The sequence below is a fragment of the Stenotrophomonas sp. AB1(2024) genome (genome assembly GCF_037482345.1).
Taxonomy (GTDB): domain Bacteria; phylum Pseudomonadota; class Gammaproteobacteria; order Xanthomonadales; family Xanthomonadaceae; genus Stenotrophomonas.
This window is the reverse complement of the sequence record NZ_JBBHKO020000001.1, coordinates 565,739-796,424: the sequence shown is the minus strand read 5'-3', so window position 1 is coordinate 796,424 and position 230,686 is coordinate 565,739. Positions and strand designations below refer to the sequence as shown.

The window sequence follows — 230,686 nt, the reverse complement described above, 5'->3', positions numbered from 1 at the left end:
CACGGTAGCGCCGGCCGTTGGCCGGCCATCGTTGGGGTCGGGGCGCGGGTCCGGGTCGGCGACCGGGGATGGCGGCGATGCGGGAATCTCCGCCGGCGCCGCCATTTCCTCGCGGTGGCTCGGCAACATCCGCGCCTTGCGCCAGCCGCCCCAGCGGTAATACGCCAGCGACAGGATCATGGCGCAGAACGAGCTGACCGGGAAGCTCCACCACACCGCATCGGCGCCCAGGCGATCCTGCAGCAGCTCGGCGAACGGCACGCGGATGCCCCACAACGACACCGCCAGGATCAGCAGCGGCGGTATCACCGCGCCGGTGGAGCGCACCACGCCGGATATCACGAAGTTCACGCCGAAGAACAGGAACGACCACACCGCGATGTGGTTGAGGTGGCGCGCCACGTCCAGCGCTTCGCTGCCGCTGGGCAGGAACAACGCCAACGTGTAGCGGTCAAGCAGGATCAACGGCAGAATCAGCACGCCGGTAAGCAGGAAGTTGTACAGCACGCCGCTGCGCGCGGTGCCCCGCACGCGCGACCAGTTGCCCGCGCCCACGTTCTGCGCGGCCATCGAAGAACATGCCGCACCGATCGCCATCGCCGGCATCTGCACGTACGTCCACAACTGCAGCGAAGCGCCATAAGCGGCAGCGGTATCGGTGCCATAGCTGTTGACCATGGTCATCATCATGATCATCGACAGCGAGATCAGCACCATCTGCAGGCCCATCGGCACGCCCTTGACCACCAGCGCGCGCAGGATCTCCGTGTCGATCTTGAACAGCGCCATGTCCTTGCGCCCCAGCCACAACACATGGCGCTTGTTGCGCATGTACCAGAGCAGGCCGATCAGGGCCAGCGTCTGCGCAATCAGCGTGGCCCACGCCGCGCCGGCGATGCCCAGCTGCGGGAACGGCCCGATACCGAAGATCAGCAGCGGATTGAAGCCGATATCCAGCACCACCGACAGCAGCAGGAAGCGGAACGGCGTGCGTGAATCGCCTACCCCGCGCAGCGCCGAACTGAGGAAGGCAAACGCGTACAGCGTGGGCATGGCCAGGAAGATGATGCGCAGGTAGGCCTCGGCCAGCGGCAACGATGCGGCCGGTGTGCCCATCGCGGCCAGCAGCGGATGCGACAGCCACCAGCCGGCGATGGCGATCACCACCGACAGCCCGATGAAGAAGGTGGCACTGGTGCCCATCACGCGCCGCGCCTGGGGGATATCGCGCGCGCCCATCGCCTGGCCGATCAGGATGGTGGCGGCCATGCCGATGCCGAACACCGAGCCGATCAGGAAGAACATGATGTTGTTGGCGTTCGCGGTGGCGGTCAGCGCCGCCTCGCCCAGGAAGCGGCCCACCCACACCGCATTCACCGAGCCGTTCAACGACTGGGCGATATTGCCCGCCAGGATCGGCAGGGCGAACAGGAACAGGTTGCGCCCGATCGGGCCGGTGGTCAGGTCAAGCGGCGCTTTGGCCATGTGCTCTGGAGATCAGGTCCGGGGAGGGGCACACTAGCATCACCCCCGTCACTGGGACATCGCGATGCCCAATTCCGCGTCCGTAACACCGGTAGCGCCGGCCGTTGGCCGGCCCTCCGCCAACGCTGCTGACTCGTTCATGCCCGCACTCGCAGCGCTCTTGATTGCGGCAACGCTGCCCGCATGTTCGAGTACAGACGACCGCCTGCGCGACGCGCAGGTACGGCCGATGGACCGACCGGAATGCCAGGTTGGCAGCCAGCGCCGCGATCTGGATGCGGGGGTACCCGTACTGATCGGTGGTACCGGTTGCCGTGGCAACCCGTCGGCGCCGCAACCGCTGAACCGACGACCGGCTGAGCCGGGGAGCTGAACCACCCGCATGACTGAAGCACAACCGTTGGTCGCCGCCGCCGTGCGGCTGGACGTGTGGCTGTGGGCCGCACGCTTTTTCAAGACCCGCAGCCTGGCCAGGCAGGCCGTGGAGACGGGCAAGGTGGACGTAGCCGGGCAGCGGCCGAAATCCTCGCGCGCGGTGCGCGTGGGCGAACAGCTGCAGATCAGCCGTGGTGATGAGGTGTACGAGGTGCAGGTGCGTGGGCTGAGCGACCTGCGTGGTCCGGCGCCAGTGGCGCAGCAGCTGTACGAGGAAAGCGAAGCCTCGCGCGCGAAGCGTGCGGAGCAGCGTGCGCAGCGCGCCGCCATGAAGAACGGGTACCTGCCGCCGGAACACCGGCCCGACAAGCGGGCGCGGCGGTTGATCAAGGCGTTGGGCGATCTCGACGCAATGTAATGCGTAGAAGAGACGTCACCCGGTAGCGCCGGCCGTTGGCCGGCCCAGGCGGTCCCAAGGCCGGCCAACGGCCGGCGCTACCGAGCCAAATCCCCTCGGGTAGCGCACGACCGTTGGTCGTGCGCCCGGAGAACCGGCCTCACCGATGCAGGTCGTACCGGTCCAGCTCCATCACCCGCGCCCAGGCGGCGACGAAGTCCTGCACGAACTTCTTCTCGCCATCGGCGCTGGCATACACCTCGGCCACCGCACGCAGCACCGAATTCGAGCCGAACACCAGGTCGGCACGGCTGCCGGTCCAGCGCTTGCCACCACCGTTGCGGTCACTGCCTTCATAGCCATCGCCGCTGGCCTTCCATTGCGTGCGCATGTCCAGCAGGTTCACGAAGAAGTCGTTGCTGAGCGTGCCCGGGCGTTCGGTCAGCACGCCCTGCGTGTTGCCGTCCACGTTCGCACCCAGCACGCGCAGGCCGCCCACCAGGGCAGTCAACTCCGGCCCGGTCAGGGTCAGCAGCTGCGCCTTGTCGATCAGCAGCGCTTCGGCCGGCACGCTGTAGCGGCCCTTCACGTAGTTTCGGAAGCCATCGGCATACGGCTCCAGCACCGCAAACGATTCCACGTCGGTCTGTTCCTGGCTGGCATCGGTGCGGCCCGCGTTGAACGGCACGCTGACATCGTGGCCGCCGGCCTTGGCCGCCTGCTCCACGCCGACATTGCCGGCCAACACGATCAGATCGGCCAGCGATACCTGTGCGCCGCCATCGCCCTTGAAGCCGCCCTGGATCTTTTCCAGCGCTGCCAGCACCTTGGCCAGCTGCCTGGGCTGGTTCACCGCCCAGTCCTTCTGCGGGGCCAGACGGATGCGTGCGCCGTTGGCGCCACCGCGCTTGTCCGAACCGCGGAAGGTGGAGGCCGACGCCCATGCGGTGGACACCAGTTCAGCCACGCTCAACCCGGCTGCGGCGATCTGCTGCTTGAGCGCGGTTACGTCGTTACTGCTGATCTGCACCTTCGGCGCTTCCGGCACCGGGTCCTGCCAGATGAAGGTTTCGGCTGGCACTTCCGGGCCGAGGTAGCGGGCACGCGGGCCCATGTCGCGGTGGGTCAACTTGAACCACGCACGCGCAAAGGCATCGGCGAACGCCTGCGGGTTTTCCAGGAAGCGTCGCGAGATCTTCTCGTAGGCCGGATCCAGGCGCAGCGACAGATCGGTGGTGAGCATGGTCGGGCGGTGCTTCTTCGACGGGTCGTGCGCGTCGGGAATCACGGCCTCGGCATTCTCGGCCACCCACTGGTGCGCACCGGCCGGGCTCTTGGTCAGTTCCCATTCGTTGCCGAACAGGATCTGGAAGAAGTCGTGGCTCCACTGCGCCGGGGTGCGCGTCCAGGTTACTTCCAGGCCGCTGGTGATGGTGTCGCCGCCCTTGCCGCTGCGGAACTTGTTGGCCCAGCCCAGGCCCTGGTGCTCGAGACCGGCCGCTTCGGGTTCCACGTCCACGTTGTCGGCCGGGCCGGCGCCGTGGGTCTTGCCGAAGCTGTGGCCACCGGCGATCAGCGCCACGGTTTCCTCGTCATCCATGGCCATGCGGCCGAAGGTGTCGCGGATGTCGATGGCGGCCTTGACCGGGTCCGGGTTGCCATCCGGGCCTTCAGGGTTCACATAGATCAGGCCCATCTGCACGGCGGCCAGCGGGTTTTCCAGGTTGCGCGAGTGGATGTCACCGTCGGCGTCATCATCGGACACCAGCACGCCATGGTTTTCGACCACACCTTCCGAGCCGTGCGCGTAACGCACATCGCCGCCCAGCCAGGTGGTTTCGCGGCCCCAGTACACGTCCTGGTCCGGTTCCCAGGTATCGGGCCGGCCGCCGGCAAAGCCGAGCGTCTTGAAGCCCATCGATTCCAGCGCGACGTTGCCGGTGAGGATCAGCAGGTCGGCCCAGGAAATGGCCTGGCCGTACTTCTGCTTGATCGGCCACAGCAGGCGGCGCGCCTTGTCCAGGCTGACATTGTCCGGCCAGCTGTTGAGCGGGGCGAAGCGTTGCTGGCCACGGCCACCGCCGCCGCGCCCGTCACCGATGCGGTAGGTGCCGGCGCTGTGCCAGGCCATGCGGATGAACAGGCCGCCGTAGTGGCCGAAGTCGGCCGGCCACCAGTCCTGCGAATCGGTCATCAGCGCGGTGAGGTCGGCCTTGAGCGCGGCGTAGTCGAGCTTGGCGAACGCCTTCGCATAATCGAAGTCGGCGGCAAGCGGGTGCGAACGCGAGGAGTGCTGGTTGAGCAGGTCCACGCGGAGCTGGTTGGGCCACCAGTCGCGGTTGGTCGTGGCATCGCCGACAAGGGCGTGGTTGAACGGGCACTTCGCTTCGCTTTTCATGGGTCGGTTACCTGTGGACTGGCGAATGTGGGATTGGCCTCGCGGTGCATGCAAGGGCAGCCCATCTACCCTATGCACGGCGTTGCAATTGGTAAATTTGAATGAATCTACTGAATTGATAGGTCAGGGCTATCGCCGGATCGCCGGCGCTGGTCGCCCGGCGATCCAGTGGCAGGGTCTTACCGGTTGAGCATCTTGAATACGTCGCCGACACCGAATTGACCGTCGCCGTCCTGGTCGAATGCGTTGAGCAGGCTTCCAATGCCCCCCGCCGCGGCCGGCGGTGCCTCGGCGCCGAGTGCCTGGCCGAGATCGTTGGCGTTGCCCTGCTGGGCAAATCGCTGGGCCAGGAACGACATGACAATGGGCGCCAGGATCGCCAGCAGCTGGCCGGCGCGGCCGCTGTCCAGCCCCGTCTTGTTGCCCAGCACCTGGGCGGCCTGGTCAGTCTGCCCGCCGAAAACATGGCCGAGAATGCCAGCGCCGTTGGTGGCCGTGCCCCCGCCACCGCCCCCGAGTACGGCGCCCAGGATGCCGCCGAGGTCGAAACCGCCGCCGCCCCCGCCGCCTAGATGATCTTTCTGGAGTGCGTTGAGCAGCGACTGCGCGCCCTGCGGCTGGCTGGCGTTGCTGCCCAGCGCGCCCATCAACAAAGGCAACGCGGCGCTGACCGCCTGGGTGGCCTGGTTCTGGTCGAGACCGAGCTGCTGGGAGACCTGCTGGACGCCGGGGCCCTGCAGCTGCGACAAAAGGGATGCAGTGAGCGAGTTCGTATTCACGATCGACTCCTTCGACCCGGGATGGGACCGGCGGAGCATAACGCTGCGTATACGAAGGGAATGCGAAGGCTTCACGGACCGGTAGCGCCGGCCGTTGGCCGGCCCCCGGACCGCCTGGGCCGGCCAACGGCCGGCGCTACCGCTACACCAGCGCCTTCAACCGGTACAGCGCCTCCAGCGCCTGTTTCGGGGTCAGCTCATCCGGATCGATTGCGGCCAGCGCCTCCTGCGCCTTGCTCGAGGGGGCAGTGAACAGCCCGAACTGCTGCGGCGCATCCAGCGCCTGCGGTGCCATGGTGGCGGCCACCGTCTCGCCGCCACGCTGCTCCAGCTCGGCCAGCCGCCGCCGGGCCTGGGCCACGGTGGCCCGGGGCAGGCCAGCCAGCGCCGCCACCTGCAGGCCGAAGCTGCGGTTGGCCGGGCCGTCCTTCACCGCGTGCATGAACACCAGCGCCTCGCCATGCTCCACCGCGTCCAGATGCACGTTGGCGATCCCGCTGGCGCCGCCCTCGTGCTGTTCGTCGGCCAGCGCGGTCAGCTCGAAGTAGTGGGTGGCAAACAGCGTGTAGCAGCGGTTTTCGTAGGCCAGGTGGCGCGCCACCGCGTCGGCCAGTGCCAACCCGTCGTAGGTGGAAGTGCCACGGCCGATCTCGTCCATCAACACCAGCGACTGCGCCGTGGCGTGATGCAGGATGTAGCTGGTCTCGCTCATCTCGACCATGAAGGTCGACTGCCCGCGCGCCAGGTCATCGCCGGCGCCGATGCGGGTCAGGATGCGGTCGATCGGGCCGATCACCGCGCGGCTGGCCGGCACGAAGCTGCCGATGTGGGCCAACAGCACGATCAGCGCGTTCTGGCGCATGTAGGTGGACTTGCCGCCCATGTTCGGGCCGGTGATGACCAGCATGCGGCGGTCGGCGTGCAGGTCCAGGTCGTTGGGTTCGAACGGCTGGTCGCGCACTGCCTCCACCACCGGGTGGCGGCCGCGCTCGATGCGCAGGCACGGTGCGGTGTCCAGCTCCGGGCGCGCCCAGTCCAGCGCCTGCGCGCGTTCGGCGAAGCCGGCCAGCACGTCCAGCTCGCTGAGCGCGGCGGCACACTGCTTGAGCGGTTCCAGTTCGCCCGCCAGCGTGTCGAGCAGCTGCTCGTACAGCAGCTTCTCGCGCGACAGCGAGCGTTCGCGCGCCGACAGCACCTTGTCCTCGAACGACTTCAGCTCTTCGGTGATGTAACGCTCTGCATTGGTCAGGGTCTGGCGGCGGGTGTAATGCACCGGTGCCTTGTCGCTCTGACCCTTGCTGATTTCGATGTAGTAGCCATGCACGCGGTTGTAGCCGACTTTGAGCGTGGCGATGCCGCTGCTGGCGCGCTCGCGCTGTTCCAGGTCGATCAGGAACTGGTCGGCGTGGGTGGAGAGGCGGCGCAGCTCGTCCAGCTCGGCGTCGTAGCCTTCAGCGATCACACCGCCGTCGCTGAGCTTCATCGGCGGGGCAGGGGCAATGGCCGAGGCCAGCAGGTGCGCGCATTCGTCATGCGAGCCCAGTGCCTCGCGCAGTGCGACCAGACGCGGGGAATCCAGCGGTGCCAGCACCGCGCGCACGTCCGGCAGCAGGCCCAGGCCATCGCGCAGCGTGGAGAAGTCGCGCGGGCGCGCCGAGCGCAGCGCCACGCGGGTGAGGATGCGTTCGAGGTCGCCCAGCGCACGGAAGGCATCGCGCACGTCGCTGTCTGCACCACGGTCGATCAGCGTGGCCACCGCATCATGGCGCTGCACCAGCACCTCGCGCAGGCGCAGCGGACGGTGCAGCCAACGGCGCAGCAGGCGCCCCCCCATCGGGGTGACGGTGGTGTCGAGCACGCCCAGCAGGGTGTTGCGGGTATCGCCGTCCACGCGCGTATCCAGTTCGAGATGACGGCGGGTGGCCGCGTTCATCGCGATCGCCTCGCTCGCCGTTTCCGTGGAAATGGAGGTCAGGTGCGGCAGGCGTTGTTTCTGGGTTTCTTCGACATACCCGAGCAACGCGCCAGCAGCGGCGGTGGCGCGCGGCTTGTCGTCGATGCCGAAGCCGGTCAGGTCATGCAGCTTGAAGAAGGCCAGCAGCTGGCGGCGACCGCTGTCGGCGTCGAACAGCCACGGCGCGCGGCGGCGGATGCCGGTGCGGTGCTTGAGGAAGTCGGGCCAGTTCTCTTCATCCGGCACCAGCAGCTCGGCCGGCTCCAGGCGGGCCAGTTCGGCTTCCAGCGCGTCGTCGGAATCGACCTCGTTGACCAGGAAGCGGCCGCCGGCCAAGTCGGCCCAGGCCAGGCCGTAGCCATTCTTGCCGCGCGACAGCGCCATCAGCAGGGTATCGCGGCGCTCGTCCAGCAGGGCCTCGTCGGTGACGGTGCCGGGGGTGACAATGCGCACCACCTTGCGCTCGACCAGACCCTTGGCCAGCGCCGGGTCGCCGATCTGCTCGCAGATGGCCACCGATTCGCCCAGTGCCACCAGCCGTGCCAGGTAGCCCTCGTAGGCATGCACGGGCACCCCGGCCATCGGGATCGGCGCGCCACCGGAGCTGCCGCGCTGGGTCAGGGTGATGTCCAGCAGCCGCGCGGCCTTGCGGGCGTCGTCGTAGAACAGCTCGTAGAAGTCGCCCATCCGGAAGAACAGCAGCAGGTCCGGGTAATCGGACTTGGCGGCGAAGAACTGCTTCATCAGCGGGGTGTGTTCGGCGGGCTTCTGGGTCACGCGGGGTCCATCGGGGCAGGCGGGTCCCTATATTGTAGAGCCACGCCCTGCGTGGCTGGGCCGTGTGTGTCGTCGCTTGCGACACGCATCTTTGTCGCGACCATCCCGTGCAGACCGGTCGAGCCCGATCACTGTGTGAACCCCATCCCAAGACGGGCCACCTGTGCTCATGCGCCGCGTGACAGCTACCTACACTTGGATCGGAGGCAAAAAAAAACCCGGGGCCCGTCACTCACGTAACGCGTGTGAGGAGGGGAGCTGATCCGGGTATGCGGCCTCACTATAGGAGAATCAGGCCAGATGTTCAAGAACCCCCACTGGGCGTCGTTGATCGATGCGGAGATGGCGCGTGGGATAGCCTCAGCGCTCTCCATGGCTCGGCTGGGCTCATATGGACTGTCAACAGGTCATTGCGTGGGAAGTGAGGCCTTCGATGATTGGGTGGGGGCTGTTGCTCGGCATGGTGCGAACATCGTGTTGTCGGAGGCGCTCTATCCCACGCTTCATATGATTGAAGTTGCATTGCGCAACAGGTTGCATGAGACCTTCTCCAATCATTTTGGAACAAGCGGATGGTTTGAGCAGGCTTGGCTCAGTCAAGGTCATGCGCTCATGGTCGAGCGGGCCAAGGACGACCTCATGAATCGAGGCAGGTCGCCGACCGTCGACAGGGTTGTCGCCGAACTGAACTTTGGCTTCTGGTGCGGCATGTTTCATTCTCGATACGAGGCAGCAGGACAGCCTTGGCCCAAGCTGTTGCGAGCTGTACTACCGCGCCTGCCAAAATCGTGGGCTACGCGGGCCAAGGTCAGTTCGCGCGTAGAGGCGGTACGTTGGTTACGCAACAGAGTTTTTCATCACGAGCCAATCCTTCATCTACAGGACATCCGTTCTAGACATCGAGCTATGACGGAGTTGCTGGGATGGCTATCCCCCGAGGCGAGGGCGCACGTTGAATCCATCTGTAGATTCAACGCCGTTCACGATGACCGTCTGTGCGCGAACGAGATCAGTTGCACACCAGCGTGATCTGCGCATGGGCCGCAAAGATATCCATGACAACCTGGAAGAAAGTCGGACCTTTTCCAGCGTCCAGCGCCTGCAACTGACCCGCGATGAGCGGTCGGTTGAACCTTTCGTTTCCATCCAGCTTGGCCTGCAGCCAGGCTCGGGTGGTCTCCACGCCGAGCGCGTTGCGGCTGTACTCGATGTCCCTCCAGATCAACGTCGCCCCTGCGTGCCCGGCCAGCACCCCGTAGCCGCCGTAGAGCATGTCATTCAGCGCATCCAGGCTGTGCCCGAGCTGCCAGTCCGCGTCGGCCATGAAGAGCCGGTTGATCTCCGCGTAGAAGCTGGGGATGTAACGTACGGCGCCGCCCTCAAGAACCAGCACCAGTGGATCCTGTTTCGTCATTCGGTCCTGCCCGTCGTGGTGGGGTGTCACGCATGTATATGGGAATTGCCAACGGTTATTTAAATGCGGCGATGCGACATGAAAGAGTGGGCTTCTATTCACGAACAACTCCGGAGGCCGTTCGCCCATGTCCATCGCACGCTGCACGACGCCGTTCAAGGTAATCGGCACCATCGCATTGTCCGCCATGCTGCTGCTGGCCCCGCTGGTTTCCTCGGCTGAGGATCAGGCCTCGCCGCTGCGCACCTACCTGGCCGCCAAGCGCGAAGCCATCCAGGCCCAGTCGGCCAAGCCCGGCACGGCCACCGCCATCCATGCCAAGGTCATCGCCGAAAGCCGCTCCGGTGTGCGCCGCCTGCGCATCGGGCCGACCGGCGAATTCCAGTACATCAGCGACAGCGGCCGCAACTACGCCGGCTACAACCTCGGCGCCGGCTCCTGGGATTCGCTGGTGGGCACGCTGGCCAGCTCAGTGGCTGACGAGTACATCGTGCAGGCGGCCGTGCAGGGTGTGCCGCTGGATGGCCTGGATGTGGTGTTCACCAGCATTCCCGAGCGCAAGAGCGACACCCTCGCTTACCCCAACAATCTCTCCTATGTGGCCTATATCGATTCGCCGGCCACCGATGCGCAGCTGCAGGCGCTCAAGCGCGCGGTGCATGAGAACTCCTCGGCCATCGACCTGGTCACCCGTCCGCAACAGGTCAGCCATGCCGATGTGGAGTACATCCACAGCGCGGCCGAGCGCGACCCGAAGTTGCCGCCGGGCCTGCGCGACTTCATCACCGAGGAGAAGCGCCCGGCGGTGCTGGCCAGGCAGGTGAAGCCGGGTGCGGGAAAGGCCAAGCCGGCCGAGCCGGAAACCCTGGTTGCCCGCGCCCACGTCGAGCCGCGTACCGGGCTGCGTCGGGTGTTCCTGGGCAAGGACGGTTACCACCAGCAGCTGCATGACAGCGCGCCGGGCCTGCTGGGCTATGGGCTGGCCCCGACGGTGGAAGAGCACCTGCTCGGCGTGACCGGTACCTGCCTGACCCACATCTTTGAAGTGCAGGCAGCGTCGCGCAACGTGCTGCTGGATTCGCTGGAGCTGACCGTGGATGGCCAGGTGAGCCCGCGCTTCGGCAGCAACGTGCGGTCGCCGGCGCGGTACAGCGACATCCGTTACAAGGTGCGGATTGAATCGCCGGCCTCGGAACAGGAGATCGATGCGTTGCGCCAGTCGGTCGAGGCGACCTGCCCGCTGTACAACCTGGTGAAGGACGAACAAAAGCTGGAAGGCAGCATCGTGCGAGGCGCATATGCGGAAGCCACGCGCTAAGCGCAGTCATCTGGCGCTTGCCCTGTGCACGCTGCTTGCGCCAACCGGGGCTGCGGAGGCCGCCGAGCCCGCAGAGGCGGCTGAAGAAGCCGCTGCGACGGGATCGCAGACGCCCGGCTCCAACGCGCGCACGCTGGACAAGGTCTCGGTGCTCGGCTCGCAGATCGCCGGTGGCGGCGCGCAGGCGGCACTGCCGGTGGTTGCCGTGGACAGGGAGCAGATCGATGCCACCCTTGCCACCAACGGCAACGAATTGTTCCGCAGCCTGCCGCAGTTCGGTGATGTTGCCGTCACTGAAAAGGGCACGACCAACGCAGGCCGGAACTCGAACGTGGCGCGCGGTGACGTCGGTTCCATCAACCTGCGCAACCTGGGTTCCAAGTACACGCTGCTTCTGGTCAATGGCCGCCGCACCGTGCAGCACCCGATCAGCAACAGCGGCGACGACACGACCTACAACGCCAATGCCATTCCGGTCTTCGGTCTGGAGCGGGTCAACCTGCTGCTGGACGGCGCGGCGTCCATCTATGGATCCGATGCCGTCGCGGGTGTGGTCGACCTGGTGATGCCGAGCAACCTGGCAGATGGCGGCGGTGTTCGCCTGAACTACGGCAAGGTGGCCGATGGGCACCGCGAAGAGGTATCGCTGGACGGGTACTTCGGCAGCGATTTCAGCGAAGGGCGCGGCAACCTCTCGGTGCTCTATGGCTTCTCCAGGCGGACCTCGCAGCTCAATTCCGATGCCTGGTTCACCGCCACCGATGGCCGCCGTCCGCTGGGCGATGGCACCAGCGTGCCGGACCCGAACGGGACCTCGGGGTTCAGCACGAGAACGCCGTGGGGTCATTTCGAAACCTATGCCGGCGACAGGCGCACCGGCAGCTGGCACGTCGATCCGGCCACGGGTGCGCTGACCTCCGGCGCGGTGCCGACGCGCTATCACTACGATTCGGCTGCCGAGCCGGGCATCACCTCGGCACCGTCCATCCGAAAGGGCAACGTGTTTGCCACGGGACGCTTCGACGTCAACGACAACCTGCAGCTGTTCGGGGAGCTGGGCTACTACCGTGCCACCTCCGAATCCTGGGTGAGCAGCGAGTCGGGTTTCGGTGGTGACGGCTTCCTGCTGCATATCCGCCCAGATGCCTATTGGGTTCCGGAAGCGCTGCGCGGTGCCGACGCTATCCGGCTGCTCAATTACCAGTTCGCCGATTCGGGGATCCGCCGGGTGAAGGTGGACAACGATCAGTCGCGGGTGCTGCTGGGCCTGCGGGGCTGGACCGAAGGCGGCTGGAACTGGGAAACCGCGCTGCTGTACTCACGCGCGCGCAGCACCGATACGCAGCAGGGCGGGCTGACCGATGCCTTCATCGAAGCGGTAAACCGCACCGACGCCAGTACCTACAACCCGTTCAGCGGCGGCGACCCCGCCAGCATCCGGGTGGGGGATGCCACGCCTTACGACACCTCGTCATTCATCGGCGAGGCTACACGCGAAGGCACCACGGAACTGGCGCTGTGGGACTTCAAGGTGAACCGCTCCGACCTGCTGAGCTGGTACGCCGGCGACATCGGCATGGCAGCGGGGGTGGAGTACCGCTATGAAAGCCGCCGGGATGACCGCGACGAGAACATCGATGGCAGCAACCCTTATACCGACTGGTATACCGGCACGGTCGCGGCCAGCAACTTCTTCACCCATAGCCCGCGGCCGGATGTCCGCGGCAGCCGCAACGTCAAATCGGCGCTGATCGAATTCGCTGTGCCACTGGTGTCTCCGGCGCAGGGCATCCCGCTGGTGCAGTCGCTGGATCTGCAGATTGCGGGCCGCTGGGAGGACTACAGCGATGCCGGCAAGGTAGGCAAGCCGAAACTGGCGGCGGCCTGGAAGGTGAGTGACAGCCTGCTGTTGCGCGGCTCGGTGAGCGGCGGCTTCCGTGCACCGGGACTGGAGCTGGTGAACTCGCCGCCGACCTATGGGTTTGGCTTCAACAACGACGCGATCCGCTGCCATGCGTTGATCACCAAGGGCGCGCAGCCCGATTACAGCGCCTGCTTGAATGCGTTCAGCAACGGCTCGCCGGTCAAGCCGTCCGTGAGCGGCGTCACCTCGTACGGCGACGACGTCAAGCCTGAAACCACCCGGCAATCGTCGTGGGGTGTGGTGTTCGAGCCGCAGTTCCTGCCCGACCGTTTGGGGTCGATCAGCCTGAGCGTGGATGCGTGGCGCGTGCAGGTGGAGAATCCCATCAGCACCATGGGCGAGGAACTGCTGTATGACGCCTACCTGCGCGTGGTGGAAGGCAGCAGCAACCCGAACGTGGTGCGGGCGGCGGTGACGGCGGAGGATATCGCGCTGTTCGAAGGTTCCGGGTTGGCACCGGCTGGCGTGGTGACGCACGTCTACAACCGCTATCAGAATCGCCGGCCGCTGACCGCGTCGGGCGTGGACTACAACTTCGGCTGGCGCCTGCCGGACACGGCGTGGGGCAATTTCTCGTTGCTGATCAGTGCCAGCCAGCTCAAGGAATACACCCAGCAGAAGCCTGCCGAGGTGCAGCAGGTGGCCGCGGCCATCGCCAGCGGGCAGCTGAACATCCTCGTGCCCGACCTGGGGGCGGCCAATGAGGTGGGCATCAACGGCGCGAAGCCGGAATGGCGGGCCAGTGCCACCTTGATCTGGAACCTGCAGGACTGGACGGTGCGGCTGCGCGACGATTACATCGGCAGCGTGACGGCCGGCGCTTACGCCGACCGCACGCCGTTCGTGGTCGGCTCCACGCAACGCTGGGCGCTGTCGGTAAAGAAGGAGTTCACCCGCGGGCGGCTGAGTGGAACCGCAGTGGAAGTGGGCGCGCGAAACCTGTTCGACAAAGAGCCACCGCTGAGCGCCACCGGCAACTACCTGAGCGCACTTCACGAATCCTATGGACGCTACCTCCACCTCGGTATTTCGAAGAACTGGTGAACATCATGAAGACGCATGCAGTCGTTTCGCTGTTCGTGGTCACCCTGCTCGCGACCGCGTGCAGTCCGCAGGACCGGGCCACAGGGGTGTCCTCCGCATCCGCGGCCGCAGCCGCGGCGCTGGATTTCCAGGACCAACACACGCGGTGGGTACGTCAACGCAGCGCGGACCTGAGCAAGCCGGATGGCTGGACCAGCCTGATCGGGCTGCACTGGATCGAAGCAGGCAAGCGCAGTGTGGGTGGGGGCGCGGACAATGCGATCCGCCTGTCCATCGCGCCGGATCGACTGGGCGAGGTGGAGCAGCGCGCCGATGGCCTGTACTTCCAAGTCGCTGCGGGCGTGCCCATCACGGCCGACGGCAAGCCGGTACAGGGTGAAGTACGCCTGGAGCCAGAGGGGGCGGGCGGTGGAACGAAGTTGGCCTATGACCAGGGCAAGGGCCAGATCACCGCGATCAAGCGCGGTCAGCGCCTGGCCTTGCGGGTGCGCCATGCGGATGCGCCGGCACGCCGGGATTTCGCGGGCCTGACGTTCTTCCCCGCCGATGAGAACTGGCGCGTGCAGGCGCGGTTCGTTCCGCACCCGGCGGGCAGGACACTCCCCATCGTGAGCGTGATCGGCGAGATCGCCGACAATCCCAATCCGGGCTATGTGGTATTCGAGAAGGAAGGGCGTGAGTGGCGGTTGGAAGCCCTGGGCGACCCGGCCAAAGGCTTGAACCTGATGTTCCAGGACCAGAGCACCGGCCGGCTGACCTATGGGGTGGGGCGCTACCTGCGCACCGATCCGGTCGCGGCGGACGGTACGGTGATCGTGGACTTCAACCGCGCGCACAACCCGCCCTGCGCGTACACGGACTTCGCCACCTGCCCGCTGCCGCCGCCGGAGAATCGGCTGGTCCAGCAGGACGCCAACGGTCAGCGCACGCGGCTGGCGGTGCTTGCCGGGGAGAAGAAATATGCGGTGGCCAACCACTGATCGACTTGCCGGATCCGCTCCTGTTGCTCCCGGCTGAACAGAACGTGTGGCCTTGACGTGACATCGACGGCTTTTCACAGGGGGTTCCCAGCGCCGCGCTGACACTGGCATACGTCCTGAAGCGAGGAGCCAACCATGAATCTCTCTACCCGAAACGTGCTGTGTGCAGCCGCCCTGATGGCATCGGTGTTCAGCGCCAGCGCCCAGACCTACGGGCCGAAGGACGAAGGGCGCCGCTTCAACGATGGCACCAAGGTGGTCTGCAAGAACGTCGAGGTGCAGCGCAACAGCAGGGACCCGAACCGCATCGCCGGTACAGCCACCGGTGCGGTGGTGGGTGGCCTGTTGGGCAACCAGGTGGGCGGCGGCAGCGGCAGGAAGATTGCCACCGTGGCGGGCGCGGTAGCCGGCGGCGCGGCGGGCCGCCAGATCCAGGGCAACCAGCAGAACAAGAACGGCGACCGCGTGGTCGAGCGTCAGTGCTATCGGCGCTGATGCGCAGCCGTTGAATGCACGGTAGGCGGATATCCCGCAATCGTCCGTGCACCGGTGATGATCATGCGCAGCATCTGCGCGGTCTGTTCGATCATCTCCGGGTCGCGCTCGGGCGGCTGGTCCAGCGCGGTACCGCCCATGGCGAACACCAGTCGCGTGATCGCCTTGGCCACCAGGTGCGGCTCATGCAGCACGGCGCCATTGTCGGCATGGGCCAACCGGATCAGGTCCACGCAAAGCTCTTCTTCGAAGTAGTTCAGTTCGCGCTCGACGGCCTGCTTGAACGCATCCGAGCCGGCGCTGCCTTCGCGCAGCAGCACGTGCAGCAGCCGGTCGTCAGCGCGCAGCTGCTCGAAAAACGTTTCCACCGACAGGCGAATGACGCTGCGGTCCGACGATGCCGCGCGCTGCCGTGACTCGCCGATGATGGTGCGCAGCGAGCGGCCGGCCAGGTCGATCAGGGCCACGGTCAGTTCGTCCATGTCGCGGAACTGCCGATAGAACGAGTTCGGGGCGATGCCGGCTTCGCGGGCGACCTCGCGCAGACTCAGGGTCGACACGCTGCGATGCGGGCCGATCAGGGTCAGGGCGGCGGCCAGCAGATCCTCACGTGAAATCGAGGCTTTACGGGCCGGCAGGGCGTCGTCGTGGACGGTCAGGTGAGAATCGGGCGGGGTCATCCAGAGGCCAGACGGTCAAGTCCCTGAATCATAGCCGGTCTGGGCAATATACAACTGTATACACACCTGTATGCTCGCCCGTATAGTGGCGGCATGAGCGCTCTCCCTCGTCCAGTCGCCCGCCGTTCGTTCCTCTCGCCCCGCCAGTGGGTGTCCGAGGAGCTTTTCGACTTCTGGGCTGGCCGGGTGCATCCGCTGTGGACCCTGCGCCGGGCGCGGGCGCGGCTGGTGTCCCGCCATGCCGCCAGCGCCGACTCGGTCACCCTGGTGCTGCGCCCGAACCGGCATTTCCGTGGCGTGGCCCCGGGCCAGCACGTGAACCTGGGGGTAGAGGTGGATGGCCGCCGGCTGTCGCGCAGTTACAGCCCGTCGGTGCTGGATGACGGCTGCCTGGCGATCACCGTGAAAACGGTCGCCGGGGGCAAGGTCAGCCAGCACCTGGCGCAGCACGCGCAGGTGGGCGAGGTATTCGAGCTGGGCCAGGCCTTTGGTGAGATGACCTTGCCGGCAATACCTGCCGCGCGCGTGCTGCTGCTGGCCGCTGGCAGCGGAATCACGCCGATGCGCGCGCTGGTGCGCCAGCTGGAGGTCGTCGGCATGCCGGTGCAGGTCGACCTGGTGTACTGGGCGCAGCAGCGCGGGACCGTGTGCTTCGCCGAGGAGCTGGCTGACATTGCCGCGCGCCACCCGGGCTTCCGCCTGCACCTGGCCCTGACCCGCGACCCGACCGCGCCTGCCGCGCGCGTGGGGAGCTACGATTTCAGCGTGCTGGGCGACCTGTCCAGCGCGCAGGTGATGGCATGCGGCCCGGGCGGTTTCGTCGAAACCGCGCACGCCCGCCTGCACGGGCAGGTGGCGTCGCTGCAGTCCGAAGCGTTCACGCCGCCGGTCCTGAGCGATGCCGAGACGGGCACGGTGCGGGTTGAACTGCGCCGCAGCGGTCGCACCCTGGAACTGCCGCGCGGCTCCTCGCTGCTGCAGGCGCTGGAAGACGAAGGGCTGCGCCCGGCCAGCGGCTGCCGCATGGGTATCTGCAATACCTGCGTATGCGGCAAGGCCAGTGGCGTGACCCGCCACACCCTGACCGGCGAATACGCGGCCGAACCGGCCACGCAAGTGAAGCTGTGCGTGAACAGCGCCAGCACCGACCTGATCCTGGAGCTTTGAGCATGCCTGCCGTGCAGAACCGTGTGTTGACCGCCGCCGAACTCGACGCGTTCGGCAACGAACTCGACGCCTTGCGTGCCCGCCACCTGGCGACGCTGGGCGACGCCGACGCGCGCTATATCCGCCGCGTGGTCGCGGGCGTGCGCTGGACCGGCGTGGCCGGGCGCGCGCTGCTGTTCCTGGGTGCGTTCGTGCACAGCGTGCTGATTCCGGCGTGGATCGCCGGCGTGGTGTTGCTGGCGCTGTCCAAGATCCTGGAGAACATGGAGCTGGCCCACAACGTCATCCACGGCCAGTACGACTGGATGGGCGACCCGCAGCTGCAGGGCAGTACCTACGAATGGGACATCGTCGGCACCGCCGACAACTGGCGCAAGACCCACAACTTCCGCCACCACACCTACACCAACGTGCGCGGGCTGGACGACGACATCGGCTATGGCCTGCTGCGGATCTTCCCCGAGCAGCGCTGGCGTCCGTTCTACCTGACCCAGCCGGTGGTGGCGGTGGTGTTCGCGTTGCTGTTCGAATGGGGCATCGCCATCCAGGACCTGCGCCTGGGCCGCTGGTTCGCCGGCAAGATCACCTTCCGCCAGCTGCTGGCGCAGGCGCGCCCGGTCGGGCACAAGATGGGCAAGCAGATGTTCAAGGACTACCTGCTGTTCCCGGCGCTGGCCGGCCCGTTCTTCCTGCCGGTGCTGCTGGGCAACGTGGTGGCCAACGTGATCCGCAACGTGTGGACCTACGTGGTGATCTTCTGCGGCCACTTCACCGCCGATGCGGAAACCTTCCCGAAGGAATGCGTGCGCGATGAAACCCGTGGCCACTGGTACCTGCGCCAGCTGCGCGGTTCGTCCAACATCGCCGGTGGCAGGGTGATGAACCTGATGACCGGCAACCTCAGCCACCAGATCGAGCACCACTTCTACCCGGACGTGCCGGCCAACCGCTACGCGGCCATCGCCGTGGAGGTGAAGGACATCTGCGCGCGCTATGGCCAGCACTACAACACCGGTTCGCTGCCCAGGCAGTTCGGCCAGGTGATGTGGCGGATCGTGCGCCACGCCTTCCCCAGCCGCCCGGCGCGGACAACGCCGCTGGTCACCGCCGAACAGGGCGCGTAAGGACATGCGCCTGGATTGACACGGATCAACCGCCTTCACAGGCGGGGTGGGTACCATCGCTGGAGCAGCGCAGGTCCCATCCCCCGAAGGAGTGTTGATATGGCTGTCGAGAAAAACGGCGCGCGCCGCGCGCCGGCGATCGAAAAAGAGCCCGATGCCACGGCCGGCTACTGGTCCAACCGACCCGAGAACACACTGCCGCCGCCCGATACCATGGGCGCCTACATGCGCAACCGCCCCGTGGCCCCGGAAGGAGTGGCCACGCGCAAGGCCTGGATCATCGGCACCGGCATCGCCGGGCTGGCCGCCGCCTTCTACCTGATCCGCGACGGCGGCATGCCGGCGGCCAACATCACCCTGATCGACAGCCTGGACATCGAAGGCGGTTCGCTCGATGGCGCCGGTAACCCCGAGCAGGGTTACCTGATCCGCGGCGGCCGTGAGATGAACTGGAACTACGACAACTTCTGGGACATGTTCCAGGACGTGCCGGCGCTGGAACTGCCCGAGGGCTACAGTGTGCTGGACGAGTACCGGGCGGTGAACGACGCCGACCCGAACTACTCCAAGGCCCGGCTGATGCACCAGCAGGGAAAGATCAAGGATTTTTCCAGTTTCGGGCTGAGCAGGCCGCAGCAGTGGGAGCTGGTCAGGCTGCTGCTCAAGCGCAAGGAAGACCTCGATGATGTGACCATCGAGGATTACTTCAGCGACGGCTTCCTGCAGAGCAATTTCTGGTTCTTCTGGCGCTCGATGTTCGCCTTCGAGAACTGGCAGAGCCTGTTGGAAATGAAGCTGTACATGCATCGTTTCCTGGATGCATTGGATGGCTTCAATGACATGTCCGCGCTGGTGTTCCCCAAGTACAACCAGTACGAGAGCTTCGTGAAGCCGCTGGTGAACATGCTGCGCGGGCAGGGCGTGCAGGTCACCTTCGGCACGCGCGTGGTCGACATGGAAATGCGCGTCGATGGCGGATCACGCACGGTCACCGGGCTGCGTTGCCGCGTGGGCGGCGAGGACACGCTGCTGCCGGTGGCCGAGGGTGACCTGGTGTTCGCGCTGACCGGCTCGATCACCGAAGGTACCGCCTACGGCGACCTGGATACGGCGCCGGTGCTGAAGCGCGGGCCGAGTACCCCGGGCGAAGACAGCGACTGGACGCTGTGGCGCAACCTGGCCGCGCAGTCACCGATCTTCGGCAAGCCGGAGAAGTTCTACAGCGATGTGGACGGCTCGATGTGGGAATCGGCCACGCTGACCTGCCGCCCGTCACCGCTGACCGACAAGATCCGCGAACTGTCGGTCAATGATCCCTATTCGGGGAAGACCGCCACCGGCGGGGTGATCACCTTCACCGACTCCAACTGGGTGCTGAGCTTCACCGTGAACCGCCAGCCGCACTTCATCGGCCAGCCCGGCGACGTGCTGGTGGTGTGGGTCTACGCGCTGCTGATGGACCAGGACGGCAACCACGTGGCCAAGCCGATGCCGGCCTGTACCGGGCGCGAGATCCTGGCCGAGCTGTGCTACCACCTGGGCATCGTCGACCAGATCGACGCGATTGCGGCCAACACCAAGGTGCGCACCGCGCTGATGCCGTACATCACCGCGCAGTTCATGCCACGTGCGGCCGGTGATCGCCCGCACGTGGTGCCCAAGGGCTGCACCAACCTGGGCCTGCTCGGGCAGTTCGTGGAAACCCGCAACGATGTGGTGTTCACCATGGAAAGCTCGGTGCGTACCGCGCGCGTGGCGGTGTACACGCTGCTGGGCCTGGCCAAGCAGGTGCCCGACCTGAGCCCGGTGCAGTACGACGTGCGCAACCTGATCCGGGCCGCACGTGCGCTCAACAACAACGAGCCGTTCCCCGGCGAGCGGCTGCTGCACCGGGTGCTGGACAAGACCTACTTCGCGCACATCCTGCCGCCGTTGCCAGACAACCAGCGCAATCTGGGCACCGTGCTGGAAGACGAAGCGTCCTGGCTGGTGGGCAAGGGCAGCAGTGCCCTGAAGGACCTGCACGGCCGGCTGGAAACGCTGCGCGAGAACTTGGCCAAGCGCGGTAAGTAAGCTCCTCGGCTGACCGGCCTGCGAAGGCCGGTCAGTCCTCCAGGCCCATCTTTCCTTCGGCCAGCGGCACCCGTGAGCCATCCAGCAGTCCACGGCTGACCACGCCGTCTTCGATGAACAGCAGTTCGCCGTTCTCGCCGTTCTTGATGCTGCTGTCGATGGCAATGATGCGCCCACCGTGGAAGCTGCTCACGTGCGGCATCGAGGTGTGCCCGACCACGATGCGCTTGAGATCGAGGTCCTTGAGCAGGGTATCGACCTGCTCGGTATCCATCTGTCCGTCAAAGTAACCACGGAACCAGATCGGACTGGTCTTGCCGTCGAACAGGCGCGCAGTATCCGGTGCGGCCTTGACCTGGTCCTTGGGCAGGCCGACCGAGGCCTGGTACAAGGTATTGGTGGCGTCCAGAGCGCGCACCAGGTCCAGGTTCTGCGGCGCGATGCCGCCGTGCAGGAACAGCGTATCGCCGATCTGCAGCATCACCGGGCGGGTCCGCAGCCACTGGCCGATCACCGAGTCGGCGCCGTACAGCGCCGGGTAGCTGCGGCCCAGCAGCTGGGCGCTCTTGAGGTATTTGGGGTTCACGTAGCGCAGGTCGTCGTACAGCACCATGGTTTCATGGTTGCCCAGCACGAAGTGCACCGCGCCACCGGCTGCAGCGGCCTGCTGCTGCAGGCTGTACAGCAGCCAGAAGGCTTCGGTCACCTGCGGGCCCCGGTCGAATACATCACCGGCCACTACCAGCGTGGCGGTGCCCAGTGACCAGTGGTCGTCATTGTCGATGACATGATGAGCGCGCAGCAGCTTCACCAGCAGGCCGTACTGGCCGTGGATGTCCGATACCGCCACGATGCGCGGCGTGGCCGGGTACTGCGCGGGGGTGGCCTGCTGTGGCGCAGCCACCGTCAACGGATGCGGGTAACCGCATTCGGGCAGCACCACGGTGCTGTCGCCGCGTGCGGGCAGGTCACGCTCGACCACGTGGTCATTGCAGACCCACTGCGCCTGGTGGCCCTTGCTGGTCATGAACACGTAGGGGCCATCGGCCTCCACATGCCCGGCCGGCGCGGGCACCTCGCGGGCAACCGCCAGCAGCGGCGCGAGGACGAGTCCCGCCAGGATCAGGCGGGTGGCAGCAAAACGGAGGCGAAGCGGCATCGGAGGCATCCAGCAGGGCGGACAGGGCGGCCAGACGCCGCCCATCCGATCCTACCTGCAGGCAGCGTCGGCAGGTATGCCCCATCGGGCGGCTGGGGGTAGAGCCACGCCGTGCGTGGCTGCCTGATTGCCTGATTGCCTGACTGCGCAGTCTGCAATGTTATAAACAGCGTAATAGTCTCCCCGCAGGCTGCAGCAGTAGGCTTTCCCCATTGCACAGGAGCCGTTGCCATGGGCCACGACCACGATCACCTGCCCAGCGAAATCCGCCACGAGAAACCCTTGTGGTGGGCGCTGGGCCTGACCACCACCTTCCTCATCGTCGAAGTGGCGGGCGCATTCTGGACCAACAGCCTGGCGCTGTTGTCCGACGCGGCGCACATGGCCACCGATACGCTGGCGCTGATGATCGCGCTGGTGGCGGTGCGGTTGAGCCGGCGCCCGCCGGATGCGCGGCGCACCTACGGCTATGCGCGGCTGGAAGCGTTGGGGGCGATGATCAACGGCGGCATGCTGTTCGTGGTGGCCGGTTACATCCTGTGGGAAGCGGTGGCGCGGTTCCGCCAGCCACAGGACATCGCCTCCACCGGCATGTTGGTGATCGCCGCGTTCGGGCTGGTGATCAACCTGGTCTCGATGCGCCTGCTGCGCGCCGGCAGCGGTGAAAGCCTCAACGTGAAGGGCGCGTACCTGGAAGTATGGGCGGACATGCTGGGTTCGGTGGCGGTGATCATCGGCGCGTTGCTGATCCGCTGGACCGGCTGGAAGCCGATCGATCCGATCCTGGCGGTGCTTATCGGGTTGTGGGTGCTGCCGCGCACGTGGGTGTTGATGCGCGAGGCGATCAACGTGCTGCTGGAAGGCGTGCCCAAGGGCATCCAGGTGGACGCGGTGCGCGCGCGGTTGTGCGCGCACGAGGGGGTGCAGGACGTGCATGACCTGCACGTGTGGGCGCTGGCGTCGAGCACCCCGGCGCTGACCGCGCACGTGGTGATCGCCGAAGGGGTGGATGCGGACGGCCTGCGTCGACGACTGGGTACCGCGCTGCATGAGGATTTTGGCATCGATCATGTGACGCTGCAGATCGAGGCGGATCATTGTGGCGATGATTGCGGCGACGGCACCCCGGCGTCGCACGCGTCGCATGGCGACCACGACCACGCCGGGCATGCGCATGCCCGGGTCCACGAGCCGCGCCGCAGTGGCCCCGATGCGCAGGGCCACCACGGCCATCCGCATCCCTGACGCGGCGGCGGTGCTCGGGCGGGGCAGGGACGATGGGGTTGCCGCTACAATGGCGCTCTGCCTTGCCATCCCCTTGGAGAAACCGCAGTGACCCGGAAACTCGTACTGTTGCGCCACGGCCAGAGCCAGTGGAACCTGGACAACCGCTTCACCGGTTGGGTGGACGTGGCGCTGACCGAGCAGGGCCGCCGCGAAGCCGCCGCCGCGGGCCGCCTCATGCGCGAGGAAGGGCTGCAGTTCGATGTGGCGCACACCTCGGTGCTCAAGCGCGCGATCCACACGCTGCAGGGCGCGCTGGCCGAACTGGACCAGGACTGGCTGCCAGTGAGCAAGAGCTGGCGCCTGAACGAACGCCACTACGGTGGCCTGCAGGGCTTGGACAAGGCTGAAACCGCCGCCAGGCATGGCGAGGACCAGGTCAAGATCTGGCGCCGTTCGTACGATATTCCGCCGCCGGCGATGGACCGCGAGGATCCGGGTCATCCGATCCACGACCGCCGTTACGCGGGCCTGGATCGCAATGCGCTGCCGGGTACCGAATCGCTGGCGACCACGCTGGAGCGGGTGTTGCCGTATTGGTTCGATGCGATCGCGCCGCAGCTGAAGGACGGCAGGACGGTGCTGGTCACCGCGCACGGCAATTCGCTGCGCGCGCTGTACAAGTACCTCAACAACGTGTCGCAGGAGGCGATCCTGGAGCTCAACATTCCGACCGGTATTCCGTTGCTGTTCGAGCTCAACGAGGACCTGACCGTGCAGTCGTTCCGTTACCTGGGCGACCCGGAAGCGGCGCGCAAGGCGGCTGAGGCCGTGGCGAACCAGGGCAAGGCGAAATAATTGCCTGATTGCATGACGCCGTAGAGCCGGGCCCTGTCCGGCTGCGGTTCGGGCTGCCCGTCGGCCGCCCCGGCACGTAACAACTGATACGCCAACGCTTTCCGCGCGCAACCATCCCGCACCTGTGACCTTTGGCCGGTCCAGAGGCCGTCCTCCCGCGCTACGCTCGCAGATTGCCCGTATTCCGGGCGATGCATCCACCTGTAGCCGGAGAGTCGAATGAAGTTTTCCAAGCTGGCCCCGCTGGGCCTGACCGTCGCCATCGCCGCATCGCTGGCGGCCTGTGGCAAGACCGACACCGCTCCGGCCGCCGCCGTGGCCGATGCCAAGCCAGCCTTCGATCTGTCGCAGATCAAGACCCCGCTGATTTCGCTCAACAGCGCCGACCTGGACCCGGCCATCGCCGCGTGTACGGACCTCAACGGCTTCGTCAACAGCAGCTGGCTCAAGGCCAACCCGGTGCCGAACGACCAGACCACCTGGGGCAGCTTCGAGATCCTGCGCGAGCGTTCGCTGGAAGTGCAGCACGCACTGGTCCAGCAGGCCGCCGCCAGCCAGGCCAAGGCTGGCTCGGTGGAAGCCAAGATCGGCGATATCTGGAAGACCGGTTCGGATGAAGCGAAGATCGAAGCGGCCGGCATCGCTCCGCTGCAGCCGCAGCTGGACAGGATCGCCGCGCTGAACGACACCGCCGCCATCACCCAGTACCTGCGCGACAGCCAGGCGCAGGGCCAGGGTGTGCTGTTCTCGCTGTTTGCCAATGCCGATTACAAGGATTCGGGCAACGTCATCGCCTACGTCGGCCAGGGCGGCCTGGGCCTGCCGGAGAAGGGCTACTACTTCGACGAGTCGCAGGCCAAGATCCGCGAGGCCTACGTGGCTTACATCGCCCAGGCACTGACCCTGTCCGGCGTGGAGGCCGCGCAGGCCAAGATCCAGGCCCAGGCCGTGATGGACTTCGAAACCCGCCTGGCCAAGGCCTCGCTGTCGCGCATTGAACTGCGCGACCCGGCCAAGCGCTACAACCCGGTCAGCGCCGCCGAGGCGGACAAGCTGACCCCGAACTTCAGCTGGACCGCGCTGTTCGACACCCTCAAGGTGCCGGCCGCGCAGAAGTTCTCGCTGGCCCAGCCGGGCTTCTTCAGCGAAGTGGACAAGATGCTGGTCGACGTGCCGGCCTCCACCTGGCAGGCCTACCTGCGCTTCCACACCGTCGATGACGCGGCGCCGTACCTGAGCAGCGCCTTCGAAAAGGCCAACTTCGATTTCTACGGCACCACGCTGCGTGGCCAGAAGGAAATGCAGCCGCGCTGGAAGCGTGTCTTGGAGTCGGTGAACACCTCGATCGGCGAGGGCCTGGGCCAGCTGTACGTGGATGCGGTGTTCCCGGCCGAATCCAAGGAGCAGATGCAGCACCTGGTGGAAAACCTCTCGGTGGCGCTGAAGGCGCGCCTGGAGAAGCTGGAGTGGATGGGCGAAGACACCCGCAAGAAGGCGCTGGAGAAGTGGGCCAGCTTCACTCCCAAGATCGGTTACCCCGACAAGTGGCGCGACTGGTCGGGCTTTGAGACCAATGCCGACAGCTACCTGGGCAACATGCAGGCTGCGCGCGCGTTCAACTACCGCTACATGCTCAACAAGATCGGCAAGCCGGTCGACAGGACCGAGTGGGGCATGACCCCGCAGACCGTCAACGCTTATTACAACGCAACCAAGAACGAGATCGTGTTCCCGGCGGCGATCCTGCAGGCGCCGTTCTTCGACGCCAAGGCCGATCCGGCGTTGAACTATGGCGGCATCGGTGCGGTGATCGGCCACGAAATGATGCACGGCTACGACGATTCGGGCAGCCAGTTCGCCGCCAACGGCAACTTCGACAACTGGTGGACCGACAGCGACCGCAAGGCGTTCACCGGCCGCACCGACCAGCTGGTGGCGCAGTTCGATGGCTACGAATCGCTGCCGGGCGTGAACGTGAAGGGCAAGTTGACCCTGGGCGAGAACATCGGTGACCTGGGCGGCCTGACCGTGGCCTACGACGCGCTGCAGATGGCGTTGAAGGAGAACCCCAAGGCCAACGTCGCCGTCGACGGCCACAGCCAGGACCAGCGCTTCTTCATGAACTGGGCCACGGTGTGGCGCCGCAACTTCACCGACGGCGAACTGCGCGTGCGCCTGAACACCGACCCGCACGCGCCGGCCAATTTCCGCGCCAACGGTGCGCCGTCGAACATGCCGGCGTTCGCGCAGGCGTTCGAGTGCAAGCCGGGCGACGCGATGGTGCGCGCCGACGACAAGCGCGTGGTGATCTGGTAAGGGTTTGATGCCTGCGTGAACAAGAAGGCCCGGCATTGCCGGGCCTTCTTGTATCCGGCACTGCCTGGGCCGGCCAACGGCCGGCGCTACCAGGGTGGGGGACGGTAGCGCCGGCCGTTGGCCGGCCCAGGCGGTGCGGGTTGCGCGCGTTATCCCGGGGCCAACGTCGTCAACAACGCCTTGGCCGCGTTGAAGCGGTCTTCCGGCAGGGGCAATGGCACCTTGATGCGCAGCTTGTCCGGGCCGTCCATCATGTACAGCTTGGGCTGCTTCTGGATCATCTGGATCACCGCCATCGGGTCGATGCGCGGTTGGGACTCGAACACGATGCGGCCGCCATTCTCACCCAGCTCCAGTTTGCGGATGCCCAGCGCGTTGCACTGCAGTTTCAGCTCTGCCACCGCGAACAGATGCTTGGCGGCATCCGGCAGCAGCCCGAAGCGGTCGATCATCTCCACCTGCAACTCGCGCAGCTCGGCACTGTCGCGTGCGCTGCTGATGCGCTTGTACAACGTCAGGCGGGTGTGCACGTCGGGCAGGTAGTCGTCCGGGATCAGTGCCGGCACATGCAGTTCGACCTCGGCACCGCGCGCTTCCTCTCCCGCATCCAGGTCGGGCAGCTTGCCCAGGCGGATGCTGCGCACCGCGCGTTCAAGCAGTTCGGTGTACAGGCTGAAGCCGACTTCGGCCATCTGCCCGCTCTGGTCTTCGCCCAGCAGCTCGCCGGCGCCACGGATTTCCAGATCGTGGGTGGCCAGGGTGAAGCCGGCGCCAAGCTCATCCATGGAGGCGATCGCTTCCAGGCGCTTTTCGGCATCGGGGGTCATCGAACGCTTGTCGGGCACCACCAGGTACGCGTACGCGCGGTGGTGCGAACGGCCGACGCGGCCACGCAGCTGGTGCAGCTGGGCCAGGCCGAAACGGTCGGCGCGGTTGATGATGATGGTGTTGGCGTTGGGAATGTCGATGCCCGATTCGATGATCGTGGTCGACAGCAGCACGTTGTAGCGCTGCTTCTGGAAATCCAGCATCACCCGTTCCAGCTCGCGTTCGGGCATCTGCCCGTGGGCGATGCCGATGCGCGCTTCGGGCACCAGCTCGGCAAGGTCGCGCTGCATGCGGCCGATGCTTTCCACGTCGTTGTGCAGGAAGTAGAGCTGGCCGCCACGCGCCAGTTCGCGCTGGAACGCTTCGCGCAGCAGCGCGTTGTCCCAGGCAGTGATGAAGGTCTGCACCGCCAGCCGGTTCGGCGGCGGGGTGGCGATGATCGACAGGTCGCGCAGCCCGGCCATGGCCATGTTGAGCGTGCGCGGGATCGGCGTGGCGGTCAGGGTCAGCAGGTGCACGTTGGCGCGCATCGCCTTCAGCGCTTCCTTCTGGCGCACGCCGAAGCGCTGCTCCTCGTCCACCACCACCAGGCCCAGGTCCTTGAATTTCACGTCCGGCTGCAGCAGGCGATGGGTGCCGATGATGACGTCGATGGTGCCGGCGGCCACCTTCTCCAGCTCGGCCTTGATCTCCTTGGTGCTCTTGAAGCGCGACAGCACTTCCACCTTGAGCGGCCAATCGGCGAACCGGTCGCGGAAGTTGCGGTAGTGCTGCTCGGCCAGCAGCGTGGTCGGCACCAGCACGGCGACCTGCTTGCCGGCGCTGGCCGCCGCGAATGCGGCGCGCACGGCTACTTCGGTTTTGCCGAAGCCGACGTCGCCGCAGACCACGCGGTCCATCGGCTGGCTGCTGGCCAGGTCGCGCAGGGTGGCGTCGATCGCCGCGAGCTGATCGGGGGTTTCCTCGAACGGGAAGCCGGCCGCGAACGGCTCGTACATCGCGCGGTCCACATGCAGCGCCAGGCCGGCGCGCGCGCGGCGGCGGGCCTGGATTTCCAGCAGCTCGGCGGCCACGTCGCGGACCTTTTCGGCGGCCCGGCGTTTGGCCTTGCTCCACTGTTCGCCGCCGAGCGAATGCAGCGGTGCGGTTTCCGGCGAGGCGCCGGAGTAGCGGCTGATCAGGTGCAGCTGGGCCACCGGCACATACAGCCGGTCGCCCTTGGCATATTCGATTTCCAGGAATTCGCCGGGCATGCCGCCGGCATCGAGCACGATCAATCCCCGGTAGCGGCCCACGCCGTGGTCTTCGTGGACGATCGGCGCGCCTTCGGTGAGCTCGCCCAGGTCGCGGATGATCGCTTCGGGCTCGCGTCCGACGCGGCGGCTGCGCCGGGTCTGGCCGGCGCGCTCGGGGAACAGCTGGCGCTCGGTCAGCACCGCCAGCGGCGGTGCGTCCAGGGCGAAGCCGTCTTCCAGCGGCGCAACGGTGATGGCGAAACGCTGGGTCGAATCGGCCAGGAAGGTTGGCAGGTCGGCCACCACCGGTGGTTTCAGCTCCGCCGACAGCAGTACTTCCAGCAACGCCTCACGGCGGCCCGGCGAATCGGCGGCGATCAGTACCCGCCCCGGGTAATGGCCCAGGAAGGACTTCAGCGCCTCGCCGGCCGGCGCATCGCGCGCGGCCACCGGCAGCGGCGGCAGCGGCTGGTCGCCGAGCGCCTGGGCCTCGTCGATGCGTGGGTGGTCGCTGTTCCAGACCTCGATGCGCGGCAGCGTGTTCAAGTGGGCGCTCAGGCCCTCGGGGCTGAGGTACAGCTCGGTCGGGGCCAGCAACGGGCGTTCCACGTCGTGGCGGCGCTGCTCGTAGCGGTTCTGGGTCTGTGCCCAGAACGATGCGGCGGCTTCGCCCACGCCCGGCGCGATCACCGGCAGTGCATTGGGCTGCAGGTAGTCGAACAGGGTGGCCGTCCCGTCGAAGAACAGCGGCAGGTAGTACTCCACGCCGGCCGGCGCCAGCCCGGACTTGAGATCCTGATACAGCGCACTGCGCCGGGTATCCACATCGAAGCGCTCGCGCAGGGTGGCCAGCACCCGCGACACGCTCAGTTCGTCCAGCGGCACCTCGCGGCCGGGCAGCATGCGCACCGCATCGACCTTGTCCAGCGAGCGCTGGCTTTCCGGATCGAACGCACGGATCGAATCAATGTCTTCGTCAAGCAGCTCGATCCGCAACGGCGCGTCGGCCCCCATCGGGAACACGTCGAGCAGACCGCCACGCACGGCGAAATCGCCCGGGTCCATCACCTGCGGTACGTTGCGATAGGCGGCGGCCTCGAGCCGGCGCTTTTCCGCATCCAGGTCCAGGCGCTGGCCGACCTTCAGGTCGAAACTGCCGCCGATGATGTACTTGAGCGGTGCCAGCTGCTGCAGCAGCGTCTGCACCGGCACCACTACGATGCCGCGGCGCAGCGTCGGCAGCTGGTGCAGCGCGGCCAGTCGCTGCGAAATGATGTCCGGGTGCGGGCTGAAGGCATCGTAAGGCAGCGTTTCCCAATCCGGGAAGGCCGCCACTGGCAGGTCCGACGCACTGCCCAGCAGGGTGCGCAGGTCCGACTCGATCTGGTTGGCGCCGTGATTGTCGCGCGCGATGACCAGCAATGGCCCGTCATGGATCTGCGCGGCGCGGGCGAGATGCCACGCCAGCGCCGTGGGCGATGCGGGAGCGCGCCACCAGGCGCGGAGCTGGCCGGAACGGGGCAGCGGCGGTGCGGGATAGGAGGTGGGTGACATGAGCGGTCGATTTTAGCAGACCGCCACGGGATGTCCCTTGTTGCCCTGGATCGGGTTCCAGCCCCCGCGCACCTGCCCGGGCGTGCCCTGTGGATGCGCGGGGGCCTTGAAACACCGCGAAAGTGAACGCCCAGCATGGAGTGCGCATGGGCCATGCCCGGTTCAACTGGGGAAAGGGCTCAACAGCGCAACAATCAGGAGCAGGCCAAGTACATTCGTGATGGTTACATCGTCCGACCGGTTGGCGGTTCGTTCAATGACGATGGGCGACGGAAGGTTTCTATTCACATCAAGCGTGTACCTTCGCGAAGGCCCCGCCTCGGACTGGGTCACGCAATTATGCACCTGCTTCGACAAGGTATCCCATGATTTGATCAGCTTCGCGTCATAGGCGCTCAGATTCTCGCTGACGCCGTCCCGCAATAATCTGTTCACCAGGTTTCGAATGGTTACGAATCTGGCCGACTCGCTTATCATGATTGCGAGGGTATGGATTGGAGTCAATACTTCCTGCATGTGCGAGAAGAATGTGCGCCAGTACCGCGCACCCATGGTCGGATACGAGATGGCGAACTGGAATTCATTCATGCCAAGGGCGAACTTGCCTTCGCTCACAGTCTGCGGATAACGAGACTCGTAAGGAAGCGTATAGGTTGTCGCACCTTCAATCGAAGCGATGGCCGCGTCCGTGAACCTGAAGTAGATGTTGCTGTCCTGGGTATTCATCTGGTTCGGGAACTTCTTGCGGATGTCATGGAAGTCCGCGTTCGCGCTCTTGATGTTCTTGCTGGCCTCAAGTTCCTGCAATTTGCCTACGTCACTTATGTCAAAGTTGGATGGACTCATGTTGTGCAGTATGAATCCGTTGACGTACAGGTCGTGCAGTGACAATACCAGTGTCGCACTTACACCATCCTCGCCAATCAGCTGGATCAGCGCATATTCGTTCTGGCTGGGCAGCAGCGCCCTTCTTGCTTCGCCTACCCTCCGGTCGGTAGCGCCATTGCTGTCCAGTGGAACATTCTCAAGCTCAATTCGAGGGGAGTTTCTTTCGCGCAGCAGGTTGCCCAGGGAGGTCATGATCAGCTTCCAACTTCTATAGATGGCAGCTTGGTCGCCGCTGCTGATATCCAATATGAAATCCGGCGGTCGCATGGTTCGTCCTCGGTCTAGTGTATCGAACTGGGATTGAACTCAACTCAGTGAGTGGAGTGGAAGCAGAAGTGGTGCCACTTGTCTTCCAGGCACAGGTGGTTGTGCTGGTAAAATTCGTGCAGATCGATCTCGCCAGGGGCAACGCCCTGTACGTTCCTGGAAATGAATTCCCTGATGTTGCCTTCGGTTGTTCCCATCAGGTCGATGATTACCTTGAATTTTTTAGCCACGCTCTTGCCGTCATTCAATGTCTTCAATACGTCTACGGGCCCGGCAAGCGAAGTGTGGAGTCCATTCAGAATCCATATCTCAATCACCTGCATGTGCTTGATATTCTTAAGCTTCGTGTGCAGATTTGCGCTGTACTCTGCGGGGAGTAAATAGACATCGCTGGCCCAGTCACTGATGACCTGTCCGCCATCCCTCCCGCCTTTATGCGGAGTGAAGGCCACCGATTGGTTGCTGGGAATTCTGTATGCGTTGCTTACGGCATGTGGGTCGTTCTTGACTGCACTGTGGCTGTACAGGAGATAGCTGCCGCTCTTTGACTTTATTGCTGCGATACCCGTCGTGTCGAACCTGGGTTGCGCTACACCAAAGATATAATCAGACATGATGCTGACTCCTCCGTCATGAGGTCGCGCCACGGTATCCGCAGCAGGCGGTCCGCTGGGGCCGGGCACGGGAAGGCGTACATATGCGTCACTTCGGTCTGTCCGCGTGCGGACGGTTGGACGCTACACACCAGGCGGACGCCCTGCGTTGCATGCATTCCTATTTTCGGTGCCCCGCCGATGCGGGGTGGTCTTCAGCCTCCATGCGAGGCATTGGATTGATGTTGTAAATCAAGTTCACGAAATTGATTGAAAATGCATTCGCCTATTGGTCGATTGTGTGACCGGAACTGCGTATTGCTGCGCACGCGATGTTGTCGAAAGCGACGCATGGACATCGCGTTGGTCATTTCGCCCCTGAAATCGCGTTATTTGCGACGCCCGTGGTGAAAGGCTGGTGTAAATAAAGTTGATTGCGTCATCATTAATTTTCGACGTTGTGACCACAAAAGCATCATGGATGCGTCATCACCATGACGCCTCCACCACAACGAAGAGGATTTCGAACATGCAGACCCGCCTCAAGGGCAAGCACATCGCCTTCATTGCCGGCCACGGTGTGGAGCATTCGCACCTGGCCAAGCCGATGCAGGAGTTGCGCGGCATGGGCGCACAGATCAGCGTCATTGCAACAGGCCCGGACCTGCTCGTCACCGACACCAAGGAAACGTACAAGGTTGATACATCCTTGGCGGCTGCCGATCACAAGGACTATCACGCGGTGGTGGTCAGTGGCGGTGGCGAAATCGCGGCGCTGCAGCCCGTCTGGGATTTTCTGCGCACGATTGAGCGTTCCGGCAAGCCGGTCGGTGCGACCAGTCAGGGGGTACCGGTGCTGGTCGCGGCCGAACTGGTCAAAGACCGCAAGGCAACGTCCGACCCCAAGCACCAGGCGCTGGTGGCTGCGGCGGGTGGCACGTGGGTGGACCGGGAGGTCGTCGTTGACGATCTCATCATCACCAGCCGGCACACCAAGGATCTTCCGGCGTTCAGCGAGGCGCTGGCGGAAGCGCTGAGGGACTGACAAGCGGTTGCAGCAAGGGTGCGCGGTACCGGGAGCGGTGCCCGGTATCGCGTACTTCTGCACGGTGATTGAGTCCTGTGCATTCGGAACAGACCTGCGGCCCGTCACATCGATACCTGCGCAATGTCTCCCCCGTCATTGCAGGGGGCGGTGGGGCGGGCCACCTGTGTCGTAGCTACTTACCAACGGAGATGATCCTGATGTCACCTGTCGGGACCTTGATTGAGGATGTAACGCGGGTATCCGGGCTGGGCGACAAGGCCGGAACGCTCATTGGCGTGCTTGCCGGCTTCATGTTCGCGGAGCCGGGAGGATTCATGGCGTTTCGGGAGAAGTTCTGCACCATCGGCCTTGGAGATGTGTTCGACTCCTGGATGGGAGGCCATCCGAACATGCGCTACACCAACGGCAACGAAATGAAGCACGCCCTGGGTGCGGCGGATATGCGGGTCATTGCGGAAAGAACCGGGCTGCGGGAATCCGTAGTTGGGGGGATGCTGGCCGCAGCCGTTCCACTGCTGGTTCGGGCGGTAACGCCCGGTGGCATTCTACCGATGGCCATGCCGACCGACCTGGAGCCCCTGGTCCGCGCGTGTGAGCAGGCAGAGCCCCCGGCTACGCAGGAGCGCGATGCGGCGCGGCACGAGGGCACCCGCCGATGGCGCTGGCTGTTGCCGCTCTCGGCGCTGGCGCTGCTGACCTACTGTGGGTGGCAGGGGCGTGAAGGCAATGCACCAGATTCCCCGCCGAAGGACACTACCAACGTGTCGCCTGGGTAGGTACCTGTCGGTAGCGGCAGGCGCTAGCGCTCAGGATCGAGCTCCAACACCATGCGCACCAGCCCCGGCGTACCCTGTGGATGCGGTACGACCTTGAAGCCCAGCGACGCGGCCAGTTGCTTCATCGGCACGTTTTCTTCCAGCACGTCGCCATACAGGCGGTCCAGGTACTTGCCCCGGCCCCACTTGACCAGCTTGCGCATCAGCTGCCGGCCCAGGCCTTGGCCGATGAGGAAGCGGCTGATCAGGATGGCGTACTCGGCTTCGCGCGTGCCGGGGTTGATGGAGGCGCGCGCCAGCGCGCCCACGACGGCTTCACCTGCGGTTAGATTCTCCCCGGCGACCAGCGTGATCTCGGTCTTGGGGTTGGGATGGGTCAGCCGATGCGCCGCCTCGTCAGACAGTTCTTTGACCGACTGCGTCAGGCGATCGCGGACTTCCTCCGGCCCGAACAGGCTGAAGGCCTCCTTGAGCGGCGGACCGTCCTCGGGACGGATCGGACGGATCAACAGCTCGTGGCCGCTGGGAGTCTTGAAAATTTCGTGCCAGGGCGGCATGCGGTTACGGGTAGCCATACCGGTGGTTCCTTGGTGGTCTTCGGATTCTCGCATCCCGGGGGGCGCGTTCCGTGAACGAAATGCTCACGCCCGATCAATGGGCGGGCGCGGCGCTACTCGGCCTGCTTGAGCCACTGCAGCCGGGTACTGGCGCCGGCTTCGCCCAGATGCTGCTTCAGCGCGGGCATGGCCGGGGCCAGCACCTGGTCGAACTGCCAGGGCGGGTTGAGCAACAGCATGCCACTGCCGTTGAGCCGAAGGGGGGAGTCATCGGGGCGAACCAGTAGTTCTACTGTAAGCACCGACTTCACCGGCAGGGCGCAGGCCTTGCGCAGGAAGTGCAGGATGGTGCGGCGCTGCTTGATCGGGAACCAGATGGCGAAACTGGCCTGCGGCCAGCGCGCCAGGATCTCGCTGACGGAAGCGAGGATGCGCTGGTACTCGGCATCCTGGCCCTCGTAGGGCGGGTCGATGAGGACCAGGCCGCGGCCGATCTTCACCCCGTTGGCCTTCGGCGGCAGCAGCGCCTTGTTCTGGGCGTAGCCGTCGGCGTGAAGCACCGCCACCCGGCTGTCGTGGGCGAACAGGGCCTTGAGCGAGGCGGCTTCGGCGTCCTGCAGTTCGCACACCGCCATGCGGTCCTGCGCGCGCAGGGTCTGCGCGCTGAGCAGCGGCGAGCCGGGGTAGCTGATCATCGCGCCCACCGGGTTGTCGGCCTGCACCGCCTTGAGGTAACGCTCGACCACGGCCGGCAGGCTGGGCTGGGCCATCAGCCGCATCACCCCTTCCTCGGCCTCCAGGGTCTTGCGGCTTTCCTCGCTGGCCAGCAGGTAGCGGCCGGCGCCGCCGTGAGTGTCCAGCACGAAGAACGGGCTGTCCTTGCGCTTGAAGGTGTCGAGCAGGGCAAGTTGGACGATGTGCTTGAGCACATCGGCGTGGTTGCCGGCATGGAAGGCGTGGCGGTAATTCATCGGCGCAGTGTACGGGGCGGCGGCCCCAGCGGCTATGCTGCGCGCATGAACCGCCCCCTGCATAACGTCCTGGTCGTCGAAGACGAAGCCGCCATCGCCGATACCGTGCTGTATGCGCTGCGCAGCGAGGGCTACGGGGCGCGCCATTGCCTGCTGGGCGGGCAGGCGCTGCAGCTGCTGCGCCAGGAGCCGGTGGATGTGGTGGTGCTGGACGTGGGCCTGCCGGACATGAGCGGTTTCGAGGTGTGCCGTACGCTGCGCACCTTCAGCGACGTCCCGGTGATCTTCCTGACCGCCCGCAATGACGAGTTCGACCGGGTGCTGGGCCTGGAACTGGGCGCGGACGACTACGTGGCCAAGCCGTTCTCACCGCGCGAGCTGGTGGCGCGGGTGCGGGCGCGGCTGCGCCGCGCTTCGGCACCGACCGCCACGGAGGCCGCAGGCTGGCAGCAGCATGGCCGCTTCGCGATCGACCGCGAGGGCCGCCGAATCCGCTTCGGCGAGCAGCTGCTGGAGCTGACCCGCTACGAGTACGCGCTGATGGCCGCGTTGCTGCAGCGGCCCGGCGCGATCCTCAGCCGGGCCCAGTTGATGGACCGCGGCTGGGACACCGATGCCGACAGCGCCGACCGCACCGTGGATACCCATGTGAAGACCCTGCGCGCCAAGCTGCGTGCCGCCGGGGCAGATCCCGACCCGATCCGCACCCATCGCGGCGTGGGTTACGCGCTGGAGGTGTAGCGTGCGGCTGGGGCTGAAACTGTTCCTGGGCTTCTTCCTGATCGTGGGCATTGCCGCGTTCTTCGTAATGCGCGTCTTTGTCAACGAAGTGAAGCCCGGGGTGCGCCAGGCAATGGAGTCCACGCTGGTGGATGCGGCCAACGTGCTGGCGGAGATGGCCGCGGCCGACCTCAAGGCCGGGCACATCCGCAATGGCCCGTTCGTGGCCAACCTGGCCCGCGCGCAGCGGCGCGATCCCAAGGCGATGGTGTGGCGCTTTCCCAAGCGCAGCCTCGATTACCGCGTGACCATCACCGATGCCCGCGGCATCGTGGTGTACGACTCCACCGGGCAGGACATCGGCCGCGACAACTCGCGCTGGAACGATGTCTACCGCACCCTGCGCGGTGAGTATGGGGCGCGCTCCAGCCCGGAAACCCCCGGCGATGAGGTGCATTCGGTGATGCACGTGGCCGCGCCGATCCATGACCCGGCCGATCCGGCCAGGTTGATCGGCGTGCTCAGCCTGGCCCAACCCAACCGCAGCATCGATCCGTTCATCGCCGCCAGCCAGCGCGCCATCCTGCAGCGCGGGGCCTGGCTGATCGGGCTGTCGGCCCTGGTCGGGCTGCTGATGACCGGCTGGCTGATGCATGGGGTGAACCGGCTCAACCGCTACGCCAGGGCGGTCAGTGCCGGCGAGCCGGTGTCGCCACCGAAGCCGCGCCGCGATGAGATCGGCGACCTGGGCCAGGCGCTGGAAACCATGCGCCGCAAACTGGAAGGCAAGGCGTATGTGGAGCAGTACGTGCAGTCGCTGACCCATGAAATGAAAAGCCCGCTGGCGGCGATCCGTGGCGCGGCCGAGTTGCTGCAGGAGCCGCTGCCCGATGCCGACCGCGTGCATTTCGCGCGCAGCATCCAGGGCCAGGAACAGCGCCTGACCGAAACCATCGACAAGCTGCTGGCGCTGGCCGAAGTGGAGCAGCATGGTTGGCTGCAGAAGCGCGAGCGCATCGCGCTGGTGCCGCTGCTGCAGGCCGCAGCCGATGCGGTGGCGGTGCGCGCGCAGGCCGCTGCGGTCGCGGTGGACATCGAGGTGGGCGAGGGCCTGGAGCTCCAGGGCGATGGCTATCTGCTGCGCCAGGCACTGAACAACCTGCTGGAAAACGCGCTGGCCTTCTCCAGCCCCGGCAGCCGGATCCAGCTCGGCGCATCGCGCGAGGGAGACGGCGTGGTGCTGCGCGTGGCCGACCGTGGCAGCGGGGTGCCGGAATATGCGCTGGGGCGGGTGTTCGAACGCTTCTATTCGCTGGCGCGGCCGGCCACCGGGCTGCGCAGCTCCGGGCTGGGGCTGTCGTTCGTGCAGGAGGTGGCGCGCCTGCACGGCGGACGGGTCGAGCTGCGCAACCGTGAGGGTGGGGGGGCGGTCGCCACGCTTCACATTGGCTTCAAATACAACACAAACCCCGCACACCGGCGGGGCTGAAGCTGGCACCCTTCCCAACCGAGGACGGGTGATGAAATCCCTGAAGATGCTGTTGCGGTTCGCCATCGTGGGCGGGCTGATCCTGTTGCTGCTGATTCCACTGATGATGATCAAGGGCGTGATCAGCGAGCGCGAGGCGTACCGCGACCAGGCCTACCTGCGCGTGGCGCAGAGCCGGGCCGGCGCGCAGACGCTGACCGGGCCGATCCGGGTGGTGCCGTGGACCGACACCCGCCAGGTCGAAGTGGTCGACGCGGCTGGCACCAAGAAGATTGAAACGCAGGTAGAGCAGAGCTATTGGCTGCAGATGCCGTCGACGCTGGTGGTCGATGGCGGCATGCAGCCCGACGAGCGCCGGGTCGGCCTGTTCCGCGTGCCGGTCTACACCTGGAAGGCCAAGGTCAGCGCCGCCTTCAGCGACGATGACTACCCGGTCAAAGCGGGCCGGGTGTATGGCACGCCGTTCCTGGCGGTAGGGATTGCCGATGTCCGTGGGCTGGTCGGTTCGCCCGATCTCAAGGTGGATGGTGAGGCGCTCACCCTGCAGCCGGGCATCGGCGATGTCAGCGGCATCGGCAAGGGCCTGCACGTGCCGATGCAGGGCTTCGCCGACCGTGCCGGGGGCATGCTCAAGGCCACCACGGTGGACCTGTCGCTGGTGCTCGACGGCACCCGCTCGCTGGCGGTGGTGCCGGTAGGCGATGACAGCCGCATCGCGATCCGCTCGCCGTGGCCGCACCCGTTGTTCGGTGGCAGCTTCCTGCCCAATGAACGCCAGGTCGGCGAAAAGGGCTTCGAGGCGGAGTGGGCGGTGTCCTCGTTGGCGTCGGAAGCACAGCGCCAGCTGCGCGGCGACCGCGACGTGGAGCCGGAAACGGTGAGCGTGGAACTGGTCAACCCGGTCGACATCTACACCCAGGCAGACCGCGCCAGCAAATACGGCATCCTGTTCATCGTCCTCACCTTCGTGGGCTTCATTCTGTTCGAGCTGATCAAGCGCCTGCGCATCCACCCGCTGCAGTACCTGATGGTCGGTCTGGCGCTAGCGATCTTCTTCCTGCTGCTGCTGAGCCTGTCCGAGCATATTCCGTTCTGGGTGGCCTACGTGGTGTCGGCGGTGGCCTGTATCGGACTGCAGGCGGTTTACCTGTCCGGGGTGCTGCGCAGCTGGGTGCGTGGCCTGGGCTTCGCCGGCATGCTCACCGTGTTGTATGGCGCGCTCTATGGCTTGTTGGTCTCGGAGAACAACGCGCTGCTGATGGGCTCGCTGCTGCTGTTCGCGGTGCTGGCCACGGCGATGTGGATCACCCGACGCATCGACTGGTACGAGCTTGGCGCAAGCCTGAAGTGACGGCGATGACGCAAACCACCGTTGCCGGCGACGCTTCCGGCAAGGTGGCGGACGATCAGGCCCAGACGGCACAAGGGTGGGCTGGTAATAGCCGTAGATCGCGCTAGGTTTCAGCCCTCCGAAATACCACCACACGACTTTGGTAAACCTGACCCAGATATCACCGTCCCAGGCCGACCGCGCCGCGTCGCGCCCGGCCACCCTGCCGATGGGCAACAACCACACCGCGACGGTACCGTTGGCCATCGGCAACACCGCGCCGTATCCGCTCGATCGCAGCCTGTGGGTGAGCGGTGTGCCCCGGCAGGAGCTGGAGGCGTTGTCGGCGGCGCTGCGGCAGGGGCCGCTGGATGCGCACTTCTTCCTGACACTGGAGCCCGGGTTCCACCGCACCGCGCTGGCCGCCCCGATGGCGCAGGCGCTGGTGGACGACGCGTTGTGCCGATTGCTGTCGCGCGCGCTGCCTTCGGCGCAACGTGCGGCCTGGCGCGCCTGCCTGATGGCGTTGCTGACCTTGCCGCGCGTCGCCTGGGAAGTGGAGTGCGCGCCACTGCGTGCGCAGTTGACCGATGCGGTAGCCAGGCGCAATTCACTGCTTGCGTCGATGCGCGACGCGCTGTACCGCCCGGTTGGCCTTTCACGCCGCGAATGGAATGCAGCGCTGGATGCGCAACGGGCATGTGGCGTACGCGACTGCGTCGTGGTGGCGCAGCAGTTGCAGGAGGCGATGCCCGCAACGCAGCGTGGCATCGCGCGCCAGCAGTTGCTGCATTGGCTGCCGGCGTTGCCGGAAGGGCAGCGCGAGCGCGCGCTGGCGCAGGCAGGCGCGATGGCCGCCATCGACGGCACCGCCATCGATCCACGCACCGCACTGCCGGCGTTGTTCAATGAAGTCGATGTCGACCAGCGTGCGCTGATCTCCGACGCCCAGCGCGCAGCCGTGCTGGCTGCACTGGACCGGATCGCGGGTGGTCCGGCCGAACCGCTGCTGGCAACCGGTGGTGGCGAAGGCGACCGGTTGGCTCAGAGGTTGTTGTCGGTGGCCGAACGCGCGGACCTGGCGGCGAAGCGTGCGCCGGGCGTGCGCCAGGCGCTGGCCGATGCCCTGCTGTTTGCCATCTCCGCAGTGCCCGGCATGCAGGCGCTGCTGGCCCGCGGGTGGGCCGTCCGCGGGCACGACCAGAGCGCCCTGTGGCCGTCAGCAACCGCGATCACGACAGTCCTGGCCCCGCCTGCAGTGGCCCATTCCGACTGCACGGTGTGGCCGCCGTCGGTCGCGTCTGCAGCGGTTCCGCGAGGCGGGCGCAGCCTGCTGGCGCTGGCCGGTGGACTGGTCGCCAGTGGTCTGGGTCTGGCAGTAACAGGTTGGCACTGGATGTCCGCGCCAGCAGATGGAGAGCCCGCAGCGTCAGGAGGCAGGATTGAAGCGGTGATCGATCTGCTGGACACAGTGGTTGCGGTTGAAGGCCACGGCACCGTCTGGCACGCACTGTGGCAGCGGGTGCATGCTGCGCTGGGGGAGGATCCGGCAACGCTGGCCCAGGAGGTTTACGCAGCGTTGCTGGCCAATGAGGTGGCCCGCGAAGTACTGACGCTGCTTGCGGAGCAGGGTGAGTGGATGGAATCGCCCCGTGTGGACGCCGCCGCGCGGCGGCGCCGATCCCCCCGATCGCCACCGGCGACCCGCAGTGCGGAGGCAGCGTTGCAGCCGCTGGAGCGCAGCGCGCTCCAGGCGGCCAGCCGGCGCCTGGTGATGGCGGCACGGCAAACACCTTCCCCGACGCCGGCTCACGAAACCACGCCGCATGGCCGTGGTGACCTCACCACCCTGGATCTTGTCCGTGCGCGCATGCTGACCTGGGTGCGGTCAATGGGTGAAAACGCGACGGTGCAGCATTCGCGCCTGGTGTCGGCCTGGCGCGACCTGGCGTTTTCAGAACTGGCACTGAAGCTCGTCCAGAGTGACCTGCCGCAGCTCGACATGCACCTGTCCCAGGCGGTGGCATCGGATATCCAGAACCTTACCGGGCAATCGGTGGATCCCGGCCAGGTGCATCTCAACACATTCGCCCTGAGCCAGACCCGTGCCGAGTGGGAGGCCGGGCAGTTGCGCCCCCCCGGTGCGGCTTTTCGAAACCGGCATCGGCACTTGCCGCCTGACCAGCGGGTACGCAGTGAACTGGTGAGCACCCATATGCTGATCGGCGCGGCGCTGCTGCCGCCCGAGACCGACGCCCTGCATTCGGGCCTCTACTACAAGGCTGCCCCTGAAACCTACTTTCCCGAACAGGAGTGTTCGAATCTGACGCTGGACCAGTTCAACCAGGCGGTGGCCGGACGTGATTACCTGGCCGCTTTCGAAGCGCGCTACGGCGATCTTGCGGCAAATACCGCCAACGGTCATGTGGCGGCCGTGCGCGATCGTTACATCGAGGCGATGTCGCGCAGGGTGTCCGGCGCGGCGGTGTTGCTCAATGCCGCCGGGCAGTTGCGCGACGATGCGGCACAAGCAGTGTTTGAACTGCTGCGCGCACCCGCCAGGTTCAACGTGCACGCCGACGTCACTGGCAACGGCTTGCCTGTCCCGACCCGGAACATCGAGGTGCATCTCCTGACGGCCACGGTAAACGGGCATGCGCCGGTTCTCCTCCACGGCGTGCTGCTCGTATGTGCTGCGCGCTCTGTTGACCACCCTGATCCCACAGCGCTGCTGCTGAGTCCATCGCGAACACCGTTGCTGGAGGCATTTTCCTCGACCGGGGCTGCGCTGAATCAACTGAAGGAGGAAGCGCGGCACCGGCTTCCCGGCTGGGTACCCGCCGCGCAGCACACGTACTGGCAACATGGCGCCCTGCCGATTGCGCTGGGTGAGGTCATCAAGGGCGATTTCCGCGCCGTGCTGTTCGATCATGAACTGCAGTTGCGGCTGGCACAGCTGGGCGACCGGGGGCCTGGATCGGCGGCCGCCCGGCGCCATGCATTCAATGCCCTGGAGCGCGAGTTGACGCAGTTGCACATGCCGGTGTCGGTACCGGTACTGGCTGCCTCGGGTGAGCTCACCACGCGCTCTGCTGGCGAGCTGGTTGGCAATGAGGGCGTGCACTGGTTGGCGCGGGTGCCCCGTGATACGGCCAGCGCCCTGCACAACACCGACCTGGAGGATGCACGCTGGCTGCATGCGCTCGCTGCGGGACGCGACCTGCTGGGAATACGCTATCCGCAACTGGCGTCGTTCATCGAAAGGCGCCTGGACGAGGAGATCATGCGCCGTTACCGGTTTGCCATGAACAGTAGCCGCTGCTACATCGTGGCCTTCAATGGTGGCACGCCCAGCACGCAGACCCTCAGCGGATGGGTGCACAGTGCTGGACAGAGGCTGCGCTCGGCCAGCTTCGCCTACTGTGCGATGACGCGCGCGGAAGCATTCAGCGACCGCGACGCCCCCTGGGTGGGCCTGTACACCAGCCCGGAAAGTGTTGTTTTCGATGAGAACAATGAGGTGCAAGGCCTCCAGGCCGACCAGTTCCTGGCCATCGTCCGGGAGCTCGATTTCCAGGGCGAATACCTGGCGGCGCTGGACGAATTCTGGCGAACGCAGCAGCGCGAGTTGTTGACCACCGCGCGCGGTTCCTATCTGTTTTCCAGCTGGCAACAGCACGCCGAAGGTTCTTTGTCGCGGCGTGGCATGCAGTTGGCGCTGGCTGCCTTCGGCAACCTCGACCGGACGCTGGCACAGGACCCGTCGGTCCCACTGCGGCCGGCCAACGGGGCGCGCGCGGGCTGGCTGCGCATCCATGGTATCGGCTCCACCCTGCTTCACATTGCAGACGACCGCGGGCCAGAGGTGTTGCTGTATTGCGCGCATGATGGCCACCGTTTCCATGAATTTCCCCATGACCAGGACTTGAAGGGCTGGTTCGAGCAGGTAGCGGCGACCGAAGACGGACGTGCATGGATCGAATCCGCTTTTGACCTGGCGGACCTGCAGGACGGCTGGTTCTCCAACGGGGTACACAGCACACTCGGTGGTGGCGGCTCGGCCATGTTCGGCAGCGGGCCTGTGAGTTCACCGATCGAAGGTGATCCTTCGCTTGGATGGGTGGAACGGTTGCGCGAACGCTCGCGCCGCGATGCAGTCACACTGATTACCTCGCCCTGGGAGTCGTTCCGGCACCGTTGGATCGACCGCCTGGCGCGGTTCGACCAGGCGGCGGGGCTGGCCAGTGTGGTCATGCCGGCGTTGTTGCCGCTTGTGGCGATAGGTTCGGCCCTGGAGTTGGGGCTGGGCGTGGAGCAGGCTGTGGATGGCGACAGCGAACAGGAGCGGCGGGCGGGCGCTGCTGCGGCGACGACGGGCCTGTTCGGGCTGGCGCTTTCGGCGCCGTTGGTCACCGGCCGCACCGCTGCGCTTGCCGCCAGTGACGGGACGCGGCTGCAGCCGGCAGTGCAGGTCAGGATAGGGGAAGGTGAGGCAGACCCGCTGCAGCACGTTGCTGCGCGCTATGCACAATCGCTGACCGTGGCTGGCCCCCGTGCTGCCGACAATGGCGTGATGCATTACCTGGGCAAGCAGTACATCCAGCAGGCCGGCGGTACCTACGAGGTTTTCTTCGACCGGGCCCACGACACCTGGCGGCTGCGCCACCCCGCAGGGGGCTTCTATCACCAGCCAGTACGTTTGAACGCCGGCGGATTGTGGGAGCCGCACAGCGATGTGGGGTTGCGCGGCGGTGCGCCCAACGGAGGGGGGCGCAAGGTTTCGGCCGACAGCAGTTATCGAGGCGCGCTGGCCGCGCATGAGGACCGGTTGCGGTCGCGCTCGGTGAGCAGCAGCGCACTGGATTTCAAGTGGGGCAAGGATCACTGGGAACGGGTGGTGGTGCCCGAAACGCTGGGCGATGCGACCTCGGTGGAGCGCATGAAGGCGCTGTTCGTGTCTGGCGGCCTGGACCCGGTGCAGAAGGGGGCATTGTCGAGGGTGATCACGCGGTTGGACAACGCATTGAGCGCCGAACGCTATACGGTGGTCAATGCTGCGGTGGGGGATGCCATGAGCGAATCCGGCGGCTACTTCATTTCTGCCTCGCAGGCGCTGCTTGCCGAGGAAAGCGCATCGGGCACGGCCGGGCTGTGCTCGGGCCTGTCGCGCATCATGGCCGTTGCCCTGGCGCAGAGGGAGGAGACAGCACTGCTGAACCAGCTGCGCCGGACGATCCAACGGCCGACCAGCAACATTGCCGCCAACGTACGCGAGATGGTGCGCGATGCGCAGGGCGCGGCATTGTTGCCTGGATCACTGTCGGCCCCGTCGCTGATCAGCACCACGGAGTTGGCCCGGTTCCTGGCCGATACACCTGAAAGCAGCCAGTTCATCCTCAGCGGCTCCCGCCACAGCATGAGCTGTGCGGTGCGGGTGGCGGCCAACCACCAGCGCCAGTTCCTGCTGTACGACCCGAATTTCGGTCTGATGTCATTCGACAACGTGGCGTGGTTCGACGAGTGGCTGGCCCGTCTGTTTACCTCCCGCCACTTCAGCAGGTTGTCCAGCCGCGCGCCGGTGCGCGAAGCGCAGGAGACCCTGGCTGAAATGTATGGTGCCGTGGAAGCGCCAGATGGGGCGCCCGTCCAGTTCCAGCTTCGCCAGGTGCATGCGGCGCGTATGGAGGAGCAGGCAGCAGCCCGTGGCTGGAACTCGCTGTTCGAGTATGTTCCCTAGCAGGCTGCAGTGATGATCGATGGCGCCCGTCAGGCAGTACCCTCCGCCAGCCCGTGGTCGTATTCGGCGGCACACCGGTCAGGTTCGCAGGCGCGGGCGACGGTAGCGCTGGAATCTGTCGGCAACCGGTGTGCCGTTGCGCCTGAACGCCTTCTGTGGCTGTCCGGAGTGCCGCAGCAGGAGCTGGATGCGTTGTCGGCCGCGTTGCGGCAGGGCCCTCTGGATGCCCATTTTTTTCTGTCGCTGGAGCCGACCTTCCACCGCACCGCGTTGGCCGCGCCGATGGCGCAGGTGCTGGTGGACGACGCCCTGCAGGGGTTGCTGCCGAAGCGATTGCCGCGTGCGCAACGCGACGCGTGGCGCAGCTGCCTGGCGGGATTGCTGGTCCTGCCACGGGCGGCCTGGGGGGTTGCATGCATGCCGGTGCGGGCGCAGTTGACACATGCCGTGGCGGCGACCAACGCATTGCTGGGCGTCATGCGGGATGTCCTGTACCGTCCTTACGACATGCCTGTGCGCGATTGGCAGGCGGCACTGGAACGCGAACGCGCCGGCGGCATGTTGGACTGTCGTGATGTTGCGCTCGGCCAGCAGGCCGCACCGCGCGCGGTGCAATGCGCACGGGCCCGGCAACAGTTGGAGCGTTGGTTTCCGCAACTGACAGCGAGGCGGCTGGAGTGTGCTGTGTCCCGGCTGATCGCCGTGGCCGATCGGGATGCCGGGTGCATCGATCCGCGCATGGCCCTGACGGCACTGTTCGACGCGGTGGATTCCGAATGCCGGACACTTGTACCGGAGGCTGGGCGGGTGGCGGTACTTTCGTCATTGGAAATGCTGGCTGATGACGCCGCCGTGCCGTTGCTGGCGACCTCCGGCGGCGCCGGCGATTGCCTGGGCCACTGGTTGTTGTCGGTCGCCGAACGCGCTGGGCACGCTCCGGAGCGGCGCACTGGATTTCGCCGGGCGCTGGCCGAAGCGCTGGTATATGCCGTTTCCGCGGTGCCGAGCCTGCTGACGAACAGCGCCGGTGGCGGGTCGGTCGAGGGAATGGCGGCCACCTTCCTGGGTACGGCGGCAGAGCCCTCGTTGCGGGTACCGCACGTTGTTGGATCCGTCGCTTCGGGGGCCGCCCCGCAGGGGGGGCATGGTCTGCTCGCCATGGCGGCGGGCCTGGTCGGAAGCGGCTCAGGATTGGCTGCCCTGGGTTGGCACTGGGCCTTTGGCACGACGCCCACGGCGCCTCTACCCACAGGGGCGGAGGAGGCGGTGGCGTTGCTTGACAGCGTGATCGCGCCCGACGACAGCGGCACGCTCTGGCATGCACTCTGGCGCCGTGTGCACGCGGCGGGTCGTGACCGGCCATGGAGGTTGGTGGCGGAGGTCAGTGAGCAGCTCGAGGCCAACCAGATCGGGGCTGAAGTGATGGCGGCATTCGGCCTTTCGGCCGTCAACAGCGAGGTCGAGGCGGCCCGCCGGGTACGCCGCACGGCGGATGCGATGCGGCCGCCAACGGCCGGGCGCGCCGTGCAACGGTGGAATGAGCAGCTGCAGCGCACCAGCGCCTTGCTGATCGATGCGGCCCGCAGCGCCCCTGAACCGGATTCATTGCCGCTGCTCCGCGATCCAGGGCTGGACATTGCATCGATGCGCTCGCGCCTGTTGACCTGGATCCAGGCGATGGGAACCAATACCAGCACGCAACACGCGCGCTTGAGTGCAGCATGGCGCGACATCGTTGCGGCCGAACAGGCGCTGGCGCAGGCCTGGGCTGCGTTGCCGCAGCTTGACGCCTACCTCACCGAACAGGTGGCATCGGATCTGCGCTCGGTCACCGGACGGCCCATCGATCCGTTGCAGATATACCTCAACGCTTTCCAGGTGAGCGAAACGTGGCCGGAGTGGGAGGCGCGCCAGCTGCGGCCACCCCGCGTAGTCCTGAGTAATCGGCCGGGCCTGCAATCGCGGCTCCAATGGGTTCGCAGTGGTCTGGTCAGCTCCCATACGCTTGTGGGCGCGGCGCTGTTGACGGCCCAGGCCGCCCCGGATCATGCCGGACTGTATTACCGGGCTACGCCGGAAACCTACTTCCCGGTACAGGAGTGCAGGGAGCTGACGTTGCCGCAGTTCAAGCAGGCGGTCGCTGGCCGGGACTACCTTGCAGCGTTTCGGCAGCGCTTCGACAGCTGTGTGGAAGACGCATGGCACGGCCGACCCAGCGCGGCTTCGCAACATTTCATGGAGGGCTTTACCCGCCGCCTGTCCGGTGCTGCCATGTTGCTGAATGCAGCAGGGCAGTTGAGCGATGAGGCGGTTGCACTGGTCCAGGTGCTGATCGATTTTCCTGCCCGGTTCGACATGGCTGAGCCTTCCAAAGGTCGTGCCCTGGCGATGCCGGGGCGGCAGATCGAGGTGCATGCGTTGGCGGCGAACGCCAGCGGGCAGGCGGTGCCGCTGCACGGGGTGGTGTTGGTGACCGCGACGGATCTGACCGAGCCGACGTCGTTACCCGTGCTGGTGATCAGTGACACCCGCTCCCCGTTCGTGGAGGCGTTCGAATCGCGCGATGGGGCCCTTCAGCGACTGGCTGTGGAGGTGCGCCAGCATCTCCCGGCGCGGGTAGCCGTCACCGACCATGCGCACTGGCAGAGGGGGTATCTTCCGGTTGTACCGGCATATGCCATCGACGGGGATTTCCGCTGGGCAATGTTCCGGCAGTCCCTGCAACTGCGCCATGCGCAGTTGCGCCCTCCCATGCCAACCGCGCCGGACCGCGTGCGCCACCGCTTCAATGCACTGGAGACCGTGCTGAGGTCCCCCCTGCCGCCGGTGCCGATTCCGCTGTTGGCGGCCGCAGGCGAGCTGGCTGCCCTGACGCCGGCCGACATCACCGCCCACGGTGCAGCGCACTGGATGGCCCGGTTTCCGGCCGATACCCCCGGCGCGCTGCGCAACCTGGGCATGGATGGTGCGCGCTGGCTGCACGCGCTCAGCGCTGGGCGCAGCCTGCTTGCAGGTCGTTATCCGGGTCTGGTGCCTTTCGCGCAGCAGGTCCTGGACGATGAGATCCTGCAACGCTACGGCATCGCCTTTGACAGCCGCGGGGCGTACATCGTGGCCTTCAGTGGGGGTCGTCCCAACGACCAGGCCATCAGTGGCTGGCGTCACACGCGCGCCCAGCGCCGGTTCGCCGTCAGCCTGGCCGAGTGCGCGATGACCCGTGCGCAGGACCTGGACGATTCCTCCGCCGGACGGCTTGGCCTGTATCGCATCAGCGACGGTGACTTCTTCGATGAAAGCAGCGAAATAGCAGACCTGCTGCCGGCGCAACTCCTGTCGGTGGCGCGGGACCTGGACGTACAGGGCGCGTACCTGGCCCGGCTGGACGCCTTCTGGCAACAGTATGAAGGGCAGGTGCTGGCCACCCTGCGCGGCAGCTACCTGCACTCCTGCTGGCAACAGTATGCGGACGGCTCGCTGTCGCGGCGCGGCGCGCAGCTGGCGCTGGGGCTGTTCGGTGACATGAGTGGCCGGCAGTCGCAGGATCCTGCATTCCTCCCGGTGCCACGCAATGGCACGCTCGCAGGTTGGCTGAACATCCACGGGACGGCGTCGACGATACTGCACATCAGTGATGACAGCGGGCCTGAAGTGCTGCTGTTCGTCGCGCACAGCGGCAACCGGTTCTACGAATTTTCCAATGCATTGGATCTGATGGGGTGGGTTGAGCGGGTGGCGGCCACCGAGACCGGTCGGGGGTGGTTGGAGTCGGCCTTCGATCTGGCCGATCTCCAGGATGGATGGGTCTCCAATGGCGTGCATTCGGCGTTGGGCGACGGCGCCCAGACCATGTTCAGTGACGGATGCGCGGCCAGCGTTGTCCACGGTGAGGCCTCGACTGCGCTGGTGCGCCGATTGCGCGAGCGCTCGCGGCGCGATGCGCAGACGCTGATGACCTCGCCATGGGAAGCCTTCCGCCGGCGCTGGATGCCACGCCTGGAGCAGTTCGACGAGGCGGTAGGCCTGGCCAGCGTACTGGTGCCTGCGCTGCTGCCGGTAGTGGCGATCGGTGCGGCCATCGAGCTTGGCGTGGGCGTGGAGCAGGCCATCGAGGGTGACACGCCGCAGGTGCGCCGGGCGGGGGTCAGCAGTGCGGCCGCCGGTGCGCTCGGCCTGGCGTTGTCCGCGCCGCTGGGCACGGCGCGGATTGCCGCGCTCGCCGGGCACGACGGCGCCCGCCTGGAGCCGGCGCTGCAGGCATCGGTCTGGCTGCAGCGCCCTGATCCGCTGCAGCGGCTGACTGAACGCTACTCCCGGTCTGTGAGCCTGGCGGGTGTCCGCGCCGCCGACAATGGGGTGTACGACAGCCTGGGTCGGCAGTACATCGAGCAGGGCGGGCATGCATACGAGGTCAACTTCGATCGCGCGCAGCGTACCTGGCGCCTGCGCGACCCGCAGCCCGGCAGCACCTATCATCCGCCGGTGCGCTTGAACGCCGACGGCCTGTGGGAGCCCCATGCCGATGTGGGGCTGCGCGGCGGTGCACCCGAGGCAGCAGTGGGTCATGCACCCCTTGGCCGCTCATCGCTGGATCTGACGTACCGCAATGCCCTGAACCTGCACCTGGAGCGGCTGCGTCTGGATTCACTGGACAGTACCGCGCTGGACTTCAGATGGGGCCAGGAGCACTGGGAGCGTGTGGTGGCGCCTGCGGTGCTCAATGACGGCAGCAGCGTGGCGAGGATGAAGGAACAGTTCGTGTCGGGCATCCTTGATCCGGTGCAGCAGGGAGCCCTGTCGGTGATCATCGAGCGATTGGAAAGCACATTGCGTGCCGAGCATTACGCGATGATGGAAATCATGGTGGCCGATGAGGTCGGCGTTGCGGGTGGTCGCTTTCATCCTGCTTCGCAGGGCCTGCTGGGCGAAGCCAGCGGTTCGGCATCGGGGATGTGCACCGGTTTGTCCCGCATCATGGCCACGGCACTGGCGCGGGGAGAGGAATTCGCGGTGCTGGATAATCTGCGTCAAGCCATCGCTGCACCATTGGAAGCCCGTTCGGTGGCCACCTTCGCCGCTGTTCGCGACGCCCAGGGGGCCGCCTTGGAACGCGGCACCATGTCCTCGACCTCCCTGATCGCCACCTCCCACCTGGCGCGGTTCCTGGCCGGGGTTGCCGAGAACACCGAGTTCATTCTCAGTGGAAGCCGCCACAGCATGGCCTGCGCCATCCGGGTTGCCGAAAACGGCCAACGCGAATGGATTCTCTATGATCCGAACTTTGGCCTGATGTCCTTCACGCACGAGGACCGCTTTGGTCGCTGGCTGAACACCCTCTTCACCTCACGCGCGTTCTCTGGACTGCTCGACGCCGGCCAGGAAGAAATGCCCCAGACCCTGGCCGAGCTGTATGGTGCGTTTTCAACGCAGGGGAGCGCCAGGTTCCAGTTTCACCTGCGGCAGGTTCACGCCTCCCGACTGCAGGCGCAGTCCTTTGTACGCGGCTGGGAGAGGATGCTTGGGCCGCCATCCCAGGCCACGGGAGCCGCTGGCGGGATGACGATATGACCGGGTGGCCACCATGACTGCCGGGGAGAGTAAAATCGCGGGTCGTCCCCGTTCCCCGAGCCTTTCATGACCTGCCGCACCCGCTTTGCCCCCAGTCCCACTGGCTACCTGCACATCGGCGGCGCCCGCACCGCGCTGTACTGCTGGCTGGAGGCGCGCCACCGCGGCGGGGAATTCGTGCTGCGCATCGAGGATACCGACCGCGAACGCAGCACCCAGGGTGCGATCGACGCGATCCTGGAGGCAATGGAGTGGCTGGGCCTGAACTACGACGAAGGCCCGTTCTACCAGACCCAGCGCGTGGCCCGCTACAGGGAAGTGGCCGAGCAGTTGATTGCCGACGGCAAGGCCTATTACGCCTACGAGACCCGCGAAGAGCTCGACGCGATGCGCGAGGCGGCCATGGCACGCCAGGAAAAGCCGCGTTACAACGGCGCCGCGCGCGAACAGGGCCTGCCGTACCGGGACGACCCGAACCGGGTGATCCGCTTCAAGAACCCGCTGGAAGGCACGGTGGTGTTCGACGACCTGATCAAGGGCCGCATCGAGATCGCCAACAGCGAGCTGGATGACATGGTGATCTTCCGTCCGGACGGCTTCCCCACCTACAACTTCGCGGTGGTGGTGGACGACTGGGACATGCGCATTTCCGAGGTCATCCGCGGCGACGACCACATCAACAACACCCCGCGCCAGATCAACCTGTACCAAGGCATCGGCGCACCGGTGCCGAAGTTCGGGCACATGCCGATGATCCTGGACGAGCAGGGCGCCAAGCTGTCCAAGCGCACCGGTGCGGCCGACGTGATGCAGTACAAGGACGCCGGCTACCTGCCCGACGCGCTGCTGAGCTACCTGGCCCGGCTGGGCTGGTCGCATGGCGACCAGGAGCTGTTCAGCCGCCAGGAGCTGATCGACCTGTTCGACGTGACCCACTGCAATTCCAAGGCCTCGCGCCTGGACATGGCCAAGCTGGGCTGGGTGAACCAGCACTTCCTGAAGACCGAAGACCCGGCCGGCATCGCCCCGCACCTGGTCTACCAGCTGAACAAGCTGGGCCTGGACCTGGCCGCCGGCCCGGCCCCGGCCGACGTGGTGGTGGCCCTGCGCGACCGCGTGCAGACCCTGAAGGAAATGGCCGAAAAGGCGGTGGTCTGGTACCAGCCGCTGGTCGAATACGACGAAGCGGCGGTGGCCAAGCACTTCAAGCCGGGCGCGGAACTGGCGCTGGGCAAGACCCGCGAGCTGCTGGCGGCGCTGGGCACGTGGACGCTGGAGGGCGTCGCGGCGGCCCTGCACGAGGTCTCGGCAGTGCTGGAGATCGGCATGGGCAAGGTGGCGCAGCCGCTGCGCGTGGCCATCACCGGCACCCAGGTCAGCCCGGACATTTCGCAGACCGTGTTCCTGGCCGGGCGTGAAGAGGCCTTGAAACGCATCGACGTAGCACTCACTAAAGTACCGACGGCCTGACCACAGGAGACCGCGCATGTCCGCCAAGACCGCTTGTACCGCCCCACACCATCACGTTCACGACGCTTCGGACTTCGTGAAGGTGGTGGAGCGCGTGTGCACCGAGCGCGGACTGCGGCTGACGCCGATCCGCGCCAACGTATTGCGGCTGATCGCCGAGGCTGGCAAGCCGGTCAAGGCCTACGAGCTGCTGGAATGGGTGCGCAGCGGCAAGGGCGTGGGCGCCGATGCCCCGCCCACGGTGTATCGCGCGCTGGATTTTTTGATGGCCAACGGCTTCGTGCACAAGCTGGAATCGGTGAATGCCTTCGTGGCCTGCCACCACCCCAGCAGCGCGCAGCATTCGGTGCCGTTCCTGATCTGCAACAGCTGCCACAGCGCGGTGGAGCTGGAAGACCGCGACATCGTCAGCCAGCTGGAAAAGCGCGCCAAGGAACTGGGCTTCCAGCCCCAGGCGCAGACCCTGGAAGTGCACGGCCTGTGCGCCCGCTGCGCGGGGTGATGGAACAACCGGTTGGCTGACGCCGGTTGCTACCGTTCCTTTTGCTTCCTCGGGGTTGAGGCCGTATCCACGCGTACCACCACCGACATGCCCGGCCTCAGCCGCGGCGCCAGCGCCTGGTCCGGATCGATCACGATCCGCACCGGCAGACGCTGCACTACCTTGGTGAAGTTTCCACTGGCATTGTCCGGGCGCAGCACGCTGAACTCCGATCCGGTGGCCGGCGCGATCTGCTCGATGTGGCCGCTCAGCCGCTCACCGTCGAAGGCATCCACCGAAAACGTCGCCGGCTGGCCGATGCGCATCCGCCAGGTCTGGCCTTCCTTGAAATTGGCCACCACCCACAGCGTGTCCGGCACCAGGAACAGCAGCTGCGAACCAGCGGTGACGTACTGGCCCAGCCGCACCGATGCTTCACTGACCTGGCCGTCGCGCGGGGCGTGGATGACCGTGTTGGCCAGATCGATCCGCGCCAGTTCCAGCTGCGCCCTGGCGGTTTCCACGCCGGCTTCCAGGCCCTTGCGCGCGACCTGGGTGGAGGTCAGGGTCTCTTCTGCGATGCGGATCTGTGCCTGCGATTGCTGCACCGATGACTGCGCGGCCTGTGCGCTGGTGCGGAACTTGTCGCGGTCGTTGAGTGCCACCAGCTGCTGGTCGGCCAGTTCCTCATAGCGCTTGAGCTCGACGCGCGAACGCGCCAGTTCCGATTGGCCTGCCGACAGCGCGGCCTGCGCCGCGCCGATCTGCGCGCGGTTCTGCGCCTGTGCCTGGTCCGAATTGGCCAGCGCGGCCACCGCGCTGTCCAGGTTCGCCTGCGCCTGCGCCACCTTCTCCCTGTAGACGCGGTCGTCGATGCGAAGCAGCGGTTCGCCCTGTTTCACGTGCTGGAAGTCCTTCACCAGCACGTCGGTGACATAGCCGTTGACCTGCGGCGCCAGCACGGTGATCTGGCCACGCACGAAGGCGTTGTCGGTACTCACCCAGCTGCTGTTGAACGGCCACAACGACCACGCGCGCAGGATCAGCGCGATGCCGAACAGCGCCACCACGATCATCACCGCCACGCTGCGCCCGCTGGGCTTGAGGTACTTGGGTGCACCGCTTGGCGCTGCGGCGGCAGGCGCGGGAGGGTCCACCGCCGCCGGCGCGGCGTCGGTGGGCGCGGGCGGGTTGATGTCATCGGGCAGGTCATCGCGCGGAGGCGTACTGGACATGGAGAGACTCATCGCGGAGCCACGCCGGGAGGCGCAACCGGTGAAGGGGACGTGGCGCGTGGATGGCGCTTGCGCCACTGCTTGAGCACGGCGGTGCGTACCGACAACAGCAGCAGCCAGCCCAGGAAACCCAGTGCAACCCGACCGCTCAACGCGAACACGTCGTTGAAGCCGCGCACGTTCGCTTCGCGGCGGGTGATCTGGGCCAGCTGCGCGGTGCCCTGCGCGCTGCGCTGCACCGGGTCGGTCAGCAGCGGGGCATACACCTGCTGCTGCAGCTTCAGGCGCTGCGCTACCACGCCGTCGGCCGGGTTGAGCTGGCTGACCAGAGCGCTGGAGTACACCTGCTCACGGTGCAGCTGGAAGGTGCCCAGCACCGCCGAACCGGCCAAGCCCCCCAGGGTCTGGGTGATCGACAGCGTGACCAGGAACGTGATCATGTGGTCGGTGCCTTGTTTCAGCGCCTGGGTGATGCCCAGCATGATCAACGGGCCCATGAACATGCCTGCGCCCATCGACGCCAGGAACTGGCTCAGGAAGAAGTCGTGCGGACGGTCCTGGCTGGTCCGGCTCTGGTCCAGCAGCGAGGCGGTACCCAGCAGCAGGATGGCCATCAGCAACTGCGCGACGATGCGTTTGGGCCCGAAGGTCAGCGAGCTGGTGGCGATGCCGGTGATCACCCCGGCCAGGATCACCGCGAACAGGGGGCGCATCTGGTCCGGCCCCATGCCCAGCTGGCGCATCAGGCCGATCACGCCGTACGACTGTTCGGTGGTGAGGAAGCGGATCAGGAAGGCGCCGAGGATGAAGTGCAGTGTCGCCGGGCTGGCCAGCCAGCGGGTCTGCAGCAGCGGGTTGCGCCGATAGTGTTCAACCGCCACACCGGCGGTGCCCAGCGCGATGGAGGCGACCAGTGCCCAACCCAGCCAGGGAGTATCCAGCCACCAGCGCAGGTAGCCCTGCGCCAGCACCACCACCAGCAGCGCCACAGCCGGGGCGAGCAGGGCGAAACTGAGGAAGTCCATCGGCTCGAAGACCTTGATCTGCGCACCGGGCGGCAGCTTGAGCATCACCACTGCAGCGAAGGCACACAGCGCCAGCCCTGCCTCGAACAGGTACAGGTTGTGCCACTGGCCCGTGTCGACCAGGCCCGGCGAAACCAGCCAGGCGATCGGCAGGGCCATCTGCGAAATGCCCACGCCGATCACCAGCAGGTTGCCGGTGTAGCGCCGGGGCAGCGACTGCAGCATGTACAGCGTGCCCAGCGTGCTGCAGGCCGCACCGGCAAAGCCACTGGCGGCGCGCATCAGCAGGGTGGTCTCGAAGCTGCCCACGAACAGGTGCAGCACCGCCAGCGCGGCGTACAGACCCAGCCCGATCTCCGCGAACAGGCGGATGCCATATTGCTGGCGGAACTTGAAGGCGAGCAGGTTGGCGGTGACGTTGACCATCGCATAGGCGGCCACCAGCCAGCTGCCCTGGGTGGGGGTCAACCCGAGCTGGCCCTGCAGGAAGGGCAGGTTGGCGGTGACCAGCGCGTTGCCCAGGCCGCCGGTGATGCCGACGAGCAGCGCGACCAGCGCATAGGCGACGCGCCGGTGCGGCGGGTGCCATGGCATCGACGCAGACCCGGGCAGGGTGGGTTTCTCGTGCTCCTCCCAGTTGGGAATTGGTTTGAGGTAGTCGGGCATCAGCGGCTCACGTCTACCTGCCCGCCCAGCCCCCCACGCAGCAGCTGCAGCGCACGCGCGGCAAGGCGCGCGCGTTCGTCGCGGGTCTTGCCGCGCAGTGCGGCACCGAGCATGCTGGATATCAGCGAGATATCGGTGACCTGCAGGTCCGGACGGCACAACCCGGCATCGATGGCGCGCTGGATCGGCGCTTTCAGCAGGTTGTGCACGGTCTGCCGCGCGGCCTTGATGGTGGGTTCGTCGGGGTCCACCGCGCGCCAATAATCGGCCAATGCCGGCGACTGCACGATGCGCGAGGCCATCCCCTGCAGTACCTCGAACAGTGCGTCATCGCGATCGCCCAGCGTTTCGACCTGGCGCGCGATGCGGGCCACGGTGCGATCGAGCAGCGCTTCGATCAGCGCAGTGCGGTCCGGGAAGTTGCGGTACAGGGTGGCGCGCCCGACCTGGGCCTTTTCGACGACCAGGTCCAGCGGAGCAGTAACGCCATGCTGGCCGAACACGCTGTCGGCGGCATCCAGGATCAGGGCGCGGCGGGCAGCCGCATCGGCACGTTGACTTTGCATGGGCTATTTTCGGACAGAAATGTCCGTAATGGAAGTCGGGTGGGCGATACCGGTATGAGGCCGCTGTGGTTGGTCAACGAGGCGTGAAGTCAGCGCGTGCCGGTACGGCAGCCGCGGCGGGCTTCGCGGACGGGCAGGGTGACAGAAAAAAGCGGGGGCCTTGCGGCCCCCGAAGGTCAAACATGCACCCCAGCGGGGATCAGAAATACGCGCGGATGCCGAACGCCACGCCACGACCGGGCAGCGGCGAGTAATCGCGCAGCAGCGAGGTGTGTGCGCGTGCCTCGCGATTGGTCAGGTTGTTGCCGTCCAGGAACACCTCGTAGCTGTTGCTGTCCGAGCGGTCCCAGCGGTAAGCGAAGTGCGCGTCGACCAGGGTGTAACCCTCGCTCGGTGCTTCGTTCTGCGCGGTGTCCTTCTGGCTGCTGTAACGCACCGCGCCGACCGACGCACGCCAGCCGTCACGCGACCAGCGCAGGTCGGCGCCGACCCGGGCCGGGGAAATGCGCGGCAGGTAGCCGCTGTTGGCCAGGTCCACGGTGTAGTTGTGGTCATGGTCGCCGTGCGGCACGGCGATGTCGACGCTGCGGCTGCCGCTGCCATCCAGCTCGGCCTTCACGTAGTCGCCGAACACGCGCAGGTCCCAGTCGCCGGTGCTGCCTTCGAACAGGTGTACCAGGGCTTCGGCTTCAGCGCCCTTGAACGTGGCGTCCTGCTGGGTCCACAGGCGTACCGGCAGGCTTTCGACCACGCCGGTGTCGGCCAGGTAGATGAAGTCCTTGAATCTGGTCTGGTAGATCGACGCGGAGAAATCGAGACGGTCGCTGTGGGTGTGGATGCCCAGCTCGACGCGCTGGCCGCGCTCGGTTTTCAGGTTGGCATCGCCGATCTCCAGCGAACGGGTGGCGATGTGCGCGCCGGCGGCGTACAGCTCTTCATTGGTCGGTGCGCGCTCGGAGCCGTCCACGCCAAAGCGCAGGTCGACCGCATCATTGAGCTTCCAGATACCGGCCGCCGACAGGTTGGTGGCGTCGAAGGTGCGCGCGCGGTAATCGCCGGTCGGGTCGAGCTTGACCTGGTCGTGGCGGCCGCCGAGTTCGAGCTTGAACGGGCCGAACTGCTTTTCCTGCAGCACGAACAGGCCGATGTTGCGGGTGCCGGTATCGGGCACGAACGCTTCTTCGCCCCTGGCGCCGAAGTCGCTGTTGCCGAACTGCAGGCCGAAGGCGCCATCCCAGCCGCCGATCTGCTGCTGCACCGCTTCCAGGCGGGCTTCGATACCGCGGTTGGTGAAGCGGGTGGAGGGCGTGCCGGCTTCCAGCTCGACGTGCTCGTAATCGGTGTAGGCGGTGCGCAGGTTGATGTTCTTCAGGAACGAGACCGGGTTGTAGATGCCGCCCTTGGCTTCGAAGCGGTTCTGCACCATGTCGATGCGCACATCATGTTCGTCGCCTTCTTCTTCCTCGTCGCCATGGTCGTGGTCGTGATCATGGTCGTCGTCGGCATGCACGTGCGCGCCGTTGGGAATGCCGTAGTTGGTGCGGTAGGTGCTGGCCGACGCACCGAAGTAACCGCCTTCGCCGAGCCAGGTCGCGCCGACGCCGCCGGCACGGGTACGAATCGAGCTGTTGTCCAGCGTGCCGCGACGCGGTTCGTCGGCGTCGCCTTCTTCGTGGTCGTGGCCGCTGTGGTCTTCCAGGCCGTCGATCACCGCATAGCCGGGAATGCGGTAGTCGTCGCCGTTGCGGACCAGGCCGTCGACATGCAGCACCCAGTTGCCGTTCACGCCATCGAGCCGGAACATGCCACTGCGTTCGTCGTTGACCGAGTTGCCGCGTACTTCGGCGCGGCCGCTGAGCGGGCGGTCGGGCAGGTCGCGGGCGATGCGGCCATCGACCACGTTGACCGCGCCACCAATGGCGCCACTGCCGAACAGCAGGGTGGCCGGGCCCTTGAGCACTTCGATCTGGTCGGCCAGGAACGGCTCGATGCTGGTGGCATGGTCGGCGCTGACGGTGGAGGCATCCATGTTGCCCATGCCGTTGGACAGCACGGCCACGCGCGGGCCTTCCTGGCCACGGATGATCGGGCGGCCCACGCCGGGGCCGAAGAAGGTGCTCTGCACGCCGGGCAGCTTGGCCACGGTGTCACCCAGGGTGCCGGACTTCTGCTCGTCCAGGCGTTCGCCGGCCAGCACGTTCACCGGGCGTGCCAGTGATTCGGCATCGCCCTGCAGCGGGGTAGCGGTGACCTTCACCGCGGACAGTTCGGTCAGGTGGTGGTCACGCTGGCCGGCATCTTCGGCCGCCACGGCCAGGGAGGGAATCAGTGCCGCGGCAAGTGCCAGGGACAGCGCGTGCGGCTGGAGGGAATGGGAAGAGCGCATGGGCAGAGGGTCCGTTGGTCGAATTGTTACAATGTATCAATGGTCGGGCGCGCCAATCCCGTCAAAACGGGGCGGGTAAAACCGGGTGAGACGGGGGAAGGAGTGCGCGTCGGGATTGATGTTATATTATTCCATAACGCTTCGCCGACCCTGCTGGAAGTCATGCCCCTGTTCGCCCGCCTCCGTCATCTGTTGGATCGCTTTGGTGCCACCGGCTCGCTGCTGTGCGCGGTGCACTGTGCCGTGCTGCCTGTCCTGCTGGCGGCGGCGCCTTCGCTGGGGCTGTCGGTGTGGCTGGGCGACGGGGTGGAACTGGCGCTGGTCAGCTTCGTGACCCTGCTCGGTCTGTTCAGCCTGGTGTGGGGTTATCGCCGCCATGGGGCGCTGCGCGCGCTGGGGTTCCTGGTGCCGGGGCTGACCGCGTTGTGGGCGGGGCTGCTGTACGGGCCGCTGCACCATGCGCCGGTGCCGCATGCGGTGGTGATGACATTGGGCGGCGTGCTGGTGGGTGTTGCCCACCTGGTCAACCTGCGTCTGAACCACGGCCACGTCCATGACGCGAGCTGTGCGCACTGAGGCGCTGTGGTAGGCTTTCCGATCGTGCGCGGGGGCGTCTGCAAGGGCGGGCCCGCCGAACCCGTGTCAGCACGGGGTAATCAGATTTCAGACTAAGGAGTTGACGACATGGGTAAGGGTGACCGCAAGACCGCCAAGGGCAAGCGCTACAACGCCAGCTACGGCAATTCGCGTTCGCACGCGGTGAGCAAGGTGGCCGTGGGCGCAGCTGCGCCGGTCGCCAAGAAGACCGTGGCCAAGGCCCCGGCAAAGAAGGCCGTGGCCAAGAAGGCTGTTGCCAAGGCCGGCTGAGTTTCGCCAGGCCTGACGAAAAAACGCGGCGCTTGCGCCGCGTTTTTTTTGGTTTCGAGCGGTGTGATTGCGGACACCGGTGTGATTGCCGTCAACCCGGTAGTGCCGGGCTCTGCCCGGCAGCTTCATGCATTCTGGCGAACAGCCGGTGACCTGCGCTTGGTCTGGGCTGGGCCGGCGGGTGTGTCGGTGGCCATGGAAGATCAAAAGCCGGCGTCGATCATTTTCATGCGTTACCGGACGCGGTGGCGTTCCGTGCCGTCGTTCGGGAACCGACGCTACCGGAACCCAGGCCCTTTCGGCGTACCCGCCGCGTAGAGCCACGCCCTGCGTGGCTGCTCTTCGTTTCCGTACGCGACCGTCGGCCTCCCCAACACGGAACAACTGAAACGCTGCATTTCGCGACAACCCGCCAGCGAGCAGAATCACTTCAACGCAGGAACCAGCGTCTCGGGATTGCCATCGTTAGGTGCTGCCGGAATGCCCAGCAAACGCGTCATCAACGGATACACGTCGACGTTGTCGAAGCCGGGCAGGGTGGCGCCCTGTTTGAAGGACGGGCCGCGGGCGATGAAGATCGCGCGCATCGAGGGCAGGGCGTTGTCGTAGCCGTGCGAGCCGCGGTCGCCCGGTTCGCGCTTGGCCAGGCCCTCGCGGCTCAGTGCATTCCATCCTTCGTGCATCTGGCACACGATCGGTGGGATGCGTGGGTTGCTGCCGTATTCCCAGCGGGCAGGCAGGGTCTGGCGGGTCCAGCAGTCGTAGGTCGCGTGCGCGCCCAGCAGGACCTTTTCCGCCTCGCGCTGCTTGCCCGGCAGTGGCGCGAATCCGATCGACTGGCCCAGCGATACATCTTTGGCGATGGACGGATCGACCATGTCTTCAACCGCGATGGTCTGGCCATCGGGTACGCGGGCCATGCCGTGGTCGGACAACACGATGACGTTGATATCGGCGTCCAGCCCGCGTGTCGTGAGGCCATCAAGCAGGCGGCCGATGGCGGTGTCCACTTCGACGATGGCGGCGGCGTATTCGGGCGAGTCGGGGCCGTAGTGGTGACCCGCCTTGTCCACCTGTTCCATGTACAGCGTGACCAGACGGGGTGCTCCAGCATCAGCCTGGCCGACCCAACCCAGCACCTCATCGACCCGGTCGGACAGGGAGACGGTTGGGTCGTAGGCCCGCCACTGGCTCGGTCGCACTCCCTGGATCGCTGCCTCGCTGCCTGGCCATGACCAGGTCGCCGAGCGCAGGCCGGCTTTCTCCGCCCCGACCCAGATCGGTTCGCCGCCCCACCAGCGTGCATCGGTCACCGCATCGCGCAGGTTGAGCTGGAACCGGCCCAGCGACTCCTCCTGCATGCTGTTGTGGATGATGCCGTGGTGGTTGGGGCGCAGCCCGGTCACGATCGTGTAGTGGTTGGGGAAGGTCAACGACGGGTACGAAGGCGTCATCCACTGCGCGCGCACGCCGTCGTGCGCGATACGCGACAGGTTCGGGGTGATGCCACGGTCCAGCATGTCCGCGCGCAGGCCGTCGATCGAGACCAGCAGCAGTTTCGGTGCGCTGGCAGCGGCTGCGCTGGTGCCGGCGGGCGCGGCTGCCGGCAAGGTGGACGGGGTGCTGGCACAGCTGGCCAGTGCGAGGGCGGCGGCAAGCGCCAGCGGAAGGCGGACGGAAATCATCCCCCCATCATAGTTCGCCGCAATGACGCGGCGAAGACAACCCATGGCACGGTCAGGCGAACAGCGGCTGCGTGCGTGCTTCGATTTCCAGCAATGCCGCTTTGGTTTCGAGGCCGCCGCCGAACCCGGTAAGTGCGCCGCTGCTGCCGATCACGCGGTGGCAGGGCAGCACGATCGGCAGCGGATTGCGCCCGTTGGCCGCGCCCACCGCGCGGCTGGCGGTGGGCTGGCCGATGTGGCGTGCCAGCTGTACGTAACTCCAGGTGTCGCCGAATGGAATGTCGGCCAGCGCCTTCCACACGCGCAACTGGAACTCGGTGCCATGCGGGGCCAGCGGCAGTTCGAAGCCGCTGCGCTCTCCGCGCAGATACTGCAGCAGCTGCGTGCGTGCATCGCGCAGCGCATGCGCGTCGCGCTGCCACTGCGTGCGGCCCTTGGCGTCGTAGCGGTTGTTTTCGAACAGGATGTGGTGGATGCCCTGGCTGTCGCCGGCCACGGTCAGCGCACCGATGGGGCTGTCGAAGGTGTCGTAGAGCAGGTTCATGTGGTTACTCCGAAGCGGACGTGGCCAGATGCCACAGGTGCAGCACGGCGTAGGCACGCCAGGGCCGCCAGGCCTGCGAGCGGGCCTCGGTGGCGCGCTCGCTCAGGCGGGTGTCGCCGCCCAGCACCTGCTGCAGCACCAGGTCGCCGGCGGGGAAGGCATCGGGCAGCGCCAACGCGCGCAACGCGATGTAGTGTGCGGTCCACGGCCCGATCCCGGGCAGTGCCACGCAGCGTTCGATGAAACTGTCCAGCCGTTGGCCGGCATGGAAGTCCAGGCGGCCGTCGGCCACGGCGGCGGCCACCGCGCGTACCGTGGCCGCACGCGTACGCGGCAGACCGATGCCCTCCAGCGGGGCGTCGGCCAGCTGCGCCGGGCTCGGAAACTGCCGGTCCAGGCCCTCGGGCATGCCTTCCAGCGGCGTGCCGAAGCGGTCGACCACACGCCGCGCCAGGGTAATGGCTGCGGCCACGCTGACCTGCTGGCCCAGCACCGCGCGCACCGCCACTTCGAAGCCGTCCCAGCCACCGGGCACGCGCAGCCCGGGACGCTGCGCGATGCCGCGCGCCAGCAGCGGGTCCTGGCCCAACGTGGCATGCACGATGCGCAGGTCGGCGTCCAGGTCGAAGATGCGGCGTACCCGACGCACGATCGCGGGAATTGCGCGCGGATCGACGTTGCCCAGTTGCAGCAGCAGCTCGGGGCGGCGCGGATCGGCAGTGACCCGGATCACCGACGGGCGTTCGGCCGGGCCGATCACGCGCTGGTAGCTGGTCGCGTCGATCTGCTCGATGCCCGGAATGCAGCGGCGGCGCAGGAAACCCAGCATCGCCTCGAAATCCAGCGGCGGCCGGTAGCCCAGGCGCAACGTCAGCGCACCGTCGGCAAGCGCGCCGCGCTGGCGGCGGATCGCGGTGGGCGGCATGCCGCAGCCTTCGACGAACGCGGCATTGAAGCGGCGCAGGCTGTTGTAGCCGGCGGCCATGGCCACGTCGGTGACCGGCAGCGCGGTTTCGGTCAGCAGCTGCTTGGCCAGCAGCAGCCGGCGGGTGGCGTGGATCTGCGCCGGTGCCGCGCCCAGCCGTGCCACGAACAGCCGCTGCAGCTGGCGCGCGCTCAGGCCCAGTCGGGTCGCCAGGTCGCCAACGGCCGCATCCTGCAGGAAGCCATCGTGGATCAGTGCGAGCGCGCGCTGCAGCGTTTCGTTGCTCAGCGCATCCTGCGCCTCCGGGGCCAGCTCCGGCCGACAGCGCAGGCACGGGCGGAATCCGGCCGCCGATGCGGCGGCTGCGGTGGGGTAGTAATCCACGTTGGCCGGTTTCGGCGCCGGTGCCGGGCAGACCGGCCGGCAGTAGATGCCGGTGCTGCGCACGGCGGTGAAAAACACGCCGTCGAAGCGCGCATCGCGGGCCAGGCGGGCGCTTTCGCAGGCGGCGTAGTCCAGGGGCAGGAGGGTATCCATGGGGCTCAGTCTATGCCCGTGGCCGGGGCCCGGCTCGCCATTTTCGGACAGCAATGTTGAACCTGTCTGATGCGGTTCAGGGCAGGTTGCCACGGCGCCGGCCGGGCACACTAGACTGTGCCTTCACGTGCCCCGTCCGGCACGCCCTTTGTCTGGAAGCCGGGTGTCCATGCTGCTCAAGTCGTGCTGGTTGTCGCTGTTGTGCCTGGGACTGGCCGCCTGCAGCCAGCTGGAGAATCCCGGCAACGTCACGGCCGCCGACAAGGCGGTCAGGGCGCAGACTGCCGATGGCGACCACATGGTGTCGTTCAACGCCGCTGATGCGCCGCCAGCGCCGACGCCGCCGCCGCGCCGGGGCGAGCAGGGCTGGCCGACGGTCGCCCTGGACAATGGCAAGGCCTGGCTCAGCTGCGATACCGAGTATGCGGACGAAGGGGGCGACGGTGCGCCGCTTGAGGCGTTGGACCGTACCAGCCTGGAAACGGCCATTGCGCCATGCGTCGAGCGTGGCCTGCTGCGCGTGCGCTACGTGGGCAAGATCAATCCCGGCTTCGCCGAGCTGGTGGCGCGGATCGCGCTGGTGGCCGACGCGCAGCGCGTGTCGCGACGCATCCTGGACCTGGATTCCAGCGGTGGCCAGGTGGAAGCGGCGATCGTGGCTGGCGACCGCATCGGCGAGTCCAACTGGACCATCTGGGTGCGCGAAGGCTCGGTCTGCCACAGCGCGTGCGTGTTCGTGCTTGCCGCCGGTGACAACCGGCTGGTGTCGGGCAGGGTCGGCATCCACCGCATGATGCGGATCAGCTCCAAGGCCACCTCGCGTGCCGAGCTCAACCTTGAGCTCCATGAGGTCTACGACAACGTCAAGGACTACCTGCAGCGCAACGGCGTGGCGGTGGGCGTTGCCGACCTGATGATGACCGTGCCCAACCGCAGCCTGCGCCTGCTCAGCAGCGAGGAGCTGCGCCAGTTCGGCCTGGACGGTACCAATGCGGTACAGGACGACCTGGAGCGGATCAAGCAGATGCGCAAGTGCGGCGATGATTTCGTGCGCCGCAAGGACGCGTTCCTGGTCGCCTTCGACCAGGAGTGCAAGCGCGAGGGCAGCGAGCTGGAGGTCATCACCCGCTGTGGACAGACGCTGAAGCAGCGCTTCGGCTTCCCGGATGCGACCTGCCCGGACGAAAGCCCGTTGTCGGAAATCGATGTCTCCACGCTGTTGCCGACCACGGACAAGCCGCGTGATGCGGTGGCCGAGCGAACCGCCAGCGACGCCGACCAGTCGCCGCCAGAGGCGGCCGAACGCAACTGACGGCCTGCTCACGGTGTTCCCGTAGACTGGCCGGAGTCCACTGCCGCTTACGGTTTCCCAATGCGCATTCCGCTGCTGCTGTCGCTCCTGCTTCCCGCCGTTGCCCTGGCCCAGACGCCGCCGCCGGCCACCCCGGCACCGGCCCCCGCGCGGCCGGCGCCGACCGCTCCGGCGCGACCAGCGCTGACCCCGGCGCAGCAGGCGCAGGTACAGAAGCAGGACCAGGAGATGGTCGCTGCCGCTCTCAAGGTAGCGACGCTGGTCGATGCCGGGCGCGCAGGTGAGGTATGGAAAGGCGCATCGGCCGTGGCCCGCAGGTCGGTGACCGAGCAGGCCTTCGTGGCCCAGCTCGACAGCGACCGCAAGCGGCTGGGCGCGCTGGTCTCGCGCGGCCAGCCGGTGGTGACCCGGGTCCAGTACAGGGCAGGCGCCACGGTGCCGGAAGGGCTGTACGTGAACGTCAGTTTCCCCACCCGGTTCGCCAACAGCACGCAGCCGGTGCGTGAGCTGGTGTCGTTCCGGTTCGACGAAGACAAGGTCTGGCGCCTGGCCGGCTACAGCGTGCGCGCCGCCGCTCCCTGATCGCAGGAGGAACATCGCATGGGTATCGAGATCCAGATGCTGGGCTGGGCCATCGTGCTGGGCCTGGTGCAGGTGATGCTGGCCGCAGGCGCGGTCACCCGCGAGCGCGGGTTGGCATGGAATGCCTCGGCCCGCGATGGCGTGCCGCCGCCGCCGGGACCGCTGGCGGCGCGCCTGCAGCGGGCGCAGGCCAATTTCCTGGAAACCTTCCCGTTCTTTGCCGCCGCCGTGCTGGCGGTGGTGCTCACCCAGCGCCAGGACGGCACCACCGCGCTGGCGGTGCAGCTGTATTTCTGGGCGCGGCTGGTCTATGTGCCGCTGTATGCCGCGGGCATTCCCTACGTGCGCAGCCTGGTCTGGGTGGTATCGATGTTGGGCATCGTGCTGCTGCTGTGGCGGTTGCTGCACGGCCTGGCGTGAACCACCGCCGACGCGGCTGATCCAGATCAAGAATGCGTTCGCCGGGGAGCGGTAAGCTCGGGCGTGAATACACATCGGGAACGGATCATGCCGGATCGGCACGGGATGGAGGCGGGCGCACCGCACGGCAGCGCACAGGCGGTGGATGTGGTGGTGGTCGGGGCCGGACCGGCAGGGTTGTGCTTCGCCCGCGCGTTGGCCGGCAGCGGACTTCGGGTGGTGGTTGTGGAGCAGCAACCCCGCGCGGCGCTGGCCGAGGCGGCGTTCGATGGGCGCGAGATCGCACTCACCCATGCCTCCCGGCACATACTCGAACGGCTGGGCCTGTGGGACCGGCTGGACCCCGATGAGATCTCTCCGTTGCGTACTGCCAAGGTCATGGACGGCGGCTCGCCGTTCGCCTTGACCTTTGCTGCACGCGACGCGCAGGGCGGGGACCTCGGTTGGCTGGTGCCCAACCACCTGATCCGCCGCGCGGCGTGGGACAGCGTGCAGGGCCACGCCGACCTGGAGATCCTCGACCAGTGCAGCGTGCGCGGCATCGTGCCCGGCGCACGCCACAGCGAGGTCACCCTTTCCGATGGCCACCGCCTGCAGGCACGGCTGGTGGTGGCGGCCGACAGCCGGTTCTCGTCCACCCGGCGCATGCTGGGCATCGGCGCGCGCATGCGCGACTTCGGCAAGTCGATGCTGGTGTGCCGCATGCAGATCGAGGTGCCGCACCAGCACACCGCATGGGAGTGGTTCGGCCATGGCCGAACCATGGCGCTGCTGCCGCTCAATGGCGGGCAGGCCTCGGCGGTGATCACCCTGCCGCCGCGTGAAATCGAGGCGCTGCTGGCGCAGGATGAAGCGACATTCGGGCGCAGCATCAGTGCGTGTTTTGAACACCGCCTGGGCGCGATGACGCCGGTGGCGCGCGCCATCGCGTACCCGCTTGTCGGGGGGTATGCCAATGTGTTCGTGGGCGAGCGCTGCGCGCTGATCGGCGATGCGGCGGTCGGCATGCACCCGGTCACCGCGCACGGTTTCAACCTCGGCCTGCAGAGCCAGGACCGGCTGGCGGCGGTACTGCGCCGGGCGGCAGGGCGGGGCACCGATATCGCCGCCCCGGCCGGTCTTGCGGCCTACGAGCGCGGGCACCGGCTGGCCTCACGGCCCTTGTACGAGGCGACCAATGCGATCGCCACGCTCTACACCGACGACCGCCTGCCGGCGCGGGTGCTGCGCCGGGCCGGCCTGCGCCTCGCCCATGGGGTGGCGCCGTTCCGGCAGCTGATCGCCGCGCACCTCACCGGTAGGTGACGACCGTTGGTCGTCACACGTGATCAGGGGGCGTCGGAATCGGCGATGACGTTGATCACGGTGTCGCCGAACTGGACCTGCTGGCCACCGCGGATCTTGCAGGCTTTGCGCAGTTCCACCTCGCCATCGACCCGCACGTGGCCGTCACCGATGACCGTCTTGGCTTCGCCGCCGCTGGTGACCAGGTCGGCCAGCTTGAGCAGCTGCTTGAGCTCGACGTAGTCGCGGTCCAGTTCAAATTCGAGGGTCTGCATGGAGCGGGTATCCTGGGAAGGGGCGCGGACGATGGGCCGGGCCGGGAGAGGGCGCGTATTGTGCGCCAGCACGCGGCATTTACGGCATCCATGCTGGAATCTGTACACGTTGTTCAGGAATCATCCGGTATCATCCCGGCCTGAGCGAGTGAATTCTCCTCCGACCGAGCAGCGCCAGGGCACGCGATAAGAAAGGGCGCCCAAAGCGCGGACCATCCCCTTTTTTATGTCACTACCCGTAAACGGTAGTGCCTTCGGAGTTCCCCATGTCCCAAGAATCCCCCGCGCCGCTGCTGTTCGCAGACCTCGGCCTGTCCGACGCTGTGATGAAGGCAGTCGCCGCCGTCGGCTATGAAACGCCATCGCCGATCCAGGCCGCCACCATCCCGGCGATGCTGGAGGGCCGCGACGTGCTCGGCCAGGCCCAGACCGGTACCGGCAAGACCGCCGCCTTCGCGCTGCCGGTCCTGTCCAACCTCGATTTCAACCAGACCAAGCCGCAGGTGCTGGTGCTGGCGCCCACCCGCGAACTGGCCATCCAGGTCGCCGAGGCGTTCCAGACCTACTCCTCGGGCATCCCCGGCTTCCGCGTGCTGCCGGTCTACGGCGGCCAGCCGTACGGCCAGCAGCTGCAGGCCCTGCGCCGTGGCGTGCACGTCATCGTCGGCACCCCGGGCCGGGTGATCGACCACCTCGACCGCGGCACCCTGGACCTGTCCGAGCTGAAGACGCTGGTCCTGGACGAAGCCGATGAAATGCTGCGCATGGGCTTCATCGACGACGTCGAAGCGGTGCTGAAGAAGCTGCCGGAGACCCGCCAGGTGGCGCTGTTCTCGGCCACCATGCCGTCGCAGATCCGTCGTATCGCGCAGACCTACCTGAAGAACCCGGCCGAAGTCACCATCGTCAGCAAGACCACCACGTCGGCCAACATCCGCCAGCGTTACTGGTGGGTGAGTGGCATGCACAAGCTGGACGCGCTGACCCGCATCCTGGAAGTGGAACCGTTCGACGCGATGATCATCTTCTCGCGCACCAAGGCGGCCACCGAAGAGCTGGCCGAGAAGCTGCAGGCCCGCGGTTTGGCTGCTGCGGCCATCAATGGCGACATGCAGCAGGCGCAGCGCGAGCGCACCATCGGCATGCTGAAGGAAGGCAAGCTGGACATCCTGGTGGCCACCGACGTGGCCGCGCGCGGCCTGGACGTGGAGCGCATCAGCCACGTGCTGAACTACGACATCCCGTACGACACCGAAAGCTACGTGCACCGCATCGGGCGTACCGGCCGTGCCGGGCGTACCGGCGATGCGATCCTGTTCGCCACCCCGCGTGAAAAGGGCATGCTGCGTGCCATCGAGCGTGCCACCCGCCAGCCGATCGAAGAGATGCAGCTGCCGAGCGTGGATGCGGTCAACGACACCCGCATCAACAAGTTCATGAGCCGCATCAGCGATGCACTCGATGCCGGCGGTACCGAGTTCTACCGCGACCTGCTGCAGAAGCTGGAGGGTGAGAAGAACGTGCCGGCGATCGACATCGCCGCCGCGCTGGCCAAGCTGTTGCAGGGCGATTCGCCGTTCCTGCTGACCCCGCCGGTGCGTGGCGCGCGCGAAGAGCGCGCCCCGCGCAGCAACGACCGCAATGATCGTGGCGAGCGTCCGGCGCGTTTCGAGCCACGCTTCGAGCGTGGCCCGCGTCGTGAAGACGACCGCGGTCCGCGTCCGCCGCGTCCGGAAGGCGATTTCGGCGGTAACGACGGTGGTTTCGAACGTGCCCCGCGGCGTGACATCGCCCCGCGCGGTGCCGCCGAACCGGGCATGGAAACGTTCCGCATCGAGGTGGGCCATGTGCACGGGGTCAAGCCGGGCAACATCGTTGGCGCGATCGCCAACGAAGCCGGGCTGGAAAGCCGCTTCATCGGCCGCATCGACATCCACGACGACTTCTCGGTGCTGGACCTGCCGGCGGAAATGCCGCAGGACCTGCTCAGCCACCTGAAGAAGGTGTGGGTGTCGGGCCAGCAGCTTCAGATGCGCAAGGTCGAGCCGGGTGAGGACCTGACCCCGTCGGCACGCCCGCCGTTCAAGCCGAAGTTCGGCCGTGGCGGCAAGCCGGGCGGTCCGGGTGGTCACCGCGGTCCGGGCGGCCCGGGTGGCAACGACCGCCCGCCGCGTCGTGACGGCTTCAAGCCGCGCGGTCCGCGCAACGGCTGATCGTCCTGATCGTGTGACCTGCAACGCCAGCCTTCGGGCTGGCGTTGTCGTTTCAGCTTCCTGACGCACCGTGACGGAAAACTTCGCGCCGTTTCAACAGTGTTGGTTCTAGCCTGCGATGGCAGGGACAATGCAACGCATACCAACGTGCCGGAGGACCCGCGATGCGAGGCAGCAAGGACGTTGGCAGTTCCGCCGTACCGCAGGTCACGCGGGGTTTGACCCTGCGGTTCGTGCTGTTGACCGGGATGGCCGTCGGCCTGGTGGCGCTGTCGGCGCTGATCCAGGAACTGCAGGGCGCTTCGACCGCCTGGATCGTGGGGCAGAGCCACTGGTCGCGCAGCCAGCAGCACGCGACCTTTGCGCTGGAGCGTTACATCACCTCGGGCAACCCGGCCGCGCTGGCCGAAGCGCGCGCTGCGCTGCAGGTGCCGCTGGGCGATCTGGACGCACGCCGCGCGCTGGAGCAGGACGACGTGGATGTCGCGCGGGCGCGGCGCGGCTTCCTGCAGGGCGGCAACCAGCCCGGCGACATCAACCGGCTGATCCTGTCGTTCCGTTACCTGGGCAATCTCGGTTACTTCCGCGACGCCGTGCGCCTGTGGCGACAGACCGACCATGGCCTGGCCCAGCTGCAGGCGATGACCGGGGCCGCCGAGGCGATGCATGCCGATGGCAGCGTGGAGCCTGCCATGCGCGGGGCGCTGCTTGTGCAGTTGCAGGCGCTGGACCGCAGCCTGCAGGCGCAGGCCCGCGCGTTTTCACTGGCGCTGCTCAATACCGCGTCCATCGTGCGGATCGCCACGCTGGTGGTGGGCGGTCTGTCGGTACTGCTGATCACCCTGGTGGCGGTGCTGTTGGCGCGGCGGGTGCGCAACGACCTGATCGACACGGAAAGCCGCTTTCGTGCGGCGTTTTACCAGGCCACGGTGGGCATGCTCAAGCTGGACCCTGCCGGTGGCATCGTCGAGGCCAACCAGGCCATGGCCGATATCCTCGGCTATCGACGTGACGCGCTGCCCGGCATGGCGCTGCCGGACCTGCTGGTCGACGGCGAGCTGGTGCTGGACCAGGCCGGCGACATCGACTGGGCACGCCAGCTGCGTCCGGGTGAACTGCGCTTCCGGCATGCCGATGGCGGGCTGCTGTGGGGGCGCTGGAGCGGCACCCTGGTGCGCAGCCCCGGCCGTGAATTGTCCGTGTTCGCGATCATCGAGGATGTCTCGCAGAACCACGCGCTGGCGCGCGAGGTCGAACACCACGCCAGCCACGATCCGCTGACCGGGTTGATCAACCGCCGCGAAATCGAGCGCCTGCTGGAACTGGCGCTGCTGGACGTACGCACCCATGGCGGTACCCACAGCCTGTGTTACCTGGACCTGGACTACTTCAAGCTGGTCAACGATGGCCTCGGCCATGCGGCCGGTGACCAGCTGCTGCGGGGCTTTGCCGACTACCTGGAGGGAGCGGTGCGCGAGGGCGACTGGGTGGGCCGGATGGGCGGCGACGAGTTCGCGATGTTCCTGTCCGGCGCGCGCCAGGAAGAAGCCAAGCAGGTCCTGCAGCAGATTGCGCGCAACCTGGGCCAGGCCGGGTTCCAGCGCGATGATGGGCTGCCACGGGTCAGCTGCAGCATCGGGGTGGTGGAGATCACCGCCGGGGTGGCCGACGTGAACTGGCTGATGAGCGCTGCCGACAGCGCCTGCTACGCGGCCAAGCAGGCCGGTCGCAACCGCGTGCACTGCTTCAACGAAGACCGCATGGCGCTGGAAGAGCGCCTGCTGGAAGCCGAGCGGTTGACCCATGTCTCCAGCGCGATCGCCGAGAACCGGATGCTGCTCTACGCCCAGCGCATCGATCAGGTCGGCGATCCGGACTTCCTGCACTACGAAGTGCTGGTGCGCATGCGCGGCACCGACGGCCAGCTGCAGGGGCCCGGTGATTTCATGCCGGCGGTGGAGCGTTACGGCATGGGCATGGCGCTGGACCGGCACGTGCTGGGCCTGCTGTTCCGCCACCTGCAGCTGTGCCCGGCGCACGTGCAGCGTTTGGGCCTGTGCAACGTGAACGTGTCGGCCCAGTCGATCGCCGAGCCCGGTTTCCTGGCCTTCGTCTGCGACCTGTTGGAGCGCAACCGCGGGCTGGCGCGCAAGCTGTGTTTCGAGATCACCGAAACTGCGGCGATCAGCAACCTGGACCAGGCGCGCAGCTTCGTCGAAGGGGTCAAGGCGCGCGGCTGCCGCGTGGCCCTGGATGACTTCGGTTCCGGGTTGTCCTCGTTCGGGTACCTGCGCCAACTGCCGGCGGACACGCTCAAGATCGATGGCATGTTCGTGCGCGACATGGACGTCGACCCGATCAGCCGCGCCACCGTGCGCGCCATCACCGAGATCGGCCGCGAACTGCGCATGAGCGTGGTCGCCGAGTGGGTGGAGACGGAGGAGGTGGCCCTGCAGCTGCAGGCGCTGGGCGTGGACGGCCTGCAGGGCCATGCCATCGCGCGGCCGATGGCGCTGGAAAAGCTCACCCAGCCCTCGTTGTGGCGGGAGCCTTTTGTGCAGTCCCGCCACCTTTCCTGAACGGTCACGTGCACCGGAACCGCTGCCAGGCGAAGACCTGCTGGTCGCCTGATCCCGCGCCCGGCGGGGTTTTACCGGATAATGGCGCGATGACAACCCGACTCAACAAGTACATTGCCGAAACCGGCTTCTGTTCCCGGCGTGAAGCCGACCGCCTGATCAGCGAGCGCCGCGTCACCGTCAACGGCCACCCCGCCGGCACCGGTGCGGTGGTCGGCGAGGGCGACGCGGTGCTGGTCGACGGCCAGCCGATGCGCGCGCGCGAGGCCAGGAAGGCAGGTGGCCGCCGCCATGTGTACATCGCGCTGAACAAGCCGGTGGGCATCACCTGCACCACCGAAAGCGCGGTCAAGGGCAACATCGTCGATTTCGTCGGCCATGAGCAGCGCATCTTCCCGATCGGCCGCCTGGACAAGGATTCCGAGGGCCTGATCCTGATGACCAGCAACGGCAATATCGTCAACCAGATCCTGCGCGCCGAAAACAACCACCAGAAGGAATACCTGGTGGCGGTGAACAAGCCCGTCACCGACGAGTTCCTGCGCGGCATGGCCCGCGGGGTGCGCATCCACAACGAAACCACGCTGCCGTGCCGGGCGTCGCGCATCGCCAAGTTCGGCTTCCGGATCGTGCTGCAGCAAGGCCTGAACCGACAGATCCGATTGATGGCGGCGGCGTTCGATTACCGGGTGACCCAGTTGCGCCGGGTGCGCATCGACAACGTCAAGATCGGGGCGCTCAAGCCGGGCCAGTGGCGCAACCTGACCGATGCCGAGCTGAAGGGGTTGCTGCCGCAACAGCAGGACTGGTAGGCCCGCACCGCGGGAAGCCGATCTTTCGCAGCACCTGCGACGCAGGCTTGGCATCCTGTACGCCCGTTTTCCCTGCCGAATCCGTCCATGCTGCAGACCCTGGCCATTTCCAACTACCGCTCCCTGCACGACCTGGTCGTGCCGATGGGGCGGCTGAATCTTGTGACCGGCGACAACGGCAGTGGCAAATCCAGTCTCTACCGCGCACTGCGACTGTTGGCCGAAACCGCTCAAGGCGGGGTGGCGGCAGCGCTGGCGCGGGAGGGCGGGCTGGGCTCTGCGCTGTGGGCGGGACCGGCCAAGACCAGTCGGGCGATGGAGCAGGGCGAGGTGCCGGTACAGGGCGCGGCGCGCAGCGAGCCGGTGGCGTTGCGATTGGGCTTTGCTGCCGAGGACTTTGGTTACGCAATCGACCTGGGGTTTCCGGTGCCGAGCCTATCGGCTTTCACGCTGGATCCGCAGATCAAGTGCGAGAGCATCTGGGCAGGGCCGTTCCTGCGCAGCAGTACGGTGCTGGTGGAGCGCCATGGGCCGTTGGTGCGGCGCCGTAATGGACGGCAGTGGGAGGGCGTGGATGATCGGTTGTCGGTGTTCGACAGCGTGTTCTCGCAGCTGGCGGATCCGCAGCGGATGCCCGAAGTACTGGCACTTCGCGAAATGATCCGCGCATGGCGGTTCTATGACCATTTCCGCACTGATGTTGATGCCCCGGCACGCCGGTCGCCCTTGGCGACGCGCACGCCGGTGCTGGCGCACGATGGTCGCGACCTGGCGGCGGCCTGGCAGACCATCGTCGAGGTTGGCGATGCACAGGGTCTGGCTGCTGCCGTGGACGATGCGTTTCCGGGTGCGAAGGTGGGGATCGAGGGGGGCGAGGGGCGGTTGCACTTGAAATTCCATCAGCACGGATTGCTTCGACCGCTGTCGGCGGCCGAGTTGTCCGACGGCACGTTGCGGTATCTGCTGCTGATCGCGGCACTCCATACGCCGCGACCGCCGCCGTTGATGGTGCTCAACGAGCCGGAAACCAGCCTGCATCCGGACCTGCTGCCGGCGCTGGGCCGGCTCATCATTGCAGCGACCGCGCGCAGCCAGCTGTGGGTGGTATCGCACGCTACGCGCCTGGTGGCGGCACTGCGCGAGTCGCCCCTATGCAATCCAATTGCTCTGGAGAAGCAGATGAGTCGCACGAAGATCATCGGCCAGGGCCTGCTCGATGCCCCGGCCTGGTACTGGCCCGACCGGTAGGTACCCCCCGTTGGTGGGTACGCGGTTCAATCGGCAATATTGCGCGCCTCCGACGTCCCCAATATCTCCGGGTGCTGTACCTTCCTGCGCCGGTTCAACAGCGGGTGCAGGAACACCGCGCCGACGATGATCGCCACGCCGGCGTAGAACAGCGGGGTCAGTTCACGCTGTTCGCTGAGCAGCACCATGGCCAGCAGGATCGCGTAGACCGGTTCAAGATTGGTCACCAGCTGCACGGTGTAGGCGCTGAGGTGGCGCAGCGCGACCAATGCCAGGGCGAACGGCAGCAGGGTGCACACGCCGGCCAGGGCCAGCAGCAGCAACCCGTCGTGCAGGTTGGGCACCACCCACAGCGGGCTGGCCAGCGCCGGCAGCAGGAACGGCAGCAATGGGGCGAGCAGGGTGAGAGTGACCGTGCCCGCGCCCAGTTCCACCGCCGTCACGGTGAGCGGATCGGCGTGGCTGACCAGGCGCTTGTTGAGCGAGCCGAAGATGGCGACCAGCAATGCGGAGATCGCCCCGATCAGCACGCCCAGGCGCATGCCGCCGGGCACGCCGCCGACCACCATGCCCACGCCGGGCAGTACGGCAATGCCGAAGGCCAGTTCGCGCAGCTGGAAGGGACGTTTGGCCACCCATGGTTCGATCACGGCGGTGAAGACCGGCGCCAGCGCGATGCAGGTGGCGGCCACCGAAGCATTGGCCAGCTTCACCGCGCCGTAGAAGGTCAGCCAGTGCAGTGCCACCAGCGCTCCCACCCCGCAGTAGCCGGCGAACAGCGCAGGGGAGAGCTGGCGCAGCCCGCGCCATACCCGCGGCAGCAGGGCCAGCATGGCCACCACCAACAGCATGCGCCACCACACCAGCGGCAGTGCCGGCAGGGTGATGAGCTTGCCGAGGATGGCGGTGACGCCCCACAGCAGCACGCAGAAGTGGATTTGCAGCAGCGCTTTGCGGGTATCGGTCATCGGCATCCGCATATTGTGGAGCAATAAGCATGCGTAGAGCCACGCCTTGCGTGGCTGCTCTTGGCGGGACCCGGAACGCTGCGTGGCAGCCACGCAGGGCGTGGCTCTACGCCCCGACCTGTTTCAGCTGTCTGCGCAACGCTACTGCGGCGCCTGGGTTGCGGTGCTTGGCCGCGCCGATGAACAGCACATACACCTCCCGTGGCTCACCCGGGGTGGCATCGGCGACGAGGTGCGGCAGGTCCGGGTTGTCTTCGCCACGCGCCCAGCGCATCGCGCGCAGGCACCACTGTTCCAGCGTGCGTTCGGGGTAGCCGGCATGCAGGTTCGCACGCGACTGCATCAGCCGCGCATAGATGAAGCTGGCGGCAGGGTCGGCGAAGCTGGGGTAATCGGGCGAACCACTGAACACCAGCGCGGTATCATGCGCGCGCGCCGCGGCGATCAGCTCCGGGGTCCACGCCGCCGCATTGCGCACTTCCAGCGCGTGCTGCAACGGGCGGCCGCCGGCCTCGCGGGGCAGCGCCTCCAGGAACCGATCGAACTCCTGTGCACCGGCCGGGTGGTTCTCGCCGAACTGCCAGACCAGCGGGCCCAGCCGATCTTCCAGCGCGCTGATGCCCTGGATGAAACTGTCGGCGCGCGTGCCAGCGGCGGCCAGGTCATGGCTCTGGGTGATGGTGCGCGGCGCTTTGGCCGAGAAGCGGAAGCCCGGCGGGGTCTGCTCGCGCCATTGCGCGTACACCGCCGGCTTCTGCGCCCGGTAGAACGTGCTGTTGATCTCGATGCAGCCCAGCTGCCGGCTGGCATGGGCCAGCTCCTCGCGCTGCGGCAGCCCGGCCGGATAGAACGTGCCGCCGCGCCACGCCGGAAACACCCAGCCGCCGATGCCGGTGTAGATCGGCCCGGGTGCCGCGTGCTTCAAAGGCCGGTCTCCTGCCACGGATCGTAGCTGCCGAACCACCAGATATGGCCTTCGAGGTCACGGCAGGCATAGCCGCGACCGCCGTAGTCCTGGTCGGCGATGTCGATGACCAGCTCGGCGCCAGCGGCCACCGCACGCGCGTAGTGGGCATCGGGATCGGTCACGATCACGCAGGCGCTCTGGGTTTCGCGCCCGTTGATCTCATTGGGCTGCACGACCAGCTTGCCCCACTCGCCACCGCTGTCGACCGAGCCCAGCATGATCATGCCGCTGCCATGGACCAGCTGCGCGTGATACACGATGTCGCCGTCGGCGTAGACCGCCTGCGCCGTGAAGCCGAAAGCGCGCTCCAGCCACGCGATGGCCGCCCGGGCATTGCCGTAGCGCAGGCAGGGGATGATGGTGGAACCGGTGTCGGCGGGCGCGGTCATGCGGGTGCTCCGGGGTGGGCGGCTTCTGGCACAGGCGAGCCTGCAACCGGCCGCGTTACCATCGCGCGAAACCTGGCGCATTCGGCCCGTGGCGGCCTCGACGCCCCAGCAACACGCAACCGGAGATACTGATTGAATACATCCTGGATCGGAGGCCTTGTGCTGCTGGCGTGCACACCCTTGGCGTCGGCGGCCGTGCCGGCCGAACTGCAGCAGTTGGATGCCACCGTTGAACGCGTGCGCAGCCAGTTCGACATTCCCGGCATCGCCGTGGCGGTGGTCAAGGACGGCCAGGTCGTCTTCGAGTGCGGCTACGGCGTGCGCGAGCTGGGCAAACCGGCGCCGGTCGAGGCCGACACGCTGTTCGCGATCGCCTCCAACACCAAGGCGTTCACCGCCACTTCGCTGAACCTGCTGGCCGAGCAGGGCAAGCTGAAGATGGACGACCGGGTGATCGACCATCTGCCGTCGTTCCGCATGTCCGACCCGTACGTGACCGGCGAAATGCGCATCCGCGACCTGCTTTCGCACCGCAGCGGGCTCAGCCTGGGCGCGGGCGACCTGTTGTTCTGGCCGACCACGACCTACAGCAACGCCGAGGTGGTACAGCGGTTGGGCAAGGTGCCGCTCAAGGCCGGCTTCCGCGACCGCTATGCTTACGACAACATCCTGTATGCGGTGGCGCAACAGGTGATCGAGCAGGTCTCCGGGCAGTCGTATGCGGACTTCCTGCAGCAGCACATCTTCACCCCCGTGGGCATGGGCGGCACCCGCTTCAATGCGGACCACCTGCAGCCGGGCGACAAGGCCGCCACCGGGCATGCCAAGTTCGATTTCACCGAACTGCGCACCGTGGCGCCGCTGACCTGGTCCAACAACGCCGGTGCCGGCGGAGTGTATTCCAGCGTGCACGACATGGCACGCTGGATGAACGTGCAGCTGGCCCAGGGCAAGCTGGAGAACGGCACGGCGCTGTTCAGCCCCAAGAGCCAGCAGGCGATGTGGCAGATGATCACCCCGCAGGTGGTGCCCGAGCCGAGCGTGCCGGCGCTGGCCGCCGCGCGCCCGAACTTCGCCGGTTACGGCGAGGGCTGGAGCCTGAGCGATTACCGCGGGCAGAAACTGGTATGGCACACCGGCGGCTGGCCGGGCATGGTCTCGCGCGTGACGCTGGTACCGGAGCAGAAGCTGGGCATCGTGGTACTGACCAACCAGGAAGTGGGCGCGGCCTTCAATGCGGTCACCATGGACGTACTCGACGCCTATCTCAAGGCGCCGGCCACCGACTGGGTGGCGGCGTACGCCGCCGCAGTGGCCAAGGCACGGGACAAGGCCGACGAAGGCTGGGCCGCGCACCAGGCCGCGCGCGATCCGACGTCCACGCCGTCGCTGCCGCTGGCCCGCTACGCCGGTACCTACCGCGACCCCTGGTATGGCGAGGTGTTCATCGAACCGCGCGGCGGCAAGCTGCGCCTGCGCTTCGGCAGGACCGCGCAGCTGGTGGGCACGATGGAGCACTGGCAGCACGACACCTTCATCGTGCGCTGGGATGATCGCTCGCTCAACGCCGATGCGTTCGTGAATTTCAGCCTGGACCCGGACGGCAAGGTGCGCGAGGTGCGCATGCAGGCGGTGTCGTCGCTGACCGACTTCAGTTTCGACTTCCAGGATCTGGTGCTGACCCCGGTGGTTGCCGACGCGGCGAAATGAACCGCGCGCGCGGTGTATGCCGCGGGTGAAAACAAACGGCAGGCCGCGGTGGGATAATCGCGGCCTGTTGGTTTTTCCGGGGTTGGAATGTTCCGCTGGTTCGAGTCGCTGATTCCGGTGTTTCCGCCGATCGACGCGCGCATGCCGCCGCGTCAGGTGTTGCCGTTCTACATCCACTACCTGCGCCCGGTCTGGCCGGTGCTGCTGGCCACGCTGCTCGCCGGGCTGCTGCTGGCGCTGGTGGAAGTGGCCATGTTCGATTTCCTCGGCCGCATCGTCGACATGGTCAGCGAGCAGCCCGATGCGGGCTTCTTTGCACGGCATGCCGACACGCTGCTGTGGATGGCCGCCATCACGCTGGTCGCACGGCCGGTACTGGTCGGCCTGCACAACCTGCTGGTCAACCAGGCCATCGTACCGGGCCTGAGCAACCGCTCGCGCTGGCTGATGCACAACTACGTGGTGCGCCAGAGCCTGTCGTTCTTCCAGAACGATTTCGCCGGCAGCATGGCCAACCGCGTGATGCAGACCGGCACCTCGCTGCGCGAATCGGCGGTGCAGATGGTCGATTCGCTGTGGTACATCGTGGTCTACACCGGCACGGCGCTGTACCTGTTCGCGCAGGCGGACTGGCGGCTGATGATTCCACTGGTGCTGTGGTTGGCCGCCTACGTGGTGATCATGGTGTACTTCGTGCCGCGCGCGAAGGAGCGCGCCTGGATTGCTTCTGAAGCGCGCTCCAAGGCGATGGGCCGGATCGTCGACGGCTACACCAACATTCCCACGTTGAAGCTGTTCGCCCATGGTGGGCGCGAGCAGGCGTACGTGGCCGAAGCGATCGAGGAGCTGGCGGTCAAGCACCGCCGCCAGACCCGCATCACCACCGGCATGGACCTGACCATCGCCATCGTCAACGGCTTCCTGATCGCCGGCACCTGCGGGCTGGCGCTGTGGCTGTGGAGCCACGGCAACATCACCGTGGGGGCGATCACCCTGGCCACCGGCCTGGTGATCCGCATCCACAACATGTCCGGCTGGATCATGTGGACCATCAACGGCATCTTCGAGGACATCGGCACGGTGCAGGATGGCATCACCACCATCTCGCAGCCGCTGAGCGTGCAGGACCGCAGCGATGCGGTGCCGCTGGTGGTTCGCGAGGGCGGGGTGCGGTTCGATGACATCCACTTCCACTACGGCAAGCAGGGCGGGGTGATCGCCGGCCTGGACCTGGCGGTGAAGCCGGGTGAGAAGATCGGCCTGGTCGGCCCGTCGGGCGCGGGCAAGTCCACGCTGGTGAACGTGTTGCTGCGCCTGTACGACCTGGAAAGCGGGCACATCCGCATCGACGGGAAGGACATCGCCGAGGTCACCCAGGAAAGCCTGCGCCGGCAGATCGGCGTGGTCACCCAGGACACTTCATTGCTGCACCGCTCGATCCGCGACAACCTGTTGTACGGGCGGCCTGACGCCACCGAGGAACAACTGCGTGCGGCGGTGAGCAAGGCGCGCGCTGCCGCCTTCATCGACACGCTGCGTGACGCCGAAGGGCGGCAGGGTTATGACGCGCACGTGGGCGAGCGCGGGGTGAAGCTGTCCGGCGGCCAGCGACAGCGCATCGCGATCGCGCGGGTGCTGCTCAAGGACGCGCCGATCCTGGTGCTGGACGAGGCGACCTCGGCGCTGGATTCGGAAGTGGAAGCGGCGATCCAGGACAACCTGGACGAGCTGATGGCGGGCAAGACGGTGATCGCCATCGCGCACCGCCTGTCCACCATCGCGCGCATGGACCGGCTGGTGGTGATGGACCAGGGCCGCATCGTGGAGACCGGCACGCACGCCGAGCTGGTCGCCGCCCGCGGCCTGTACGCGCGGCTGTGGGCGCGGCAGACCGGTGGGTTCGTGGCGGCGGACGTGGTTTAAAGGAGACGCGGCTGCCGGTGGGGCGAGCGCGGGGCCGCCGCACCCTTGTGGGCGAATTTCCCCCGGCGTCGGCCTGCGGCCGCCCCCTTCCTCCTTTTAATTCGCCCACAAGGGCACGGCGGCCCCGCACTCGCCTCACCGGCGTCGCACCGTGACGTCCGCTTTTCCCTGCGAACCGCAAGCCGAGCCCCGTCGCGGCCGGTAGGTCCCTGGCAAAGTAAAGGAGGAGGTGGCGGCCGCAGGCCGCCGCCGGGGGACATTTGCACAGGGGCCTGCCGGCCGCGGCGGGGCCCTCCACGCTCGCGACAGCCATGGTCGAAGACCGAAACAAAAAAAAACGGCCCGGTTTTTACCGGGCCGTTTGGTGATGCGTGACGACCAACGGTCGCCACCTACCGGGTCACTCGATCGGCTGGTCCAGCATCAACTGGCGTGCGAAGCGCACCGGCGGGGCGCCGTAGGACAGCATCTGGTCGTGGTAGGCCTTCAGGTTGAACTTCTCACCCTGCTTTTCCTGCACGGCCTTGCGCGTGTCGAAGTGCTCCTGCGCCCCGACGAAGTAGGTCGGCAGCTGCGCCGAGGTCAGCTGCGCGCGCACCCACTTGCCCGATGCCTCGCTTTCCTGCTGGAACGCATCGTGGGTCATCAGGTGCATGGCCTGCTCGCGGGTCCAATTGTCCACGTGCACGCCCTGGTCCAGGATCGCGTTGGAGATGGTGCGCAGGTAGAACTTCAGCTGCACCAGGTGGAACAGCGGATCGTTGTCCAGGTAACCCTGCTCCTGCATCATCCGCTCGGTGTACACCGCCCAGCCTTCGGCGAACAGGCCCGAACGCAGCACCGCGCGCAGCGTGGACGGGAACTTGCCCGAATGCCAGCCTTCCAGGTAATGGCCCGGGGTGCCTTCGTGGATGCTCAGCAGGTGGATCATGCGGCTGTTGTATTCACGCAGGAACGAGTCGACCTGCTTGTCGGTCCAGTCGTCCGGAATCGGCGATACCGCGTAGAAGGTCTTCAGGTTCTTGTCCAGCGGGCCGGGCGAATCGCAGTAGGCCACGGCCACGCCGCGCTGGAATTCGGGCATCAGGATGATGTCCACCGGCGCATCGGGTAGGGTCATCAGGTCGTGCTTTCGCACGAACTCGGTGGACTGCGCCAGCGCCGCCTTGGCATCGTCGACCACCTTGTCGCGGGCCGGCTTGTCGGCGTAGGCCAGTTCCAGCGCCGCTTCGATCGCCGCCTGCTGCTGTTCGTCGCTCGGGTTGGCCGGCAGCGCCGGGGCGCCCGGCTTGTCCTTCAGCACGGTCTGCGCAATGCCGTACATGTCCTGGCGGACGCGCTTGAGCTCGGCGCGGGCACGTTCGCCGATCTCGGCGCGCGACAGCGACGAGTTCAGCGCGAACTTCAGCTTCTGGTCGTACAGCTCGGCGCCGATCCGGAAATCGCCCTTGGCGTTCGGCACCAGGGTCTTGTCCAGCCAGGTCTGCTGTTCGTCCACCGCCTTCTTCAGGCCGTCGATGGCAGCCTGCAGGCGCTTGCCATCTTCGGCCGGCAGCTCGCCGATATGCGGGGTGATGAAAGTATCGACGATGCTGAGGATGCCCTTGTTCTGCTTGGCCACCGTCTCGGCGTGGATCTTCGGCACGCGGGCCGGGTCCAGGTTCTCGCGGGCCTGGGCGAAGATCTGCGGCAGCTTCTCCATGCGCGCGGTGGCCGACTTCAGGCGCTCGGGCAGCGGCGCGAATTCACGGGCCATCAGGCCGTACAGCGCGCTGCCGGCGGTGCCGTTGTAGATCTGCGGATCCCACTTCGAGGCCTGCAGCACCTCGGCGCTCCAGATCTCGGACTGCAGCTGGTTGCGCAGGATCGCCGCGTCGACCTGGTTCTCGCGCGAGAGCCTGCTCACATCGACCTTGTCCAGTTCGCCGAGCAGGCCCTTGTAGGCGGTCAGCGTTTTCTGCTGGCCGGCCGCGCTCAGGTCATCGATCTCGCTGTCGTAGCGGTGGTCGCCGATCTGGGTGGCGCTGATCGGCGACAGCTGCATCCAGGTGTCCAGGGCGCGCTTGGACAGGTCGGCGAAGGTGGCATCGGCTGCCGCGTCGACGGCCGGGGCGGTTGCCGAGGTGCCGGCCGGTGCGGTGGGGGCGTCGGCCTGCTGGCAGCCACCCAGGGCGGCGATCAGGGCGAGGGCAAGAAGCTGCTGGCGCATCGGTGATCCTGTGCTGTGGACAATCACCCAGCATAGGGGGTGCAGCGGGGGGCCGCCCGTGCCATTGGATTACCATGGGCCTTTCCCGCCGGGAGGTGTGCCATGCAGTACGAAGGAAGCTGCCATTGCGGGCAGATCGCGTTCGTGGTCCAGGCCGATGCACCCATCACCGAGGTCCTGGACTGCAACTGTTCCCTGTGCCGGCGCCGCGGCGGCCTGCTCTGGTTCGGCCCACGGGCGGCGTTGCGCCTGAACACGGACCCGGCCCAGCTGGCCACCTACCAGTTCAACCAGCACCACCTGCAGCATCACTACTGTCGCGACTGCGGCATTGCCCCGTTCAGCGAGGGCGTGGACCCGCGCAGCGGTCAGGCGATGGTGGCGGTGAACGTGCGTTGCCTGCCCGCGCTGGACCTGGCCGGGCTGAAGATCAATTTTTACGACGGAGCAAGCGTGTGATGGCAGGGACGAAGTGACGCAGCTGCGCCATGGCAGGGATGCTGCTGGTGGCGCTTCCAGAGGCCCTCGGGCCAGCGCAGCCGCAGCGACATCGGCCAGGCGCTGGGCGATGTCGGCGCGACCGTCACCAGCAGCGTGGCGTTCGTGATCCGCGCGGTGGCCGCGTTGCTGCCGGTGACGTTGGTGTTGTGGCTGGTGGGCTGGATCGGGCTGAAGCTGTGGCGGCGTCGCCGACGCGCGTCATCCGCGCGGTGAGGTAGCGCACCACCGTTGCTGGTGTGCCTGGCGTGCGATCAGCCTTCGTCGAACTCGTATTCGACGAAAACATCCAGTTCCAGCACCAGCTCCTGCACCGCAGCGCGCACCTTCTGCGCGGTGCTTTCATTGCCGACCCTGACTTCCAGCTCATGCGTTCCAGGCCCGATGTCATCGGACAGACCGGCCGAGCTCGAATCGTCATCGTCCATGTGCGGCATCAGGTCGTCGATTTCCTCGACGTGCTCGATGCCCTCGATGCTCTGGAGCAGGTCGCTGATCGCGCGCGCATCGTCGTCGGTGCCGGTGATCCTGAGGCGCAGCATGGCCATGGGAAGGGCTCGCGGGAGTGGGGATTCCACCGTAGCGAGCAGTCATGCAAAAGCAGGTGAATGTCATCCGCCGGCAGCTCACGACCGTTGGTCGTGAGGCGTTTGGTCGTGGGGCCGATTCAGCAGCTCATCCGGCAACGCCGGCACCGGTGTGCGCTCGTCCTGCGCCTCGCGCTTGAGCCAGTCCATGAATGCCAGCGCGGTTGGGCTGAGCGGGCGGTGTTCGGCATGCACGATGTAGTAGGCATAGCGCGCCTTGAGCGCAGGCCCGGGCAGGCGCACCAGCTCATAGCGCTGCAGGTAGGGCTGGGCGATGTGCTTGCGCGCCAGCACCGCGCCGATGCCGTACACCGCCGCGCGCATCGCATCGGTGCTGTCGCTGAAGATGTGCTGTGCCGTCAGGTCCAGGCCGCGCACGCCGGCAGCCCGGAACCAGTCGCGCCACCCCTGCGGGGACATGTCGCTGACCAGCGGCAGCGCGGCGATCTGGCCCGGCTCGCGCAGGCTGGACACGCCCGGAAGGGCCGGCGAGGCCACTGGACACAGCTCGTCGTCCATCAGGTGGTGGGCCGCCAGGCCCGGCCACTGGCCCAGCCCGTAGCGGATACCCAGCTCCGGACCGTTCTCGTCGAAGCGAACCAGTTCGCTGCTGGTCTGCAGCTCGATGCGCATGCGCGGATGCAGGTGGGTGAAACGCGTCAGCCGCGGTACCAGCCAGCAGTACGACAACGAGCGCAGCGTGGTGATCCGCAGCGGCACCACATCGGACTGCGGGTGCAGGTTGCCGGCGACCGCGTTGATATCGCTCAGCGCGGCCGCTGCGGCATCGGCCAGCTGGCGGCCCTCGGCGGTCAGGCGAACGCCGCGGGCGTGGCGCTGGAACAACACCACGCCCAGCAGCGATTCCAGCCGCCGCACATGGTGGCTGACCGCGCTGGCGGTGAGGTGCAGCTCCTCGGCGGCATGGGCGAAATTCTGGTGGCGGGCAGCCACCGAGAACACTCCCAGCGCGGGCAGCAGGGCAGGGCGCAGGATCATGGCGAGACCCAAATCATATTTGTGGCTTGCAGGGATTCTACGCGCTTGTCGGGGGGCTGCAGCAGGTGGATGCTGTGCCCCTGTTTCCTGGAGCCCGCGCCATGTTGCTGCCCGTCCCCGCTACCGTTGCTGCCCGCTGCGCCCGTGCCGTCGGGGGCCGCCCGTGAGCGGCGCACCGGTGAGCGCTGGTGTGATTGAACGCGACTGGCGCACCCCGCTGGAGCTGACCGTGCTCGGCGCGATCTGGGGTTGTTCGTTCCTGTTCATGCGTGTGGCGGTGCCGTCATTCGGACCCTATGCGCTGGTGGAGGTGCGGTTGCTGCTGGGCGCGCTGGTGCTGCTGCCGTTCCTCTGGCAGGCGCGCGCGCAGTTCCCGGCCAGGCGCTGGTTGTGGCTGGTGCCGATCGGCCTGATCAATTCGGCCATTCCATTCGTGCTGTTCGCGTGGGCTGCGCAGCGAGCGCCGGCCGCGATCGGCGCGATCTGCAACGCGATGACCGTGTTGTTCGCCGCGCTGATCGCGTTCCTGTTCTTTGGTGAAAAGATCGGCATGCGCCGGGCGATCGCGCTGCTGGTCGGATTCGGTGGCGTGGTGGTGTTGGCCACGGCCAAGGTGTCCGGGCTGAGCATCGGCGCGGCGGTGATTGCCGGTTCGCTGGCGGCGCTGCTGTACGGGCTGGGGGTGAACCTGGTCAAGCGCCATATGACCGGGTTGCCGCCCGCGGCGTCGGCTGGCGCGACGCTGGGCAGCGCTGCGCTGCTGATGCTGCCGATGGCACTGACCCACTGGCCCGACGCGCCGATTCCCGCACTGTCCTGGGCGTGCGCGATCGCGCTGGGCGTGGTCTGTACCGGTTTTGCGTTCCTGATGTTCTACCGCCTCATCGCCCGCATCGGCCCGGCCCGCGCCTCCACCGTGACCTACCTGGTACCGATGTTCGGCGCGTTGTTCGCCTGGCTGTTCCTGGGCGAAGCGGTGACCTGGGCGATGTTGGTGGCCGGGGTGTTGATCCTGGGCAGTGTGGCCGTCAGCCAGAAGCGCTGATGCGCCACCGCAGGCCGATTACCGCACCGGCACCGGGATGTTGCACAGATCGATATGTCCTGCGGCGCGCTTGTAGAAGTCATCCACCCGATTGCGCCGCGCTTCGACCGTATCGGTGAACGTCTTCGAATCGGTACGCAGCACCTGCAGTGTGGGCCGCTCCGCTTCCGGCAGGTCGCTCACCCGCTGGATCGAACGGATCGCGGTGCGCTGCGCCGGGTCCGCATAGAACCCCATCGGCGCTGGTCCGCGCGGCAGCGCGCTGAGCAGCTCCATGCCCTTGAGCACCCGGCCGACCACGGTGATGTTGCGATCCAGCTGGCGCGGCGACTGGCCGGTGACCACGTACAGCTCGGCGCCGATGCTGCTGTCTTCGTCGTTGTTGCGGCCTGCACCCAGCGTGCCGTAGCAGTGGGCCAGCCAGGTCTTGCCGTCCTTCGAATCCTGCCCAACAGCGAAGCCGTCCACGAAGCCGGTATGCTCGGCCCAGCCATCGCGATCCGGCAGCAGGCTGACCTTCAGGCCCTTGCTGTCGCGCTGGAACTCGGCCGGCAGCTTGCGCTTGGCACTGCCCAGCGGCTTGGCCTTGTCCGTATCGTCGGCATCGGCATCGCCGAACTGCACCACGAAGTTGTCCTGCGCGCGGTAGATGCTTTCACCATCCCAGAAATGCTCATGGGCCAGGGTCTGGATGTTGGCCACGTGCTGCGGCGCGAAGGCCGGAGCCAGTTCGATCAGGACCTCACCGGCATCCAGCTGCATCAACAGCAGGTTGGCCGGATCCGGCGTGCGCCAGTCGCTGGCTGGCGAGGCCTCCAGGATCTGCTGCGCGCTGCGGTAGGGCGTGGCCGCCGTGGCCAGGCCCGGGAGCAGGCAGGAAAGGGCAAGCGCGAGCGCGAGCAGGGCAGGACGGCGTGGCGACATGGTGGACCCCAGGATGAACGGTCCCCGATTCTGCGCGAAGCCCTGCGTTGCCCGCCAGTCCGGCCCTGTCCAGCGGCAGGGTGACTAACGGCACGTTCGCTATAGCTGACTTCACACTAGTGTTGACTCCACGCTAGCTGGAGATCGGTCATGAGCGACCACGAGGCCCACCTGAAGAAGTTCCAGAAGGAGCTCAGCGCCGGCACGGTCTCGCTGGCGCTGCTGGCGGTGCTGGCCCGTACCGGCGAGCCGTTGTACGGCTACCTGATCGCCAAGGAGCTGGAACGGGTGGGCGACGGCGTACTGAGCGGCAAGCAGAGCGCGCTGTACCCGGTGCTGCGCAATCTGGAAGCGGGCGGCCTGCTGGAAAGCCAGATCGAACCGTCCGTGGCCGGGCCGCCGCGACGTTACTACCGCATCAATGAACGCGGCCGCCAGGTGCTGGAGCAGTGGACCCAGGCCTGGCGTGCCACCCGAGATTCCGTCGATTCCGTGCTGGAAGGGGTACTGCAATGAACGAAGAAAGCATGGCGGGCAGGGGCCTGCCCACCACCATCGGGCAGTATCTGGCGCAGCTGCGTGCGGCCCTGCACGACGCCGATCCGGCGATGGTGCAGGACGCGTTGTACGACGCCGAGGAATACCTGCGTTCGGAACTGGCCGCGCAGCCGGGGCGCAGTGAGGCCGAGGTGATCGCCGACGTGGCCGGCAGCTATGGCGCGCCGGAGGAAGTGGCCGAGATCTATCGCGAAACGGAAATCACCGTGAACCGCGCGCTGCGTACGCCCAGTGCCAGCGTGCGGCCGATCGCCCGGGTGGTGCCGGCGCAGGTGGCCGACGCAGCCGCAGCGGCCGCTGCCGGCGGCGACGCACCGCGCGTGGAGCCTGTGGCCGCGCCGCATCGTTCGGCGCTGGCGCGCTTCTTCGGCGTGGCGCTGGAACCGCGGACCTACGGCGCGCTGTTCTACATGCTGCTGTCACTGGCCACGGGAACGTTCCTCTTCACGTGGGTGATCACCGGCTTGTCATTGTCGCTGGGGCTGCTGATCCTGATCATCGGCATTCCGCTGACGGTGCTGTTCTTTGGCTCGGTGCGCGGCCTGGCGCTGCTGGAAGGGCGGCTGGTGGAAGTGCTGCTGGGCGAGCGCATGCCGCGCCGGCCGCGTTACGCCGACCGCAGCCGCAGCTGGCTGCAGCGGATCGGTGACATGTTCACCGATGGGCGTACCTGGCTGACGATGCTGTACTTCGTGTTGATGCTGCCGCTGGGCACCGTCTACTTCACCGTTGCGGTCACCCTGCTGACGGTGGCGCTGGTGTTCATCTGGGCGCCGGTGGCCTTGCTGTTCGCGCTGGGCGCCCCGGGCCTCTACATCGACGGCGACCTGGTATTGCTGCCGCTGTGGGCGGCCCCGGTGCTGGCGGTACTGGGCGTGGTGATTCTGTTCTGCACCATGCACCTGGCGCGCTTCATCGGCCACCTGCACGGCCAGATGGCCAAGCACCTGCTGGTGCGCCTGTAAGTCTACCGAGGGCCGGCCAACGGCCGGCGCTACCGCCAGGCATCCGGAGCTCATGGTTGATTGATCATGATCCGGATGGGCCCGTAGCAATTCGTAGGTCCGAAGAGAACGGCAGGAGCCGTTCTCAACGTCGCGTAGCGACGGCCCGCAGGGTGCCCGCCAGGACGGCGGGCATAAGAGAACGGCAGGAGCCGTTCTCAACGTCGCGTAGCGACGGCCCGCAGGGTGCCTGCCAGGACGGCGGGCATAACGTTGGCCGGACACCGCGCGCAGCGCGGCGCAAGCATCCGAAGCCCATGCAATGACCGTCCTGCCCATGCATCCGGCGTTTGTACCGACCGAAGACATGGGTCAGACGGGCGTCACCCCGCTTTTTTTCGGATCGGGGTGACGTTGCTGGCGGCCTTGGCCGCCTTCTTCGGCTTCACCGCCGCCTGCGTATTGGCGGCGAAGAAATCGCGCACCTTCGGGTACACGGTTTCGCGCCAGCGACGGCCGCTGAAGATGCCATAGTGACCGGCGCCCTCGACGATGAAGTGCTCACGGCGCTCGGCCGGAATGCCGGTGCACAGCGCCTGCGCGGCTTCGGTCTGGCCCAGGCCGGCGATGTCGTCCAGCTCGCCTTCGATGCTCAGCAGCGCGGTACCGGTGATCGCACTGGGGTCCACGCGTTCGCCCTGCACATACCACTCGCCGCGCGGCAGCAAAAATTCCTGGAACACCACGCGGATGGTATCCAGGTAGTAGCGCGCCGGCATGTCCAGCACCGCGTTGTACTCATCGTAGAAGCGACGGTGCGCGTCGGCATCTTCCATGTCGCCCTTCACCAGGTCGGCATAGAAATCCCAGTGCGAACTGAAGTGCCGGCTGGGGTTCATCGACAGGAACCCGGCGTGCTGCAGGAAGCCCGGGTACACGCGGCGGCCTGCGCCCGGGTAACCCGGCGGCACGGTGTGGATGACGTTGTTCTCGAACCACGACAGCGGGTTCTGGGTGGCCAGGTTGTTCACTGCGGTGGGGCTGCAGCGCGCATCGATCGGGCCACCCATCATCACCAGCGAACGCGGCGTGGTTTCCCCGCGGCTGGCCATCAGCGAAACGGCCGCCAGCACCGGCACGGTCGGCTGGCACACGCTCACCACATGCAGTTTTTCCGCACCGAGGTGGCGGATGAATTCCTGCACGTAGGCGATGTAATCGTCCAGGCTGAACTCGCCTTCGCTGCCCGGCACCATGCGCGCATCCACCCAGTCGGTGACATACACGCGGTGGTCGCGCAGCAGGGTGCGCACGGTGTCGCGCAGCAGCGTGGCGTGGTGCCCCGACAACGGTGCCACCACCAGCACGAACGGCTGGTTGAGCATGGTGTTGAGCTGGTCGGCCTCATTGCTGTGGCGCTTGAAGCGCAACAGCTTGCAGAACGGCTTGCTGACCTCTTCGTGCACCACGATCGGCACGCGCTCGCCTTCGACGTCGATTTCGTTGATGCCCCACTCGGGTTTCTCGTAATCCTTGCCGATGCGATGGAACAGCTCGTTGACCGCCGAAAGGCGGTCGGCACCGGGCATCTGCGACCACCAGTGGCCCTGGTTGGCGAAGAACTTGGCGTTGGCCTGGGCCTGGTGCACCCAGGGCGCGAGCAGGTTGCGGGTCAATTCATGCAGCTGATAGAGCATGACGTCCGAATATGTATGGTCTTATGTTGCCGCGCAGCATACAGCAGGCCTTCGTCCCATGGGTTAATGGGGGAAATATCACGGCAGAATGAGACGCGTAGAGCCACGCCCTGCGTGGTGCCAGATCGTGAGGCAGCCACGCAGGGCGTGGCTCTACGCACTGCGTTCGAGCGCTGCGGCCTGTCCCGCCAGGGCGGGCGAGAGCCAGCAGTGGGACCCCAGGGCGGTGAAGCCTTCGGCCTTGAGGTGGCGGCGGTACCAGGCGGCTGGGCGGGCCTGGAAGCCTTCGTGGTCGCCGTCGAACTCGTCCTCGGCGGTGAATGCCTCCAGGAAGGCGACGCCGCCGGTGAGCTCGGCGAAGCCGGCCAGGGCCGGGCGCAGCTCGCGGCTGGGCACGTAGTGCATCACGTCGGAACAGACCAGCAGGTCCACCGGCGCGCAGGGGCGCAGCCAGGCGAAATCGCCGACCCGCGCGGGGTGCAGGTTGCGGCTGCGGCCATAGCGCTGCACCGCGTAGGCGCTGCTGTCGAAGCCCATGTACTGCACGCGCGGGCGCAGCTTGAGCAGCGGCGCGCGCCAGGCGCCTTCGCCGGCGCCGATGTCCAGCACGCTGCGGATCGGGCGCTCCAGGTAGTACTCGGCACTGGCCACGGCGAGGGCGACCTTGCGCGCCAGGCGCGCCGCGCCGCCGGTCTGGTCGGGCTGGTACCAGCGCTGGAAGTAGGCCTGGTCGTAGGTCTTGTGCATGCGGGGCAGGGGAGAGGGACGCGGGTGCACATGGTAATGCGTCAATCCGCCGCGCATGCGTTGCCCCGCCGAATCGGCCAGAATGAACGACATCCAAGCCAGCCGCCGGAGCAAGCGCATGCAGTCCTACTACTGGGTCAAGACCTTCCACCTGCTGTTCGTGGTGGCGTGGATGGCGGCGGTGTTCTACCTGCCGCGGATACTGGTCAACCTGAGCGAGACCGCCGGCCAGCTGCCGGTGACCGAGCGCCTGCAGTTGATGGGCCTGCGCCTGTACAGGTTCGGGCACATGATGTTCGGCTTGGCGCTGATCCTGGGGCTGGTGCTGTGGCTGGGTTACCGGGTGATTCCGGATTTCCCGACGATGGTCGCGCCGGGTGCGGCGGGCTGGTTGCATGCCAAGCTGGGGCTGGTGGTGCTGCTGCTGGTGTATTACTCATGGACCGGGCGGCTGCTCAAGGGCGCGGTGAAGGGCAAGGTGTTGCCGTCGTCGCGCGCGCTGCGCTGGTTCAATGAGTTGCCGCTGGTGCTGTTCATCGGGGTGGTGTGGCTGGTGTTGGCCAAGCCGTTCTGAGGGACCCGGCATTGCGCAGCCACGCAGGGCGTGGCTCTACGCCGGGCACCAGGATGCCGTAGAGCCACGCCCTGCGTGGCTGAGCCATCGGACGAAGACAAAAAAAACCGGGCGCATGGCCCGGTTTTTTTTGCCACAACCGCAGCGTCAGATCAGGCCGTTTCGTAGGCGCCGTAGCTGCGCAGGCGCTCGTAGCGCTTCTGCAGCAGGTCGTCGGTGGACAGCTTTTCCAGCGCATCCAGCTCGTTGAGCAGCACCGCTTTCAAGCGCTTGGCCATCTGGTTCGGGTTGCGGTGCGCACCGCCGGTGGGCTCACGCACCACCTTGTCGACCAGGCCCAGGCTCTTCAGGCGCGGCGCGGTCAGGCCCAGCTGTTCGGCCGCATCCTTGGCCTTGCCCGCGTCCTTCCACAGGATCGAGGCGCAGCCTTCCGGGCTGATGGTCGAATACACGCTGTATTCGAGCATCACGGTACGGTCGCCCACGCCCAGCGCCAGCGCGCCGCCGGAGCCGCCTTCGCCGATCACGGTGCAGATCACCGGCACCTTCAGTTCGGCCATTTCCATCAGGTTGCGCGCGATCGCTTCGGACTGGCCGCGCGATTCGGCATCGATGCCCGGCCAGGCGCCAGCGGTGTCGATCAGGGTCAGCACCGGCAGGCCGAAGCGCTCGGCCATCTTCATCAGGCGCAGCGCCTTGCGGTAGCCCTCCGGCTTGGGCATGCCGAAGTTGCGCTTGATCTTTTCCTTGGTGTCGCGGCCCTTCTGGTGGCCGATCAGCATCACCGAACGGCCGCCGATGCGGGCCAGGCCACCCATGATGGCCTTGTCGTCGGCGAAGGCGCGGTCGCCGGCCAGTTCCTGGAATTCATCGCAGAAGATGCGGATGTAGTCGGCGGTGTAGGGGCGCGAAGGATGGCGGGCCAGCTGCAGCACCTGCCACGAGGTCAGGTTGCGGAAGATCTGCGCGGTACGCAGCCGCAGCTTGTCCTGCAGGGTGCGCACTTCGGCCTCGACATTGACCGCCGGGCCGGCGCTTGCGCTGCGCAGCTCCTGGATCTTTGCCTCCAGATCAGCGATGGGTTGCTCGAAGTCGAGGTAGTTCGGATTCATCGGAAGCCGTCGTGAAGAAAAGAGGGAAAGTGTAGCCGAATGCGTCTAAATGCCCCGTACGGGGTCGTCTGGTGGTAGCCCCGGCCGTTGGCCGGCAACAACTAATTCGCCCATGGCGGGCTGTACCGGACTTTGAGCGTACGCACCGCCGGGTCGGCCCGCAGCGCGTCCACCAGCTGGCTGTCCACGCGCACGGCGGTATCGCCGGCCACGTCCAGCATGCCGGCCACCGGGCCCTGGTCGGTGCCCAGCAGCAGGTCCAGGCGCAGGGGGGTACGGCCGGGACGGTGGCGGTCGAGCAGGCCGTTCACCCGCGTCCATACCGGGTCGCCCTGGCGCAGGTCCAGGCGCAGCGACAACCGGGTGGCGTAATTGGCGCAGATTTCTTCGAAGTCCCAGCACTGGCGGATGCGCAGGGCATAGCCGCCGTTGAACTCGTCTTCGCGCAGGCCGCCCTTGACCACCAGGATGCGGTCCTTGGTCATCAGGTGGCCGAATTCGGCCAGGCCGTCGGTGAAGGCGCTGCACTCGACCCGGCCCTTGCCGTCTTCAAGTTGCATGAAGACCTGGCTTTCGCCCTTGCGCCGAACGCCGACCACCAGCCCGGCCAGGATCACCGGGGTTTCCTGGCGCCAGGCGCGCTTCTCGCCGTCCTTGCTGGGGCGGGCGGGGGGAATGAGCTTTTCCAGCATGCCCAGGTCGGTGCCGACCAGTTCCTTGACGTCGTCGGCGTGCGGGTCGAACGGATGGCCACTGAGGTAGAAGCCCAGGGTTTCGCGTTCGCCGTCCAGCAACTGGCCCAGCGCCCATTCCTTCGCTTCGGGCAGGTCCAGCTGCAGCGCGGTGCTGACCGGGTCGGGCGCGCCGAACAGCGAGTTCTGGCCGGAGGCCCGCTCCCGCGACATCTGGTCGGTGGCCTTGAGCACTTCAGGCAGCTGCAGCATCAGCGAAGCGCGGTTCCTGCCGAGGCCATCGAGCGCGCCGCAGTTGATCATCGCTTCGAGCGTGCGCCGGTTGAGCTTGCCCGATTCGATGCGCATGCAGAAATCCAGCAGCGACTCGTAGCGGCCGTTGGCCAGGCGCTCCTCGACCACCGCTTCGCAGGCACCCTGGCCCACGCCCTTGATGGCGCCCAGGCCGTACTGGATGGTGTCGGCGCTGGAGGCTTCGAACATGTACGCCGATTCGTTCACGCGCGGCGGCAGCACGGTCAAGCCGAGGTTGCGCACTTCGGCCAGGAAGCCCACCACCTTGTCGGTGTTGTCCATGTCCGAGGACAGCGTGGCCGCCATGAATTCGGCCGGGTAATGGCGCTTGAGCCAGGCGGTCTGGTAGCTGACCAGCGCGTAGGCGGCGGCGTGCGACTTGTTGAAGCCGTAGCCGGCGAACTTCTCCATCAGATCGAAGATTTCGTCGGCCTTGGGGCCATCCACGCCGCCCTTGGCCGCACCTTCGCGGAAGATCTCGCGGTGCTTGGCCATTTCGGCCGGCACCTTCTTGCCCATCGCACGGCGCAGCAGGTCGGCGCCGCCGAGCGAATAACCGCCCACGATCTGCGCCATCTGCATCACCTGTTCCTGGTACACCATGATGCCGTAGGTGTCCTTCAGGATCGCTTCGGTGCGCGGATCGGGATAGATGATTTCTTCCTGGCCGTGCTTTCGCGCGTTGAAGGAAGGAATCAGGTCCATCGGGCCGGGGCGGTACAGCGACACCAGCGCGATCAGGTCTTCGAAGCGGTCGGGGCGCGCGTCCTTCAGCAGGCGGCGCATGCCGGAGGATTCGAACTGGAACACCGCGCCGGTGTTGCCGTTGGCGAAGATGTCCTTGTAGGTCGGGGCGTCGTCGAGCGGCAGCGCGGTGATATCGACCGGTGGAATGCCGGCGCGGGCGTGGCGCTTGTTGATCGCCTTGACCGCCCAGTCGATGATCGTCAGCGTGCGCAGGCCGAGGAAGTCGAACTTCACCAGGCCGATTTCTTCGACGTCGTTTTTGTCGAACTGGGTGACCGGGTTGCGGCCACGGCCGCCTTCGTCGTGTTCGGCGAACAGCGGGCAGAACTCGGCCAGCGGCTCGGGCGCGATCACCACGCCACCGGCATGCTTGCCGGCGTTGCGGGTAAGATCCTCGAGCTGGCGTGCCAGGTCGATCAGGTCGCGCACATCGTCTTCGTTCTGGTAGCGCTGGATCAGCTCCGGCGATGCCATTTCCGAGTCCTTGCCTTCGCCCATCGCGTCCTTGAGCGAAATGCCCAGGATGTTGGGAATCAGCTTGGAAACGCCATCAACCAGGCCGTACGGGAAGCCCAGCACGCGCCCGGAATCGCGCACCACGGCCTTGGCGGCCATGGTGCCGTAGGTGATGATCTGGCTGACGCGCTCACGGCCGTACTTGCGCGCGACGTAGTCGATGACTTCGTCGCGGCGGTCCATGCAGAAGTCGATGTCGAAGTCGGGCATCGACACGCGTTCGGGGTTGAGGAACCGCTCGAACAGCAGGTTGTACGGAATCGGATCGAGGTCGGTGATCTGCAGCGCCCAGGCCACCAGCGAACCGGCACCGGAACCACGGCCAGGACCGATCGGAATGCCCTGGTTCTTGCCCCACTGGATGAAGTCGGCCACGATCAGGAAGTAGCCGGGGAAGCCCATCTTGATGATGGTGGCCAGCTCGAATTCCAGGCGCTCGACGTAATCGGCGCGGGTCTTGCCTTCGGCCAGCGGATTCTTTTCCAGGCGCGCGTCCAGGCCCTTGCGCGATTCGCTGCAGATCCAGCTGTCCAGCGTTTCGTTTTCGGGCACCGGGTAGTTGGGCAGGAAGTAGGTGCCCAGCCGCATTTCCATGTTGCAGCGTTCGGCCAGCGCCAACGTGTTGTCGATCGCGTCGGGGATGTCGGCGAACAGCGCGCACATCTCTTCGGGCGATTTCAGGTACTGCTGGTCGCTGTAATCACGCGGGCGCTTGGGATCGTCCAGCACGCGGCCGGAGGAAATGCACACGCGCGCTTCGTGGGCACTGAAATCGTCCGGGCGCAGGAAGCGCACGTCGTTGCTGGCCACCACGGGCAGGCCACGTTGGCCGGCGGCAACGAGGGCAAACTGATTGAAGGCTTCTTCGCCCTCTCTGCCGGTACGGGTCAGCTCCAGGTGCAGGCCATCGCCGAAGACGCGCTGCCAGTCGGCGAGCTGCTGCTCGGCCAGGTCATGGCGGCCTTCGCCGGCCAGGCGCCCGGCCAGGCTGTCGCGGCCAGCCAGGGCAAATAGATCATGGCAACCGGCCTTGAGCCAGTCGGGGTGCACGGCCACGCCGCCTTCGGGGCGGTGGCCTTCCATCCAGGCGCGGGTGAGCAGGCGCGAGAGGCTGAGATACCCTTCGCGGTCGCGGCACAGCAGGGTCATGCGCCAGGGGGTCATGCCCTCTTCGGCGATCATGATGTCGGCACCGGCGATCGGCTTGATGCCGACCGTTTCAGCGGCCTTGTAGAACTTGACCAGCGCGAACAGGTTGTTCAGGTCGGTCACTGCCAACGCGGGCAGGTTCAGTTCGACGGCGCGGCTGAGCAGGTTGGCCTGCTTGGCCTTTTTCGGGTCAGCCTGATCCGGTTTCGCCGGGACACGGATGGTCGAATCCGCCAGCGAAAACTCGGTGTGGACGTGCAGATGTACGAAACGGGAAGTGGACATGCCGGGCCAATGTAATGCCCGGTCAGGGTAGCCGCGCGGGGCAAGCGGAACAAGGCTTGACAGGGGATTGGGTTAAGGCGGGAGGCCTGGGGCTGAAACCAGAGCAGATGCCGAAGCCAGAGCACTTGGGCGGTAGGCTTATCGGCTGGGGCGGCGGCGGGGGCAGGGGTACGGGACGTGCCGTAAACCGCCCTCCGGGCCCCGGCCCAACCGCCAGCGGTTGGGCGTTCAGTCGCACGCGAGGCAGTGCCTCGCAAGCAGTGCGCCTTCACCCATGGGGGCTCTCTTGCAACATCCATGGTGCAAGGAAAGGTCCCGTACCCCTGCCCCCGCCGCCGCCCCCAACGGAAGGTCGGCTCGCACGGAAGAGCAGGAGCAAAGGCCGGGCTTTTGATCTCCGTTGGGCACCAGCCAACTGTCAAAGGGCGGCGGGGGTGGGTTTGCGGGACCGTAGAGCGCCATGGATGGCGCGAACGAGCTTACATGGACGTACTTGCAGCGTGTCCCGCAAACCCACACCCGTCGCCCAAGCCGGTCGAACCCGGAAGTGCCGCTTTGGCGTTTGCTGTTGCTGTTTCAGCCAGCAGCAACCAACGCGCTGTCCAGGCAGTCACGCACGGGCGCGAAGCTGCGGCGGTGGTGGGGGCTGGGGCCGTGGGTGCGCAGGGCGGCCAGGTGGGCCGGGGTGCCGTAACCCTTGTGCTGGTCGAAACCGTATTCGGGGTGCTGCTCGTGCAGCTGGAGCATGTAGCGGTCGCGGCTGACCTTGGCCAGGATCGAGGCGGCCATGATCGCGCGGTCGAGGGCGTCGCCGCCGACCAGTGCCTGCGCGGGGCAGGGCAGGCCCTTGGGGACGACATTGCCGTCGATGCGCGCGAACTGCGCTACGTGCGCAACGGCTTCGACTGCGCGGCGCATGCCCAGCATCGTCGCCTGGTAGATGTTGAGCGCATCGATCTCGGCCACATCCACCATCACCACGTGGAAGGCCAGCGCACGTTGCTGGATTTTGTCGAACAACTGGTCGCGGCGGATGGCCGTGAGCTGCTTGGAATCGTCCAGCCCGTTCAGGCGCGGGCGGTCCGGGCAGAACACCACCGCCGCTACCGCCACCGGACCGGCCAACGGGCCGCGACCGGCTTCGTCCACGCCCGCCACATAGCGCGGCGCCACCGTGGCCAGTGCTGCGCCGTCGAACAGCGCCAGCGATGCCGCCGCGGCGTGGCGGCGGCTCATGCCGCCGCGTTCCCGCGCGGTTTGCGTGCCAGCAGTTCGGCGACCGCGTCGGCCGCGCGCGCCGAGGCGTCCTGGCGCAACTGCAGATGCAGCTTCTCGTAGGTGTCCTGGATGTCGATACCGCGTTGCGGATGATCGAACCACTGCAGGATTGCCGCCGCCAGCTTGTCCGGCACGCAGTCGTGCTGGATCAGCTCCGGCGCCAGGTCCTTGCCGGCCAGGATGTTGGGCAGTGCGAAGCGGTCCACCTTGATCAGGCCAAGCGCCTTGACGATGCGGTAGGTCAGCTCCGCCACGCGGTAGCCGACCACCATGGGGCGCTTGACCAGCATCGTTTCCAGCGTTGCCGTGCCCGAGGCCAGTACCACCACGTCGGCCGCGATCATCGCCGTGCGCGCCTGGCCATCAAGAAGGTGCGAATACGCCACCGGCAACGCAGAACGTGACAGTTGTTCCTGGATCAATGCGCGACAGGCCGGATTGGCGGCCGGTACCACCACGTGCAGGCCCGGAATGCGTTCGGATACCTGCCACGCCGCCTCGAAGAAGGCGCCGCCCAGTTTGCTGATCTCGCCCAGACGGCTGCCCGGCAGGACGGCCAACACCTTGGCGTTGGCCGGCAGGCCCAAGGCGACGCGGGCTGATTCACGGTCGCTGTGCAGCGGAATGTCATCGGCCATCGGGTGCCCGACGAAGCGCGCATCGATCCCGTGCCGCGCATAGATCGGGGGTTCCATCGGGAACAGGCACAGCACCAGGTCGGCGCTGGCGCCGATCTTCTCGGCGCGCTTCTCGCGCCACGCCCATACCGATGGGCTGACGTAGTGCACCGTGGTGATGCCACGCTCCTTCAGCCAGCGCTCCACGCCCAGGTTGAAATCCGGGGCGTCGATGCCGATGAATACATCCGGTTGCCACTCCAGCACGCGCGTGCGGAACTCGCCGCGCAGCTTGAGCAGGCGTGGCAGGTGGCGCAGGATTTCGGTCAGGCCCATCACCGCAAGTTCGCTGGCATCGAACCAGGTCAGGCAGCCGGCGTTGCGCATGGCATCGCCGCCGATACCGGCGAACTCTGCGTTGGGGAAACGCTGCTGCAGTTCGCGGACCAGGCCGGCACCGAGCAGGTCGCCGGAGGCTTCGCCGGCCACCAGCGCGATCCGCAACGGTCTCGACGCGCCTGTCCCCGTCATCGCAGCAGCGGCCTCTCGGCGTGTTCGATGAAGTCCAGCAGGTCCTTGACGTCGGCGCTGTGCGTGGCCTGTTCGGCCAGCTGCACCTTGGCTTCGGCCAGCGGCAGGCCGGCCACGTACAGGGTGCGGTAGGCGCGCTTGATGCTGGCGATGCGCTCGGCATCGAAGCCGCGGCGCTTGAGGCCTTCACTGTTGATGCCGCGCGGGCGGCCCAGCGAATCGCTGCCAATCATGGTGAAGGGCGGCACGTCGCCGTTGGTCAACGCGCCCATGCCCAGGAAGGCGTGGGCGCCGATCCGGCAGAACTGGTGTGCACCGGCGAAGCCGCTGATGATCACGTAGTCGCCCACGGTCACGTGGCCGGCCAGGGTGGTGTTGTTGGAGAACACGCAGTGGTCGCCCACGTGGCAATCATGGGCGACGTGGGTGTAGGCGAGCAACCAGTTGTCGTTGCCGACCGTGGTGATGCCACCGCCGCCGACGGTGCCGCGGTTGATGGTGACGAACTCGCGGATCACGTTCTCGTCGCCGATCACCAGTTCGGTGCGTTCGGCGTTGTACTTCTTGTCCTGCGGCTCGCCACCGATCGCGGCGTGGCCGATGAAACGGTTGTTGCGGCCGATCCGGGTAGGGCCGTGAATGGAGCAGTGCGGACCGATTTCGGTGCCTTCGCCGATCTCGACATCGGCACCGATCAGGCAGAATGCACCGACACGTACATCCGCCGCCAGTTTCGCCGACGGGTCGATGACCGCGGTGGGGTGGATGAGTGGCGCGTTCATTCGCGGGTGCCGGCGCAGAGCACTTCGGCGCAGGCAACGATCTCGCCGTCGACCTTGGCCAGGCAGTCGTACACCGCCATGTTGCGGATCACGCGCTTGATCTCGACATGCATTTCCAGCACATCGCCGGGCACTACCTGCTTGGTGAAGCGTGCCTTGTCCACCTTCACCATGTAGAACAGCTTGGACTGGGCATCACGGCCCAGGGTGAGCTGGGTCAGCACGCCGCCGGCCTGGGCCATGGCTTCGATGATCAGCACGCCGGGCATGATCGGCTGGCTGGGGAAGTGGCCCTGGAAGAACGGTTCGTTGATGCTGACGTTCTTGGTGGCAACGATGGTGCGCTTCTCGTAATCGATCGCGATGACCTTGTCGACCAGCAGGAAGGGGTAGCGGTGCGGGATCAACGCCTGGATCTGGGTGATGTCCGGCAGCTTCTGTTCGTGGCTCATTCCTTCTCCTTGCTCACAGACAGGATGCGACGGGCCAGGGCATCGAGCTGCTTGAAGCGCGCGGCGTTCTTGCGCCACGTGCGGTTGTCGGTCAACGGGGTTCCGGACGAGTATTCGCCCGGTTCGGTAATGGAGTTGCGCACCACGGACTTGCCGGTGATCACAACCTTGTCGCAGATCTCAAGGTGGCCGACGACGCCGACGGCACCGCCGAGCAGGCAATAACGGCCGATCTTGGCGCTGCCGGCAATGCCGGTGCAGCCAGCGATGGCCGAGTGGGCGCCGATCTGGACGTTGTGGGCGATCTGGACGAGATTGTCCAGGCGCACGTCATTGTCGAGCACGGTATCTTCGAGGGCACCACGGTCGACGCAGGTGTTGGCGCCGATTTCGCAGTCGTCGCCGATGCGCACCCCGCCCAGCTGCGGCACTTTGATCCAGCTGCCTGCATCCATGGCCAGGCCGAAGCCATCGGCGCCGAGCACGGCGCCCGGATGGATGCGCACGCGCTTGCCGATCCGGACCCGGGTGACCAGGGTGACGCGGGCGATCAGTTCGCAGCCGCTGTCCAGGCTGCAGTCCTCGCCGATGATGCTGCCGGCGCCGATGATGCAGTTCTCGCCGATCACGCTGCGCGCACCGATGGTGACGAACGGGCCGATGTGGGCGCTGGCGGCGACCTGGGCGTCGGGATCGATGACGGCGCTGGGGTGGATGCCCGGCGGACGGGTCGGGGCGATGTCGAACAGTGCGCCGATCCTGGCGAAGGTGGTGTACGGATCCTTGGCGATCAACGCGGTACCGGGCGCGGCCCCGGCGTCGTCGGCGCGCAGCACCACGATCCCGGCCTGGCTGTCGGCCAGCTGGGCGCGGTAGCGCGGATTGGCCAGGAAGGTCAGCTGGCCGGGGCCGGCATGGGCAAGCGTGGCCACGCCACGGATGGCGGTGCTGCCATCACCATGGACCTGCAGGCCAAACTGCTCGGCGAGTTGCTGGGCGGTATAGGTAGGAGTGTTCACGCCGGGAGTTTACCGTGTGCCGTGACTTCGGTCATGTTGGGGTGTTCGGTCCCCCTCTACCGTTGGCATTCGACGGGCTACGCCCCTTCAACGTTGGCATTCGACAGGCTGCGTAGAGCCGGGCTCTGCCCGGCTGCTGTTGGATCCAGGCGAACAGCCCTGGTCTGCAGATGTCCGTGGCGTGGGCCGGCGGGTATGGGGGTACGGGGGGCGCCGTGAATACGTCCTTGTAGGCTCTTGCGAAACATCCATGTTTCGCAAAGCCCCCGTACCCCCACACCCGCCGACCCTCCGACGGTTGGCCGGTGGCCACGGGAAACGCGGGTGCCGACCTTCGGCCGGCCTGCCATGCCGATCAATTTGGTGCGTTACCGGGCGTTGACGGGTTCACGGCAGTCGTCTGACGACCGACCCTACCTCGCAACATCGTAGAGCCAGGCCCTGCCTGGCTGCTCTTCTCACCGCACACGACCATATGTGGGGCTGCCCGCCGGCCTCCCCTGCACGTATCAACTGAAACGCTGCCGTTGGCCGTTCGCCCTTCGCTCCAAAACAAAAACGCCGGGCAATGCCCGGCGCTTTCGCTGATGCGTCCGACGCTTAGAACTGACCGCCGAAGGTAAATTGCAAGCGTTCGATTTCGTCGCCGTCTTCCTTCTTGAGCGGGAAGGCGTAGCTGATCGAGATCGGGCCGACCGGGGCGCGCCACAGCAGGGCGACACCGGCCGAGGCGCGCAGTTCGTTGGCATCGAAGCTGTTCGTGCCGCTGTACACGTTGCCGATATCGAAGAACGCCGAGACGCGTGCCGACGGGCTGTCGAACAGGCGTGGGAAGTAGGCTTCGACCGAACCGACGGTCTTCAGCGAACCGCCCAGCGGCTGGCCGCGGCTGTACGACGCGGTCGGCTCCGAACGCGGGCCCAGGGTGTTGTCTTCGAAACCGCGCACCGAGTTGGTGCCACCGGCGTAGAAGTTCTCGAAGAACGGCAGGCCCGAGGCGGTGACCACGCGGGTGGTGCCGTCCGGATTGGTGAGCACGCGCGATACGTCATTGCCGTAGGAATCGCCATAGCCGAGTTCGGCGCGGGTGTTGATGACCAGCGACGGGATGATCGGCCAGTACTTGGAGACCTGGTAATTCAGCTTGTAGTACTCGACCGTCGAGCCGGGCAGGGTGGTTTCCAGGCCCACGCGCTGGTACATGCCGCGGGTGGGCATGAAGTAGTCGTTGCGGGTGTCGCGGGCCCAGCCCAGCTCGGTGCGCCAGGAGTGGAACGTCCTGCTGCCGATGGCATCGATGTAATCGATGATCGACTGCGGCGTAGCGCCCTGGTAGGTGGTGATCTGGTTGCTGTCGATGCCCACCATCAGCGAAACCGTATCGTTCTCGGTGATCGGCACGCCGAACACCACCTGCGCCGCACCGTTGGTGCTGTTGTACTGCGCGGTGTTGAAGTCGGAGTAGTCCAGTTCGCGCCAGGACAGGTTGTAGCCCAGCGAGACGCCGTCATCGGTGAAGTACGGGTTGGTGTAGGAGAAGCCGTAGCGCTGCAGGTAGCTGCTGCGCGAGGCTTCGACCGACACGCGGTTGCCGCCGCCCAGGAAGTTGTTCTGCGACAGCTGCACCGAGGTGGTCATGCCGTAGGACTGCGAATAGCCCAAGCCGAACACGAAGCTGCCCGAGGTGGTTTCCTTGACGTTGTAAACCACGTCGACCTGGTCGTTGCTGCCGGTGACCGGCGGCGTTTCGACCTCGACCGATTCGAAGTAGCCCAGCCGCTGCAGGCGGATCTTGGAACGGTCGATGGCCGCCTGCGAGTACCAGCTGTTTTCGAACTGGCGCATTTCACGACGCAGCACTTCATCGGAGGTGCGGGTGTTGCCCTTGAACACGATGCGGCGCACGCCCACGCGCGGACCCGGCACGACCTGCATGTTGATCGCCACGGTACGGTCGGCGCGGTTGCTGGTCGGGATCGGGTTCACCTTGGCGAACGCGTAACCGATGTTGGAAAGCGAATTGGTGATGGCATCCGAACTGAATTCCAGCAGCGCACGCGAGAACGTGTCGCCGGCCTTCTGGATCAGCATGCGCTCCACGTCTTCCTGCGGAAGGATGGTGTCGCCGGTAACCTTGATCTCCGAGATCTTGTACTGCTCACCTTCGGTCACGCCGGCGGTGATGAACATGTCGCGCTTGTCGGGACTGATCGAAACCTGGGTGGAATCGATGCTGAAATCCACGTAGCCGCGGTCCAGGTACCAGGAATTGAGCTTTTCCAGGTCGCCCGACAGCTTCTCCTTGGAGTACTGGTCATCGCGGCGGTACCAGGACGCCCAGTTGTGCTCCTTGGACTCCCAGGTTTCCAGGATGTCCTTGGACTCGAACTTGTCGGTACCCACCAGGTTCACGTGCTGGATCTTGGCGGCCTTGCCTTCCTTGATCGCGATGGTGATGTCCACGCGATTGCGGTCGAGCGGGCTGACCGTCGGGGTGATCTCGACGTTGTATTTGCCGCGGTCGTTGTACTGGCGGCGCAGTTCCTGGGTGACGCGGTCCAGGCTCAGGCGATCGAACGTGCCGCCTTCGCTCAGGCCGATGTCGCTCAGGCCCTTGAGCAGCTGGTCGCTCTTGATGTCCTTGTTGCCGGTGACGGTCAGCTTGTTGATCGCCGGGCGTTCCTTGACCGTGACCACCAGGATGTCGCCCTGCCGTTCAAGCTGGACGTCCTCGAAGAAGCCGGTCTTGTACAGGGCACGGATGGACTCGCCGACCTTGTTGTCGGTCAGGGTCTCGCCGCGTTCCACCGGCAGGTAGGTGAACACGGTACCGGAGGTGATGCGCTGCAGACCATCGACACGGATGTCGCTGACGGTGAAGGGCTCGGCTGCCTGGGCCAGGGCGGGCGCGCCGAAACCGGCGGCGAGTGCGAGGGCAAGCAGGCGGCGATTGGGGAGTCGCGTCATGTCACGTCCGGTTGGAGTCGAATACGATGTTGCGGGATGCCGGCGCATAAGACGACGACAAAAGGGTAAAAGTTCATCGCGGGAACAGACCGAGGATGTCGTTGTAGAACGCCAGTCCCATCAGTCCGGCCAGCATGGCCAGGCCGATGTATTGGCCCGCCGCCATGGCACGCTCGCTCAGCGGGCTGCCCTTGACCAACTCGATAAGGTAATACAGCAGGTGCCCGCCGTCCAAGATGGGGATGGGCAGCAGGTTGATGATGCACAGGCTCAGCGACAGCACGGCCAGGAACCAGAGGAACCAATCGAGGCCGCGCTGGGCGGTCTGGTTGGCTACCCGGGCGATGGTGACCGGGCCGGAAACGTTCTGCAGCGAGGCATTGCCGGTGACGATGCGGCGCATCATGCCCAGCGAATCGCCGGCCGCGCGCGCGGTTTCGCGCAGCGCCGCCGGAATGGCCGCCAGGGGGCCGTACTGCAGGGTGGTGTCGTAGGCCGGCGCGCTGGCCTGGGGGAAACCGATGCCGATCTGCCAGGTGGGCTGGCCGCGCCCATCCTTGCCTTGGCGCGGGGTGACTTCCAGCGCCAGGCGTTCGCCGTTGCGCAGGACCTCGATCATGCCCGGGCCGCCGCGCTTGCCCAGCGCCAGGATGGCCGGGGAGACCTGGTCGGCCGCATCGATGCGTTGGCCATCGACGGCCAGTACCAGATCGCCCGGCAGCAGCACGCCCTGGGCGCCCGAGTCGGGCAGCACCTGTTCGACCAGCGCCGGCTGAAGGTGGAACTGCCAGGTCAGGCCGGCCAGCGACGCCACCCAGCGTTCATCGAACCCGGCCGGCAGCTGCGACAGCGGCAGGGTGAGGGTGCGCACCTGGTCCTGCGCATCCAGCACCTCCACCTTGGCATCGTGGCGGTCCATGGCTGCCGTGGTGAGGGCCATGGTGGCCTGGCCGGCAGTGACCACGCTGCGCGCATCCACGCTCAGCACGCGGTCGCCGGCCTGCAGCCCGGCCACCTGGGCCATGCCGGTGGTGCGGCCGATGGTGGCCGAATAATCCTGCTTGCCCAGCACGAACATCGCCCAGAGCAGGGCCACGCACAGCACCAGGTTGGCGAGCGGGCCGGCGGCCACGATCGCGATGCGCTGCCAGACGGTCTTGTGGTTGAAGGCCAGGCCGCGTTCGGCCGGGTGCACCTCGGCCTCGCGCTCGTCCAGCATCTTCACGTAGCCGCCGAGCGGAATGGCGGCGATCACAAATTCGGTGCCATTGCGGTTGCGCCGCATCCACAGCGGCTTGCCGAAGCCGACAGAGAAGCGCAATACCTTTACCCCGCACCGGCGCGCGACCCAGTAGTGACCGAACTCATGGAAGGTCACCAGCAGGCCAAGGCTGACGATCATCCACCAGACAGAGCCGATGAATTCACCCATGGTGGACGTCGCGGGAAAGGTGCGGGAAGGGCATTCAGGCGTGGTCGATGGCGGCTTGGGTGATCTGGCGGGCGCGCTGGTCGGCGGCCAGCAGGCCCTCCAGTGTATCGGCGGACGCTGTCGGCAGTGTTGAAAGAGCGTTAGCGACCAGGCTCGGAATGGCTAGGAAAGCGACCCGCCCCTGAAGAAATGCTGAAACAGCCACTTCATTGGCCGCATTGAGCACCGCCGGGGCGGTGCCGCCAGCGGCCATGGCCTGCCAGGCCAGGCCCAGGCAGGGGAACGCGTCGATGTCGGGGGCTTCGAAATCCAGCCGGCCCTGGGCCAGCAGGTCCAGTCCTGCCACCCCGGATTCGATCCGCTGCGGCCAGCCCAGGCCTACGGCCAGCGTGGTGCGCATGTCCGGCAGGCCCATCTGGGCAAGCGTGGAGCCGTCCACGAATTCGACCAGCGAATGCACCAGGCTCTGCGGGTGTACCAGCACTTCGATGCGCTCGCCGGGGATGTTGAACAGGTGGTGGGCCTCGATGACCTCCAGTCCCTTGTTCATCAACGTCGCTGAATCCACCGAGATCTTCGGGCCCATCGACCACTTCGGGTGGGCAACCGCCTGGGCGGGGGTGACCTCGGCCAGTTCGGCCCGGCTGCGCCCGCGGAACGGGCCGCCGGAGGCGGTGAGCAGGATCCGGCGCACGCCGGCCTGGTCCAGGCTGGCATCGCGCGAGCGCAGGCACTGGAAGATGGCGCTGTGCTCGCTGTCGATCGGGATGATCTCGGCGCCCGCAGCGGTGGCGCGCTGCATCAGCAGCTCGCCGGCCAGCACCAGCGATTCCTTGTTGGCCAGCAGGATCCGCTTGCCGGCTTCGGCGGCGGCCAGGGTCGAGGACAGTCCGGCCGCGCCGACAATGGCCGCCACCAGGGTGTCGCAGGCGTCGCTGGCGGCCAGCTGGTCCAGCGCGGCGGCACCGGCGTGTGGCTGGGTGTCCAGGCCGGCCGCGCGCAGGCCATCGCGCAGTTCGGCGTAGCGGGCTTCATCGGCGATCACCGCATGCAGCGGGCGGTGCACGGCGCACAGCGCGACCAGCGCCTGCACCTGGGTGCCGGCTGCCAGCACGGTCGCGCGGTAGCGGTCCGGGTGACGGACGATCACGTCCAGCGCGGATGCGCCGATGGAGCCGGTGGCACCGAACACGGCGACCCGGCGGGGGGCGGTAGTGCTCTGCATGCTCAGAATCCGAAGATTTCCTTGCCCAGCGCGAACACCGGCAGCGCGGCCAGCACGCCGTCGATGCGGTCCAGCACGCCGCCGTGGCCCGGAATGATGTGGCCCGAGTCCTTGGCGCCGGCATGGCGCTTGATCAGGCTTTCATACAGGTCGCCCAGCACCGAGGCGAACACGGCGACCACCGTGGTGATGACCAGGCCGACCACATGGTCGGGGGAGACCCCGGCGATCCAGCCGAACACCAGTGCCACCAGCAGGCCGGCCAGCAGGCCGCCGCCCAGGCCTTCCCAGGTCTTGTTGGGGCTGATGCGCGGGGCCAGCTTGGTGCGGCCCAGGGTGCGGCCGGCAAAGTAGGCGCCGGAATCGGCGGCCCAGACCACGGCCAGCGCGGTCAGCAGCCACAGGTGACCCTTGTCGCCGCTGGCATGGATGAGCACCAACGAAGCCCAGGCCGGCACGATGGCCAGGGTGCCGGCCAGCAGCTTGAGCGCGCGGGCGCGGCTGCCGGGTTCGGCGCCGAAGGTAAAGAAGCGCAGCCACAGCAGGGCCAGCAGCCACCAGCCGATGCCCACCAGCGCGGCAATCTGGTACAGCACCAGAGTGCCGGCATCGGCCCACACGATGAGCACCATCAGCACCAGGTTGAGCACCAGCAGCACGGTGCGGGCGAGAGTGTCCTCGACGTCGGCCAGCTTCAGCCATTCCCACAGGCCGATCAGGAACACGGCGGCGGCGGCGGCGGCCAGCCACTGGGTCGGCAGCAGCAGGATGGCCGCGATGGCGACCGGCGCCATGATCAGCGCGGCGATGACTCGGGTTCTGGTCATGGGTTGGACGTCTCGGTGGCCATGGCGGCGATCTGGGCGCTGGTCAGGCCGAAGCGGCGTTCACGTGCAGCGTAGGCATCCAGCGCCTGCTGCAGCACGGCGGCGTCGAACTCGGGCCACAGCACCTCGGTGAACCACAGTTCGGTATAGGCAAGCTGCCACAGCAGGAAATTGCTGATGCGGGTGTCGCCACCGGTGCGGATGAACAGATCCGGCGGCGGCAGGTCGGCCAGGGCGACGCGGCTGCCCAGCAGCGCTTCGTCGATCTGTTCGGGCAGCAGGCGGCCGGCCGCGACCTCGGCGGCCAGTTCGCGTGCGGCGCGGGCGATGTCCTGGTGGCCGCCATAGCTGGCGGCAATGCTCAGGGTCATCGCGGTGTTGCCGGCGGTGCGCTGTTCGGCCAGCTGCATGCGGCTGACCAGCCCGGCACCGAAGCGTTCGCGCTCACCGATGAAGCGCACGCGCACGCCGCGGCGGTGGAGCTCATCCACCTCGCGGTCCAGGGCGTTGAGGAACAGCTTCATCAGCGCGTCGACTTCATCGCTCGGCCGGCCCCAGTTCTCGCTGGAGAAGGCGAACAGCGTGAGCGCGGCGATGCCACGCTCCAGGCAGAAATCGATGGTGCGGTTGACCGCGCGTGCGCCGGCACGATGGCCGATCACGCGCGGGCGACGACGCTTCTGTGCCCAGCGTCCGTTGCCATCCATGATGATGGCAACGTGGCGCGGCACGGCGGCGGTGGAGCTGCTGGTCGGGGCCTGGGTCATGGCGCTCAGACCGACATCAGTTCCTTTTCCTTCTCGGCCACGACACTGTCGACATCCTTGATGGACTTGTCGGTCAGCTTCTGGACGTCGTCTTCGCCGCGCTTCTTGTCGTCTTCGCTGATCGCTTTGTCCTTGATCAGGGCGGCGATCGCCTTGTTGGCGTCCTGGCGGATGTTGCGGATGGCGATCTTGGCGCCTTCACCTTCCTTCTGCACCTGCTTGCCCAGCTCGCGGCGGCGCTCTTCGGTCGGCGGCGGCAGGTTGAGGCGGATCACGGTGCCGGACACGTTCGGGGTCAACCCCAGGTCGGAGGCATAGATGGCCTTCTCGACGTCCTTGATCATGCCCTTGTCGAACAGGTTGATGACCAGCGAAATGCCTTCCGACACCGAGATCTGCGCGACCTGGCTCAGCGGCAATTCGCTGCCGTAGGCCCGGACCACGACGCGGTCGAGCAGGGACGGCGACGCACGGCCCGTACGGATGGAGGTGAGGGTGTGCTTCAGAGCATCAATGCTCTTTGCCATGCGCGTCTGCGCGTCCTGCTTGATATCGTTGAGCATCGCCCGAATCCTGGATGTCACTGGGAATCGGGCGATTATATCCCCTCTCAGGCGTTGTCGCGGCCCCGGACCAGGGTGCCGATGTTCTCGCCGTGCAGGATCTTCAGCAGTTCACCCGGCTGGCCCATGTCGAATACGCGCAGCGGCAGGTCGCTGTCGCGGGCCAGGGCGAAGGCGGCGGTGTCCATCACTTCCAGCCCGCGACGGATCACTTCGTCGTAGGTGAGGGAGTCGAAGCGGACCGCATCGCTGTACTTGTTGGGGTCCTTGTCGTACACGCCGTCGACCTTGGTGGCCTTGAGCAGCAGGTCCGCGCCGATCTCGATGGCGCGCAGCGCGGCACCGGAATCGGTGGTGAAGAACGGACTGCCGACGCCGGCTGCGAAGATCACCAGACGGCCTTTTTCAAGGTGCCGGATGGCGCGGCGGCGGATGTAATCCTCGCACACGTCATTGATCTTGATCGCGCTCATCACGCGCGCCTTGGCGCCCAGTTTCTCGAGTGCGTCCTGCATGGCCAGCGCGTTGATCACGGTGGCCAGCATGCCCATCTGGTCGCCGGTGACGCGGTCCATGCCGCCTGCGGCCAGGCCGGCGCCGCGGAAGATGTTGCCGCCGCCGATGACCAGGGCCACTTCGGCACCGGCCTGCTGGGCTTCGATCACTTCGCGCGCCAGGCGGTTGATCACTTTGGGATCGATGCCGTAGTCCTCATCCCCCATCAGTGCCTCCCCGGAAACTTTCAGCAGGATGCGGCGATAGGTGAGATTGGACATGGTGGCCTCTGGATGCGTGGAAAACGCGGGAATTCTACTGGAACCGGCGGCACCCGGCGTGGAAAATCTGCTGCACTGCGGCGCAGCCCTGCCACAGCGTACAATCGCCGGTTCCTGACTCCATTCAGGCCGTGGCGGTTCCCGGTGAACGCGCAATCACGCGGTTGCGCCCCAGGTTCTTGGAACGGTAAAGCACGTCGTCGGCAGCCTTCAACAGGTCCTGAACATCGGCGAAACGCTCGTAGCCGCCCTGGGTGGCCACGCCAGCCGAGAAGGTGACGAACAGCGGGCCGTCGGCCACTTCGGCCATTGGCGTGCTGACGATGCTGGCCAGCACCCGGCGCACCACCTCCAGCGCCACCCCTTCGGTGGTGTTGGGCAGCAGCGCGATGAATTCCTCGCCGCCGAAGCGGGCCACGGTGTCGCTGTTGCGCAGGTGTTCCTGCAGCTTGGTGGCGAACTCGCGCAGTACCTGGTCACCCAGCAGGTGGCCGTGGGCGTCGTTGATCTTCTTGAAATCGTCCAGGTCGATGAAGGCCACCGACAGGGGCCAGCCATGCCGGGTGGCGCGCAGGAACTCCTGTTCCAGCACGGTCTCGAGCTGGCGGCGGTTGAGCACGCCGGTCAGGGCGTCGCGGTGGGCCTGTTCGGCCAGCCGGTTGGCGCGGGCTTCGAAATCGTCGGCACGCTGGCGGGCCAGGCCGGCATCCTGTATTTCGCGCAGGTTGCGCAGGGTCGCCAGTTCCTGGGCGTGGTCGATCAGCTGCTGCACGCGCGCCGGGGAAATCAGGGTGGTCTCGAACAGTGCGCTGATCTCGGGCAGGGCCTCGCCGATCCGGGCCAGGACCTGGTCGAACTGGGCGCTGTCCAGCTTCAGGGTCTCGTTGACCAGCTGCAGGGCGTGTTCGCGGGCGGCATCGGCATCGGCGCTGAGCCAGATGTCGGCGACGGCGCCGGACAGGGCGACGCAGGCCTGGAAGTTGTCTTCGGCGGCAGCCGGGGATTCGCTGCGGGCGATGGCCTCCACCAGGTAGCGTGGCAGGTCCCATTGCTCGGCCATCCAGGCGCCGACCTCGGCATGGGTGCATGCCAGGTGCTCGCGTTCGAGGGCGATGAGGTCGTCGTTGTCCCGGGCCTGGCGCAGCAGCGGCAGGTAGCGCTCGGGCTCGCTTTGGGCCAGCACCAGCACGCCTACGTCCTGCAGCAGCCCGGCCAGCATCAGCTCTTCGGCCTTGCGCAGGCCGCGGGCCTGGCCGAGCAGGCTGGCTGCGAGCGCACTGAGGATGCTGCGCCGCCAGGCGCGCGCGCGCGCGTCCTGACCCTGGCCAGGGGAAACCAGGTCCTGGGTGACGGTGAAGCCCAGGGCGAGGCTGACGGTGGCGTTGAGGCCCAGCATGGTAAGCGCCTGGCCGAGGTTCTCGATCCTGCGGCGGCTGGCGTACAGCGGCGAATTGGCGATTCGCAGCATGCGCGCGCTCAGCGCCATGTCGATGGCGATGACATCGGCGGCGGCGGTGAGGTCGGTTTCCGGGTCCTGCGCCAGTTCGATGATGCGCAGGGCAATGCCGGGAGGCGAGGGCAGGTTGCGGCAGAGCGCCAGGGCGGCTGTCAGCTCGGGAGGCATGGCGGGAATACTGAGGTGATGTGGCAAGAATACATGGAGTGCGGACGGATCGCGTGGACTGGGCGATGGGGTCTTGGGTACCCCATCCGCTGGCGGATGGGGGGCGCAAGTGGCGTCCGGGGCTGCGAAGCGATAGGCGCGCGGGTACCATTCGGCCTCCAATAAAAAGGATGGACCACATGGCCGTGAAGTCGCTTCAGGAATTCCTTGCCGCCACGCACGAAAAGGACATCAGCGTCGACGCGTTCGAGCTCGAGAGCCTGCACCTGCTGGAAGTGCGGGTGAATGGGCTGGTCTGGGCGAAGGCCGGCTCGATGGTGGCGCGCAAGGGGGCGGTGAAGTTCACCCGCCAGGGGCTGCTGGAGCAGGGGTTGGGGACGTTGCTGAAGAAGATGGTCAGCGGCGAGGGGCTGCAGCTGATGAAGATCGAGGGCCAGGGCCGGGCCTACCTGGCCGACGCGGGCAAGCAGGTAACGCTGCTGCGGTTGGCGGGCGAATCCATTTTCGTCAACGGCAACGATGTACTGGCGTTCGAGACGGGCGTTGAGTCCAAGATCACGATGATGCGCCGGGTGGCGGGGATGCTGTCGGGCGGGCTGTTCAACATGCGCCTGAGCGGGCACGGGATCGTGGCGATCACCTCGCATTACGAGCCGCTGACGCTGCCGGTGACGGCGCAGGGCGGCCCGGTGTTCACCGATCCGAACGCGACGGTGGCGTGGTCGGGTTCGCTGACCCCGGAAATCGTCACCGACATCTCGCTGGGTACGCTGGTCGGGCGCGGATCGGGCGAAACGCTGCAGCTGCGCTTCGCCGGCGAAGGTTGGGTGGTGGTGCAGCCGTATGAGGAAGTTACGTTCCAGGCGAAGGGCTGAGAGCAAAGGCGAAGGCCTTGGTCTGCGAGGTGATCGCACTTGGGCCGGCGGCGGTTGGTCGGTGGCCAGTGGAAAGGCGTAGAGCCACGCCCTGCGTGGCTGCTCTTCGTATCCGCCTGCGACCATCTGTCGGGGCTGCCCGACGGCCTCCCCAGCTCGGAAGAACTGAAGCGCTGCTCTTGGCACCAAAAACAAAACACCCACAAAAAAGCCCGGCTTGCGCCGGGCTTTCAAGTTTCATCGCTTGGGGCGATGGATCAGGCCAGGCCGGCCTGCTTCATCACTTCGGCGGCGTAGTCTTCCACCACCTTCTCGATGCCTTCGCCCACGATCAGCAGCTGGAAGCCAGCCACGTCTGCCTTGGCGGCGGTGACGACCTGCTCGACAGTCTTGTCGCTGTCCAGCACGTACGGCTGGCCGTACAGGGTCACTTCGCTGACGATCTTGTTGATCTTGCCGCTGATGATCTTTTCCAGGATCTCGGCCGGCTTGGACTTGTCCTTTTCGGACATCTTGGCCAGTTCGATTTCCTTTTCCTTCGCCACGAAGTCGGCCGGCACGTCGCCTGCCTTGTTGTGCGGCGGCTTCAGCGCGGCAACGTGCATCGCCAGGCCGCGGGCCAGCTCGACGTCGCCGCCGTGCAGGTCGACCAGGACGCCAACCTTGCCGTTGGTGTGCACGTACGCGCCGATGTTGCCGGCGGTGTCGAGCTTGATCAGGCGACGGATCTGGATGTTTTCACCCAGGGTCTGGATCGCGGTGGCGCGGGCTTCTTCGACGGTCTGGCCGTTGGCCAGCGGGGCGCTCTTGAGCGCTTCCACGTCGGCGGCACCCGATGCCAGGGCGGCAGCGGCGACGTCGTCGACGAACTTCTTGAAGTTCACGTCGTTGGCGACGAAGTCGGTTTCCGAGTTGACTTCGACCAGCACGGCCTTGCCGCCGGCCAGGGCCTGGCCCAGGCGGCCTTCGGCGGCCACGCGGTCAGCCTTTTTGTCGGCCTTGGCGGCACCGGACTTGCGCAGCGCTTCGGCAGCGGCGTCGATGTTGCCATTGGCTTCGGTGAGTGCCTTCTTGCACTCCATCATGCCGGCGCCAGTGCGCTCGCGCAGTTCCTTGACCAGGGAAGCAGTGATTTCCACGGGAATTCCTCACGAAAGAAAGGGGTTGGGCCGGCATGGTGGCCGGCCCATGTGACAGCATCCTGTCGTCGCGCCGTCGGCAGCGGACAGGAGCGGCGGGCGCCAAGCGCCCACCGCGGGCCTGGATCAGGCCTGGGCTTCGCCCTTGTCGGCAGCAGCCTTCTTGGCCGGAGCGCGGCGGGCCGGCTTGGCTTCTTCGGCGGCCGGGGCTTCGGCGAACTCTTCTTCACGGACGGTGGCGGCGTGCGGAGCGGCAGCCTTGCCTTCCAGCACGGCGTCGGCCGCGGCGCGGGCGTACAGCTGCACGGCACGGATGGCGTCGTCGTTGCCCGGGATCGCGTAGTCGACCAGTTCCGGGTTGTAGTTGGTGTCGACGACCGCGATCACCGGAATGCCGAGCTTCTTGGCTTCCTTGATGGCGATGTCTTCGTGGCCGATGTCGATGACGAAGATCGCGTCCGGCAGGCGGTTCATGTCCTTGATGCCGCCCAGCGAGGCTTCCAGCTTGTCGCGCTCACGACGCAGGCCCAGCACTTCGTGCTTGACCAGCTTGTCGAAGGTGCCGTCGGTTTCGCCGGCTTCCAGTTCCTTCAGGCGGGCAACCGACTGTTTGACGGTGCGGAAGTTGGTCAGGGTGCCGCCCAGCCAGCGCTGGTTCATGAACGGCATGCCGCAACGCTCGGCTTCTTCGCGGATCGACTCGCGGGCGCTGCGCTTGGTGCCCAGGAACAGGATGGTGCCGCGCTTCTGCGCGATGCTGGAAATGAAGTTCATCGCGTCGTTGAAGAGCGGAACGGTCTTTTCCAGGTTGATGATGTGGATCTTGCCGCGGGCGCCGAAGATGTACTGGCCCATCTTGGGGTTCCAGTAACGGGTCTGGTGGCCGAAATGGACGCCGGCTTCCAGCATCTGACGCATGGTGACCTGGGGCATTGCAATACTCCTGATGGGGAACCGGCCGCCACGGGTAATAGAAGGGCGGTCCGCCGTGAGGCGGGAGGTTCCGGGGTTTGGCTTCCCTGTCGCTTCCGTGTCCGAACTCCTCGCGGAGCACCCCGGCACGGATATGGGCGGCAGGTGTGGATTCACCGGTGACGTCCGGTGTTGACGGGTTTCCCGCGCTCAGGGCGTGAAGAAATCCGGTCGATTATAGCCGGGGAAATGGGTTTGGCGCAATTGGCGATGCGGCGGCGAGGGGGTTCCGGCCCGGCCTCGCCCGTCCGTGGCCCCCGCTGTACCCGAACCTGGGCTGTCAGCGTTCCAGCGGTTCCCGTTCAGAATGGCCCCGGATCGGCGATAATGGGCGCCATGAGCGTGAATCTGAAAACACCCGAGGAAATCGAACTGATGCGCGTCGCCGGCCGCCTGGCCAGCGAAGTGCTCGACATCGTCACCCCGTACGTCAAGCCGGGCGTGACGACCGAAGAGCTGGACCGCATCTGCCACGACCATATCATCAACGTGCAGAAGGCCACGCCGGCCAACGTCGGCTACCGTGGCTTCCCGAAGACGGTGTGCACGTCGGTCAACAACGTCATCTGCCACGGCATCCCGAGCGAAGCCAAGGTCCTGAAGGAGGGCGACATCGTCAACATCGATGTCACCGTGATCAAGGACGGCTGGCACGGCGACACCAGCCGCATGTACTTCGTCGGCACGCCGTCGACGATGGCCAAGCGCCTGGTCGATACCACCTATCAGGCGATGTGGGCCGGCATCCGCGCGGTCAAGCCGGGCGCGACGCTGGGCGACATCGGCCACGCGATCCAGTCGCTGGCCGAAGGCGAGCGCTTCAGCGTGGTCCGTGAGTACTGCGGGCATGGCATCGGCAAGGTCTATCACGACGAACCGCAGGTGGTGCATTACGGGCGTCCGGGCCAGGGCCTGGTGCTGCAGCCGGGCATGACCTTCACCATCGAGCCGATGATCAACGAGGGCACCCGTTACAACAAGGTGCTTCCCGATGGCTGGACCGTGGTCACCAAGGACCGCAAGCTGTCGGCGCAGTGGGAGCACATGATCGCGGTCACCGAGACTGGCGTGGACGTGCTGACCCTGTCGCCCGGCGAATCGCAGGTCTGAGCATGTTGCCGGCGAGCCCGACTCTGGACGCGCCGGCCGACGCCATTGCCGACCCCGGGTGGGCAGCGGAGGCTCGCCAGACCCTGCAGCAGGCCGATGCGCGCCTGTACCGCCGCTTCGACCAGGGCGACAACATCGAGCGGCTGCTGGCGCTGCGCGCCCGCGCCGCCGACCACCTGATCCGGTTGGCCTGGCAGCGCTGCGTTCCGGCCGATGCCGGGCTGGCGCTGTTTGCCGTGGGGGGCTACGGCCGGGGCGAGCTGTTCCCGCGTTCGGACATCGACCTGCTGGTGCTCGGCTTGCCCGAGGCGCAGCGTCGCCATGAGGCCGCGCTCGCGCGTCTGTTCGCCCTGCTGTGGGATTGCGGCCTGCCGGTCAGCCACGCCGTGCGCTCCGCGCACGAATGCGTGCAGGCCAGCGCCGACCAGACCGTGCTGACCGCGCTGATCGAGTCGCGCCCGCTGGTCGCCGACGATGCCGCCCGGCAGGCGTTGAAGCGGGCGGTCAACAGCGATGGCCTGTGGCCGCCGCGCGACTTCTTCCTGGCCAAGCGCGAGGAGCTGCTGGCCCGCCACCAGCGTTTCGGCGACACCGCCGATAACCTCGAACCGGACATCAAAGACGGCCCGGGCGGGCTGCGCGATCTCAATACGCTGGGCTGGATGGCGCTGCGCGCTTTCGGCGTGCGCGAACTGGAGGCGCTGGTCGGGCTGGGCCACCTCGGTCCGGACGAGGCCGCCGCGCTGCGCCGTGAACGCTGCGCACTGGCGCAGCTGCGCTTCGGCCTGCACCTGGTGGCCAACCGTCCCGAAGAGCGGCTGCGATTTGATTACCAGAAGACCCTGGCGGCGCGGCTCGGCTTTGCCGACGACGTGGAGAGCCTGGCGGTCGAAAAGATGATGCAGGGCTTCTACCGCAGCGCCACTGTGGTGCGGCGGATCAGCGACCGCCTGCTGCAGCGCTTCGAAGAACAGTTCGATGGCGAGGCCGTGCCCGAACCGGTCAGCGTGGGTTTCTCGCTGCGTCGGGGCTACCTGGCCGCCAATGATCCGCACTGGCCGCGGGGCGATATGGAGCAGGTGTTCGCGCTGTTCTCCAGCTGGGCCTACAACCCGGATGTGCGTGGCCTGCATTCGCTCACCGCGCGGGCGCTGGCCGAAGCGCTGGCCGAGCTGCCGGCCTATACCGAGGCGAGTGCGGCGGCGCGCGATCAGTTCATGGCCCTGCTGCGCAGCCCGCGCGCTGTCGATACCCTGGCGCGCATGGCCCGGCTGGGCGTGCTGGGGCAGTGGATTCCCGCCTTCGCCCAGGTTTCCGGGCGCATGCAGTTCGACCTGTTCCATGTCTACACCGTGGACCAGCACACCCTCATGGTGTTGCGAAACATCGGCCTGTTCGCCAGCAGCCGCGCTGACGAACGCTTCTCCATCGCGCATGAGGTATGGCCGCGCCTGCGCAAACCGGAACTGCTGCTGCTTGCCGGGCTGTTCCATGACATCGCCAAGGGCCGCGGTGGCGACCATTCCGAACTTGGCGCGGTCGACGCGCGCGACTTCTGCCAGGCGCATGCGCTGAGCAGCTCCGATACCGACCTGGTGGCGTGGCTGGTCGAGCAGCACCTGCGCATGTCGGTCACCGCGCAGAAGCAGGACATCTCCGACCCGGACGTGATCCGTCGCTTCGCCACGCTGGTAACCAGTCGCGACCGTCTTGATTACCTCTACCTGCTGACCTGCGCCGACATTGCCGGCACCAGCCCCAAGCTCTGGAACACCTGGAAGGATCGGTTGCTGGCCGACCTGTACTTCGCCGCGCGCCGCGCGCTGCGCGATGGCCTGGAAAACCAGATGCCGGCGGCAGAACGCGTGCTCGAAGCGCGCGAGACGGTGCGTACGCTCGTACGCGAGCGCGGCTACGACGACGCCACCATCGACCGCCAGTTCACCGTGATGCCGGATGAGAGCTTCATCCGCCTGCGCCCGGAACAGCTGGCCTGGCAGGCCACTGCGTTGGTGCCGGTCAAGCAGGGTCAGACCCTGGTCAAGGTGCGCCGGATCACCGCCGACGACGATGCGCTGGAAGTGTTCGTGCATTCGCCCGACCGCGACGGCCTGTTCGCCGCGATCGTGATGACACTGGACCGCAAAGGCTACGGCATCCATCGTGCGCGCGTGCTGGACGGCCCGGTCGACACCATCTTCGATACCTTCGAAGTGACCCCGGCCGACAGCTTCGCCGACGGCGATGCGTCGCGGCTGGAAGCGGCGCTGCGCGAGGCGCTGGCCGGCGATCTGTCACGGTTGCGTCCGTCGCGGCGGGTGGTGCCGCGCCAGCTGCGGCATTTCCGCTTCGCTCCACGCATCGAATTCCGCGATGCCAACGACAACGATACCGGCGGCACCCGCTTCAGCCTGGTCGCGCCCGATCGCCCCGGGCTGCTGGCCGATGTTGCATTCGTGCTGCGCAACCAGGGCCTGCGCGTGCATGATGCGCGCATTGCCACCTTCGGCGAGCGCGCCGAAGACATGTTCGTGATCAGTGATGAGCACGACCGCCCCCTGACCGAAACCGCCAGGCAGCAGCTGCATGACGCCATGCTGACGTGCCTGGACCCTGATCGAAAAGCCGGAGACCCCCACTGATGGCCACCAAGCCTGCCAAGAAGACTGCCGCCAAGACCGCGGCGGCCAAGAAGACTGTTGCCGCTGCGCCGGCTGTGAAGAAGACCGCTGCGAAGAAAGCTGCGCCGGCCGTGAAGAAGGCGCCGGTCAAGAAGACCGCGGCCAGCAGTGCTGCCGAAACGGCCGCCAAGCGCGCCGAGAACATCGCGCGCAAGTCGCTGCGCAAGCCGGCCAGCCCGGGTGTGGAAGAACTCAAGTTCGGCATTGAAAGCGCCTTCGAACGCCGCGCCACGCTGACCCTGCATGAAATCGAAGGCTCGACCAAGCCGCTGGTCGGCCGCGTCATCGACGGGCTGGAAACCGGTGAATTCCGCGTGGCCGAGCCCGATGGCCACGGCGGCTGGAAGGTCAACGAGTGGCTGAAGAAGGCAGTGCTGCTGTATTTCCGCGTCAACGACATGGCCGTGGTCGATGCGCGCCCGGCGCCGTTCTGGGACAAGGTGGAATCGCGCTTCGCCGGCTTCGATGAGGCGAAGTTCCGCCGGGCCGGCGTACGCGTGGTGCCCGGTGCGATCGCGCGCCGCGGCAGCTACTTCGGCAAGGACGTGGTGCTGATGCCCAGCTTCACCAACATCGGCGCCTACGTCGGCGAAGGCACCATGGTCGATACCTGGGCCACGGTGGGTTCGTGCGCGCAGATCGGCAAGCACTGCCACCTGTCCGGCGGCGCCGGCATCGGCGGCGTGCTCGAGCCACTGCAGGCCAGCCCGACCATCATCGAAGACCATTGCTTCATCGGCGCCCGCTCGGAAGTGGTGGAAGGCTTCGTGGTCGGCCACCACAGCGTGATCGGCATGGGCGTGTTCCTTGGCCAGAGCACCCGCGTGTACAACCGCGCCACTGGCGAGATCAGCTACGGCTCGGTGCCGCCCTACAGCGTAGTGGTGTCCGGCCAGCTGCCGTCCAAGGACGGCTCGCACTCGCTGTACTGCGCGGTGATCGTCAAGCAGGTCGACGCGAAGACCCGCAGCAAGACCAGCGTCAACGACCTGCTGCGCGGCCTGGCCGACTGACGTGGTGGCGGGAGCGGCGCGCCGCTCCCGCCAGGCAGGGAAGCGCGTGCCGCTATCGCTGACGCGACCGGCACGTTCGACGCCTGGCGTTCGCCAAGGCGGTCACAGCTTGGAACATGTGCCGGCGTCATTCCGCGACGGGCCGCTATGCTCAGCACGCGGGCGTCGGCATGCCCTGATGAGAGGGCATGGCATGGACAACATCAGTGTGGGCACGATACCGACCGGCGGCCGTGCGCTGCGTACCCGAACGGCAATGCCACGGCCGCTGCGCGACCCGCGGATCGATGACCGTATGCTGGCCTCGGAGCTGCTGGGCATCGCCAATGCCGGGGGCCTGACTGGCATGCCGGTGGTCCCGGTCCACGAGAACTGCGTACAGGAAACCCTGGCTGACACCAGGGTCGGGCGTCTCTACGTCAAGATCGTTAAACGCGGCCATCTATCCACCCTCAATGTTGACCTTAGGCAGCTTTGCAGAACACTGGCTGACTCGGCCAGTGTCGGCAATCTTGCGTCGGACCAGCGCATTTCGAATGTCTATGTCGGCAAGGCCTTGCATATTCTGTGCCGCCTGGTGGGCGATGGCAGCGGGCTGCCATGCGATGGCGCCTTGCTGAGGCGTGCGGTCAACTGGTGCCTGGAGGTGCTCACGGCCCGCGATGAATTCACGATCGAGAACCTCAGTGTGATCATGTTCCACCTGGGAGGGCTGATCAATCACGCGCCGGTTGCCCAGGCCAGCAGCGACGTGATCAGTCAATTGCTGGTCGGGCGCCTCCAGCAGATGCTGGAGGAGGCACCGGTGCAGGCAAGTGGTTGTCCCGTTGTGGCGCTTGGGCTGGTCGGCGCATTGCGGGCATCGGAGGTCGAAGTACATGCATACCGGGGCGGAACGCTGCCACGGTTTGCACCGGATGTGTTGCTCATCTCCTTGTTTGCAGTGATCGAGGTTCGGCTTGGCCTTTTGGCGAGGTGGGAGAGCAAGACGCTTGCGTTGGTGGCCAAATATGGCGTGCAGTATCAAAGTCGTGTCTGGGCCATGGACAGGCGGTGGACGTTGAAGAACGCCACCCTCCCGATGCAACTCAATGCTGCGCGTCTGCTTAAACCTGTTATCGAGGAAGCCAGGCGGCCAGAACGCGGGGTATGGGATCACCGCAACAGTGCATATCGCAGTCTGTCGCAGGCAAAGGAGATCCGGGACTACCTCGCCTATGCGACGCGCTACTACTGCCGCTGGCTGGCCGGGCAACCGGAACATATCCGGGCGCGCTTTGAACTGGCCGAGCCTCCTCGCGGTCCGCTGCCGGACAACCCGCGCGGAGAACTTCGTTTTTCCCAGGTCGCGTGGCTGGGCGTAGATGACCCGACCAGGGAAGAGGGGGGGATTGACGCCCCGGCACGGCCTGACAGTGCGCTTGCCGAGGACGTTGCCATGGCAGCGGAGCCATCGTCGTCGCTGCCAGTGAATCTGGCACGCTTCAATGAGGTTGTAGACGTGCTGGAGCGGCAGGGGGGCGCGGCCGATCGCTTTGACCGCGAGGATGCCGTTGCGGCGGTAAATACACTGGTGGCGTCCATTGAAAGCGGCCGGACGGCACTGACCCAGGCGCAGCGCGTGCAGATGCTGCTGAACATGGATGCGGTGTGCCAGCACCTGGCCATTACCGCATCCAGCACGCCTTCCTACGCCTGGCAGCTCTCCAGCATGCGCGGTTTCCTGTCCGCGCAGCTGGTGCAGGTGGTGGGTACCAATGGGCAACCACTGATGGGGGCCGATCTGCCGGCCACCCCGGGGCTTTCCTCGTGGCAGAGGTCCCTGCTGGTCATACTCAACAGCTGTGAAGGTGAGCGCTAGCTGGCCATGCATCCCATGCCTATCTGGACGTGCATGGTAATGGTGGGCGTCGCCACTCGGGAGCAGGTGCGCATGATGGTGACGTTATTTGCGCGTTATCCGGCCACGTCTGTTGATGCTGTCACAACTTGGTCGATTCCAATGCGGCGTGGCCTGCAGGCGTCGCTATGCTGCCGCCTTACACACACATAACAGGGCGCGCCGTGGAGAACGTCAATGCTGTTTCGGTCATCACACATGCTGCCGGCCAGGAGCAGCCGCCTGCCGTTGTTGAATCCCCGATGTTCCAGACGGCTGGCGCGCCGGTGCCGGCCGAAGTCTTCAACGCGTCGTGGCCCGGCCTCGCGTCGAATGCGTCATTGACTGCGAGCAGCGGGCGGACGACCGAGGCCGACCGGATCGTCCTGGCGTTGTTCCGGAACATCGTCAAGCAGGGCGATTTCTCCACGATCAACGCCGATCTGGACGCGCTCAGCCGTGTTCTGGTGGGCAGCATCGGCTTCTGCGATACCGCCGACGAGCAGCGTATCTCCAACATGTGCCTGGGCAAGGCGCTCAACATCCTGTGCCAGCTGGTGCGCCGCAGCGGCGAACTGGCCTGCGACAGCCACCGGCTGATCCGCGCCACGCACCGCTGTGCCGACGTGCTTGCCGCACGCGAGGCGTTCACCCTGGAAAATGTCAGCGTGATCATGTTCCACCTCGGTGAGCTGATCAATTACCCACCGCTGCAACGTGTCAGCAGCAAAGTGATTACCGACCACCTGGCGCCGATCTTCGAGGCTGCGCTGCGCCAGCAGCCGCTGCATACCGTCGAGGCGGCAACGCTGGCGCTCGGACTGGTCAGCACCCTGCGCGCATCCGAGCATCAATTGACCCGCCCGCATGGCCTGCCCATCCCCCGGCCCGCCGCCGACGCGCTGCTCACGACACTGCAGACGCTGATGGAGGCGCAGCCGGACCTGGTGACGACGTGGGAGACCCGCACCTTGGCGCTGGTGTCCAAGTATGGCGTGCAGTATCTGCGTCGCCTTGCCCTGTTGAACACGCGGGGCGGCCGGATCATGCCGGCCGATGCGCAGCAGTTCACCGTGGCGCGCGTGATCAAACCGATCCTTGAAGAGGCCCGGCAGCCCTGGCGTGGCGAGTGGGATCAGCGTCAAAGCGAGTACCACGGCATGCCGCTGGAAAAGCAGCTCAAGGATTACCTGACCTACAGCAGCCATTACTATGGTTGCTGGCTGAACCGGCAAGCGGAATGGGTGCAGGTCCGCTTTGGCCTGCAGGAGGCGGCGCGCGGCCCGTTGGCCGACAATCCGCATGATGGCCGGGCGTTCGCCGAGGTGGCGCGACGGGCGGCGGGCATGATGGCTCCGCCTGCCGGCACCGTATCGCTGCGGCGCCCACTGTCGCTGGAAGTTGCCGCGCTGGAACCGCCGACCGCGCTGGCCCGCTTCAGCCAGGCGGCCGGGGCGCTATGGCGGCTGGACCACGCCGCGGACAACTTCGACCGCGACGAGGCCATTGTCGCCGCCAACGCATTGATCACGTCGATTGAGGCCGGAAGTACCCCATTGAACACGTCGTTGCGCGTGCAGATGCTGCTGGAAATGGACGGAGTGTGCATGCGCCTGCATGCGGCCGACCCATGGGACCTGCCCCGGTATGCCTGGCAGCTGTCGAGCATGCGCAGCTTCCTGTCCGCGCAGCTGGCGCTGTTGGTCGACGCCAACGGCGTCCCGATGCTGGGCACCAGTGTGCCATTCGAATCCGGACTGTCATCCTGGCAGCGGATGCTGCTGAAGGAGCTCATTGACCACGACGCGAAAGCGACCGCATCGTGATTGAACGGGGTGTCCTCGGGAGGGGCGGCGCGGCATGGAGCTATACTCGCAGACACCAACGCATGCCCGTTGAACCCTAGTACGAGTACCTGTCGGCAATGACTACCTTTCTTTACGGACTCAAGAACTGCGACACCTGCAGGAAGGCCAACAAGTGGCTGGACCGCTTCCACGTGCCGTATACCTTTGTCGACTACCGCGAGCACAAACCCAGCCCGGAAACCCTGCTGGACTGGGCCGCCCAGGCCGGTGGTTTCCCGGCACTGGTCAACCGTTCCTCCACCACCTGGCGCCAGCTGCCCGAGAACCGCAAGGCGGCCGCCTCCGATGCGGAGTGGAAGCTGCTGCTGCGCGAATACCCGCAACTGATCAAGCGCCCGGTGGTGGTCACCGACGACGGCGTGATGACCCAGGGCTTCTCGGACAACGGGTTCAAGCAGCGGTTCGGAGTCGGCGCGTGAACGATGTCGTTGCCTTGACCTGCGAACTGATCGCACGCCCCTCGGTCACTCCGGCCGATGCGGGCTGCCAGGCATTGCTGGCCGGGCGCCTGCAGCAGGCCGGCTTCACCTGCGAACACCTGCGCCTGGGCGAGGTCGACAACCTCTGGGCCACGCACGGGCAGGGGGCTCCGGTGCTGGTGCTGTTGGGCCATACCGATGTGGTGCCGAGTGGCCCGGTCGAGGCGTGGCACAGCGACCCGTTCGATCCGCAGATCCGGGAAGGCGTGCTGTACGGTCGCGGCGCGGCCGACATGAAGGGCAGCGTTGCCGCGTTCGTGGTTGCCGCCGAACAGTTCGTCGCTGCGCATCCCGATCACCCGGGCACGCTGGCGGTGCTGCTGACCAGCGATGAAGAGGGCGATGCCATCGATGGCGTGCGCCGCGTGGCGGACCTGTTCCGCGAGCGCGGCCAGGCGATCGACTGGTGCATCACCGGCGAGCCCTCGTCCACCGCGGTGCTGGGCGACCTGCTGCGGGTCGGCCGGCGCGGCAGCCTGTCGGGCACGCTGACCGTGCAGGGCGTGCAGGGTCACGTGGCGTACCCGCACAAGGCGCGCAACCCGATTCATCTGGCCGCTGCGGCGCTGGCCGAGTTGACCGCGTGGCACTGGGACGATGGGTTCGAAAGCTTCCCGCCGACCAGCCTGCAGGTGTCCAACATCCACGCCGGCACTGGCGCCAACAATGTGATTCCCGGCGAGCTGCAGGTGCTGTTCAACCTGCGCTACACCCCGCACTGGAACGCGCCGAAACTGGAGCAGGAGATTACCGCGCTGCTGGACCGTCACGGGCTGGAGTACCGGCTGAAGTGGCACCGCAGCGGCGAGCCGTTCTACACCCCCGAAGGCACGCTGCGTCGGGTGGCACGCGAGGTGCTGGGCGACTTTGCCGGCGCCGCGCCGGAAGAAAGCACTGGAGGCGGCACCTCGGATGCGCGTTTCATCGCGCCGCTGGGCGCGCAGTGCATCGAAGTGGGGCCGGTCAACGCCAGCATCCACCAGGTGGACGAGAACGTCTTGGTGGCCGACCTGGAGAAGCTGCCGGCGCTGTACCAGCGCCTGATCGAGCGGTTGTTGGCATGACCGGCCACGCGAACCGACCGTTGGTCGGTCCACCGCATCACGCCACGGTCAACCCGAACGCGGCCTGCACCGCAGCCGCCTGCCGCTGCGAGATCACCACCTCGAACGCGACAGCCGGAAAGGGCGAGCGCCATGGGGCCGGAACGGTTGCGCCCGCAACAGTTGCGCCGCGTCCCAAACAGCGGTACGGTCGATCCATGTCCGCGCTCCTGGCCACCGCCGTCAACAATACCAACCGCAATAATCTGCGCGCGAATAATCGTGCGCGGCCAACGCGGGACTGCGACCAGGGCTAGAACAAGCAACATACGCCCGGACCCCAGAAAACCCGCATCGGCCGATGCGGGTTTTTTGTTTTCTGGCCGGTCGAATGCAGGTGCTACGTGTATTCCCCCATCATCAGGAGCTGTTCCCATGTGTTCGATTTTCGGAATGTTCGGCCTGCAGGCCGGCGATGACCTCACCGCCCTGCGCCGCCACGCGCTGGACCTGTCGCAACGCCAGCGCCATCGCGGCCCGGACTGGAGCGGTGTGTACGTCGACGACGGCGCCATCCTGGTCCACGAGCGGCTGGCCATCGTCGACCCGGCCGGTGGTTCGCAGCCGCTGCTGTCCGACGACGGCAGCCTGGCCCTGGCGGTCAACGGCGAGATCTACAACCACCGCGAGCTCAAGGCCGAACTGGCGCAGCCGTATGCGTTCCAGACCGGCTCGGACTGCGAGGTGATCAACGCGCTGTACCAGCAGGACACCCCGGCATCGTTTCTGAATCGCCTCAACGGTATTTTTGCGTTCGCACTGTGGGACCGGACGCAGAAGCGCGTGCTGATCGCGCGTGATCCGATCGGCGTGGTACCGCTGTACTGGGGCCACGACAAGGACGGGCGCCTGCGGGTCGCCTCGGAGCTGAAGTCGCTGGTGGATACCTGCGCCGACGCTGCGCAGTTCCCGCCGGGTCACTGGTACGACAGCGCCACCGATACGCTCACCCGCTACTACGAACGCCCGTGGCGCGACTACGCGGCCGTGGAAGGCGTCGAAGCCGACCGCGCCGCACTGCGCGAGGCCTTCGAGCGTGCCGTGCACCGCCAGCTGATGACCGACGTGCCGTACGGCGTGCTGCTCTCCGGTGGCCTCGATTCGTCGCTGGTCGCCGCCGTCGCCGCACGCTATGCCCGCCACCGCATCGAAGACGGCGACCAGAGCGAGGCCTGGTGGCCGCGCCTGCACTCGTTCGCCATTGGCCTGAAGGGCTCGCCCGACCTGGCTGCCGCCGCCATTGCCGCCGAAGCACTGGGCACGGTCCACCACGGCTTCGAATACACCTTCGAAGAAGGCCTGGATGCGCTGCCCGACGTGATCCGCCACGTGGAAACCTACGACGTCACCACCATCCGCGCCTCCACCCCGATGTTCCTGCTGGCGCGGCGGATCAAGGCGATGGGGGTGAAGATGGTGCTCTCCGGCGAGGGCAGCGACGAGATCTTCGGCGGCTACCTGTACTTCCACAAAGCCCCGAACGCGCGCGAATTCCACGAAGAGCTGGTACGCAAGCTCGATGCGCTCAACAACTACGACTGCCTGCGCGCCAACAAATCGATGATGGCCTGGGGCGTGGAGCCGCGTGTGCCGTTCCTGGACCGCGAATTCCTCGACGTGGCCATGCGCATCGATGCGCGCCACAAGATGGTCGGGCAGGGCGGCGATGGAGCGCGCCGGATCGAGAAGGCGGTGCTGCGCGAAGCCTTCGAAGGCTACCTGCCCGAGTCCATCCTGTGGCGGCAGAAAGAGCAGTTCAGCGATGGCGTGGGCTATGGCTGGATCGATGGCCTGAAAGCGCACGCCGAAGCGCAGATCAGCGACCGGGTGATGGCTGCGGCCGACAAGCGCTTCGTGCACAACCCGCCACAGACCAAGGAAGCCTACTTCTACCGCCACGTGTTCGAGCAGTACTTCCCCACCCAGGCCGCCGCCGAAACCGTACCCGGCGGCAAATCGATCGCCTGTTCCTCGCCCGCCGCCATCGCCTGGGACGCCAGCTTCGCCACCATGGCCGACCCTTCCGGCCGCGCCGTCGCCGGTGTGCATGAGCAAGCCTTGGCAGGGTAGCGCCGAAGAGGACGGCAGGAGCCGTTCTCAACGTCGCGACGCGACGGCCCAGAAGGTGCCCGCCAGGGAAGGCGGGCATAACGGTGGCCGGCCCTCATGAACGCTGCCAACAGTAGGTGGGCCGGCCAACGGCCGGCGCTACCGGGTAACATTCCCCCTTCATGCATTGGGGAATGTTCATGGACGTACAGACCGGAGGCGATGTGCCGCGGATGAAATGGGGTTGGCATTACCTGGCCTGGGCGGGTGTCCCGCTGGTGATCGGCCTGGCACTGGCACGCTATGCCGGCCCCGATGTGCCGGCGGCGGCGGCCGAGGCCAAAGCCGAGGCAGTGGTGGGCAGTGACTGGGCGCACCCTCTGGCGTCACCGTTGGGCCTGTTCCTGCTGCAGCTGCTGGTGCTGCTGGTGGTCGCCAAGGGCGCCGGCGCGCTGCTGAAGCGGCTGGGCCAGCCGGCGGTGATCGGCGAGATGGCCGCCGGCCTGATGATGGGGCCACTGGTGCTTGGCAGCCTGCTGCCGGGCCTGCACGGCGCGCTGTTCCCGGCCAGCTCGCTCGGCCCGTTGGGCATGCTCAGCCAGCTGGGCGTGCTGATGTTCCTGCTGGTGGCCGGCGCCGAGCTGGACCTGGGGGGGTTGCGCGGTCGTCGCCGATTCGCCTTCACCGTCAGCCATGCCGGCATTGCCGTGCCGTTCGTGCTGGGCGTGCTGCTGGCGATCTGGCTGTACCCCGACCATGGCCCGCAGGGCGTGGGTTTCACCGCCTTTGCGCTGTTCGTGGGCATCTCGCTCAGCATTACCGCATTCCCGGTGCTGCTGCGGATCCTGGCCGACCGCGGCATCACCCACACCCCGCTGGGGCAGACCGCCATTGCCTGCGCCGCGCTCGGCGATGCCACCGCGTGGTGCCTGCTGGCGCTGATCGTGGCGGCGGCGCAGGCCACCGGCTGGGTGCCGGCCAGCCTCAGCCTGCTGTGCGTGGTGGTGTTCATTGCGCTGATGCTGGGCGTGGTCAAACCGTGGTTCTCGCGCCAGGTCATCAAACCGGGCAGCGAAGGCCGCTGGTTGCTGGGCATGCTGCTGCTGTCGCTGGCCAGCGCGCTGGTCACCGAAGTGCTGGGCATCCACGCGTTGTTCGGCGCGTTCGCTGCCGGCGTGGCGGTATCGTCCAACACGCAGCTGCGTGCGCTGTTGATTGCCAGGGTCGAGCCGTTCGCGGTGACCCTGCTGCTGCCGTTGTTCTTCGCCATGACTGGCCTGCGCATGCGCGCCGATGCGCTGCAGGGCAGCGACCTGCTGCTGTGCGCGGTGTTGATCGCGGTGGCCACGCTGGGCAAGCTGTTGGGTACCTGGAGCGCGGCGCGCAGCGCGGGCATGGACAATCACGAGGCCTGGAAGCTCGGCGCGCTGATGAACACCCGCGGCCTGATGGAGCTGATCGTGCTCAACCTGGGCTACGAACTGGGTTTCCTGGGCGACCGCCTGTTCGCGGTGCTGGTGATCATGGCACTGGTGACCACCGCCATGACCGGCCCGCTGTTGAGCGCGATGGAGCGCCGCCGCAAGGCCTGACCCGGACACCACAGGTAGAGCCGGGCTCTGCCCGGCTCCACGTAGGCCCGGATCCGATCGACAGCCGGGCAGAGCCCGGCGCTACCTCGGCTCCAGCTGCAAGGTGTACTGCGTGGCCCCTGGCAGGAACGGTGTCGGTTTGCCGTGCACCCAATCCTCATGGCCAGCGCCCCAGAACGGCGACAGCGGGTGGCCGCTCTGGCCACCGGGCATGTGGATGATGCCCTGGTCCTCGTGCCCCGGTGATACCACCATGCGTTGCGAAGCACCGAACGCCGGCCCCTGCACGCGCGGCAGGTTGCTGTCGCCGGGCAGCGCATCCGCCGGCATGCACAGCCACGGTCGGGCGAACGCGGGCAGGGCGCGGCTGATCGGGTGGCAGATGGCGGCCGTGTTGCGCTCGCCCCAGGTACGCTGGGACAGGTCCGGTCCCTTTTCGGCCAGCTCCGCTTCCGCCTGCCGCGCCGCATCGGCCAGCAGCGCGTTCCAGTCCGGGTACGGTGCCGGCAGCAGATGCGCGGGTCGCTCGGTTACCAGTGGCCACAGCACGCCTTCGATCTGCGACAGCTTCGGCTCCAGGTAGCCTTCGCCCAACGACTGCTTTGGCTGCGCCAGCAGGCCAGCGGTCACGATCTCCTGCACCCTGGTGCGGAACGCGCGCGTGATCCGGTAGCTCACCGCATCGGCCGAGGCGTGTCCCTCCCAGTGGCCGCTGGCAGCGTCCAGACGCTTCAGTGCCGGGTCATCGCTGTGCTCGACCACCTGGCGCAGCAGCGTCCACCACCGTTGCAGGAACACTGCGCGGTCGTCCAGCTGGATCGCCAGCAGATCGTTCTCGCTGAAGCGCTGTTTCGCATGGAGGTCATCGCGGATCTGCCGCCCGCGCGCGCCAAGGTCATAGCCGGCGTTGCCGGCCACCGCAAGGTCGGCGCCGTCCAGCACGCGGCCGTTGGCGGTCCACAGCCGTTGCGTGGGCGGGTCTATCAAGGCCGGCGAATGATCGCTGCGGATCGCCCACGGCGCGCAGCTGGCCGGTGCACGGGTGGTGAAGCCGTTGGGCGGGCAGTCCGCTGCGCGGTCCGGGCGGGCCCCGATCAACCGCCAGGCAATGCGGCCATGCGCGTCGGCCAGCAGCAGGTTCTGGGTGGGAATGCCGGCGCGGTCGGCGATCTTCAGCGCATCGTCGAGGTCGGTGGCGCGGGCCATGTCGGCGAAACCCATGCTGACCGCGCCAGGCAGCTGTGCGGTCCAGCGCAGCGCTTCGCCGCTGCCGTCGGCGCGCTCATGCAGGATCGGGCCCCAGGCGGTCTCGCGCACGCGCAGGATCACAGTGGCCCCGCCGGCCACGCGGATGCGCTCTTCGTGCACGGTGATGCCTTCTGCCCCGGCGGGCACGGACACGAAGTCGGCGTTGTCGATGTAGCTGTTGGTGAAGCCCCACGCCACATGGCCGTTGCTGCCGACCACGATCGCCGGCAGCCCGGGCAGCGAGAAGCCGCTGACGTCCACGTGGCCGCCGGGTGCGGCGGGGTCGGGGTAGCGCAGTCGTACCCGGAACCACAGGTTCGGCGCCCGCAGGCCCAGGTGCATGTCGTCGGCGAGGATCGCGCGGCCATCGGCGGTCAGCGCACCGGCCACCGCGAAATTGTTGCTGCCGTGGACCTCCTGCTCCACGGCTGCGGCAGGTGGGGACTGCCGGCTGTCATCCAGCTGGAATGCATCGGGTTGCGGCAGCACGGCGTTCCCGCGCGCCTCACCAAACAACGGCGCATCCCATTCGCTGCCATCGTGGCTGAGCAGCGCGTACAGCGCCGGCGGCGCCACCTCACGGATCCGGCGCATGGCCAGCTCGTTCTCGTTGGCGGGGTCCTGCAGGTCCGCGTACATGGCCAGACCGGCCAGCACCGAATCGGTGGCGGTCCATGCGGTGGGTTGCTGGCGCAGCAGCAGGTAAGGCCAGGGGCGCACGCGCAGGCTGTCCAGGCCACGGTTGACGCCTTCCACATAGGCCTGCACCACCTGCGGGCGCCCGCCCAGCGCCTGCGCAAGGTGCGCATCGGTGCGGGCACGCAGGCGATGCACCCGCATGCGCTGGTCAGTGGGCACGGCGGCGGACCCGAACAGCTCGGAAAGCTCGCCGGCAGCAGCGCGGCGCATCAGGTCCATCTCGAAGTAGCGCTCCTGCGCATGCACCAGCCCCAGCGCCCGCATTGCATCGGCCTCGCTGCTGGCATCGATGGTGACCACGCCCAGCGCATCGCGGCTGACGCTGACCCTGGCCTGCAACCCGGCAACGGGCTGTTCGCCCTCCAGCGCCGGCAGGCTGCCGCGCAGCAATCCCCAGGCCACGCCGATCACGACGACCATGATTCCCGCCAGCACCACCAACGCCCACGCACCCCGTTTCAGCCAACGACGCATCCCACGCTCCCCGATGACGGTAATGCAGGCCAACCCCACCTGCGCCTGCGCATGCAACTGATTCCGATTAGATCACGGCGATCCGGGATAGGGCACCATGGCCCCCATCGATTCACAGGAGCTCCCCCATGAAAGGCCATCCCGACGTCATTGAATGCCTGAAGGAACTGCTGCGCGGCGAACTCGCTGCGCGCGACCAGTACTTCATCCACTCGCGCCGCTACGAGGACCAGGGTCTGCTCGCGCTGTACGAACGCCTCAACCACGAAATGGAAGAAGAATCCCAGCACGCCGACGCGCTGCTGCGCCGGATCCTGTTCCTGGGCGGCAACCCGGACATGCGCCCGCACGGCTTCGAGCCGGGCGTGACCGTGGAAGAAATGCTGCAGAAAGACCTGGACACCGAATACAGCGTGCGCAACAACCTGGCCGCCGGCATGAAGCTGTGCGAACAGCACCAGGACTACGTGAGCCGCGATATGTTGCTGGTCCAGCTCAAGGACACCGAAGAAGACCACGCCTGGTGGCTGGAACAGCAGCTGGGCCTGATCAAGCGCATCGGCCTGGCCCTGTACCAGACCAGCAAGATGGAAGCCAAGGGCACCGCCGCGCATTGATGTGCCGCGTGCCGACCAACGGTCGGCACCTGCCAATGCGGTATCCGGATCATCCTGCGCACGTAACCATTCGTAGTGCCACGCCATGCGTGGCAACCGCGCAACGCGCGGCTCAACATTCCGGGCCGGGATCAACGACGCTCCGTCAGCTCCACCGACGCTGACATGTCACCGAAGCCGCCCAACAGGCGTGCAACATCCAAAAGAAAACGGCCGGGAATTCCCGGCCGTTCTGCATTGCACCCGTCAGCCGCCCATCATTCCACGGCCAACCCTTCCACCTTCTGCCACCCACGTGGCAACAGGTGCCCACGGCTGGCGCGGCTGCCGAGGTAGGCCTCCAGGTCCTTGTACGACAGGTTCATCGTGCGTTGCCCGCTACGCACCAGCAGCGTGTTGCCCGGGCCCACCGCCACCACCGCGACCACGCGCTCGGTGGCCAGCTTGGCCTTGGGGATCTCGATGATCTTGTTGCCCTTGCCCTTGTCCAGTTCCGGCAGCTCGCTGGCCGGGATGGCCAGCAGGTTGCCCGAGCTGGTTACCGCCACGATCCGGTCGGTGTCCGGGTTGGCGACCACGGCCGGGGTCAGCACCTTCGAACCGGAGGTCAGGTTGAGCATCGCCTTGCCAGCCTTGTTGCGCCCGGTCAGGTTCTCGAAGCGGGTCACGAAGCCGTAGCCGTGCGTGGACGCCAGCACGAAGCGGGTGGCGTTGTCGCCGCTGGCCAGGGTCATGAAGGCACTGCCCGGCGCCGGCGAGAAGCGGCCGGTGAGCGGTTCGCCATTGCCACGTGCCGAGGGCAGGGTGTGGACCAACGTGGAGTAGGCGCGGCCTTCGCTGTCCAGGAACGCCACCTGCTGCGTGCTGCGCGCACGTACCGCGCCCAGCAGCGCGTCGCCGTCGCGGTAGGACAGGGTGGACGGGTCCATGTCGTGGCCCTTGGCCGCACGGATCCAGCCCTTTTCGGACAGCACCACGGTCATCGGCTCGCTGGGCACCAGCTCGGTTTCGTCGATCGCCTGCGCCGCACCACGCTGCACCAGCGGCGAGCGGCGTGCATCACCGAACTTCTTGGCGTCGGCCACCAGCTCGTCGCGGATCAGCTTGCGCAGCTTGGCCTTGCTGTCCAGGATCGACTGGATCTTGTCGCGCTCCTTGGCCAGCTCGTCCTGCTCGCCGCGGATCTTCATTTCCTCCAGGCGGGCCAGCTGCTTGAGCTTGGTTTCCAGAATGTATTCGGCCTGGTCGTCGCTCAGCCCGAAGCGCGCGATCAGCGCCGGCTTGGGCTCGTCCTCGGTACGGATGAGGTGGATCACTTCATCCAGGTTGAGGAACGCCACCAGCAGGCCTTCCAACAGGTGCAGGCGACGTTCGACCTTTTCCAGGCGATGGGTGAGGCGGCGGGTCACGGTGGTACCGCGGAACTGCAGCCACTCGCTGAGCAGCATCTTCAGGTTCTTCACCTGCGGACGCCCGTCCAGCCCGATCACGTTCATGTTGACCCGGTAGCTGCGCTCCAGGTCGGTGGTCGCGAACAGGTGGCCCATCAGCTGTTCGGCGTCGACGCGGTTCGAGCGCGGTATCAGCACCACCCGCACCGGGTTGGCGTGGTCGGATTCGTCGCGGATGTCTTCCAGCCACGGCAGCTTCTTGGCCCGCATCTGCGCGGCGATCTGCTCGATCACCTTCGACGGCGAGACCTGGAAGGGCAGCGCGTTGATCACGATGTTGGTGCCTTCCTTGAGGAAGGTCGAGCGCGCGCGCACGCTGCCGTAGCCGGTTTCGTACATGGTGCGCAGGTCGGCGGCCGGGGTGATGATCTCGGCCGCGCTGGGGTAGTCCGGGCCCTTCACGTACTCGAGCAGGTCGCCGATGCTGGCCTCCGGATCATCCAGCAGGTGCAGCAGCGCGTTGACGATCTCGTTGAGGTTGTGCGGCGGCACGTCGGTAGCCATGCCCACGGCGATGCCGGTAGTGCCGTTGAGCAGCAGGTGCGGCAGGCGCGCCGGCATCCAGGTCGGCTCTTCCAGGGTGCCGTCGAAGTTCGGGGTCCAGTCGGTGGTGCCCTGGTTGATTTCGCCCAGCAGCACTTCGGCGATCGGGGTCAGCTTGGATTCGGTGTAACGCATTGCCGCGAACGACTTGGGATCATCGGTGGAACCGAAGTTGCCCTGGCCTTCGATCAGCGGGTAGCGGTACGAGAACGGCTGGGCCATCAGCACCAGCGCTTCATAACAGGCGCTGTCGCCGTGCGGGTGGTACTTGCCGATGACGTCGCCGACGGTACGTGCGGATTTCTTCGGCTTGGAGGCGGCATTGAGTCCGAGCTCGCTCATCGCATAGATGATGCGGCGCTGCACCGGCTTGAGGCCGTCGCCGATGAACGGCAGCGCACGGTCGAGCACCACGTACATCGAATAGTCCAGGTACGCCCGTTCGGCGTATTCGCGCAGGGGCAGCTGTTCAAAGCCGTGGAAAGCGGGGCGGGCAAGATCGGTCATGCGGCATTGTTACCTGTGGCAAGGGACGGCGACGGCTGTCGCCCTCGCAGGCGGTCGATTATCCGGATGCGGCCGGGGATGCCAAGCCGCACGTGTGGGGCAGGGGCAGATTGCCGCGCGCCAGGTAGCGCCCGGGTGGGCTGCCGAAGTGGCGGCGGAACACGGTGACGAAGGCGCTGGGGCTGCTGAAGCCCAGTTCATGGGCGATGGCCGAGACGCTGGCGCCATCGGACAGCCGGCGCAGCCCCTCGGCCAGGCGGGCCTGCTGGCGCCACTGCGCGAAGCTCAGGGTGGTCTCTTCGCGGAAGTGACGGGTCAGGGTACGCGGCGACAGGCCGGCCCACTGCGCCCATTGTTCCAGGCTGCGGTCATCGGCCGGGTCGGCGATCAGCTGCGAGGCGATCCGCAGCAGGCGGCGGTCGCTGGGCATCGGCAGGTGGGTGCGCTGGCGTGGCGCATGGCGTAGTTCATCCAGCAGCACCTCCATGATGTGTTGCTGGGCGGGCGTGGCCGTGTTCGCCGGTGCCCAGGTGGAGACCCGCAGCGCCAGCGCCTGCAGCAGGTCGGAAATGCCGACCACGCAAGGCTCGGCGGGCAGGTCGTGGGCCAGCGCGGGGGCAATGATCACCCCCCAGCCGCGCAGCGGCCCGCGGATGTCCACCGTGTGCGGTTCCCCGGGCGGCATCCAGCCGGCACAGCCCGGCGGCATCGACCAGGTGCCATGCCGGGTGCGCACCGTGAGCAGGCCGGCCTGCACGCAGATCAGCTGGGCCCGGTGGTGCTCGTGCCAGTCCACTTCGCGCTCCAGGCCGCGCGGGCTGTCGACCCGGAAGCCGAGCACGCCCAGCCCGTCATCACGCTCGAACCAGTCCAGCACGTCGGTGCGGATCTGGGTGGCGGGATCATCTGATGGCCTGAAAGTGTTATCCATTGTCCATATTGTAATACCGGGCCAGCCGAGGCCGCCATTAAGGTAGCCGCCTCCCATTGTTCTGACTGCTGCAACACAGCATTTTGTTCCATTTTGAATATTTCTATTGAGAAATATATTTTTTGGAAGAGAATGCTCACCCATGATCTGCCCCGATGCCAATCCCCCCAGCTTCGGCCTGCTGCTGCGCCAGGTGCGCGACGGCCTGGTCCGCCAGCTCGATACGTCGATGGCCGAGGAAAACCTCGGGATCGGCTTCACCCATTACCTGGGCTTGAAAGTGCTGGCCGCGCGCGCTCCGTGCACCGCCAACGAGCTGGCCCAGGCCCTGGACCAGGTGCCCAGCGCGGTGACCCGCCTGCTGGACAAGCTGGAAGCGCTGGGCTGCGTGCGCCGTGAAGCGCACGCGCAGGACCGGCGGGCGCTGCAGATCGTGCTTACCGAACAAGGCCGCCAGTTGTGGGCCCGGCTGAAGCAGCGCGGTGACCAGACCATGGACGACGCCATGCGCGACTTGTCCGCGGACGAACGCGCGCAGCTGCATTCCCTCATGACCCGTGTACGTGACTCCCTCAATACGCCATGACTTCTTCAACTGATCGCACCTCATCGCTGCGCCCGCTGCGGCCTGCGCTGCTGTCCGTACTTGCGCTGGCGCTGGCCGCCTGTGCCAGCACGGGTGGCCTGCAACCGCACGGCCAGCTGCTCGACGCCGACAGCCTGCAGACCCAGCGCACCCTGGCCGGCCACACCCTGAGCCCGTCGGCGTTCCCGACCACCGACTGGTGGCGGGCACTGAACGACCCGCAGCTGGACGCGCTGATCGCCGAAGGGCTGCAGCGCAACCCGGGGCTGGAGGCGGCCGATGCGCGCCTGCGCCAGGCCCGTGCCCAGATCGGCACCGCGCATGCCGACCGCCTGCCCAGCGTATCCGCCTCTGGCGGCTACACCGGCGTGCGCCTGCCCGAATCGATGGTCGGTGACGAGCTCGGCGGCAGCTATGCCGGCAGCGGCCAGGCCTACCTCAGCGTCAGCTATGGCATCGACCTGTGGGGCGGCAAGCGCGCCGCGTGGGAAGCGGCGGTGGACAGCGGCCACGCGGCTGCCGTCGACGCGCAGGCCGCGCGCCTGAACCTGTCGGCCGGCATCGCCGAAGCCTACGCACAGCTCGGCTATGCCTGGCAGCTGCACGATGTGGCCAGCGAAGAACTGGACCGCTCGCAGAAAACGCTGACGTTGACACGCCAGCGTCGCGCGGCGGGCATCGACAGCGACCTGCAGACCCGCCAGGCCGAAGCCCGCATTCCGGCGGCGCAGCAGCAGCTGCAGGCCGCGCAGCAGCAGATCGACGAGGCCCGCACCGCGCTGGCCGCTCTGGTCGGGCAGGGGCCGGACCGTGGCCTGCAGATCGACCGTCCGCAGCCGCTCAACCCGCTGGCGCTGCAGCTGCCGGGCGTGCTGCCCAGCGAACTGCTGGGCCGTCGCCCGGACATCGTGGCGGCGCGCTGGCGCGTGGAAGCGGCCGGCCGCGAGATCGACGCCGCCAAGGCGAAGTTCTACCCCAGCCTCAACCTCACCGCGCTCGGCGGCGTGGTGGCCAGTGAAGTGGACCAGCTGCTCAAGAGCGGCTCGACCTTCGCCTTCATCGGCCCGGCGCTGAGCCTGCCGATCTTCGACGGTGGCCGCCTGCGCGCCAACCTGGACAAGACCGACGCCCAGTACGACCTGGCCGTGGCGAACTACAACCAGTCGGTGGTCAACGCGCTGCGAGAGGTGGCCGACCAGGTCAACGCGGTGCGCTCGCTGGCCGACCAGGCCGCCTCGCAGGCGCAGGCCGTGGGCACCGCGCGTGCCGCCCACGACCTGGCGCAGCAGCGCTACAAGGCCGGCATCGGCAGCTACCTGGACGTGCTCAGCGTGGAAGCGCAGTTGCTGCAGTCGCAGCAGCAGCTGGCGTCGCTGCAGTCGCGGCAGATCCTTGTTTCGGTGCGACTGAGCCAGGCACTCGGCGGCGGGTTCACCCCGTCCGGCGCCACCGCCACGCTCGCCACCGCCCCCGAATCCACGCATTCCTGAGACAACTTCCATGAGCCAGACTTCCGCTCCCGCTGCCGCCCCGGCAGCTCCTTCCCGTCGTGGCAAGCTGCTGCGTGGCCTGCTGGCCATCGTGGTGCTGCTGATCGCTGCCGCGGCGCTGTGGTACTTCATGTTCGGCCGCTGGTTCGAAGAAACCGACGACGCTTACGTGCAGGGCAACCAGGTAAAGATCACCCCGTTGATCACCGGTACCGTGGTGGCGATCAACGCCGATGACGGCATGCGCGTCGAGCGCGGCCAGCTGCTGGTGCAGCTGGACCCGGCCGACACCGAAGTGGCACTGCAGCAGGCCCGCGCCAACCTGGCCCGGACCGTGCGCCAGACCCGTGGTCTGTATCGCAGCGTGGAAGGCGCGCAGGCGGAATTGAACGCGCGCCAGGTCACCCTCAACCGCGTCCGCGAAGACTTCGCCCGCCGCAAGGGGCTGGCCGCCACCGGTGCGATCTCCGACGAAGAGCTGGCCCATGCCCGCACCGAACTGGCCGCTGCCGAAGCGGCCGTGGCCGGGTCGCGGGAAACCTTCGAGCGCAGCAATGCGCTGGTCGACGACACCGTGATCGCCACCCAGCCCGACGTGCAGGCTGCCGCAGCGCAGCTGCGCCAGGCCTACCTCAACAATGCCCGCGCCGGCATCGTCGCGCCGGTCAGCGGTTACGTGGCCCGTCGCTCGGTGCAGGTTGGCCAGCGCGTGCAGCCGGGTACCGCGCTGATGGCGGTGGTGCCGACCGAACAGATGTGGGTGGAAGCCAACTTCAAGGAAACCCAGCTGCGCCACATGCGCCTGGGCCAGGAAGTGGAGCTGCGCTCGGACCTGTACGGCGGTGAGGTGAAGTACAAGGGCCGCATCGACAGCCTGGGCCTGGGTACCGGTTCGGCGTTCTCGCTGCTGCCGGCGCAGAACGCCAGCGGCAACTGGATCAAGATCGTGCAGCGCGTTCCGGTGCGCATCGCCATCGATGCCAGGCAGCTGGCCGACAACCCGCTGCGTATCGGCCTGTCGATGAAGGCCGAAGTGAGCCTGCGCGACCAGAACGGCACCGTGCTGCCGACCACCACGGCCAAGGGCCAGGTGTTCGACACCGACGTCTACGCCAGGCAGCTGCACAGCGCCGACGATGTGATCCACGAGATCATCCAGAGCAACCTGCCGCGCCAGACCAAGGCGAGCTGAGGTATCCATGTCCGCACAAGCTCCCGCCGCACCCGGCCTGCCGGGTGTGCCGTCGGCGCCAGGTGCGACCGGCGCGTTCCGGCCGGCCAACGTGGCGCTGTGTACGGCAGGCCTGGCCATGGCCTCGTTCATGCAGGTGCTCGACACCACCATCGCCAACGTGTCGCTGCCGACCATCGCCGGCAACCTCGGCGCCAGTTCGCAGCAGGCGACCTGGGTCATCACCTCGTTCGCGGTCAGCACGGCCATCGCGCTGCCGCTGACCGGCTGGCTCAGTCGTCGCTTCGGTGAAACCAAGCTGTTCATCTGGGCCACGCTGTCGTTCGTGATCGCCTCGCTGCTGTGCGGCCTGGCGCAGAGCATGGGCATGCTGGTGGTGTCGCGCGCGCTGCAGGGTTTCGTGGCCGGGCCGATGTACCCGATCACGCAGTCGCTGCTGGTCTCGATCTACCCCCGCGAGAAACGCGGGCAGGCGTTGGCGCTGCTGGCGATGATCACGGTGGTGGCGCCGATCTGCGGCCCGATCCTGGGCGGCTGGATCACCGACAACTACAGCTGGGAATGGATCTTCCTGATCAACGTGCCGCTGGGCATCTTCGCGGCACTGGTGGTGGGCAACCAGTTGAAGGGCCGGCCGGAGCACATCGAAAAGCCGAAGATGGACTACGTGGGCCTGATCACGCTGGTCATCGGCGTGGGCGCACTGCAGCTGGTGCTGGACCTGGGCAACGACGAGGACTGGTTCAGTTCGCCGACGATCGTGGTGCTGGCCTGCATTTCGGTGGTGGCGCTGGCGGTGTTCCTGATCTGGGAGCTGACCGACAAGGACCCGATCGTGGACCTGCGGCTGTTCCGCCACCGCAACTTCCGCGCCGGCACGCTGGCGATGGTGGTGGCGTACGCGGCGTTCTTCAGCGTGTCGCTGCTGATCCCGCAGTGGCTGCAGCGCGACATGGGCTACACCGCGATCTGGGCGGGCTTGGCAACCGCGCCGATCGGCATCCTGCCGGTGATCATGACGCCGTTCGTGGGCAAGTACGCCTCGCGGTTCGACATGCGCTGGATCGCATCGTTCGCGTTCGTGTTCCTGTCCTTCACCAGCTTCCTGCGTTCGGGCTTCAACCTGCAGGTGGACTTCGCGCACGTGGCGGGGGTGCAGCTGATCATGGGTATTGGCGTGGCGCTGTTCTTCATGCCGGTGCTGCAGATCCTGCTCTCGGACCTGGACGGCCGCGAGATCGCGGCGGGTTCGGGCCTGGCCACGTTCCTGCGTACGCTGGGCGGCAGTTTCGCGGCGTCGCTGACGACGTGGCTGTGGGCACGCCGCACGCAGGAACACCATGCGCACCTGACCGAAAGCATTTCCGGCTACACGCCGGGCATGCAGGAAAAGGTGGCGGCGATGGGGCAGGGCGACCTGCAACACGGTGCGGCGGCGCTGAACAACATCATCAACCACCAGGCATCGCAGATGGGCTTCAACGACATCTTCTTCCTGCTGGGCTGGATCTTCCTGGCTATCATCGCCTTCCTGTGGCTGGCCAAGCCGCCGTTCGGCGCCGGTGCCGGTGCGGCGTCTGCTGGCGGACATTGACGTTGGAGATTTACAACGAACCCGCCGAAAGGCGGGTTCGTTGTGTTGGAGCGTAGAGCCGGGCTCTGCCCGGCTGCTCCTTCTGATCTCAGGCATTCGCTTGGTGCCGGACAACGCCCGGCTTCATGCATTTGGGCGAACAGCCCGCGGTCTGCACGTGTCCCTGGTTTGGGCCGGCGGGGACGGATTCACGGCGTCCCCCACGAACCCGCCCCGACCCGCCTAAGCTGGCGATCGCATCAGCCACAGGCTGTTCGCTAATATGCATGAGAAGCCGGGCAACGCTCGGCGCCAGGCGAACAAATGCGACGCACGATAGCCGGGGCAGCCACGCAGGGCGTGGCTCTACGTCGTTGTGTGCAATCGGACAGAAATGATCCATCGCGCGGTTGCGGATTACCCACGCAAACCCCGGAAACGAAAAAACCCGCTTTCGCGGGTTTGATCATTTACTGAGTCATGGTGCCCAGGAGAGGACTCGAACCTCCACGAAGTTGCCCCCGCTAGCACCTGAAGCTAGTGCGTCTACCAATTCCGCCACCTGGGCGACTCAGGAGGAGAATTTTGCGGGAGAACCGCAAATGTGTCAACAGGATGTCGAAGAAAATTTCCAGCGCGATCCCTGCCGCAGAAACGAAAAAACCCGCTTTCGCGGGTTTGATCATTTACCGAGTCGTGGTGCCCAGAAGAGGACTCGAACCTCCACGAAGTTGCCCCCGCTAGCACCTGAAGCTAGTGCGTCTACCAATTCCGCCATCTGGGCGACTCAGGGGGCGAATTATGCGGAAGCAGCCGGAGGCTGTCAATGCATGCGCGAACGCCGATTGGCATACTCGGCCCACACCGACGCTCTGGAGTTTCCATGGCACTGCCGATCCTGCACGCCCACCCGCTGTCGTCCTGTTGCCAGAAGGTACTGATTGCCGCCCGCGTGCTCGGCGTGGCCCTGGACGAGCGCAGGGTGAACCTGGGCGACCCGGCCGATCGGGCGATGCTCCACGCCATCTCCCCGGCCGCGAAGATGCCCGTGCTGGTCGATCAGGGCCGGGCCGTTGCCGAGACCAGCATCATCATCGAATACCTGCAGCAGCACCTGGCCACCGGCGCACGCCTGATTCCTGCCGATGCCGATGCCGCCCTGGCCGTGCGCTTCTGGGACCGGTTCTCCGACTTTTATGTGATGACCCCGATGCAGGCGCTGACCGCCGAACGGCTCAAGCCCGAAAGCGGGCGCAGCGAAGAGGCAGCGCAGACTGCCCGGTCACGGCTGCTCGAAAGCTACGCCGCCATGAACCGCCAGCTCGAAGACCGCACGTGGCTGGCCGGCGAAGGATTCAGCATGGCCGATTGCGCGGCGGCGCCCGCACTGTTCTATGCCGTGGCCTATGTGCCGGTTCCCGGCACCGAGGTTCACCTGCTCGCCTATTTCGAGCGCTTGATGGCGCATCCAGCGGTGGCCGCAGTGGTCGACGCGGCGCGGCCCTGGTTCAAGTACTTCCCGGGGCGGGCAGGGCTGTCGGCCCGGTACTACACACCCGAGGCCTGAAACGAAAAAACCCGCTTGCGCGGGTTTGATCATTTTCTGAGTCATGGTGCCCAGGAGAGGACTCGAACCTCCACGAAGTTGCCCCCGCTAGCACCTGAAGCTAGTGCGTCTACCAATTCCGCCACCTGGGCGACTCAGGGGGCGAATTCTGGGCAAGTCCGCAGGGGTTGTCAACGGCTTTGTTAAATTTCTTCACAATCCTGCATGGGCAGCGGCGATGACCCATTCTGCACACCGCCACGCGGTACCATGGGGGTCGATGAAATCAAAGAAACCGACCCGGGGCGCAAAAGCCCCCAAGTCCCCGGCGCCCAAGCAGGCTGCCGGTCCGTCGGGCAAGTCCCGCGCTGCTGCCAAGTCCGGCAAGCTGCCGCCCTGGATGCCCGAGTCCATGAGCACCCCCGCACCGCCCCGTGGCGGCAAGCGCTCCGGCCCTCGGCCGGATGGCCCGCCGATTCCGACCCGCCGCAACCCGCGCCCCAGCGCGCCGGTGGGCAGCGTGGATGATCCCTTTGCCGCCCGTGAAGCTGAACGCTACGCCCAGCCCATCGCCAGCCGCGAAGCGATCCTGCAGCTGCTGGACCGCTGTGATGGCCCGCAGACCGCCGAGGAAATCGGCATCCAGCTTGGCCTGACCGAGCCCGACCGCGCCGACGCGCTGGGCAAGCGCCTGGGCGCGATGGTGCGCGACGGCCAGCTGGTGCAGAACCGCCGCGGCGGCTTCGCACCCGTGCAGGCCACCAACCTGATCACCGGCGTGGTGATCGCCAACCCGGAAGGGTTCGGCTTCCTGCGCCCGGTCGATGGCGGCGACGACCTGTTCCTGGCGCCGTATGAAATGCGCAAGGTCATGCACGGCGACCGCGTGTTGGCCAACGTAACCGGCATCGACCGGCGCGGCCGCCGCGAAGGGAGTATCGCGCGTGTGCTCGAACGCGGCATGACCCGTCTGATCGGGCGCTTCAGCGTCGAGTTCGGCATCAATTACGTGGTGCCCGATGACAAGCGCATCCAGCGCAACGTGCAGATTCCGCCCGACCAGACCGGCGATGCCCGCGATGGCCAGCTGGTGGTGTGCGAGCTGACCCAGGCCCCCGACACCCGGCGCCCGCCGATCGGCCGCATCATCGCGGTGCTGGGCGACAAGCTCACTGCCTCGTTGATCGTGGAAACGGCGATCCACGGCCATGAGCTGCCGTTCGAATTCCCGCAGGCAGTGCTGGACGAAGCCGCGTCGGTGCCGATGCAGGTGGAGCCGGCGATGATCGGCGACCGCGTCGACCTGCGCAGCACGCCGCTGGTCACCATCGACGGCGAAGACGCCAAGGATTTCGACGACGCGGTCTACTGCGAACCCAACGCCGAAGGCTTCCGCCTGGTGGTGGCCATCGCCGACGTATCCAACTACGTCCGTCCCGGCACGCCGCTGGACGATGAAGCGCAGAAGCGCGCCACCTCGGTGTACTTCCCGGGCTTCGTGGTGCCGATGCTGCCGGAGACCTTGTCCAACGGCATCTGCTCGCTGATGCCCAAGGTCGACCGCATGTGCTTCGTCTGCGACATGCAGGTGAACCGCGAGGGCGAAGTGATCCACTCGCGCTTCTACGAGGCGGTGATGAACTCGCATGCGCGCCTGACCTACACCCAGGTCTGGCAGGCGGTGGGCGAGAACGACCCGGCCGCACGCAACGCCATCGGCGCGCTGCTGCCGCAGGTCGAGCGCCTGCACCAGCTGTACAAGGTGCTGGCCAAGGCACGCACCCGCCGGGGCGCGATCGAGTTCGAATCCTCCGAAGTACGCTTCGTGCTGGACAACACCGGTGAAGTCACCCAGGCCGGGATGCTGGTGCGCAACGATGCGCACAAGCTGATCGAGGAATGCATGATCGCGGCCAACGTGCAGGCTGCACGTTACCTGCTGCACAAGCAGGTGCCGGCGCCGTTCCGCGACCACGCCAAGCCGCCGGAAGCCAAGTTCGACGACCTGCTGGAGTTCCTGAAGGAGTTCAAACTGAGCCTGCCGCCGTGGTCCAAGGTGCAGCCGGGCGACTACACCAAGCTGCTCAAGAAGGTGCGCGAGCGTCCCGATTCGGCGTTGATCGAATCGGTGCTGCTGCGCAGCCAGAGCCTGGCGGTGTACTCGCCGGACAACCAGGGCCACTTCGGCCTGGCGCTGGATGCGTACGCGCACTTCACCTCGCCGATCCGTCGTTACCCGGATCTGCTGGTGCACCGTGCGATCAAGCATGCGCTGAGCGGCAAGCCGCTGGAGAAGTTCACCTATACCCAGCGCGAAATGGCCGCGCTGGCGTTGCAGTGTTCCGAGCGCGAGCGCCGTGCAGACGAGGCCGAGCGCGAGGTCGACGAGCGCTACCGCGCGGCGTGGATGGAAAAGCACGTGGGTGGCCAGTTCGACGGCGTGATCAGCGGCGTGACCAGCTTCGGCCTGTTCGTGGAACTGGACGACTCCAAGGTCAACGGCCTGGTGCATGTCACCCAGCTGCCGCACGACTATTACCAGTTCGATGCCACCCGCAAGACGCTCAGCGGCGAGCGCCGTGGCAAGAGCTACCGCCTGGGCGACCGTGTGCGCATTCTGGTGCTCAAGGCCAGCATGGAAGAGCGCAAGATCGACTTCCGGCTGGTGGAAGAAAAGGACGACGAAGAACCGGCGCTGCCGCCGCGTGGGCAACCGGCCAAGCGGCAGAAGCAGAAATATTGAGGGGAGGCGACCCATGAACCCGGTTCCCGAATTCTCCGGCGGCTGCCAATGCGGTGCGATCCGCTTCCATGTCCGCGGCGCCCTGCCGGATCGCTCCATCTGCCATTGCCGGATGTGCCAGAAGGCCTTCGGGGCGTACTACGCCCCGCTGGTGTCGGTGCGCGGTGCCGATTTCCAGTGGACCCGGGGCGAACCGCGCCGGTTCCAGTCCTCCAACCACTTCCGCCGGGGCTTCTGCGCCGACTGTGGCACCCCGCTGACCTATGAAGGCGAGGACGGGATGGCCGTGGCGGCCGGCGCGTTCGACCAGCCTGAGCGGCTGCCGCCGTCCGTGCAGTACGGCACCGAGTCCAAGCTGCCGTTCGTGGACCAGTTGGGCGCGCTGGAGGTGATCCTGCAGGAAGACGACCCCGACGCCGAGCGTCTGCGGACCCTGGTCTCCCACCAGCACCCCGACCACGACACCCCCGGCTGGCCCCGGTGAACGGCCGGGCAGGGCCCGGTGCTACGGCAACCGAACCGGCAATGCTCTACCATTACCACCCCCTGTACCGGTCCCGCCCCCGCAATGAGCAAGCAAAGCCAGTGGATTGTCGGCGTCAACGCCGTCGCCTCCTCGATCGAGAACGATGCCGAGAACGTCCGCGAAGTGCTCATCGAGGCGAGCGCGAAGAACCCGCGGCTGACCGAAATCGAGGAAAACGCACGCCGCAAGGGCATCGACGTGCGCAAGGTCAACACCCAGGCGCTGGACGGCGTGGGCGGTTCGGTGCGCCACCAGGGCGTGGCCGCGCGCTACCAGGCCGCACGCACCTGGGGTGAGAATGAACTGGAAGGCCTGGTCGAGGCGGCCGAGGGCAAGGCCCTGTTGCTGATACTCGATGAAGTGCAGGATCCGCACAACCTGGGTGCCTGCCTGCGCAGCGCCGCTGCTGCCGGTGCCACGGCGGTGATCATTCCCAAGGACAAGTCGGCCACGGTCAATGCCACCGTGCGCAAGACCTCGGCCGGCGCTGCGGACCGCATTCCGGTGGTGGCGGTAACCAACCTGTCGCGCTGTCTGAAGGACCTGCAGAAGCAGGGTGTGTGGATCTACGGCCTGGCCGGTGAAGCCACCGATTCGCTGTACTCCATCGACCTGAAGGGCAATGTGGCGTTGGTGCTGGGCGGCGAAGCCGACGGCATGCGCCGCCTGACCCGCGAAAACTGCGATGGCCTGGTCAAGATCCCGATGCCGGGCGACATCGAGAGCCTGAACGTTTCGGTGGCGGCGGGTGTGGCGCTGTTCGAAGCCGTGCGCCAGCGCGGCTGACAGACGGTAGCGCCGGCCGTTGGCCGGCCTGCGCGGTGCCGACCAACGTTCATGAGGGCCGGCCAACGGCCGGCGCTACCCGCGCCAACGCGCCTACGGCGCGTTGGCGCTGCCCCCCAACGCGCCTACGGCGCGTTGGCGCTGCCCCCCAACGCGCCTACGGCGCGTTGGCGCTGCCCCCCAACGCCTTGAACAACGTCACGTCGTTGACCAGCTGCTTCTGCTTCACCGACGCCAGCGAGAGCTCGGCGTCGCGGCGGGTCTGCTGTGCTTCCAGCCACGTACGCAGGTCGGTGGCGCCGACCTTGTAGCGCACTTCGTACATGCGCTCGATTTCCACGGCTTCGTCATATGACGCCTGCGACGCTGCTACCTGGGTGGCGAACTGGCTGCGCGCCGACAGCGCGTTGTCCACCTCCGACAGCGCCGTGTACAGCGTGCGCCGGAACGTGTTCGCCGCGATCTGGTAATCGGTACCCGCGATCTGCGTATCCAGCTGCGCCTGGCGGATGTTGAGGAACGGCAGCGACAGCCCCGCACCCAGTGACGCCACCGGGTTCTTCAGCACATCCGACAGCGTGGTCGCGCCACTGCTGACGCCACCGGTCAGGCTCAACGCCGGGTAGTAGCTGGTCGCGGTGACCTTGATGTTCTTCAGGCTGTTGCGCAGGCGCAGTTCGGCTGCACGCAGGTCCGGGCGGCGGCCCAGCAGGTCGGCCGGCAGGCCTTCGGCAATGACCGGCGTGGCGGCGATATCCAGCACTTGCGGTTCATCGGCCTGCGGCCACGGCTGGCCATCGAGCAGCACGGCAAGCGCATTGCGGCTGGCCACGCGCTGCTGTTCCAGCACGCTCTGCGCGGCGCGCTGCGCTTCCAGCGACTGGGTGGCCTGGCGCACTTCCAGCCGCGACACCGCGCCGGCGTTGAAGCGGGCCTGCACCAGTTCCCGGGTGCGCTGCAGGCGCGCCAGGTTGGCTTCGCCGGCACTGATCGACTGGTTGAGGTAGGCCAGCGTCCAGTACTGCGTGGCTACGTCGCCGATCACCAGCAATGCGGTGTTCTGCAGGTCTTCCTCGCTGGCCTGGGCTTCCCACTGCGCGATGTCGCGCTGGGCACGCAGGCGTCCCCACAGGTCGATTTCCCACTGCAGGGAGATCCCTGCGGAACTGCTGCGGTTCCAGTCGGCGCCCTGGTCGATGGGACGATTTCCGCTGCTGCCGACACTGCCCGATGGCTGCGGCCACAGCGCGTTGTCGCTCAGCCCGGCCTGCAGGCGCGCGCGCTGTACCGCCAGCCCGGCCGAGGCCAGGTCGGTGTTGGCCTGCAGGGCGCGTGCGATAACGCGGTCCAGGCGCGGGTCGCCGAAGCCGGTCCACCAGGCGTCGTCGCGCACGTCGGTGCGCAGCGTCGATGGCGCGTTGGAGGCTTCGGTGGGGGTGTTGCGCTGCGCGTCGCCGCGACCATACACGGCCGGTACGCTGGGCGGGTCCACCTTGTACTGGCCGTCGCTGACGCAGGCCGACAGCAGCAGCACGGTGGTGCAGGCCAGCGCCAACGGGCGCACGGCAGGAACAAACGGGAACAGGGTTGGACTCTTCATTCGCGCGCCAGCGCCTCCACGGGATCGAGTTGGGCCGCATTGCGTGCCGGAAGGAAGCCGAACGCCACGCCGATCAGACTGGAGCACGCGAACGCGGCCACGATCGAGGCAGTGGAGAACAGCATCTTGAAATCAGGGGCGAAGGTATCGAACACCCAGCCCACCACCAGCGACAGGCCCACGCCGAGCAGGCCGCCGAGCAGGCACACCAGTACCGCTTCGATCAGGAACTGCTGGCGGATGTCGCTCTGCCGCGCGCCCACCGCCATGCGCACGCCGATCTCGCGGGTGCGCTCGGTGACCGACACCAGCATGATGTTCATCACCCCGATGCCGCCCACCAGCAGCGCGATGGCGGCAATGGCGCTGATCAGCAGGGTCATCGTGCGGGTGGTCTGCTCGATGGTGTCGCGAATCTCGGCGCTGTTGCTGAGGAAGAAGTCCTCGGTGCCGTGGCGCATGATCAGCAGCTTGGAAATGGCGGCCTGCGCCGCATCCATCGGGGTGGCGTCGTCCACCCGCACGGTGATACTGGACACGTAGCTCTGGCCCAGCATGCGCGACATCACGGTGGTGTAGGGCACCCAGATCGACAGGCTGGTGCTGCTGCCAAAGCCCATGCTCTGGCGCTGGGCCACGCCGATCACGCGGACCGGCACGTTGCCGAGCAGGATCACCTGGCCGACCGGGTCGGCGCCATTGGGGAAGAACTGGGTGCGGGTGTTCTCATCGATCACCGCCACCTGTGCCAGCCCCTTCACCGCATCGGCATCGAAGAAGCTGCCGGCGCTCAGGGTCACGCCCTTGACCCGGAAGAACTGCTCGCCCACGCCGCTGACCTGCGCGGTGGCCGACTGGTTGCGGTAGCGCGCGGTGGCCGAGGAGGACACGCTGGGGGTGACGCTGTCGATGTAGCTCTGCCGCGACAGCGCGTCGGCATCGCTGGCCTTGAGCGTCTGCACCCGCGCCGAGCGCATGTCGCCGAAGCCACGCCCGGGGTAGACATCGATGGTGTTGGTGCCCAGCGCGCTGATGTTCTGCAGGATCTGCTGCTGCGAACCATTGCCCATCGCCACCACCGACACCACCGAGGCGATGCCGATGATGATGCCCAGCATGGTCAGGAAGGTGCGCAGGCGGTGCGCGTTCATCGCCAACAGCGCCATCCGGAACGCTTCGGTGAAGCGGTCGCGCGCGGCGCGCCAGCTGTGGCCCTTGGTGGCGGCCACGGTCGGCGTGCGCTGTGCGCGGTAACTCGGTGCCTTGGTGTTGACGCGGTCGGCGATGATCTCGCCGTCGCGGATCTCGATGATGCGCTGTGCGTGCTCGGCCACCGACATGTCGTGGGTGACGATGATGATGGTGTGGCCTTCGGCATGCAGCTCGCCGAGGATGCCCATCACCTCTTCACCGGATTTCGTGTCCAGCGCGCCGGTAGGCTCGTCGGCCAGGATTACCTCGCCGCCGTTCATCAGCGCCCGCGCGATCGACACGCGCTGCTGCTGGCCGCCGGACAGCTGGCCCGGCTTGTGCCGCATGCGGTCGCCCAGGCCCAGCCGCTGCAGCAGCTGTCCGGCACGCGCGCTGCGCACCGGCGCCGGGCTGCCGGCATACACCGACGGCACTTCCACGTTGCCGCGCGCGTCCAGGTCGCCGAGCAGGTGGTAGCGCTGGAAGATGAAACCGAAGTGCTCACGGCGCAGTTCGGCCAGCTCGTCGGGCAGCATGCTGCCGGTCTCGCGGCCGGCCACCTGGTAGCTGCCGCGGGTGGGGCGGTCCAGGCAGCCGAGGATGTTCATCAGCGTCGACTTGCCCGAGCCGGACTGGCCGACGATGGCCACCATTTCGCCGGCGGCGATGTCCAGGTTGACGTCGCGCAGCACCGCGATGGTCTCATCGCCGGCCGGGAACTCGCGGCGCAGGTCGCGCAGCCGCAGTAGCGGCGTGCCCGTGGGCGCGGTCTTCATCGACGCGGCCCCATGCCCGGGCCGCCCATGCGCATCTGCGCACCGCCGCGGTTGCCACCGCTGCTGGCGGCGGGGGTGGCGCTGCCTTCGCCGACCACCACCTTTTCGCCTTCCTTCAGCCCGGACAGTACTTCGGCGCTGGAGCCGGTGTTGATCCCGATCTTGACCCTGCGCGGCTGCGGCATGCCACCGGCATCGGCCACGCGCACGATGTACTGGCCGTCGCGTGCCTTCGGACCCAGCGCCACCGACGGAATGATCAGCACGCCCTTGGCCTGCTTGAGCATGACCGACACCTGCGCGGTCATGTCGATGCGCAGCGTGCCATCCGGGTTTTCCACGTCGAACAGCGCGTTGTAGTACACCGCCGAACTGGAGCTGGACGAGCTGGAGCTGCTGGAACTGTCGCTGGCGATCGACGACGGTGCCGGGTTGATCTGGCGCAGCGTGGCGTGGTACTTGCGGTCCGGGTCGCCCAACGTGGTGAAGTACACCGGCATGCCGGCCTTGACCTTGACCACGTCCGCTTCGGACACTTCGGCATTCACCGTGACCAGGTCCAGTCGCGCCAGCATCACGATGGTCGGTGCGGTCTGGTTGGCATTGACGGTGCGGCCTTCCTCGGCCACCACGGCGACCACGGTGCCGTCCATCGGCGCGGTGATGCGGGTGTAGGCCAGGTTGGCATTGGCCGTGCCCAGCTCGGTCTGGCGGCCCTGGATCTGCGCGTCGTAGGCCTTGACCTGCGCACGGGCGGTCTTGAGCGCGGCCTCGGCGGTGTCGAACTCGGCGCGCGAGGTCGCCTCGGCGGCCAGCATTTCCTGCTGGCGCGCGAATTCCAGTTCGGCCTGGCGCAGGGTGGCCTGCTGCACCGCGCGCTGGGCGGTAACCTGGTCCAGCGACGCCTGCGCGTTGAGCACGGCATTACGCTGGGTGGTGGCATCGATCTCGGCGATCAGGTCGCCCTGCTTGACGGTGTCGCCCAGCTGCACTTTCAGCGACTTGATCTGGCCCGAGGCCTGCGCGCCGACGCTGACCAGCTTGTAGGCATCGATCACGCCGGTGGCTTCCACGGTCTGTTCCAGGTCGCCGCGCATCACCGGGCTGGTGGCCAGGGTAGGGGCGCTTGGCTTGCGCAGGGTCCATGCGACAATGCCGCCGACCAGTACGGCCAGGGCGATCAACAGCAGCACGCGGCCGCGACGGGTGGTAGGCAGGCGGGACTTCACGATGATCGTCAACTCGACAGGCCGGGGTCCGGCGTTGTCAGCATTGTGAAGAGCGCCTCTGGAGGGCTCAACGCACGGCATGTAACACGACGTAACCACGCCCCGGTCCGACGTGTCCTTCTGTATCGTGTGCATGCCTTGAAACATGCGTACGCAAACCAGAGGATGCGGTTCAGCTCCCGACAGGGGATCATCGCCGCATGGAGAACACCACTACGATGCAACGCCTGCTGATCGTCGATGACGACAACGATATCCGCCAGCTGCTGGCCGAACAGCTCGGCCGCGCCGGCTACCAGGTCAGCACCGCCAGCGATGGCCAGGGCATGCGCCAGGTGCTGGAGCGCGAGCACGTGGACCTGATCGTGCTCGACCTCAACCTGCCGCGCGAAGATGGCTTGACGTTGTGTCGCGACCTGCGCGCGCGCTCCAGCACGCCGGTGATCATGCTCACCGCCCGCAGCGAACCGATCGACCGCGTGCTGGGCCTGGAAATGGGCGCCGATGATTACCTGGGCAAGCCGTTCGAACCGCGCGAGCTGCTCGCGCGCATCCGCAACGTGCTGCGCCGGACCGAAGCACTGCCGGCCAACCTGGAACCGCTGGCAATCCGCCGCGCACGCTTCTCGCAGTGGGTCTTCGACCTGGAACATCGCCACCTGGTCGACCCGGACGGGCGCGTGGTGGTGCTGTCCGGTGCCGAGTTCCGGCTGCTGCGCGTGTTCGTCGGGCATGCCAACAAGGTGCTCTCGCGCGAGCAGCTGGTATCGCTGAGCAGCGGCCGCAGCTACGAATCCCAGGATCGTGCGATCGACCTGCAGGTCAGCCGGCTGCGCAACAAGCTGGCCGATGACGGCGGCAGCGACGGCCTGATCAAGACCGTGCGCAATGAAGGCTATGTGCTGGCCACGGCGGTCACGCTGGAATGATGCGCCTGCGCCGCTTCTTCGCCTCGATGGTCGGGCGGTTGTTCGTGATCCTGCTGCTGGGCATGAGCGTGGCCGCCATTGGCGCCACCATGCTGGCCAGTGCCAAACGCCAGCAGGAGTTCGAGCGGCAGAACCTCAACCGCATCGCCGATCGCCTGCAGGGCTTCATCAACATGCTCGACGGCGACCCCGAGCTGCGCGATCGGCTGCTGACCGTCGGTGGGCCGGCGGTGCGCAGCCTGCCCGAAGGGGCGCGGTTGGGCCGCGAGGACTCGGCCATGATGGACGTGCTTGATGACCGCCCGGGGCCGGTCGCGCACGCCACCGTGCATTTCACTTCGTTCCGCTCGTGCCTGCCCAAGGCCCAGGAACTGCTGCCGCCGCCCCCTCCGCCGCAACAGCGGCGCCGGCCCCCGCACGAACGCGATCCGGCGTTCATTCCGCCCAAGTGCCGCGCTGTGCAGGTGCCGCTCAGCGATGGCACGGTGCTGTCGCTGGCACTGGAATCGCCGGCCATTGCCCACAACGGCATCCTGGCGGTCGACCCGCTGTTCCTGACCCTGTTGGTGCTGGCCATCGGCGTGCTGGCCTACGTGGTGGCGCGCATGGCCAGCGCGCCGCTGCAGCGGTTGGCGTCGGCGGCGGCCGAACTGGGCGATGACCTGCAGCGGGCCCCGCTGCCGGTGACCGGACCGCTGGAAGTACGCCGCGCCGCCGAGGCTTTCAACGCCATGCAGAAGCGCCTGCAGCGCACCCTGGGCGAACGCACGCAGATGTTGGCGGCGATCACCCATGACCTGCAGACCCCGGTGACCCGACTGCGCCTGCGCCTGGAGAACGTAAGCGACGAAGCCCTGCGCGAGCGCCTGATCGGCGACCTGGGCGCGATGCAGGCGCTGATCCGCGAGGGCCTGGAACTCGCACGCAGCGCCGAGAGCGCCGAGCCGCGCGCTGCGCTGGACCTGGATTCGCTGCTGGAAAGCATCGTTGAAGATGCGGTGGAGGCCGGCGCCGATGCCAGCTTCGACCAGGCCAGTGGCGCGGTGCTGATGCTGCGCCCGCTGGCGATGCACCGGCTGTTCTCGAACCTGGTAGACAACGCGCTCGGCTACGGCGGCACTGCCCAGGTCCGGGTCGAGCAGGGTACCGATGGGGTGGTGGTGCGGGTGCGCGACAGCGGCCCGGGCCTGGCCGAAGACGAGCTGGAGACGGTGTTCGACCCCTTCGTGCGCCTGGAAACCTCACGCTCGCGCGCCACCGGTGGCGCGGGGCTGGGACTGACCATCGCCCGCGCGCTTGCCGAGAAGGACGGGGCTACCCTGCACCTGCGCAACCATCCGCAGGGCGGGCTGGAAGCCATCGTGCACTGGCCGGCGCCGCCGCGCCCACCGGCCCCCCGCGCCGGCTGAGCGTGCAGGAGGAAAACGGGCGCGGTTTTGCCTACTATGGGCAACCCCACGCCCGTATTCGCCGCATGAGTGCGTCCGATCTGGCTGGCTTCCACCCCGGCGCAGCGTTGTCCGCGCCGTGCCATTCCAGCTCCCCGGAGGATCCTTACGGATGAGGCAAGGAGGCGCCGGGAACCGGTGGCGGCCGGTACAAGCAGCAGTGACTCTGCAGCGCCTGTATCTGGCGCTGGTGTTGCTGTGCCTGCTGTTCGGGTGGCCGCACGCAGTGGCCGCGCAGGAGGGTCCGCCGCCGCTGCGCGACTACGCCATCGATGTCTGGACCTCGCGCAACGGCCTGCCGCACAACTCGCTGCGCGACATCGCGCAGACCCCGGAAGGCCACCTGTGGTTCGCCACCTGGGAAGGCCTGGTGCGCTACAACGGCCTGGATTTCACCGTGTTCGACCGCAGCACCCGGCTCGGTCTGCGCGACAACGGTGTCGGCGCGCTGTTCGTCGACCGCGATGGCGGCCTGTGGATCAGCGATTCGCGCGGCAACGTGACCCGGCGCAGCGCCGATGGCCGCTGGCAGGTGTTCGCGCACCAGCCGCCGGCGCCGCAGGTACTGATCCAGGCCATGCAGTTGGACAGCCACGGCCGGCTCTGGCTGTTGTACGAAGGCAACGGCATCGGCAGCGTGACCCGCGAGGGTCATTTCGAGTATGAAAAGCCACCGGCCGACGTGCCGATGGCGATGAGCTTCACCAAGCTGGTGGTGGACGCACAGGACCGGGTCTGGGTCGGTACGCTGGATGGCCTGGTGGTGCGCGGCAGCGATGGCGTGCTGCGCCGCGCGCTGGAGAGCTACGGGCTCGGCCACGGGCTGGTGTGGCCGTACCGCGCGCCCGACGGCGTGCTGTGGATTGTGGCCGGCGAGCGCATCTACCGCATGCAGGATGGCGTGCCGCAGTTGCAGCACCGCCTGGCACCGGGCATGCACATCACCTCGATGCTGCAGGACCGCCACGGCGACCTGTGGCTGGGTACCGAGAACCAGGGCCTGCTGCGGCTGTCGCGGCACGGGCCGGAGCGCCTGCCGGCCGGGCTGTCGTTGCCCGGTGGGCGGGTGGTCAGCCTGCGCGAGGACGCTGAAGGCAGCATCTGGGTGGGTGCCAACGGCGGCCTGTACCGCCTGCGCGAAACGCTGTTCAGCAGTTTCACCGAGCGTGACGGGCTCAGCGGCGATTACGTGCGCACCGTGCTGGAAGACCGTGACCGTCAGCTGTGGGTTGGCAGTGCCAGCGGCCTGGACCGGCGCGATGCACAGGGCGTGTTCCACCCGGTGCCGCTGCGCAACAGTGGCGGCAAGACGCCATCGGTGTTGAGCCTGGCCCAGGATCATGCCGGCGGGTTGTGGGTGGGCACGTTTGGTGACGGCATCCTGCGCCTGGACGGGCAGGGCGGCATGCTGCGCAGCTACGGCGTTGAAGATGGCCTGCCAGGCGGCAACATCCGCGCGATGAGCGTCGACCGCGATGGCACGGTGTGGGCCGGTACCCAGAAGGGGGTGGCCCGGTTGGATGCCGATGGCGTGACGGTGCCGGCCGTGCCGGGCATGCCGACCGGCCTGGTCACTGCCCTGGCGCACGACGTCGAAGGTGACCTGTGGATAGGCACCATCGAAGGCATCCGCGTGCTGCGCGGCGACCACGTGCAGAGCATCGATCTCGCGCCGCTCGGCGGCGGGCGCAGCGTGTTCGGCTTCCAGCAGATCGGCGATGCGATGTGGATCAGCAGCGACCGCGGCCTGTACCGCTACCAGGACGGGATGCTGTCACGGGTCGGCCTGGAACAGGGCATGCCGGTCGATACCGTGTTCCAGCTGGTCCCCGACCGCATCGGCAACGTCTGGATCAGCAGCAACCGCGGCGTGCTGCGCACTGACATGACGATGCTCAACGACGTGGCCGACGGGCGTGCGCGGCGCGTCGAAGTCGAGCACTACAACGAAATCGACGGCATGGCCAATTCACAGGCCAACGGCAGCTCTGGTCCTTCCGCGATCCTGCGCCAGGACGGCACGTTCTGGGTGGTCACCGCCGGCGGCCTGAGCACGGTCGATCCGCTGCGCCTGCAGCGCTTCCGTGAGCGCCTGGCACCGCCGGCGGCGATCGAAACGGTGCTGGTCGATGGCGTGCCGCTGCACTGGCAGGGCGCCAACCCCCACACGCTGCCGGGCGGGCGCCGGCTCAGCATCAGCTACGTGGGCCTGAGTTACCTGATGTCCGAGCGCATCCGCTACCGCACCCGGCTGGAAGGGCTGGACAGGGCCTGGATCGAGCGCGGCCAGCAGCGCAGCGTGGAGTTCATCGGCTTGCCGCCGGGCGACTACACCCTGCACGTATCCGCCGCCCATCCGGGCGGCACCTGGGGCGACAGCGAGGCGGTGTGGTCGTTCACCGTCGAGCCGTTGCTGTGGCAGCGGCGCAGCGTGCAGTTCATCTGTGGTCTGCTGCTGCTGGCCGGGCTGGTGGCGTTGTACCGCTACCTGATCAAACGCTACAAGGCCAGCAACCTGCGCCTGGCGCGCAAGGTCGACGAAGCCACCCGCGACCTCAAGGCGCAGACCGCCAGCCTGCAGGCCTTGAACGAAGAGAAAACCCAGCTGGCCGAACGCCTGGCGGTGCAGGCCGAGCAGTTCGAACGGCAGGCCCGCGAAGATGCGCTGACCGGGCTGCCCAACCGCCGCGCGTTCGACGAAGCGCTGGCGCGCGATTTTGCCCGTTCGCAGCGCAGCGGCCACCCGCTGTGCCTGGTGGTGCTGGATATCGACCATTTCAAGGAAGTCAACGACAAGCACAGCCACAGCGTGGGCGATGTCGTGCTGACCGAAGTGGCGCGGCTGATCGCCTCGGCCTGCCGCGATTCGGACATGCCTGCGCGCACCGGCGGCGAAGAATTCACCCTGCTGCTCAACGATACCGGCCTGGCCGAAGCGGCGCAGGTCTGCGCGCGCCTGCGCGGGTTGTTCCATGACCATCCGGACTGGGCCGGCGTGCCGGGCCTGCAGGTCACCTTCAGCGCTGGCCTGGTCGAACTGGACGCGGCCGACCGAACCCCGATGCTGCTCTACCAGCGCGCCGACCGCGCGCTGTACCGCGCCAAGAGCGAAGGCCGCGACCGCACCGCGATCGGTTGATCAGGGCCGCGGCCACGCATTGGCAATCCTGCAGAACAGCTTCGCGGTCTGTTCGGTGTCATACACCGCGCTGTGCGCTTCCTCGGCATCCCACCCCAGCCCGGCGGCCGTGGCCGCACGCGCCAGCACGGTCTGCCCGTAGGCGATACCGGCCATGGTCACCGTGTCGAACACGCTGAAGGGGTGGAACGGGTTGCGTTTGTGCCCGACCCGGTTCACCGCGGCATTGATGAAGCCCAGGTCGAAGTGCGCGTTGTGGCCCACCAGGATCGCGCGCTGGCAGCCGTATTTCTTCACCGCCGCACGCACCGGCGCGAAGATGTGGTCCAGCGCATCCTTTTCCGCCTTGGCCAGGCGGAACGGGTGGTCCAGGATGATGCCGGTGATCTCCAGCGACTTCGGGTCGATCTCCAGCCCTTCGGCCGGCACGACGTGGGCGCTGGCGGTCTGCCCCGGATAGAGCAGGCCGTTGTCGTCCATTTCGATCGGCACTGCGGCGATTTCCAGCAGCGCGTGGCGCTGGCTGTCGAAACCGCCGGTTTCCACATCCACCACCACCGGCAGGAAGCCCCGGAAGCGGGTCGCCATCATGCGCTGGGCGGCAGAGGGCACGTCTTCGGCGGCCACCGGCGCGCCGGTGGCCTGGGGAAGGTCTTGAGTCATGCCCGAAGTTTAGCAGAGCGACCTGACCGTCCCGTGGCGCCGCCGCCAGACCGCCACGCCCAGCAAGGCGGCACCCAGCAGCGCCAACACCAGCGCCGGTCCCGGCAGCAGCCAGCCCAGCGGCCAGGCGGCTGCCAGAGCAAACAGACCCCAAGCCGGCGCATCGGCATGCCCGCGCGGTGCCCGGGCCAGCCAGCCATCCACGCTCAGCCGCCCGGCGCCCTGCAGCAGCAACGGCAGCAACATGGCGATGAACAGCACAGGCAGCTTGAAGTTGCCCTGGCCCTGGTCGCTGATCACATAGCCCTGGGCCAGCGCCGCGAGCGAATCCCACTGCGCTGGCCAATGTACTGCGGCGGTCGCCACCACGGTCAGCCCGATCAGCAGCGCGGCGGTGGCCCGGGTGGCGAGGCCGAGCAGCAGGCAGATTCCGCCGACCAGCTCGATCCACGTTGCAGCCTGCCAGTTGAATTCGGCCGGCAGCCAGCGCAGCGGTACCGGGAAATGCGCCTGCAGGCTGTCAAACCAGTTCATCCCCCGCCACTTTTCCAGACCGGATTCGAGGTACTCCCAGGCCATCAGGATGCGCAGCCTGAGCGGTGCGAGCCAGGCGCCCAGGCCATCGAGGCGGTGGCGGACGGTGGAACCAAGGAAGCGGGGGAGATGCATCGGGACGGCCTGGAAGTGGAAGTCCCTTGAAGAGGGCCGGCGCGCCCTGCAGGATGCGCGCGCCGGTCGCGCGGTTCAGCCACCGGTCGGGAGCATCGCCGGCCCGATCACGGACGTGGCCACCCACTGGGCCAGCAGGGCGCGTCCTGGCTGTTCCACGGCGGCCGGGTCCAGCCCATGGGCGCTGGCCAGCTGCTCAAGGTGTGCGGCGCCGCTGCGTAGCCCGGGAGCGTCCATCTGCACCAGCAGATGCCAGGCCAACGGGCTGAGCTGCGAGAACACGATGTGGCCTTCGGCTTCCCGACGCGCGAGCAGGAAGGTCGGTTCGGGCGGTGCGGAAACGGGTTGGAATGCGGCACCGATCTGCTGTACCGGCCACTGGTAGGCCAGCGGCCAGGCCAGTGCCGAACGCTGCAGGGGCGCGTGCCAAAGGTCCACGTCTCCGGCACAGGCCGCAGGCGGCTGCGCATCGTGCGACTGCAACGCCAGTTCCACCCATTCGTAGTGCGCCAGCTCAGCCAGGAATGGACGCGGCAGCGCATCCTGCGGCTGCAGCCAGTCCACGAACTCGGCCGCGACCTCGGTGAACAACGGCGAGGCGCAGCGGTGTTCGATGAAATAACGCCGGCACAGCGCATCCCATTCCGCGTCGTCCAGCACCTGCAGCAGCACCGGGAAGCTGCTGCCCAGCAGCGCCTGCAGGTTGTTGAACAGCAGGTCGCGGTAGACCTGCAGTCGCTGCGGCGGCAGATTCTCCGGCGCGGGCGCATGCTGCGGATCACGCAGGTGGCGGGTCAGGGCGAACTGCTGCTCGCGCAGCACCCCGCTCATGCGCCCGCTCCGCGGGCGTGGTCGTGGCTGCGCAGGATACGCCGCATCTGCTGCAGCTCCGCCTGCAGTTCGGCATACGGGGGCAGGTTGAAATCGCGTTCGAGCAGCGCCGGGCGCGGGCCGGACGTGGCGCACGCGTGTTCCAGCAGCGCCCACACCGGTTCGACCACCGGGCTGCCATGCGTGTCGATCTTGAGGTCATCGGCTTCATCGTAGTGCCCGGCGACATGCAGGCAGACGATGCGCTCGGCCGGCAGCCCGTCGATGAAGGCGACCGGATCGTAGCGGTGGTTGATGGCATTGACATGGACGTTGTTGACGTCCAGCAGCAGGTCGCAGTCGGCTTCCTGCAGCACGGCCGTGGTGAACGCCAGCTCGCTCATCGCCGCATGCGGGGTGAGGTAGGTGGACACGTTCTCCACCGCGATGCGCCGGCCCAGCCGGTCCTGCACCTGTGCGATGCGAGCGGCGGTGTGGCGGATTGCTTCGTCGGTGAACGGCAACGGCAGCAGGTCGTAGAGGTGGCCGTCGTCGCTGCAGTAGCTCAGGTGTTCGCTGTACAGCCGGACATGGTGGGTGTCCAGGAAGCGCCCGACCCGGTCGATGAAGGCCAGGTCCAACGGTGCACTGCCACCCAGCGACAGTGACAGCCCATGGCAGGTCAAGGGATAGCGCGCGCTGAGCCCGCGCAGGCGCTCGCCCAGCGCGCCGCCCAGCCCGATCCAGTTCTCGGGCGCACATTCGAGGAAATCGATGTCGCCCGGCGGTGCCTGTTCAATATCGTCGAGCAGCGCGCGGCGCAGGCCCAGCCCCACCGCCGCTGCAGGCAGCGACGGCAGGACGGCAGGGCTCACGCTGGCACGCGGGTCAGTGCCCGGCACCGCACTTGCCTTCACCGCACTTGCCCTCGGCGGTCTTCTTTGCGGCAGGCGCGGGCTTGGCCTTGGTCTTGTCGGCGCCGCATTTGCCTTCGCCACACTTGCCTTCGGCGGCCTTCTTGTCGGCGGCGTGCGGCTTGGCCTTGTCGGCGCCGCATTTTCCTTCACCGCATTTGCCCTCGGCGGCCTTGGCATCGGCCTTGGGGGTGGCCTGGGCGGCCAGCGCATAGCCCTGGGCCAGGTCGGTCATCGACAGTGCCGAGGCGGTACCGGCCAGGCCGAGGCCACCGGCGAGCGCGGCGCAGGCCAGCAGGGAGGCGTGTTTGGTGGACAGTGTCATGCGGAAAGCTCCTTGTAATGCCCTTGCAGGGGCAGGGTGTTGCCAGGGAAGCATGCCGGATTGCCGGCACGCGGGGAACATCAGGCCAGGTATTCGCGCGCCATGACGCGGGCGCGGTGCAGCCGGGCCTTGATGGTTTCGGGGGTGGTGGCGAGCTGTTCGGCCAGTTCGGCGATCGACAGCCCTTCCAGGTCGCGCAGCAGGATCACTTCGCGGTAGTGCGCCGGCAGCGACTCCAGCGCGGCGGCGCAGTCGCGGCGCAGGTCCAGGTCATCGCGCTGGGCGGGGGGCAGGATGTCCTCGCGCAGTTCTTCGTGCCGCCACTGGCAGCGCGCACGCTTGAGCCGGTTGCACTCGCGTTTGACGATGCGGAATGCCCATGAGGTAAAGCACTCCACCAGGCGCAGGTCGCACAGCCGCCGCGATACCGTGATCAGGCTTTCCTGCACCGCATCCTCAACGTCGTTGATGACGCAGTGGTACTCGGCATAGCGTCGCAGGTGCTGGCGCGAGTGGCACAGGACGCGGTCCAGTGCGGCGCGGTCGCCGCGGTGGGCGGCGGCAAGTTCGTGCGGGCAAAGGCGGTACATGCGGTGGGCCGATCCTGTTCAACGTGGCACAGGATAAGAGCGCGGCCGGAGCGCGAAGGATGCGCGGGGCGACGGTTTGAGACAGGAGCGATTCAGTGCCAACAGTTCGTCCACGACACGATGGGACGTTCACGACAATCGGTGACGGCGCGAAGACTGCCCCGAAACGCAGACGCGCCGGGAGGTCCCGGCGCGTCGCAGGGTAATGCCTGTCGCGAATGGATCAACGAGCGTTGAGCACCACGTCCGCGATCAGGCCGGTGGCCACCGCGATGAGCACATAGCGGTCGTCGACCTTGCGCCACTGCTGGCCACGCTTGGGCGCATGCAGGCCGTGGCGCTTGTAGTCGCTCACGTAGGCGCCACGGTGGTCCTTGGCCAGGTGGCCACCACGACGCGGCGGATCGTGGCGCTCGTGCCCGCGCGACGGGCCATGGTTGCGGTCATCGCGCTGGTCATGGCGGTCGCGGTTGTCGCGGTCGTCATGCTGGGGCGGGGCGGCGAAGGCTGAACCGGTCGCGGCGAGCAGGGTCAGGGACAGCGTGGCGGCGAGGAGACGTTTCATGGTGTTGGCCCTCTGGAGCGGTGGGGTGGAACGCAGGTCCAGAGTGGGATTTTTTGGCTGAATAGGCAATTAAAAAAGGCCGATACGCAGTATCGGCCTGTAACGGCGTGTAACACGCGCTGGCGCGTGCCTACAGTTGTTCGGTGCTGGTCTCGTCGCGCTTCTCGCGCGGCGGCAGCGCCTGCTCACCGTGCACCAGGAACCACACGTTCTCGGCGATGTTGGTGGCGTGGTCGCCGACCCGTTCCAGGTTCTTGGCCATGAACAGCAGGTGGGTGCACGGGGTGATGTTGCGCGGGTCTTCCATCATGTAGGTGAGCAGCTCGCGGAACAGCGCGGTGTACTGCGCGTCCAGGCGGGCATCGTCCTCGCGCAGCGCCAGTGCGGCGGCGGCGTCGTTGTCGCGGTAGGCTTCGATCGCACGGCGCACCTGCTGCGCGGCCAACCGGCCCAGCGAGCGCAGGCCCTGGATCTGCGGCAGCGGCGGCACTTTGCTCAGCGCGATCGAGCGTTTGGCCACGTTGGCCGCATAGTCGCCGATGCGTTCGATGTCGGCCGGAATACGCAGGCCGGCCAGGATCTCGCGCAGGTCGCGCGCCATCGGGCCGCGCAGCGCCAGGCGCATGACGTCATGGCTGATCTGCTGTTCCAGGCTGTCGATGGCTTCATCGTTGGCGATGATGCGCTGGGCGGCGCTGTCGTCGCGGCGCTCGATCACGTCCAGCGCCGCCTCCAGCTGGGCCACGGACATTTCGCCCATGCGCACGATTTCGGCCACCAGCCGCTGCTGTTCTTCGTCGTAGCTCTTGACGATGTGGTCGTTCGGAATGTTCATGTTGATTCCCGTAAAACCGGACACTGCCCGGCTGGATGGTCTGCGGTAGAGCCAGGCCCTGCCTGGCTGGAACGTCTGGCGAAGACGAAGAGAGAACGACTTACCCAAACCGCCCGGTAATGTAATCCTCGGTCTGCTGCCTGTTCGGCTGCGAGAAGATCACCTCGGTACGGTCGTGCTCGATCAGGTCGCCCAGGTACATGAAGGCGGTGTAGTCGGACACGCGCGCGGCCTGCTGCATGTTGTGGGTCACGATCACGATGGTGTAGTCGTGCTTGAGCTCCTCCACCAGCTGTTCGATGCGGCTGGTGGAGATCGGGTCCAGCGCCGAGGTCGGCTCATCCAGCAGCAGCACGTCCGGGCGCAGCGCCACGGCGCGGGCGATGCACAGGCGCTGCTGCTGGCCGCCAGACAGGCCAAGCGCGCTCTGGCCCAGCTTGTCCTTGACTTCGTCCCACAGCGCGGCCTGGCGCAGCGCGTGTTCCACGCGGACATTCATCTCGGCCTTGGACAGCTTTTCGTGGTGGCGGATGCCGTAGGCCACGTTCTCGAAGATGGTCATCGGGAACGGCACCGGCTTCTGGAACACCATGCCGACCTTGCTGCGCAGGCGGTTCAACGGATACTTGGGCGACAGGATGTTTTCACCGTCCAGCAGCACCTCGCCGCGCGCTTCCAGGCCCGGGTACAGCGCATAGATGCGGTTGAAGGTGCGCAACAGGGTGGACTTGCCGCAGCCGGAGGGGCCGATCAGCGCGGTGACGCGCTTTTCCGGAATCTCCAGCTCGATGCCTTTCAACGCGTGGAACTTGTTGTAGTAGAAGTCGACTCCACGCGCAGCCAGCTTGATCGGCGCCGGGTTGCCCAGGGATTCATGCGAGGCCGGCACCGCGATGCGCTGCATCGGCACGGCATTGGTGAGGTCATTCATGGCGGTGTCCGCGGAAAGGTCAGTCATGGGAGATACGGTTGCGCAGCAGGATGCCGCGCGCCGAAAGGCTTACCAGCAGCACGAACAGGGTCAGCACCAGGGCGCCTGCCCAGGCCAGCGTCTGCCAGGATTCATAGGGGCTGCCGGCGAACTGGTTCATCACCACCGGCACGCTGGCCATCGGCTGGAACACGTTGCTGTTCCAGTACTGGTTGCCGAAGGCGGTGAACAGCAGCGGCGCGGTTTCGCCGGAGATGCGCGCCAGGGCAAGCAGGATGCCGGTGACGATGCCCGCTGCGGCGCTGCGGTACAGCACCTGCACGGTCACCTTCCATTGCGGGATGCCCAGGGACAGCGCCGCTTCGCGCATCTGCGACGGCACCAGCCGCAGCATTTCATCGGTGGTACGCACCACCACCGGCAGCACGATGAAGGCCAGTGACAGTGCGCCTGCAAAGGCCGAGAACTGCCCGCCGGTCTGCATCACGTACAGGGTGTAGACGAACAGGCCCAGCACGATCGACGGCGCCGACAGCAGGATGTCGTTGACGAAGCGCACCACCGTGCCGGCCTTGCGTGCATTGCCGTACTCGGCCAGCCAGGTGCCGGCCAGCACGCCAAGCGGCGTACCGATGGCGATGGCCAGCGCGCACATCACCGCGCTGCCGAAGAAGGCATTGGCCAGGCCGCCTTCCTGCATGGGCGGGGGTGTCATCTTGGTGAACAGGTCCAGGTTGATCCCGGCCAGGCCCTTGGAGGCCAGGGTGAACAGGATCCAGCCCAGGAAGAACAGCCCGAACAGCGCGGTCAGGCACGACAGCAGCAGCGCGACGATGTTGATGATGCGGCGGCGCAGGTATAGCGGCTGCGCGGCGGTGTTGGCGAGCGTGGACATCAGTTGCCCTCCTTGCGGGACAGGCGCATCAGCATCAGGCGGGCGATGGCCAGCACCACGAAGGTCACGATGAACAGCACGAAGCCGAGCAGCAGCAGCGCCGAGCGGTAGGTTTCAGTGGCCTCGCCGAAGTCGTTGGCGATCAGCGCGGCGATGGTGGTACCCGGCTCCAGCAACGACGGGGACAGGCGCACGCTGTTGCCGATCACGAAAGCCACCGCCATGGTTTCACCCAGCGCACGGCCCAGGCCGAGGAAGATACCCCCGATCACTGCCGAGCGGGTGTAGGGCAGCACGATGTCCCAACTCACTTCCCATTTGGTGGAACCCAGCGCGTAGGCCGATTCCTTCAGGCGGGTGGGCACGGTCAGGAACACCTCGCGCATCACCGAGGAGATGAACGGAATGACCATGATCGCCAGCACGAAGCCGGCGGTCAGCACGCCGATGCCCAGCGGTGGGCCCTGGAACAGCGGGCCGATGATCGGCCATTCGCCCAGCGTTTCATTGAGGGTGGGCGTGATGTACTCGGTCATTACCGGCACCAGCACGAACAGGCCCCACATGCCGTAGATGATCGAGGGAATGCCGGCCAGCAGTTCGATGGCCGTACCGACCGGACCGCGCATCCAGCGCGGGGCCACTTCGGTAAGGAAGAAGGCGATGCCGAAGCTCACCGGCACCGCGATGACCATCGCGATCAGGGCGGTGACCAGGGTGCCGTAGATCGGCGCCAGCGCGCCGAACTTGTTCTCCACCGGATTCCAGTCGGAGGAGTAGAAGAAGCTCAGGCCCTGCTCCTGCAGGGCATGGCGGCCGCCCCACAGCATCGAGAGCGCGGCGCAGGCCAAGGCGACCAGCACCAGAAGCACGGTGGCGATCAGCACCCATCGGAACAGTTTGTCGTTGCGGGCATCACGCAGGTCGCGCGTGGACGGTGCGGGTACAGGCTGGGCGATGGCATTCATGGGAAAGGCTGGGGCCCAAGAAAAGGGTGGGGTTGTGCCGGACAGGGCCCGGCGCTACGACCGGACGGGCCCGCGTGGAACGCGGGCCCGGTTGCATCACTTGAATTCGGACGCCCAGTAACCTTCGATCTGCGTCACCAGTTCCGCCGGCAGCGGCACGTAGTGCAGTTCGTTGGCCTGGGCCTGGCCGTTCTCGAAGGCCCACTTGAAGAACGCCAGGGTGTCCTTGCTGCGCTTGGCATCCTTGGGCTGCTTGTGCATCAGCATGAAATTGGTGGCGGTGATCGGCCACGCCTGGTCGCCCGGGGCATTGGTGATCACCAGGTTGAAGTCCTTGGCGCTGGCCCAGTCGGCGCTGGCTGCGGCGGCGGCGAAGGTTTCAGCGGTCGGCTGCACCCAGTTGCCGGCGGCGTTCTGCATCGAGGCGTACGGCATGCCGTTCTGCAGCGCGTAGGCCAGCTCGACGTAGCCGATCGAACCCTTGATCTGCTTCACGTACGAGGCCACGCCTTCATTGCCCTTGCCGCCCACGCCGTCCGGCCACTGCACCGAGGTGCCTTCGCCGACCTTGCTCTTCCAGTCCGGGCTGACCTTGGACAGGTAGTTGGAGAAGTTGAAGGTGGTGCCAGAGCCGTCCGAGCGGTGCACCAGGGTGATCTTGCCGTCGGGCAGCTTCACGCCCGGGTTGGCGGCCACGATGGCCGGGTCGTTCCAGGTCTTGACCTTGCCCAGGAAGATGTCGGCCAGCAGCGGGCCGCTCAGGCGCAGCTTGCCCGCTTCCAGGCCTTCAATGTTCACCACCGGCACCACGCCGCCGATGGCGGACGGGAACTGGCCGAGGCCGGCCTGGGCCAGCTCTTCGGTGGACAGCGGCTTGTCGGAGGAACCGAAATCGACGGTGCCGGCCTTGATCTGGGCGATACCGCCCCCCGAGCCGATCGACTGGTAGTTGATCTTGGCGCCGGTGGCGGCGTTGTAATCGGCCGACCACTTGGACACCAGCGGGAAGATGAAGGATGCGCCGGCGCCGGAGATTTCGGCAGTCAGCTTGTCGCCGGCGGCCGGGGCTGCGGCGGGAGCGTCGGCCGCCGGTGCGGTGGCCTGGCCTTCGGCGGCCGGCTTGCAGGCGGACAGGCCCAGCGCGATGGCCAGGGAAAGGGCGGCGAAGCCGGCCGTATGCAGTTTCATGCGTCACTCCGTAGCGGGATAGGGGCCGGACTCGCCGGCTGACGCTGCTATGAAATGATGTTTTTGTTACAGCTTGATGACGCCGTGACCGAAGGCACGCAAAAGCCCGGCAGTGCAAGGCTTGGCGGCGGAGCTACAGCGGCTGCCGGTGGATCGAGCGCCGGGCCGCCACACCCTTTCCGGCGAATGTCCCCCGGCGTCGGCCTGCGGCCGCCCCCTCCTCCTTTACTTCGCCTACAAGGGTATGGCGGCCCGGCACTCGATCCACCGGCGTCACCCCTGACTTCCGCTTTTCCATCGCGAACCGCAAGCCGAGCCCCGTCGCGGCCGGTAGGTCCCTGGCAAAGTAACGGAGGAGGGGGCGGCCGCAGGCCGACGCCGGGGGACATTTGCACAGGGGCCTGCCGGTCGCGGCGGGGCCCTCAACGCTCGCGGCAGATCTGATCGAAGTCCGCGCCGCCAAGCTCCTACAAAAAAAAGCGCGGACCTTTCGATCCGCGCCGGTGGTGCCGCCAGGGGGAGAGAGGACCTGGCGACACCGTTGCCTCGTGGGCGGTCGATCAGTACTTCAGGTTCTGCGACCAGTAGGTCTCGATCTGCTTGACCAGCGCGTCCGGCAGCGGCACGTAGTCCAGCTGCTTGGCCTGGGCATCGCCGCTCTTGTAGATCCAGCGGAAGAAGTCCTGGGTGGCCTTGGCGCTGTTGACGTTCTTGGGCTGCTTGCGGACCAGGATGAAGTTGGTGGCGGTGATCGGCCATGCATCGGCGCCGGGGGCGTTGGTCATGACCAGGTAGAAGTCCTTGGCGTTGGCCCAGTCGGCGCTGGCCGCGGCGGCAGCGAAGGACTCATCGCTCGGCTGCACGACCTTGCCCGAGGCGTTCTTCATCGCGGCGTAGGACATCTTGTTCTGCAGCGCGTAGGACAGTTCGACATAGCCGATGCCGCCCTTGATCTGCTTCACGTAGGCGGCAACGCCTTCATTGCCCTTGCCACCGATGCCGACCGGCCACTGCACCGAGGTACCTTCACCGACCTTGGACTTCCACTCCGGGTTGACCTTGGACAGGTAATTGACGAAGTTGAAGGTGGTGCCCGAACCGTCGGAGCGGTGCACGACGGTGATCTTGCCGTCGGGCAGCTTCACGCCCGGGTTCAGTGCGGCGATGGCCGGGTCGTTCCAGGTCTTGACCTTGCCCAGGAAGATGTTGGCCAGGGTCACGCCATCCAGCTTCAGCGCGCCCGGGGCGACGCCGGCCACGTTGATCACCGGTACCACGCCGCCAATCACCGACGGGAACTGGGCCAGGCCGGCCGCAGCCAGCTCTTCGGGCTTCAACGGGGCATCGGAGGAGCCGAAGTCCACGGTGGCGGCCTTGATCTGGGCGATACCACCACCGGAACCGATGGACTGGTAGTTGACCTTCTTGCCGGTCGCGGTGCTGTAGTCTGCCGACCACTTGGACATGACCGGGTAGATGAACGATGCGCCTGCGCCGGTCACATCGGCGGCATTGGCGGCGAACACGGAGGACGCGGCGAGAACGGCAACAGCGGCGCGCGACTTGAAGGCGTGGATCACGGGGTGGCTCCTGGGATGGATGGTGGTGCGGGGTTTCCCGCCCGGTGCCTATTGCATAACGGTTCGATGACAGGTCGGCGACTGTCATGTGACGGAACTGTGACCCCGCGGGCGTTGCCCGTGGAGTCACAAGTCCGTCCGCGCATTCCACCTTGGCCCCGCGCCGTTGGCGCGCCCCCTCGGTAACGCATGACCCCAGAACGAAGAAAGGGCGCAGCCCAAGCTACGCCCTTTCAACCACACATCTACCGCGGACTTACCAGAAGAACTGCAGACGCGCTTCCAGGATGTTCGGGTCGTCATTGACGAACGTACGCGAGGCCGAGCTGTACTTCTTGCTGTCCACCATCACGTAGTTCAGCGCCAGCTTGGTGTTGGAACGCCAGTAGTAGTTCACGCCCACGGTCCAGATATCCATCTTGCCGCCCAGCACGCCGTCCACGATCGGCGGGCGACCGGCAACCGGGTTGGCGCTCAGGTTGCCATCGTCCAGGTTCATCGAGTCGTAACGCGCGCCCAGCTGCCACATGCCGCGGCCCGGTTCGTCCGGCAGGCCGGTGGTCGGCACGCCGCTCTTGTAACCCCAGGTCTCGCCGGTGATGTTCCACAGGCCGCTGACGTAGAAGCCGTCGCTGGTGTAGTTGTCGTGCGAGTAACGCTTGGCCTTGCTGGTGTAGTACTCACCCTGGGCCTTGAACGGGCCGCCGATGTACATCGCTTCGGCACCGATCGTGGTGATGCGGTCGGTGTCGACCAGGTTGCCGCTGTCGACCAGACGCGCGGTGGCCAGGTCGGCATTCGGACGTGCGCGCAGGCGCAGGGTGTCGGCGTCGGTGTCGTAGTCGACATAGCTCAGGCCGAAGTGCAGGACCTGGCCCTTGTCGTTGATCGGCGCCCAGGTGCCACGCGCGCCGTAGCCGCTGCCGTGGGCCAGGTTGCGGGTCAGCTCACGACCGAAGGCACTGGCGGTGACCGACCAGTTGCTGTCGCCGAAGCTGTAGGCGCCACCGAGGCGACGGGCCACCGCGTAGGTGTTGGTGACCGCCGCCTTGGAGATGAAGTCGTTGTTCTTGGTGCTGGACAGCTCTTCCAGGCTGTTGGGCTGCTTGAACTGGCCCAGCTGCACGAAGTGGTTGGCGTTGCCGGCCAGCTTGTACTTGACGTTGGTGTCCAGGAACTTGTCGGCCTTGGCGTCGTAGCCGACCACCCATTCCACGTTGCCCGGGCCCTTGCCCTTGAGCACCAGCTCGGCGCGACGCAGCTCGAACTCGCTGTTCTTGCCGTTGGCGGCATCGCCACCGTTGAGGTCGGTCACATCGTTGTCGAACCAGTTGCCGTCGGCCTGGACCAGGCCTTCGAAGGTGATCTCCGAGCCGCCGATCACGTCGATGGCCACTTCAGCGTGAGCGGCCGGCACGAACAGCGCAGCAGCCACGGCCGCAGTGAGGAGTTGGCGATGCAGTTTCATGGAAAGGAGCCTTGCAGGCAGGTGGGAAGATGCTGCGCAGGCTAATAAGTGAAGATTGCGTAAATATGACAGTTTCGGACAAAGCGTCCCCAAGCCCGAGTCAGGTGGCTGCTGGGGTTGCCAAAACTGCCTGAAACAGATGACTGCCCGGTTGCGCCCAGATGGCAGTCGCCGCCGCCGCTCAGGCGGCGGTTTTCTGCTTGAAGCGGCACAGGTCGCGGATCACGCACTGCGGGCAGTCCGGCTTGCGCGCCTTGCACACGTACCGGCCATGCAGGATCAGCCAGTGGTGCGCATCCAGCAGGAACTCCGCCGGAATCACCTTGACCAGCAGGTCCTCGACCGCGCGGACGTCCTTGCCGGGCGCCAACCCGGTGCGGTTGGCAACCCGGAAGATGTGCGTGTCCACCGCCATCACCGGCTCGCCGAAGGCGGTGTTGAGCACCACGTTGGCGGTCTTGCGGCCGACCCCGGGCAGGGCCTCGAGCGCGGCGCGGTCGCGCGGCACCTCACCGCCATGCTGTTCGATCAGCAACCGGCACGCGGCGATCACGTTCTTCGCCTTGGCATTGAACAGCCCGATGGTGGCGATGTACTTCTTCAGCCCGTCTTCGCCCAGCGCCAGGATCGCCTGCGGCGTGTTGGCCACCGGGAACAGCTTGCGCGTGACTTTGTTGACGCCGACGTCGGTGGCCTGCGCCGACAGCGCCACCGCCACCAGCAGCTCGAACGGCGTGCTGTAGTCCAGTTCGGTCTTCGGGTGCGGATTGAGCTCGCGCAGGCGCGTGAACATTTCGATGATGTCGGCCTTGGGCATGCGCGCGCTGCGCGGTGCGGCCTTTGCAACGGTGGGCATCAGGATGGCTTTCCAGCGGCCTTGGCCTTGGCGCGCGCAAGAATCGCGGCGGCCGCAGGCGGCAGGGCCGGCTTCAGATCGGGAGTGGGGGCCGCCGGTGCGCGGCGGGCGTCGCGTTCTGCGGCCCGCCGCGCCAGACGCTGCGCGCGCTGGCGGTAACGTTCACGTGCCGCCCATGCGCGCTGCAGCTGCTGCTGTGCGTGGAGCAGGCGCGCCGGCAGCTCGGGATGACCGGGCAGCACCGCCTCATCGCCGGGTGCAGCGGTGTAGTCCATCAGCCCCGCCGCCAACGCGGCGTCGAGGTCGTCATCCAGCACCAGCAGCATCAACCGGGCGGGCAGGGTTGTGGCGTCGTGCATCATCGCTCAGCGGTTCTGGAACACCGGCGGACGTCGCGCAAGGAACGCCGCGGTCCCTTCGCGCATGTCCTCGGTGGCGAACATCAGGCCGAACTGCGCGCTTTCGTATTCCAGCCCATCGGCAAGCGTGCATTCGCCGCCGACGTGCACCGCATCGAGAATGCCGCGCAGGGCGAGTGGCGCGGAACGGGCGAGCTGGGCGGCCAGTTCGCCGACGCGGGCATCGAGTACCTCGGGGGCGACCACCTCGTTGATGATGCCCAGCTGCAGCGCACGTGTGGCAGTGACGGGCGCACCGAGCAGCAACAGCTCCAGCGTGGCGGCGCGGCCGCACAGGCGCAGCAGGCGTTGGCTGCCGCCGAAGCCGGGAATCAGCCCCAGGTTGATCTCCGGCTGCCCGACCCTGGCGGTGTCGGCGGCCACCCGCAGGTGGCAGGCCATGGCCAGTTCCAGCCCGCCGCCCAGCGCAAATCCGTTGACCCGGGCGATCACCGGTTTGGACAGGCGTTCGATGCGGCGCATCACAGCTTGACCCAGCAGCGAGAAGTCACGTCCCTGAACCGGGGTCAGTCCGTTCATTTCGGCAATGTCGGCCCCGGCCACGAAGGCCTTGGGGCCAGCGCCGGTAAGCACAACCACGCGCACGCTGTCCTGCTGTGCCGCAGCAAGAAAGGCCGAATCCAGGGCCTCCAGGGTGTCCCGGTTGAGGGCATTGAGCTTGTCGGGGCGGTTGACAGTGATCCAACGGATGGCACCATCGTCAACAACGGTGAGAGGGGCGTCGGCCACGGCAGGGGCTCCTGGAAAAACGTTAAAAAAAAGTGATATTGAACTCTGGAAACAAAGGCAGGTCATAGCCTTCGTCGTTAGTGGCGGTTCAACGTTGCGACGGCTATCCTAACCCGTCGCCTCAGGGCGGCCCAACGCGTCCTGAGTTACCACCCCTGGAGAAACGTTTGATGAAGTTGCGTTCTATCGCGGTCGCCGTCGCGGCCCTGGCCCTGACGGGCAATGCCTTCGCCCAGGACACTTCGTCCGAAAAGGGCAAGCTGAGCTATTACTTCGGTTACGACTACGGCAACAACCTGGCTGAGCTCACCGGTCGCGGCGAACAGCTGGACATCAATTCGGTGGTGAAGGGCCTGCAGGATGCCTACGCCAAGAAGCAGCCGGCGATCACCGCCGAGCAGCTCAAGCCGGCCGTCGAAGCCTTCCAGAAGCGTGAGCAGGGTCGTGCCCAGGCTGCCAAGGCCGAGTACGAAAAGGCTGCCGCCGAAAACAAGACCAAGAGCAACACGTTCCTGGCCGCCAACAAGGCCAAGGCCGGCGTGCAGGCGCTGCCGAGCGGCGTGCAGTACCGCATCATCGAAGCCGGCAAGGGTGCCAAGCCGACCCAGGCCAGCACCGTGCAGCTGGAAGTGGCCGGCCCGTACCCGTTCGGCCAGCGTCCGACCGAAGCGCGCCCGGCGCAGCAGATTCCGTCGATCAAGGTCAGCGAAGTCGAAATGAAGGCCATGCGCGAAGTGCTGCTGCAGATGCCGGCCGGTTCGAAGTGGGAGGTCACCCTGCCGCCGGAACAGGCCTACGGTGCCGACCCGCGTACCCCGTTCCCGCCGAACGTGGCCGTGCAGTTTGAAATCAAGCTGGTCAGCGTCAAGTAAGAACGACTGAAAACAAGAACGCGTCGATGGCAACATCGGCGCGTTTTTTGTTTTCAACACCTGCGGTAGCGCCGACCGTTGGTCGGCTCCCGCAGTGTTGGAACCGCCCCATTCGCGCTACTGTTGCCCGGTGCACTCCCCGGAAAACGTCCCCCATGCCATGCCCAGCCCCTGCATCGGAACCTGCGTGCTCGACCGCGCCGGCCTGTGTGGTGGCTGCCTGCGCAACGTGGATGAAATCACCCGCTGGTCGACGATGACCCCACACGAACACGAGCATGTCATGCGGCAGGTGCTGCCGCTGCGCGAACAACTGCGGCAATCGCTGGGCGGCTCGCTGGCCGGTCACGAGCGCCTGCTGCGCGCGCTGCACCCACTCGATGCACCGCCTGGCGGCGATGGCTGGAACCGCAGTGAACTGGCCGACCTGCTGCCGACGGGCCCGCCGGTGGAAGCGGCGGTGCTGGCCGGCATCATTCCGCGTGCGTCCGGTGCGCAGGTGCTGCTGACCCGCCGTACCGACACGCTGCGCCAACACGGTGGCCAGGTGGGGTTTCCCGGTGGCCGCCAGGAAGCGGACGACCGCGACGCGGTTGCGGCGGCCATCCGCGAGAGCAACGAGGAGATCGCGTTGCCGCACGATCAGGTGCAGGTACTGGGTTACCTCGACCCGTTCGTGACCATCACCGGGTATCGGGTGATGCCGGTCGTGGCGGTGATCGACCCGGCTTTCGTGGCCGTGCCGCAGCCGGATGAAGTGGCCGAAGTCTTCGAGGTGCCGTTCGATTACCTGATGGACCCGGCCAACCTCCACCAGGTCGAGATCGACCACCGTGGGCGCATACGCCACGTGCTGGAATACGGCTGGCCCGGGCAGCGGATCTGGGGCGCCACCGCTGCCATTCTCTACAACCTGCGCCGCCGCCTGGAGCAACTGGAATGACTACCGTGATCCCGGAACCCTGGACCACCCTTGTCGACGTGGCGACGCTGTCCAGCGCGCTGGCGCAGGGTGATGCCCGCCTGCTGGATGCACGTGCCACCGCCAGCGCCGCACCGCGGGTGCTGGATGCGCGCTTTTCGCTGGCTGACGCGCAGTCGGGCGCGCGGGACTACGCGCAGGGACATCTGCCCGGGGCCTTGCGGGCGGATGTAAATCGTGACCTGGCCGACATGACCGTGGTCGGCCACGGTCGCCACCCGTTGCCGGACAGTGATGCGTTTGCCGCCACGCTGGGACGCTGGGGCATCGGCCCGGATACCCAGGTGGTGGTCTACGACGGCGGCGACGGCAGCATGGCGGCCGCGCGCGCGTGGTGGCTGCTGCGGTTGATCGGGCACACCCGCGTGGCGGTGCTCGATGGCGGCGTTGCGGCCTGGCAGGCTGCCGGGCTGCCGTTGTCTACGGAGGCGCCGGAGGTGGTGCCGTTGCCAGCGTATCCGGGGCGCTTCGACACCACACAGGTGGCGTCGGTGGACGAGGTTGCCGCGCGGCTGAAGCATGCGCCGGGCTGGTTGCTGGATGCGCGTGCCGGTGAACGGTTCCGTGGTGAGGTGGAGCCGCTGGATCCGGTGGCGGGCCATGTGCCGGGGGCGGTGAACCGCCCGTTTGGGTTGAACGTGCATGAGGGCCGCCTGCGTCCGGCCGCTGACCTGCAGGCCGCACTGCGGCCGTTGATCGGGACGCATGATCCGCAGCAGGTGGTGCTGATGTGTGGATCGGGCGTGACTGCGTGCCATCTGTTGTTGGCGATGGAAGTGGCCGGGCTGAAGGGCGCGCGGATCTATGCGGATTCGTGGAGCGGGTGGGTGTCGGATTCGTCACGGCCGGTAGCAACGGGGGAATGACCGCCGCCCCCATCGGCTCCGGCCGCATGGCAGACACATCGGGGCGTCGATCAAGGGGCCAATGAGGTCAACGGAATTGCGGCCAACACGCGCGGCCACGGGAACAACGGGCCCGGGTCGCGTTTGCGCGGGACGCGGCGTTCCGGGTCGTCGCTGGCCACCTCCTGGCGGGTGTCGAGTGTTTCGTGGCCGGCGATGTGGTGCAGGGCGGGCAGGGTGTCGCACAGGTGCTGGAGCAGGTCGATCAGTGCGGCGATCTGGGCGTCCGGGTAGGGCTCGTCCATCGCCTGGTGGCGCGAGTCCAGCCAGTGCGGGTAACGGCCGGTGTTGACCAGTTCGATGCCGATCGAACGCGGGTTGTAGCCGCTCACGTGGTGGGCCACGCGGTCGATCGGCACGTACTGCACGATGCTGCCGCTGCGGTCGATGTAGTAGTGGCCGCTGTTGCCGCTGCCGCTGTCGTACAACACGCGTTCGCCGTAGGTCCGCGCCATCGCCAGGTCCGGCAGTTCGGTGCAGTGGATCACCACCAGGTCGATGTCGGCCGGCACGCGCGTGCCAAGCTGCGCCACGTAGGGCAGCGGCTGCAGAGCGATGCGGGGCGGGGCGCGGTCGGGCATGCGCCGATGCTAGCATTCGGCCATGAACGCTTACATCGATTTCCACGCGGTGGCTGCATGAGCCGCGGCCACTGCATTCTTTCCCACGGCTTTGAAAGCGGCCCGGACGCCACCAAGGTGACCGCGCTGGCCGACGTGGCCCAGCGGTTGGGCTGGACCCATGAACGCCCCGATTACACCGACCTGGATGCCCTGCGCGAGGTCAGCAGCGTGGGCGATGTCCGCGCCCGCCTGCAGCGCCTGGTGGAGCACGCCAGCGCCGCCGCTGCCCTGGGCCCGGTGGTGTTGGCCGGTTCGTCGCTGGGGGCCTACATTTCCGCCATCGCCTCGCTGCAGGTGCCCACCCGTGGCCTGTTCCTGATGGTGCCGCCGACCCGGATGGGGCCGATGCCGGCACTGGACGCTGCCCGCGTGCCCACCAGTGTGGTTCATGCCTGGCACGACGAGCTGATTCCGGCCGCCGATGTGATCGCCTGGGCGCAGCAGCGCGCTGCGCGGCTGCTGCTGGTGGATGACGGGCATCGCCTGAACAACCACGTGGATGCATCGGCCCAGGCCTTCGAGGCGCTGCTGGCCAGCCTGGCGTAGAGGGGGCGCCGCGCCGCTGCTCTGCTGCGTTCGTGCGTTCGTGCGTTCGTGCGTTCAGCCGGGCAGGGCCCGGCTCTACACGGCCTGCAGGGCAATGGCCGGCCGCGACGGCGTCGCCGGTCGGGTCACGTACAATGCCCGGTCTGGCGCCTGCGCCCGGGTCGCCTGCGGCGCCCGTAGGCACCCCCTCCCTGCTGACCTGCGATACCGATCCCGTGAAATTCTTTGTTTCCTGCGCCAAGGGCCTGGAGTACCTGCTCGCCGACGAACTGCTGGCGCTGGGCCTGCCCAAGGCCACCGCCACCATTTCCGGCGTCAATGCCGAAGGCGGGCTGCCGCAGGCGCTCAAGGTGGTGCTGTGGTCGCGGCTGGCCAGCCGGGTGCTGTGGCCGCTGGCCGAGTTCGACTGCCCGGACGAGGGATCGCTGTACCAGGGCGTGTCGTCGATGCCGTGGGAGCAGCACATCAGCCCGGAGCTGACCCTGTCGGTGGACGCCCACGTGTCGGGCACCGAAATCACCCACGCCCGCTTTGCGGCGCAGCGGGTCAAGGACGGTGTGGTCGACAGCCTGCGCGCGCAGGGCCTGGAGCGGCCGTCGGTGAACACCGAGTTCCCGGATGTGCGCATCAACCTGTCCCTGCGCAAGGGCCGCGCCTCGATCTCGATCGACCTGGGCGGCGGCCCGATGCACCGGCGCGGTTGGCGCATGGCGCAGAACGAGGCGCCGCTGAAGGAAAACCTGGCGGCGGCGGTGCTGATGCGGGCCAACTGGCCCAAGATCCATGCCGAAGGCGGTGGCCTGCTCGACCCGATGTGCGGCAGCGGCACGCTGCTGATCGAAGGCGCGCTGATGGCCGCCGACGTGGCCCCGGGCCTGCAGCGCCACGGCAGCATTCCGCCGAGCCGCTGGCTGGGCTTCGACCGCGAGGCCTGGAACGCCTTGATGGCCGAGGCGCGCACCCGCGAGCAGGCCGGGCGCGCTGCGCTCAAGCAGGTGATCCACGGCAGCGATATCGACCCGCACGCGATCCGCGCAGCGAAGGAAAACGCGGAAACCGCCGGTGTCGCCGAGGCGATCTGGTTCGGCGTGCGCGACGTGGCCGACGTGCAGGTGCCACCGCAGGAAACCGGCTGCGTGGTCTGCAATCCCCCGTATGACGAACGCCTGGCGGCCGATGCGGTGCTGTATCGCCGCCTGGGCGACGCGCTCAAGCGCGCCGTGCCGCAGTGGCGGGCCAGCCTGCTGTGCGGCAGTGCTGAACTGGCATTCGCCACCGGCCTGCGTGCCAACAAGAAATACCAGCTGTTCAACGGCGCCATCGAGTGCGCGTTGATCGTGTGCGATCCCATTGCGGTGCCGCAGCGGGAGAATGCAGGCCAGCCGCGCGAACTCAGCGAAGGCGCGCAGATGGTGGCCAACCGCCTGCGCAAGAACATCCGCAAGTTCAAGACCTGGAAGGCGCGCGAGCAGGTCACCTGCTACCGCGTATATGACGCCGACCTGCCCGAGTACGCCGCCGCGATCGACGTGTACGAAGAAGACGGTGGCGCTGGCCGCACCTTCCTGCACGTGCAGGAATACGCGGCACCGGCGACCATTCCCGACGTGGACGTGCGCCGCCGCCGCAATGAGCTGCTCTCGGCCGCCCGCGAAGTGTTCCAGGTGCCGGCCGAGCAGGTCGCACTGAAGTCCCGCGAGCGCGGCAAGGGCGGCAGCAAGTACGGCCGCTTCGAACAGCGCGGCGAATTCGTGCTGGTGCGCGAGAACGATGCGCTGCTGCGCGTGAACCTGTTCGATTACCTGGACACCGGCCTGTTCCTGGACCATCGCCCGCTGCGCTGGCATATGGCCAGGGAAGCGCAGGGCAAGCGCTTCCTCAACCTGTTCTGCTACACCGGCGTGGCCAGCGTGCAGGCAGCGGTGGCCGGTGCGGCCTCCACCACCAGCGTGGACCTGTCCGGTACCTACCTGCAGTGGTGCGCCGACAACCTGGCCCTGAACGGCAAGGGCGGCAGCCAGCACCAGCTGATACAGGCCGATGCACTGGCCTGGCTGGAAGCCGAGCGGCACCGGTTCGATGTGATCTTCTGCGATCCGCCGACCTTCTCCAACTCCGCCCGCGCCGAGGATTTCGACGTGCAGCGCGAGCATGTGCGGCTGCTGCGTGCGGCCGTGGCGCGGTTGAGCCCGGAAGGCGTGCTGTACTTCTCGAACAACTTCCGCCGCTTCAAGCTGGACGAGGAAGCGATCAAGGAATTCGCCGAGTGCCGCGAGATTTCCGCCGATACCATCGGCGAGGATTTCGAGCGCAATCCGCGCATCCACCGCGCGTGGGAGATCCGGCGTTTCGGCGCCTGATCGAAGCGTGCCGACCAACGGTCGGCACCTACCGATGGGTTACCGTGCCAACCAACGGTCGGCACTGATCGTCGCGGTAGGCCACGACCGTTGGTCGTGGCATGCGTCCGGCGCTAGAAAGCGGCGGCGCCCAAGCCCAGCACCGGCAACGCCCAGGCCAGCGGCGCGATCCAGCGCGGTCGCCAGGGATACAGGCCGAACGCGATCAGCAGGCCACTGATCGTCATCGCGCCCAGCCACAGCACCGGGCCGGCGGCCCAGCCGTGGTCGGCCACGCAGATGCCGAACGCGGTCGCCAGCAATGCCCAACCCAGCCAACGCCACAGCCGCATGCGCGCGGGGCCGGCGTGCGCCGTGCCGTGCAGGTCGAGCTGGTGCTTTTCCATCGCCAGCGACAGTGCGGTGAACGCAGAAAAATTCAATGTGAGCGCCAGCAGCATCATGCGCTGGCCTCGGCGGTATTCGCGGTGGCGGCAAGGGCAGCGGCCTGGCGCCGCTTCTCGGCCGCGCTCAGCGCAGGCTGCCAACGCTGCATGCGCAGGCCGCAGTACCCCAGCATCGCGCCGAAGGCGAGCATCACCAGGTCGAACCCGGCCAGCGCCCAGTCGCCGGTGCGCAGGGTTACGCCAAGATGTGCATTGGTGGTGCGCACATTGATCACCGGGATCAGAGCGAACAAGGCCGCGCCCAGGTACAGCTGCCAGGCCCACATCAACCGCTTGGGCCAGACGAAGGCCGCCAGCAGGGCAGCGCCCCAGGCATAGAAGAACACGCTGGCTTCTGCGTCGGCGCGCTCCGCCATTTCCAGCGGCAGCAACCGGTTGCCCCAGAAGTACGCGGCAAACGCGATCGGCAGGCCGGCCACGGCGCCGATGTTGAGCGCATCCACCAGCCGCAGGCCGAAGCCGATCCTGCCGGCCTTGGCGTGCTTCGGACGTTCCTTGACCGCCCACAGCACTACGCCGCTGGCCACCATCAGGCAACCCACTAGGCCGGACAGGAAGAACAGGGCGCGCAGGCCCCAATCCGCGAAGCGGGCCATGTGCAGGCCGTACATCACGCCACGGGTGTGGGTGGCGCCGCCGGGTACCGGGCTGGTCTCGATCAGCGCGCCGCTGACCGCGTGGTAGCGCAGCGAAGGTGTGTCGACCGACAGCCGCTTGCCGTCGCGCTGGTAGATGTCGATCACCGCATTGGCCGCGCCGGGGTGGAACACGGTGAAGCCGCTGACCTGCGCGCCCTTCCATTCGGCACGCGCGCTGTCGAGCAGTTGCTGGATCGGCAGCGGCGCCGCGCTGCCTTCGGCGGCGTCGGCCGGATCGGCCAGGCGCGCAAAGGCCTCGCTGAAGAACGCGTCTTCATCCTTGGGATAAGCCACGCTTACGCCCTGCGGCAGGTACATGAACATCAGTGTGACAATGCCGGTGTAGGTGATCATCGCGTGGTAGGGCAGGGCCATCACCGCGCTGACGTTGTGGAAGTCCAGCCACGAACGCAGACCCTTCTCCGGCCGGAAGGTGAAGAAATCCTTGAAGATCTTCTTGTGGGTGATCACCCCGGTGATGATCGCCACCAGCATGAACATCGCGCAGAAACCTACCAGGTAGCGCGCCCACAGCACCGGGATATAGTGCAGGTCGAAATGCAGGCGGTAGAAGAAATCGCCGCCACGGGTTTCGCGCGCGGCCACTTCCTCGCCGCTGGCCGGGTCCACCGTGGCATCACCGAAGCGGCCACCGCCGCGGCGGCGCTTTTCACCTTCGGCCGGTGGCATCACCATCGATTCGGGGTTGCGCCAGAACATGCGCATGGCCGGGTTGCGCGGATCGGGCAGGGTCACGTTCCAGCTTTCGGCCTGCGGTGCCTTGTGCTGCAGGAAGGTCACCGCGCGCTCGGCGGCGACCTCGGTGGACGCGCTGCTGCGCGGCAGCTCCGGGCGCATCCAGCGGCTGATTTCTTCGCGGTAGTAGCTGGCGGTGCCGGCCATGAAGATGAGCAGCAGCAGCCAGCCCACCAGCAGCCCGGTCCAGGTGTGCAGCCAGGCCATGGACTGGCGGAATCCATTCTTCATGCACGTGCTCCCAGTGCGAGGGTGCCCAGCCAGAACAACGCGGTGGGCGCGGCGATGCCGATCCAGGCACGCAGTGCGGTGCGGGTGGCGAAAGCCCACAGCGCGGCGCAGGCGCACAGCACGATCGCCACCAGCATGCCGGTCAGCACCGCCTGGGCGCGGGCGATGGGCAGGGCCACGGCGAAGAACATCGCGCAGGTGGCGGCCAGCGCGTAGCCGCCGATGATCGCGGCCAACGAACGCGACAGCACTCCCAGCCAGGGGCGGTCGAAGAAACCGCCGAAGCGGTTGAACCAGCTGGCATCAGGCGTGCTGTCCACGGGAACCTGCAATGTCGGGTCGAACAACGAACGTCACCGGCCGGGGCCGGTGACAGAGGGAGGGTGGCCATCCGTGGCCAAGCCGCCGCACAGGGCGGGGGTATCCCTGGAGAACGGTGTTGCCTCTGTCGCGCACGGCAGCGCCACCATCGGCAGCGCGCAGGACGGGACCGAGCAAGCATCCAGTACGCTAATGATAGTCATTATCATTCGCTTCGGCAAGATTGATCGGCGTTTCGCGCCACCCGCTCTTCGCGCGGCGGCTGCAATACTGGCCGCATGACCGACGCAGACCTGCACGCTCTCGACGCCTTGCCCGATCCAGCCGGGCGCGACCCTTACATGCTGGCAGCCGATGAGGACTGGTGGTCTCAGGTAGCGGCGCTGTACGACCTCACCGACGAGGTGGTCATGCTCGACAACGGCTACTGGGGCGCGATGGCGCGGCCAGTGTTGCAGTCGTATCAGCGCGCCACAGCGCGGGTGAACAGTGAGAATGCCTGGTTCGGGCGGCGGGAGTTCCCGGCGTTGTTGGAACACGCGCGTGCAACGCTGGCCGAAGCGCTCGGCGTGGGCCCGGATGAGATCGCGCTGACCCGGGGCGCGACGGAAGCGATGCAGGTACTGATTGCCGGCTATCGGCACCTGTCTCCGGGCGATACCGTGCTGTATGCGGACACCGACCACGAAAGCGCGATCGCCGCCGTGCAGTGGCTGCGCGAACGCAGGGGGGTGGACGTACAGCGCATCGTGCTGCCGGAGCCGTTCGACCATGACGGCATCGTGGACACCTACCGCCAGGCGCTGGTGCGCTACCCGCGCACCCGCCTGCTGCTGCTCACCCAGGTCGGCCATCGAAACGGCATGCTGCTGCCGGTAGCGGAGATCAGCGCACTGGCCCGCGCGGCCGGCGCGGACGTGGTGCTGGATGCGGCCCATGGCGTCGGCCAAGTCGACACGCCGCTGCACGCGCTGGGCGCGGATTTCGTCGGCATCAACCTGCACAAGTGGATCGGCGCACCGGTCGGCATGGGTGCGCTCTACGTGCGTCGCGGACGCGTTCAGGACCTGGATCCCTGCATGGGCGAGGCCGACACCGGCGATATCGACAGCCGCGTCCACACCGGCACGGTCAACTTCGCGGCGGTCATGGCCTTGCCGGCCGCGGTATCGCTGCACCAGCGGATCGGCGTGGCCAACAAGCGCGCGCGCCTGCTGCGCCTGCGCAACCAGTGGCTGGACGCGCTTCGCGAAGACGCCCGGATCCAACTGCTGGCGTCACCGGATCCGCGTCTGTCCAGCGCCATCGCCGCCTTCCGCCTGCGCGGGCAGGTCAGCCTGGAAGCCAACGCCGCCACGGCCGAGCGCATGCTGCAACAGTCCGGGGTCTTCGTGGTGGCCCGCGAGGGATTGGCGTCCGGCGCCTGCGTACGCGTGACACCGGGCATCTTCAGCACGCCCGCGCAGATGCAATCGCTCGTAGACGCGGTGCGCGCCGTGGCCTGATGGACGTCAGGCTGGACCTGGCTGTTCCAGCGGCTCGATGATCAGGCGCACACCGAGAGCACCAAGTACCCGTTGAACGGTATCGAAGCGAGGATGCGCGCCCGGCTTGAGTGCCTTGTAGAGACTCTCCCGCCCGAGGCCAGAGGCCTCGGCAATCTGCGCCATGCCACGGGCGCGCGCCACCACCTGGAGTGCATCCTGGAAATGCGCGGCCTCATCCGCGGAAAGTGCCTCGGTGAGGTACTGCGCAATGGCCGCATCGTCGACCAGATGATCCGCGGGATCGAAAGCAACGAGGACTGGCTTGCTCATGGTTGAATCCTGAAGAGGCAGTTGCGCGCTGTGGTTGCATCACGTTCCACGCGGGAAATGGGCGGCCATCTTCTGCGCCTGCAGGATGTCCGGAGCTTGGCTGTCCTTGTCGCCTGCGCAGAGCAGGATGATGATTTGCCGGCCCCGCCGCGTGAAGTACACGCGGTAGCCGGGGCCATGGTGAATCCGCAGCTCACTGACGCCGCTGCCGATGGGTTTGATATCCACCGGCAGACCCTGAGCCATCCGTTGGATGCGTTCGGCAATCACTGCACGGGCGCGCGTATCACGCAGCCTGCGCATCCATTTGTCGAACGCTTCCGTAGCCTGGACCGTAACCATACACCGAATGTATCCATTTGGATACATCGTGCAAGGCCTTATCCGACAGGTCGAACGCTTCGTTCAGCGCGAGCTGCAGGCCCTAGCGATTTCGGCGTCGATCCGCTCCGGTGCGGGGCGTCCGAACATCTCGCTGATCTCGCGTCGTGCGCGTAGTTCTTCGCATTGCTCCGGATTGGCCGCGCCGTCGATCACGGTGCCGCGGACCGGGGGCTCTCCACGGCCAGCGTCAGCCTGCATGCGGCGGCGTGCCTGGTGCAGGTCGCGCTGGGCGCGGGTGCGCTCTTCCCACGTGAGGTTGGGGTCTTTGACAATCGGACGGGTCACGCCGGTGTCCTGCTCGGGTGGGCAGGGTACCGTCTGGTAGATGGTCTGGGCGCCGTTCGCGCACTTGTACACGCGCCCGGCGTGGGCGTTGCAGGCCAGCGCGCACAGCGCCAGCGTCATGATCGTCCTTCGCATGGTTCCCCCGGTGGGCCACTCCAGCCCTGAATGCGCGGCAGAATACGCGAACCACGTCTCAAAAACACCCGGGCAATCTGTCAACCGGGCCCACCACAAACAGACGTAGAGCCACGCCCTGCGTGGCTGCGTAGGGCAGGCCCTACCAATGCATCCACACGGTCAGCGCATGCAGCAACAGTCCGATCAACCCACCCACCAAGGTGCCGTTGAACCGGATGAACTGCAGGTCGCGACCCACGCTCAGCTCCAGCTGCTCCACCAGGTGCCGTTCGTCCCAGCCCTTCACGGTCTGCGCGATATGGCTGGTCACGCCCTCGCGCAACCGGGTGGTCAGGCGCTCGGCGCCGTCCATGAGGTGCTGGTTGAGCGCCTCGCGCAGTGAAGGGTCCTCCTGCAGCGCCTGGCCGATCTTGCCCAGGCTGCGCTGCAGGTGGCCGGCCAGCGCAGAAGATTCGCTGGACAGGTCGGCGCGCAGGCTGGCGTGGATGCGCGCCCACAGGCCCTGCACGTACTCCTGCACCGCCGGGTGGTCGATCACCTGCTGCTTGAGCTGTTCGACCTTCTCGGCCAGGGCCGGATCGTTGCGCAGGCGCTGGATGTAGTCGCCCAGCCAGGCCTCGTAATCCTTGCGCAACGGGTGTTCCGGCTCGGCCAGGATCTGCTGCAGTTCGGCCAGCACCGCGTGCGCCATGCGCTCGGCCAGACTGTCGCCGATCTCGTCGATCGGTTTGACCCAGTTGACCGTGCTGGCCAGCTTGGGCCATTCGCGCTGGATGTAACGCACGATCAGTTCGGACGCGCGCTGCCGTACTGCCTCGTTGTCCATCCATTGGCTGATACGGGTCAGCCCCTCGTCGAGCACCCGCTGGTGGCGGTTGTCGGCGGTGAGCAGGCCCAGCAGTTCACCGGCGGTGGCCGCCGCGTTCCACTGCCGCAACTGCTCGACCACGAAGGCCTGGATGCTGCGGCGCACGGCGGCTTCGTCGAGGAAATCCAGCGCCTGCAGGGCCCAGCCACGGGCCATGTCGGCGAGAAGCCGTGAACGTGCTGGATCGGCCAGCCAACTGCCGAGCCGGCTGGCGGGATCGAATACCTGCAGCCGGGCCAGCAGCGCCTGCGGTTCCAGGAACTGGTCGCGCACGAACACCGCCAGGCTGTCGGCGATGCGCTCCTTGCTGCGCGGGATGATCGCTGTGTGCGGGATCGGCAGGCCCAGCGGGCGGCGGAACAGCGCCACCACCGCGAACCAGTCGGCCAGCGCGCCCACTGCGGCCGCTTCGCAGAACGCCGATACCCACGCCCAGATACCGCGTTCGCCATTGAGATGGCTGACGACGAAGCCGACCAGCATGGCCAGCAGCATCGCCAGGGCGATGGCTTTGAGGCGGCGCAGCTGCGCACGGCGCGGATCAACCGATGAAGAGCTGTTCATGTCTCAAGTGTATCGACCCCGGTGCGAACGCCGCCTCGACAGGCATTCTGGAGGGCCGGCCAACGGCCGGCGCTACCATGAAAATCCTCAACGCTCGACGGTAGCGCCGGCCGTTGGCCGGCCACGCGGATCAAGCCACTTCGCCGACCTGTCGGCGAAGTGACGTTAGCTGTGCGCGCAGCGCATCGTTCTCCAGGGTCAGCGCGATCACCCGCTGGCGCAGCTCGGCCGGGCCTTCGCCCAGCGAGGCAAGCGCTTCGGCGATCTCGGCCTCACGGCTCGGATCGACCGCCACCTCGCCATCGGCGCTGTGCAGGACCTCCTGCACCGGCTTGCGCGGCTTGCGCTTGGCCTCGCGCACGCGCTTGGCGGCCTGCTTCAGTTCGTCCTTGCCGGCTGCCGCGGCAGCGCGCTGTTCCTCTTCCGGCAAGGCCGACACCGCTGCGGCGGCGCTGATCGAAATGACCCCGCTCTTGACCGCTTCGACCAGTTCGGGCGCGGCCTGTTTGTGGATGCGTTCGATCATCGTCACCTGGCTGCTGCTCAACCGGGCTTCGCGTGCCATGTCGGCGCGGCTTACCTTCGGCGCTGGCGCCCACGGCGGGCTGTCCTCATCGCCTTCGGGCGTGGCATCGGCGATCTCGCCGTCGCTTTCGCGCTGCAGCTGGGCCTGGTCGGCGCGGTGGCGCTCGGCCAGGATGTCGCGCTTGCGCAGGGCCAGCACGCCGCGCTGGAAATCGGACACGCTGCGCCGGCCCAGGTGCTGTTCGATCATCCACAGGTGCACATCGTCCATCGACTGGAAGCGGGTGTTCTGCACCGTCTGGAAGGTCAGGCCATGCTTCTGGCAGATGCCGTAGCGGTTGTGCCCATCCACCAGCACGTCGTTCCACAGCACCAGCGCGTCGCGGCAGCCTTCGGCCAGGATGCTGCGCTCCAGTGCCTCATGTTCATCGGCGGTAAGCGGATCAATGTAGGCCTTGAGTTCTTCTTTGACGACGATGTCCATGCAATCCGGTAGGCGAGCAGCTGATGACCGCCCATTGTACCGGTCGCCGACATCACGCCGTGCAGCGCAGAAAGTCGCTGCCGGCCAGCGGTGGGCCAAGGCCCTGCAGAGCTCCCTGAGTCAGGGGGCGGCCGTTGCGGCTGCAACCATCCCGCCGGTCGGCGGCAGGGGCATGGCAGAATCTGGCAGCTGATCTCCCTGCATGTGAACGATGTCGACTCCTGCCGCTGCCACCGCCGCCAATTCGCCCCGCCGTATCCTGCTGGCCAGCCTGATCGGCACCACCATCGAGTTCTTCGATTTCTACATCTACGCCACGGCGGCGGTGCTGGTGTTCCCGCACCTGTTCTTCCCCGACAGCAGCGAGGGCGCAGCGCTGCTGCAGTCGCTGGCGACCTTCGCGGTGGCATTCATTGCCCGCCCGGTGGGTTCGGCGGTGTTCGGCCACTACGGCGACCGGATCGGGCGCAAGGCCACGCTGGTGGCGGCGCTGTTGACGATGGGCGTATCCACCGTGGCGATCGGCCTGCTGCCCACCCACGCCAGCATCGGCATCGTGGCACCGGCGTTGCTGGCGCTGTGCCGGTTCGGCCAAGGCCTGGGACTGGGCGGCGAGTGGGGCGGGGCAGTGCTGCTGGCCACGGAAAACGCGCCACCGGGCAAGCGCGCCTGGTACGGCATGTTCCCGCAGTTGGGCGCGCCGCTGGGCTTCCTGCTCTCGGCCGGCATCTTCCTGCTGCTGGGCCGCGCCATGAGCGATGCGGATTTCCTGCAGTGGGGCTGGCGCGTGCCATTCCTGGCCAGCTCGCTGCTGGTGGCGGTGGGCCTGTGGGTGCGCCTGAACATCCATGAGACCCCGCAGTTCCAGGCCGCCCTGGACCGCAACGAACGCGTGCGCCTGCCGATGTGGACGGTGCTGCGCCACCACCCGCGCACGCTGGTGCTGGGCACGCTGGGTGCGTTCGCCACCTTCGTGCTGTTCTACCTGATGACGGTGTTCACCCTGGGCCACGGCACCACCGTGCTGCACTACAGCCGCGAGCAGTTCCTGCTGCTGCAGATGGTGGGCATCCTGTTCTTCGCGGCAGGCATTCCGCTGTCGGCCATGTACGGCGACCGTTGGGGCACGCGGCGCACGATGATCGTGGCCAGCGGCCTGATCCTCGGCTTCGGCGTGCTGTTCGCCCCGCTGTTCCAGGCCGGCAGCCCGTGGATGGTGGTGGGGTTCCTGGCCCTGGGCCTGTTCCTGATGGGCCTGACCTACGGCCCCTGCGGTACGTTCCTGGCCGAAATCTACCCGGTGCAGGTGCGCTACACCGGCGCCTCGCTGTCGTTCAACCTGGCCGGCATCCTCGGCGCGGCCCCGGCGCCGTACGTGGCCACCTGGCTGGCCGGGCGTTTCGGCCTGGTCGCGGTGGGCTACTACCTGTGCCTGACTGCAGTGATCACGATTCTGGCGCTGCTGGCCATGGGCCGACCGGCGCGGCTCAGCGGAAAATCCGCTTGAGCGTGCGCCCCAGCCAGCCGCCCTGCTGGTGGTCGCGGGCGAACTGGTTCAGGTGCTGCTTGACCGACTCGGCGTAGGCCTTGTCATCGCCCCGGATGTGATTGAACAGCCAGCGCGACAGCATGGTGCGCAGCTCGTCGGTGACGTCTTCGCCGGCCTGGAAGCGCAGCCGGTACTCGGCCACGCGCTTGCCGAAGATCTCGTGCACGCGCTTGTGCGCGGCGCAGAACGGGTAGCCGGCTTCCTCCATCAGCTCTTCCTCGAACGCGAAGTGCGACATGGTGTAATCCACCAGTTCGTCGATCACTTCGGCCACGGCCACTTTATGCAGACTGGTCTGCGCCACGTGCAGGTGGTTGAGCATCTCCACGATCCGCATGTGCTGGTGGTCGATGACGTCGATGCCGATGTTCAGGTCGTCCTGCCAGACCAGAAGTGCCATGGTGCGTTCCCTTTGCTGTTCGCTGGGCACGACTCTAGGCAGGGCAGGGCGCGCCCGCGTTGATCTGGATCAAGGCGCCAGCGCGGGTTCCCGGGCGGCGGTGGCCACGCGCGTGCTGCATACCCGGTTGCGGCCGGCGGCCTTGGCCAGGTACAGCTGGCGGTCGGCTTCGGAAATCAGCCGGTGCAGCGAATCGTGCTGTGGGCGCAGGCAGCACAGCCCGATGCTGACTGTCATGCGCAGGGTAGTGTGGCCAAGATCCACTTCCAGTGCGGCAATGCGCTGGCGCAGGATCTCGAAGTAGCCGATCGCCTCGTCTTCTTCCAGCCCCGGCACCAGCAGGCAGAATTCCTCGCCGCCGAAGCGCGCGACCAGGTCCTGGTCGCGCGCGTGGTCGGCCACCGCGGCGGCCACTGCGCGCAGCGCGTCATCGCCGGCTTCATGGCCATGGGTGTCGTTGATGTGCTTGAAGTGGTCGATGTCGATCATCGCCACCGCCACCTGCTCGCGCTCCAGCTGCAGCTTCGGCAGCTGGCGCTGGCTGTGTTCCAGGAAGCAGCGGCGGTTGGGCAGGCCGGTGAGGAAATCGCGGGTGGCCAGGTCCTGCAGCGTGCCGATCAGCTCCAGCTGGTCGACGTTCTGCGAGACGCGACAGAAAAACTCTTCGCGCGAAAATGGTTTTCGCAGGAAGTCGTTGGCGCCGTTCTTGAGGAAGCGCGGAATCAGCGACGGGTCGGTGTTGCCGGAAATGCCGATCACCGCCACCTTGTCGCGCGAACGCAATGTACGCAGCCGGCGGGTGAACTCCACCCCTTCCATGCCGGGCATTTCCTGGTCGACCACCGCCAGCCGGATCGCCGGGTGCGCTTCGATCGCCTTCAGGCCCTCGGCACCATCGGCCGCCTCGTAGACGTCGTGTCCGTACATGCGCAGCAGCGAGGCGGCGTACATGCGTGCGGACATCGAATCGTCCACCACCAGCGCGGCGATGTGCCGGTTGCGCTCCAGGCGCTGCACCAGCCACACCAGGTAATCGATGCTGCCGGGGGTGTTCTTGAGCACGTAATCGATGATCTGCTGCTGCAGCACGCGCTTGCGCAGGTCTTCGTCGTACACCCCGCTGACCACCACCGTGCGCAGCCCGCGCGACAGGAAGTATTCCACCACCTTGTCGCGGTCGCCGTCGGCCAGCACCAGGCCGGTCAGCACCAGGAACCAGCCCTGTTCCTCGTCCAGCAGGCGCCCGGCCTCGGCCAGCGAAGTGGCCACCCATACCGGCAGCTCCAGCCGCTGTTCGATCGCTTCCTTGAGCATCGAGGTGAACGTGCGCGAGTTTTCCACCAGCAGGATCCGCTGGGGAAGGTCATCACCGGGGTCGCTGTGGACAGCGCCCTGAAGCAGTGCCGGCATCTTGCGTACGCTCGAAATCCGAGAGGGTCGGAAGGTGTATCGGCGTCGTCACGCCGGACTTTAGGCCCAACCTCCGGATCTGTGACCGTCATCTCCGGATCCGCGAGCGTAATGTCCGGATCTGAGATCGTGGTGCCACGTGCTGGGGTCGAATCCCGCAGACGTTGTGCTGCACCTTACCGACGGCAGGCGGCTCATTGGAAAGTTCCGCCGAACCCACCGCCGGCCCCCAAGACGCCCTGAGTAGCGCCCTGCGCATCACTGCGCAGCGTTCAACCCAGGACATCCCGCAACTTGTACCAGGACATTGCCGCCACCAGCAGTGGCGTGCGCAGCAGCTTCCCACCCGGGAAGCGTCCATGCGGGATACGCTCGAACACATCCAGCCGTTCGTTCTGCCCGGCAATCGCTTCGGCAATCACCGCACCAGCCAATCCCGTCGCCGCGACGCCATGGCCGGAGAAGCCCTGCGCGAAGTACACATTGGGCGTGAGCCTCCCCCAGTGCGGGGCGCGGTTGCGGGTGATGTCCACGTAGCCGCCCCACACCTGTTCCATACCCACGTCAGCGAGCTGAGGGAACACCTGGTGCATGCGCCGGGTCATCACCCGGCGCAGGTTCGGCGGTGGCAGCGCCGAATAGCTGGCGCGGCCGCCGAACAGCAGCCGGTGGTCGGCGCTGAGCTTGAAATAGTCCAGCGCCCAGCTCACGTCGGCGACCGCCATGTCGTTGCGGATCAGCGCCCGGGCCCGTTCCTCGCCCAAGGGCGCGCTGGCGCCGATATAGGTGCCCACCGGCATGATCCGGCTCTCCAGCTCCGGCGCGATGCCTTGAAGCCAGGCGTTGCCGGCGATGATCACCTGGTTGGCGGTGACCGAGCCGCTGGCAGTGCGCAGCTGGGGGCGGTTGCCGCGAACCAGTTCGACCACCGGACTGGCTTCATGAATGATCACGCCCAGGCTTTCGGCTGCACGGGCAAGCCCCTGCGCAAAGGCCAGTGGTTGCAGATGGCCGCTGGCAGCATCGAACATCGCGCCGCGATAGCGCGGGCTGTCGAGCTGGCCGCGCAGCTGCTGCCGGTCCCACCACTGCAGCGGGTAGTCGTAGCGCTCTACCAGGGCATCCATCCCGGCGCGCAGCGAATGCTCCTGGCGCGGGCTGATCGGTACGCTGGCGTGGCCATCGCGCCAGTCGCAGTCGATGGCGTAGTGCTGCAGGCGGTGGCGGAGCAGGGCCATGCCCTCGCGCGAGAAGTCGAACAGCTGCCGCGCATCGGCATTGCCGACCAGCCGTTCAAGCGTACCCACTTCGCAGCCGTACCCGACAATCGCCTGGCCGCCGTTGCGCCCCGAGGCGCCCCAGCCGACTCGATGTGCTTCCAGCACGGTCACCCGGTAGCCGCGCTCGGCCAACGAGAGTGCGGCCGACAGGCCGGTGTAGCCGGCGCCCAGCACGCACACGTCGGTGGCATGAGCGCCACGCAGCGCCATGCGCAACGGCACGTCGGGCAGGCTGTGGGCATACCAGCTGGGTGCATGCGCCTGGCCGGCCAGGCTCATCGGGGGCTCGCTCATGGGCACAGCATGCCAGCAACCCGTGTCAAGGACAGCTGCGCCCGTTGTGACGGCGGCCGGTTGCGGCAATGCGGCGGGCAGGGGTACCGTGCGGGGGGATGTACTCACGGTATTTTCCAAGCCTTCGGCGAAGCTTGTCGTCGTTCTCCAGCACAGCAGACCGCCCATGACCACCCGAACGCGTTCGCGCAAAGCCCCCTCTCCGCCGCGCAAGGCCGCCGCGCCGTCGCGCAAGGTGCCGCGCAAGGCCACCGCCAAGCCGGTGCCGGAGGAGAGCGTGCTGCTGCGCTGGCTCAGGGAACGCCACATCACCGAGGTCGAGTGTCTGGTGCCGGACATCACCGGCAACGCCCGCGGCAAGATCATCCCGGCCGACAAGTTCTCGCACGATTACGGTACCCGGTTGCCGGAAGGCATATTCGCCACCACCGTCACCGGCGAGTTCCCCGACGATTACTACGAGCTGACCTCGCCGTCGGATTCGGACATGATCCTGCGCCCGGACCCGGACACCGTGCGCATGGTGCCGTGGGCCACCGATCCCACCGCGCAGGTCATCCACGACTGTTACACCAAGCACGGCGAGCCGCATGAGCTGGCCCCGCGCAACGTGCTGCGCCGGGTGCTTGATGCCTATGCCGAACTGGGCTTGCGCCCGGTGGTGGCGCCGGAACTGGAATTCTTCCTGGTGCAGAAGAACACCGACCCGGATTTCCCGCTGCTGCCGCCGGCCGGCCGCTCGGGCCGCCCGGAAACGGCGCGGCAGTCGTACTCGATCGATGCGGTCAACGAGTTCGATCCGATCCTGGACCTGATGTACGACTACTGCGATGCGATGAAGCTGGACGTGGACACGCTGATCCATGAATCCGGTGCGGCGCAGCTGGAAGTCAACTTCACCCACGCCAATGCGATGGACCTGGCCGACCAGGTATTCCTGTTCAAGCGCACCATGCGCGAATCGGCCATGCGCCACGGGGTGTACGCCACCTTCCTGGCCAAGCCGATGGAAACCGAGCCGGGCAGTGCCATGCACATCCACCAGAGCCTGGTGCGGATCAGCGACGGCCACAACGTGTTCAGCGGCGACGCCGGTGGCGAGGAGTTCAGCCCGCTGTTTGGCCACTACCTGGCCGGGTTGCAGAAATACGTGCCGGCGGCGATGGCGTTCTTCGCGCCGAACGTGAATTCCTACCGGCGGCTGGTGTTCGGCGAAGTCTCGCCGAGCAACGTGCACTGGGGCTTCGACAACCGTACCTGCGGGTTGCGGGTGCCGCTCGATATCCCGGAGAACATGCGGGTGGAAAGCCGGTTCGCCGGTTCGGACGCCAACCCCTACCTGGCCATGGCCGCCACCCTGGCGGCCGGGCTGCTGGGCATCCGTGAGCAGGGCTCGCCGACCGCACCGATCAGTGGCAGCGCCAAGGAGCTGGGCTACGACCTGCCGCGCTCGCTGGGTGAGGCGCTGGATGGCCTGGAGGGCTGCCCCGAGCTGCGCGAGATGCTGGGCGAGCGTTTCTGCCGGGCCTATGTGTCGGTCAAGCGCAAGGAATACGAGACCTTCTTCCGGGTGATCAGCTCCTGGGAGCGTGAATTCCTGCTGCTGAACGTGTGAGCGGCCCAGCCGCCCGATCAGGCATGGCCAGGCGGGCCGTGTGCTGGGAAAATAACCGGTTGCCCGTTAGGCTGGCACCGTCCTGCCGGTCCGGCCGGTTCCCCCCACCTCGCACCTGACCCGCGGAGAGCCCAATGAAGCTGCGAATCCTCACCCTCGGCATTGCCGTTTCCATGCTCAGCGCCTGTGGCGGCGACAAGCAGGAAGACAGCAAGGTGCTGAACGTCTACAACTACAGCGATTACATCGCCGAAGACACCATCCCGGACTTCGAGAAGGCCACCGGTACCAAGGTGACCTACGACGTGTTCGACAGCGACGAGATGGTCGAGACCAAGCTGCTGGCCGGTGGCAGCGGCTACGACGTGGTGGTGCCGACGCTGAACTTCTTCGGCCGCCAGATCCAGGCCGGCGTGTTCCTGCCGCTGGACAAGAGCAGAATCCCGAACCTGGCCAATCTCGATCCGGAGATGATGAAGCGCATCGCGCAGCAGGATCCGGACAACAAGTACGGCGTGCCGTACATGATCGGTACCACCGGCATCGGCTACAACGTGGAAATGCTCAAGGAGCGTTTCGGTGGCAGCACCGAGATCGCCAACAGCTGGGACCTGATCTTCAAGCCGGAAAACATCGCCAGGATGAAGGATTGCGGGATCACGATCCTCGATACCCCGGCCGACATGATTCCGATCGCGCTGCACTACCTGGGCGAAGATCCGCACAGCCATGATCCGGCGGTGATCCAGAAGGCGGCCGACCTGCTCAAGAGCATCCGCCCGTACGTGCAGAACTTCCACTCCTCGCAGTACGTGGGTTCGCTGGCCAACGGCGGCACCTGCCTGGTGGTGGGCTGGTCGGGCGACATCATCCAGGCCCGCGACCGCGCCGCAGAAGCGGCCAACGGCGTGACCGTGGCCTATTCGATCCCGAAGGAAGGCGCGCCGCAGTGGTTCGACATGCTGGCCATTCCCAAGGATGCCAAGCACCCGGAAGCGGCCTATGCCTTCATCAACTACCTGCTGGACCCGAAGGTCGCCGCAGCCAACACCAACTTCATCCACTACGCCAACCCGGTGAGCGCAGCCACCCCGCTGGTGGACGAAGCGATCCGCAACGACCCGACCATCTACCCGCCGGCCGATGTGGCCGCGAAGATGTTCACCTATTCGATCAACCCGCCGGAGGTGGACAAGCTGTATACCCGCCTGTGGACGGAGGTGAAGACGGGTCGTTGATGCGGCTGGTCTGAAGCAGAAAAGAGAGGCCGCCGGTGAAGATCGGCGGCCTTTTTCATGCAACGGCGTTGTGCGAGGGCGCAGCAGCAAGGTGGCGCAGAATGGAAGGCATCAACTCGGCTGCATCCCTCCCACCATTGCACAGGAAGTTGGAGCTCGGCCGCTGCAGGTTGTACATGCCGATGAAGAACAGTCCCGGCTGCGGGGAGACGCCGTAATCGCCCAGCGGGTAACCGTTCGGGTCCAGCGCGCCCGGCACTTCGAGCCATGGCCACTGTGCGTCGAAACCGGTGGCCGCCACGATCGTGCCGATGCCCGCGGCGTCCAACCGGATGCAGCGCGGCGAGGCGTCCGGCTCCCAGTCCAGGTAGACCTCTTCGGGCAGGTATCGGGCATCGTCGGTGGGTAGTTCGGCTGCTGATGCGTAGTGTGCGTCGGCCATATCGTTCAAGTGCCTGTACTCGGCGCGCGTGCCGGCCACGGCTCCGCGGATCTGCGGCCGCACATCGAGGAAGCGGGCGATATGGCCTTCCAGATGTTCCAGCTTGCCCAGCAGCACGATGCCGTCGCGGTGCATCGACAGCAGGCTGATCGAGCTGCCCATGCCCAGCGCGCCGGTTCCGGATACCAGGGGGAATTCTGCCGTTCTCGCCTTCTGCAGCGCGCCCGGCAGGCCAGCGGCCACATCCGGGCGCTCGCGCACGTGCCGGTGCAGCAGCCCCTGCATGTCCCACCAGTGCATGGAATCCCGGCCGCGTACCCGGCGGATGTGCGAGAAGCGATCGGCCATCGACCAGAACACCTCGCGCCCGGCGCTGCGCAGGTCCTGCGCGATCTGCGCGCCGGACTGGCCACCACCGATCACAAGGACGGCGCCCGGGCCAAGCTGCTGCGGCCGCCGGTAGTCGCCGGAATGGACGACCTCAAGCCCGGCGGCGGGTGAAAAGAACGCCCGTGGCCAGCGCGGGCGTCGGTACTCTCCGCTGGCCACGACCACGCAGCGTGCCTGGAGTGTGCCGTCACTGGTTTTGACGCGGTAGCCGTCGCCTGCAGCGAACACCTGTTGCACGGTGCATCCCTCCACGACGGGCAGCTGCCGCCGTCGCGCGTAACTGGTCAGCATGTCGATGACGTCCGGCGCGGTGGCAAAGCCTGTCGGGTCCGGGCCGTCGTACTGGTAGCCGGGCAGGGCGGTCAGGAAGTTGGGCGTGTTCAGGCGGAAGGAGTCCCACCGCCGCGTCCAGCTGGAACCGATGGTCTCCGCTTCCAGCACGCGATGACGCACGCCAGCGTCGGCGAGCATCGCGCTGAGCGACAGGCCGGAATGCCCCGCACCAATGACCACTACGTCGAGGGGGAGTGCGTCAGGGGGCATCCTTCCAGTGGGCGGGTTCAAAGCATCATGGGCTTGCATGCGTAGCTCCTTGTGGTGGTGCGCGTTCGCCGTCCATGGAGATATCGCCTTCGCGCTGCTGCAAGGTCAACGCGACGTCGTGCGGAGTGTGATGTGTCGCTGGCCTGCCAAACGCGCGTGGTGGAAGGTGTGCACACGATCAAAGAACCGCACAACGGCTCGTTTCATGGGGCCGCGAACGTCAAACGCCGAGGCGTTTTCAGCCGCCGCCTGAGCAGGGGCGGGCGAGCCATGTCAAGGGGCATGTCAGCACCGGCGCGTCTGATCCGGGTGGGGGGGCGCGGGCGGGGCATTCACGTCGTCTCGGCGGTACGCTCATTACGGTTCTCCCTGAGCCCCTTGGCTGGCCGGGTCCAACCGCCACGATCCGGTATCGCTGCTGTCGCCAACGGTCGCTAAAATGGGCCGCCCCCCCGTCCTGACGCCGCTCCTGGAGCCGCTGCCCATGCCATTTGAAGCCAAGCCGGAAGGCGAGGTCGTCCCGGTCCTGGAGCCGGGCTATCTGTCCATCCGCGCGCTGCGCAAGGAGTTCGACGGGTTTGTCGCGCTCGACGACGTCAGCCTGGACGTGCGCAAGGGCGAGATCTTCGCCCTGCTGGGCGGCTCGGGCAGCGGCAAATCGACGCTGCTGCGCTGCCTGGGCGGCTTCGAGACCCCCACCGCCGGCAGCATCGACCTGGACGGCCAGCGCATCAATGCGTTGCCCCCGTACCAGCGGCCGATCAACATGATGTTCCAGTCCTATGCGCTGTTCCCGCACATGACCGTGGAGCAGAACATCGCCTTTGGCCTGAAGCAGGACGGCCTGGCCCGCGATGCCATCCGCCGCCGGGTCGGCGAGATGCTGGAGCTGGTGCAGCTGGAGAAGCTGGCCAGGCGCAGGCCGCACCAGCTGTCTGGTGGCCAGCAGCAGCGCGTGGCGCTGGCGCGGTCGTTGGCCAAGGGCCCCAAGCTGCTGCTGCTGGATGAGCCGATGGGCGCGCTGGACAAGAAACTGCGCTCGCAGATGCAGCTGGAACTGGTCAACATCATCGAAACCTCCGGCGTGACCTGCGTGATGGTCACCCACGACCAGGAAGAGGCGATGACCATGGCCACCCGTATCGCGGTCATGGATGCCGGCTGGATCCAGCAGGTCGGCAAGCCCGACGAGATCTACGAACAGCCTGCCAACCGCTTCGTGGCCGGCTTCATTGGCTCGGTCAACCTGTTTGAAGGGGTGATCGACGAGGACCTGCCCGAGTACGTCACCGTGCGTACACCGCTGTTCCCGGCGCCCATCTACGTCGCCCACGGCATCACCGGCTATGAAGGGCAGCCGGTGGCGTTCGCGCTGCGCCCGGAGAAGGTGATGATCGGCAAGGACGAGCCGGCCGGGGACACCAACAAGGCACAGGGCGTGATCGAAGAAATCGCCTACTTCGGCAGCCATTCGGTGTACCACGTGCGCCTGCCCAGCGGGGCCAAGGTGCTGTCCAACTTCGCCAACTCGCAGCGCTGGGCCAGCGATGGCCTGACCTGGGGCGACAGCGTCTGGGTGCACTGGCGCGACAACGACGGCGTGGTGCTCACCGCATGAACGCCACCGGCTGGAAGCGCTGGCTCCCGGGCACGCGCAGCGGCGTGATCGCCGCGCCGTACCTGTGGCTGCTGCTGTTCTTCGCGGTGCCGTTCGTGATCATCCTGATGATCTCGTTCGCGCGCACCCAGGTCGGCTCGCCGCCGTATACGTGGCTGCTGGAATACGTGGACGGTGCGTTCTCGCTCAAGCTCAACCTGGGCAACTACGCGGCCATGGTCAAGGACAGCCAGTACGTGCTGGCCTACCTGAGCTCGATCAGGATCGCGGTGATCGCCACGCTGTTCACGCTGCTGATCGGCTACCCGATGGCCTACGTGATCTCGCGGATGAGTCCGGCCGCACGCAACGTGGCGATGATGCTGGTGGTGCTGCCGTCGTGGACCTCGTTCCTGATCCGGGTGTATGCCTGGATCGGCATCCTGGACCGCAACGGCCTGCTCAACCAGCTGCTGCTGAAGATCGGGCTGATCGATGCGCCGCTGCAGATCCTGTATACCCCGACCGCCGCTTACATCGGCATCGTGTACTGCTACCTGCCGTTCATGGTGCTGCCGCTTTACGCCAACCTGGTCAAGCTGGACAACCGGCTGCTGGAGGCCGCCTACGACCTGGGTGCAAAACCCTGGCAGGCATTCCTGAAGATCACGCTGCCGCTGTCGCGCACCGGCATCATCGCCGGCTGCATGCTGGTGATGATTCCGGCGGTGGGCGAGTTCGTCATTCCGGAAATGCTGGGCGGCCCGGACACGCTGATGATCGGCCGGGTGCTGTGGGGCGAGTTCTTCAACAACCGCGACTGGCCAACCGCCTCGGCGGTGGCGATCGTGATGCTGGCCCTGCTGCTGGTGCCGATCCTGCTGTTCAACCGGGTGCAGCAGCGTGCGCTGGAAGGGAGGCTGACATGAGCATGGTGCGCCGCAGCCGCTGGCTGGGCTGGTCGGTCCTGGGGCTGGGCTTTGCCTTCCTGTACCTGCCGATCCTGCTGCTGATGATCTATTCGTTCAACGCGTCCAAGCTGGCCACGGTGTGGTCGGGCTTCTCCACGCGCTGGTACGGCGAGCTGTTCAACAACCGGCAGATCCTGGATGCGCTGTGGATCAGCCTGAAGGTGGCGTTCTGGACCGCCAGCGCGGCGACCGTGCTGGGCACCATGGCGGCCATGGTGATGACCCGTTTCAAGCGCTTCCCGGGCAAGACCGTGTTCGGGGCGCTGATCACCGCGCCGCTGGTGATGCCGGAAGTGATCCTGGGCTTTTCGCTGATGACGCTGCTGGTGGCGATGGGCGGCATTCCAGGCTTCCCCAGTCGTGGCGTGGGCAGCATCTGGATCGCGCATGTGACGTTCACCCTGTCGTTCGTGACGGTGGTGGTGTCTTCGCGCCTGCAGGAACTGGACCGCTCGCTGGAGGAAGCGGCGATGGACCTGGGGGCGAGCCGGTTGAAGGTGTTTTTCCAGATCACGCTGCCGATCATCGCCCCGGCGCTGGTGGCGGGCTGGCTGTTGGCCTTCACCCTGTCGCTGGATGACGTGGTGATCGCCAGCTTCGTGGCCGGACCGAATTCGACCACGCTGCCGATGAAGGTATTCGCCTCGGTGCGGATGGGCATCAAGCCGGAGATCAACGCGCTGGCCACGCTGATGGTGCTGGCCGTGTCGGTGGCGGCGGTGGTGGGCTGGTTCATCACCTCGCGCAGCGAGAAGCGCCGGCAGCGGGATATGCAGATGGCGCTTCAGGAGAAGGGGTGACCTACAACCACCGCACCCGCTTGAACAGGCGGTACAGGCCCACGCAGATGGCGCCTACCCCGATGATCATGGCAGGGTAGGCCCACGGCGTGTCCAGTTCGGGCATGTGGCTGAAGTTCATGCCGTACCAGCTGGTGATCAGGGTCGGGGCGGCCAACAGCGCCGCCCAGGCACCCAGGCGTTTGACCGTCTCGCCCTGTGCCAGGGTGACCAGCGACAGATTCACGCTCAGGGCGGTGCCGAGCATCTCGCGCAGGGTGTCGATCACATCGCTGATGCGCACCGCATGGTCGTGCACATCGCGCAGGTACAGCTTCACTTCTTCGGGCACCAGGTCGCCCTGGTAGCGCTTGATCTGCGACAGCATGTCCTGCAGCGGCGCCACCGCCATGCGCATCTTGTTGAGCTCGCGCTTGAGCTCGTACAGGCGCACCACGGTCTGGCGCTTGTAGCTGTCGGAGAAGATGTCCTTTTCCAGCAGCTCCAGCGTGTCGCGGTAGCGCTGGGTGATGGGCAGGTAGTTGTCCACCACGAAATCCAGCACGGCGTACAGGCAGTACGACGGGCCCATCCGGCGCAGCAGTTCGGGTTCGCGCTCCACCCGCGCGCGCGGCGCGGCGTACGACAACGATGCGCCATGGCGCACGGTGACCAGGAAGCGTGCGCCGAGGAATGCGTGCGTTTCGCCGTATTCGATGCGTTCCTCCACCATCTGTGCGGTGGTCACCACCACGAACAGGGAGTTGCCGTAGGCCTCCACTTTCGGGCGCTGGTGGGCGTTGCGCGCATCTTCGACCGCCAGCGAGTGCAGGCAGAATTCCTCCTGCAGCTTGAGCAGCACGTTGTCGGCCGGCTCATACAGGCCGACCCAGATGAAGCCGTTGCCGCTTTCGATCACGTCGCTGATCGCGTCCAGGCGGATGTCGTGGCGCGTGCCCTGGTCATCGTAGTGAACGCAGTTGATGACGCAGGGCGGATTCGGCGTGGCGTTGATGGCAGTGCTTTCCATGGGCGGTATCGTGCGTCAGCGGGCCGTGACAGGCAGGTCACGACGGCCCAGCACCCAGGCCAGCGCCACGTGCAGCGGCAGCAGCAGCACGATCCACTGCAGGTTCACCTGCGCCTGCAGGGTCAGCCAGTGCAGCACCAGGCCCAGCAGCGAGAGTACGGCCACCGTCCACAGGGTCCAGCGGAACCACGCCCTGGGCACGCGCCCGCGCAGCAGGGTCACCGCGCCGGGGAGCAGCAGCAGGCACAGCGGCGAGAGCTGCAGCAGGTTGCGGTTGGCCCAGGCGGCGTGGTGCACACTGAAGCCCCACAGGTAGACCAGCAGGATCCCGGCGATACCGCAGAACAGCCACAGCGGCAGCGCCAGCGCGGCCAGCAGGCGACGGCGGCGCTGCAGGGCCAGCACGCCGCCAGCCAGCACCAGCCCGCACAGCAGCCAGGGCCACCAGCGGCGCGCGAATTCAGCCGGCTCCGGCGCGATCCGGTGCGGCAGCAGTTCCTGTTCGGCCTGCACCAGCGGGCGGCCATCGCTGTTGCGCACTTCGCGCAGGGCGTCGGCCAGGCGCATCGGCACGAAGGCTTCCTGCCAGCGCGACAGCGGCTGGTCGGCGAACGGGCCCAGCCCGATATCGAAGCCCAGCCACATCCACGGTGCCGGGGAGGCCAGACGTACCGATTCGCTGCGGTAGGTGTTGCCGCGCGAGCGCCCGGACAGCTGCGAATGCAGCCCGCCGCCCAACGCGCCATCGATCGCGTCGCGGACCATGGTGGCGCAGTTGGCGGTGTAGTAGTCGTAGCGGTAGCGCGCGTTTTCCGGCTTGGCGCGCTCGGCCAGCGAGGCGGCCAGGGTACGGGCCTGGTCGGGGCTGAGATCCAGCCACTGCAGGTTGGCCCCACGCCCGCTGTCGCGGTAATAGGACAGGTCCTGGTCCAGCGGCAGCGCCACCAGGTAATACATCATTTCGCCGCGCAGGAAGCGGCCGACGAAGTCCGGCTCGCTCGGGTCGAAGTAGCCGAAGTTGTATGAGGTGGCCTGTCCCGTGACCGGGTCGAGCACCACGATGGCGTCATGCCCGAAGCGCTCGAAAAAGATGCTGCCGGGCTGCATGGTCACGATCCCGATGCGCGGCGGCGCATCGGAAGCCGGGGCGTCGGCAGTGGCCGTCGCCGGGGCGGGCGCGGTCTGGGCCCGTGCCGCCAGGGGCAGGCTGGCCAGGCTGGCCAGCATCAGAAGGAACAACAGGCGGCACAACGGCCACCGCGTCAGCAGGGGCCGCATGGCGTGGGTCAATCCTCGGTGATGGCGTCGGGCGGCAGCACGGTCACGTGGAACGCCTGCACGCGGCGGGCATCGGCGCGCGCCACCCGGAACACGAAGCGGTCCAGGGTCAGCTCGTCGCCGGTTTCGGGCAGGTGGCCGATCGCCTCGGTGACCAGGCCGCCGATGGTGTCGTAGTCGTCGTCGGGGAACGTGGCGCCGAAACGTTCGTTGAAATCCCCGATCGGGGTCAGCGCATCGACCACGTACTGGCCGTCGGCCTGGATCGCGATCTGCGCGGTGTGGTCTTCGGCCTCGTCGTGCTCGTCGTCGATCTCGCCGACGATCTGCTCCAGCACGTCCTCGATGGTGACCAGCCCGGCAACACCGCCGTACTCGTCCACCACGATCGCCATGTGGTTGCGCGAAAGCCGGAACTCCTTGAGCAGCACATTGAGCTTCTTGGCCTCGGGAATCAGCACGGCCGGGCGCAGCAGTTCGCGCACGTTGGCCGGCCCGTTGTCGGCGACCACGCCGCGCAGCAGGTCCTTGGCCAGCAGTACGCCCAGGATGTCGTCCTTGTTGTCGCCGTGCACGGGGAAGCGCGAATGGCCCGATTCGACCACCTGCTTCATCAGTTCAAGGAAGGGGGCTTCCACCGGCAGCGAGACCATCTGCGAACGCGAGATCATCACATCGCCTACGGTGAGCTCGGCCACCGAGATCGCGCCCTCCATCATGCGCAGCGTGTCGGCGGCAATCAGGCCGTCGTCGTGCGCGGAGTGCAGTACTGCCACCAGCTCGTCGCGGGTGTGGGGTTCGCCGGAGAAGGCAGAGGTCAGGCGTTCAAGCCAGCTGCGCTTCTTCTCGTTTTGCTCCGTGATGGAGCCACTACTGTCGTCTTCAGACATCTCTGCAAAAAAGGCACCCGGCGAGCCGGGCGTTGGTGCCAGTCTAGCAGGATGCGGGCCGCTGTCAGCGACCGTCCGGCGGGGTGTTCACGGACGGGGGCAGAGCACTGGCCGGGGCCGGCGGGGTGTCGGTCGGCGCCTCGCCTTCGGCCGGCAGGTCCAGGCTGTAGGTGCAGCCGGCCAGGGTCTTGCCCGGGTGGGTCTTGACCGTGGACAGGCTCAGGATGATCGATTCGATCATGGGTTCGCCGGTGCGGGGGTCGGTCACGTCCCGGCTCACCACTTCACGACCGGCCATGAACTTGTCGGGGTTGTCGACCCCGTCTTCCAGCGCCAGTGCCTTGGCCATCGGGCGGGGGTCGGCCACGTCCAGGATGGCCATGATGCTGGCCCCGGACACCGCCACGTACTCGGTGCGCTGGCCGAACACCGTCAGCGGCGTGGCCAGGCGGTATTCGCTCATGAACGGGTTGTTCTGCGGCAGCGGCTGCATGCCGTTGGCCACCGCCTTGAGCGGATCGGCCACGACCGGGGCGACGGCGTCATAGTCGGCCACGCGCTGGCGGCACTCGATCAGCGCGGCCAGGTCCAGCGGCGCGGCGGCGGGCGTCGCCGGTGCGGCGGCCAGCACCGGGGTGGACAGCAGGATCAGCAGGCTCAGGCAGGCGGGGCGCAGAAAGGTCATGCAGGAAACGTCCGTCAGGAGGTGGCGGCTCAGCGCTCGCCGGCGTAGGGGTCGGCGATGCCGAGGTCGGCCAGGATGTCGCGCTCCAGCTGTTCCATGGCCTCGGCTTCCTTGTCGTCCTCATGGTCCCAGCCCAGCAGGTGCAGCACGCCGTGCACGGTCAGGTGCGCATAGTGGGCATTGAGTGCCTTGGCCTGTTCCTCGGCCTCGGCGGCCACCACTGGCGCGCAGATCACCAGGTCGCCCAGCAGGGGGAACTTGACCCCCTTGGGCAGGCCTTCCGGCAGCTCGGCGGGGAAGCTGAGCACGTTGGTGGCATAGTCCTTGCCCCGGTAATGCCGGTTCAGCGACTGGCCCTCCTTGGCATCGACCACGCGGATGGCCAGGTCGGCCTCGCGGATGCGGCCGTTGAGCGCAGCGGCCACCCATTTGCGGAAACTCACCGCCGACGGCAACCCGGCACGGGGCAGGGCGTAGCTGACGGCGACATCGAGTCGAATGGGGCCTTTGGTCATGGCGGTTCCGGCAATTCTGGTCAATCAGGAAACGACAGTATCGCGCGTGTGGCGCCGCACCGCGATGGCGGCGCTCATTCGGCGCCCGGCTTGACCTGCTGCAGGTCGCGGCGGTCGTAGGCGCTGACGATACGCGCCACCAGTGGATGGCGCACCACGTCGCGGGCCTCGAAGAAGGTGAAGCTCACCCCGTCCACGTCACGCAGCACCTCGATGGCATCGCGCAGGCCGGATTTCACGTGCTTGGGCAGGTCGGTCTGGGTGAGGTCACCGGTGACCACGGCGGTCGAGCCGAAGCCCAGGCGGGTCAGGAACATCTTCATCTGCTCGACGGTGGTGTTCTGCGCTTCGTCCAGGATCACGTAGGCATCGTTGAGCGTGCGCCCGCGCATGTAGGCCAGCGGCGCGATCTCGATGACGTTCTTCTCCAGCAGCTTGACCACCTTCTCCACGCCCAGCATTTCATACAGCGCGTCGTACAGCGGGCGCAGGTACGGGTCGACCTTCTGGCTCAGGTCGCCGGGCAGGAAGCCCAGCTTCTCGCCCGCTTCCACCGCCGGGCGCACCAGGATCAGGCGCTGCACGCGGGATTCGTTCAGCGCGTCCACCGCGCTGGCCACGGCCAGGAAGGTCTTGCCGGTGCCGGCCGGGCCGATGCCGAAATTGATGTCGTGGGTGGTGATCTGGTGCAGGTAACGGGCCTGGTTGGCACCGCGCCCGCGCACCGTGCCGCGCTTGACCTTGATGCTCACTTCCTGCGCTTCGTAGCTGCGCTCCACCAGGTGCTCCACGTTGGCCTGGTTCAGGCGCAGGTGGATGGCGTGGCTGTCGAACGGCGTATCGGCCGCCTCCAGGTACAGCGCTTCGATCAGCGCCTGTGCTTCCTCGGCCACGGCCTTCGGGCCGGTGACCCGGAAAATGTGGCCGCGGTTGGCGATCTCCACGCCCAGCTTCAGTTCGATCTGGCGCAGGTGCTCGTCGAAGGGGCCGGCCAGGTTGGCCAGGCGTTCGTTGTCTTCCGGGGCGAGAGTGAAATCGCGGTGTGCCAGTGCGGTCATTGCGTCCGGCGGCTGCGGTCGCAACGACCGTGCCGCAAACCAGGGAAAGGACGAACAGGGTAGCGCGGGCGTGGGGTCGTCGCCACAGCAGCGCGTTCTCCACAGCAGCTGTGCAGCAGCGGTGCAGCAACCTGTGGATAGTCGCTGGCGGCCCTACTGCCGCAAAGGTGACGCTGGTGTGGTCAAAAAAGCGACATGTACTTCAGGGTTTTCCACATGGCTTGTGGGCGGTTACGGGAGAAACATGTGGATAAGGGCCTGTACCCCAGGCGGCGCAATGGCTGCGCGCGGGTGATCATTTCATGACCAGTGCATCGCCGCTGGCGTGGCGTCTGACCGTTCCTTCACGGCCGCATGCGCAAGGTGACCCCTTCTTCCACCGTCGTGCCCGTGCCGGAGCCGCGTCGATGTCCACAGCCAGCTGCCTGTCCATGCGTGGGGTATTGCTGACCGGCGCGGGCCTGTTGCTGTGCGCCTGCCGGCCGGAGCCGCCTGCGGCGCTCGGCACGCTGGAGTGGGATCGCATCACCGTGCCGGCGCCTGCGGCGGAAACCATCGTTGGCATCCGGGTGCATGAGGGCCAGCAGGTGGCGGCCGGCGCCGCGCTGCTGCAGTTGGAGCCGATCCGCACCGCCGCCCAGCTGCAGGCGCTGGAAGCACAGGCCAGCCAGGCCGGGCAGGCGCTGCAGGAACTGCGCGAAGGTCCCCGCCGCGAGGATATTGACCAGGCGCGGGCCAACCTGGCCTCGGCACGGGCGCAGGCGCTCGACGCGTCCGCTTACTACCGGCGGCTGCAACCCCTCGGTCGGCAGCAACTGGTGGCCGCCGCCGATGTGGACCGGGCGCGGGCCGCCGCCGGCAGCGCGCAGGGCGCCGTGGGCGCCGCCGAGCAGGCGCTGCTGGCCTTGGAACACGGCACCCGCGTGGAGCAGGTGGCGCAGGGCGAGGCGGCGCTGCAGGCAGCGCAGGCACAGGCGGCGGCACAGGCGGTGACGCTGCGCAAACTCGACCTGGTGGCCCCGCGCGCCGGTCGCATCGACGCGCTGCCCTACAAGCTCGGCGACCAGGCGCCGATCGGCGCGCCGCTGGTGATACTGCTGGTCGGCGAGCGCCCCTACGCACGGGTGTACCTGCCCGAGCCGCTGCGCGTGAACGTGCGGGTGGGCCAGGCCGCCCAGATCCATCTGCAGGGACGGGATGGCGCCTTCGCCGGGCATGTGCGCAGCATCCGCAGCGATCCCGGCTTCACCCCGTACTACGCACTCAGCGGCGACGACGTCTCGCGGCTCAGCTGGCTGGCCGAAATCGAGCTGGACCGCGCCGACGGCAGCACCGCGCTGGCCGACCTGCCGGCCGGCGCGCCGGTCCGGGTCGAGTTCTGAACACCCCTGCGCCCGCTGCCACGGCGGAAGCGCCCACGGCGCTGGCCATCCGCGCGCGCGGGCTGACCAAGCGGTTCGGTGCGCTGGTGGCCGTCGATCATGTCGACCTGAGCGTGCCGCGCGCCAACGTGTACGGGTTCCTGGGGCCAAACGGCTCTGGCAAGTCCACCACCATCCGCATGCTGTGCGGCCTGCTCACCCCGAGCGAGGGTGAGATCGAAGTGCTGGGCCTGCGCATACCGGAGCAGGCCGAGGCGCTGCGCCGGCGCATCGGTTACATGACCCAGCGCTTCTCGCTGTTCGACGACCTGACCGTGCGCGAAAACCTGGAATTCCTGGCGGCGGTGCAGGACATCCCGCGAACGCAGGCACGCCAGCGGATCGACGCGCTGCTGGAGCAGTACCACTTCCAGGACCGCCAGAAGCAGCTGGCCGGCACCCTGAGCGGGGGCCAGAAGCAGCGCCTGGCACTGGCCGGTGCGGTGATCCACGCGCCGGAGCTGCTGTTCCTGGACGAGCCGACCAGCGCGGTGGATCCCGAATCGCGGCGCGACTTCTGGGAAAAGCTCTTTGACCTGGCCGATGCGGGTACCACGCTGCTGGTTTCCACGCATTACATGGACGAGGCCGAGCGCTGTCACCGGCTGGCGATTCTCGACCAGGGCGTACTGGTCGCCGATGGCAGTCCGGCCGAACTCACCGCCGCCCTGCAGGGCCGTACCCTGGAAGTACATGCCACGCAACCGCGACAGGCGCAGCGGGCGCTGGCGGGCGTGCCCGGGGTGCTCAGCGTGGCGCAGATCGGCAATACGCTGCGCGTGCTGCTTGACCAGGACAACGATGCCGAAGCGCGCCTGCAGCAGGCGCTGCGTGCAGCCGGGCAGGGCGCGGAGGTGGTGCGCAGCACGGCCAACCTGGAGGACGTGTTCGTGTCGGCCACGCGCGACCGCGAGGCGCCTGCTGCTGCCGGGGCCACGCCGTGAACCTGCGGCGGCTGTGGGCAATCGTGCTCAAGGAGCTGCGCCAGATGCGCCGCGACCGCATCACCCTGGCCATGATCGTCGGCATCCCGGTGATGCAGCTGGTGCTGTTCGGCTATGCGATCAACCTCAACCTGCGCCATCTGGAGACCGGTATCGCCGATCAGGCCGGTACCTCGGCCTCGCGCGCGCTGCTGGCCGACATGGTCGCCACCGGCGTGATCACCCCGACCCGGCACGTGGACACGCCCGAGCAGCTGATGACCGCGCTGCGGCGCGGGCAGGTCAGCATCGGGATAGTAGTACCGGCCGATTTCGAACGGCGCCGCTTCGACGGTCGCGAGGCGGTGCAGGTATTGGTGGATGGCAGCGACACCGTGGTGCAGAGCGCGGCGGTGCAGCTGGCCCAGGTGCCGCTCGATACCCGGCCGGTGCGCAATGACCGGCCGCTGCGCGCGGGCGCAACCAGCGCAGGTGGGCAGATCAGCGTGGTGGCCTTCTACAACCCGCAACGGCGTTCGGCGATCAACATCGTGCCGGGATTGATCGGGATCATCCTGACCATGACCATGGTGATGTTCACCGCCGTGGCGATCGTCCGCGAACGCGAGCGCGGCAACATGGAGCTGCTGATTGCCACGCCGCTGAGCCGCAGCGAGCTGATGGTCGGCAAGGTGCTGCCGTATGCGGTCATCGGCCTGATCCAGACCACGCTGGTGCTGGTGTTGGGGATGTGGCTGTTCGAGGTGCCGGTGCGTGGCAGCGTGCTGGATGTCTACCTGGCGGCGGTGCTGCTGATCACCGCCAACCTGGCGCTGGGCCTGTTGATTTCAACGCGGGCGCAGTCGCAGTTCCAGGCCATGCAGATGACCATGTTCGTGTTCCTGCCGTCGATCCTGCTGTCGGGTTTCATGTTCCCGTTCGCCGGCATGCCGCGCATCGTGCAGTGGCTGGCCGAGCTGCTGCCGCTGACCCATTTCCTGCGCCTGGTGCGCGGCATCATGCTGCGCGGCGCCCGCTGGTGGGAGCTGTGGCCGGAGGTACTGGCGCTGCTGGGCTTCATCGTGGTGATGATGGCCCTGGCGATCCTGCGGTTCCGCAAGCGCCTGGATTGATCCGGCGCCGCGCAGCCACGCAGGGCGTGGCTCTACCCCAGGTCAATCACGTGCCACGCCACGCCACGCGTCGCCGCCGCCGTAGAGCCACGCCCTGCGTGGCGGCGCGGTCCCTGGTCAGGCGACCACCAACCGCCCGCGCAACGAATTGCTGTACGCCTCGGTGATCTCCACATCGACCAGCTGTCCAACCAGACGCGCCTGCCCGGGGAAATTCACCGACCGCATGTTCTCGGTCTTGCCGGTCAGCTCGTTCGGGTCCCGTCGCGACGGGCCTTCCACCAGCACCGTCTGCACTGTGCCGACCATGGCGTGGGAGATGGCCGCGGCCTGCTCGTTGATCCGGGCCTGCAGGCGCGACAGGCGCGCGTGCTTTTCCGCATCGCTGATGGTGTCTTCCAGGTCGGCAGCGGGGGTGCCCGGTCGGCGCGAATAGATGAAGGAGAAACTGTGGTCGAAGCCCACGTCTTCGATCAGCTTCATGGTCTTCTCGAAATCCGCCTCGGTCTCGCCGGGGAAACCGACGATGAAGTCCGAGCTGATCGAAATGTCCGGGCGCACCGCGCGCAGCTTGCGGATCTTGGCCTTGAATTCCAGCGCGGTGTAGCCACGCTTCATCGCCGACAGCACGCGGTCGCTGCCGGCCTGCACCGGCAGGTGCAGGAAGTTGGCCAGCTGCGGTACATCACGATAGGCATCCACCAGCGAATCGCTGAACTCCAGCGGGTGCGAGGTGGTGAAGCGGATGCGGTCCACTCCGTCGATCTCGGCGATGGTGCGGATCAGCAGGCCCAGGTCGGCAAATTCGCCCTCCCCATACGGACCGCGGTAGGCATTGACGTTCTGGCCCAGCAGGTTGATCTCGCGCACGCCCTGCGCGGCCAGCTGCGCCACTTCCACCACCACGTCCTCGAACGGGCGGCTGACCTCGGTGCCGCGGGTGTAGGGCACCACGCAGAACGAGCAGTACTTGGAGCAGCCTTCCATGATCGACACGAACGCCGAGCCGCCCTCGGCCCGGGGTTCGGGCAGGCGGTCGAACTTCTCGATCTCCGGGAAGCTGATGTCCACCTGTGCCTTGCCCGATTCGCGCCGCTGTCGGATCAGCTCCGGCAGCCGATGCAGGGTCTGGGGGCCGAACACCAGGTCCACGTGCGGGGCGCGCTTGATGATCGCCTCGCCTTCCTGCGAGGCCACGCAGCCGCCCACGCCGATGATCACGCCACGGCCGTTGTTCTTCAGCGCCTTCCAGTAGCCGAGCTGGCTGAACACCTTCTCCTGCGCCTTCTCGCGGATCGAGCAGGTGTTCATCAGCAGCACGTCGGCCTCGGCCGGGTCGTCGGTGAGTTCCAGGCCTTCTTCGGCGGCAAGCACGTCGGCCATCTTGGTCGAGTCGTACTCGTTCATCTGGCAACCGTGGGTCTTGATGTACAGCTTGCCACGCACGGGGCCGGTCACCTGCGGCCGGGTTCCGGGCAGGGGCAGCAGGTCGGGGCGGGGAGAATCGATGGCAGGCACGGGGGTGCCGGCCGAGGTCGGCAGGGTCGAAGCTGGCGTCCCGGTCATGGCGCTTATTCCAGTCGGGTGGGCGGGCAGGCAGCCGGGTGGGGCTGCCGGGTAGCCGCGTATTGTACCCGGGCCGGAAGGCAGCCACGCAGGGCGTGGCTCTACGCCCAGTGGGCATTGCGCTCGGGTAGAGCCACGCCCTGCGTGGCCTCCGGTCACGCCGATCCGTGACCAGGCGCAGGGTCCAGCGTGATGGAGGCGTCAAAGGCTTGGCAACGGGACGCGAAACGGAGACACTCCGCCCCATGAAGGGGATCTTGGGGATCGCTGCGCTGGCCTTGGCTGCGCTGACCGCTGTGCCGGCCAGTGCGGGCACGCTGTACAAGTGTGTGGGCGCCGACGGTGTTCCCGGCTATGTCAGCAAGCGCGTCGCCGGCGCCAGCTGCAGCGTGGTCAGCAACTACCGGCCTGACCGCAGCGCTCCACGTCGCTATGTTCCACCGCGGGCCCCGGCTCCTGCGCCAGCCCCTGCCTCCGTGGCGTCGGTTGCCCCGGCGCCACGCCAGGCCTCCAGTGATGGCGCCGCTTCCGGTACCGCGCTGGCACCGGCACCGGCCCAGGCCGCCACCGTCCTCACCGCTGCGCCTGCGCGCAGCGGCAAGGCGCAGCGCGTGGTCAACGGGCAGGTCTACTCCTATATGAAGGATGGCGTGCGGCACTACACCAGCCGCCGGCCGGCGCAGTTGGCCAGCCTTGGCCAGGTCCGCACCATCCATTACAGCTTCATCGAGCGCTGCTATGCCTGCGGTGCCAATCCGGGCGTGAACTTCGGCTCGATCCGGCTCAACACCACCGCCTTCCAGGCGGAGATCGCGGCGGCCGCGCGCGAGTTCGGGGTGGAAGAAGCGGTGGTTCGCGCCATCATCCACGCAGAATCGGCCTACAACCCCACCGCGCTCAGCCGCGCCGGCGCGCAGGGCCTGATGCAGTTGATGCCGCCTACCGCGCGCCGCTTCGGCGTCACCGATTCCTACGATGCCGCGCAGAACATCCGCGGTGGCGTGCAGTACCTGTCGTGGCTGCTCAAGCGCTTCAACGGCAACCTGACCCTGGCCGCCGCCGGTTACAACGCGGGCGAGGGCGCGGTCGACCGCCACGGCGGCGTGCCGCCCTACAGCGAGACGCAGTACTACGTGAAACGCGTCGCCCTGCTGGCCGACCGCTACCGTGGTGCCATCGCATCGACGCAATAGCCCTGCATCGCTTTCGGCGCCATGGCGTGGGCCGGCCAACGGCCGGCGCTACCGATGTCGACCGTATGCCGGGTCGAGCCGGTCGTCGCGATGCCGGTCAGGCGGCGGTAGCGCCGGCCGTTGGCCGGCTCACGCGGTGTCGCCGCATGCGACCAGTGTGGCCGTCACCGCCATTGTGTCGCCGAGTCAGGTTCCGCTATAGTCGATCACGATTCTTTGTGGACTGGCCCCCACCGGTCTGCTGGCAGCCTCAAGCTACCTAATCAATATCGGAGTGCCGGATGGCCAACGATGGGGTAAACGATCCAGTCAACACTGGACGTCGACGATTTCTTTCAGCAACCACCGCGGTGGTGGGAGCAGTCGGCGTCGGTTTCGCAGCAGTTCCGTTCATCAAGTCCTGGAATCCCAGTGCCCGCGCCAAACTGGCCGGTGCCCCTGTGCTTGCCGACATCAGCGCCCTGCAGGAAGGCCAGCGACTGGTCATGGAGTGGCGTGGACAGCCGATCTGGATCGTCAAGCGTTCCAAGGCGATCCTTGAAGCGCTGCATGGGCTGGATGGGCGGTTGAAGGATCCCCAGTCCAGCAACGCCGACCAGCAGCCGGTCTACGTGCTCAAGGAGAACCCCGAATTCCGCTCGATCAAAGCCGAGGTCTCGGTGCTGGTCGGGCTGTGTACCCACCTGGGCTGTTCGCCCGAAATGGTGGCTGAGATCCGCCCCGAGCCGTTCGATCCGGAATGGAAGGGCGGCTACTTCTGCCCCTGCCACAAGTCCAGGTTCGACATGTCCGGTCGCGTCTTCGATGGCGTCCCGGCGCCGATCAACCTGCTGGTGCCGCCGCACCATTACCAGGACGACGCCACCATCATCATCGGCGTTGATCCGCAGGGGGCAGCCTGATCATGGCCAACATCCTTACCCGTACCGCCACCGGCGTCGCCGACTGGGTCAACGCGCGTGCGCCCGGGCTGATGCCGGTGTACCGCAAACATGTCAGCGAGTACTACGCGCCGAAGAACTTCAACCTCTGGTACTACTTCGGTTCGCTGGCGCTGCTGATCCTGGTCAACCAGATCGTGACGGGCATCTTCCTCACGATGCACTACAAGACCAGCGCCCTCGAAGCGTTCAACTCCGTTGAATACATCATGCGTGATGTGGAGTGGGGCTGGCTGATCCGCTACATGCACTCCACCGGGGCCTCGCTGTTCTTCATCGTGGTCTACCTGCACATGTTCCGCGGCCTGATGTACGGCAGCTACCAGAAGCCACGCGAGCTGGTGTGGATCCTGGGCATGCTGATCTACCTGGTGCTGATGGCCGAAGCCTTCATGGGCTACGTGCTGCCGTGGGGCCAGATGTCGTTCTGGGGCGCGAAGGTGATCATCTCGCTGTTCGGTGCCATTCCGGTGATCGGCAACGGGCTGACCGAATGGATCATGGGCGATTACCTGCCCAGCGATGCCACCCTCAACCGGTTCTTCGCCCTGCACGTGATCGCCCTGCCGCTGGTGCTGCTGTTGCTGGTGGTGCTGCACCTGGGCGCGCTGCACGAAGTGGGCTCGAACAACCCCGATGGCGTGGAGATCAAGAAGGGCCCCAAGGGCAACCGCTGGTCGGCCACCGCGCCCACCGATGGCATCCCGTTCCACCCGTACTACACGCTCAAGGACGGGGTGGGCGCCGGCTTCCTGCTGATCATCGCCGCCTTCATCATCTTCTTTGCTCCGGGCTTCGGCGGCCTGTTCCTGGAACATGACAACTTCACCGAAGCCAACCGCCTGGTCACGCCCGAACACATCAAGCCGGTGTGGTACTACACGCCGTACTACGCGATGTTGCGCGTGGTGCCCAACAAGCTGGGCGGCGTGATCGTGATGTTCTCGGCGATCGCCATCCTGTTCCTGGTGCCCTGGCTGGACAAGGCGCGGGTGAAGTCCTACCGCTATCGAGGCTGGTTGTCGCGTGCTCTGCTGGGCGTGTTCGCGGTGTGCTTCATCTGGCTGGGTGTGATCGGTTCCGGGCCCGGCACCGATGCGCATGAGACCTACGTTGGCCGCGTGCTGACCTTCCTCTATTTCGCCTTCTTCATCACCATGCCGCTATGGACCAAGCTGGACAGGACCTTGCCGGTACCAGACCGGGTGACCACGCATGACTGACCACTGGATTGTCCGGCTGGCCTGCGCGGCCGCCCTGATGCTGGCCAGCACCGTGGCGGGTGCCGCCGAAGGCGGCAAGACCCTGCAGGCCGGCAACGACCTGGGTGACCGCGCGTCGCTGCAGCGCGGCGCGCAGCTCTACATGAACTACTGCTCGGGCTGCCATGCGCTGAAGTACCTGCGCTATTCGCGGATGGCGCAGGACCTGGGACTGAGCGAAGAAGAGGTCATGAACAACCTCAACTTCACCGGCGTACCCATCGGCGAACCGGTGCCGGTGACGATGCCCAAGGCGGGGGCGGAAAAGTGGTTCGGAAAGATGCCGCCGGATCTCAGCCTGATCTCGCGGGTGCGGGGCAGCGACTGGGTCTACACCTACCTCAAGTCGTTCTACCTGGACACCAGCCGCCCACTGGGCTGGAACAACGCGCTGTTCCCCAACGCCTCCATGCCCAATCCGCTGTGGGAGATGCAGGGCCTGCAGCATCCGGTGCACGGCAGGCCGGAAACCCCGGGTGCCGATGCCCCCGTGATCGGGCTGAAGCTCGCGCAGCCGGGCAGTGTCGATCCCGGGCAGTACGACCAGGCCGTGCGTGACATCACCAACTTCCTGGAGTACGCCGGCGAACCGGCTGCGCTGAAGCGGCAGAAGCTGGGGGTGTGGGTGATCCTGTTCCTGGCGCTGCTGACCTTCCTGGCCTACCTGTTGAAAAAGGAGTACTGGAAGGACGTGCACTGAGCCTCGCGACGCCGCCAATGCCGATCGATGCGGCCTACCGCCGATCGGCCTATTGGCTTTTGTGATGTGCAGTTGCACACTCGGGTACTGTGACGACTGTCGGCAATGGGCCGGCGGCGCCGATGCGACCGGCGGATACCGGTCGCTGGAGAGCCTTTGATGGCGGCGAGCGTACGCATGCGGAATACCCTGACGCTGTTTTCCTCGAACGACGACGTGCTGTGCCATCGCGTGCGCCTGGTGCTTGCTGCCAAAGGCGTTACCTATGACTTCGTCCCGGTCGACCCGCAGAACCCGCCCGAGGATCTGATCGACCTCAACCCGTACCACTCGGTGCCCACGTTGGTCGAGCGCGAACTGGTGCTGTACGCGGCCTCGGTGGTCAGCGAATACCTCGACGAACGCTATCCGCACCCGCCATTGATGCCGGTGGACCCGCTGTCGCGTGCGCGCATCCGCCTGGCGATGCTGCGCATCGAGCACGACTGGGTGCCGCAGGTGCAGGCGATCCAGCTGGGCAACAAGACCCAGGCCGAAGCCGGGCGCAAGCGCCTGAAGGAACTGCTGACCAGTGCGGTGCCGCTGTTCAAGGCCAGCAAGTTCTTCCTCAATCCGGAAATGAGTCTGGCCGATTGCGCCATGGCGCCGATCATCTGGCGCCTGCAGTCGCTGGATGTGCCGTTGCCCAAGGATGGAAAATCCATCGAGGACTACGGCAACCGCATTTTCCGGCACCCGGGCTTCATCCGCAGCCTGACCGACCAGGAAAAGAAGCTGCGCGACCTGCCGGTCTGATCGGCGGTTCGCTGCATCGGCGCTTTACGCCGGGGGCCGTGCATGCTGACCGCTGCATGGGTGGGCGCGTACACTTGCGGCAGGCAACCAGAATCCAGAGCCGCCACCTTCCGCGGCGCCCCACAATGACTGAAGACACTTTCCGCATGACCAGCCACCGCCCCTACCTGTTGCGTGCGCTGGTGGAATGGATCAACGACAACGACCTGACCCCGCACATCCTGGTCGACGCCGGCATGCCCGGCGTGCAGGTGCCGCAGAGTGCGGTGAAAGATGGTCGCGTGGTTCTCAACATCGCCGAGCGCGCGGTGGTGCGCCTGCACATCGACAACGACAGCGTGAGCTTCTCCGCACGCTTCTCGGGCACCAGCTACCCGGTGCAGGTGCCGATCTCGGCCGTGCTGGCCGTCTACGCCCGCGAAACCGGCCAGGGCATGGCGCTCCCGGACGACATCCCCGGGCATGAGCCGGGCCCGGACGACACCTTGCCGCCCGATGACACGCCGACTCCGGACGACACCCCGCCCAAGCCCAGCGGCCGCCCGCACCTGCGGGTGGTGAAATAAACCATCGCCGCCCAGGGGCGGCGATGGTTTTCTACACATCCTCCGCGCCGCTGGTATCCACGCTGCGCCGGATCTCGCTGATCCGTGCTGCCGAGGGGCCGACGAAGGCCACCAGCGCATCCCCGCGCAGCACCATCCGCCCGGTGTGGCGGTCGATGCCGTCGTGCGAGTACTCGAAGCGGTAAGTACGTTCCCAGCCCAGCCAGCCATTGTCCTTGCGGCAGACGCGGATGCCGCTGGCATGCACGGCCTGGTCCAGCCACTGCACGTCGGCGGCGCGGCACGCGTTGCGGCCCAGTTCGATGGCGCGTTCCGCGGCCGCACGCGACGAGTTCCAGAAGGCATAGGCGAACGCGCCGGCAATCATCAACAGGATAAGACTGGGCATCGGCGGCTCGGGGCGGAATCGTGGTCAGGAACCTCCAACATGGCGACGAACCGGCCCCGGATCAAGCCAGCTCGCGCGGCTCAGGTGGTGCGCGGCGGCCCGTCCTGTTTCTGGGGCTGCTGCTGTTGCGCGGGAGGCGACTGCGGCGGCTGCGGCCTCGGCGGGACAACGCGGGGGAATGTGGGTTTCTGCTGGGGATTGGTGGCCGGCACGCCAGGCTGGGCGGGCGCCGGTGGCAGACCGGTTGCCGGAGCGGGCGGTGGCGTGTAGCTGGGCGCCGACCCCATCGGTGTGGTCGCCACCAGCTTCAGCAGCGCAGCCCAGTCCTGGCGGTTGAAGTTGCACTCGTCTTCGCGTCCGGGCGTACATCCCATGTCATAGGGATCGCTGGACCGGGCCGGAGGGAGTTCGATGCGGCCGCTTCGATCCAGCGACAGCTTGCGCATCGCCACCGTGTTCATGACGTTGCCGCCGATCACGTAGAGGGTGTGGTCGCCGCCCATGTTGGCCGCGACCACCACCTCGCAGTGCGATTTCCAGTTCGCCACCGTGCCGCCGCTGAGCTGTTGCACCAGCCCGGTGTAACTCAGCGATTCGCTGCGGCCACGCAGGTAGCAGAGCAGGTCGCCGGGCGCGGGTTTTTCCTGCGCGGGGTCGGTCATCCGGTAGGGGCCGGTGTTCTGGTAAGCGGCGCGGATGTAGTCGATGTGGCGCGGCGAGCGGGTGAAACCGGGTACGCCGGCCCGGCTCATCACCCAGGAGATGAAGGCGGCCGACCACGGGTTGTCGATCAGGAAGGCCCGGCAGTCGCTGTCGGTGTAGCGCGTGCCGAACGGCTGCATGCAGCTGGACGCACCGGGTTGGCTACCCATCGGACCCAGGGTGCCGCTGTCGCGCCAGTAGCCGACCACGCGTTGCCACGCGGGCATGCCGTCGTCGGCCAGGTACTCGCGTTCGGCCTCGCTGACGCCGAGATTGGCGGCACGCCCTTCACCGTCGATGAAGGGCCGGTACCACAAACGGTGCTCATTGCAGGCGACGCGTACGATGCTCACCGCCAGCGGGCTCAGGCCGTAGCGCGGCGGGATGTCACAGACTTCGGCGGCGGCGGCGGTGCCCGGCAGCAGCAGGACCAGGGGCGACAGGCAGGCAAGCAGGGGCAAGGGGCGCATCCGCGCTCTCCATCTGGGGGCAGGGGAAGCCTCGCAGACAGCGCCTGCCCATACCGTGAAACCCAGGCCTGGTGCGATTGGGCGCCTCAACCGGGCGGGTGGCCCAGCTTCAACGACAGATCGATCGCCTGCACATGCTTGGTCAGCCCGCCGATCGAAATGCAGTCCACCCCGTCCTCGGCGATCGCGCGCAGGCCAGCCAGGTCAACGCTGCCGGACACCTCCAGCGGAATCCGCCCAGCGGCGATCTGGACCGCTTCGCGCCGGGTGGCAGCATCGAAATCGTCGATCAGGATGCGATCACACCCCACCACCAGCGCTTCGCGCAGCTGCTCCAGGTCCTCCACTTCCACCACCAGCGGCAGCTGCGGCCATTGCGCCCGTGCAGCGTTCACCGCAGCGGTCAGCGAACCGGCGGCGCGGATGTGGTTTTCCTTGAGCATCACCGTGTCGTACAGGCCCTGGCGATGATTGTCGCCGCCGCCGCAGCGCACCGCGTACTTCTGCGCCGCGCGCAGGCCCGGCAGGGTCTTGCGGGTGTCCAGGATGCGCGTGCCGGTGCCGGCCACGGCAGCAACGTAGCGCGCGGTGGTGGTGGCCGTGCCCGACAGCGTCTGCAGGAAATTCAGCGAGGTGCGCTCGGCGCTCACCAGGCTGCGGTTGCGCCCGTGCAGGATCGCCAGCACGGTGCCGGCGGCCACCGCATCGCCTTCGGCCACCTTCCATTCGATCCGCACCTGCCGGTCCAGTGCCTGGTGGGTGGCATCGAACCACGGCCGACCGGCGATCACCGCCTCCTGCTTGCACAGCAGGTAGGCACTGTCCGGCCGGTCCGGGAGCAGGGCGGCGGTCACATCGCCGCTGCCGATATCTTCGGCCAGGGCACGGGCGACATCGGCCTGCACCTGGCTGGCGTCCGGGGGCGTCAGCACGGCGGGGCGCATTATTTGGGGAAATCGGCGATCTGGGCGGTGTCGATGGCTTCTTCCGGCAGCAGTACCGGAATGCCATCGTTGACCCGGAAAATCTGCCTGCGGTCGAGGGTCACCAGCGCCTCGCGCAGCGGCTGGTCCAGCGCGTTGCCGTCGACATTGGACACCGTGCCGGCGCCAATGGCCCGGTTGAGCGCGTCCAGGCCCTTGGGGTCCAGCAGGGACAGGCGCTGGCCGGTGCGGGGTGCGCACAGGAGGTCGATGACTTTGCGATCCATGGATTCTTCGTCTTGCGTGGAAGGCGGCTAGAATACGTCTTTAAGGCAGGTGACGGCCAATGACCCCCAACCAATCCGCGCCGCTCGTCGGCATCGTCATGGGTTCCCGCTCCGACTGGGAGACCATGCAGCACGCGGCGCAGAAGCTCGACGCGCTCGGTGTTCCCTACGAAGTGAAAGTGGTCTCGGCGCACCGTACGCCGGACGTGCTGTTCACCTACGCCGAACAGGCCGGCCCGCGCGGCCTGCGCGCCATCATCGCCGGCGCCGGCGGCGCCGCGCACCTGCCGGGCATGATCGCGGCCAAGACCGCGGTACCGGTGCTGGGCGTGCCGGTGCAGTCCAAGGCGTTGAACGGCATGGATTCGCTGCTGTCGATCGTGCAGATGCCGGCCGGCATCCCGGTGGCCACCTTCGCCATCGGCAACGCCGGGGCCTCCAATGCCGCGTTGTTCGCCGCCGCCATGCTGGCCCCGGAACAGCCGGCCATCGGCCAGGCGCTGGACGGCTTCCGCGCCCGCCAGACCGAGGACGTCATGGCCCACGACGATCCGCGTCAATGACCACGTTGACGATTGGCATTCTGGGCGGCGGCCAGCTGGCCCGCATGATGGTCCTGGCCGGTGCGCCGATGGGGCTGCGCTTTGAACTGTTCGACCCCGCCGCCGACGCCTGTGGCGGGCAACTGGCGCCGCTGCAGGTGGCCGCGTTCGAGGACGAGGCCGCGCTGGCCGCGTTCGCCGAACGGGTGGACGTGGTGACCTTCGATTTCGAGAACGTGCCGGCACGCAGCGCGCAGTTCCTGGCCGAGCGGGTGCCGGTGTATCCCAATCCCGATGCCCTGGCCGTTGCGCAGGATCGCTTGAGCGAAAAGACGCTGTTCCGTGAGCTGGGCATTCCGCTGCCGGCGTTCGCCGACATCCGCAGCCGCGATGAGCTGGCCGCCCGGGTGGCCGAGTTCGGGCTGCCGTGCATCCTCAAGACCCGCCGCTTCGGCTACGACGGCAAGGGCCAGTTCCGGCTCCGCAGCGAAGCCGACATCGATGCTGCGTGGGAAGCCCTGGGCGGGCAGGTGGCACGTACCGGCCTGATCCTGGAGGGCTTTGTCGCCTTCGAACGCGAAGTCAGCGTGGTCGCGGTGCGCGGCCAGGATGGCGAGTTCCGCGCCTGGCCGGTCACCGGCAACTGGCACGTGGATGGCGTGCTGTCGGCCAGCCTGGCCCCGGCGCAGCTGTCCTCCGCACAACACAATGCGGCCATCGGCTACGCGCACACGCTGGCCGAACGCCTGGATTACGTGGGGGTGTTCGCACTGGAGCTGTTCTGCAGGGGCGACGAGCTGCTGGCCAACGAGATGGCGCCGCGCGTGCACAACTCCGGCCACTGGACCATCGAAGGCAGCGAAACCTCGCAGTTCGAGAACCACCTGCGCGCCGTGGTGGGGCTGCCGCTGGGCGACACCCGCATGCTGGGCCATGCCTGCATGCTCAACTGGCTCGGTGAGATGCCCGACGCGGACGCCGTGCTGGCGCAGCCCGGTGGCCATTGGCACGACTACGGCAAGCAGCCGCGCGACGGTCGCAAGGTGGGGCATGCCACGCTGCGCGAGGGTGAGGCGGAGGTGTTGGCGGCTGCCTTGGAAGCGGTGGGGCAGCAGTTGGGTCGTACCGAACAGGTGGGTCCTGCGGTAGCGACGCTGCGCGGTTGAGGTGTCTCAATCGCGCAACTGCGCGGCCACGAAGTCCCAGTTGACGAGCTTCCAGAACGCTTCCAGGTACCTGCCGCGCTCGTTCTGGTAGTCGGTGTAATACGCGTGTTCCCACACATCGCAGGCCAGCAGCGGGGTACTCTGGCCGGTCAGCGGGGTGCCGGCATTGCGGGTGGCCACGATCGCTAGCGCGCCGTTGGGGTGTTGCACCAGCCACACCCAACCGGCGCCGAATACACCGAGCGCGACCCGGTCGAATTCTTCGCGCAGCCGTTTGGCGTCGCCGAAATGCCGGCTGATCAGCTCGCCCAGCCGACCCTGCGGATCGCCACCGCCACGCGGCTGCAGGCACTGCCAATAGAAGGCGTGGTTCCAGGCCTGCGCGGCCGCGTCGAACAGGCTGCCTTGGCTCTGCCGCACGATCTCTTCCAGCGGCAGCTCGGCCAGCTCGGTTCCTTCGATGCGCGCGTTCACTGCCTCCACATAGGCGCGGTGGTGCTGGTCGTGATGCAGGTCCAGGGTGGTGGCCGACAGATGCGGCTGCAGGGCGGTGCGGTCGTAGGGCAGGCGGGGCAATTCTAGGGGCATGGGTCGCAGCAGGCTGGAGACGGGGCGCCGGAGGCAGGGCCAGTAGGATTACAATGGCCGTCCAGGGAAGTCTATCCGACCGGCGAGGTCGGGTGTCCCGTGGCGCAGGGAGAGTCGTGGTGGCGGTAATGCAAGAGATCCAGGCCGAAGTGGACAAGTACCCCCTCGTGTTGTTCATGAAGGGCACCCCGCAATACCCCATGTGCGGCTTCTCCAGCCGCGCCGTGCAGGCCCTGATGGCCGCCGGCGCCGTGTCGCTGCGCACCGTCAACGTGCTGGAACTGCCCGAGGTCCGCGCCAACCTGGCTCGGTTCTCCAACCTGCCGACCTTCCCGCAGCTGTTCATCAACGGTGAGCTGATCGGCGGCTGCGACATCGTGCTGGAGCTGTTCGAATCCGGCGAACTCAAGCGGATCGTCGAAGAGGCCTCGCAGCCGTGAGCGCCATCCCGTCCGTTGTGGTCGGGACCGGGTCGCTGGCCGACCGCGTCATTCTCATAGCCGGTGCCGGTGGTGGCTTCGGCAGCGCCGCCGCCATCGCCTGTGCCGCCGCCGGTGCCACCGTGGTCCTGCTCGGGCGCAAGCCGCGCCGGCTGGACCGGGTCTACACGGCGGTGGAAGCGGTGGGCCCCGAGCCGTTGCTGTACCCGCTGGACCTGGAAGGGGCCACCCCGGACGACTACGCCACCCTGGCCGAGCGGCTGCAGTCCGAGCTCGGCCGGCTCGATGGCGTGTTGTACTGCGCCGCTGATTTCGCCGGCCTGACTCCCTTCGAGCACGCCGACCCGGGCGCATTCGCACGGGCGGTACATGTGAACCTGACCGCTCCGGCCTGGCTGGCCCAGGCCTGCCTGCCGCTGCTGCGCCAGCGCGACGATGCCGCGCTGGTGTTCACCGTGGATGATCCGGCCAGGGTCGGTCGCGCCTATTGGGGCGGGTACGGTGCCGCCCAGCATGGCCTGCGCGGGCTGATCGCCGCGCTGCACGATGAGCTGGCCAACAGCCCGGTCCGGGTCAGTGGCCTGCAGCCCGGCCCGATGCGCACCGCACTGCGGGCTCGGGCGTACTCGATTGACGAGGACGGCATGGCCCGGGATCCGGTTGCCTGCGCTGCCGCAGCCGTCGAACTGCTCTCAGCCCAGGGCATCGCCCACCGCGGCCGGGTGTGGGACCTGGCGTAACCGGCTGGCAACAGCCGCGACTTACCCTTGATCCGAAGCAATCGCGCGGATAGCGGCGCGCTCGACCCTGAACGCGAAAGAAGCCCGGCATATCGCCCCGTTCAGCCAATTGTGAAGAAGGCGTCACGATCGCGTTGTGATGGCGTGTGTTTTGTCGCCAAACGGTCATATAGCGGGCTTATCGTGTTAATCTAGTGTTAACCGTTGCGGCTGAAACCAGCCTGCGGCAAGGGAACCCAGATAAAAGTCCAGACAGCCGCTGAATGGCTGCTTGGGCGCGCTTTTTTTTCCGTCATCGCCAACTCGCATCGAGGCTACTCCCAATGACCCACCCACGTTGTCTCCGGATGTCCAAGCTCGCCCTTGGTCTCGTGGCCGCACTTGCAGCCGCCCCCGCCTTCGCCCAGAGCACCTCTGCCGGTGTCGGCGGCCAGGTCATCTCCGCTGCAGGCCAGCCCGTCGCGGGCGCCGAAGTCACCATCACGCACACCGAGTCGGGCACGGTCAGCCGCGCCACGACCGATGCTGCGGGTCGTTACAACGCGCGCGGCCTGCGCGTGGGTGGTCCGTACACCATCACCATCAACAAGCCCGGTGAAGGCACCAAGACCGAAGAGGGCGTGTACCTGGGCGTGAACCAGACCGGTACCGTCAACGCCGCCCTGACCGGCGATGTCGCCGCGACCAACCTCGACGCGGTGCAGGTCGTGGCCGTGGCCGGCGGCTCGGAAGTGTTCAGCTCCACCAAGATGGGCTCGGGCACCAACATCAGCCAGCAGCAGATCGAGATGGCCCCGTCGATCGGCGGCAACATCCAGGACCTGATGCGTCTTGATCCGCGCGTGACCTTCATCGACCGCGCCTCGGGCTCGATCTCGGCCGGTGGCCAGAACCCGCGCTTCAACTCGATCAGCATCGATGGCGTGTCCGCCAGCGACACCTTCGGCCTGGAAGGCAACAACATGCCGACCCGCCGCCAGCCGGTCGCGATGGAAGCCATCGAAGCGCTGGACATCAACCTGTCCAACTACGACGTCAGCATCGCTGCCGCCGCCGGTGCCACCGTCAACGCGGTGACCAAGTCCGGCACCAACGAATTCCACGGCTCGGTCTACGGCACCTACCGTGACGGCGACTGGTTCGGCGACAACCCCGAAGGCCAGCCGTTCAACGGCTTCACCAAGGAAGAAACCTACGGCATGACCGTGGGCGGCCCGATCGTGAAGGACAAGCTGTTCTTCTTCGCCAACTATGAAAAGTTCAAGCAGGCCGCGCCGGGCGCCGACCTGAGCGGCACCGCGCTGGGCAAGGCCAACCCGCAGTTCACCCTGGCCGACGTGACCCGTGCGCAGGATATCGCCCAGGGCTACGGCATCAACGCCGGTGGCCTGGAAAGCAACGGCGACACCGAGATGGAAGAGTACGCGCTGAAGCTGGACTGGAACATCAGCGACAACCACCGTGCCAACATCCGTTACAGCAAGATCGACCAGAGCAAGCTGCGCATCAACGGCATGACCACCAGCTCGGCCTCGCTGAGCTCGTACTGGTACCAGCATGACAAGACCAACGAGAGCTACGTCGCCCAGCTGTTCAGCGACTGGACCTCGAACTTCTCGACCGAACTGAAGGCCTCGTACCGCGAGTACTCGGCGATCCGCAACGTGTCCACCGACGCGCCGAGCATCCGCATCTTCTTCGACGGCTCCGAGGCTTCGCCGTCCGGCGACTCGTTGTACCTCGGCACCGAAGTCAACTCGCAGAACAACATCCTGCAGACCAAGGCGTGGAACTACTACGCGGCCGGCACCTGGACCCTGGGTGACCACGACGTCAAGTTCGGTGCGTCGTACGACACCAACGACATCTTCAACTACTTCGGCGCCACCTCGTGGGGTGCCTACACCTTCTACGGCCTGGACAACTTCGCTGCCGGCCGCTGGAGCAGCTACAACTACAACCCGGAACGCACCCCAGGCTCGATTCCGGCTGACTACAAGTTCAGCAACCTGGCCCTGTTCGTGCAGGACACCTGGTATGTCAACAACAACCTGACCCTGACCCTGGGCGTGCGTGCCGACCGTGCCGACACCTCACCGGCGCCGGCCTACAACGCTACGGCCTCGCAGTTCTTCGGTCTCGACAACAGTGAAGTGCTGAGCAACAAGTTCCTGATCCAGCCGCGTGCCGGCTTCAACTACACCTTCGACACCGACCGCCAGACCCAGCTGCGCGGCGGCGTGGGCCTGTTCCAGGGCGATGCCCCGCAGGTGTGGCTGAGCAACAGCTACTCGGCGACCGGCTTCAACAACTCGGTCTACACCTTCAACGCCTACAACCCGGCGCTGCCGTTCGACCCGAACAAGGACAGCCAGCCGGTCCCGACCACTCCGGGCTCGAACCGGCAGAACGTGAACTTCGTCGGCAGTGACTTCAACATGCCGTCGGTGTACAAGGCCAACCTGGCCTTCGACCATGAGACCCCGTGGTACGGCATCGTGGCGTCGGCCGAGCTGCTGGTCACCAAGGTCAAGGACGCCCTGTACTACAAGAACCTGAACCTGGGCCCGGTGCAGTACCAGGGTCCGGACGGTCGTGACATGTACTACGCACCGGGCAAGACCGGTTCGCTCTGGGTGAACAACGATGCCCGCGCCGGACGCAACCAGGCCTACGACGCGGTGTACGAGATCGCCAACACCGACAAGGGCCGTACTTCGCAGTTCACCGTGTCGTTGGCCAAGCCGTGGGCGCCGGACAGCGACTGGTCCTGGAACATCGGCTACACCTACACCGATGCCACCGAAGTCGGCTCGCTGACCAGCTCCACCGCCAGCTCGGGCTGGGGCTACCAGTACGCCTTCAACGCCAACGACAACATCGAGAACACCTCGCGCTACCAGATCCGCGATCGCCTGTCGGGTGCGCTGAACTGGAAGCACAAGTTCTTCGGTGATTACGAAACCCGCGTCGGCCTGGTGTACGAAGGTCGCAGCGGCCGTCCGTACAGCTACGTGTACGTGAACGACGCCAACGGCGACAGCCGCTCCGCGAACGACCTGTTCTACGTGCCGACCGGCCCGGGCGACGTGCTGTTCGGCAATCTGGTGGGCAGCACCTTCACCCCGGATGCGGCAATGGAGAAGTCGTTCTACGAATGGCTGGCCAACAACCCGCAGCTGGCCAAGTACGCAGGCAGCCACGCTCCGGCCAACCAGTTCCGTACCGGCTGGATCAACACCTTCGACCTGCGCATCAGCCAGGAACTGCCGGGCTTCATGAAGGGTCACAAGTCGGAGATCTGGCTGGACGTGCAGAACATCGGCAACATGATCAACAAGGACTGGGGCAACATCTACGACTACGGCTTCTTCGCCGATGCGCGTGTTGCCACCCTGCAGGGCATCAAGGACGGCAAGTACGTGTACAACTTCCGCGGCGCGGACGAGCCGGCGGTGGCCAACAATGACGCAGACGGCTTCGACGTCGGTGTCTCGCAGTGGTCGGTGCAGCTGGGCTTCCGCTACCAGTTCTGATGAACTGAGGTAGTGGCAAGGTAAAAGGAACGGCCGGGGAAACCCGGCCGTTCTGCTGTGTGCGACAGGGTGGCGGCAGGCGAGGGCGCTTGTCTGGTTCATTGGATGAGCGTATGCTCAACCGGTTGCGCGAAAAACGCGCATGTACGGCAGCCCCCAAGGCGTCGCCGGGGTCGAAACGCATCCAACGGTCGGGTTTCCCGGCCGTTTTGCTTTTTAAGGGGGCAGCGGTACAGTCGGCAACCTTGAGGAAGCGAAAAGAATGGAAATGACGATCACCGAAAAGCCGGCGCGGACGCTGCCGGTGCAGGACGCGCGGATTTACCCGCGCGGTGGGCTGGATGTGCTGTCGCGCGCTGAAGTGGCGCGCCTGCGCGATGCATCCGGCGGCGGCATGCACGAGCTGCTGCGCCGCTGCGCGCTGGCGGTGCTGACCAGTGGTAGTGCCTCCGATGATCCGCGCGCTGCGCGCGACCTGTACCCGGATTTCGACATCCAGGTTGCCCAGCAGGACCGTGGCGTCCGCATCGACCTGGTCAACGCACCGGCGATGGCGTTCGTGGACGGCGAGATCATCCGCGGCGTGGCCGAGCTGCTGTTCGCGGTCGTGCGCGACCTGGCCTACATGGCCATCGAGATGGGTCCGGCCTACGCGGCCGAGCTGGAGTCGTCGGAGGGCATCACCAATGCGGTGTTCGGGCTGCTGCGCAATGCGCGCATCCTCAACCCGGGCGACCCGAACCTGGTGGTGTGCTGGGGTGGCCATTCGATCGGCCGCGATGAGTACCTGTACACCAAGCAGGTCGGCTACGAGCTGGGCCTGCGCGGCCTGGATATCTGCACCGGCTGCGGCCCGGGCGCGATGAAGGGCCCGATGAAGGGCGCCACCATTGCCCACGCCAAGCAGCGCAAGCACACCACGCGCTACATCGGCCTGACCGAACCGGGCATCATCGCTGCCGAATCACCCAATCCGATCGTGAATCACCTGGTGATCATGCCGGACATCGAAAAGCGTCTCGAAGCGTTCGTGCGTATCGGCCACGGCATCATCGTGTTCGCCGGTGGCGTGGGCACCGCCGAAGAGATCCTGTACCTGCTCGGCATCCTGCTGCGCGAAGAGAACAAAGACCTACCGTTCCCGTTGATCCTGACCGGCCCGACCGTGGCCGCGCCGTACTTCGAGCAGATCGACCGCTTCATCCGCCTGACCCTGGGCGATGCCGCGGCCGAGCGCTACCAGATCATCATCGGCGACCCGGTGGCCGTGGCCCGGCAGATGTCGGCCGGCATCAAGCGCGTGCGCGAGCACCGCCTGGTGCAGAAGGATTCGTTCTTCTTCAACTGGTCCATCGAGATTCCGTGGGAGTACCAGCAGCCGTTCGTGCCCACCCATGAGGCCATGGCCGCGCTGGACCTGCACCACGGGCGTCCGCCGCATGCCCTGGCGGCCGACCTGCGCCGCGCGTTCTCCGGCATCGTCGCCGGCAACGTGAAAGAAGACGGCATGCGCCGGATCGAGCAGTTCGGTCCGTTCGAGATCCACGGCGACGCCGACATGATGCTGGCCCTGGACGAACTGCTGCGCGCGTTCGTGGAGCAGCGCCGGATGAAGATCTCGGGCGAGTACCAGCCTTGTTACCGGGTGTTGGCCTGAGTCATTCCGGCGTGCGGGTGTCAACGGTTTGACGCCCGTCGCCTCTGGGCGACCGTTCGTCCTGCTGTCGCTTGCCGCCGGGCGGCAGGGCGTTCATTGTCCGTGTCATCACGCTGGGGAGCGTTCCATGTCTGCACGCCGGTCCAACGGTTTCACTTTGGTCGAACTGATGATCACCCTCGTGGTGGTCGGAGTCGTGGCCGCCATCGCGTTTCCGAATTTCCAGAGCCTGATCCGTTCCAGCCGGGTGGCCGCTGCCCACAACGAGCTGATCGGAATGGTCAACCTGGCGCGCAACGACGCGATCCGCAACAACCAGGGCGGGGTGGTCTGCGGCAGCAGCGACGGCGCCACCTGCAACGGTCAGTGGGGGGATGGCATGATGGTCTTCAGCGACAACGATGCTGACGGCGCCTTCAGCAACGGCGAAACGGTGCTGCGGTACACCGCATTCAACAGCGCCCTGGCCGTGAACGGTCCGGACGCACCGATTGCCTTCGACGCACGCGGCCGTCGTCGCGCCGGCGCCAACCAGACAGTGACGCTCCGCCCGGTGAAGTGCGGCGAACAACCGCTGCAGAGCACGATGACCATCAATGCCTCCGGCCAGGTAACCACCGTCAAGGGAGCATGCCAGTGATCCGCAAACCCTACCGTCCGCGCGGCCGCCAGCGCGGCTTCAGCCTGTTGGAAGTGCTGGTGGCCGTGGTGGTGCTGGGCTTTGGTCTGCTCGGTTTCGCGCTGCTGCAGACCATGAGCGTGCGTTACGTACAGAGTGCGAACTACCGCACGCAGGCCACCAACCTGGCCTATGACCTCTCCGAGCAGATGCGCAGCAATCGTTTCCAGTCGGCGTGGTATTCCAACGCCAGTTTCGCCTCGGGCAGCAAGACCGCCGCAGGCGTATGTGCACGCGATATCGGCGTTGTGACCCTCGCGCAGAACATCACCCGCTGGCAGTGCCAGGTGGTCAAGGCGCTGGGCGACAACGCCTCGGCCACGGTCACCGTCAACGACGGCATAGCCAGCATCTCGATCAGCTGGGCCGATGAGCGCTGGAGCAGAACCGCGCCGGATGCCGCCACCACCTTCGCCATCCAGACCCAGCTATGAAAGGCCCCCTCATGTTCCGTACCCGCCAGGCTGGTCTGTCGTTGGTCGAGCTGATGATCTCGTTGGTGATCGGCTTGATCCTGATGCTGGGCATCACCCAGATATTCATCGCTTCCCACGCCGCGTCGCGGCTGTCTGAAGGCGTGGCCCGCGCGCAGGAAAACGGCCGGTTTGCGCTGGATTTTCTCGAGCGCGACATCCGCATGGCGGGCCATACGGGCTGCGTCAACGACCAGGCGCACTTCATCAAAGGCACATCGGCGCTGAAGAACAACCTCACTGCCGACAGCGGTAGTGGCAGCCCGCTGGACTTCAGCGTGGCGATCCAGGGGTATGAAGCCGGCAACACCGGCCCGACCAATACGCTGTCGGTAGGCGCAGGCGCGGTTCCGGCCGATCTGCCGGCCGCCATCAGTGGCCTCAACCCCGCGCCGGTAGCGGGAAGCGACATACTCGTCCTGCGTTTCCTGGCCCCGGAAGGGGTTCCGGTTACCGCGATCAACGGACAGGAGTTGACGGTGGACGCCCTTCGCTGGAGCCGCCTCACCGAGGGGGGTGTTGCCACTCCAACGCTGTTTGGCATCGCCAATTGCGAGTCGGCCGATATCTTTGCCGGCATCACCACGTCAGGCAAGATCACCGGCACCACGGTCGATTTCACCCGCTACGCGCCGCAGCCGGAACCGACGATGGTGTACCGCGCGGAGTCGATGGTGTACTACATCGGCAATGGTACCAACGGGCCTGGCCTGCGCCGTGCGCGCGCGGATTCGGCCGGTGTCTATGCGATCAACGAAGAGCTGGTGGAAGGCATCGAGAACCTCCAGTTGATGTATGGACTGGATACCACGCCAGATATCGCTGCGGCAACGCCGCCGGTGGGCAACATCACCGTGCAGGACGTCGCTTCGGGCGTCACCACGGACGTCAACGCCACCGGTGCTGGCCAGTGGCGTCGCGTCGGCATGGTGCAGGTCGGGTTGGTCGCGCGCAGCGCCGACCGTATCGGTACCAATGCCGGTTCCAGGCCCACCGACGCGGCTGCCCAGCTGGGCGTGCTCGGCATGACCTACGACCAGGCCGCCGCTACCGACGGCCGTTATCGCACCGCCTATGAAGTGAGCGTTGCCCTGCGCAATCGTCTGTTCGGGAACTGACCATGAACCGTACATCGCACCCTCGTCTTTCCATCCCCCGTCAGCAGCGTGGTGCGGTGCTCTACGTTGCGCTGATCATGTTGCTGCTGCTTGCCCTGATCGGCGTGGCCGGCATGCAGGTGGCGGGCATGCAGGAAAAGATGGCATCCAATTATCGGGCCGCCAACCGCTCGTTCCAGAACACGGAAGGGGTGCTGCGCAATACGGAACGCGCGGCGGAAGCCATTACAGACCGTACCGATCTGCCGCCGGGAAGCCTGATCAGCGCCACCTCGATCACCACCAATTGTGAAGACGGTTTTGATCCGGTGCAGTGGGGGCGCGACCAGGTCAACCCGGCCCTGCCCGCCGTCAACGTCCGACGCATCGACAAGTGCGGCGGACCTGGTGGCAATGCACTGGACGAAGGACAGCCCAACGATGACGACTCGGCATCGTTCCAGATCACCGCGTACTCCGCCGACGACACGACGAACCCGTCGTCGTGGACGGTGATCGACACCATTTTCAAGCTCTGAGGACGCGTTCATGGCTTCGCGCAGATTCATATGGATGGCTGCCGGTTCGACGGTGGCAGCAATCGGCCTGGCATTGGTCGGCTACACGCTGATCGCTGCACAGGGCGAAGGAGTGCTGGCGCAGGAGCCGCTTGCGAGCAAGACGACGTCGATGGCTTCGTTCATCATGGCGGTGGACGACTCGGGGTCAATGAACTTCCAGACACAGTTCCCGGGCCGTGACGGTGAGGGATGCTGGGACACCACGCGTGGCAGCTTCTTCGACGCGAACGGCCAGCTGTACACCTCCGGCAGCTGCGATTACTTCTTCGTGGTGCCAGGGCCTCGCATCAACAACTACTACGGTATTCCGCCGATTGATTCACTCGGCTTCGCCCGTTCGGCTGCCTACAATCCCAGCTACTACGACCCGACAGTGAACTACGAGCCGTGGGCGAAGTCGGGCTTTGAGGATTACCCCCAGAGTCCTCCCGCGGCGGCGCTGATCAACCCCCAGCCCAATGGTGGCACTGCCACGGTGAATCTGATTGCCAGCTATTACGGCACTGGCGCCAATGACAGCTTCCGCATGCAGACCGGCATGGTGATACCTGCCAACACGCGGTTCCGCTACAACAACAACAACTACCAGTACGACACGGCTTACACCTGGCCGTCCAACAGAGGCGCGGCCAATATCGCGATCGAGTACGTGCCGGCCACGTTCTATGTTCCCTGGACGTCGGACACCGAGCCGCGCCCGCAGCTGCCCGGGGCGGTCGATGCCTACGCCGGCGTCAACCGCGTCAAGGTGAACGACGCCTGTGGTACCGGTTGTGCCATGTGGAAGTACACGCTTACCGAAGATTCTGTCGCCTCGCGCAACTTTGCAAACTGGTTCACCTATTACGGCAACCGCAACCGCGCGATGATCGCCGGCATGACGCGCTCGCTGAAGGGCGTCGAAGAGCTGAATGTGGGCTTCTTCCGCATCAACCAGCACGGAAGCTACGACAGCGGAACCGCCGCCAACAAGCGCTTGGCCATGCGGTCCATGGGCGATGCTGACCAGAAGGCCGCACTCTACGCCGACATGCTTGCCCTTACCGCAAATGGGGGTACGCCAAATCGCCAGGCGGTGAATGCGGCGGCACTCCAGTTCACCCGGACCGACGACGCTGCCCCGATCACCAGCTCCTGCCAGAAGAACGCGGTAATGCTGTTCACCGATGGTTTCAGCAACGGCGGCGGTCCAACGGTTGGCAATAATGACCAGAACATGGGGGCGCCGTTCAATGACGGGTACTCCAACACCATGGCCGACATCGTCAGCCGCTTCTACGACAACAATGGCGCCCAGCCGCCATTGCGCGCGGACCTGCCGGCCGGCATGGTGCCGGTGCCGGAGGCATGCGGCAATGGTGACAAGAGCCTGGACTGCCAGGCCAACCTGCACCTGAATTTCTACGGTGTGACCCTGGGTGCACGCGGCAATCTGTTCAATCCCGACCTGGACCAGAATCCCTACCTGGACGCATCCATCTACGGTAACTGGCCGCCGCGCGAGGATGACGAACGCAGTACGGTCGATGATATCTGGCATGCCGCGGTGAACACCCGTGGCGAGTACATCAATGCCCGCACGCCGGTGGACATCACCGAGGCCATGGCCCGCGTCCTGGAAGCGGTGGGATCCGATGGCGCGCCGTCCAGCGGTACAGGTGCCAGCGGTGCCCGTATCGGTGTCGGCTCCATTACGGCAGGATCGGCGTATGGCATCAAAAACGAGGGGACTGACTGGTCCAGTACCCTGACCGCTACGCGGCTGTCGATCGACCCCACAACGCGTGCGCTGGTGCAATCCGACTTCTGGGAAGCGAGCGCGAATCTGCAGTCGGCTACGTCGCGGCGGATCTTTTTCACGCGTGACGGCACGGCGCGTGATTTCACCGCCGGCAACGTCGGCCTTGCCGATCTGTGCAGCAAGACCGCCCGGAATCCTGGAATGCTGGTCTGCGACGACGTGGTGGCCCGCACCGACGCCACCGACGCGGGTGCGGTTGCCTATCTGCGTGGCGACGTCTCAGGTGAAAAGCGTAGTGGCGGCCGCTTCCGCGACCGTTCCACGCGGCTTGGCGACATCATCAATTCAACCCCGGTCATCACCTCGCCCATCGACGATTTCGGCTATCGCCGCCTGGGCGGTACGCTCGAGACTTCGTACGCGAGCTTTCTGACCGACAAGGCCGCAAACGGCCAGTACATGGTCTACGTCGGTGCCAACGATGGCATGCTGCATGCGTTCAATGGTGGCATGAAGGCGGATGGTGGCGTCGTGGCGGGCGGCGGAACCGAAGCATTTGCCTACATTCCGAGCACTGCGCTCGGGCACATGGCCAATCTGCTGGTTCCCTACGACGTAACCTCGAAGGTAGGGCAGAAATTCAAGCACAAGTATTTTGTGGACGGTCAGGTTGCCGTTGCGGATTCGTATTACGGCACTGCCTGGCACACCACTCTGGTGGGTGCGTCCGGTGCGGGTGGCCGCAGTGTGTTCGGGCTGGATGTCACGCACGACACCACGTTCGCTGCTGAAAGCAAGCTCTGGGAAATCAGCGACCTGGACCCCAATCTGCCCCAGGCGGTCCGCGAAAACATCGGGTTTGTGCTGGGCAAGCCGGTGATCGTGCCGGTGCTGGAAGGTGGCAGCCCGACCTGGAAGGCGATCTTCGGCAACGGATTCAACAGTGCCAGCGGCAAGGCCGTCCTGTTCGTGGTCGACATCGCCACCGGTTCGGCGCGGATGATCGAGGCGGTGGAAACCGGGGCGGGCGTGCCCTCGGGCAGCAACGGGCTGGCCAGCATCGTGGTCATTGACCGCTGGGGCGACACCAATCAGGACAAGCGCACCCGTGACGGCTACTCCGATACGGTCTACGGTACGGACCAGAAGGGCGCCGTCTGGAAATTTGACCTGCGCGGCACCGACAATCTGAGCGTGCCGCTGTTCACGACCTTGTCTTCCACTGAGGGCGGCGTACAGGTACGCCAGCCGATCACCGGCGGCATCACTGCCGGCGTCGGCAGCAACGGTGGTGTGATGCTGTATTTCGGTACTGGCAGCTTCTCGTTCGAGGAGGATCCGCGGGACAGCTCACTGCAGAGCCTGTATGCGGTGAATGACGTGGTCAACGGTCCGATCACGACCGGACTGACCCGCGCCAACCTGTCTGGCAATACCGCCGACATCTCCGGTTCGCTGCGGACGCTGACTGCGGGCACGCCTCCTGACGACTCGCGTGGCTGGTTCATCGATCTTGCCTTCCGCGAGCGGTTCGTGGGCAATCCGACGCTGTCCAACGGCATCGTCTACATGCCAACGTATGTTCCGCGTGACCCGGCCAACAGCAGCACCAGCTGCGCGGTTCCCGGCGACAACTGGCTGTTCGGCCTACAGCCGCTGACCGGTGCGGGTGCGCTGGGTCGTGCCACCCTGGGTTCGCCGACGGGTACCGGTTTCGCAGCGGGGTCTGCGGGCTTCAAGAGCACCTCCAAGAGTGGGTCGCCCATCACCAACGCCAATTCGTTTGCCTTGCCGCGTCAGTCGCCGCCAGCTCTTGGCGGGGGCCCCGGTGGAGGCGCAGGGGACCCGCCGCCGACCGTTCCGCCCAGTGTCTGTATGGGTGGCATCCAGTTCGGATCGGACACGCTGTACATCCCTTACCCGTGTGGTCGTCAATCGTGGAGACAGATCAAGTGAGCAAGCTTTCTTCCATGAACGGGCGCGGCCCGCGCAAGGTGATGGGCTTCACCCTCATCGAGCTGATGATCACCGTGGCGGTGATCGCGGTGCTGGCCGCGATTGCCTACCCGTCCTACACCAACCAGGTGCGCAAGTCCAAGCGCGCTGCGGCCAAGGCGGAGCTGGTGGAGTACGCGCAACGGGCCGAGCGCCAGCACACGCTCAACAACAGCTATACGAATTTCACGTTCGTGGAAAACGATGGCACGACCATCGCCTCGCCACGCGATGGCAGCACGGCGATGTACCAGGTGACCTTTGTCGCGCCTACTGCGAACACGTTCACGATCACGGCGGTTCCGGAGGGTGAGCAGGCTAAAGACCCCTGCGGCACCCTCTCGGTGAACCAGGCCGGGGTCAAGACCCCGGCCAACACCAGTGCACTGGATTGCTGGTAGGCGGCCGCCGGATGTTGCAACGCCACGAGTGAACGTCTAGAATTCGCGTCCCCGCCCGAATAGCTCAGCCGGTTAGAGCACTTGACTGTTAATCAGGGGGTCGTTGGTTCGAGTCCAACTTCGGGCGCCAGATTCTGCAGAAGCCGCGAGCAATCGCGGCTTTTGTCGTTTCTGCAGTTGGCCAGCCTGGAAGCCCGGGCCGTCAGTGAGGGCATGCCGTCGTGTCCCGGATGCGCGTGGCCCGGGTCCGTCCGACGTTGTTCACCACCACCTGGCCATGCAGCTGACCCCCGGCACAGATGGCCACCGTCAGCGGACTGCCGCCGCTGCGCCCGTCGGCCTGGAAGCGCAGGCGCTGGCGGTCCTGGCTGGACCGTGCCACCACTGCTGTGTCCCGATAACCCTGGCGGTACTGCAGGGCATCGGCCGGGGCAGGCGAGGCCGTGCCGCTCCCGCGGTCGCGGTGGATCAACCAACCCCGGCTCCAGTCGTCTCCGCAGTGCAGGCCATCCCCGCTGGGGCATACGGTCACCGGCTCGAAGCGGGTGATCGCGGTACTGCGCGCACTGTTGAACACCGACACGAGCTGCATGCGCAGCATGTCGGCGCGCATGCGGCTGACGCTGGCGCTGAACGCGGGCAGGGCCAGCGCGCAGAGCACTGTCACGATCAGCAGGGTCGCCATCAGTTCCAGCAGGGTGAACCCACGGGAGCGGTCAAGGCGAGTGGGGCGGGCAGGGCTGGGCATGACGGATCCCGGAGGCAAGGCGTTACCGTGATCCGCGCGGAGCGGTCCTGCCATCGGCCAAGTGGACGTTGCAGGGTAGGACACCCCCTCAGCCGGCCGTCACCCAAGCCCCCGCTATAATGGAAGGCCCGGTCTATGGCGGCACCATGAGCGATCGCTTCGAACTTGTATCTCCGTATTCCCCGGCGGGTGACCAGCCGGCGGCGATCGAGAAGTTGACGGCCAATTTCGAAGCCGGCATCGCCAAGCAGACGCTGCTGGGCGTGACCGGCTCGGGCAAGACCTACACCATTGCCAACGTCATCCAGCAGGTGCAGAAGCCCACGCTGGTGATGGCGCCCAACAAGACCCTGGCCGCGCAGCTGTACGGCGAGTTCAAGGCGTTCTTCCCGCACAATGCGGTGGAGTACTTCGTCAGCTACTACGATTACTACCAGCCCGAAGCCTACGTGCCTTCGTCGGATACCTTCATCGAGAAGGACAGTTCGATCAACGAGCACATCGAGCAGATGCGGCTGGCGGCGACCAAGACCCTGCTGTCGCGCCCGGATGCCATCGTGGTGGCCACCGTCTCGGCGATCTACGGCCTGGGCGCGCCAGAGGATTACCTGTCGCTGCGCCTGATCCTGTCCACCGGCGAACGCATCGACCAGCGCGACCTGATCAACCACCTCACCCAGCTGCAGTACACGCGCAACGAGTACGAGCTGCACCGCGGTACCTTCCGCGTGCGCGGCGAGGTGATCGACATTTTCCCGGCCGAGTCGGACAGCGAAGCGGTACGCATCGAGCTGTTCGACGGCGAGGTGGAGCAGATCAGCATGTTCGATCCGCTCACCGGCGAAAACCTGCGCCGGCTGCAGCGCTATACCGTGTACCCCAAGACCCACTATGCCACCACGCGCGAGCGGGTGCTGTCGGCGGTGGACACGATCAAGGCCGAGCTCAAGGTGCGGCTGGAGCAGTTGTACGAACAGAACAAACTGGTGGAAGCGCAGCGCCTGGCACAGCGCACCCAGTTCGACCTGGAGATGATGGCCGAGGTCGGCTTCTGCAACGGCATCGAGAATTACTCGCGCCATCTCACCGGCAAGGCCGCCGGCGAACCCCCGCCGACCCTGTTCGACTACCTGCCGCCCGATGCGCTGCTGGTCATCGACGAATCGCACGTGACCATTCCGCAGATCGGCGCGATGTACAAGGGCGACCGCTCGCGCAAGGAGACCCTGGTGGAGTTCGGCTTCCGGCTGCCGTCGGCACTGGACAACCGCCCGCTGCGTTTCGAGGAATGGGAAGCGCGCTGCCCACGCAGCATCTATGTATCCGCCACGCCTGGCCCGTACGAGCTGCGTGAAGCGGCCGATGAGATCACCGAGCTGGTCGTGCGCCCCACCGGCCTTATCGATCCAGTCGTGGAGATCCGTCCGGTCGGAACGCAGGTCGATGACCTGATGAGCGAGGTCAACGAGCGCATCAAGCTGGGCGATCGCGTGCTGGTCACCACCTTGACCAAGCGGATGGCCGAGAACCTCACCGAGTACCTCACCGAGCACGGCATCCGGGTGCGCTACCTGCATTCGGACATCGATACGGTCGAGCGCGTGGAGATCATCCGCGACCTGCGCCTGGGCAAGTTCGACGTGCTGGTCGGCATCAACCTGCTGCGCGAAGGCCTGGACATGCCCGAGGTGTCGCTGGTGGCGATCCTCGACGCGGACAAGGAAGGCTTCCTGCGTTCGACCGGTTCGCTGATCCAGACCATCGGCCGTGCCGCACGCAACCTGCGCGGCAAGGCGATCCTGTACGCGGACCGGATGACCCGTTCGATGCAGGCGGCGATCGACGAAACCGACCGCCGTCGTGCCAAGCAGGTGGAGTACAACCAAGCGCACGGCATCGTTCCCAGGTCGGTGCTGCGCCCGATCGTGG

The 230,686-nt window shown here is 66.8% G+C and carries 188 protein-coding genes, 4 tRNA genes and 1 pseudogene (2 of these 193 cut by a window edge); 94 read left to right on the top strand and 99 right to left on the bottom strand.

What is annotated here, in order from left to right; all coding sequences use genetic code 11:
• On the bottom strand, positions 1-1,485 hold the 5' portion of the coding sequence (locus WIX41_RS03700; RefSeq protein ID WP_339445815.1) for an MATE family efflux transporter. It extends 9 nt beyond the left edge of the window; the window shows 1,485 of its 1,494 coding nt (coding positions 1-1,485); its start codon is at positions 1,483-1,485; its stop codon lies off the left edge, out of view.
• A gap of 382 nt (positions 1,486-1,867) precedes the next feature.
• On the opposite strand from WIX41_RS03700, the gene WIX41_RS03695 reads away from it, so the two are divergent.
• Entirely contained in the window at positions 1,868-2,278 is a 411-nt protein-coding gene (locus WIX41_RS03695) for an RNA-binding S4 domain-containing protein (protein WP_339445814.1), read from the top strand.
• A 139-nt stretch (positions 2,279-2,417) separates the two neighbouring features.
• On the opposite strand, the gene katG is transcribed toward WIX41_RS03695, so the two are convergent.
• The 4 genes from katG to WIX41_RS03675 form a co-directional block, all read right to left on the bottom strand.
• The gene (gene katG / locus WIX41_RS03690) at positions 2,418-4,655 is read right to left on the bottom strand and encodes a catalase/peroxidase HPI (RefSeq protein ID WP_339445813.1); all 2,238 of its coding nucleotides are present in this window, start codon (positions 4,653-4,655) and stop codon (positions 2,418-2,420) included.
• Between the two features lie 179 nt (positions 4,656-4,834).
• Entirely contained in the window at positions 4,835-5,434 is a 600-nt protein-coding gene (locus WIX41_RS03685) for a DUF937 domain-containing protein (RefSeq protein ID WP_409187316.1), read from the bottom strand.
• A gap of 142 nt (positions 5,435-5,576) precedes the next feature.
• On the bottom strand, positions 5,577-8,132 hold the full coding sequence (mutS, locus tag WIX41_RS03680; RefSeq protein ID WP_339449403.1) for a DNA mismatch repair protein MutS: 2,556 nt from the start codon (positions 8,130-8,132) through the stop codon (positions 5,577-5,579).
• Between the two features lie 1,042 nt (positions 8,133-9,174).
• Positions 9,175-9,579 carry a ribonuclease inhibitor gene (locus WIX41_RS03675; protein ID WP_409187315.1) on the bottom strand — a complete coding sequence of 135 codons (405 nt, stop codon included), beginning with the start codon at positions 9,577-9,579 and terminating at the stop codon, positions 9,175-9,177.
• Positions 9,580-9,706: 127 nt separating this feature from the next.
• On the opposite strand from WIX41_RS03675, the gene WIX41_RS03670 reads away from it, so the two are divergent.
• From WIX41_RS03670 to WIX41_RS03655, 4 genes are all read left to right on the top strand, one after another.
• A complete protein-coding gene (locus WIX41_RS03670) occupies positions 9,707-10,897 on the top strand; it encodes an OsmC family protein (protein WP_339445811.1) in 1,191 nt (396 codons plus the stop codon).
• Positions 10,878-13,865 carry a TonB-dependent receptor plug domain-containing protein gene (locus tag WIX41_RS03665; RefSeq protein WP_339445810.1) on the top strand — a complete coding sequence of 996 codons (2,988 nt, stop codon included), beginning with the start codon at positions 10,878-10,880 and terminating at the stop codon, positions 13,863-13,865. Before WIX41_RS03670 ends, WIX41_RS03665 begins: the two co-directional genes overlap by 20 nt.
• Positions 13,866-13,870: 5 nt before the next feature.
• Positions 13,871-14,845, top strand: coding sequence for a DUF1684 domain-containing protein (locus WIX41_RS03660; RefSeq protein ID WP_339445809.1), 975 nt, complete (start codon positions 13,871-13,873; stop codon positions 14,843-14,845).
• A gap of 135 nt (positions 14,846-14,980) precedes the next feature.
• Positions 14,981-15,340, top strand: coding sequence for a glycine zipper 2TM domain-containing protein (locus tag WIX41_RS03655; protein ID WP_339445808.1), 360 nt, complete (start codon positions 14,981-14,983; stop codon positions 15,338-15,340).
• Here WIX41_RS03655 and fabR read toward each other — a convergent pair.
• Positions 15,328-16,020 carry an HTH-type transcriptional repressor FabR gene (fabR, locus tag WIX41_RS03650; RefSeq protein ID WP_339445807.1) on the bottom strand — a complete coding sequence of 231 codons (693 nt, stop codon included), beginning with the start codon at positions 16,018-16,020 and terminating at the stop codon, positions 15,328-15,330. The two genes, WIX41_RS03655 and fabR, sit on opposite strands and share 13 nt — an antisense overlap.
• A gap of 93 nt (positions 16,021-16,113) precedes the next feature.
• Between fabR and WIX41_RS03645 the strand changes: the two genes are divergently transcribed.
• From WIX41_RS03645 to WIX41_RS03635, 3 genes are all read left to right on the top strand, one after another.
• On the top strand, positions 16,114-17,187 hold the full coding sequence (locus WIX41_RS03645; protein WP_339445806.1) for a ferredoxin reductase: 1,074 nt from the start codon (positions 16,114-16,116) through the stop codon (positions 17,185-17,187).
• Positions 17,188-17,189: 2 nt separating this feature from the next.
• Entirely contained in the window at positions 17,190-18,311 is a 1,122-nt protein-coding gene (locus WIX41_RS03640; RefSeq protein WP_339445805.1) for a fatty acid desaturase family protein, read from the top strand.
• Positions 18,312-18,410: 99 nt separating this feature from the next.
• Positions 18,411-20,384 carry an oleate hydratase gene (locus WIX41_RS03635; RefSeq protein WP_339445804.1) on the top strand — a complete coding sequence of 658 codons (1,974 nt, stop codon included), beginning with the start codon at positions 18,411-18,413 and terminating at the stop codon, positions 20,382-20,384.
• A gap of 31 nt (positions 20,385-20,415) precedes the next feature.
• Here WIX41_RS03635 and WIX41_RS03630 read toward each other — a convergent pair whose 3' ends face one another.
• Positions 20,416-21,543, bottom strand: coding sequence for a metallophosphoesterase (locus WIX41_RS03630; RefSeq protein WP_339445803.1), 1,128 nt, complete (start codon positions 21,541-21,543; stop codon positions 20,416-20,418).
• A gap of 231 nt (positions 21,544-21,774) precedes the next feature.
• Between WIX41_RS03630 and WIX41_RS03625 the strand changes: the two genes are divergently transcribed.
• From WIX41_RS03625 to WIX41_RS03615, 3 genes are all read left to right on the top strand, one after another.
• Positions 21,775-22,788: a cation diffusion facilitator family transporter gene (locus WIX41_RS03625; protein WP_339445802.1), complete on the top strand. Its 1,014-nt coding sequence runs from the start codon at positions 21,775-21,777 to the stop codon at positions 22,786-22,788.
• 87 nt (positions 22,789-22,875) lie between these two features.
• Positions 22,876-23,625, top strand: coding sequence for a 2,3-diphosphoglycerate-dependent phosphoglycerate mutase (gene gpmA, locus WIX41_RS03620; RefSeq protein ID WP_339445801.1), 750 nt, complete (start codon positions 22,876-22,878; stop codon positions 23,623-23,625).
• A 219-nt stretch (positions 23,626-23,844) separates the two neighbouring features.
• Positions 23,845-25,941 carry a M13 family metallopeptidase gene (locus WIX41_RS03615; RefSeq protein ID WP_339445800.1) on the top strand — a complete coding sequence of 699 codons (2,097 nt, stop codon included), beginning with the start codon at positions 23,845-23,847 and terminating at the stop codon, positions 25,939-25,941.
• Positions 25,942-26,090: 149 nt separating this feature from the next.
• On the opposite strand, the gene mfd is transcribed toward WIX41_RS03615, so the two are convergent.
• The 3 genes from mfd to WIX41_RS03600 form a co-directional block, all read right to left on the bottom strand.
• Positions 26,091-29,558, bottom strand: coding sequence for a transcription-repair coupling factor (gene mfd, locus WIX41_RS03610; protein WP_339445799.1), 3,468 nt, complete (start codon positions 29,556-29,558; stop codon positions 26,091-26,093).
• Positions 29,559-29,720: 162 nt separating this feature from the next.
• Complete coding sequence (locus WIX41_RS03605) at positions 29,721-30,692, bottom strand: ribosome-inactivating family protein (RefSeq protein WP_339445798.1); 972 nt, start codon at positions 30,690-30,692, stop codon at positions 29,721-29,723.
• 65 nt (positions 30,693-30,757) lie between these two features.
• Positions 30,758-31,327 (bottom strand): hypothetical protein, encoded by a 570-nt coding sequence (locus tag WIX41_RS03600; protein ID WP_339445797.1) that lies wholly within the window; start codon positions 31,325-31,327, stop codon positions 30,758-30,760.
• A 508-nt stretch (positions 31,328-31,835) separates the two neighbouring features.
• Here WIX41_RS03600 and WIX41_RS03595 point away from each other — a divergent pair.
• Positions 31,836-32,351 (top strand): DJ-1/PfpI family protein, encoded by a 516-nt coding sequence (locus WIX41_RS03595; protein ID WP_339445796.1) that lies wholly within the window; start codon positions 31,836-31,838, stop codon positions 32,349-32,351.
• A 191-nt stretch (positions 32,352-32,542) separates the two neighbouring features.
• Positions 32,543-33,130, top strand: a complete 588-nt coding sequence (locus tag WIX41_RS03590) for a YidB family protein (protein ID WP_339445795.1) — start codon at positions 32,543-32,545, stop codon at positions 33,128-33,130.
• A 23-nt stretch (positions 33,131-33,153) separates the two neighbouring features.
• On the opposite strand, the gene WIX41_RS03585 is transcribed toward WIX41_RS03590, so the two are convergent.
• Positions 33,154-33,705: a GNAT family N-acetyltransferase gene (locus tag WIX41_RS03585; protein WP_339445794.1), complete on the bottom strand. Its 552-nt coding sequence runs from the start codon at positions 33,703-33,705 to the stop codon at positions 33,154-33,156.
• A gap of 95 nt (positions 33,706-33,800) precedes the next feature.
• Complete coding sequence (locus WIX41_RS03580; RefSeq protein ID WP_339445793.1) at positions 33,801-34,658, bottom strand: 23S rRNA (adenine(2030)-N(6))-methyltransferase RlmJ; 858 nt, start codon at positions 34,656-34,658, stop codon at positions 33,801-33,803.
• Positions 34,659-34,703: 45 nt separating this feature from the next.
• Here WIX41_RS03580 and creB point away from each other — a divergent pair, with 45 nt between their 5' ends.
• The 7 genes from creB to WIX41_RS03545 all read left to right on the top strand — a co-directional run bounded on the left by creB (position 34,704) and on the right by WIX41_RS03545 (position 51,471).
• Positions 34,704-35,399 (top strand): two-component system response regulator CreB, encoded by a 696-nt coding sequence (gene creB, locus WIX41_RS03575; RefSeq protein ID WP_339445792.1) that lies wholly within the window; start codon positions 34,704-34,706, stop codon positions 35,397-35,399.
• 1 nt (position 35,400) lies between these two features.
• Entirely contained in the window at positions 35,401-36,867 is a 1,467-nt protein-coding gene (gene creC / locus WIX41_RS03570; RefSeq protein ID WP_339445791.1) for a two-component system sensor histidine kinase CreC, read from the top strand.
• Positions 36,868-36,898: 31 nt separating this feature from the next.
• Entirely contained in the window at positions 36,899-38,218 is a 1,320-nt protein-coding gene (gene creD / locus WIX41_RS03565) for a cell envelope integrity protein CreD (protein WP_339445790.1), read from the top strand.
• A gap of 139 nt (positions 38,219-38,357) precedes the next feature.
• Positions 38,358-43,934 carry a dermonecrotic toxin domain-containing protein gene (locus WIX41_RS03560; RefSeq protein ID WP_339445789.1) on the top strand — a complete coding sequence of 1,859 codons (5,577 nt, stop codon included), beginning with the start codon at positions 38,358-38,360 and terminating at the stop codon, positions 43,932-43,934.
• 12 nt (positions 43,935-43,946) lie between these two features.
• Positions 43,947-49,499, top strand: a complete 5,553-nt coding sequence (locus WIX41_RS03555) for a dermonecrotic toxin domain-containing protein (protein WP_339445788.1) — start codon at positions 43,947-43,949, stop codon at positions 49,497-49,499.
• A 66-nt stretch (positions 49,500-49,565) separates the two neighbouring features.
• On the top strand, positions 49,566-50,969 hold the full coding sequence (gene gltX, locus WIX41_RS03550; RefSeq protein WP_339445787.1) for a glutamate--tRNA ligase: 1,404 nt from the start codon (positions 49,566-49,568) through the stop codon (positions 50,967-50,969).
• A gap of 16 nt (positions 50,970-50,985) precedes the next feature.
• Entirely contained in the window at positions 50,986-51,471 is a 486-nt protein-coding gene (locus WIX41_RS03545) for a Fur family transcriptional regulator (protein ID WP_068850345.1), read from the top strand.
• A gap of 29 nt (positions 51,472-51,500) precedes the next feature.
• Here WIX41_RS03545 and WIX41_RS03540 read toward each other — a convergent pair whose 3' ends face one another.
• From WIX41_RS03540 to WIX41_RS03525, 4 genes are all read right to left on the bottom strand, one after another.
• Positions 51,501-52,685 carry an HlyD family secretion protein gene (locus tag WIX41_RS03540; protein ID WP_339445786.1) on the bottom strand — a complete coding sequence of 395 codons (1,185 nt, stop codon included), beginning with the start codon at positions 52,683-52,685 and terminating at the stop codon, positions 51,501-51,503.
• A gap of 8 nt (positions 52,686-52,693) precedes the next feature.
• On the bottom strand, positions 52,694-54,379 hold the full coding sequence (locus WIX41_RS03535; protein WP_409187444.1) for an MFS transporter: 1,686 nt from the start codon (positions 54,377-54,379) through the stop codon (positions 52,694-52,696).
• On the bottom strand, positions 54,376-54,942 hold the full coding sequence (locus WIX41_RS03530; RefSeq protein ID WP_339445784.1) for a TetR/AcrR family transcriptional regulator: 567 nt from the start codon (positions 54,940-54,942) through the stop codon (positions 54,376-54,378). The genes WIX41_RS03535 and WIX41_RS03530 overlap by 4 nt, the downstream gene beginning before the upstream one ends.
• 199 nt (positions 54,943-55,141) lie before the next feature.
• Positions 55,142-57,328: a TonB-dependent receptor gene (locus tag WIX41_RS03525; RefSeq protein WP_339445783.1), complete on the bottom strand. Its 2,187-nt coding sequence runs from the start codon at positions 57,326-57,328 to the stop codon at positions 55,142-55,144.
• A 162-nt stretch (positions 57,329-57,490) separates the two neighbouring features.
• Here WIX41_RS03525 and WIX41_RS03520 point away from each other — a divergent pair, with 162 nt between their 5' ends.
• Positions 57,491-57,904, top strand: a complete 414-nt coding sequence (locus WIX41_RS03520; RefSeq protein ID WP_339445782.1) for a MerC domain-containing protein — start codon at positions 57,491-57,493, stop codon at positions 57,902-57,904.
• Between the two features lie 108 nt (positions 57,905-58,012).
• Positions 58,013-58,195, top strand: coding sequence for a 30S ribosomal protein THX (locus tag WIX41_RS03515; protein WP_068850363.1), 183 nt, complete (start codon positions 58,013-58,015; stop codon positions 58,193-58,195).
• A gap of 425 nt (positions 58,196-58,620) precedes the next feature.
• On the opposite strand, the gene WIX41_RS03510 is transcribed toward WIX41_RS03515, so the two are convergent.
• The 3 genes from WIX41_RS03510 to WIX41_RS03500 are packed head-to-tail and all read right to left on the bottom strand — an operon-like array spanning position 58,621 to position 61,886.
• Complete coding sequence (locus WIX41_RS03510; protein WP_339445781.1) at positions 58,621-59,880, bottom strand: ectonucleotide pyrophosphatase/phosphodiesterase; 1,260 nt, start codon at positions 59,878-59,880, stop codon at positions 58,621-58,623.
• A gap of 52 nt (positions 59,881-59,932) precedes the next feature.
• The gene (locus tag WIX41_RS03505; protein ID WP_339445780.1) at positions 59,933-60,424 is read right to left on the bottom strand and encodes a methylated-DNA--[protein]-cysteine S-methyltransferase; all 492 of its coding nucleotides are present in this window, start codon (positions 60,422-60,424) and stop codon (positions 59,933-59,935) included.
• A 4-nt stretch (positions 60,425-60,428) separates the two neighbouring features.
• Positions 60,429-61,886 (bottom strand): AlkA N-terminal domain-containing protein, encoded by a 1,458-nt coding sequence (locus WIX41_RS03500; protein WP_339445779.1) that lies wholly within the window; start codon positions 61,884-61,886, stop codon positions 60,429-60,431.
• Positions 61,887-62,055: 169 nt separating this feature from the next.
• On the opposite strand from WIX41_RS03500, the gene WIX41_RS03495 reads away from it, so the two are divergent.
• The 4 genes from WIX41_RS03495 (at position 62,056) to ubiM (ending at position 65,505) form a co-directional block, all read left to right on the top strand.
• The gene (locus WIX41_RS03495) at positions 62,056-63,198 is read left to right on the top strand and encodes a hypothetical protein (protein WP_409187443.1); all 1,143 of its coding nucleotides are present in this window, start codon (positions 62,056-62,058) and stop codon (positions 63,196-63,198) included.
• A 60-nt stretch (positions 63,199-63,258) separates the two neighbouring features.
• Positions 63,259-63,780 (top strand): DUF4019 domain-containing protein, encoded by a 522-nt coding sequence (locus tag WIX41_RS03490; RefSeq protein ID WP_339445777.1) that lies wholly within the window; start codon positions 63,259-63,261, stop codon positions 63,778-63,780.
• A gap of 18 nt (positions 63,781-63,798) precedes the next feature.
• On the top strand, positions 63,799-64,200 hold the full coding sequence (locus WIX41_RS03485; protein ID WP_339445776.1) for an MAPEG family protein: 402 nt from the start codon (positions 63,799-63,801) through the stop codon (positions 64,198-64,200).
• An 87-nt stretch (positions 64,201-64,287) separates the two neighbouring features.
• Positions 64,288-65,505: a 5-demethoxyubiquinol-8 5-hydroxylase UbiM gene (gene ubiM / locus WIX41_RS03480; RefSeq protein ID WP_339445775.1), complete on the top strand. Its 1,218-nt coding sequence runs from the start codon at positions 64,288-64,290 to the stop codon at positions 65,503-65,505.
• 23 nt (positions 65,506-65,528) lie between these two features.
• Here ubiM and WIX41_RS03475 read toward each other — a convergent pair whose 3' ends face one another.
• Entirely contained in the window at positions 65,529-65,759 is a 231-nt protein-coding gene (locus WIX41_RS03475; RefSeq protein WP_339445774.1) for an RNA-binding S4 domain-containing protein, read from the bottom strand.
• 266 nt (positions 65,760-66,025) lie between these two features.
• Between WIX41_RS03475 and WIX41_RS03470 the strand changes: the two genes are divergently transcribed.
• From WIX41_RS03470 to WIX41_RS03455, 4 genes are all read left to right on the top strand, one after another.
• Positions 66,026-67,972: a DEAD/DEAH box helicase gene (locus tag WIX41_RS03470; RefSeq protein WP_339445773.1), complete on the top strand. Its 1,947-nt coding sequence runs from the start codon at positions 66,026-66,028 to the stop codon at positions 67,970-67,972.
• A 164-nt stretch (positions 67,973-68,136) separates the two neighbouring features.
• Positions 68,137-70,551, top strand: a complete 2,415-nt coding sequence (locus WIX41_RS03465) for a putative bifunctional diguanylate cyclase/phosphodiesterase (RefSeq protein ID WP_339445772.1) — start codon at positions 68,137-68,139, stop codon at positions 70,549-70,551.
• Between the two features lie 89 nt (positions 70,552-70,640).
• Positions 70,641-71,363, top strand: a complete 723-nt coding sequence (locus WIX41_RS03460) for a pseudouridine synthase (RefSeq protein WP_339445771.1) — start codon at positions 70,641-70,643, stop codon at positions 71,361-71,363.
• 87 nt (positions 71,364-71,450) lie between these two features.
• On the top strand, positions 71,451-72,611 hold the full coding sequence (locus WIX41_RS03455) for an AAA family ATPase (RefSeq protein ID WP_339445770.1): 1,161 nt from the start codon (positions 71,451-71,453) through the stop codon (positions 72,609-72,611).
• 26 nt (positions 72,612-72,637) lie between these two features.
• Here the strand turns inward: WIX41_RS03455 and WIX41_RS03450 are convergent, their stop codons facing one another.
• From WIX41_RS03450 to WIX41_RS03440, 3 genes are all read right to left on the bottom strand, one after another.
• Positions 72,638-73,585, bottom strand: a complete 948-nt coding sequence (locus tag WIX41_RS03450; protein WP_409187314.1) for a DMT family transporter — start codon at positions 73,583-73,585, stop codon at positions 72,638-72,640.
• A gap of 100 nt (positions 73,586-73,685) precedes the next feature.
• Positions 73,686-74,504 (bottom strand): DUF72 domain-containing protein, encoded by an 819-nt coding sequence (locus WIX41_RS03445; RefSeq protein ID WP_339445768.1) that lies wholly within the window; start codon positions 74,502-74,504, stop codon positions 73,686-73,688.
• Positions 74,501-74,935 (bottom strand): VOC family protein, encoded by a 435-nt coding sequence (locus tag WIX41_RS03440; protein WP_339445767.1) that lies wholly within the window; start codon positions 74,933-74,935, stop codon positions 74,501-74,503. Before WIX41_RS03440 ends, WIX41_RS03445 begins: the two co-directional genes overlap by 4 nt.
• A gap of 132 nt (positions 74,936-75,067) precedes the next feature.
• Here WIX41_RS03440 and WIX41_RS03435 point away from each other — a divergent pair, with 132 nt between their 5' ends.
• Both WIX41_RS03435 and smrA read left to right on the top strand, forming a co-directional pair.
• Entirely contained in the window at positions 75,068-76,645 is a 1,578-nt protein-coding gene (locus tag WIX41_RS03435; RefSeq protein WP_339445766.1) for a serine hydrolase, read from the top strand.
• An 87-nt stretch (positions 76,646-76,732) separates the two neighbouring features.
• Positions 76,733-78,568 (top strand): multidrug efflux ABC transporter SmrA, encoded by a 1,836-nt coding sequence (gene smrA, locus WIX41_RS03430; RefSeq protein ID WP_339445765.1) that lies wholly within the window; start codon positions 76,733-76,735, stop codon positions 78,566-78,568.
• Between the two features lie 400 nt (positions 78,569-78,968).
• Here smrA and WIX41_RS03425 read toward each other — a convergent pair whose 3' ends face one another.
• A complete protein-coding gene (locus WIX41_RS03425) occupies positions 78,969-80,777 on the bottom strand; it encodes a DUF885 domain-containing protein (RefSeq protein ID WP_339445764.1) in 1,809 nt (602 codons plus the stop codon).
• A 102-nt stretch (positions 80,778-80,879) separates the two neighbouring features.
• Between WIX41_RS03425 and WIX41_RS03420 the strand changes: the two genes are divergently transcribed.
• Positions 80,880-81,236, top strand: a complete 357-nt coding sequence (locus WIX41_RS03420) for a GFA family protein (protein WP_339445763.1) — start codon at positions 80,880-80,882, stop codon at positions 81,234-81,236.
• Positions 81,237-81,529: 293 nt separating this feature from the next.
• Here the strand turns inward: WIX41_RS03420 and WIX41_RS03415 are convergent, their stop codons facing one another.
• Together WIX41_RS03415 and WIX41_RS03410 are read right to left on the bottom strand one after the other, a co-directional pair.
• Positions 81,530-81,823, bottom strand: a complete 294-nt coding sequence (locus tag WIX41_RS03415) for a hypothetical protein (RefSeq protein ID WP_339445762.1) — start codon at positions 81,821-81,823, stop codon at positions 81,530-81,532.
• 78 nt (positions 81,824-81,901) lie between these two features.
• Positions 81,902-82,861, bottom strand: a complete 960-nt coding sequence (locus tag WIX41_RS03410; protein ID WP_339445761.1) for a LysR substrate-binding domain-containing protein — start codon at positions 82,859-82,861, stop codon at positions 81,902-81,904.
• Between the two features lie 163 nt (positions 82,862-83,024).
• Between WIX41_RS03410 and WIX41_RS03405 the strand changes: the two genes are divergently transcribed.
• A complete protein-coding gene (locus WIX41_RS03405; protein WP_339445760.1) occupies positions 83,025-83,906 on the top strand; it encodes a DMT family transporter in 882 nt (293 codons plus the stop codon).
• 18 nt (positions 83,907-83,924) lie between these two features.
• Here the strand turns inward: WIX41_RS03405 and WIX41_RS03400 are convergent, their stop codons facing one another.
• The gene (locus WIX41_RS03400; protein ID WP_339445759.1) at positions 83,925-84,830 is read right to left on the bottom strand and encodes a peptidylprolyl isomerase; all 906 of its coding nucleotides are present in this window, start codon (positions 84,828-84,830) and stop codon (positions 83,925-83,927) included.
• A gap of 150 nt (positions 84,831-84,980) precedes the next feature.
• On the opposite strand from WIX41_RS03400, the gene WIX41_RS03395 reads away from it, so the two are divergent.
• Together WIX41_RS03395 and WIX41_RS03390 are read left to right on the top strand one after the other, a co-directional pair.
• Entirely contained in the window at positions 84,981-85,346 is a 366-nt protein-coding gene (locus WIX41_RS03395) for a PadR family transcriptional regulator (protein WP_339445758.1), read from the top strand.
• On the top strand, positions 85,343-86,353 hold the full coding sequence (locus tag WIX41_RS03390) for a sensor domain-containing protein (RefSeq protein WP_339445757.1): 1,011 nt from the start codon (positions 85,343-85,345) through the stop codon (positions 86,351-86,353). Before WIX41_RS03395 ends, WIX41_RS03390 begins: the two co-directional genes overlap by 4 nt.
• Before the next feature lie 362 nt (positions 86,354-86,715).
• Here the strand turns inward: WIX41_RS03390 and WIX41_RS03385 are convergent, their stop codons facing one another.
• Positions 86,716-88,029, bottom strand: coding sequence for a polyhydroxyalkanoate depolymerase (locus tag WIX41_RS03385; RefSeq protein ID WP_339445756.1), 1,314 nt, complete (start codon positions 88,027-88,029; stop codon positions 86,716-86,718).
• 153 nt (positions 88,030-88,182) lie between these two features.
• Positions 88,183-88,776, bottom strand: coding sequence for a class I SAM-dependent DNA methyltransferase (locus WIX41_RS03380; RefSeq protein ID WP_409187442.1), 594 nt, complete (start codon positions 88,774-88,776; stop codon positions 88,183-88,185).
• 118 nt (positions 88,777-88,894) lie between these two features.
• Between WIX41_RS03380 and WIX41_RS03375 the strand changes: the two genes are divergently transcribed.
• Positions 88,895-89,350, top strand: coding sequence for a CopD family protein (locus WIX41_RS03375; RefSeq protein WP_409187441.1), 456 nt, complete (start codon positions 88,895-88,897; stop codon positions 89,348-89,350).
• Positions 89,351-89,502: 152 nt separating this feature from the next.
• Here the strand turns inward: WIX41_RS03375 and WIX41_RS03370 are convergent, their stop codons facing one another.
• The 15 genes and pseudogenes from WIX41_RS03370 to WIX41_RS03300 form a co-directional block, all read right to left on the bottom strand.
• Entirely contained in the window at positions 89,503-90,462 is a 960-nt protein-coding gene (locus WIX41_RS03370) for an acetyl-CoA carboxylase carboxyltransferase subunit alpha (protein ID WP_339445753.1), read from the bottom strand.
• 101 nt (positions 90,463-90,563) lie between these two features.
• Positions 90,564-94,145: a DNA polymerase III subunit alpha gene (gene dnaE / locus WIX41_RS03365; RefSeq protein ID WP_339445752.1), complete on the bottom strand. Its 3,582-nt coding sequence runs from the start codon at positions 94,143-94,145 to the stop codon at positions 90,564-90,566.
• Between the two features lie 576 nt (positions 94,146-94,721).
• Positions 94,722-95,381 (bottom strand): ribonuclease HII, encoded by a 660-nt coding sequence (locus WIX41_RS03360; protein ID WP_339445751.1) that lies wholly within the window; start codon positions 95,379-95,381, stop codon positions 94,722-94,724.
• Positions 95,378-96,553: pseudogene (lpxB, locus tag WIX41_RS03355) on the bottom strand (lipid-A-disaccharide synthase); the annotation flags it as partial. The gene WIX41_RS03360 and the pseudogene lpxB, both read right to left, overlap by 4 nt.
• A gap of 14 nt (positions 96,554-96,567) precedes the next feature.
• Complete coding sequence (gene lpxA, locus WIX41_RS03350; protein WP_339445749.1) at positions 96,568-97,353, bottom strand: acyl-ACP--UDP-N-acetylglucosamine O-acyltransferase; 786 nt, start codon at positions 97,351-97,353, stop codon at positions 96,568-96,570.
• Positions 97,350-97,805 (bottom strand): 3-hydroxyacyl-ACP dehydratase FabZ, encoded by a 456-nt coding sequence (gene fabZ, locus WIX41_RS03345; RefSeq protein WP_339445748.1) that lies wholly within the window; start codon positions 97,803-97,805, stop codon positions 97,350-97,352. Before fabZ ends, lpxA begins: the two co-directional genes overlap by 4 nt.
• The gene (gene lpxD / locus WIX41_RS03340; RefSeq protein ID WP_339445747.1) at positions 97,802-98,824 is read right to left on the bottom strand and encodes a UDP-3-O-(3-hydroxymyristoyl)glucosamine N-acyltransferase; all 1,023 of its coding nucleotides are present in this window, start codon (positions 98,822-98,824) and stop codon (positions 97,802-97,804) included. Before lpxD ends, fabZ begins: the two co-directional genes overlap by 4 nt.
• A 600-nt stretch (positions 98,825-99,424) precedes the next feature.
• Complete coding sequence (gene bamA / locus WIX41_RS03335; RefSeq protein ID WP_339445746.1) at positions 99,425-101,791, bottom strand: outer membrane protein assembly factor BamA; 2,367 nt, start codon at positions 101,789-101,791, stop codon at positions 99,425-99,427.
• A 73-nt stretch (positions 101,792-101,864) separates the two neighbouring features.
• The gene (rseP, locus tag WIX41_RS03330; RefSeq protein WP_339445745.1) at positions 101,865-103,223 is read right to left on the bottom strand and encodes an RIP metalloprotease RseP; all 1,359 of its coding nucleotides are present in this window, start codon (positions 103,221-103,223) and stop codon (positions 101,865-101,867) included.
• 34 nt (positions 103,224-103,257) lie between these two features.
• Positions 103,258-104,448 carry a 1-deoxy-D-xylulose-5-phosphate reductoisomerase gene (dxr, locus tag WIX41_RS03325; RefSeq protein WP_339445744.1) on the bottom strand — a complete coding sequence of 397 codons (1,191 nt, stop codon included), beginning with the start codon at positions 104,446-104,448 and terminating at the stop codon, positions 103,258-103,260.
• 2 nt (positions 104,449-104,450) lie between these two features.
• The gene (locus WIX41_RS03320; protein ID WP_339445743.1) at positions 104,451-105,275 is read right to left on the bottom strand and encodes a phosphatidate cytidylyltransferase; all 825 of its coding nucleotides are present in this window, start codon (positions 105,273-105,275) and stop codon (positions 104,451-104,453) included.
• Positions 105,272-106,042 carry a polyprenyl diphosphate synthase gene (gene uppS, locus WIX41_RS03315; RefSeq protein ID WP_339445742.1) on the bottom strand — a complete coding sequence of 257 codons (771 nt, stop codon included), beginning with the start codon at positions 106,040-106,042 and terminating at the stop codon, positions 105,272-105,274. The genes WIX41_RS03320 and uppS overlap by 4 nt, the downstream gene beginning before the upstream one ends.
• Before the next feature lie 5 nt (positions 106,043-106,047).
• Positions 106,048-106,605, bottom strand: a complete 558-nt coding sequence (frr, locus tag WIX41_RS03310; protein ID WP_339445741.1) for a ribosome recycling factor — start codon at positions 106,603-106,605, stop codon at positions 106,048-106,050.
• A gap of 47 nt (positions 106,606-106,652) precedes the next feature.
• Positions 106,653-107,381 carry a UMP kinase gene (gene pyrH, locus WIX41_RS03305; protein ID WP_102946686.1) on the bottom strand — a complete coding sequence of 243 codons (729 nt, stop codon included), beginning with the start codon at positions 107,379-107,381 and terminating at the stop codon, positions 106,653-106,655.
• Positions 107,382-107,505: 124 nt separating this feature from the next.
• A complete protein-coding gene (locus tag WIX41_RS03300) occupies positions 107,506-109,005 on the bottom strand; it encodes a GGDEF domain-containing protein (protein ID WP_339445740.1) in 1,500 nt (499 codons plus the stop codon).
• 179 nt (positions 109,006-109,184) lie between these two features.
• Here WIX41_RS03300 and WIX41_RS03295 point away from each other — a divergent pair, with 179 nt between their 5' ends.
• Positions 109,185-109,880, top strand: coding sequence for an AIM24 family protein (locus tag WIX41_RS03295; RefSeq protein WP_339445739.1), 696 nt, complete (start codon positions 109,185-109,187; stop codon positions 109,878-109,880).
• 257 nt (positions 109,881-110,137) lie between these two features.
• Here the strand turns inward: WIX41_RS03295 and tsf are convergent, their stop codons facing one another.
• Both tsf and rpsB read right to left on the bottom strand, forming a co-directional pair.
• Positions 110,138-111,019: a translation elongation factor Ts gene (tsf, locus tag WIX41_RS03290; RefSeq protein WP_339445738.1), complete on the bottom strand. Its 882-nt coding sequence runs from the start codon at positions 111,017-111,019 to the stop codon at positions 110,138-110,140.
• A 126-nt stretch (positions 111,020-111,145) separates the two neighbouring features.
• Positions 111,146-111,952, bottom strand: coding sequence for a 30S ribosomal protein S2 (gene rpsB, locus WIX41_RS03285; RefSeq protein WP_214901093.1), 807 nt, complete (start codon positions 111,950-111,952; stop codon positions 111,146-111,148).
• A 375-nt stretch (positions 111,953-112,327) separates the two neighbouring features.
• Here rpsB and map point away from each other — a divergent pair, with 375 nt between their 5' ends.
• From map to dapE, 7 genes are all read left to right on the top strand, one after another.
• Positions 112,328-113,101 carry a type I methionyl aminopeptidase gene (gene map / locus WIX41_RS03280; RefSeq protein WP_409187313.1) on the top strand — a complete coding sequence of 258 codons (774 nt, stop codon included), beginning with the start codon at positions 112,328-112,330 and terminating at the stop codon, positions 113,099-113,101.
• A gap of 2 nt (positions 113,102-113,103) precedes the next feature.
• Positions 113,104-115,743, top strand: coding sequence for a [protein-PII] uridylyltransferase (locus tag WIX41_RS03275; protein WP_339445736.1), 2,640 nt, complete (start codon positions 113,104-113,106; stop codon positions 115,741-115,743).
• Positions 115,743-116,795 carry a 2,3,4,5-tetrahydropyridine-2,6-dicarboxylate N-succinyltransferase gene (dapD, locus tag WIX41_RS03270; RefSeq protein WP_409187312.1) on the top strand — a complete coding sequence of 351 codons (1,053 nt, stop codon included), beginning with the start codon at positions 115,743-115,745 and terminating at the stop codon, positions 116,793-116,795. The genes WIX41_RS03275 and dapD overlap by 1 nt, the downstream gene beginning before the upstream one ends.
• Positions 116,796-116,988: 193 nt before the next feature.
• The gene (locus WIX41_RS03265; RefSeq protein ID WP_339445735.1) at positions 116,989-118,656 is read left to right on the top strand and encodes a hypothetical protein; all 1,668 of its coding nucleotides are present in this window, start codon (positions 116,989-116,991) and stop codon (positions 118,654-118,656) included.
• A gap of 167 nt (positions 118,657-118,823) precedes the next feature.
• Positions 118,824-120,500: a hypothetical protein gene (locus WIX41_RS03260; RefSeq protein ID WP_339445734.1), complete on the top strand. Its 1,677-nt coding sequence runs from the start codon at positions 118,824-118,826 to the stop codon at positions 120,498-120,500.
• A gap of 98 nt (positions 120,501-120,598) precedes the next feature.
• Positions 120,599-120,961, top strand: a complete 363-nt coding sequence (locus tag WIX41_RS03255) for an arsenate reductase (protein ID WP_339445733.1) — start codon at positions 120,599-120,601, stop codon at positions 120,959-120,961.
• Positions 120,958-122,085: a succinyl-diaminopimelate desuccinylase gene (gene dapE / locus WIX41_RS03250; RefSeq protein ID WP_339445732.1), complete on the top strand. Its 1,128-nt coding sequence runs from the start codon at positions 120,958-120,960 to the stop codon at positions 122,083-122,085. The genes WIX41_RS03255 and dapE overlap by 4 nt, the downstream gene beginning before the upstream one ends.
• A gap of 37 nt (positions 122,086-122,122) precedes the next feature.
• Here the strand turns inward: dapE and WIX41_RS03245 are convergent, their stop codons facing one another.
• Entirely contained in the window at positions 122,123-122,284 is a 162-nt protein-coding gene (locus WIX41_RS03245) for a hypothetical protein (RefSeq protein ID WP_339445731.1), read from the bottom strand.
• A gap of 215 nt (positions 122,285-122,499) precedes the next feature.
• Between WIX41_RS03245 and asnB the strand changes: the two genes are divergently transcribed.
• On the top strand, positions 122,500-124,194 hold the full coding sequence (gene asnB, locus WIX41_RS03240; protein WP_339445730.1) for an asparagine synthase B: 1,695 nt from the start codon (positions 122,500-122,502) through the stop codon (positions 124,192-124,194).
• A gap of 173 nt (positions 124,195-124,367) precedes the next feature.
• A complete protein-coding gene (locus WIX41_RS03235; RefSeq protein ID WP_409187311.1) occupies positions 124,368-125,765 on the top strand; it encodes a cation:proton antiporter in 1,398 nt (465 codons plus the stop codon).
• A gap of 81 nt (positions 125,766-125,846) precedes the next feature.
• Here WIX41_RS03235 and WIX41_RS03230 read toward each other — a convergent pair whose 3' ends face one another.
• Positions 125,847-128,186 (bottom strand): penicillin acylase family protein, encoded by a 2,340-nt coding sequence (locus WIX41_RS03230; protein ID WP_339445728.1) that lies wholly within the window; start codon positions 128,184-128,186, stop codon positions 125,847-125,849.
• A 128-nt stretch (positions 128,187-128,314) separates the two neighbouring features.
• Between WIX41_RS03230 and bfr the strand changes: the two genes are divergently transcribed.
• Positions 128,315-128,803, top strand: a complete 489-nt coding sequence (gene bfr / locus WIX41_RS03225; RefSeq protein WP_339445727.1) for a bacterioferritin — start codon at positions 128,315-128,317, stop codon at positions 128,801-128,803.
• A gap of 257 nt (positions 128,804-129,060) precedes the next feature.
• On the opposite strand, the gene parC is transcribed toward bfr, so the two are convergent.
• Positions 129,061-131,304 carry a DNA topoisomerase IV subunit A gene (gene parC / locus WIX41_RS03220; protein ID WP_339445726.1) on the bottom strand — a complete coding sequence of 748 codons (2,244 nt, stop codon included), beginning with the start codon at positions 131,302-131,304 and terminating at the stop codon, positions 129,061-129,063.
• Between the two features lie 58 nt (positions 131,305-131,362).
• Entirely contained in the window at positions 131,363-132,235 is an 873-nt protein-coding gene (locus WIX41_RS03215; RefSeq protein WP_339445725.1) for an AraC family transcriptional regulator, read from the bottom strand.
• A 142-nt stretch (positions 132,236-132,377) separates the two neighbouring features.
• Here WIX41_RS03215 and WIX41_RS03210 point away from each other — a divergent pair, with 142 nt between their 5' ends.
• The 4 genes from WIX41_RS03210 to WIX41_RS03195 are packed head-to-tail and all read left to right on the top strand — an operon-like array spanning position 132,378 to position 137,097.
• Positions 132,378-132,821 (top strand): MarR family winged helix-turn-helix transcriptional regulator, encoded by a 444-nt coding sequence (locus WIX41_RS03210; RefSeq protein WP_339445724.1) that lies wholly within the window; start codon positions 132,378-132,380, stop codon positions 132,819-132,821.
• Positions 132,818-134,311 carry an efflux transporter outer membrane subunit gene (locus WIX41_RS03205; protein WP_339445723.1) on the top strand — a complete coding sequence of 498 codons (1,494 nt, stop codon included), beginning with the start codon at positions 132,818-132,820 and terminating at the stop codon, positions 134,309-134,311. The genes WIX41_RS03210 and WIX41_RS03205 overlap by 4 nt, the downstream gene beginning before the upstream one ends.
• A gap of 10 nt (positions 134,312-134,321) precedes the next feature.
• Positions 134,322-135,503 carry a multidrug efflux MFS transporter periplasmic adaptor subunit EmrA gene (gene emrA, locus WIX41_RS03200; RefSeq protein WP_339445722.1) on the top strand — a complete coding sequence of 394 codons (1,182 nt, stop codon included), beginning with the start codon at positions 134,322-134,324 and terminating at the stop codon, positions 135,501-135,503.
• Positions 135,504-135,510: 7 nt separating this feature from the next.
• Entirely contained in the window at positions 135,511-137,097 is a 1,587-nt protein-coding gene (locus tag WIX41_RS03195; RefSeq protein ID WP_339445721.1) for a DHA2 family efflux MFS transporter permease subunit, read from the top strand.
• Between the two features lie 460 nt (positions 137,098-137,557).
• Here the strand turns inward: WIX41_RS03195 and WIX41_RS03190 are convergent.
• Positions 137,558-137,644, bottom strand: a tRNA-Leu gene (locus WIX41_RS03190).
• Positions 137,645-137,773: 129 nt separating this feature from the next.
• A tRNA-Leu gene (locus WIX41_RS03185) sits at positions 137,774-137,860 on the bottom strand.
• 99 nt (positions 137,861-137,959) lie between these two features.
• On the opposite strand from WIX41_RS03185, the gene WIX41_RS03180 reads away from it, so the two are divergent.
• Entirely contained in the window at positions 137,960-138,643 is a 684-nt protein-coding gene (locus WIX41_RS03180; protein ID WP_339445720.1) for a glutathione S-transferase family protein, read from the top strand.
• 44 nt (positions 138,644-138,687) lie between these two features.
• Here WIX41_RS03180 and WIX41_RS03175 read toward each other — a convergent pair.
• Positions 138,688-138,774 (bottom strand) — tRNA-Leu (locus WIX41_RS03175).
• 248 nt (positions 138,775-139,022) lie between these two features.
• Between WIX41_RS03175 and rnr the strand changes: the two genes are divergently transcribed.
• The 3 genes from rnr to rlmB all read left to right on the top strand — a co-directional run bounded on the left by rnr (position 139,023) and on the right by rlmB (position 142,677).
• A complete protein-coding gene (gene rnr, locus WIX41_RS03170; protein WP_409187440.1) occupies positions 139,023-141,365 on the top strand; it encodes a ribonuclease R in 2,343 nt (780 codons plus the stop codon).
• A gap of 13 nt (positions 141,366-141,378) precedes the next feature.
• Positions 141,379-141,849, top strand: coding sequence for a GFA family protein (locus WIX41_RS03165; protein ID WP_339445718.1), 471 nt, complete (start codon positions 141,379-141,381; stop codon positions 141,847-141,849).
• 84 nt (positions 141,850-141,933) lie between these two features.
• The gene (gene rlmB, locus WIX41_RS03160; protein WP_214901129.1) at positions 141,934-142,677 is read left to right on the top strand and encodes a 23S rRNA (guanosine(2251)-2'-O)-methyltransferase RlmB; all 744 of its coding nucleotides are present in this window, start codon (positions 141,934-141,936) and stop codon (positions 142,675-142,677) included.
• Positions 142,678-142,834: 157 nt separating this feature from the next.
• Here rlmB and WIX41_RS03155 read toward each other — a convergent pair whose 3' ends face one another.
• The 3 genes from WIX41_RS03155 to WIX41_RS03145 are packed head-to-tail and all read right to left on the bottom strand — an operon-like array spanning position 142,835 to position 147,473.
• Positions 142,835-144,277, bottom strand: coding sequence for a TolC family protein (locus WIX41_RS03155; protein ID WP_339445717.1), 1,443 nt, complete (start codon positions 144,275-144,277; stop codon positions 142,835-142,837).
• Positions 144,274-146,244, bottom strand: coding sequence for a MacB family efflux pump subunit (locus WIX41_RS03150; protein ID WP_339445716.1), 1,971 nt, complete (start codon positions 146,242-146,244; stop codon positions 144,274-144,276). The genes WIX41_RS03155 and WIX41_RS03150 overlap by 4 nt, the downstream gene beginning before the upstream one ends.
• Positions 146,241-147,473: an efflux RND transporter periplasmic adaptor subunit gene (locus tag WIX41_RS03145; RefSeq protein WP_339445715.1), complete on the bottom strand. Its 1,233-nt coding sequence runs from the start codon at positions 147,471-147,473 to the stop codon at positions 146,241-146,243. Before WIX41_RS03145 ends, WIX41_RS03150 begins: the two co-directional genes overlap by 4 nt.
• A gap of 218 nt (positions 147,474-147,691) precedes the next feature.
• On the opposite strand from WIX41_RS03145, the gene WIX41_RS03140 reads away from it, so the two are divergent.
• The 3 genes from WIX41_RS03140 to WIX41_RS03130 all read left to right on the top strand — a co-directional run bounded on the left by WIX41_RS03140 (position 147,692) and on the right by WIX41_RS03130 (position 152,989).
• Complete coding sequence (locus WIX41_RS03140) at positions 147,692-148,402, top strand: response regulator (protein WP_409187439.1); 711 nt, start codon at positions 147,692-147,694, stop codon at positions 148,400-148,402.
• Positions 148,399-149,811, top strand: coding sequence for an ATP-binding protein (locus WIX41_RS03135; protein ID WP_339445713.1), 1,413 nt, complete (start codon positions 148,399-148,401; stop codon positions 149,809-149,811). Before WIX41_RS03140 ends, WIX41_RS03135 begins: the two co-directional genes overlap by 4 nt.
• Before the next feature lie 151 nt (positions 149,812-149,962).
• Positions 149,963-152,989 carry a two-component regulator propeller domain-containing protein gene (locus WIX41_RS03130; RefSeq protein ID WP_409187310.1) on the top strand — a complete coding sequence of 1,009 codons (3,027 nt, stop codon included), beginning with the start codon at positions 149,963-149,965 and terminating at the stop codon, positions 152,987-152,989.
• Here the strand turns inward: WIX41_RS03130 and rnt are convergent, their stop codons facing one another.
• From rnt to WIX41_RS03045, 17 genes are all read right to left on the bottom strand, one after another.
• The gene (gene rnt, locus WIX41_RS03125; RefSeq protein WP_392917562.1) at positions 152,990-153,577 is read right to left on the bottom strand and encodes a ribonuclease T; all 588 of its coding nucleotides are present in this window, start codon (positions 153,575-153,577) and stop codon (positions 152,990-152,992) included.
• An 84-nt stretch (positions 153,578-153,661) separates the two neighbouring features.
• Positions 153,662-154,321, bottom strand: a complete 660-nt coding sequence (locus tag WIX41_RS03120; RefSeq protein WP_339445710.1) for an HvfX family Cu-binding RiPP maturation protein — start codon at positions 154,319-154,321, stop codon at positions 153,662-153,664.
• 75 nt (positions 154,322-154,396) lie between these two features.
• A complete protein-coding gene (locus WIX41_RS03115) occupies positions 154,397-155,152 on the bottom strand; it encodes an HvfC family RiPP maturation protein (protein ID WP_339445709.1) in 756 nt (251 codons plus the stop codon).
• Entirely contained in the window at positions 155,149-156,033 is an 885-nt protein-coding gene (locus tag WIX41_RS03110; RefSeq protein WP_409187309.1) for an HvfB family MNIO-type RiPP peptide maturase, read from the bottom strand. The genes WIX41_RS03115 and WIX41_RS03110 overlap by 4 nt, the downstream gene beginning before the upstream one ends.
• On the bottom strand, positions 156,020-156,370 hold the full coding sequence (locus WIX41_RS03105) for an HvfA family oxazolone/thioamide-modified RiPP metallophore (RefSeq protein ID WP_339445707.1): 351 nt from the start codon (positions 156,368-156,370) through the stop codon (positions 156,020-156,022). Before WIX41_RS03105 ends, WIX41_RS03110 begins: the two co-directional genes overlap by 14 nt.
• 80 nt (positions 156,371-156,450) lie before the next feature.
• Positions 156,451-156,960 carry an RNA polymerase sigma factor gene (locus tag WIX41_RS03100; protein ID WP_339445706.1) on the bottom strand — a complete coding sequence of 170 codons (510 nt, stop codon included), beginning with the start codon at positions 156,958-156,960 and terminating at the stop codon, positions 156,451-156,453.
• A gap of 223 nt (positions 156,961-157,183) precedes the next feature.
• Entirely contained in the window at positions 157,184-157,525 is a 342-nt protein-coding gene (locus tag WIX41_RS03095) for an RcnB family protein (RefSeq protein WP_339445705.1), read from the bottom strand.
• Between the two features lie 130 nt (positions 157,526-157,655).
• Entirely contained in the window at positions 157,656-158,360 is a 705-nt protein-coding gene (phoU, locus tag WIX41_RS03090; protein WP_214901149.1) for a phosphate signaling complex protein PhoU, read from the bottom strand.
• A gap of 100 nt (positions 158,361-158,460) precedes the next feature.
• Positions 158,461-159,291 (bottom strand): phosphate ABC transporter ATP-binding protein PstB, encoded by an 831-nt coding sequence (gene pstB / locus WIX41_RS03085; RefSeq protein ID WP_339449400.1) that lies wholly within the window; start codon positions 159,289-159,291, stop codon positions 158,461-158,463.
• Positions 159,292-159,310: 19 nt separating this feature from the next.
• Positions 159,311-160,186 (bottom strand): phosphate ABC transporter permease PstA, encoded by an 876-nt coding sequence (gene pstA / locus WIX41_RS03080; RefSeq protein ID WP_339445704.1) that lies wholly within the window; start codon positions 160,184-160,186, stop codon positions 159,311-159,313.
• On the bottom strand, positions 160,186-161,154 hold the full coding sequence (pstC, locus tag WIX41_RS03075; RefSeq protein ID WP_339445703.1) for a phosphate ABC transporter permease subunit PstC: 969 nt from the start codon (positions 161,152-161,154) through the stop codon (positions 160,186-160,188). The genes pstA and pstC overlap by 1 nt, the downstream gene beginning before the upstream one ends.
• A 96-nt stretch (positions 161,155-161,250) precedes the next feature.
• Positions 161,251-162,342 (bottom strand): phosphate ABC transporter substrate-binding protein PstS, encoded by a 1,092-nt coding sequence (gene pstS / locus WIX41_RS03070; protein ID WP_339445702.1) that lies wholly within the window; start codon positions 162,340-162,342, stop codon positions 161,251-161,253.
• Between the two features lie 560 nt (positions 162,343-162,902).
• Complete coding sequence (gene pstS / locus WIX41_RS03065) at positions 162,903-163,922, bottom strand: phosphate ABC transporter substrate-binding protein PstS (RefSeq protein WP_409187308.1); 1,020 nt, start codon at positions 163,920-163,922, stop codon at positions 162,903-162,905.
• A 256-nt stretch (positions 163,923-164,178) separates the two neighbouring features.
• Positions 164,179-165,390, bottom strand: a complete 1,212-nt coding sequence (locus WIX41_RS03060; protein ID WP_339445701.1) for an OprO/OprP family phosphate-selective porin — start codon at positions 165,388-165,390, stop codon at positions 164,179-164,181.
• Positions 165,391-165,571: 181 nt separating this feature from the next.
• Positions 165,572-166,246, bottom strand: a complete 675-nt coding sequence (gene nth, locus WIX41_RS03055; protein WP_409187307.1) for an endonuclease III — start codon at positions 166,244-166,246, stop codon at positions 165,572-165,574.
• Positions 166,246-166,608 (bottom strand): hypothetical protein, encoded by a 363-nt coding sequence (locus WIX41_RS03050; protein WP_409187306.1) that lies wholly within the window; start codon positions 166,606-166,608, stop codon positions 166,246-166,248. The genes nth and WIX41_RS03050 overlap by 1 nt, the downstream gene beginning before the upstream one ends.
• Positions 166,609-166,611: 3 nt before the next feature.
• Positions 166,612-167,394 carry an enoyl-CoA hydratase/isomerase family protein gene (locus tag WIX41_RS03045; protein ID WP_339445699.1) on the bottom strand — a complete coding sequence of 261 codons (783 nt, stop codon included), beginning with the start codon at positions 167,392-167,394 and terminating at the stop codon, positions 166,612-166,614.
• 170 nt (positions 167,395-167,564) lie between these two features.
• Here WIX41_RS03045 and WIX41_RS03040 point away from each other — a divergent pair, with 170 nt between their 5' ends.
• The 3 genes from WIX41_RS03040 to WIX41_RS03030 all read left to right on the top strand — a co-directional run bounded on the left by WIX41_RS03040 (position 167,565) and on the right by WIX41_RS03030 (position 170,114).
• Complete coding sequence (locus tag WIX41_RS03040) at positions 167,565-168,266, top strand: FKBP-type peptidyl-prolyl cis-trans isomerase N-terminal domain-containing protein (RefSeq protein WP_339445698.1); 702 nt, start codon at positions 167,565-167,567, stop codon at positions 168,264-168,266.
• Between the two features lie 160 nt (positions 168,267-168,426).
• The gene (locus WIX41_RS03035) at positions 168,427-169,209 is read left to right on the top strand and encodes a CoA pyrophosphatase (protein WP_339445697.1); all 783 of its coding nucleotides are present in this window, start codon (positions 168,427-168,429) and stop codon (positions 169,207-169,209) included.
• Positions 169,206-170,114 carry a sulfurtransferase gene (locus tag WIX41_RS03030; RefSeq protein ID WP_339445696.1) on the top strand — a complete coding sequence of 303 codons (909 nt, stop codon included), beginning with the start codon at positions 169,206-169,208 and terminating at the stop codon, positions 170,112-170,114. The genes WIX41_RS03035 and WIX41_RS03030 overlap by 4 nt, the downstream gene beginning before the upstream one ends.
• A 50-nt stretch (positions 170,115-170,164) precedes the next feature.
• Here the strand turns inward: WIX41_RS03030 and WIX41_RS03025 are convergent, their stop codons facing one another.
• Positions 170,165-170,734 (bottom strand): N-acetylmuramoyl-L-alanine amidase, encoded by a 570-nt coding sequence (locus tag WIX41_RS03025; protein WP_339445695.1) that lies wholly within the window; start codon positions 170,732-170,734, stop codon positions 170,165-170,167.
• Positions 170,735-170,791: 57 nt separating this feature from the next.
• On the opposite strand from WIX41_RS03025, the gene WIX41_RS03020 reads away from it, so the two are divergent.
• Both WIX41_RS03020 and rlmKL read left to right on the top strand, forming a co-directional pair.
• Entirely contained in the window at positions 170,792-171,322 is a 531-nt protein-coding gene (locus WIX41_RS03020) for a hypothetical protein (RefSeq protein WP_339445694.1), read from the top strand.
• Positions 171,323-171,537: 215 nt separating this feature from the next.
• On the top strand, positions 171,538-173,682 hold the full coding sequence (gene rlmKL / locus WIX41_RS03015) for a bifunctional 23S rRNA (guanine(2069)-N(7))-methyltransferase RlmK/23S rRNA (guanine(2445)-N(2))-methyltransferase RlmL (RefSeq protein WP_339445693.1): 2,145 nt from the start codon (positions 171,538-171,540) through the stop codon (positions 173,680-173,682).
• A 113-nt stretch (positions 173,683-173,795) separates the two neighbouring features.
• On the opposite strand, the gene WIX41_RS03010 is transcribed toward rlmKL, so the two are convergent.
• Genes WIX41_RS03010 through WIX41_RS03000 form a run of 3 tightly spaced genes read right to left on the bottom strand, consistent with a single transcriptional unit; the run spans position 173,796 to position 176,073 of the window.
• Positions 173,796-174,125 carry a DUF3325 domain-containing protein gene (locus WIX41_RS03010; protein ID WP_409187305.1) on the bottom strand — a complete coding sequence of 110 codons (330 nt, stop codon included), beginning with the start codon at positions 174,123-174,125 and terminating at the stop codon, positions 173,796-173,798.
• Positions 174,122-175,753 (bottom strand): PepSY-associated TM helix domain-containing protein, encoded by a 1,632-nt coding sequence (locus WIX41_RS03005; protein WP_339445691.1) that lies wholly within the window; start codon positions 175,751-175,753, stop codon positions 174,122-174,124. Before WIX41_RS03005 ends, WIX41_RS03010 begins: the two co-directional genes overlap by 4 nt.
• The gene (locus WIX41_RS03000) at positions 175,750-176,073 is read right to left on the bottom strand and encodes a DUF3649 domain-containing protein (protein WP_339445690.1); all 324 of its coding nucleotides are present in this window, start codon (positions 176,071-176,073) and stop codon (positions 175,750-175,752) included. The genes WIX41_RS03005 and WIX41_RS03000 overlap by 4 nt, the downstream gene beginning before the upstream one ends.
• A gap of 279 nt (positions 176,074-176,352) precedes the next feature.
• Between WIX41_RS03000 and WIX41_RS02995 the strand changes: the two genes are divergently transcribed.
• A complete protein-coding gene (locus WIX41_RS02995) occupies positions 176,353-177,579 on the top strand; it encodes an aminotransferase class V-fold PLP-dependent enzyme (RefSeq protein ID WP_339445689.1) in 1,227 nt (408 codons plus the stop codon).
• A 6-nt stretch (positions 177,580-177,585) separates the two neighbouring features.
• Here the strand turns inward: WIX41_RS02995 and WIX41_RS02990 are convergent, their stop codons facing one another.
• The 5 genes from WIX41_RS02990 to WIX41_RS02970 all read right to left on the bottom strand — a co-directional run bounded on the left by WIX41_RS02990 (position 177,586) and on the right by WIX41_RS02970 (position 181,139).
• Positions 177,586-177,891: an addiction module antidote protein gene (locus WIX41_RS02990; RefSeq protein ID WP_339445688.1), complete on the bottom strand. Its 306-nt coding sequence runs from the start codon at positions 177,889-177,891 to the stop codon at positions 177,586-177,588.
• A 39-nt stretch (positions 177,892-177,930) separates the two neighbouring features.
• Positions 177,931-178,233 (bottom strand): type II toxin-antitoxin system RelE/ParE family toxin, encoded by a 303-nt coding sequence (locus WIX41_RS02985; RefSeq protein ID WP_184124221.1) that lies wholly within the window; start codon positions 178,231-178,233, stop codon positions 177,931-177,933.
• A gap of 63 nt (positions 178,234-178,296) precedes the next feature.
• Complete coding sequence (locus WIX41_RS02980; protein WP_339445687.1) at positions 178,297-178,695, bottom strand: hypothetical protein; 399 nt, start codon at positions 178,693-178,695, stop codon at positions 178,297-178,299.
• 142 nt (positions 178,696-178,837) lie between these two features.
• On the bottom strand, positions 178,838-180,130 hold the full coding sequence (locus WIX41_RS02975; protein ID WP_339445686.1) for a DUF445 domain-containing protein: 1,293 nt from the start codon (positions 180,128-180,130) through the stop codon (positions 178,838-178,840).
• Between the two features lie 130 nt (positions 180,131-180,260).
• Complete coding sequence (locus WIX41_RS02970; protein ID WP_339445685.1) at positions 180,261-181,139, bottom strand: plasmid replication/partition related protein; 879 nt, start codon at positions 181,137-181,139, stop codon at positions 180,261-180,263.
• 211 nt (positions 181,140-181,350) lie between these two features.
• Here WIX41_RS02970 and WIX41_RS02965 point away from each other — a divergent pair, with 211 nt between their 5' ends.
• On the top strand, positions 181,351-182,646 hold the full coding sequence (locus WIX41_RS02965) for an MFS transporter (RefSeq protein ID WP_339445684.1): 1,296 nt from the start codon (positions 181,351-181,353) through the stop codon (positions 182,644-182,646).
• On the opposite strand, the gene WIX41_RS02960 is transcribed toward WIX41_RS02965, so the two are convergent.
• The 3 genes from WIX41_RS02960 to WIX41_RS02950 form a co-directional block, all read right to left on the bottom strand.
• Positions 182,627-183,088, bottom strand: a complete 462-nt coding sequence (locus tag WIX41_RS02960) for a bacteriohemerythrin (protein ID WP_339445683.1) — start codon at positions 183,086-183,088, stop codon at positions 182,627-182,629. The genes WIX41_RS02965 and WIX41_RS02960 overlap by 20 nt on opposite strands.
• Before the next feature lie 69 nt (positions 183,089-183,157).
• On the bottom strand, positions 183,158-184,498 hold the full coding sequence (locus tag WIX41_RS02955) for a diguanylate cyclase (protein WP_339445682.1): 1,341 nt from the start codon (positions 184,496-184,498) through the stop codon (positions 183,158-183,160).
• Between the two features lie 272 nt (positions 184,499-184,770).
• Positions 184,771-186,072 carry an NAD(P)/FAD-dependent oxidoreductase gene (locus tag WIX41_RS02950; RefSeq protein ID WP_339445681.1) on the bottom strand — a complete coding sequence of 434 codons (1,302 nt, stop codon included), beginning with the start codon at positions 186,070-186,072 and terminating at the stop codon, positions 184,771-184,773.
• Positions 186,073-186,238: 166 nt separating this feature from the next.
• Between WIX41_RS02950 and WIX41_RS02945 the strand changes: the two genes are divergently transcribed.
• On the top strand, positions 186,239-187,687 hold the full coding sequence (locus WIX41_RS02945) for a glutamine synthetase family protein (RefSeq protein WP_339445680.1): 1,449 nt from the start codon (positions 186,239-186,241) through the stop codon (positions 187,685-187,687).
• Positions 187,688-187,821: 134 nt separating this feature from the next.
• Positions 187,822-188,925: a polyamine ABC transporter substrate-binding protein gene (locus WIX41_RS02940; protein ID WP_339445679.1), complete on the top strand. Its 1,104-nt coding sequence runs from the start codon at positions 187,822-187,824 to the stop codon at positions 188,923-188,925.
• 55 nt (positions 188,926-188,980) lie between these two features.
• Here the strand turns inward: WIX41_RS02940 and WIX41_RS02935 are convergent, their stop codons facing one another.
• Positions 188,981-190,339, bottom strand: a complete 1,359-nt coding sequence (locus WIX41_RS02935; RefSeq protein WP_339445678.1) for a flavin-containing monooxygenase — start codon at positions 190,337-190,339, stop codon at positions 188,981-188,983.
• 445 nt (positions 190,340-190,784) lie between these two features.
• Here WIX41_RS02935 and WIX41_RS02930 point away from each other — a divergent pair, with 445 nt between their 5' ends.
• Genes WIX41_RS02930 through WIX41_RS02920 form a run of 3 tightly spaced genes read left to right on the top strand, consistent with a single transcriptional unit; the run spans position 190,785 to position 193,668 of the window.
• Entirely contained in the window at positions 190,785-191,918 is a 1,134-nt protein-coding gene (locus WIX41_RS02930; protein ID WP_339445677.1) for an ABC transporter ATP-binding protein, read from the top strand.
• Positions 191,915-192,826 carry an ABC transporter permease subunit gene (locus WIX41_RS02925; protein WP_339445676.1) on the top strand — a complete coding sequence of 304 codons (912 nt, stop codon included), beginning with the start codon at positions 191,915-191,917 and terminating at the stop codon, positions 192,824-192,826. Before WIX41_RS02930 ends, WIX41_RS02925 begins: the two co-directional genes overlap by 4 nt.
• Positions 192,823-193,668, top strand: coding sequence for an ABC transporter permease subunit (locus tag WIX41_RS02920; RefSeq protein ID WP_339445675.1), 846 nt, complete (start codon positions 192,823-192,825; stop codon positions 193,666-193,668). The genes WIX41_RS02925 and WIX41_RS02920 overlap by 4 nt, the downstream gene beginning before the upstream one ends.
• Before the next feature lies 1 nt (position 193,669).
• Here the strand turns inward: WIX41_RS02920 and WIX41_RS02915 are convergent, their stop codons facing one another.
• The 6 genes from WIX41_RS02915 to WIX41_RS02890 all read right to left on the bottom strand — a co-directional run bounded on the left by WIX41_RS02915 (position 193,670) and on the right by WIX41_RS02890 (position 199,103).
• Positions 193,670-194,677 carry a magnesium and cobalt transport protein CorA gene (locus WIX41_RS02915; RefSeq protein WP_339445674.1) on the bottom strand — a complete coding sequence of 336 codons (1,008 nt, stop codon included), beginning with the start codon at positions 194,675-194,677 and terminating at the stop codon, positions 193,670-193,672.
• A 15-nt stretch (positions 194,678-194,692) separates the two neighbouring features.
• Positions 194,693-195,904 carry a DUF4105 domain-containing protein gene (locus WIX41_RS02910; protein ID WP_409187438.1) on the bottom strand — a complete coding sequence of 404 codons (1,212 nt, stop codon included), beginning with the start codon at positions 195,902-195,904 and terminating at the stop codon, positions 194,693-194,695.
• A gap of 59 nt (positions 195,905-195,963) precedes the next feature.
• Positions 195,964-196,845: an HlyC/CorC family transporter gene (locus WIX41_RS02905; protein WP_339445672.1), complete on the bottom strand. Its 882-nt coding sequence runs from the start codon at positions 196,843-196,845 to the stop codon at positions 195,964-195,966.
• A gap of 64 nt (positions 196,846-196,909) precedes the next feature.
• Positions 196,910-197,530: a hypothetical protein gene (locus tag WIX41_RS02900; RefSeq protein WP_339445671.1), complete on the bottom strand. Its 621-nt coding sequence runs from the start codon at positions 197,528-197,530 to the stop codon at positions 196,910-196,912.
• Positions 197,531-197,559: 29 nt separating this feature from the next.
• A complete protein-coding gene (ybeY, locus tag WIX41_RS02895; RefSeq protein WP_339445670.1) occupies positions 197,560-198,045 on the bottom strand; it encodes an rRNA maturation RNase YbeY in 486 nt (161 codons plus the stop codon).
• 74 nt (positions 198,046-198,119) lie between these two features.
• Positions 198,120-199,103 carry a PhoH family protein gene (locus tag WIX41_RS02890; protein ID WP_339445669.1) on the bottom strand — a complete coding sequence of 328 codons (984 nt, stop codon included), beginning with the start codon at positions 199,101-199,103 and terminating at the stop codon, positions 198,120-198,122.
• Positions 199,104-199,510: 407 nt separating this feature from the next.
• Here WIX41_RS02890 and WIX41_RS02885 point away from each other — a divergent pair, with 407 nt between their 5' ends.
• From WIX41_RS02885 to WIX41_RS02875, 3 genes are read left to right on the top strand one after another with little or no spacing between them, the layout of a single operon-like run.
• Positions 199,511-200,485: an HlyD family secretion protein gene (locus tag WIX41_RS02885; protein ID WP_339445668.1), complete on the top strand. Its 975-nt coding sequence runs from the start codon at positions 199,511-199,513 to the stop codon at positions 200,483-200,485.
• Between the two features lie 47 nt (positions 200,486-200,532).
• On the top strand, positions 200,533-201,468 hold the full coding sequence (locus WIX41_RS02880) for an ABC transporter ATP-binding protein (RefSeq protein ID WP_409187437.1): 936 nt from the start codon (positions 200,533-200,535) through the stop codon (positions 201,466-201,468).
• On the top strand, positions 201,465-202,580 hold the full coding sequence (locus tag WIX41_RS02875; RefSeq protein WP_339445666.1) for an ABC transporter permease: 1,116 nt from the start codon (positions 201,465-201,467) through the stop codon (positions 202,578-202,580). The genes WIX41_RS02880 and WIX41_RS02875 overlap by 4 nt, the downstream gene beginning before the upstream one ends.
• 117 nt (positions 202,581-202,697) lie before the next feature.
• Here the strand turns inward: WIX41_RS02875 and miaB are convergent, their stop codons facing one another.
• Entirely contained in the window at positions 202,698-204,146 is a 1,449-nt protein-coding gene (gene miaB / locus WIX41_RS02870; RefSeq protein ID WP_339445665.1) for a tRNA (N6-isopentenyl adenosine(37)-C2)-methylthiotransferase MiaB, read from the bottom strand.
• 245 nt (positions 204,147-204,391) lie between these two features.
• On the opposite strand from miaB, the gene WIX41_RS02865 reads away from it, so the two are divergent.
• The 6 genes from WIX41_RS02865 (at position 204,392) to WIX41_RS02840 (ending at position 209,603) form a co-directional block, all read left to right on the top strand.
• Positions 204,392-205,339, top strand: a complete 948-nt coding sequence (locus WIX41_RS02865) for a lytic transglycosylase domain-containing protein (protein ID WP_339445664.1) — start codon at positions 204,392-204,394, stop codon at positions 205,337-205,339.
• Positions 205,340-205,620: 281 nt separating this feature from the next.
• Entirely contained in the window at positions 205,621-206,241 is a 621-nt protein-coding gene (gene petA / locus WIX41_RS02860) for a ubiquinol-cytochrome c reductase iron-sulfur subunit (protein WP_339445663.1), read from the top strand.
• A gap of 2 nt (positions 206,242-206,243) precedes the next feature.
• Complete coding sequence (locus tag WIX41_RS02855; RefSeq protein WP_282248274.1) at positions 206,244-207,503, top strand: cytochrome b; 1,260 nt, start codon at positions 206,244-206,246, stop codon at positions 207,501-207,503.
• A 37-nt stretch (positions 207,504-207,540) separates the two neighbouring features.
• Entirely contained in the window at positions 207,541-208,242 is a 702-nt protein-coding gene (locus WIX41_RS02850) for a cytochrome c1 (RefSeq protein ID WP_409187436.1), read from the top strand.
• Positions 208,243-208,401: 159 nt separating this feature from the next.
• A complete protein-coding gene (locus WIX41_RS02845; protein ID WP_068850679.1) occupies positions 208,402-209,037 on the top strand; it encodes a glutathione S-transferase N-terminal domain-containing protein in 636 nt (211 codons plus the stop codon).
• A gap of 125 nt (positions 209,038-209,162) precedes the next feature.
• Positions 209,163-209,603 (top strand): ClpXP protease specificity-enhancing factor, encoded by a 441-nt coding sequence (locus tag WIX41_RS02840; RefSeq protein ID WP_339445660.1) that lies wholly within the window; start codon positions 209,163-209,165, stop codon positions 209,601-209,603.
• 31 nt (positions 209,604-209,634) lie between these two features.
• Here the strand turns inward: WIX41_RS02840 and WIX41_RS02835 are convergent, their stop codons facing one another.
• The 4 genes from WIX41_RS02835 to WIX41_RS02820 all read right to left on the bottom strand — a co-directional run bounded on the left by WIX41_RS02835 (position 209,635) and on the right by WIX41_RS02820 (position 212,373).
• On the bottom strand, positions 209,635-209,991 hold the full coding sequence (locus WIX41_RS02835) for a DUF3301 domain-containing protein (protein WP_339445659.1): 357 nt from the start codon (positions 209,989-209,991) through the stop codon (positions 209,635-209,637).
• 80 nt (positions 209,992-210,071) lie between these two features.
• A complete protein-coding gene (locus WIX41_RS02830; RefSeq protein ID WP_339445658.1) occupies positions 210,072-211,163 on the bottom strand; it encodes a DUF2272 domain-containing protein in 1,092 nt (363 codons plus the stop codon).
• Positions 211,164-211,249: 86 nt separating this feature from the next.
• Positions 211,250-212,107 carry a carboxylating nicotinate-nucleotide diphosphorylase gene (nadC, locus tag WIX41_RS02825; RefSeq protein WP_409187304.1) on the bottom strand — a complete coding sequence of 286 codons (858 nt, stop codon included), beginning with the start codon at positions 212,105-212,107 and terminating at the stop codon, positions 211,250-211,252.
• Positions 212,107-212,373: a Trm112 family protein gene (locus WIX41_RS02820; protein WP_339445656.1), complete on the bottom strand. Its 267-nt coding sequence runs from the start codon at positions 212,371-212,373 to the stop codon at positions 212,107-212,109. The genes nadC and WIX41_RS02820 overlap by 1 nt, the downstream gene beginning before the upstream one ends.
• Before the next feature lie 59 nt (positions 212,374-212,432).
• Between WIX41_RS02820 and purE the strand changes: the two genes are divergently transcribed.
• Both purE and WIX41_RS02810 read left to right on the top strand, forming a co-directional pair.
• Entirely contained in the window at positions 212,433-212,936 is a 504-nt protein-coding gene (purE, locus tag WIX41_RS02815) for a 5-(carboxyamino)imidazole ribonucleotide mutase (RefSeq protein ID WP_339445655.1), read from the top strand.
• Positions 212,933-214,081 (top strand): 5-(carboxyamino)imidazole ribonucleotide synthase, encoded by a 1,149-nt coding sequence (locus tag WIX41_RS02810; RefSeq protein ID WP_339445654.1) that lies wholly within the window; start codon positions 212,933-212,935, stop codon positions 214,079-214,081. Before purE ends, WIX41_RS02810 begins: the two co-directional genes overlap by 4 nt.
• 6 nt (positions 214,082-214,087) lie before the next feature.
• Here the strand turns inward: WIX41_RS02810 and WIX41_RS02805 are convergent, their stop codons facing one another.
• Complete coding sequence (locus WIX41_RS02805; protein WP_339445653.1) at positions 214,088-214,669, bottom strand: superoxide dismutase; 582 nt, start codon at positions 214,667-214,669, stop codon at positions 214,088-214,090.
• Between the two features lie 119 nt (positions 214,670-214,788).
• On the opposite strand from WIX41_RS02805, the gene grxD reads away from it, so the two are divergent.
• The 11 genes from grxD (at position 214,789) to WIX41_RS02750 (ending at position 228,139) form a co-directional block, all read left to right on the top strand.
• The gene (gene grxD, locus WIX41_RS02800) at positions 214,789-215,109 is read left to right on the top strand and encodes a Grx4 family monothiol glutaredoxin (protein WP_214901246.1); all 321 of its coding nucleotides are present in this window, start codon (positions 214,789-214,791) and stop codon (positions 215,107-215,109) included.
• Entirely contained in the window at positions 215,106-215,849 is a 744-nt protein-coding gene (locus WIX41_RS02795) for an SDR family NAD(P)-dependent oxidoreductase (RefSeq protein WP_339445652.1), read from the top strand. Before grxD ends, WIX41_RS02795 begins: the two co-directional genes overlap by 4 nt.
• Before the next feature lie 347 nt (positions 215,850-216,196).
• Positions 216,197-219,385, top strand: a complete 3,189-nt coding sequence (locus WIX41_RS02790) for a TonB-dependent receptor (protein WP_339445651.1) — start codon at positions 216,197-216,199, stop codon at positions 219,383-219,385.
• 268 nt (positions 219,386-219,653) lie between these two features.
• Positions 219,654-221,042, top strand: coding sequence for a nucleotide 5'-monophosphate nucleosidase PpnN (gene ppnN / locus WIX41_RS02785; RefSeq protein ID WP_339445650.1), 1,389 nt, complete (start codon positions 219,654-219,656; stop codon positions 221,040-221,042).
• Between the two features lie 127 nt (positions 221,043-221,169).
• Positions 221,170-221,682 carry a GspH/FimT family pseudopilin gene (locus tag WIX41_RS02780; protein ID WP_339445649.1) on the top strand — a complete coding sequence of 171 codons (513 nt, stop codon included), beginning with the start codon at positions 221,170-221,172 and terminating at the stop codon, positions 221,680-221,682.
• On the top strand, positions 221,682-222,155 hold the full coding sequence (gene pilV, locus WIX41_RS02775) for a type IV pilus modification protein PilV (RefSeq protein WP_409187435.1): 474 nt from the start codon (positions 221,682-221,684) through the stop codon (positions 222,153-222,155). The genes WIX41_RS02780 and pilV overlap by 1 nt, the downstream gene beginning before the upstream one ends.
• An 11-nt stretch (positions 222,156-222,166) precedes the next feature.
• Positions 222,167-223,312 carry a PilW family protein gene (locus WIX41_RS02770; protein WP_339445647.1) on the top strand — a complete coding sequence of 382 codons (1,146 nt, stop codon included), beginning with the start codon at positions 222,167-222,169 and terminating at the stop codon, positions 223,310-223,312.
• Positions 223,313-223,314: 2 nt separating this feature from the next.
• Entirely contained in the window at positions 223,315-223,830 is a 516-nt protein-coding gene (locus WIX41_RS02765; RefSeq protein ID WP_339445646.1) for a pilus assembly PilX family protein, read from the top strand.
• Between the two features lie 10 nt (positions 223,831-223,840).
• Positions 223,841-227,569: a pilus assembly protein gene (locus WIX41_RS02760; RefSeq protein WP_339445645.1), complete on the top strand. Its 3,729-nt coding sequence runs from the start codon at positions 223,841-223,843 to the stop codon at positions 227,567-227,569.
• A 14-nt stretch (positions 227,570-227,583) separates the two neighbouring features.
• Positions 227,584-228,009 carry a type IV pilin protein gene (locus WIX41_RS02755; protein WP_409187434.1) on the top strand — a complete coding sequence of 142 codons (426 nt, stop codon included), beginning with the start codon at positions 227,584-227,586 and terminating at the stop codon, positions 228,007-228,009.
• 53 nt (positions 228,010-228,062) lie between these two features.
• A tRNA-Asn gene (locus tag WIX41_RS02750) sits at positions 228,063-228,139 on the top strand.
• 72 nt (positions 228,140-228,211) lie between these two features.
• Here WIX41_RS02750 and WIX41_RS02745 read toward each other — a convergent pair.
• Positions 228,212-228,757: a GspH/FimT family pseudopilin gene (locus WIX41_RS02745; protein ID WP_339445643.1), complete on the bottom strand. Its 546-nt coding sequence runs from the start codon at positions 228,755-228,757 to the stop codon at positions 228,212-228,214.
• Positions 228,758-228,903: 146 nt separating this feature from the next.
• Between WIX41_RS02745 and uvrB the strand changes: the two genes are divergently transcribed.
• Positions 228,904-230,686, top strand: the 5' portion of a protein-coding gene (gene uvrB / locus WIX41_RS02740) for an excinuclease ABC subunit UvrB (protein ID WP_339445642.1). 242 nt of this gene lie beyond the right edge of the window; the window shows 1,783 of its 2,025 coding nt (coding positions 1-1,783); it begins with the start codon at positions 228,904-228,906; its stop codon lies beyond the right edge, outside the window.

Excerpts from the sequence above, each read along its gene's own strand:
- WIX41_RS03695 (WP_339445814.1), top strand. The coding sequence starts at position 1,868 with ATGACTGAAGCACAACCGTTGGTCGCCGCCGCCGTGCGGCTGGACGTG.
- katG (WP_339445813.1), bottom strand. The coding sequence starts at position 4,655 with ATGAAAAGCGAAGCGAAGTGCCCGTTCAACCACGCCCTTGTCGGCGAT.
- mutS (WP_339449403.1), bottom strand. The coding sequence starts at position 8,132 with ATGAAGCAGTTCTTCGCCGCCAAGTCCGATTACCCGGACCTGCTGCTG.
- WIX41_RS03675 (WP_409187315.1), bottom strand. The coding sequence starts at position 9,579 with ATGACGAAACAGGATCCACTGGTGCTGGTTCTTGAGGGCGGCGCCGTA.
- WIX41_RS03670 (WP_339445811.1), top strand. The coding sequence starts at position 9,707 with ATGTCCATCGCACGCTGCACGACGCCGTTCAAGGTAATCGGCACCATC.
- WIX41_RS03665 (WP_339445810.1), top strand. The coding sequence starts at position 10,878 with ATGCGGAAGCCACGCGCTAAGCGCAGTCATCTGGCGCTTGCCCTGTGC.
- WIX41_RS03660 (WP_339445809.1), top strand. The coding sequence starts at position 13,871 with ATGAAGACGCATGCAGTCGTTTCGCTGTTCGTGGTCACCCTGCTCGCG.
- WIX41_RS03655 (WP_339445808.1), top strand. The coding sequence starts at position 14,981 with ATGAATCTCTCTACCCGAAACGTGCTGTGTGCAGCCGCCCTGATGGCA.
- fabR (WP_339445807.1), bottom strand. The coding sequence starts at position 16,020 with ATGACCCCGCCCGATTCTCACCTGACCGTCCACGACGACGCCCTGCCG.
- WIX41_RS03645 (WP_339445806.1), top strand. The coding sequence starts at position 16,114 with ATGAGCGCTCTCCCTCGTCCAGTCGCCCGCCGTTCGTTCCTCTCGCCC.
- WIX41_RS03640 (WP_339445805.1), top strand. The coding sequence starts at position 17,190 with ATGCCTGCCGTGCAGAACCGTGTGTTGACCGCCGCCGAACTCGACGCG.
- WIX41_RS03635 (WP_339445804.1), top strand. The coding sequence starts at position 18,411 with ATGGCTGTCGAGAAAAACGGCGCGCGCCGCGCGCCGGCGATCGAAAAA.
- WIX41_RS03630 (WP_339445803.1), bottom strand. The coding sequence starts at position 21,543 with ATGCCGCTTCGCCTCCGTTTTGCTGCCACCCGCCTGATCCTGGCGGGA.
- WIX41_RS03625 (WP_339445802.1), top strand. The coding sequence starts at position 21,775 with ATGGGCCACGACCACGATCACCTGCCCAGCGAAATCCGCCACGAGAAA.
- WIX41_RS03615 (WP_339445800.1), top strand. The coding sequence starts at position 23,845 with ATGAAGTTTTCCAAGCTGGCCCCGCTGGGCCTGACCGTCGCCATCGCC.
- mfd (WP_339445799.1), bottom strand. The coding sequence starts at position 29,558 with ATGTCACCCACCTCCTATCCCGCACCGCCGCTGCCCCGTTCCGGCCAG.
- WIX41_RS03600 (WP_339445797.1), bottom strand. The coding sequence starts at position 31,327 with ATGTCTGATTATATCTTTGGTGTAGCGCAACCCAGGTTCGACACGACG.
- WIX41_RS03595 (WP_339445796.1), top strand. The coding sequence starts at position 31,836 with ATGCAGACCCGCCTCAAGGGCAAGCACATCGCCTTCATTGCCGGCCAC.
- WIX41_RS03590 (WP_339445795.1), top strand. The coding sequence starts at position 32,543 with ATGATCCTGATGTCACCTGTCGGGACCTTGATTGAGGATGTAACGCGG.
- WIX41_RS03585 (WP_339445794.1), bottom strand. The coding sequence starts at position 33,705 with ATGGCTACCCGTAACCGCATGCCGCCCTGGCACGAAATTTTCAAGACT.
- WIX41_RS03580 (WP_339445793.1), bottom strand. The coding sequence starts at position 34,658 with ATGAATTACCGCCACGCCTTCCATGCCGGCAACCACGCCGATGTGCTC.
- creB (WP_339445792.1), top strand. The coding sequence starts at position 34,704 with ATGAACCGCCCCCTGCATAACGTCCTGGTCGTCGAAGACGAAGCCGCC.
- creD (WP_339445790.1), top strand. The coding sequence starts at position 36,899 with ATGAAATCCCTGAAGATGCTGTTGCGGTTCGCCATCGTGGGCGGGCTG.
- WIX41_RS03555 (WP_339445788.1), top strand. The coding sequence starts at position 43,947 with ATGATCGATGGCGCCCGTCAGGCAGTACCCTCCGCCAGCCCGTGGTCG.
- gltX (WP_339445787.1), top strand. The coding sequence starts at position 49,566 with ATGACCTGCCGCACCCGCTTTGCCCCCAGTCCCACTGGCTACCTGCAC.
- WIX41_RS03545 (WP_068850345.1), top strand. The coding sequence starts at position 50,986 with ATGTCCGCCAAGACCGCTTGTACCGCCCCACACCATCACGTTCACGAC.
- WIX41_RS03540 (WP_339445786.1), bottom strand. The coding sequence starts at position 52,685 with ATGTCCAGTACGCCTCCGCGCGATGACCTGCCCGATGACATCAACCCG.
- WIX41_RS03530 (WP_339445784.1), bottom strand. The coding sequence starts at position 54,942 with ATGCAAAGTCAACGTGCCGATGCGGCTGCCCGCCGCGCCCTGATCCTG.
- WIX41_RS03525 (WP_339445783.1), bottom strand. The coding sequence starts at position 57,328 with ATGCGCTCTTCCCATTCCCTCCAGCCGCACGCGCTGTCCCTGGCACTT.
- WIX41_RS03520 (WP_339445782.1), top strand. The coding sequence starts at position 57,491 with ATGCCCCTGTTCGCCCGCCTCCGTCATCTGTTGGATCGCTTTGGTGCC.
- WIX41_RS03515 (WP_068850363.1), top strand. The coding sequence starts at position 58,013 with ATGGGTAAGGGTGACCGCAAGACCGCCAAGGGCAAGCGCTACAACGCC.
- WIX41_RS03510 (WP_339445781.1), bottom strand. The coding sequence starts at position 59,880 with ATGATTTCCGTCCGCCTTCCGCTGGCGCTTGCCGCCGCCCTCGCACTG.
- WIX41_RS03505 (WP_339445780.1), bottom strand. The coding sequence starts at position 60,424 with ATGAACCTGCTCTACGACACCTTCGACAGCCCCATCGGTGCGCTGACC.
- WIX41_RS03500 (WP_339445779.1), bottom strand. The coding sequence starts at position 61,886 with ATGGATACCCTCCTGCCCCTGGACTACGCCGCCTGCGAAAGCGCCCGC.
- WIX41_RS03495 (WP_409187443.1), top strand. The coding sequence starts at position 62,056 with ATGCTGCTCAAGTCGTGCTGGTTGTCGCTGTTGTGCCTGGGACTGGCC.
- WIX41_RS03490 (WP_339445777.1), top strand. The coding sequence starts at position 63,259 with ATGCGCATTCCGCTGCTGCTGTCGCTCCTGCTTCCCGCCGTTGCCCTG.
- WIX41_RS03485 (WP_339445776.1), top strand. The coding sequence starts at position 63,799 with ATGGGTATCGAGATCCAGATGCTGGGCTGGGCCATCGTGCTGGGCCTG.
- ubiM (WP_339445775.1), top strand. The coding sequence starts at position 64,288 with ATGCCGGATCGGCACGGGATGGAGGCGGGCGCACCGCACGGCAGCGCA.
- WIX41_RS03475 (WP_339445774.1), bottom strand. The coding sequence starts at position 65,759 with ATGCAGACCCTCGAATTTGAACTGGACCGCGACTACGTCGAGCTCAAG.
- WIX41_RS03470 (WP_339445773.1), top strand. The coding sequence starts at position 66,026 with ATGTCCCAAGAATCCCCCGCGCCGCTGCTGTTCGCAGACCTCGGCCTG.
- WIX41_RS03465 (WP_339445772.1), top strand. The coding sequence starts at position 68,137 with ATGCGAGGCAGCAAGGACGTTGGCAGTTCCGCCGTACCGCAGGTCACG.
- WIX41_RS03460 (WP_339445771.1), top strand. The coding sequence starts at position 70,641 with ATGACAACCCGACTCAACAAGTACATTGCCGAAACCGGCTTCTGTTCC.
- WIX41_RS03455 (WP_339445770.1), top strand. The coding sequence starts at position 71,451 with ATGCTGCAGACCCTGGCCATTTCCAACTACCGCTCCCTGCACGACCTG.
- WIX41_RS03450 (WP_409187314.1), bottom strand. The coding sequence starts at position 73,585 with ATGCCGATGACCGATACCCGCAAAGCGCTGCTGCAAATCCACTTCTGC.
- WIX41_RS03440 (WP_339445767.1), bottom strand. The coding sequence starts at position 74,935 with ATGACCGCGCCCGCCGACACCGGTTCCACCATCATCCCCTGCCTGCGC.
- smrA (WP_339445765.1), top strand. The coding sequence starts at position 76,733 with ATGTTCCGCTGGTTCGAGTCGCTGATTCCGGTGTTTCCGCCGATCGAC.
- WIX41_RS03425 (WP_339445764.1), bottom strand. The coding sequence starts at position 80,777 with ATGCGCCAGCAGCTTCTTGCCCTCGCCCTGATCGCCGCCCTGGGTGGC.
- WIX41_RS03420 (WP_339445763.1), top strand. The coding sequence starts at position 80,880 with ATGCAGTACGAAGGAAGCTGCCATTGCGGGCAGATCGCGTTCGTGGTC.
- WIX41_RS03415 (WP_339445762.1), bottom strand. The coding sequence starts at position 81,823 with ATGGCCATGCTGCGCCTCAGGATCACCGGCACCGACGACGATGCGCGC.
- WIX41_RS03410 (WP_339445761.1), bottom strand. The coding sequence starts at position 82,861 with ATGATCCTGCGCCCTGCCCTGCTGCCCGCGCTGGGAGTGTTCTCGGTG.
- WIX41_RS03400 (WP_339445759.1), bottom strand. The coding sequence starts at position 84,830 with ATGTCGCCACGCCGTCCTGCCCTGCTCGCGCTCGCGCTTGCCCTTTCC.
- WIX41_RS03395 (WP_339445758.1), top strand. The coding sequence starts at position 84,981 with ATGAGCGACCACGAGGCCCACCTGAAGAAGTTCCAGAAGGAGCTCAGC.
- WIX41_RS03390 (WP_339445757.1), top strand. The coding sequence starts at position 85,343 with ATGAACGAAGAAAGCATGGCGGGCAGGGGCCTGCCCACCACCATCGGG.
- WIX41_RS03385 (WP_339445756.1), bottom strand. The coding sequence starts at position 88,029 with ATGCTCTATCAGCTGCATGAATTGACCCGCAACCTGCTCGCGCCCTGG.
- WIX41_RS03380 (WP_409187442.1), bottom strand. The coding sequence starts at position 88,776 with ATGCACAAGACCTACGACCAGGCCTACTTCCAGCGCTGGTACCAGCCC.
- WIX41_RS03375 (WP_409187441.1), top strand. The coding sequence starts at position 88,895 with ATGCAGTCCTACTACTGGGTCAAGACCTTCCACCTGCTGTTCGTGGTG.
- WIX41_RS03370 (WP_339445753.1), bottom strand. The coding sequence starts at position 90,462 with ATGAATCCGAACTACCTCGACTTCGAGCAACCCATCGCTGATCTGGAG.
- dnaE (WP_339445752.1), bottom strand. The coding sequence starts at position 94,145 with ATGTCCACTTCCCGTTTCGTACATCTGCACGTCCACACCGAGTTTTCG.
- WIX41_RS03360 (WP_339445751.1), bottom strand. The coding sequence starts at position 95,381 with ATGAGCCGCCGCCACGCCGCGGCGGCATCGCTGGCGCTGTTCGACGGC.
- lpxA (WP_339445749.1), bottom strand. The coding sequence starts at position 97,353 with ATGAACGCGCCACTCATCCACCCCACCGCGGTCATCGACCCGTCGGCG.
- fabZ (WP_339445748.1), bottom strand. The coding sequence starts at position 97,805 with ATGAGCCACGAACAGAAGCTGCCGGACATCACCCAGATCCAGGCGTTG.
- bamA (WP_339445746.1), bottom strand. The coding sequence starts at position 101,791 with ATGACGCGACTCCCCAATCGCCGCCTGCTTGCCCTCGCACTCGCCGCC.
- rseP (WP_339445745.1), bottom strand. The coding sequence starts at position 103,223 with ATGGGTGAATTCATCGGCTCTGTCTGGTGGATGATCGTCAGCCTTGGC.
- dxr (WP_339445744.1), bottom strand. The coding sequence starts at position 104,448 with ATGCAGAGCACTACCGCCCCCCGCCGGGTCGCCGTGTTCGGTGCCACC.
- WIX41_RS03320 (WP_339445743.1), bottom strand. The coding sequence starts at position 105,275 with ATGACCAGAACCCGAGTCATCGCCGCGCTGATCATGGCGCCGGTCGCC.
- uppS (WP_339445742.1), bottom strand. The coding sequence starts at position 106,042 with ATGACCCAGGCCCCGACCAGCAGCTCCACCGCCGCCGTGCCGCGCCAC.
- frr (WP_339445741.1), bottom strand. The coding sequence starts at position 106,605 with ATGCTCAACGATATCAAGCAGGACGCGCAGACGCGCATGGCAAAGAGC.
- pyrH (WP_102946686.1), bottom strand. The coding sequence starts at position 107,381 with ATGTCCAATCTCACCTATCGCCGCATCCTGCTGAAAGTTTCCGGGGAG.
- WIX41_RS03300 (WP_339445740.1), bottom strand. The coding sequence starts at position 109,005 with ATGCCTCCCGAGCTGACAGCCGCCCTGGCGCTCTGCCGCAACCTGCCC.
- WIX41_RS03295 (WP_339445739.1), top strand. The coding sequence starts at position 109,185 with ATGGCCGTGAAGTCGCTTCAGGAATTCCTTGCCGCCACGCACGAAAAG.
- rpsB (WP_214901093.1), bottom strand. The coding sequence starts at position 111,952 with ATGCCCCAGGTCACCATGCGTCAGATGCTGGAAGCCGGCGTCCATTTC.
- map (WP_409187313.1), top strand. The coding sequence starts at position 112,328 with ATGAGCGTGAATCTGAAAACACCCGAGGAAATCGAACTGATGCGCGTC.
- WIX41_RS03275 (WP_339445736.1), top strand. The coding sequence starts at position 113,104 with ATGTTGCCGGCGAGCCCGACTCTGGACGCGCCGGCCGACGCCATTGCC.
- dapD (WP_409187312.1), top strand. The coding sequence starts at position 115,743 with ATGGCCACCAAGCCTGCCAAGAAGACTGCCGCCAAGACCGCGGCGGCC.
- WIX41_RS03265 (WP_339445735.1), top strand. The coding sequence starts at position 116,989 with ATGGACAACATCAGTGTGGGCACGATACCGACCGGCGGCCGTGCGCTG.
- WIX41_RS03260 (WP_339445734.1), top strand. The coding sequence starts at position 118,824 with ATGCTGCCGCCTTACACACACATAACAGGGCGCGCCGTGGAGAACGTC.
- WIX41_RS03255 (WP_339445733.1), top strand. The coding sequence starts at position 120,599 with ATGACTACCTTTCTTTACGGACTCAAGAACTGCGACACCTGCAGGAAG.
- WIX41_RS03245 (WP_339445731.1), bottom strand. The coding sequence starts at position 122,284 with ATGGATCGACCGTACCGCTGTTTGGGACGCGGCGCAACTGTTGCGGGC.
- asnB (WP_339445730.1), top strand. The coding sequence starts at position 122,500 with ATGTGTTCGATTTTCGGAATGTTCGGCCTGCAGGCCGGCGATGACCTC.
- WIX41_RS03235 (WP_409187311.1), top strand. The coding sequence starts at position 124,368 with ATGTTCATGGACGTACAGACCGGAGGCGATGTGCCGCGGATGAAATGG.
- WIX41_RS03230 (WP_339445728.1), bottom strand. The coding sequence starts at position 128,186 with ATGCGTCGTTGGCTGAAACGGGGTGCGTGGGCGTTGGTGGTGCTGGCG.
- bfr (WP_339445727.1), top strand. The coding sequence starts at position 128,315 with ATGAAAGGCCATCCCGACGTCATTGAATGCCTGAAGGAACTGCTGCGC.
- parC (WP_339445726.1), bottom strand. The coding sequence starts at position 131,304 with ATGACCGATCTTGCCCGCCCCGCTTTCCACGGCTTTGAACAGCTGCCC.
- WIX41_RS03215 (WP_339445725.1), bottom strand. The coding sequence starts at position 132,235 with ATGGATAACACTTTCAGGCCATCAGATGATCCCGCCACCCAGATCCGC.
- WIX41_RS03210 (WP_339445724.1), top strand. The coding sequence starts at position 132,378 with ATGATCTGCCCCGATGCCAATCCCCCCAGCTTCGGCCTGCTGCTGCGC.
- WIX41_RS03205 (WP_339445723.1), top strand. The coding sequence starts at position 132,818 with ATGACTTCTTCAACTGATCGCACCTCATCGCTGCGCCCGCTGCGGCCT.
- emrA (WP_339445722.1), top strand. The coding sequence starts at position 134,322 with ATGAGCCAGACTTCCGCTCCCGCTGCCGCCCCGGCAGCTCCTTCCCGT.
- WIX41_RS03195 (WP_339445721.1), top strand. The coding sequence starts at position 135,511 with ATGTCCGCACAAGCTCCCGCCGCACCCGGCCTGCCGGGTGTGCCGTCG.
- WIX41_RS03180 (WP_339445720.1), top strand. The coding sequence starts at position 137,960 with ATGGCACTGCCGATCCTGCACGCCCACCCGCTGTCGTCCTGTTGCCAG.
- rnr (WP_409187440.1), top strand. The coding sequence starts at position 139,023 with ATGCCCGAGTCCATGAGCACCCCCGCACCGCCCCGTGGCGGCAAGCGC.
- WIX41_RS03165 (WP_339445718.1), top strand. The coding sequence starts at position 141,379 with ATGAACCCGGTTCCCGAATTCTCCGGCGGCTGCCAATGCGGTGCGATC.
- rlmB (WP_214901129.1), top strand. The coding sequence starts at position 141,934 with ATGAGCAAGCAAAGCCAGTGGATTGTCGGCGTCAACGCCGTCGCCTCC.
- WIX41_RS03155 (WP_339445717.1), bottom strand. The coding sequence starts at position 144,277 with ATGAAGAGTCCAACCCTGTTCCCGTTTGTTCCTGCCGTGCGCCCGTTG.
- WIX41_RS03150 (WP_339445716.1), bottom strand. The coding sequence starts at position 146,244 with ATGAAGACCGCGCCCACGGGCACGCCGCTACTGCGGCTGCGCGACCTG.
- WIX41_RS03140 (WP_409187439.1), top strand. The coding sequence starts at position 147,692 with ATGCAACGCCTGCTGATCGTCGATGACGACAACGATATCCGCCAGCTG.
- WIX41_RS03135 (WP_339445713.1), top strand. The coding sequence starts at position 148,399 with ATGATGCGCCTGCGCCGCTTCTTCGCCTCGATGGTCGGGCGGTTGTTC.
- WIX41_RS03130 (WP_409187310.1), top strand. The coding sequence starts at position 149,963 with ATGAGGCAAGGAGGCGCCGGGAACCGGTGGCGGCCGGTACAAGCAGCA.
- rnt (WP_392917562.1), bottom strand. The coding sequence starts at position 153,577 with ATGGCGACCCGCTTCCGGGGCTTCCTGCCGGTGGTGGTGGATGTGGAA.
- WIX41_RS03120 (WP_339445710.1), bottom strand. The coding sequence starts at position 154,321 with ATGCATCTCCCCCGCTTCCTTGGTTCCACCGTCCGCCACCGCCTCGAT.
- WIX41_RS03115 (WP_339445709.1), bottom strand. The coding sequence starts at position 155,152 with ATGAGCGGGGTGCTGCGCGAGCAGCAGTTCGCCCTGACCCGCCACCTG.
- WIX41_RS03105 (WP_339445707.1), bottom strand. The coding sequence starts at position 156,370 with ATGACACTGTCCACCAAACACGCCTCCCTGCTGGCCTGCGCCGCGCTC.
- WIX41_RS03100 (WP_339445706.1), bottom strand. The coding sequence starts at position 156,960 with ATGTACCGCCTTTGCCCGCACGAACTTGCCGCCGCCCACCGCGGCGAC.
- WIX41_RS03095 (WP_339445705.1), bottom strand. The coding sequence starts at position 157,525 with ATGAAACGTCTCCTCGCCGCCACGCTGTCCCTGACCCTGCTCGCCGCG.
- phoU (WP_214901149.1), bottom strand. The coding sequence starts at position 158,360 with ATGAACATTCCGAACGACCACATCGTCAAGAGCTACGACGAAGAACAG.
- pstB (WP_339449400.1), bottom strand. The coding sequence starts at position 159,291 with ATGAATGACCTCACCAATGCCGTGCCGATGCAGCGCATCGCGGTGCCG.
- pstA (WP_339445704.1), bottom strand. The coding sequence starts at position 160,186 with ATGTCCACGCTCGCCAACACCGCCGCGCAGCCGCTATACCTGCGCCGC.
- pstC (WP_339445703.1), bottom strand. The coding sequence starts at position 161,154 with ATGAATGCCATCGCCCAGCCTGTACCCGCACCGTCCACGCGCGACCTG.
- pstS (WP_339445702.1), bottom strand. The coding sequence starts at position 162,342 with ATGAAACTGCATACGGCCGGCTTCGCCGCCCTTTCCCTGGCCATCGCG.
- WIX41_RS03060 (WP_339445701.1), bottom strand. The coding sequence starts at position 165,390 with ATGAAACTGCATCGCCAACTCCTCACTGCGGCCGTGGCTGCTGCGCTG.
- nth (WP_409187307.1), bottom strand. The coding sequence starts at position 166,246 with ATGCCCACCGTTGCAAAGGCCGCACCGCGCAGCGCGCGCATGCCCAAG.
- WIX41_RS03050 (WP_409187306.1), bottom strand. The coding sequence starts at position 166,608 with ATGATGCACGACGCCACAACCCTGCCCGCCCGGTTGATGCTGCTGGTG.
- WIX41_RS03040 (WP_339445698.1), top strand. The coding sequence starts at position 167,565 with ATGAAGTTGCGTTCTATCGCGGTCGCCGTCGCGGCCCTGGCCCTGACG.
- WIX41_RS03035 (WP_339445697.1), top strand. The coding sequence starts at position 168,427 with ATGCCCAGCCCCTGCATCGGAACCTGCGTGCTCGACCGCGCCGGCCTG.
- WIX41_RS03030 (WP_339445696.1), top strand. The coding sequence starts at position 169,206 with ATGACTACCGTGATCCCGGAACCCTGGACCACCCTTGTCGACGTGGCG.
- WIX41_RS03025 (WP_339445695.1), bottom strand. The coding sequence starts at position 170,734 with ATGCCCGACCGCGCCCCGCCCCGCATCGCTCTGCAGCCGCTGCCCTAC.
- WIX41_RS03020 (WP_339445694.1), top strand. The coding sequence starts at position 170,792 with ATGAGCCGCGGCCACTGCATTCTTTCCCACGGCTTTGAAAGCGGCCCG.
- WIX41_RS03010 (WP_409187305.1), bottom strand. The coding sequence starts at position 174,125 with ATGATGCTGCTGGCGCTCACATTGAATTTTTCTGCGTTCACCGCACTG.
- WIX41_RS03005 (WP_339445691.1), bottom strand. The coding sequence starts at position 175,753 with ATGAAGAATGGATTCCGCCAGTCCATGGCCTGGCTGCACACCTGGACC.
- WIX41_RS02995 (WP_339445689.1), top strand. The coding sequence starts at position 176,353 with ATGACCGACGCAGACCTGCACGCTCTCGACGCCTTGCCCGATCCAGCC.
- WIX41_RS02990 (WP_339445688.1), bottom strand. The coding sequence starts at position 177,891 with ATGAGCAAGCCAGTCCTCGTTGCTTTCGATCCCGCGGATCATCTGGTC.
- WIX41_RS02985 (WP_184124221.1), bottom strand. The coding sequence starts at position 178,233 with ATGGTTACGGTCCAGGCTACGGAAGCGTTCGACAAATGGATGCGCAGG.
- WIX41_RS02980 (WP_339445687.1), bottom strand. The coding sequence starts at position 178,695 with ATGCGAAGGACGATCATGACGCTGGCGCTGTGCGCGCTGGCCTGCAAC.
- WIX41_RS02975 (WP_339445686.1), bottom strand. The coding sequence starts at position 180,130 with ATGAACAGCTCTTCATCGGTTGATCCGCGCCGTGCGCAGCTGCGCCGC.
- WIX41_RS02970 (WP_339445685.1), bottom strand. The coding sequence starts at position 181,139 with ATGGACATCGTCGTCAAAGAAGAACTCAAGGCCTACATTGATCCGCTT.
- WIX41_RS02965 (WP_339445684.1), top strand. The coding sequence starts at position 181,351 with ATGTCGACTCCTGCCGCTGCCACCGCCGCCAATTCGCCCCGCCGTATC.
- WIX41_RS02960 (WP_339445683.1), bottom strand. The coding sequence starts at position 183,088 with ATGGCACTTCTGGTCTGGCAGGACGACCTGAACATCGGCATCGACGTC.
- WIX41_RS02955 (WP_339445682.1), bottom strand. The coding sequence starts at position 184,498 with ATGCCGGCACTGCTTCAGGGCGCTGTCCACAGCGACCCCGGTGATGAC.
- WIX41_RS02950 (WP_339445681.1), bottom strand. The coding sequence starts at position 186,072 with ATGAGCGAGCCCCCGATGAGCCTGGCCGGCCAGGCGCATGCACCCAGC.
- WIX41_RS02945 (WP_339445680.1), top strand. The coding sequence starts at position 186,239 with ATGACCACCCGAACGCGTTCGCGCAAAGCCCCCTCTCCGCCGCGCAAG.
- WIX41_RS02940 (WP_339445679.1), top strand. The coding sequence starts at position 187,822 with ATGAAGCTGCGAATCCTCACCCTCGGCATTGCCGTTTCCATGCTCAGC.
- WIX41_RS02935 (WP_339445678.1), bottom strand. The coding sequence starts at position 190,339 with ATGCAAGCCCATGATGCTTTGAACCCGCCCACTGGAAGGATGCCCCCT.
- WIX41_RS02930 (WP_339445677.1), top strand. The coding sequence starts at position 190,785 with ATGCCATTTGAAGCCAAGCCGGAAGGCGAGGTCGTCCCGGTCCTGGAG.
- WIX41_RS02925 (WP_339445676.1), top strand. The coding sequence starts at position 191,915 with ATGAACGCCACCGGCTGGAAGCGCTGGCTCCCGGGCACGCGCAGCGGC.
- WIX41_RS02920 (WP_339445675.1), top strand. The coding sequence starts at position 192,823 with ATGAGCATGGTGCGCCGCAGCCGCTGGCTGGGCTGGTCGGTCCTGGGG.
- WIX41_RS02915 (WP_339445674.1), bottom strand. The coding sequence starts at position 194,677 with ATGGAAAGCACTGCCATCAACGCCACGCCGAATCCGCCCTGCGTCATC.
- WIX41_RS02910 (WP_409187438.1), bottom strand. The coding sequence starts at position 195,904 with ATGCTGGCCAGCCTGGCCAGCCTGCCCCTGGCGGCACGGGCCCAGACC.
- WIX41_RS02905 (WP_339445672.1), bottom strand. The coding sequence starts at position 196,845 with ATGTCTGAAGACGACAGTAGTGGCTCCATCACGGAGCAAAACGAGAAG.
- WIX41_RS02900 (WP_339445671.1), bottom strand. The coding sequence starts at position 197,530 with ATGACCTTTCTGCGCCCCGCCTGCCTGAGCCTGCTGATCCTGCTGTCC.
- ybeY (WP_339445670.1), bottom strand. The coding sequence starts at position 198,045 with ATGACCAAAGGCCCCATTCGACTCGATGTCGCCGTCAGCTACGCCCTG.
- WIX41_RS02890 (WP_339445669.1), bottom strand. The coding sequence starts at position 199,103 with ATGACCGCACTGGCACACCGCGATTTCACTCTCGCCCCGGAAGACAAC.
- WIX41_RS02885 (WP_339445668.1), top strand. The coding sequence starts at position 199,511 with ATGTCCACAGCCAGCTGCCTGTCCATGCGTGGGGTATTGCTGACCGGC.
- miaB (WP_339445665.1), bottom strand. The coding sequence starts at position 204,146 with ATGACCGGGACGCCAGCTTCGACCCTGCCGACCTCGGCCGGCACCCCC.
- WIX41_RS02865 (WP_339445664.1), top strand. The coding sequence starts at position 204,392 with ATGAAGGGGATCTTGGGGATCGCTGCGCTGGCCTTGGCTGCGCTGACC.
- petA (WP_339445663.1), top strand. The coding sequence starts at position 205,621 with ATGGCCAACGATGGGGTAAACGATCCAGTCAACACTGGACGTCGACGA.
- WIX41_RS02855 (WP_282248274.1), top strand. The coding sequence starts at position 206,244 with ATGGCCAACATCCTTACCCGTACCGCCACCGGCGTCGCCGACTGGGTC.
- WIX41_RS02850 (WP_409187436.1), top strand. The coding sequence starts at position 207,541 with ATGCTGGCCAGCACCGTGGCGGGTGCCGCCGAAGGCGGCAAGACCCTG.
- WIX41_RS02845 (WP_068850679.1), top strand. The coding sequence starts at position 208,402 with ATGGCGGCGAGCGTACGCATGCGGAATACCCTGACGCTGTTTTCCTCG.
- WIX41_RS02840 (WP_339445660.1), top strand. The coding sequence starts at position 209,163 with ATGACTGAAGACACTTTCCGCATGACCAGCCACCGCCCCTACCTGTTG.
- WIX41_RS02835 (WP_339445659.1), bottom strand. The coding sequence starts at position 209,991 with ATGCCCAGTCTTATCCTGTTGATGATTGCCGGCGCGTTCGCCTATGCC.
- WIX41_RS02830 (WP_339445658.1), bottom strand. The coding sequence starts at position 211,163 with ATGCGCCCCTTGCCCCTGCTTGCCTGCCTGTCGCCCCTGGTCCTGCTG.
- nadC (WP_409187304.1), bottom strand. The coding sequence starts at position 212,107 with ATGCGCCCCGCCGTGCTGACGCCCCCGGACGCCAGCCAGGTGCAGGCC.
- WIX41_RS02820 (WP_339445656.1), bottom strand. The coding sequence starts at position 212,373 with ATGGATCGCAAAGTCATCGACCTCCTGTGCGCACCCCGCACCGGCCAG.
- purE (WP_339445655.1), top strand. The coding sequence starts at position 212,433 with ATGACCCCCAACCAATCCGCGCCGCTCGTCGGCATCGTCATGGGTTCC.
- WIX41_RS02810 (WP_339445654.1), top strand. The coding sequence starts at position 212,933 with ATGACCACGTTGACGATTGGCATTCTGGGCGGCGGCCAGCTGGCCCGC.
- WIX41_RS02805 (WP_339445653.1), bottom strand. The coding sequence starts at position 214,669 with ATGCCCCTAGAATTGCCCCGCCTGCCCTACGACCGCACCGCCCTGCAG.
- WIX41_RS02790 (WP_339445651.1), top strand. The coding sequence starts at position 216,197 with ATGTCCAAGCTCGCCCTTGGTCTCGTGGCCGCACTTGCAGCCGCCCCC.
- ppnN (WP_339445650.1), top strand. The coding sequence starts at position 219,654 with ATGACGATCACCGAAAAGCCGGCGCGGACGCTGCCGGTGCAGGACGCG.
- WIX41_RS02780 (WP_339445649.1), top strand. The coding sequence starts at position 221,170 with ATGTCTGCACGCCGGTCCAACGGTTTCACTTTGGTCGAACTGATGATC.
- WIX41_RS02770 (WP_339445647.1), top strand. The coding sequence starts at position 222,167 with ATGTTCCGTACCCGCCAGGCTGGTCTGTCGTTGGTCGAGCTGATGATC.
- WIX41_RS02765 (WP_339445646.1), top strand. The coding sequence starts at position 223,315 with ATGAACCGTACATCGCACCCTCGTCTTTCCATCCCCCGTCAGCAGCGT.
- WIX41_RS02760 (WP_339445645.1), top strand. The coding sequence starts at position 223,841 with ATGGCTTCGCGCAGATTCATATGGATGGCTGCCGGTTCGACGGTGGCA.
- WIX41_RS02755 (WP_409187434.1), top strand. The coding sequence starts at position 227,584 with ATGAACGGGCGCGGCCCGCGCAAGGTGATGGGCTTCACCCTCATCGAG.
- WIX41_RS02745 (WP_339445643.1), bottom strand. The coding sequence starts at position 228,757 with ATGCCCAGCCCTGCCCGCCCCACTCGCCTTGACCGCTCCCGTGGGTTC.